Here is a 167,082-nt window from a genome sequence, read left to right on the forward strand (position 1 = left end):
TTCATCTTGGCCATCCGCCAGGTGCGCTCATTGAGCTCCTGGCCATAGACGGAGATATCCGAGCCCTCCATGTTGTGCGCCGCCAAGAACTTCTCGGCCTGGACGAACATGCCGCCCGAGCCGCAGCAGGGATCGTAGACACGGCCGCTGTGGGGTTCCAGGACCTCGACCAGGACACGGACCACGCCGGCGGGGGTGTAGAACTCGCCGCCGCGCTTGCCCTCGGCCCTGGCGAACTTCTCCAGGAAGTACTCGTACACCTCGCCGAGCAGGTCGCGGGCCTTGCTGGCCCCCTGACCGGTGAAGCGTGCGGAGTTGAACAGGTCCAGCAGCTCGCCGAGGCGGCGCTGGTCCACGTTGTCGCGGTTGTAGATGCGGGGGAGCGTGGCGGCCAGGGACTTGTTGTCGGCCATGATGAGTTCCATAGCTTCATCAATGAGCTGTCCGATCGACTTGGGCTCGGCTCCGTCCATCGCAGGCAGACCCTTGGCGTTCTCGGCCAGGTAGGTCCAGCGTGCCCGTTCCGATACCCAGAACACGCCGCGGCCGGTGTACTCGTCCACGTCGTCGATCAGCTGGCCGATCTGCTCCTCGTTGAGCCCATCGGCCTCCAGCTCGGCCTGGATCTGCCCGCGGCGCTCTTCGAAGGCGTCCGAGACGTACTTGAGGAATACCAGGCCCAGGATCACGTCCTTGTACTGGGAGGCATCCATAGAGCCGCGCAGCTTGTCCGCGGCCTTCCAGAGGGTGTCCTTGAGTTCCTTCATGGTGGACGGGGCGAGGTCCACCTTCAATTTCGGGGGCATTACTGGATTCCTTCGGTCTGTGGTTCGGCGAGCATACTGCTGTGGTCTGTCAGGGTGAGGCTTCCGCCCGCTAGGCCGTCCGTAATCAGGGTAGCGAGTTCTTCGAGTCGCTCGAGGCGTTCGCGGGCTTCTTGCTGCTGGTGTTGTAGCAGGGTGAGGGATTCCGCCAGATTCCGACGTTGGGCGTCCGGGATGCGGCGCAGGCGCCACTGGCGCCAGGACTTGTCCGCTGCGGGGAGCCTGTTGATGTCCGCGGCGACGACGTCGGGGAGCAGCCCTCCGGGGTCGCCGGCGTCGATCCGCAGCACCCGGGCGGGGAAGACGACGGCGGAGCCACCTTCGACGTCCACCAGTGCGGCGGGTCTTGGGCTGGTGCAAAAGACGACGTCGCCAGATTCGGTGAGCCGGCCGGAAGGATTACTGGCGGCGAAGTCCAAGAGGCTGATGTGCCTCCTCTGCGTGCCGTTCGGGTCGAGCAGTTCGGCCGGTCCCAGGACTCGTGTCCCGCCGCTTGGCGTCAGGTCCGAAGCCTCGAGCCGGTTCCCTTTGATGTATCTGAGGTTGCCGGCGGCGATGAGTTCCTGGACGGAGACGGGCCGAGCCTTCGTGTTCGGATCTCCTGGGAGCACCGCCACCGCAGCTGACTGTTCGGTTCTGCCGGCCTGCAGCATGCGCACGAGTTCCTCCACCCGAACGGCTGCACCCGCGCCGGAGAGACTCGGAGCCGAGCCGTGGGTTGGCGCTACCACCAAGGACTTCCTACTGGCCAGCAGGAGACGGGTCTGTACCAGCCGGGCGAAGCGGAAGGAGTGGGCGCGGATGGTGGCGCGGGCACCCATCGACGCGACAATATCGCTGATGAGGTCCTGACTGACGTCTTCTGCGAGGTCGCGGGTGCTGATATCAGCCACCATGGTCCACCGCTCGGCAATGGGCACCTCAGCGAACGACGGCCCCAACACCCACAGTGCCTGGGCTTCGCGGGGCTTGGAACGCAGCAGTCCCTGCGGCAGCCGCACGATGGCACGCACCCGGCCGGTACGCAGAAGCCCCGACCGGAGCCCAGTGGCGCCGGCGGCCAGCGGCACATCACAGAGAACCCGGGCCGGGGCGATGATGACCGCCCGCTGCTGATCGTCTATCTGCAGGACAAGATGCTCCACCGCCAAGAGGATCTGCGCCGCGTCCATTCCGGGTTCACCCGGGGACGGATACTGCGCCACATGCACTACAGGTCCGTGGACGGCGAACTCTCCACTCGGATCGACACGGATCTGCCCGCCGTCGACACCGTGGACGCGCAGGCGGCGACGCACCAGGCGGCCCGCGCCGCCGCCGTCGTCCGCCGTCAGAAAGGTGACGGGAGCACCTTCGCCGGCAGCGTTCGCAACGCCTATCAGAAGGTCGCTGCCGCCGCGTGTGGAGTCGGCAAACACGGAGTTCCCGCCGAGCGTCGCGGCCAGTTCGACGACCGCAGCGGCCACCAGCCCCACGGTAGATTCGGTGAGGGCGGTCTCCGAGTGCTCCCGCAGCCCCGCCCGGAACCTCGCGGCAAGCAGTTGCTCGAAGGCCGCGGCCGCGTTGTAGGCACTGTCCACCAGCCGGTCCGCGAACGCTGCCGTGGAGGCGAGCGACGCGCCCTTGGCCTCCAGCTCCGAATAGAGGAACCAGTCATCGGGGTCGCATTCGTCCGCCAGATCCAGCAATTCAGCTGTGCTCAATGTCCCCAGCGCTCGGCCGGTCATTGCCTTAAGCGTCAGCAGGGCGGTCAGGGCGTCCAGCGTGGTTCCCTGGGCGCTGCCGTCTGCGGTGCCGGGCACCCGGGCGAAAGCGGCGGCGTCGCCCACGGCTTCCGGGTTGTTCCCCCGTCCCGTGGCCGCCAACCAGCCGGCGACCTGATCGGCGTCGAACAGGTCGCGGCCGCCTTCCAGCGCTGCGGGCTCGGGAAACGGACGAACCGACCCGGCGCTGCGTTTGCGCCACATCGACACGACCGGGCGCTGGACCTGCGCCAGGGCAGCCACGTCCGAAAGGGTCATGCGCAGGGCATCTGCTTCATTCATTTTCCGCCTCCTTACGACGTCGACCCCCAGCCTAACCGGACGGGTGAATCCCTCCTTGGAAGTGCTGATAACCGGGGTTATCAGTGATCTTCGAATATTCCTATGCCGGGCCGCCGTAGTTTCGATTCTGCAGCTGCCAGGGAATTCTCCGAGCTGCGACGGCGGCGGCGGCGGGGAACCACGCATTGGGGGATCGGTATCCTGCCGCCGTTCGGCAGCCACCCGAGATCAGAGGAAGAGAGCATGTTGAACACCGAGACGAACGAGCCAGCGGAAACACACCTCAAAGACGTGCTGCACGAAGGGAAGTCTCCTTCTGGCCAGGCAAAGCCGGCACAGAAGCGACGGATCTTCGCTGCCGTCGCCGTCCTCGCCCTGCTGGCCGGTGCCACCGCCATCGGCACCACGCTGCCGGATCCGAAATCCAGCGACGCCTACGCGGCGCTGGCGGCGGAGAAGGCATCCGTGGAGTCCGAGCGGGACTCGGCCGAGTCCAGCTATGCCTCGATGAAGTCCAAGTACGACACACTGCAGAACGGCATCGCCGCCCGTGAAGCCAAGCTGACTACTCGGGAGGCCGAGGTGGGTAAAGCCGATGCTGCTGTGAAGACAGCGGACGCCGCCGTCAAGGTTCGCGAGGATGCTGTCACTGGCGCTGAGAAGGCCAAAGCGGCCAACACCGTAGCGGACGGTACCTGGACTGTCGGGGCCGATATCGAACCGGGCACCTACCGCGCTGTCGAGGCCGTGGGTTCTTCCTGCTATTGGGGCATCTACCGGAGCGGCAGCAACGGCGGCGACATCATCGAGAACGACATTCCCGGTGGAGGGCGCCCTGTCGTGGCCCTCTCGGTCGGCCAGGACTTCAATTCAACCCGCTGCGGCAAATGGGAAAAGCAGTAACTTCCGGCATTCCCATCATTCATTCACCCTAGGAAGGCACGACATGTCCCACGAGAATTCCGAACAGCCCTTTGCAGGCGCGAATGCTGCGCCCCAGTCCCGTCCGTTCTTCAAGAAGAAGCGGATCCTCATCCCGGCAGGCGTCCTGGTGCTCGGCATCGCCCTTGGCTCCTGCTCCGGTGGCACCACCAAGGCCAGTGATGTCAGCCCCGCCGCGGCGCCGGCCTCGACTGCCGCGGTAGCCTCCCCGGCCGTTACTGCTGCTCCGGCAGTTGCCGCTCCGGCGCCGGCACCGACAGTTCCTGCCGGCCCGTCGATTGGTGCACCGTTCAGCGTCAAGATGGGCAACGGCGACATCGCGAAGATCACGATCGTCTCTGCCGTGCGGACGGACGCTGTTTCCACGACGGCATTCGCCACCGCGGCGAAGAACGGCAGCTACTTGCTGCTGGACGTCCTCTGGGAAACAGAATCGGGTAGGACCAGCTCCAACCCGTTCTACTTCTCGGCCAAGGACGCTGATGGGCGCAAAGCCGATCTGAGCCTCTTCGCGGACAACCAGCTTGGCTCCGGCGACGTTCTGCCGGGTGACAAGACTCGCGGATTCATTGCTTTCGATATTGCACCGGGTGCTTCGACCGTGATGATCTCCACCCCGCTGATGCAGGAAGCCGCACGGATCCAGATCCCCGGGTAAACCAGACGGGACTGCTGAAGATTTGCTTCACGGAACGCCGCCATGGAGCGATTAAATCCTCCAGGCCAACTGTGCGAAAACCGCCAAACCGAGCTGTGAAAAACCGCCATTCTCGGCTAACGGTCACACCCGCAGTGGTCGCCGAGTCAACGAGACGCGTCGCACGCCTGGGGTTTCGAGCCCCTTGCCGGGCGCGAACGACTTCCGCGGGTCGACCCATGACGAGTCGACCCGCGGCTGTGTCCCCTACTTGAGCCGGGAGATCGCGCGCTGCAGGATATCCTCCGCCGCCGCGAGGGCGCGAAGGCGGAAGGGGCTCTTCTTCGTCGCACGTTCGTAAACGATGGCCCGCCAATCTTCTCGGTGCTCGGCGATCGGGGTGCGGGTATCGCCGGCGGTGGTCGCGTTCTCGTAAGCACAGTAGGGGCCAGAGGTCGCGACGGAGTGCTCGAGTGTGTGCGTGGAGAGGACGTGACGCAGCGGCGCCGGGACGCCGCGGCCGCCCGGGTGGGCGGTGAGGCTGACGAACTGTGCCAGAAGGGCGGCGCTGACGCTCGCGGAGAGCGCGGCGACGTTCTGCCGGGAGGGAGCTTCACGGTGTGCTCCCGCGATGTATTCCGGGTCGTCCAGTAACCCCTGTTTGTCGAGGGGGATGTCGCCGATCACGAGCTGGCCGAGGCAGGCCATACACGGGCGTCCGGGAACAAGCGTGTGCGCGCGCCAGATGCCGTTTCGCATGCGGCCGTCCGGGAAGGTGTCGAGCGCAATACCGCCATCGATTACCGGAATGAGGTCGGTGTAGGCGAGTGCATTCAACACCGCTCGCGGCCAAGGGCGGTCGACGCAAGAGAAGATGACGTCGTAGTCGAGCGCCGCGCTAACGCCCACGGGGTCGGTGATGCTGACCTCGTGGTTATGAATCTCGAATGATTCCGCGGTCGCGGCAGATTTCATCAGGCGCGAGGCTACTTTGACCTTGGATCGACCGAGTGCGGCGTCGAGGCGGGTCGCACCGATCATGCGGTCCAGGTTCACCGTCTCGACGGCGTCATAGTCCATCACGCCGACCGTCGCGAGGCCCGTCGCGGCGAGCCGCTGCGCGACGTCGAGGCCGACGCTGCCGCCACCGACGACGAGGACGCGCAGGCGCGCGATCGAGCTCTGAGTACGCTCGCCCCACGACGAGACCGTCCGCTGCTGTGAACGGGTGATGCTGGGGATTCGACGGATCTCGTTGTTCCAAGTGACAGCGAGCTTCGGAGATACCGATCGCACAGACTCCGCCCAGGTCGGTGCGCTCCGGTCGAACCAGAACCGGGCCGACCAGGAGGTATCGCGGCCGCCGAGCGTCATCCCGAGGAGTGGCATTTTCGTAATCCCGCGGGCGACGCGCTCGTACTCGGACTCCGTCTCCCAGTCCATGTCGCTGAGTAGCTGCCAGCCGCGAGAGCCCGGATGAGAGTGCAGCAATGCGAGTCCATGGCCGGCGGCGCGTGCCTCATTCGACGCGCGGAGCACGTACCCACTTGTGAACGAGGCGTTCCCATGCACGAGCCGCTCGCCCTCGCCGGGGAAAACCACCGACTTAATGAGCGCCGTCGTGCGTTCGACACCGGTGGAAAGGACGTACGTCGCGGCAAGCACGTCCTCCTGGCCGTCCTCGCGGATGAGGTGGTCACGCATGGCCGCTTCGACTTCACCAGTCATCGCTACGGAATACCGCATGTCACGCCGCCTTCGGGATTGCGATCGAAATGAAGCCCCGCACGTGCCGGAGCCACGCGAGAGCCGGCGGCATCGACATGTCGGTGTAGCTGAAATCGCGGGAATGCCGCTTCCATCCAGGCTGGCAGTCGATGTCATCCATATTCGTCTCAGGGAACGCGACCGAGTCAGGGAGGTGGATCCAGTGCGGAGGGACCATCGGCCAGCTCTGCACCTCGGACACGCTGACGCCGGTCGTCATAGTCTGCCCGTTGAGGGCGCCACCTACCGCGACGACATCGTAGAGAATGCGGGGTCCGTCGGCCCGAGCAGTGGCACCCAGGGCAGTCATGTCATTGATGAATTGTTGGGTCGGCCCGGTCAGGCCGATCTCATTGCTCACGCGACCCCTCCGACATGCTTGGCGGTGACGAACTCGTCCCCGTTCTCAATCCTCACGATCTGCTCGTCACGGAACGCCTCCGTGCCGCCTGCGGGCATGATGCGGGCGAGGTCGTAGCCGGCCGGGTCGACTCCGGCGAGGCGGAGCAGCGCGGCGGCGGTCTGGTCGTCGTCGTAGCTGCTTTGCGGCTCGCCGTCGATGGTGAAGCGAAGCCTCTGGCGGGAGACGAACCGATCACCGTCCTTCAGGTTGATGATCTGGCCGTCGCGGATCTTCTCCTCGACGCCGTTTTTCTTGACGAGGAAGAGGTCGGAGATCTTCGGGTCGCGTCCAGCGAGGCGCAGCAGCGCTGCGGCCTCCTGGTCGTCATCCCGGGTGGTGAATGCCTTGCCGTCGATAAAAATCTGCTGAGAGGTGGTTGTGTGGGGGGCCATCGGGCCCTCCTTCCTTGTAGCGTGTCGCTCCTACTTCCGGCTGGAAGCAGGTAGCATATACCTGTCGGGTAAATCCGACTTTACCATAAGTTACGTTTACCAAAGAGGTAAAGCTTGCAACTCGCGTGGATAACTCCTCAGCTTGAGGGCGCTTGCGTCTCGGGAGCGCACCTGCGCGCTGTCGCGGATGGTCAGGTAGCGGCGGCTGAAGACCTCCTGCACGTCGTCGCGCACGCCCCACAGCTCGAAAACCTCGTGACGTTTCAGAGCGTCCGCGTAGGCGTCAAGGCAGGGAATCTGACTCTCTCGATCGAGGAGGTTGAGATGCATGTACGTCCGCTCAGTTCCGATGGGGTTCCGCGAGCTGTCTTAAATCGGTCAGCATTGCCCGATCACGCTTCTTCGCAAGCGCTACTCGTCCAGGACTTCCACATTCGCGGCCGGTCGATCCTCCGGCCCGCGATCTGAATCGAGACTCCATGACCACTTACATCGCCACAGACACGCAGTTCGACTTCGCACCCCGGCCCGGTCGCCTGCTGCAACGCGAGCTCGACGCTCGCGCGATCAGCCAAGCGCAACTCGCCGCCCGTACCGGGCTCAGTACTAAGCACATCAACCTCGTCATCAAGGGAACGGCCCCGCTATCTCCCGATGTCGCCGTCACTCTGGAACAAATTCTCGGGACTTCCGCCGAGACCTGGCTCCACCTGGAGGCAGCACACCAGGCACACGAGGCTCGAATCGAGAGGCGCAACGCTCTCGCTGGATTCGTAGACTGGGCGAGTACCTTCCCCCGCCAGTTACTCATCGACCGCAAAGTAATAGACAGGGCAGATTCCGGCCCCGATCTCGCGGCAAAACTTCTTGCTTTCTTCTCGGTGGCGTCTCCTAACGCGTTCGCGAAAACCTGGCTTGAGCCGCAGGCGTCCTATAAGCGAAGTCAGATCCATTCCATCGATCCGAACCTGACGGCTCTCTGGCTGCGGTTATCGGAACTGCACGCGGGCGATCTCATCGCAGAGGCCCCGACGTACGATTCTGCAAAGTTGCAAGCAGCGGCCGCCCTACTTCCTAAGCTCACCGTCCACGACGACGTAGGGAGAGCATTCACAAAAGCGCAAGAACTTTTGCTCGGCGCCGGTGTCGTTCTGGTATTTGTCCCAGAAATTCCGAACACTCGAATTAGCGGTGTATCACGCTGGATAAACGGAACGCCAATGATCGCGGTGACGAGTCGATACAAGGCTCTCGACAGCTTGTGGTTCACGCTTCTGCACGAAATCGCGCACGTACTTCTTCACCCGAAAAGAAGCACGTTCATTGATGTTGATGGGTTCAAGGCTGACGACGACGCGGACGCACAAGAAACGGCCGCCAATGCCTTCGCGCAAGACCATCTCATTCCGCCGGCCTACAGGGCACAACTTGCAGCAACGACGACGGTAAAGGGAATCGTCTCCCTTGCTAATGTGCTCGGTGTTTCCCCCAGTCTGGTTGCGGGTCAGTGGGCGTTCCGGACCAAGACCTGGGGCGGGCCGATCGCAAAGCTGCGGAAGAAATTCGATCTCGCGGACTTGCTCGCGTAGGACTCAAACTATTGTTTCTCGGCCCGGTCTGGAAGCATGCGGGTATGAAAATAATCTCGTTCTTCAACCATAAGGGTGGAGTCGGCAAGACGACGATGCTCTTCAACACCGCTGTAGAGATGGGTATTCTCGGCAAGCGCATACTAATGGTCGACTTCGACGCACAGGCAAACCTCACGGCCATCTCACTGGAGGATGAAAAGCTCGAGGAGATTTTTGCGGTCGGGGCTGACGGTCTGACGGTTGCACATGCCTTTGCTCCACTAGTGAGCGGTGCAGGCGATGTTTTTGCCCCCGAGGCTCAAATGGTACGCGAGGGTCAAGTATGGCTAGCAGCTGGAGACCTGAAGCTTTCGGAGTTTGAATCGATTCTTCCGAGCGCCTGGACGGAAGCGCTTGCTGGCAACGAACGTGGCTTCCGAGTCACTAGCGCCCCATACAGGCTTATCAAAGAACTTGCTGAGACAGTCAACGCAGACTATGTCTTCGTTGATCTTGGACCCAACGTGGGCGCTCTGAACCGTGCGGTGATTCTGGCAAGTGACTACCTCATAATTCCCATGGCATCCGATCTTTTCTCAATCCGGGCTCTGCCGAGTGTTGGTGGGAGTCTGGATACTTGGGTTAAGCAGTGGAGGACCGCCAAGTCGGTGTCTCCTACTCTTAGCTTTAAGATCCCCACTGGTCTCCCCAAAATCCTTGGGTACGTTTCTCAGCAGTTCAACGTATACAGAGGAGAAGCAACCATGGCTTTTTCGAAGTGGATCGATCAGATGCCGAGCGAAATGAAAACTGGGCTGTTTGCGCCGCTCTCAGCACATGACGACGGGCGAGGCGAAACACTTGCAGACCCTGCGCAGAAACTAGGCGCGAGCATAGGGGACCTTAAAAACTTCCACAGTTTGGTTCCTCATGCCCAAACTCTGCGCAAAGCAATTTTTGAACTTCGCACCGATGAGATTGTTCGTGGGGCGCAGGTTACGAGGGCCCGGCAGAGTGAAGAGCAGTTCCGCGAACTTTGCGAGAATATTATTGTTCGCGCTCTCTAGATACCTGGTTTAGAGCAACACCGCTATGCAATCTGAACGTGGGAGTGGCTGCTGAAGTCACTCCCACCTTCCTCTTAAGCCCTTCATTTTCTCTGCCTCGGCGGTGTAGAGCAGACCTGCAGCGTCTGCCCCGGTGACCCGGGCCAGGTCGTCCAGAGACTTGAAGTGGCCCCGGGCGAGGGTGACGGCCACCAGTTCGAGGTACGCGGTGCCGTTGCGCTGTCCGAGGCCGTCCAGGTAACTCAGCATGCGCCCTCCATGGCGCCGGGTCCTTCGGATTCTTCGGCGGCGAGCCGCGTCAGCGTCAGGGCTGCCAGGTCCGGGTTTTCGTAGATGAGTCCCATGGGCCAACGCTACGCACCCCGCCGGTTCCGTCAAAGGCCTGCGCTAGCGCCAGCGGTAGGACTCCAGCGCAGGGGACTGCTGAAGGTTTGATTGACACTTTGCCTGTGAGGATTTGATCCTTGCGGGTGGAAGGATGTTCATCATGCCCAAAGCCTTTCCCGAAGAATTCCGCCGCGATGTCGTCGCGGTTGCCCGCAAGGGCGAAGCGCCCATCATCCAGATCGCCAAGGACTTCGGTGTCTCGCCCGCTGCCCTGCACCGCTGGATGAAGATCGCCGACAGAGAAGACGGCGTGAAGTCCGGGGCGGTGTCCGATGACGCCGCGAAGTTGCGGGAGGCCAACAAACGCATCCGGCTCCTGGAACAGGAAGCCGAAGTCATGCGCCGTGCCGTGGCCTACTTGTCCCGGGACATCAACCCAAAAAAATGATGTACCCGCTGGTCCGCGAGCTGGCTGCCAGGGACGCCCCGATCCGGGTTCCCGTGGCAGTGTCCTGCCGGGTACTGAATTTCTCCAGACAGGCCTACTACCAGTGGGCCGCCAATCCCGTCCCGGCCCGGGACTGGGAAGAAGCGCATCTGATCAACGCCGCCATCGATCACCACCGGGACGATCCTGCCTTCGGATACCGGTTCATCGCCGATGAGATCAACGCCGGTCCCGGCCCTGGGGCCAGTGAACGCCGGATCTGGCGGCTGTGCTCGGAGAACGGCATCCTCTCGGTGATCCACCGCCGGCGCCGGTCAGGGCTCAAGGCCGGCCCGCCGGTCCACGATGACCTCGTCGAACGGGACTTCAGCGCCACGGCACCGAACCGGAAATGGCTCACGGACATCACCGAGCACCACACCGGGGAGGGCAAGCTGTACCTGTGCGCGATCAAGGACCTTCACTCAAACCGGATCGTCGGGTACTCGATGGACGGGCGGATGAAAGCGTCCCTGGCCGTCGCCGCCCTGGACCACGCCGTGGCCCTCAGGAAACCGGCGGGCACGGTGGTCCACTCGGACAGAGGGTCCCAGTTCAGATCCAGAAAGTTCGTCCTGGCCCTGAACACCTACGGCCTGAACGGATCGATGGGCCGGGTAGGGGCATGCGGTGACAATGCAGCGATGGAATCGTTCTTCTCCCTGCTGCAAAAGAACGTCCTGAACCGGAAACGATGGGAGACCCGGGCCGAGCTCCGGCTGGCCATCACGACCTGGATCGAGCGCAGCTACCACCGCAAACGCCGTCAACGTGCCCTCGGACGGCTGACACCAATCGAGTTTGAGACAATAAAAAACGCGGCCTCAGCCGCGTAAGAAATTATCAACCCCAGCTGTCAACTAAACCTTCAGCAGTCCCCAGGCAGCAGGGGAGCGGGGCTGTTTTTCAGATGGTCGACGGGGCGGGTCCCGGCAAGTTCCTTGGTCGGGGTGACCATCCAGAGGGTGAAGTAGTTGTGAGGGATGTCCAGCACCATCGCCCGCCGAAAAAGCTCAACGACTGTCGGATGGAGCTGCCCGCCGGGGAGGAACTGGAATCCCGGACAGAATGTCCCGTCGTCTATGAAGATGCGGACGAGCTGGCGCATGACGGGTTCCGGGTCCTCCATGAGTTCGGAGAGCCGGCGGTGCACCTGCACGAGGGTCGGGAGCGTGAACTCGGTCCGGATCCCGGCCCAGGTCTGGTCAGTGATCGGTTGGGGGTTCAATAGCACAGCACCTAGTCGCTGATGCTTTCCAGAAGCCACTGGGTGGAGAGTGGATTCCGGCGCAGCGTGAACGTCCGCAGCGCTGAGTTGGATCCCAGACGGACCTGCAACTGCCAAAACTCGATACTCACCAGGTCCCCGCTGCCGACGGCCGCACTACGACGGGTGTCCCACCAGGCGTCCCGGGCGAACCAGTGCACCGGGTCCGCGGCCACGGCCCAGATCCGGCCCTTATGCCGGACGGCCAGGGGAGTGCCGGCCGGGGTGAACCGGACGTCGACGTCAGCGTCCAGGGTTGTATCATTCGCTACTGCTGTCACGGTTTGTCCGCTCTCCCAAGTTTCTCGTCATCATTTCTTCCCGGCGGGTAACCGCCGAACTCCACACCCAGGTCCGGTAGGTCAACGGCCCGTCCTTCCAGGTCACTTCCACGGCTTTGGACGTCCAGGCGTACACCTCGCCGTCCACCAGCTCGGCGCAGTTCGGAAACCTGATCCACGCCTTCACCGGGATCCCGGGGAAGCCGTTTTTGGACGGGAAGTGCTCGAAATCAAGCTCTTCGACCGTCAGCCCAATCGGGGACGCCCGCCGCGCATACTGCGCCTGTAGCCTCCCCGCCTGATCCGGTCCCATACCACCACTTTAGAATATATGTTCGAATCGACACGCCAAGAAAAAGCGCAATCATGCCGAAGTGCATCTGATGCATGATTACGCAGATCTCATTATGGACGGCGGCTACGACAGCCGGCGACCCGGGCGCCGGCGCGGGCCGTCGAGGGGACGGGTTGAACGCCAGTGGGGACAGCCTGAGCTGTGCGGAGGGCTCCACCTGCCCCCAATGGGCACAACCCGTCCGCCCGCTACTTCGGCGTCTGGTCTTCCGTTGGGGGGAACTCCCGCAGCGTCGCCGCCATGGCCCGGACCGCTGCGGCGTTCTCGGTCCAAGGCCGGCCATTGCGCGTGCAGGCACTGAGATTCGTTACTTCTGTCGCCTCCGCCGCAGCGGTGAGCTCTGCCCATGCGGCTTCGAGTTCTACGAGCTGTTCGGCTGTCAGTGGCTCCGGGCTGCCCGCCGCGGGCGTCGCTGCAGCCGGTTCGGCTGTTGTCGGGCGTTTCCCGAAAAGGCTTCGTAACCCCATGTGCTGCCCCTTTCTGGAATGCACCGCCAGGAGATTTCACCCGGGGGGATGAGTGGGCTGCGACTGGCGGGACCGTTCAACCCTAGCAAGGCCCTGATTTCCGCTGCGCTCCAACCAGGTGTGGGGCGTCCGCTGGCGCGGCCGGCTGTTGGGGCCAGTGCCTCCGTCGCAGGGCTCCGGATGCCCTGGCCCTGTCTTACGTCTGCGACGTTTTTGTGTTGCTGTCCTGCGGATTCTAGGCGTCCGCTCCAGCCCGTCTAGCCCCTCCTTCGTCGGGGCCTGCGGTGCAGGAAATGTCCCTCCGGCGCTCCTACGTCGCTGATTTCCTCCAGGAATTTCCCGCCCCTTGCCTGCGGTAGACAGGCCTCCGTCGGCCGCCGAGCAAGCGAGCTTGCCAGCAACAAAAAAACAACGGGGGGAGAGGGGAGCTGGCCGGTCACCTAGGTCGCCCCACCCACCCAACTTCTCGGACAAGAAGGAACAACACCATGAACGCAATCGCAACTGCGACCGTGACCACTAAGGACACCGGGGAAGCCATCGACGGCGTAACCGTGCTGGGCGATTACCACATGAACGGCGGCTACGACTGGATGGAACTCATCGAAGCCGAAGGCTGGGCCGTCATCCCCAGCTGGGGCTGTGACGGCTGGGATCTGGGCCAGTGGCCCCATGTCATGGTCGCGGCCACGCGGACAGCTGACAGCATCGGCAACCTGTTCGGAGTCGCCACGTACTGCGAGGGAGACGTGAGCTGCACGTTCTACCGGACCAAGGCCCGGCAGTTCGAAGCGATCACCGAACAGGCCTTCTTCCAATGGAAGACCGGACAGGCCCACGGCCCGGACGACCTCCCCGAAGCCGCCGCGGAACTTCCCTCCCGCTACCGGATGCCCTACACGGTCAACGCCGCCTAAGAAGGGCCAGAACCGGTGCCCCGCCGACAGCGGCGGGGCACCGCACCCCCGCCGCACCACCTGAGAGGACAAACCCTGATGAGCACCTGCCCCGCCCTGATCATCCCCGCCGACGGACGCGAACCCGCACGGGTCGAAACCATCGACGCATCACTGGAGAACCTGCAAACTCTCGTGGCCGGGAACATCGAAGCCGTGAGCAGCTACGACTGGCACTTCTACGTCAACGAGGAAGGCAAGATTCTGAACCTCGCCCCTAACCGCCGCGCCGCTCAACTGGTCCTGGAAGAAACCGGCGTCCTGACCGATGTCTACTGCGGGAACACCGTGTTCCTGGGCGAGACGGACGGCGGCGGCGAGGCCGACGTCCCCGAGGAACTGATCGACCTGGCACAGCAACTCTTCGGACTGCACCAGCCGGTGAGCTGACACCCAGGACGGTGGCCGGTCCTTCATGGCCGGTCACCGCTGGCGGTCCGCCGCCGTGGCCGGCTCCCGCTTCTGGTTACCGGCGGCGGACCGCCAACCGCAGGCCCAGGAGCGGGAGGCAGGGCGGCGCGGCAAGCCGCCCGCAGCACACCAGGTTCAGATTCCCGGGTGCTGCTCAATGGTTCGCAGGGCTCACCCCTATTTGGGGCGTCCGCGGGCGCGGCCGGCTGTTGGGTCCAGGGCCTCCGTCGCAGGGCTCCGGATGCCCTGGCCCTGTCTTACGTCTTCGACGTTTTTGTGTTGCTGTCCTCCGGATTCTAGGCGTCCGCTCCACCCCGTCCAGCCCCTCCTCCGTCGGGGCCTGCGGTGCAGGAAATGTCCCTCCGGCGCTCCTGCGTCGCTGATTTCCTCCGGGAATTTCCCGCCCCTTGCCTGCGGTAGACAGGCCTCCGTCGGCCGCCGAGCAAGCGAGCTTGCCAGCAACAAAAAAACAACGGGGGGAGAGGGGAGCTGGCCGGTCACCTAGGTCGCCCCACCCACCCAACTTCTCGGACAAGAAGGAACAACACCATGAACACCACACCCACCCTCGAAATGCTCGACCCGGCCACCCTGACCGTGGACATCAACGTCCGCAAAGACGCCGCCCTGACCCCCGATTTCATCGCCAGCATCAAAGAGCACGGCGTGATGGAACCCGTCATCGCCCACCGCAAGGACGACGACACCGTGCACGTCCTGATGGGACAGCGCCGCACCCGCGCCGCCGTCGAAGCCGGACGCACCAGCATCCCGGTGATGATCGTCGAATCCCCCGAGGAAGCCGAACGGATCGTGACGCAGGTCGTGGAGAACATCCAGCGGGCCGAACTGACCGAAGCCGACGAAGCCGACGCCTACCACCAGCTGTCCCTGATCGGCGTTTCAGCCGCCACGATCGCGAAAAAGACTGGGCGGACGAAGACGACCGTGGAGAGTGCCCTGAAGGCCAAATCCACCGACACCGGATCCGCCGCCCTGGGCAAGGGGTACACGATTGAAGCGGCCCTGATTCTGGCTGAGTTTGCCACTGATGGTGACGCGGTGGAGGAGCTGGAATCGGTCATCGCCGATGAGCCGGACATGCTCGCGCACGTCACCCAGCAGTTGCGGGACCGCCGCGACCGCGCGGCCGCACTCGCGGCGCTGACCGCCGAGCTGGAAGCCGCCGGGACCACCGTGGTGGAACGCGCCGGATACGACGGGGACAGTGAGAACGTCCGGGTGTCCTCGCTGAACCGGGCAGACGGGGAACCGGCCACCGAGGAGGACGCCAACGCCGTGCACATCGTGTCCTCCTACAACGGCCATCTCTCCACCGTCCCGGTCGTGGCCGGATGGAAAGAGCTGGGCTTCACGCTCCGGTACAGCGGGTACGGCGCATCAGCGGCGAACAAGGGTCCGATGACTGAGGAGCAGAAGGCCGAACGGAAAACCCTGATCGAAAACAACAAGCTGATGCAATCGGCAACTGTGGTCCGGCGCGACTTTGTGAAGGCGCTGCTGGCGAAGAAACAGCCGCCCAAAGGCTGGCAGCACTTCACCGTTCACGCCATCACCCACCATCCCGAAACGGCCAGCGGATACGAGGGATCCGTAGCCGCCGAGATGGCAGGAGCCAAGACGGGGGAGACCTCGGATAGGTGGGGATGGAACCCGCTGAGGGACCATGTGGCCACGTCCCCGGCCCGGCCCGAAGTATCCCTCATTGCACTGGTTTGCGCAGGGTATGAAAAGACCATCGCCAAGGACTCGTGGCGGTCCCCGAGCATCCGTCACATCGACTACCTGAACCGGCTAATTGCCTGGGGGTATACGGCCAGCCCGGTCGAGCAGATCATCCTCGACAGCGCCGCCCCCGCACAGGAACACCCAGCCGCATAAGAGCTGCCTTGCCGGGCGGACCCCCACCGCCCGGCAAGGCCCCCGGCCACTCACCACATGAAGGCCGGGAACCTTCCAGAGGTCGGGCGGTCCGCCGCAAAGTGCGAACCACAGTAGCCACTCACCGGCGGCGGACCGCCGTATTACGCGACGTCCCGCAAACACGTCCAGGTGCCGCGGCCCCGGTCATACGATGACGTATCAGCCGTTCAACGCCGTCACAAATTCCAGCTATGCTGGATCACAGATTTCCTTTGTCCGAGGAGCAGAAAAGGACCGGCCATCAGGCCGGTCCTTTTCTGTTTAACCGCACCCGCCCGGACGGAGACTGTGCACGGCCACCGCTCGCCCAGGGTGCCATACCCATGGAATGGTGACGTGGTGGTTGTGTGCAGCCGGTCAGCTGGGTCCCGTCGTCCAGATGTGTGCGGGAAAAGCCCGAAGGAGATAGCTTTTGCCGTGTCCATGTGGGCGAGGGGTTACTACTCGGAGACGCCAGCGACGGGACTTGACTCCTGCGGGCTCTTCCGGCCCCGGGGACGCCCGCCGGCCTTCCTGGTCGGAGCGTCCAGGCCGAAGCCCCGCAAGTCGGATTCAGTCCACTCTGCGCGCAAGGCAGCCTGGTAGTCCTTGGCGTACTTCTGCTCCGCTGCAGCGAGCAGCTGGGCGGCCTCCTGGACCTCGACGCCGCTGGCAGCGGCCTGCTTCACGGCGTTGACCTTGGTGTCCCTGGCGGCGTCGATCTTGGCAGCGGCTTTTGCCGCGATGTCGTTGATATCCATACCCAAACCCTACCGGCCACGACTGACACCCAGAAGCCGGTTTTCCGGGACCACGTGCGAGAGGCGAAAAAACCTCCAAAAAAGACCGTGCGGAGCAAGCTAGACGGTTATGTGCCATAAGCCGCGTGTTGATCCACGGCCTGCGGCCCTGGATGGGGCACACTCGTCAGTGTGGCCCGGAGATTCCGGGGCGCTGCGCTGGGCATTGGGGGGAGGGGATCGGGATGACTGAAGAGCGGAAGTCAGCGCGCAGGTTCTCACGCCGCCGCCGCGCGAACATTGACGGTGACACCCAGTACGTGCGGGTGTCGATGTCGGAGTTCGAACGCGCGCAGCTCAAGGTCCTGGAGGAACGGACCGGCCGCAGCCCGTCGGAGATTCTGGTCAGTGCTGCCCTGTACGCGGAAAACTCCGAGTCGCTGGCTGAACGGCGGGCGATGGCCGTGGAATTCATTGCAGCCCGCCGCTACCTTGCTGCCCTGTCGAACAACGTCAACCAGCTCGCCCGGCACGCGAACGCCACGGACGAATTCCCGGAAGCAGCACGTACCGTTTTGACCCGGGTGCGTGCGGTCGCTGACCGGATCAATACGATGCTGGATTCGATGATGCGCTGATGATTCCCAACATCACCAAGGGCACCCGCATGCACGGGCTCATCGCGTACCTTGCCGGGCCCGGCCGGGCGAACGAACATACCGACCCGCACCTTGTCGCTGGCTCACTGTCGATCATGGCCTGGCATAACGACGACGAACTGAACGCCGACGCCGCCCAGGGCATTGCCAAGGAATTGGACCGGGCCAGAAGCGTCCTGGGTGTCGAGATTCCCGGCGGGCATGTCTGGCACTGCTCCCTGTCGCTGCGCGCCGAGGAAGGCGACCTTACCGACCAGAAGTGGGCGGACATTGCGCAGGACTTCATGGACGAGATGGGGTTTACCGAAACCAGCGGACGGGCACCGGCCCAGTGGGTGGCGATCCGTCATGGCCACAGCAAAGCCGGAAACGACCACATCCACATCGCTGCGTCCATGGTCCGCGAGGACGGCACGAAGTGGAGCAGCTGGCGGGACTTCCCCCGGGCACAACAAGCCGCCCGGGAGCTTGAGAAAAAGTACGGCCTGGAAGAACTTTCGCCCACGCATTCCACCCGCGGCCTCCGGCCAGGAGAACGCGAAGCCTCCGAGCGGCGGGGAGCCCCGGAACCGGAACGCCGGTCCCTGGAACGCAAGGTCCGTGCCTGCGCGACGTCGGCCCAGGATGAGGCCGAATTCATTCGACGCCTGCGCCGTACCGGCGCCCTGGTCAGGCCGCGGTACGCGTCCGGACGTGACGACGTCGTGGTCGGCTACAGCGTGGCAGAACGTCCCCCCAAAGGTGGCCGACCCGTTTGGTTCGGAGGCGGTCACCTCGCCAAAGACCTCGCCCTGCCCAAGCTCCGTGCCGAGTGGCCCGACAGCCCACAAGGTGCCGCCGAGGCGGTCGCAGAATGGCAGGCAGCTGCACGCGGACGCCGCCCGGTCACGATCGGCCGCGAAGCCCACGAACCTGACCCGCAAATGTGGGAGCACTACAGCGACGAAGTTGCCCGGCTCCGCGAAACGCTCCGCACCGTGCCGCTGGACGATCACGCGACCTGGGCGCACGTTGCACGCGAGACATCCGGCGCCTTCGCAGCCTGGTCCACGGCAACAGAGGCAACGCCAGGACCACTCGCAGCAGCAGCCGACGAGCTGTCCAAGACAGCACAACTGCGGCGCTACCCGGTCCGCCCCATCCGCAGCGCAGGACCATCCGCCCGCGGCGCCTCGCTCATGCTCATGGCGGCTTCGATGGGCGGCACCGGAACCGCCGCGCAGGCAATCATGCTGCGCCAGCTGCTCAACGTCGCCAAGGCCGTCCACGACATGCACAAGGCATCCAATGACCTGCGCAAAGCACGCCAGATCAGCCACATGGTCAAGTACCACCTAAGCCAGGTCGCAGCCGCACTACCCAGCCTCCCAGCGACCGCGCCCACACCGGACAGCGAAGCTGCCGCCGCGGTACGCGCTAGTACAGCCGGCCAGATTGGCGGCCGGTCCGCGGGCTCCGTGCTGCCGCCCAAATACGTGCAGGCACGCACCCACGCGAGCACCCGAAGCGGGAGTACCCGCCCAGACATTGAGAGATAACACCAAGGAGGGGAACCATGAGCGAATCTGACGGCATTGATGAGGCTCTTGAGGGAATGTCGCGCGTTGCGCTGACCGTCGCCGGCCGGCTCGGTGAGCAACTGGCCAGGGCACGCGAGCAAGAGCTGCGCCGCGCCCAAGCGGCCGAAGAACAACAGGCCCGCGAACTGCAGGCCCGGTTCGATGCGGAGCGGTCGGCTGCTCGTGCACAGCTCGCCCCGGTCATGGACAACCGGTGGTGGGACACAGCCACCGGCCGCGACGTGGAAAGGGCACATGAGACGGCCACCGCGTGGAAGGACCACGACCCGGCGGCGCGCGACGCGGCCGAGGTGATCCGCGACCAGGTGCAGCGCCGCTACAGCTTGGACGTGGACAACCTCGGTGCCAATGAAGTGACGGTGGCGGAGGCCCTGGCTAAAGCCGAGCGGGACCGCGAGCAGGCGGAACAGGAACGCCGTGCCGGCCGTGTTGAAAGCGCACAGGCTGTGCAGTTGCTAGCCGAGGCCGACAGGGAAGACAGGAAACGCGCGGAGGCCGTTGATCGGCCCTCAAGGGAGGACTTGGACGAAGCGCTGGCCTGGCTCCGGGAGACCAAACCCATCGAGGCACACAACTGGGAACAGCGGCATAATTCTGCGGACAGCGTGGCCGAGGAGAAGGACATGGAGAGGCGGCTGATCACAGACTGGACAGCTGCTCGCGCCAATCACCGCCCCGAGCAGTTGCGTGACCAAGCAGGAGCCAAATACGACTCAGCCGAGCGCCGACACGAACTGGCGGCCAGCCTCGAAGGGGTTGCTGACCGCGAGGCTGTACAAGCACGCCTCAATGCCGACCAGGATCAGGGCACTCCGCCCAGCGCCTCAGTCGTCAAAGCCCCACATTCCACAGCAAAAGCCAGCAAGAAGCGCGGACTGATCGGCCAAATGAAGCTCATACAAAAGGGCCTTGGTCGTTAGGTTGGAAGAATGGCAGAGGGGCAGGGCGCCGATTTGGTGCCCGTCCCTCCCGCCCAAGCGCTCTATGACCAAGATCCCTCGTCAGGATTCCACCGGTGGTGGTCTTCCGCAGATGAATCGAACACCGGATCGATGAATACAAGGACTCTTTCGACCTGGTCATCCAGGTGTGCCTCGCATAGGTCTTCCACTTTCTGTTTGCCCCGCCAAGCTGCCCACTTGGCCTGGCCAACCTCCCCGTATCCGGCTAGTAGAGCGCGGAGCGGCCCCAGCTCGACGCCTCGATGTTGCGCAACCTGAGTCGCTGCCTCCCGGACCTCTATGGCAGCAAACTCGTATCGGTCGGACAAGGCGGCGACATCAAGCAGGTCACGCCACCTAGTGCTGGTTGTGCCACGCTGCAGCATGGTGATTGTCTTCTCTGCGATGACGGTTACGAGCGGATGGCCCTGCATCTTCACCGATCCACCGAGTAGCGAAGGGAGTTCGATAGGCTCGGGAGCGGGCCAAATGGGATCACCTGTGCTGATGTCGAGTTTGATCGTAAGTTTCGCCCGATGCAGTCGCGCTGGCAGGGCGACACGTAAGCCGGTGTACTCGTCCTCGTCGCGAATTTGCTCGACGCTTAAGCCGTCGGGCTGAAACGTGAGGCCGTCTTCGGCGACCAGGTCAGAGACTGCTGTGACCACCTCGGTGACATGGACGGCGTCGAGTTCAAAATCGAGCGCCTGCATGTCGATGTCCCGAGTAGGCCGGCGAAGTGAATGAGCGGAGAGAAGCACACCACCTTTGAGGCAAAAGTCCCCTGCGTACGGAGTGCTTCCGAGGCGAGCCAAAAATCGCTCAAGCGCATACAAGACGAGGATTTCATCAAAGGGGCGCTTACGGCTGCGTGCAACAGCCTGCAGCTGAGCGTAGATTTTGGACGCTGTCATAAGAGGACCTCTAGAGCGCGGCGGAGCGGTCCCTTGGACCGAGGGACTACCGATGCAATTTGCATAAGTCGTGCTGGCTGAGCTCCCGGCAGCTTCAGCCAGTTACGAAGGGCTTCGATACCAGTTTCATACCCGGCACTGGCCCGCAAACGAAATGCGTCAACAATAGAGCGCTCGGGGGAGTAGATGCCGATCCTCGTCCCATCCGCGCCTTCGATTGGCATCAGCGACCGGCCGAGATCGAATGTGGTCTTATCGAACATATGCCAGGTAACCGGCGCCGAAATCTGCGGGGGAGTTCGTCCACGCGGAAGTGCCAGATCAATGGATGACGGGATCTCGTCTATCAACCCATGATGTGCCAGGGCGCTGTTCAGACAGATGGTGGCCGAGGCAGCTTTGTGTGCGGCCTCTAGCAAATCGAGATCTGTGTCCATGCCGTCTGGCGTTATATAGAGTCCCGGGCCGATCTGCTCTATGAGTCCAGAGTCTCGTAGCCGGTACAGACTTGCCTTTGGTACGCCGAAATGCGAAGCGTCTCTGACACTGAAAGCCGCGCCATGAGGAAGGCGGTCCAAAAGTGCGCTTCTTCGTTTCATGGATACATTCTACGACAGATAATCATAGCTGTCGTAGAAAAGTCTCGGGGATGGGCATTGGGGATCGAGGGAGAGAGGTTCGTCGTCGTCGGCGTCTGCGGCGACGGCGGCGCCGCGGTGATGATGATCATGACGAGCATCAGGGCGACGATGAAGACAACGCGGCGTTAGAACTCTCCAGCCACCGGCTACGGCTCAGTTGAACACCACGCAAGATTCGCGGAGTCCCTGGAGCAAACCGGCGCTACGACGCCTAGATCCGCAACGACTCACTGCCGCAAGCAGCGAAGGCACCCACCCAAGCGGGGCAGTCACCGGGGGCAAGGGTGCCACTAAGGCCAAGAAGTCCCGTACAGGGGCTGCAGTAAGCGCGGAGTGAGGCAAGGGCGGGTTATCCCGGTAGTCAGGAAGAAGCCCCATAGTCTGCTGTCCTCAGCCAACGTCAAGTTTCGGATGGCACGATGCTGGCGAAGCCCGGGTCAACCGCTATTCGACCGCGGCCTCGTAAGGTACGGCCGCCAGCAGTTTCGCTTCATGCAGGTTTGTGGTGGCTAGCACCGTCAGACATTCTTGCGGAGATTCAACGGCAGGAACTTGTCGATTTCCTCGTCTGAAAAAGTGAGATCTTCCTGCTCCTTCAATGCCCGTTGAGCCAAGCGATACGCCTTAGAACTGGTGTCCGGAGCTGTCCGATACACCTCCTGTGCCCGAGCACTTAGTCCTTCTCTCCGTTCTCTAATCTCCTTGGCAGTCAGAGCGTGCCCCTTTACATCCGCCAACAGGTGAATATAGCTGTCTCGGATCCTGACGAGGGATTTGGCCGCTTCTCGATGCTCAACGGCTTCTTGTGTCGGATTGAAACTGAGTTGATACAGCGTGTAGCTGGCAGTCAGGGTGGCAAAACCAAGGGCCACGTACAGAAATGCCCGATTCTCACTTTGGAGGCTGGTCAGCACTCCGCCGAAGGTTAGCGCGTTAAGGACGATATTGATCCACTGGGAGACAACCGCTTTGCGGCTACATTGTTCCCGCGCCTTCTCGTGAGTCTTGTGCGTGTAGGCAACACGTCCAAACTCCTCCCGAATCAAGTCCAAATTCGGATCTAGTCTCCTGCCGGAGAACCTTCCACCTACCAAAGCCCACCCAATCCTAAATAGTGACGTTACGCCCCGGCCCAGGATGCATCTCCGAATGGGAGTGCGTCCTGGGTCCGGAGGAGCTTATTGACTCAATTGAAGCCGCTTGACCGCTGGGGCTTTGGCTTGATGTCAGGCACAGGATGCAGCAGAGCTGTCTGGGCCTCCTGGGACTCGGCGCCCGGGCCGTCCCCAAGCCACAACCCCGTGCCTTTCCACATTTCGTAATGCAACAACCACTCCGACGCCCAGGGCAGCGTGGTGTCCACCAAATGCATCTTTGCGGACCACTGCTTGGCCGTGTTGAGGCAAAGCGATCCGTCGTCCCATATGTGGGGCAGGAGGCCTCTTGCGTTTGGTTCCAACGGTGGGTGCACTACGTTCACAACAGGGTTCTGCCCGACCCTTAGCGATATCTCGATGGTGTATTCGCGTGACAACGCTGAAGGTTTCAGTCGGCCCCGCCAGACCAACCTGTTCGGGCCAATCCGCACCGAGCTGTCGGGGTAAACGCTTTTCAGTGCCAGCGCTTGTTGACCGAGGTTCAGCCGGCCGGAACTCACATCCGGCCTCCATGAAAGGTGTGGTCTCGGACAGGTCGTGTGGTGGTGACTGCACCGGCAATAGCCAGTGTGCCGGTGCCGTGCTGAGCACGCAGGTTTCCGGCCTGCCGGGCTTCAACGAATGGATTGCTGAGCGCGCGGGCTCCGGCCACAGCTGCACTCTCGCCGAGTACCATCTGTACACTCTTAAGGACGTTGTCGTTGCCACTGTGAGCAGCGATTCCGTTGATGTCGCGGGACACGGCCTCTGCCCACTCGAACAATGCCGCGGCCCGCCAGCGCTCGTTTGCCCAGCAGTCCGCGAAGTTCTCTTCAGGCATCACGGGATTCGATATCACGTACTGTCCGTTGATGACCTGAATGTGCTCGACAAAACTGCCAGCGATATCCCGCAAGACGTCGAAAAGGGTCTCACCCCGCTGATAGGCACGTGCGGCCAGAGTGGTGATCACGATTGAAGACGGCCGCTTATCCAGACGGCCAGTGAAGTAGATATCCCGGTGGCGCTTGAGTGCTTGGACAGCGAGCTGCAGGGTTGTCTTGTGCGTCCAGTCAGGAACCGCATCCACGTCAACGCCACGTTTCGCCAGAAGCGCTTCCTTCAGCATCACTTCTTCCCGGGCCACTTGCTTGAACCACGCAGCGTACCCACGGGGGTCAGAACGTTGCCAAGACCTTACGTCATGATCGGTTATCAGGATGCCGTCATCCGAGCCGCGCTCCGGGGAAGTATCGGGAACTGCCGGAAGGATGTCCATGTGCATGCCAGAGTATTCGAGTGTCCAGCACCGCTCGCTTTCAACCAGCAAAGGTTTGCCCTGAGACGCCGCTACGAACTTCCGGAGGCCCGCGCCGGTGTCTTTCTTGAGATCGGCCTGGGTGGTCGAGGAGGCCTGAATGCCGCGCAGCACCACAAGATCGATGTCGACGTCGTCCTTGCGGTGAAACCTCCGGGTCATGGTGCCGAGGGCAAATGAGCCTTGGACGTACACTTCGTTATTGGCCGTGGACTCGGCCCAGTGCTCGTTGAGGATCGCGCCGACCTCTTGATAGCGGGAGGTGACCAAGGCCTTCTCATTCGCTGTGATGTCCAGCGAGGAGATGCCGGCACCCAAAATCTTTTCGAGGTCTCGGAACCCTGCTCGTTCAAGTGCAATTGTCATACCACTCCTAAGAGATAGGTGTGGCCGCCGAAGTGTCTCGACTTGCCGAGCATTTCTTGAGCAAGTCTTGAGGATGTAAGCTCTTCCCATCCCGGTCGCAAGGGAATGAAAACAGCCTCAGTCGGTAGCCCCTAACCTCAAGGTGGGATTACCCTGAGGCTTTTTCGTGTCTCTAGGACACAAACAAGACACTACATGTAGTGCATGCGCCGCTTTGGAACCCCAAGATGATGTATTACAAGTATGTCATTTAGTCCACCGGCCGTCCACAGGGCGGGGGCCTTAGGATGTCCGTGATTCCGCCGAAGTGAGACAGGAAATCCACACCCTGTGGACTACTAGGCCACATTTATTCTCCGGCGTGTCGTCAGCTACCGGCGTGTCGCCCCGCCCTCGGAGTTTCGTCCCTGCTCCGCAGTCGACCCTCCGCCACTTGAAGCGTCCCAGCGCTTTTGGGCCCCTTGTCGGCTGATCCCGAACGCTCGTCCGATCTTGTCCCAGGAGACGCCCGCTGCCCTGGCGGCGGCCACGGCGTCGTCGAGCTGGGCTTCGAGATCCTTCAGCCTCCGGCTGAGGGTGCCGATGGTGTGCAGCGACAGCTCCGGGGCAATATGCCGGTGCCACACGTCCAGGAACAGCGGCTCCAGGACCTCACGGTCGCTTATATCAGCGGCGTCGGCGCTGGCCGGCGGTCCCGCGTAGATGCGCCCCGCGGCGACATTCTCGTCGGCCGGATCCCAGACTCGTGTCCACAACGGGTCCAGGATGACGTGTTCCCGGAAAGGAACACAGCTGCAGGCAACCCGCCATCCGACCACCTGCGACGGCGGCCGCCACGCCTCGCGGGTTGGATCCTCCTCATGCCCGACCGGCCGGCCGTCGGGCGTCATCAGGTTGATCTCCATCCACCTGCCACCCGACCCGTACATGCCATCCGCGAAGACACAGACAACGTAGCCTTCATGCTCGCTGCCCTCGATAAACCAGCCCATCGCGCTTCCCTTCACCGGCCGCCAATTGCTACAGTGACAGTATGAACGCCAGCAACTCTTGTTGACAAGCGCCGTAGCTATAGCAACTTTGGTTGACATAATCGCAATTATCGGCTCTTTTGTAGCATGCACAGAAAGGGCTTGTTTGTCTCGCAATCGGCGGGCCTGTAAAAAGCGCGCACACGAGGAAGCCGTAAACGCCCCGGGCGGCAATGTCAGTCGGGTTTGATACGTTGCATCCATCAGCAACGTCTGGGGGTGATTAAATGGCTGAGCGAAATTCGTACCACGTGGTTCCTGGCGAAGATGGATGGAAGGCCGAGCGCGAAGGCTCGTCTCGCGCTTCTTCTGTTCACGACACGCAGTCCGCAGCAATCGACGCTGCTCGTGGTTATCTGTCCCGCTCTGGGGGCGGCGAATTGAACATCCACGGCAAGGACAACAAGGTCAGGGCAAAGGACACAATTGCACCTGGCAATGATCCACGGAATACACCTGGATAAGCCTGATCGCGCAATGACCCCGCTGGCTTCGGTTTATTCAACAGGAGCCGGCGGGGCCTTCTTGTATGCGGACCGACGGGGGGCCGGAGGGACACATAATGCCTGTGGGCTGGCCTAACACCGCGGCTGACGGAATATCCATTATCGGCCCTCGAGTAGGACTCCTAATGGACGAGAGAATCACCGCATCCAACGCCGAAAAATAGTCGCAGGACCAGCCCATTCAATCGGTAACCGTCCTCAAGGGCCCTTGATGGTGATGTTCGTCAGGCACCTGCGTAATAAGCCACGGCGCAGGCTTCGACTGCGGCGTTTGGTTCCTCACGGGTCAATGGGCTCGCGCTCGGGCTCTGCGCCGTGGTGGCCGCGGCTGGAGCTGCGGTGTGCCCAGGCTGCTCCAGGATGGCCGGGGAGTTCTGTGCCGCGGGGAAGCTCCCGGCCCCCTGTGCGACCGCGGTTGACGGCTCGTTGGGAGATTCCGCAGGAAAAGTTGGCTAAAGGTATTGCCTAAGTAACTTAGCTATTTCACAGTGCACGTCGCCAAGATGCGAGCCACAGTAAGAAGTCTTTCATTGGTCACTTGGTCCAAAGGCCGGTATTGCCGCGGCGCCACCCCACGGAAGCTGACTTCTTCCACCAGATCACAGCCTTTAGGGAACTTGCATCATCCTTTTGGTCGGAAAAAGACCATCTCATCGGAAACCCAACCGGCCGATGTGTGTCACGTCACCTGACGAAAGAATTAATGTGCCTAGACAAAACGGGCCCCTGCTTATCGTCAAGATTGCTGTCCACGTTTTTGGTAGCTCGCTTCAAGGAGGAAGCCGTCATGTCAATCACGTTCCAACTGCCCATGGCTTTCCGTTCAAAACGGAGGGCCATCCCCGCTTCACCAGTCGATCAGTCTTTTCGGACTGCAGAGACGCGCCGGGCCCTTGTGGCACCCGGACAGATCAGCTCCTTTGCCTGGGAGGGCGCCTACATCGAGCCAAGTGATCAATCTGCGGAGTCAATGGCCCGTGGCACGCAGCCCAACCCCGAACTTGAACGATTTATTGCCAGCGTTATGTACGGCGAATAGAACGACTATCCACATCACACAATGGAGTTGAGAAATATGACAGTCACTCTCGACCAGAAGACGGCCCTTGAACCAGCGTTTGATCCACGGGTTTTCCGTGACACGCTCGGGCACTATGCTTCCGGCATCACCATCATCAGCGGCATCGACGAGGACGGCCCGATCGGCTTCACGTGCCAGTCCTTCTACTCCGTCTCGACCGACCCCCCCCTTGTATCCTTCAGCGTCATGACCAGCTCTACGACCTACCCGCGGCTACGCGAGTCCGGCAAGTTTGTCGTCAACGTCCTCGCCCACGACCAGGACAACGTCTCAAACCAGTTTGCCCGCAAAGGCACCGACAAATGGGCCGGGATCGACTGGTCACCAACTAACGCAGGCAACCCCATCATCGCTGGCACCCTGATGTGGCTCGACTGCGACATCTGGGCAGAACACGAGGCCGGCGACCACTACATCGTCATCGGACGCGTCAACGAAATGAGCCCACCCACCTGGCACAAAGAAGAACCACTGCTCTACTTCAAGGGTCAGTATCGCCACCTCCGCGGTATCGACGACAAGGTGTAGACCTCACCCGCCTGATCCCTAAGGCGTGGCATCTATGGATTGGAATCTGAAGAGGTGTGTATATGTCGCTTTGGCGTGTGAAACGAAAAACGAAACCGGCAAGAGCTGTCGCCGACATTCTCCGGGAGCGCAACGAGAGAAGGACTGCGGCCCTCATTGCCTGCATCACGGAGATAAGTGGTACAGGAGGCCCCGAAACTGTCACACATTCTCTTGTGGCTGAGCGGGCTGGCCTTCCGTTGCAATGGGTCGAATGGCAATACCCATCCCGGGATAAGCTTCTTGCCGTCGCAGGTAGGTAGCTACTGCCCACCATGTTTTGTCGGCCTGGTCCTGGAAGGACCAGGCCGACTTCCATGCCCACACGAATGAACTGGAGGTCCAGCGTTGAGTACAACGGAGGCGCCTATGCCTAATTCGCTGATCCATAAATTCGACACAGCACCTGCCGGCATGATCGAGCACCGTGAAAGACTATCGCCGTGAGCCCCGATGAGACCCTTCGCCTGCTGCAACAGAACGCTTTCGACGCGGCCCCGCTGGCCACTGCCATCTTTCGTAAAGAATCCCCTACAGAGCTGGTGTTCCTGGGAGGCAACCGCAAGCTCGATGCATTGCTGCACGACTCAAGCAAGCCTGCGGATGATCCGGATGATGTCCCAACACCGGCCCTGATAAAACTCATTGCGACATCGCTTTCTGACCCGGCGGACGATCAAACCATGACGGTTCATCTGGGCGAGCAGCTGGCTGCTTTCCGCCCCCAGGTCAAGATGTTCAACGTACCCGGCGATCCCGGGGAGTATCTGGTGGTTCAGTTGGCGGCTTTGGCGGAACCGGACTCCACCGAACACGGCCTACATTCCACAATCCGGCAGCTGAAGGATCTGTTAGATAATTCAGCGGCCCTCATGTATGTCAAAGACCTAGACGGACGTTACCTGATTGCCAATCACTACTACGCTCGACACCTTGGGATCGCAGCAGAATCAATTATCGGCCTGACTGATTATGACTTGTTTCCTAAGGCCGTGGCTGACAACTACTCCAACAACGATCACATGGTCATCAGGACCGCCAGCTCAATCGAAGTCGAGGAACTCTTGGCGACAGACCGGGACCAGTCCGAATTGGATGAAGACAGCCGTTGGCTGTCCATAAAATTCCCGCTTCTGGATGACGCCGGCAAGCCATACGCTCTGGGCGCGATCTCTACGGACATCACTGATCGGAAGCGGGCAGAAAGGGCTGCGCGGGAAGCGATGCATGACGCGGAGCGTGCTAACCGCTCGAAAAGCGAATTCCTGTCAAGGATGAGCCACGAGTTGCGTACGCCGCTGAATGCCATATTAGGGTTCGCGCAACTGCTTCAGGACTCACCCCTCAGCCCCAGCGCAGCGGAGAGTACGGGCCATATCCTCGATGCCGGCAAGCACCTCCTGGCACTCGTTAATGATGTTCTGGACATCACCTGGATCGAGGCCGGCGCCCCTGGCATTGCCTCCGCTCCTGTACCGGCAATCGAGTCGATCCACCAGGCCCTCAAATTGGTGCGCCCGCTGGCCGCTGCACAGGACATCGAGATCGCTAGCGACTTGCATGGCGCCTTGCACCGTTACGTCCTAGCTGACACTCAGCGGCTAAGACAAGTCTTCATCAATTTGCTGAGCAACGCTGTGAAGTTCAACAACCCCCAGGGTGCTGTAAGGGTCTGGTGCGAGGCAGTGGACGGGACGCTGCGCTTCTTGGTCATGGACACGGGCCCTGGAATGTCCGAGGACGACGTGGAGCGGCTGTTCAAACCATTTGTGCGCCTTGATCAAGCGGCTGCCATTGAGGGGTCCGGCCTAGGCCTAGCCCTTTCCCGACGCCTTGTGGAGGAAATGGGCGGCTCTTTAGGCATTGAACACACCGCCCCGTGGGAGGGGTCAACCTTTTACGTGGACATGCCACTCGCGCCTGCACCGGAGGAGGACCTCGACACGTCGGCCCCCGAAAAAGATGCTCTCGACACCAACGAGGCTGCTCATGCTACGATCCTGCAGATTGAAGACACTTACGCGAATATCCGCTTGGTGGAGAACATCATTTCCGGGATGGGCGGGCTGAACCTTATTTCGGCTACAAGTGGTGAGTCCGGGGTAGCTTTGGCCCAAGATCAGGCGCCTCAGCTTATCCTGTTGGACGTGAATCTCTCCGACATGTCAGGGGTTCAAGTCGTAAAACTCTTGCAGCAGGACCAGCGCACGAAGGACATCCCGGTGATTATTCTTTCCGCAGATGCAACTCCGGCGCGCATAGCCGAACTCCGGAGTATGAAGATCCTTGACTACCTAACGAAACCGTTCGACATCGAGCATTTTGCGCGGACAGTTCGCCAGGCGCTAGCCCTGGCATGAAGATCCTCACCATCTTCATCGCCGATGACCACCCGGTCTACAGGGAGGGCCTCGCCCAGAACTGGAAGAACGTGCCTCAAATCAAGGTTGTCGGCTCCGCCGGTGACGGTAAGAGCGCACTGGCAGCGATCCGGGAACTGAAGCCAGATGTGGCAGTCATGGATTTACAACTGCCCGAGCTCAACGGCATGGAAGTCCTGGAGACGCTGTTCGCCGAGGCGGCACCGACGAACATTCTTGTCTTGACCGCATACATGGACAGCAAGACGGTCTTCAGGGCCTTCACGCACGGAGCCCGCGGGTTCCTGGAGAAAGCGGCGTCCTTTGATGAGATCACGGATGCAGTCCTGCGCATCGGTGCGGGTGGAACCATCATCGCCCCGTTCGCGCAGGACGTGCTCGCCCGCGAACTACGAACCCGCCGGGACACGCCTGACAGGCCGACGCTCACCGCCCGCGAGGTCGAAATTCTTCGTCTTGCAGCAGATGGCCATTCGGGTCAGAAGATTGCCAACGAGCTGCACATCTCCTTGACGACCGTCAAGACGCATCTGCAGCACATCTACGAAAAACTCGAAGTCTCGGACCGGGCCTCCGCGGTCGCGCAAGCCATCCGACGCGGAATCCTCCACTAATCTGCCACAGTGATACCGTGCCCGTAATTGAACGGTCAAGCACCCCAATGTCGGCGAATGGGTGGCCCTCATTGCTTGAGGGGCGTCCTCACCCTTAGACGATCTCAGTAGTGCCGTCTGGGATAACGACACACCCTGAGACTCGTGCAGACGACTGATATCATCCTCCATCCCGGTCGACGGCGAGCCGGTGGTCGGCGAGCTCGGCCAGGTGCCCGGCTGCTTCGGGCTCATCGCGGGCGAACTTCTCGCCGATGAGATCATGACCGGCACGAAGCACCCTATGCTAGCCACTGTCCGGCCCGGGCGATTTCCTAGCACCCGAGCCCGGCAGGGCCCGCCTACTCGACCGGGTGAACGGGCCCATTTCTCGCAGCTTGGTACGTGTTTCCCCAGGGGGCCAGCCCGGGCAGAGCCCGACCTCGCGAAGGACGTCTGCCGTCTCATTTCAGTGCAGAACACGCTGTTGCTTCTCGTAGGCATTGACGTGTCGCAATCCCCCCGGTAGCTTCTAAACGGTATATTTTCAGATAGAACTATGGGCTCCAGGGGGTCCTCGGAGGTGGACCATGAGCGCAGTGGGACTGTTCTACGTAGGTGCGGTTCTCTTCATCAACGGCCTGATGTTGCTCGGACGCGTATCAGCCAGGAGCGCCGGAATCTTCAACATACTCGTCGGTGGGCTGCAGTGCGTGATGCCACTGATGATTCTGGCCCAGTCCGGAGGGGATGCGGCGACACTGCACGCGACATTCCCGACCCTGAGCTTCGGCTTCACCTATCTGTATGTCGGTATCGCTAATCTGGCGGGGATCTCAGGTGAAGGCATCGGGTGGTTCTCTCTCTTCGTCGCGGCCTCGACCATCTACGCCGCGATTGACTCGTTCTTCGCCGAAGATCTCACCTTCGGAGTAATCTGGTTGGCTTGGGGGATCCTCTGGTTGTTGTTCTTCGCCCTACTCGCGCTGGAAAAATCAACCCTGACCCCTTTTGCCGGGTGGCTGGTGACGCTATGGGCTCTTCCGACGACGTCGATCCCGGCCGTGCTGCTGTTGCGCGATGCCTGGGTGCCCGGGGCCGCGGGGGCGGCTGGGTTGCTGGTATTGCTGGGGGTTCTGGCGATTACGGCGACGGTCCTGGCCAGGCGAACCCTTGCGGCAGCTGAAACGTCGAACGCACCGGAGAATGAGCTAGCGGGCCAGTCCGTTTAGCATCTGGAGAATCTGATCGGCAGTCTTCGGGCTGCCGGCCAGCTCCTGCTCGAGGGTTTCCATCTGTGGAGCGAGCATGGCGTGGACCTCGTATCCCCTTCTCAAGGGGTTCACCAGGACGCGCCGACGGTCACCCGAGTCGACTTCGCGGACTAATAGTGCAGAGTTCACCAGTTTGTCCACCGCCCGGGTGAGGCTGGGGCCGGTCAGCCCCACGGCCTCAACGATCTCGGACATGGCCACAGGCGTAGAGGACCGGGCGACGAAGTCCAGGGCCGACCACTGATTCACGGTGAGCCCTTCAGTTAAGACCAGGGCATGGGCACGCCCGTGTACGCGCCGCATGGCTGCCGCGAGGGCCGCGACCAACCCGACATTCGCTGTTGTCGTCGACATGACGACCACTCCCCTCCACGACCCATAACTTCCGCACAACCCTTCCATATGGAAGTAACATATGCCAAGGTAAGTGGCGCAGATCTCATGAGTGAAGGGCGCCGGTGCCCGCCATCACCCGGAGGCTGTCCTATGTCTACACATGTCTGCAAGGTGGTGAGCGCCACCCCGGGGTTTACCGCAGCGGTGAGGTGGCGAACTTTCAGGTCGTTCCGGCGCTGGCCTGGATGGCACGACATCTCAACAAACGGCGCTGGTTCGTCTCGCCGACCACGTCTGGCCGCGCCAGACCGCGGTGGTGCTGAGCGAAGCGTGCGCTGAGCTGGGGATCGAGACTGTCGAAGAGGCCTTCGTGCGAATAAGCGGTGCGCGGGTGGGGCCTGCTCGCTGAGAAGGTAGCCAGGATCACATGCAACGGCGGTGATCAGCCGACAGAGTTGATCAGTGTGCCGATGCCAGCAATGGAGATAGCTGCCTCGTCTCCTTGCTGGACTTCCACGAAGGTACCGGGGGCGCCCGTCATGACAACGTCGCCAGCTTCTAGGGCCAACCACTTCGTGACATGGACCAGACAGTCGACCACACTTGAGGGCAGGTTGAAGGTGCCAGATCGTGCCTTGACCTGCCCATTGATCATTACGTCGATGGTGACGTCGTCAGGATCCGCGAGGTCCGTCTCAATCCAGGGCCCAAGGGGGGTGTACTTGGTCCCCGCTTTGGCCTGGAAGAGTCTTTCATCAATGGCCCCTTGATTGGCGTTGGTAACATCGTTGGCGATGGTGTAACCCAAGACGTGCGCCAAGGCATTATCCGATGTGAGGTGCGCAGCGCTCTTACCGATGACCACGGCCAGTTCGCCTTCAACGTGCACGGGCCCGATGCCGCGCTGTGCCCGGACGACGTCTGTCGGGTTTGCAATCGTGTGCACTGACTTGAGCCAAGGCTGCACAGGCAATGGATGGTCAAGGCCGTTGTGACCGACACCTACAATGACGGCGGGGCAGGCGGGGGCAAGCAGCTTGGCGCCTTCCGCGGGCGTTATTGCACCCGAGAAAGAGGGGACCTCCGCAAATGGATCATCAATGTGGTGCCACTCTTCGTTCAGATGGATGGCATGGCGGACGCCATCGGGGGTCTGTAATCGCGCAATACGCACGGCAACTCACTCTGCGGGGCTGGTTAGTTCGGGATTTCGGATACATTTTTCAGCGATCACCGCCAAGATTGCCCCCTTGACATGCGAACCTGTCAGGCGGCGCCCAGACTCTGGGACGCTGCTTTGATACTTTCGCGGGCAACGGCTAAGTGATCAACCGTTGTAGGGGTCGCTAATGCCGATGTATTGGGTGTTAAGGTATTCCTCCATGCCTTCGAGTCCGCCCTCGCGTCCCAGCCCCGACTGTTTCACTCCGCCGAAGGGTGCTGCGGCGTTGGAAATGACGCCGGCGTTCAGGCCGAGCATCCCGGTTTCGAGCTTCTCGCCCATCCTGATCCCGCGGTTCAGGTCCTTTGTGAAGACGTAAGCCACGAGCCCATATTCGGTGTTGTTGGCCAGCCTGACGGCCTCATCCTCGCTGGTGAACGTGGTGATCGGTGCCACCGGTCCGAAAATTTCCTCGGAAAGGATCCGGCTTTCTGCGGCTACGCCGATGAGAATGGTGGGTTGGTAGAAGTAGCCCGGTCCGTCCACCGGTGCACCGCCGAGTATGGCCGTGGCACCTGAGGCGAGGGCGTCGGCGACCAGCTCATGGACCTTGTCACGGCTCTTGGCATCGATGAGCGGACCCACTGTGGAGTCGGGCTCGGTGCCGCGGGCGGTGGTCATTTCCTTCATTTTTGCCGCGAACTTCTCAGCGAATTCGGCAGCAACTGTTTCGTGGATGATGAACCGGTTCGCAGCGGTGCAGGCTTCACCCATGTTTCGAAGCTTGGCGAGCATGGCTCCGTTGACTGCTGCATCCACGTCGGCATCTTCAAACACGATGAAGGGCGCGTTGCCACCCAACTCCATGGAGGTACGCAGTACCGTCTCAGATGCGTCGGCCAGCAACCGCCGGCCGACCTGGGTGGAGCCGGTAAAGGAGAGTTTGCGCAGTCTGGAGTCCTTGATCAGCGGCCCGGTGGTGGCGCCTGCGGTTGAGGACGGGACCACGTTCAACACACCGGCTGGGAGGCCTGCTTCGTGCATAACGGCGGCGAACAGCATGGACGTCAGCGGTGTGAGCTTCGCCGGCTTGAGGACCATGGTGCAGCCAGCTGCAACAGCGGGAGCGATCTTGCGGGTAGCCATGGCCAACGGGAAGTTCCACGGGGTGATCAGCAGGCACGGACCCACCGGCTTCTTTGTGACCAAGAGTCGGGATTTGCCGTCGGGAGAGACGGAGTAGCGACCGAAGGCACGGACAGCTTCCTCCGAGAACCAGCGCAGAAACTCAGCTGCGTACGCTACTTCGCCGCGGGCTTCTGCCAGGGGCTTGCCCATCTCCAGGGTCATCAGCAGAGCGAACGCTTCGGTACGCTCCGTGAGCAGCTCAAAGGCACGGTGCAGAATTTCCCCGCGCTCACGCGGGGGAACTTTTGCCCAGGACTCCTGCGCGGCATCTGCCGCGTCCAACGCTGCGACACCGTCTTCGGGGCCTGCATCGGCGATACTCAACAATACCTTCCCGGTAGCAGGGTCCTCGACATCGAACGTTCCGCCTGATCCGGCCGGACGCCACTGGCCATCGATATACAGCCCGGTCGGGACCGCGTCGAGGACATCCACTTCTACAAGTGCGGAAACACTCATCTTTTCTTCCATTCCAATTGAAACTTGTCTCGGGCAGCGCAGGGCATTGGGAGGTCGGCTGTGCCGCCGCTCCGCTAGTAGGCTTTGACCCTTTGTTCGACCACCAAATGAATCAGGGCAAAAACCCTGTCCTCGTCAATTGCACGGAGAGCAGCGTTCACTGCTTCCGGTACGTCGTGGTCTTTCTCTACGCGGATACCAAACCCGCCAAAGGCTTGCGCCATTGCGGCGAAGTCCGGGTTCCGCAGCTGCGTACCCGATACCCGCAAGGGGTGGTGGCGCTCCTGATGCGTACGGATCGTTCCGTATTCCTGGTTGTCCATGACAACAACGAGCGGCGTGGCCATGTATTGCGCAGCGGTGGCCAGTTCCTGCCCGTTCATGAGGAATTCCCCGTCGCCGGCGATGCTGACCACCCGCCGTCCTGGATGGGCCAAAGAGGCGGCAATCGCTGAGGGGACCGAGTAGCCCATGGAACCGTTCCTCGCGCTGATCATGGATGCATACCGCTCCGTCGGGAAGTAGCGGTGCGCCCAGTTGGTGTGCTCCCCGGCGCCGAAAGTGACCATCGCGTCCTCTGGCAAACCAGGAACCAGGTTGGCCATCAGCGTATCCATGCGAGCCAGACCTTCACCCGGGACGGCAGAGGGCAGCTTCGCGAAGGATTCCTGTTCCGCTCGCATCTTCGCAGTCCAGGCCCGCCATTCGTCCTTCACGGGAAGCTCGATTTTGGCCAGATCCCGCGCAAACACATCGGGCTTGGACACAATCTGGTAGGTGACGGCTCCCGAGCGGCCTCGAAGGGACGGGTCCATTGTGACCAGGAAGTTTTTCCTGTTCCAGTCTTGTCGGCACAGGAAGCCATCGGTGATAACGTCACCCGGGACAGTGCCGACGAAGACCAGCAGGTCAGTTTCTTCCAGGAGGTCGTACGTAGGGCGGGGACGCCCGTACCCGATCGGCCCGACGTATGAAGGGGAACTGAACGGGACGGTTCCTTCGGTGCGCCATTCGGCCGCGGCCGGGATGCTGTGCTGCTCCAACCAGGCCGTCAACTGGTCGGCGCCCTCCTGTGTCCAGTCGTTGCCGCCGGTGACAAACAGTGGTTTGGCCGATTCGGCCAAGGCGGCGGCCAACGCCTCGGCGTCCGCGGACGTCATGCCTCCGGCGGCAACCGGAATGGGCGGGTGGAGCGCTGCCGGGATCTGCTGCCGAATGACGTCCTCGGGAAGACCTATCACTACCGGGCCGGGGCGCCCGCTCATCGTGGCGAAGAACGCCTCGGCAACAATCTCCGAGGCACGCTCGGCATGGTCAAGGACCATGACGCGCTTGGCGCCGGTGCCGAACCAGGCCTTGATGTCAAACTCCTGGAAAGCTTCCCGGTCGCGGTGGGCGAAAGGAATAAGACCCACGAACAGAATCATCGGCGTCGAGTCCTGCCATGCGGTGTGCAGACCAACATGCGCGTTGGCGGCCCCGGGCCCCCGGGTCACCATGGCGACGCCGGGCAGTTGGTTCATTTTTCCGTCTGCCTCTGCCATGTAGGCGGCGCCGCCCTCGTGGCGGCAAACTATGGTTTCGATGTCGGAACCGTGCAGCCCATCCAGGACCTCGAGGAAGCTTTCACCCGGAACGACGTGGGCGCGCTTCACTCCGTGGGCAATGAGGCTATCGACTATGACATGCCCCGCGGACTTTTGGACGGTCGCCTGGTCGACGACCGTGTACTGGGGGGCTCTAACTGTCATCTGCGTCATATGCGGAACTCTCTTACTGGCGTGGTGCTGATGCTATTAGGGTGTGGCGTTGTGGGGCTTGCCCTGTAGGCATGGGGTACGCGTTCACGGGGCCGGGCCGTGGGGCTGCCGGCAGAGGCGCGGTGCCGGCCGTAGGACACGGACGCCCAGCGGAGGCTGCGTCTCTAATGAGGGCCACCCTGCGCGGGGATGTGCGTTCGGCACTGATGGTGACGATGCGCAGCAGGTAGCTTGTTTCGTCCGTCGGACAAGGTCCGCTGCAGCAGGAAGCACGATCGGGCCCCTTCACCTCCTCAATGACGAGGTCCTGCACCCCGTCCGGAGGGATCCACCCTCAGCAAGTGGGCCACGCTTGGTGGTGAAAATCTTTTCGGCATCCATGTCTGCGGGCGTGTTCCGGCGACAGATATATGTGAGGAGGTGGTTATCAACCGTCGGGGCTTCCTGTGGGCGGAGGATGGGGGCCCAGCCCAGGGACACTTCCATGGTTCTGTCGAGTGACATGTTTCTTTTCCCGGCTCTGTGGTGGTCAGGCAACCGGCGTGGACACCGAGGCGGCGACGTTGGCGACACGGCTGAGATTGGCGGCGTACTCAGCGGCCGCCTGCTCGGTGATTTCGTCCAGGTGCTCCATCTGGCTGGACACAAAGTAGAAGCCGCGGCCCGGGACGACCGCGCCGAGTTCGACCAGAAGTGGTGCGAGGCTTACCGACGGACCCATGGCGTGGGTGAGATCGCCTCCGGTATGGACGGGAATTGCCGTCACCCCGGACAGGCCATTCGTCGGATACCTGTCCAAGAAGGCCTTGAGAAGACCCGTGTAGGTGGCCTTGTAAGTGGGCGATGCGAAGACCACGAAGTCGCTCTCCGCGACGCGGGCGTTCAAAGCCGCCATCTCCTCCGACGGCCACGCGAAAATCTCCGCCGTGTGGTCGGCCAGATCGATGATCTCGAGCCGGTAACTGCCGGGCGCGAGGAGCTTCTCGACGAGGCTCTTCGCTACTTCCAGGGTCCGCGACTTGGGTTTGGGGTTGCCTACGACGATTGTTGCCTTTAGTGTCACTGTTTGTTTCTCACTTCTTCCTAGTCAGTACGTAGTTACGGCTTAGCCGAGCCCTGGAAATGGCGGGCGTTGGCCAGCACTGGAAGTTTTCCGCGGACGTCGTTGACCTGTGACGGGTCGATGTCGACAACGATCAGTTCAGGCTTGCCCCCAAGTTTCGCTAGTTCGGTTCCCAGCGGAGAGATCACCGCGCTGCGGCCGATCCCGGTGGGAGCAGCGCCCGCGGAGCCGGCACCGATAGTTTCGGGGTCCCCTTGGCCGCAGGCGACCACGAAAGTCGTGCTGTCCAGTGCGCGGGCCCGGACCAGCAGGTCCCACTGCTCAGCCTTACCTTCACCCGCACCCCATGAGGCACACACGATATTGACCTGGGCTCCCGCTCTGGCGTTGGCCGAAAACAGGGCCGGGAAGCGCACGTCATAGCAGGTGGCCAAGCCGAAAACCGTCCCCTTGAATTCAAAGGTCACAGGCCCCTCGCCGGCGTCGACGCTTTCCGACTCTTCGAAGCCGAAGGCATCGAAGAGGTGGACCTTGTCGTACGAGGTATCAACCCCCGGTCCTGCGACCAGCAAGGTGTTCCGTACCCGTCCGCCCTGTCCGGGCGTGAACATTCCGGCCACGACCACAATGCCCAGTTCCTCGGCGATCCCGCGCATTTGCTCGGCCCAGGGACCGTCAAGAGGCTCAGCGACATCGGCCAGGGAGTGACCAAAAGCCCGCATGACTGCCTCGGGAAACACGACGAGCTCGGCCCCGGCCGCTTTGGCTTCGGCGGCATAGTCCCGGACAAGATCGAGGTTTTCGGCCGGGTCGGCGCCGCTGATGATCTGGGCGACTGCGAGACGCATGGAAGAGCTCCCATCTGTTGTGTGCAATTTGGGGTGTCAAAGGGGACGGAAGTATGCCGGTCAGGTTCGCAGCAGGACGTTCCGGAGGGCGGTGAGATGTTCATCGATCGCCTTTTGCGCCTGAACGACATCGCCTGCCACTAGGGCGTCGAGAATGTCCTGATGTTCGGTGCATACGGCGTTGCGGCGCCCGATGGTTCGGCACACGGCCGAGACTCCCGCCAGGGTTTGCCGGACTTGGAGGTTGCTGTACGTACGGGATATCAATTCGCTTCCGGCGGCGTCGATGAGTTGTTGGTGGAACAACGTGCCAAGCCGGATGAAATGGAGGGCAGACTCCGGGTCGTCGTTGTCCGGGACAGCCTTCTGGAGGTCGAGTGTGTCCTGCATCCGGTCTGCGGGAACCCGCTGTTCGCTAATGATCAGCCGGGAGGCATGGCCTTCCAGGAGGCTGCGAAGTTCCATGAGTTCGGAAATTTCCCTGCCGGAGATTGCTGGCACGTAGGCGCCACGTTGTGGGATCAGCTCGACCAGTCCCTCGGAGACTAGAAGCATGAGTGCTTCGCGTACCGGGGTGCGGGAAATGCCGAGGTCGGCGGCGAGGTCCGCTTCCTTAAGGAATTGACCCTGTAATTCGGGATCAGTTAGGACACTTTCGCGCAGGTGCACATACGCCTTGTCACGGCCGGATGTAGCCGTGCCCGAGATCTTACCCATACCGAGGCCTTTAAGTACGTGACGGATAGATACAAGCCCTACCGGAGGCCAGCCGGGAACTTCCAAGGCTGATCCTGTCGGGCGACGTCGTCGCCGCGACAGGACCAGCCTGGCAGTGGATGTCGGTCTCTTAGGCGGGCTGGAGCGCGGCAAGCTTTTCGCGGACGAGCGGCAGGACCTTCTCGCCGAAAATCTTGATATCCGGCACGTAGTCCACAAACGTCATGAGCACGCCCGCCGCACCCGTATCACGCTCCATCGTGGCGATCTGCTCAGCCACGTTCTCGTAGGAGCCGTGAAGTACCGGGAAGCTCATGAAGGTCAAGTTGCCCTCTTCAGCAGGCGCAGTAAGCCCGGCGACAAAGTGTTCGCTGGTGCCTCCGGTCTGAGGGTCGAGAGAGGCGCTGCCAGCAACGTTTTTGAGTGCTTCCAAGTCACGACCGTCAATGATGTGCTGAGTCTTTGCGAGTGCCTCTTCGTCGGTCTCCGCGGCGATAACCGTAAAGAGAGCATAGCTGCCGACTGAACGCCCGACCCGCGCTGCTTCCTCGTTCATCGGCTTTGTGATCTGTGGCAAGAGCGCACGGTCGGCAAAGACGAAATTGTAGTCGCCGTGGTGCGCGGTGTACTCCTGACCCTTCTTTGACTGTCCGGCGGTAACGATGGGGAGTTCACGACCGGAGCTCGGCAGGCACGTCGCGTCCTGAATGTCGAAGAAATCACCCTTGAACGTAGTGCGGCCGTCTCGCCAGAGGCCACGCATGATCTGTACGTACTCCGCTGCATAGTCGTAGCGCCTGTCGTAGTAGTCGTCGCCTGGCCATAGGCCCATGGGGTCGTATTCAGGGCGGTTCCAGCCTGTTACAAGATTCACGCCTCCCCGGCCCTTGGCAATCTCATCGAAGGTCGCAAGCTGGCGGGCGGCAATGACCGGAGGGATACCGAGGATCGGAACCGTGGCGAATACATCGATCTTGCTGGTGTGGGCGGCGATGCCGGTAGCCAGGATGACCGAGTCGAGGCAACCATCCCAGTAACCGGTCTTGCCGCCAAAACCGCGATATTTGATCATCGAGAGGACAAAATCGAGACCGATGTTCTCGACCTCCTGGGCGATCTCCAGGCAGTGTTCAAAGGAGGGCTCGTACTGCGGCGCGTTTTCGGAAATGATGTATCCGTTTTGGCCATTCGGAAGGAAGACTCCGAGTTTCATTGCTACTTCTCCAATTTCATTGTTGGTGGATTGCGTGCGTCATGTTTGATGAACGCATGCGATTAGCTGGATCGTCCGTGAGGACAGGCGCGGCCGGCAATCGTTGGACTCGCATAGCTACCTGCGCCGGGCTTCGGCCTATACCGGGCTTGTACCGGCCTCCATCGGGGCATGCAGGGCGCTGTGCTGCCTGAGTGCTCCGCGCAGAGCTGCGTACAGGCCGCTGGCTACAACCACGGTTGCGATTGGGCCCCAGGTCGCACCCCAGGGGAAAGCACTGGTGAGAAAAATACCAATCACGGTGGCCACAGCCCAGGCGATCAGGCCCGGGTAGTGGACCTGCCGGTAGTGCTCGTCTCCGAGCAACCCGTGTTCTTCCTTCTGTGTCCGGTTGAGAAGAATGTGCGTGAGGGCGATTGAGACCCACCCGCTGACCAGAACTCCCTGCCAGGCCAAAGCAAGGAGGGGACTGCTGAAGGTTTGATTGACACTTTGCCTGTGAGGATTTGATCCTTGCGGGTGGAAGGATGTTCATCATGCCCAAAGCCTTTCCCGAAGAATTCCGCCGCGATGTCGTCGCGGTTGCCCGCAAGGGCGAAGCGCCCATCATCCAGATCGCCAAGGACTTCGGTGTCTCGCCCGCTGCCCTGCACCGCTGGATGAAGATCGCCGACAGAGAAGACGGCGTGAAGTCCGGGGCGGTGTCCGATGACGCCGCGAAGTTGCGGGAGGCCAACAAACGCATCCGGCTCCTGGAACAGGAAGCCGAAGTCATGCGCCGTGCCGTGGCCTACTTGTCCCGGGACATCAACCCAAAAAAATGATGTACCCGCTGGTCCGCGAGCTGGCTGCCAGGGACGCCCCGATCCGGGTTCCCGTGGCAGTGTCCTGCCGGGTACTGAATTTCTCCAGACAGGCCTACTACCAGTGGGCCGCCAATCCCGTCCCGGCCCGGGACTGGGAAGAAGCGCATCTGATCAACGCCGCCATCGATCACCACCGGGACGATCCTGCCTTCGGATACCGGTTCATCGCCGATGAGATCAACGCCGGTCCCGGCCCTGGGGCCAGTGAACGCCGGATCTGGCGGCTGTGCTCGGAGAACGGCATCCTCTCGGTGATCCACCGCCGGCGCCGGTCAGGGCTCAAGGCCGGCCCGCCGGTCCACGATGACCTCGTCGAACGGGACTTCAGCGCCACGGCACCGAACCGGAAATGGCTCACGGACATCACCGAGCACCACACCGGGGAGGGCAAGCTGTACCTGTGCGCGATCAAGGACCTTCACTCAAACCGGATCGTCGGGTACTCGATGGACGGGCGGATGAAAGCGTCCCTGGCCGTCGCCGCCCTGGACCACGCCGTGGCCCTCAGGAAACCGGCGGGCACGGTGGTCCACTCGGACAGAGGGTCCCAGTTCAGATCCAGAAAGTTCGTCCTGGCCCTGAACACCTACGGCCTGAACGGATCGATGGGCCGGGTAGGGGCATGCGGTGACAATGCAGCGATGGAATCGTTCTTCTCCCTGCTGCAAAAGAACGTCCTGAACCGGAAACGATGGGAGACCCGGGCCGAGCTCCGGCTGGCCATCACGACCTGGATCGAGCGCAGCTACCACCGCAAACGCCGTCAACGTGCCCTCGGACGGCTGACACCAATCGAGTTTGAGACAATAAAAAACGCGGCCTCAGCCGCGTAAGAAATTATCAACCCCAGCTGTCAACTAAACCTTCAGCAGTCCCAACCTCTTTAAGCCGGCTTTGTCACGGGGTGAACGGGGAGGGAATACGCCTTGGAATTTTGCGGCGATGAACCAATCGACCGTACCCATGGGTTTTTTCCTGGTGAAACCAGGGTGTGAGGCGGCTCGTTCGAATGTCGATCCCCATCGGCGGTTGGCGGCTGAGGCTACAGGCTCGACCCTGATATAAGTACCGTCCGGTGTCCTTGCTTTGTTCCTTAGATGATCCACGTCGTAGCCGATTGCTGCGAGAGAAGAGCCTCCCCGGTATCCGTGATGTTCCCGAAGAAATGACATAAAAGCACGCAAATAGCCACTGTATTCATTGCGTACCCAAAGAGACCGTGACGGGCGCGGATCCGACCCCTGGTGGGTGACAACCAGGACATCGTCCGGGTTGAATGAGGGCAGCGCTGACTTTACGCCAAAATGGCTCGTGCCGTCTTCAGATTTCCCCAATATCTTGTGCATGCGTTCAGCGGGAGCATAGACCGTCACAAGGCCCCATCGATGCCAGAGCTCAGAAAAGGCTGCCCGTCGATCTGCACAAATTGCTTCAAGTTCGCGGTCAGCAGGGTTGTTGCTGGTGAAAGGGTTCCACGCGGATGTGCTGGACAGCTCGGTAGGTCTCATCAGTTTCCCCCTTCTATCTCTATTCGCTCAGGTTCGTTGGCCTGTTCTGCGGCCGGGATTCGCGTTTGAGCAGGTGATTTCGGTTCGGAGCCCCTTGGGGCCCGAACCGACGAACCATCGACGAGAGTGACGGTTTGGGCGTAATGTCGACGCATGCTCGCTCCTTCTGAAGTTGGTAGCTGATGGTGCTGGTGGCGTTGCCCGGTGGCGGCGCCATGGATCCGGCGTTCTGGAGTGTGCAGGCGGCCGAGGATTTCGAGCAGGAGATCGTTGACCAGTACGCGCTGGCGATGGCAGCGGCTGGTTTGAGCGATCCGCATATCCGCAATACCCGGGCGACGATTATTGAATTCGCCCGGTCGGTGACGGGCCCGCTGTGGGCGGCGACCTGCCAGGACGCCGACCGCTTCCTGGCCGAACAGCGCAGGCTGGGTCGCAGTGTGAGCACCAGAGCCGGCAAGGCCGGGACGCTGGCGCTGTTTTACGAGTTCATGATCAGCCGTTACCAGGGCCGGATCCATCGGGTGGCCGGGGTACTGGTCGAGCAGCCCATCGATGAGTTCAACCGCCAGTCCGGGGCGTCGCTGGGCAACGTCAGAGTGCCGCCGTCCGATGCCGAGATCGACGCGTTCTTTAGTTGTTGGCGGCACTCGATCCCGCAGGCCCGCAAGTATCTGCCCGCCGCGCGGGACTACTTCGCTGCCTCGCTGTGGCGTCGGCTGGGGTTGCGGATCAACGAGACGGTGATGCTCGACATCCGGGACTGGCGCCCGGACCTGGGCGGGTTCGGCAAGCTCCACGTCCGGTTCGGCAAGGGAGCACAGGGCCGTGGCCCGAAGCCGCGTCTGGTACCCGCGATCAACGGCGCGGCCGAGCTGATCGACTGGTGGCTGGGCGAGGTCCGACACCAGTACGGCGAGGACTGGGGCGACCCCGACGCACCCCTGCTCCCCTCGGAGCGGTTCGACCGCGAGCTGGGACGATGCGGCCGGGTCGGTGGCAACGCGCTGCGGCGCAGCCTGGGCTTGCAGGTCGAGCAGTGGTTGCCGGCCTGGTCGGGACGGATGACGCCCCACGTTCTGCGGCATTACTGCGCCTCCTCGCTCTACGGGGCCGGAATGGACATCAAAGCGCTTCAAGAGCTGCTGGGGCATCAGTGGCTCTCGACTACCTCGGGTTACATCCACGTGCGCAGCGAGCACGTCGAGCTGGCCTGGAAGAACGCCAATGAGCGGGTCGAATCCCGCTTCGCAACCACACAGAAGGAAGGATGATGCCGTGCTGTGGAATCTGCGGATCAGAGCCGCCGAACGCGGGGTCTGGAAGTCAGCGCAGATGCGCCGGATGCTCGCCGATGCCGGGCTGGAGATCAGCGCCGGGAAGATGTCCTCGTGGTGGGCCGGGACACCGGCGACGATGAGACTCGAAGAGCTCGACGTGCTCTGCTCAGTGTTGAAGTGCACGCCGACGGACCTGATGAGCCCCGAGCCGGACAAGGTCGCGGCACGTCGTCCACGCGCCACCGAGACCGTCAACGGCGATGACCAGGGCCACGGCGCCGGCAATGGCGGGGCATCGCCGGTCGTCACGCCGAGATTCGGCAAGCCGCGGTCCGAACCGCCCCTATAGGCAGGGCTGTTGTGAGTCCTGCCCCGGGCCCGACGGCGCCGCTGCGGCCGCCATCGATGTGCCCCCGCTGCCAAATCAACCGTGTCGCCTGGACCTTCCCTCGGGTGGACTATTGCTATGTCTGCCTTCCCGGCGGGCCGTTCATTGCACCGCCGTGCTCCAAGTGCGGAACCGACATGGGCTACTTCAGCCAGGGCATGTGTGCCGGCTGCCATCCCGGCAGCCCACAATACCCAGGCTCGTGCAAGGACTGTCTGGCGTGGGGTGTCTACCGCCGCTACAAGTGGACGTGCTGGCCGTGTCGATGGTGGCGTTCCCACTACCCGGAAGGAGTCTGCGACTTCTGCGGGCGCGCCGCCCGTGTCGGAGAGCGGCGGGCCTGCCGGCTGTGTCTGGAGCAGGCCCGAATGGTCCAGGAGCCCGGACACGGCCTGGACCTGGCCGGCGCGAATAGGGATGGCCACCAGCTCTTCTTCGCCAACATGAGCTTCCACCGCCGCGGAGCACCACACTTGAGCCCGGACCAGCGCGCCCCATGGAAACGGCGGGACAAGAACAACCCGCCCGGCCCCGGATCTGCTGCCGACCACGGCGGGCAGATGACGTTGTTCGATATGGCGCCCGATCCCGCCGTCGTCGCAGCGCGTCTCCGCCTCGAAGAAAGGGACCTGACCCGCTACTGCGCCGCCATCGTCCGTGAACACGCCGAGAGGGCCGGCTGGAGCAAGCGGCAACGCAACGACGTAACCCGCTCGCTGCGGCTGCTGCAGGGTTTCCGGCTCAGCCCGACCGCGAAGATCCGCGCCACCGACGTCCTCCAGCTGCGCCAATACTCCGGCAACGTCCTCTCCACGATCGACGTGCTGGCCGCGGCCGGCCTGCTCATCGAGGACCGGCCGACCCGGCTCGAACGCTACTTCGCTGCCAAGACCAGCACCCTGCCACCGGTCATGAAGGACCAGCTCGAGGTGTGGCTGCAGGTCCTGACCAACGGCGCCCACCAGGCGCCACGGCAGATCCCGCGCGACCCACAGACCATCAGGGCGCACATCATGGGCATCGAACCCATCATCCACGCCTGGGCCGGAGCAGGCCTCCAATCCTTCGCCGAGGTCACCCGCACCGACATCACAGCCGCGCTGGACGAAACGACGGCCCGCCGCCACATCGCCGGGAACGGACTCAAGTCGCTCTTCACGACCCTCAAAGGCCGCCGGCTCATCTTCGCCAATCCGACCCGCGGGATGAAGGCGTCCCCGAAGGCCAGCACTATCCCTCTCGCCCTGGACGCCGCAGCGATCCGCGAGGAGCTGAACTCCCCGAAGCCGGTCGTCGCCCTCGCGGTTGCCTTGGTCGCCTTCCACGCACTGACCAAGAAACAGCTCAGCGAGCTGCGCCTCACCGACATCAGCGACGGACACCTGGTACTCGGCACCCGCGACATTCCGCTGGCCGCGCCCGTGCGCACCCGCCTGGCAGCCTGGCTCGACCAGCGCAACCGAACCTGGCCAGGCAGTGCCAACCCGCACCTGCTCATCAACCGGCGTACGGCGCCCCGGCTCCTGCCCGTCAGCCGGCAGTACCCCTGGACCGGATTGACGCTGCGGCCCCAGGCGCTGCGCGAGGACCGAATCCTCCACGAGATCCACGCCACCGGCGGCGACATCCGCCGCATCTGCGACCTGTTCGGGCTCAGCGTCGAAGGCGCCACCCGCTACCTCAACACCGTCGAGCACCCCGACCTCACCCTTGAAGGCGAACAGGTTCCCCGAACCTGAGCACCCACACCCGCTGCAACCCCCGGGCATGCTCAAGTTCCCGCCAAAAGCGTCAAAATTCACGCGAACTTCTCAACGTTTTCACGCCACTTCCCCTCCGTGTCGTTGACTCCATCCGGGCCTTGCTCCAAAGATGTCAGTCCCACCAGGACCGGGATCCCGGGCCGGCCACCGACCTTGATCAGGAACTTCCCACGTCCGGGAGGTTCGACGTCGAGCCCGCGTGAGTCCCAGGCGGGCGGGTCCTGCCAGGAGATGAGCTTCTGCTGCTCCTGCCGGGACAGCGGAATGGCCGAGGTCAGCAACGGCATCTCGGAGGCCGGGAGGCCACCGCAGATCACCATGCCGGAGCGTTCCACGAATCCGCGGGCTTTCATCCGGTCCTCTTCCGCCGGCAGCGCCAGCAGGTCGGACATGGTGTGGGAAATCATGATCTGACCGACACCGACGGAGCGGTTCAACCGGGTCAGGGCGTCCACCCGGTCCACCATGCCTTTACCGGCGCGCAGCGCCCGCCACAGCTCATCCAGGACCACGAAGTAGTTCCGGCGCGGTTCCAGGCCGGCGTCCGCGAGGGCGTTGGCGACGTTGACGGTGCCGAAGCCGTAGGACCAGCACGCGAGCAGAATGGCAGCTTGGAGGTCGGTTTCGGTCTCGTCAATGCTGGAGACATCGAAGACCACGGCGCGGTCGCGCATCATGGGGTTGGTGGTGTGTCGGGAGAAGATTTCTCCGAGCTTCCCGCCGCCGGTCAGGCCCAGCAGGGTTGCTTCCAGTGCCCGGGTTTCCTGCAGGTAGACGTCCATGTCGCCGCGGTCCAAAGCGACCTGCCGCAGCTCGTCCGGTGCGGAGATGATCACGTCCAGAAGGTCCTTGAGGACCGGGACGCCGTCGAACCGGTCATCGAGGACCCGCAGGGCCCGGTCCAGGATCGTCTGTTCCTGATCGGTGGGCGGGTTGTTCCGGCTGATCGTGATCAGGGAGACAACCATGGTCAGGCGCCGGCCGTGCGCGTCAGCGCGGACCCGGGTCGCGTCCTCATGGTGGCCGCTGTCTTCGAGCAGCTGCGCGGCTTCGACGGCCTGGCCGGGATCGAGGATGTTCAGGTAGCCCACTCCCCGGCCGAGCCTGATGACCTGGCCGCCGAGAGCCTGGACCGCTTTGACGTGCTCGCCTTTCAAATCCCCGAGGATCAGAGGGTGAACACCCTGGGCGGAGAGCCCGATGAACATCCGGCGCACCACGGTGGACTTGCCCAGCCCCGGCTTGCCCAGGATGAACGCGGACGGATTGGAAATCAGCCGCGCCCGCTGGAACCAGCTGATCGGGTCACAGCAGACCGTGGCCTGGGTCTCCTCATGGCGTCCGAGCGGGACGCCGATCATGGGCGAGGACGCCCCGGAGGAAAACGGCCACAGCCCGCAGACCTGGACCGTGGTTCCCCGGTATTCCTTCACGGACGGCACGAGGGCGGCCATGCCGCCGCCGCGCCCGGTCCAGCCCCGGGCAGAGGGCCCGGGCTGACGCTGTGCCGTCTCACCCTTCTTCTTGGGCGCACCCTTTACTGTCTTTGACGTCAAAAAGTCCTTGAGAGCCACTAGAGCGCATCCTTGATTTCGGAGGGCAGGAGGCTGTGCTTGGGAAGGACCAGACCCAGCGGCAGGGACGCGGCGAACGCGGTGTCCTGGGCGCCGTAGGCCCGGCGCAGCAGCACCCGGGCGGTGCCCGAGGTCTGTTCCACGGCGGCCACGGCATCGGCGAGGCGTTCCTTGTCGGTCACGGTGGCCGTGACGACCATGCCGAAGTTCACCAGCCCGGCACCCTGGGCTTCTTCCTGGGCGGTCTGCACGGCGGAGCGGGCATCGACCAGGGCACGGGCGGACGGGCGGCCCCCGGAGGTGATGCGGACGTTGGCGTTGTTCTGGTCCCGCTCGACCACGGCCGCGGCCCGGGCCGAATCCATCGGCCGGTAGAGCAGGGAAACGCGCTTGCGGTCGATGTCCCCGTGCGGGGCCAGCAGCCGGGACAGGACCGAGGAGTTCACCGAACCGCGCGGGGCACCTGTCATGGTCCATGAGACGGAGAACGCACTGTCGTGCCGGTAGTCATCCCAAGACGCCTGCGTCGCGGAGGGGCCGACTTCGCCCCAGGTCAAGGAAACCGGGGAGCCGGCGGAGTGCGCTTCGTCAATGATCAGCGCGGCGGGCGGATCGTAGGCGATCCGGACGACCTCGCAGAGTTCCTGCGCGGACATCGGACGGGCGATCCCGGCACCGGTGGACTGCAGCCGGGCCGACAGCCCGGGGATCCGGGACGCGAGGTCCCGGGCCACATCTTCAGGTGTGCGCTTCTTCGATCCTGCCCGCAGGGAGGCGTAGAAGGACAGGGACACCCAGGCCCGGACCGTGGCCGACCCTTCCGGATACGTGTTCACGACCTCGTTGAGCACGTCTTTGGCAAACTCCGGGGCGTTCGGGTCGATGTTCATCATGACCTCATTGCGGAGCCGGTAGCCCGAATCCGGTGCGGTCTCCACCGTCACCGCGGCGGCGTCCAGACCCGCTTCATCCCCGAGGCCGGCGAGCCAGCCGCCCCAGTTCGCCACCCACGCATCAACCTGCTCCGGGTCCACCAAGGACGCACCGTCGGGTTCGGTGGAGAAGATCACGGTGTAATGGCTGGTGGAAGGCACATGCAGGAGGGCGAACGGGCGCTTGTAGGAGTCGGTGAATTCATACAGGGTGGACTTCGCCGCGAGGCCCGGGAGCTGGTACATGCCCCAGGCCGTGACCCCGAGGGGGCCGGAACGGTAGAGGTTCGTTCCGGAGGACTTGGCGAGACGGAAGCTCATCCGGGTTCCGAACCGGTCAACAACGGACTGGCCGTGCTTGTCCTTGACCGTCAGCAGCAGGGCGGCCGCCCCGGCGACGGCCAGGACAGCAAGGCCCGGGAGCAGGCCCCAGATGGCGAAACTGATGATGCCCAGCAACAACCCGGCCATGACAATGCCGGTGCCGATAGCTCCGAGGTTGCCCAGCCCGGCCGAGCGCGGGACGCGCCAGTTGCCGTAGGACGGTTCCTTGTATTCGGTATTAATTGCTGCCACTGGGGCCCTCCGCTGTTTCTGATTGGCCGGTTGAATCCTGCGCGGTCTGTTGTGCGGCCCGGGAAACCCTGGACGCTGCTTGTGCTCCTGCGGCGATGGCCATGCCGGCCGGGCCGGCGGCTGACGCTGCACCCGACGCGGCGCCTGCACTGCCGGCGGCAGCTCCTGCCCCTGCACCAGTAGTGCCTGCTGCGCCGGCTGTGGCGGCGCTGGTGGCCCCGCCCGGACCGGTCGCTCCGGGTGTGGGCTGGCCGCCATTGCCCCGGGGTCCGGTTGTTCCGGTGCTGCCCTTCGGAGATACAGCTGACTGGTTGGTTTGTGTGCTGGCCGGTGTCGGGGCGGAGTTGCCTTTACCGCTCCCGCTGCGGCCCATGGAGACGGCGCCTGTGGCCATGGCCCCCACGGCAGCCCCTGCTCCTGCTCCCCCGCCGGACGCGACCGCCCCCACCATCGGGGTGACGAAACGCATCAGCGCCGGCAAAGCGAACAGCGCGACGATCATCAACGTGAAGCCCGTGATGGAAGTGATCAATGAATCCTTCCCGCTGTTGTTACCCATGAGGAGGAATGCGACCGAGTAGACAATGGCTGCGGCAGGTTTGTAGAGGATGAACGCGATAGTCCAGCCAACTGCTTTCTGGAACCATTGCCGTCCCATCTCGGTGTTGGTGAAAGCTGCGGTGGTGGGCAGGATGCCCGCGAGGATCACCAGCATGCCGCTGCGGACCACCATCAGAACGATCTGGACGAGGGAGGCAATCAGACCGATCAAGCCCAGAACGATGAGGATGAACACGCCAACCCCTGTCTGGCCGGACACGACCAGGAGGCTCATCGACTCGGCAAAGCCCTTACCGTCCGTGGAACGCTTGATGATCTCGGCCGAGAAAGCATCTGCGGCGATGACCAGGATCGAGATGACTCCGAGGCCAAGCCCCGAGACCAGGGCCAGCGTGATGAGGGACCGGAGCAGATCCTTGAGCGGTGCTCCGCGTTGTTCCCAGATCATCCGGATGCCACCGAGAATGACCGCGAGGACCGCCAGCGTCAGAGTCCAGACCATCAATTCGCTGTTCACCACCGAGACGACGGGACTCGGCGTCGCACCGTCAGAGCTGGCCAGGTTCACCGTGGGCATGGACACCCAGAAAGTCGACAGAGTCGTCACCATCTGGCTCATGCCCTCCATGATCGAATTCGCCAGGTTTGTTATGGCGTCGTCAACTGCTCCGGCTGCGATGTTCCCCGCGACGCACGTCAGCTCCCCCCATTTGCACTCAGCCATCTCAGACGCCTGACCAGAGAATGAAACCGCTGAGGTCGCTGAGCTGGGAGACGCCGCTGAAAGTTACCCCGTCGTCAGCCGGCTTCACTTTCCAGTCACCGTCCATCCAACGCATCGACAGGATCGTATGGACCAGGACTCCTTTGTTTGTCTCAAAAGCTAGGTCCACATTGGCCTCCGAGGCCGTGTAGGACTTGATGGAGAAACCCTTGACCTGAATGGTTGTGTCGGATCCACTGGAGGCACTCGAGCTCGCGGCCTCCTTCATAGCAGCGTCGCGTCCGTTGCCCGGAACGAGGAGCTTGTCCGCCAGCTTCACCTCAAGTTGCGGCGAACCCGCCGAGCCCAGTGCGCCAACGTTCATGGCGGAATAGAGCGCCCCGGCCGGTGAATGCGCAAAGCAAGACCGGAATCCGTCTGAGTCGGTCTGTCCCGGGCCGGAAGTCTTGGGGTCGGTGGGTACGGCCATTTTTCCAACGAGTTCCCACTTGGACTTCGGCGCTGTTCCCAGGGCTGTCTCGGTGCTTGACGGCAGCCCGCAGATGCTTTTTCCCGCCGCGTCTGCTGACTTTGTCGGTGTTGCGGAGGCGCTGTCCGGCGATGCAGCGGGGCCCGGCTGGGCGTTGTCCTGTCCCTTGGGGAGCAGGAAGATGACGACGGCTGCTGCAATCAGCGCGACCACCAGCGCGGCAGCAATGATGAAACCGGGTTTGGTGAACGGATTGCTTTCGGTGGTGCTCTCTGTTGACTGGCTCATGGTGAACCTCCCGTTGTTGGTGCTGGTTTAGACGAAGGCGCGGACGATGCCGGAGGCACCGGTGATGATGATGCAGCCCATCAGGACCCAGCCGAGCTTGCCGATGGCCTGAGCGCCCTCGCCGCGCTGGAGCTGGATAACCATGCCGATGCCGACGATGATCACGCCCAGGACACCGAGGACCAGGCCGATGCCGGAGGCCCAGTTCAGGATCGTGAGGAGGCCACCCGCCTGTGCCGGGACAACGGGGGTGGGGTTGGGGATGACGCTTGTTGCAAGTACGGAGAGGGAGTTCATGGTGAGACCTTTCAGTGGGTGGTGCCGGTTGTGGTGTCGGTAGCCAGGGCGGCTAAGTCAGTGATGAAGCGTTGGTACTCGCGGGCCGCCGGCAGGGTGGTGGAGTCTCCGTGCCGCCAGGCTTCTACCCAGGGCAGGGTCCAGTACCGGGGGGCTCCCCCGCCGACGATGGCGGCGAAGTCCCGTAAGGGTTTGGGAGTTTTCCCCGGTGCGTCCGCAAGTACGGCGAGGCCGAGCAGATCAACCGCGGGCGCCGCGCCCGATGCCCACTGCATCAGGGCGCTCTGTGCCGCTGTCAGGCCGCGGATGTCTGCGCGGCAGACCAGCAGCACCCGGGGCTTGCTGCCGTCCTGGAGGACAGGCCAGCAGTGGGTGGCGCGTCCCCCTCCGATCAGGTCAGCGATGCGGCTTTCACCGGATCCACCGTGGGCCCCGGTGACCCACAGTGCTGCGGAGCCGGCGACGGTGCGGCGGGCCAGACGGTCTGCGGCGTCCGGTTCGACCATTCCCCTCAGAGGTTCACTGATCACGGCCTCCGGCGGCTCGTGAGCTTCCGGGGCTGCAGTGTCCGCGCCGTCGGCCGGGGCCGGGTGGGTGATCCAGGGGTTCAGGGACTGTTGCATGGTTGCCTCCTTTCAGAGTCCGTGGTGGGTGGTTTAGAAGCCGGCGGCGACGGCGGCCGCGGCCGCCAGCCATGCCCGCTGGGTGGCGGGCTGGAGGGCTTCGTAGCGGATGGGGCCGTTGACCAGTGCCGGATCGTAGGGAATCCGGACGACCGCGCGGACGAACGGGGCGAAGCCGTCAGCGATCCGTTGGGCCTCGTCCTTGGCCCGCTTCAGCGCCTCGCCGCTCATGCTGCGCTTGGCGTCGGTGGATTCCGAGACGATGACTACGGCGTTGCGGGCGAGTTCCGCGTCGTGCCCGCCCCGGGATTCCAGGGTCTGCAGCGTCAGTCTGGCGGCTTCTGCGCGGTCCTCGATGGCGGTGACGGGGACGACGAGCTGGTTGGTGTGGTCGATCATCCGGCGCCAGTTCGCGGCCCTGGCGGTGTTGCCGGAGTCCATGACCACGAGGCGGTAGTAGCGGGTGAGGACCTGGTGGGCGATGTCGACTTCCTCGGCGGTGACTTCGTGGTCGCCTTCTTCGTTTTCATCCGAGCGGAGGACGTCGAACTTGTCGGCGGTCTGGTGGTGGACGAACTTGGCGATTTCGGCGGCGTTCGTGGATGGGGAGAGCAGTTCGGTGGAGGCGTCGATCAGGTCCAGGACGCTGCGGTCGTGGGCGCCCTTTTCCGTCCGCCATCCGAGGGTGCCCTGGGATTCGTTGTTGTCCCACGCGACCGTGGCCGCGCCGCTGTAGCGGGCGAGGATGGCCGAGAGCATGACCACGGTGGGGGTCTTGTTGGCCCCGCCCTTGCGGTTGACCACGGCGATGGTCCGGGGGCCGGGCCAGTGCTGGCTGACCGTGCGGATGTCCTCGCGTTCGGTGAGTTCTTCCTCGGAGGGATCCATCCGGAGCCCCAGGCGTGTGAGTGTTCCGCGCCAGCCTTGGGTGGCAGGTTCGAGGACCGGGGCGCTGACCAGGAACGAGGTTTCCTTCAGGCTGCGCCGGGTTGGCGCGGCTTCCTCAACAACGGCAGCTGTCTGTGGTTCCGGGGTGGCCGTTGCGGGGGCGGGCGGCCACGGCTGGGCGTCCACCGATGCGGCAGGGGCAGGAACCGCCATGGGCTCGGGTGCGGGTGCGGTCTCAATGATGGCCGGCGCTGCGGTCGCGGGCGTGGTTTCGGGGGCTTCTGCCCTGCGGCGGGCCGGAGCGGGCTCGTAGGAGACGGATTCGATCTTGTTGTCCGGGCGCACGATGAGTTCACCGTGTCCTTCGGGGTCCTCGATGCGGACCCGGACGGGGCGCTGAAGGGTCTGGGCTTCACCCACGATGAGGGCCAGGGCGTTGTTGCGGAGTTCCTGCATGGAGTCTCCGGCAGGGACGATGCGGGAGTTGCCCGCGACGATGACCTCGGCGGTGCCGTTGTCCCGGACGATGGCCCTGATGTTGGGAAAGGCCATAACTTGCGTTGGTGTGGTGCCCATGAGCTTCTTCCTTACGTGTGTGGGGGACGTGCCGGCCTTTAGGAGGCGGGCGGGGTGAGTCGGTTGACCTTCCACGGGGCGTCCTTGCCGGTGCGGAGCAGCTGCACCGTGTAGGTCCCGGCGTTGGTGGGGACCGCGGCGGTGACGCCGAAGCCGTTGGTTTCATCGACGCTGAGGGTGGCGGTCCCGGTGACGCGGGATGCGGGGATGTTGGCCGGGTCCACTGCCGAGTAGTCGGCGGTGGCCTGTGGGGTCAGCCAGCGGGCCAGGTCGTTGGCCCACTGCTTGTCCTCCACCGTGGGACGGGCGAAATCCGTCATGGCGTTCTCTGCGACGTCCATGGCTTCGTCCTTGCTGGCCTGATCCCAGCTGATGCCGATGGTGGCGGGGATAGTGCCGCCCGGTGCCTGGGGTCCGCTGTTGGCGCTCAGGGAGACCTGCGCGGATGAGGTGGGGCTGGCGGCCGCTGATACCGACGGCGCTGCCGGGGTGTTGCCTGCCGGTGCGCACGAAACGCAGAGCAGCGCCACACCGATCAAGGTCACGGGCTTTTTCACTTTTTCTCCTCTTGGGTGGGCAGGTACAGGAAAGCGGAGGGGACGGTGTTGGCCACGGTCCGGGTGTAGTAGCTGTGGTCCGCCGGGGCCGGGTTGCCGTTGTAGCCCTCTTCCAGGTAGGTCCCGTCAGCGTTGACGGCCTTCACCACGGCGACGTGGCCGAAGTTCGGGTCCGCTCCCCCGGCTCCGGGCGCGTACCAGACAACGGCGCCGACCCGGGGCGTGCTGCCGGAGTCCCAGCCCTTTGCGTCCCAGCCGGCCTTCCAGGTCAGGGCCGAGCCGAGCCCCTGCCCGTCGGGGCGGAAGGAGCCGTTGAGGAACTTGAACGGAGCTTTCGTTGAACCCATCTGCTGGTTGACCCGCCAGAGGGCGAAGTCCACGCACTCGCGGTAGTACATGCCGAGAGGCGAGGTACTGGACGCGTTTGCGCCGGCCTGCAACCAGGTCGGGGAGTTCTTCCACGGGTAGTCGTCCCCCGCGCCGGACCGTCCGGGGACCGCGCAGTCGCTGCCCTGCAGGGAGAACTTCGAGTTCGAGAGCGCCTGGACGAGTTTGACGGCCTCGGGCCAGTACTTCTGATAGTGGTAGGGATCGGCGTTGCGCTGGACCCTGTTGCCGGCAATGGTCGGTTCCAACAGCTCCCAGCCGGCCACGCCTTTCAGGGCTTTGATGAAGTTCGTTGCGCTCGTGGTGGGGTTCATGCGGTCTGCGTGGGAACCCCACGCGCCGTTGTCGCGCTGCTGGAACAACCCCCGGGAATCCGGACCCGCGCCGTCGCCGGTATCCAGGACCCGCAACCCCGACTCCCCCAGGGCCACCATCACGCTGATGACCTGCCCGTTTACCGACAAGTCCAGCGCCTTTCCGGCGCCCATGATCGCTGCGGCATTCTGCAGCTGCTCCTGGGTGTAGCCCTCAACCTTGGTGTCGGCGCTGATCGCGACGGAAACGGCCGGGCCGCAGTCGGCCGCAGCAGGTGTCGGCCCGAAGAGCAGAACCATCGACAGGATCAAACCCAGGAAGAGCATCGGCACAATAGCCGCAGTGCCGATCAGAAGTCCTTTTGGCTTCACGATAATTCCCCCTCTTGGTTGTCCTGGCGGACACTTGCAATCAATAGCATCATTTTTATAGTGATGCTAACATCACCAAAAATATGTTGGTACTTCATGAGGGCGCGGCGGTGAGTGAGAATTGACGAATGCCCCGCATCTACAAGCCACTCCCCGGACAGCCGCAAGAGGCTGCAAAGGCTTTGAGTGTGTTCAACGCCAACACCCTGCGGGCGGCTGTTATCAGGGACCTGGCCCAGCATCTTGACGGCGACACGACGGGAAACATCGCCAAGCGCATTGGCGTGGACTACCGGCAGGTCTACACGCATATCAAGACACTTGAGGCCGAAGGGTTGGTCTCCGCTGCGGGCGAAGTCGGTGTCCGCAACGGGCAGCGCATTCATTACTCCATAGACCTGGGCAGGTTGCGGGAATGCGGCCTCGTCTACATGAGCTATCTGTCGGGAGAATAGGCTTCGAATGTCCCAGCGCTCGAGCATGAAGCCCACGCCGAGATTTCTTGAATCAAAGGCGGGAGCGCCGGGAGTTGGGCATTGGGGGGGCGGCTTGAATGCACAGCTGAGGTGCGCATGCTGCGGGGGTGTAGCCCCTACTGCCCCCAAGCCTGTCGTAGGGGCTATGCCTTTGATGCCACTCAATGTGCATGGTCAGGCCGTAGTGGGCGCCTGGAGCATGTCATGCTCCAGAGTCTACTGAAAAAAATTCAGTAGTGAAAATTTTTCAGTTGGGCGGACTTTTTTTCTCGGGCCTGGGCGGAAGGTTTCGGAGAGCTTCTGTCACCGCACGAAGGGCATCGATGTTCACTTCTCCCAGAACCCGCGCGGCGAAGTGCTCTACCTCGGCAATGCGGTAGGCCTCTATCAGTCTGAGTTCGGCCTCCACGCGCTCCGGGATGGGCCCGCTGCGCTGAAGCAGGTAGTTCTCGTCAACGTCAAAAAAGTAAGCCAGTGCCTTCAATAGCTCCGGATCCCAGCGGTTATCAGGAGAGCCAGCCAGTAGCCGGTGCCAGCGCGTTCTTGTGAGCGTGAGCCCTTGTTCGGCCAGTCCCTGTCGAACGTCTTCGTACGTGAAACTGTCGGCGTCCTTGGCATGAACGATGTCCAGAAGAAGCTGGATTTTCGATGCGAGAACCTCTTTATCGCTGCGAGGATCTATGGGGTTGTCGTTCGAATTCACGCGTGATCCTGCTCCCGGCCAGCGAGGGCGGCCACATCCCGAAGGCAGCGCTCTGCCAGTGGTAGCGAAGTCACAGCCCTCCTTTTTAATTCCGTCATCGTTGAGGCCACTTGTAGACCTTGGCGGCTTCGTGGGATGCCACGTGAAAAATCAGCCGACAATGAGAGTATATGAGGCTCCGAATGCGACTACGCCCGTTATAAACCCGGCAATGACCTGAGGAGCTGAATGGTCCCGGAGATAAACCCTGGACCAGCAGACAAGCGGGGCCGCCACAACGAACGGAAGCCCCAGCCAGCCGAACATCAGCACAGCTGACACGGTCGCGCCGCCCAACGTCATTGCATGGCCCGATATCTTCCAGATCGGACTGACCAGAATGAGCGCCACAATCCCGCAGAGAATCCCGCCAATTAGCCCCCAGACTGGCTGGGGCGCGCCCATGAGCGAGAGGATTGCGCAGCCAAGCAGCGACGAGCCCAAGGTCCAGAGCATGACCGGGCGGCGTTGTTTCTTGTCTCCAACATGGTGGTCCGTCAACTGGCCCCTCTTGGCAAGCAACAGTACGACGGCAAACGGCACCAGGCAGATGAAAAGGGCAGCGATAATGCCCGACCAGATAGAGACCATCCACTGGTCACTCAGCAGAGAAGCCAAAATCAGCAGAAGGGACAAAACCAGAGGCGGCTGCGCAATCTCGGTTGCGGACCGGGCCACACGCCCGATGGCTGTGGAGGATCTCTCTGCGGTGGCTAGCGTCGCGGTTTCTGCTGTCACTGAGGTGCCTTTACCGGCAGCACAGATTCCAGAGAACCGACGCCGCCATCAAATCGGGCTTGGACTGCGTCTAGGACACGGCCGGCAAGCATGGGTGTGGATCGCTCCGAGAGAGCGACCTTGTGATCGCTGGAGCGTATGACGTACTCGTACAGGCGCACGGAGGGGTGCGTTGCATAGAAGCTGCTCACGATGGCCTCCAGCCAAGCCGTTCGGGAGAGTCCCCAATATGCTCTGCCCAGCGTGGCCGTAAGAAAGACTAAGGCTGCTCGGTCCCAAAGCTGCAGGCGGCGCCACACCTTAACCACCGGCGGAATGCCCAGCCCAAGAGAAGTCAGCAGAACCCCGCCGTAGAACAGCGGATTGAACAGGACGTACAGAACCTGGTGGAGAGACGAACCGCCCACATTGATATGCATGGCGGTCATGTAGGCGATCTCTTCGACCGAAGCTACTGCGACCAGAGCCATGCCGGATGCAACAACCCGCGAACTCACGCGGACGGGCAGGCTTTCCTGAGGCCGGAGGCAAATTCGAAGAACAGAAACGGTCAACAGCGTCAAAATGCCCATGTAGACGCTGGCATAGACGAAGACCGGCAGCTGCTCGACGTTTTCCGGCACGAAGCTCAAAGTCGTCGGAACGAACTCCTGGCACAGGAACGGAACGGTGATCGCGATGGCTCCAAGGCCAGCTGCCAAGGGTCGGTGGCTGAAGCGTGAACGGTAGCTCTCATCCGCAGAATAGGCGGCGAAGATTCCCTGTCGCACCAGCCAGACGGCGCTTGTGACACACAAATTGCGAACGAGGTGAAGAAAGTTTACGCCGCCCAAGGCCGCATCAATGGTTGCTTCAGGTACGACGACGCCCGTAAGAAAGAGGCCGAGGATCCCGATGCCGATCGCACCGGCAAATGCCGTTGAAGCGCCCCAGCGAGCTACAAAATAGAGGCGAAAGACAAATACCGCTGCCAGAATCCAGAACGCGGCAGCGATCATAGGCCAAACACTCGTTCGGCCTTCGTGGCTTCCTTCACGGGCGTAGCATGCAGAATCCGTGCCAGGCCGAAGGCCAAATTTTCGGCGGCAGCTTCCGCCTCGTCCAGGGGAACGTCCACTGCACGGCACATCCAACTGACACCGTTCCGTTTGCCAATACCGGAGAAGAAAGACCCCGAGATAAGTCCATCGAGAGGCTTCCCCTTATGGCCCAAAAGGATGTGGCTCAGTTCATGTAGCACGACGTGAACACTCCAAGCCTTGGCACCCCGCAGGTAACTGACGATGCCATGGCTCGGGGTATCGATCCAGTGGCCGGTGACGCCTTCCCCGAGGCTGTCCACTGTGCCCTCCTCGAAGACCAGAGGCTTGCCGTATTTTTCTTCAACCGCGGTCACGAGGTCGCCCAGATCCGGGTACGCCGGAAGGTTCAAGGTCTCGATGACGTCAGCGGTCAATGTGGCCTGTTCCATGTCCTACGGCTCCGGTAATCCACTGAAAAAATTTCAGTAATGTGTACTATGAAATCAGCGCCAGACGCGCCTTGGCAAGGAGCCACCCTACCAAGCTTCCGAAAACAGGCGCTGTCAAAGGAGTAAAAGGAACCCCCATGGCTCGAAGCCCTACATCAAAGCAACAGTAAGGGGAGGCTCATGACAACCTCCCTTCGGCGGCCTCGGGCGACACGCCGACCACCTTCCCACTTAATAGAATCTGATTCATGTTGTGTATAGAAAGTAACTTCGGTCCTGGGAGGGAAAGTGCCACAGCTAAGCAAGGGTGAGCGTCACGTAATCACGGCGCGTTTGCCCATCTCGGACGCCGAGAAACTTGCGGCCGTCGTAAACGCCACTAATGAAAGCCGCAGTGACCTCATCGCTAGGCTCGTGCATGCACACCTTAAAACCATCGATCTAGACCACCTCACTGGCCAGGAGGCTTTGCCTATCGCTAAGGCCAGTTAAAGACTGAAGGCCCGCTTTCGCGGGCCTTCAAAAGTATGCCGTTCAGATCCGAAATCTTGCCGGACGACGATCTGAACTTACCAAGCTCCCCGTGAGGGGCGCTCCATTTGCTGTACCCCGAAGGGACTAGCTGTTGTCTATGGTACCTGTACCTGCCGTGTCGTCAACAACGGACGCACCGCGCTCGGCGGGTCAAGTCACGCCCGATATGGCGTGGGCTCTCGCCCCATTGATCGCCGGCGTCCCGGTTTACCGCCTGGGACGTTGGATTGGCGGACGGTTCCAGTACCCGCGGCCGCAGAACCCGCCACGGATCACTGCTTCGGTGCCGACGCGGCCGGCGGCCGTCCTTATCCATGGTGCGGATGGCTCTGTGGCTTCGCTCTGCCTTGACCTGGATACCTCCAAAGCGCTGCAGGGCGTCGTCGATGACGACGCCCAACGGCTCGGGAACCTCTTGGAAAGTTGCGGTGTCCGCTACGTCGCTGACGTTTCTCCCAGCGGCGGGCGCCACCTCTACATCCCGCTCGCAGAAAGAGTGAGCGGCCCGGAGGCCCGGGAACTCGTCGAAGCCATGACGCTCCTCGCTCCGAGTCTCGATCCCAGTCCGCATCAGAACGTCACCGACGGCTGTATCCGGGTTCCGGGTTCGGCGCATAAGTCCGGCGGTCACCAGATCCTGGCCACTCCCCTGGCTACTGCCTATGACATCCTGCGCCGCCGTAATCCCGCCAGCGCTGTCGCTGCGCTCCGGCTGGCTCTGGCGCCGGAGGTCAGACGCGCCCGCGAGCTCAAAGACCGCGCCGCCAAGATGGTCGCCACCGCGACAGCGCACGGTATTTCCCCCGTTCCCTTCGGTGGGAGCCAGTCCCCCTTGCGGGCGCTGGCCCGTACCGGCCTGTACGACACGGCCAAGTACGCCAGCCCGTCAGAGGCCCGCATGGCGGTGCTGAACCACTTCGCCGCCTGTGGCTGGACCCTGGATCAGGTCCGCCTCGAGCTGGGCGGCCAGTTCCCCGGCCTCGCGGCCCTCTACGCCAACACCGACCGGCAGGAACGCCTGATCGACAAAGAGTGGGCCGAGGCCTGCCGGTGGATCCAAAAACGGGGAACCTCGCCAACAGGGAAAAGGACTACCCGTATTAACGACACAAGCCCCCCAAAACCCACAGGGGGGGCCAGCAGAACCAGCAGCAAGGCTGGCACACACCAGCTCGTGAACGATCTCGAAAATATCCTCTACGCAGTCTTAGATCACCGGCTGAAAGAACACGGCCGCGAGGGCCTTAGCCTGCGCCTGCTGCTCCGGGCGGTACTTGGCTACATGCGAACCATGGAGACCGATCTGTTGGACGTAGGCTGCCGTACTTTTGCCACCGCCATGGGCAAACACCATGGCACCATCGCCAGGCTCCTTCGGACGCTCGAACAAGCCTCAGATGGCATCCTGACTAAAGTCTCCGATGCCCGCGGCCGTAACGCTGATGCATACGTGATCCAGCTCCCCCGGCACTTTGAACAACTCGCCCGGGAACTCTCCTGGCGCAGCGGAAAAATCCATGGCATCCGCCCCGTTTTCCGGGCCCTGGGCGACGCCGCTGCCTTGGTCTACGAATCCATCGAACGCGGACGCCTCTCCCCCACCACGGCAGGAATCGTCCGGTCCACAGGACTCAGTCGCACAGCCGTAGAAACGGCCCTGGGCTCTATGACTAGCTACAACATGATCGAACGTCGGCACGGACAATGGGCAATTACGGCCGCAACCAGCCTTACCGCGCTGGCCCGCCGGCTCGGGGCGCTTGACGATGCAGCAGAGCAGATCCGCCGGCATCGAATGCAGCGCGCAGCCTGGCACGCATGGCTGGACAGGAACTTGGTACCTGAACTTGCAGAACACGAAGTAGAAGACGGCGAATCGGACCTCTACTGGATCCCTCCCTCAGAAAACGAACTGGACTGGTGTGGGACGCTGTGGCGAGTGGCCTGAAGCTCTGCACGATCATGGAACCTTTAACAAATACTGCCGGTATAAATTGGCTCGGCGGCAACGATGTTCTTTGTGCGGCGGAGCCTGACCCAGAACGCTGAGAGGATCAAGCTATGGCGGCGGAAACCATACATTTAAATAATTCTGTCATGACAGATTGACGGATTGATGCACGTCTATCAATCGGGCCTTGCAGGCTTTGAAGGAGCCACCGTTGCATCAAAGTCTTCAGATTTCAGGAGGGCGCGTCGGTCGATGCCAGAGGATGACCGTGGACTGCAGACCTGCACGAGGCATAGCGCGCGTAGCCTGGGAATTTTTTACTTTATAAATAATTCTGTCATGACAGATTGATAGATTGACGTACAACTATCAATCAGGCCTTGCAGGCTTTGAAGGAGCCCCCGTCGCATCAAAGTCTTCAGATTTCAGGAGGGCGCGTCGGTCGATGCCAGAGGATGACCGTGGACTGCAGACCTGCACGAGGCATAGCGCGCGTAGCCTGGAAATTTCTGTACTATATAAATAATTCTGTCATGACAGATTGATAGATTGACGTACATCTATCAATCTGTCAGTCTGTATTCAAACGAAGGAGCAATATGAAAGTGACTGCCATAGGCAACCGAAAGGGCGGGGTGGGCAAGACGTCAGTGACCCTCGGACTTGCCACCGGGCTCCGGCTGATCGGCAAGAAAGTTCTAGTCATCGATCTGGATCCCCAGGCCAACGTCACAGACGCGCTTGAGGGGGCTGGAGAGTTTGACATTTTTGACGTCCTCTACGGCGGGGAGGCCGGTACTCTCGGGCAAGCTATCACCAAGACCTCGTGGGCTGGCATTGACCTGATCCCGAGTTCCGAGTCGCTGGCGCGGCTGGAGTCCGAAAGCATAATGACTCCAGAGATGCGGCTCAAGGCTGCCGCTTGGGGTGCAGAGGAACTAGAAGAGTACGACCACGTCCTCATTGATTTGCCGCCGGCTCTCGGGAGGCTAACCCTGAATGGACTGATCTGGGCTGACCGAGTCTTGGTTGTGACCGAGCCGGCCGCATTCTCCGTCAAGGGAGTTACTGAATTCCTGGAAACAGTCAAGAAGGTGCAGTCGCTGCCTCACCTGAACCCTGCCCTGGAATTCATCGGCATCATCATCAACAAAACCAGCTCACCACTGACCGGCGAGCACGCGTTCCAGATCGGCGAACTGGAAGCGGAGTATGGCAGCGACGTGATGGATCCGCACCTGCCCCTTAGGACGGCGATGCAGGATTCCATCAGCAGTAGGGCGCCGCTGACAAAAATCAACAGCAGGGGAGCGGCCATCATGACAGAGAAGTTTGTCGCCCACGCACGGTACTTGGATGGGGAGAAGTAGATGGCCGTCGATAGAAAGTCATCCATTCGAAAGGCGCCAGCCGCCGATGTTGTTGATGTCCTAACGTCTAGAGCGGAAGCACCATCGTTGAGGCCTGATGTGCAGCCCGTTGTCGAAGCGCGGTCGGCCCAGGCAAATCTCGAGCCTGTTGGTACGAGGGGGCCGGGCCCGGGCCGGCCGAGAGGCAAGAGAAGGATGGAGCCGTTTTCATCCAAGATCGAGATCGGCCTCCGCGACGAAATGGATGCTTACATCGAGGAATACGGAATCACGATTACAGACTTCCTTGATGAAGCGATACGAGATCGTCTAAAAAAATAATTCCGTCTAGACAGAATTATCAACCCAAGGTCGCCGCGCTGCCGATCCGCGCATCGTGGAAGGCAATGCACCTTCAACTCGACTACCGTGAATACTGAAATATTTTCAGTAGAGGGGGTCGGTCATGGCAGGGCGTAAGAAGCAAGTAGATGGTCAGCTGAGCTTTGAGGCTCTGTGGGCGGCACCAGAGGAGGATCGTGATGAACAAGTACGGCAGGCAGGCTCAGGAAGCCTGGAAGGCAGCAAGTCCGACGCGCTACAGCCAGATCCAGGACCCGGAGGACTTCTTCACCAAGCTGGGGGAGGAAGCCCAGGCACAGGTGGACGGGCTGCTGCTGAAGACCGCGGGACCGGACCCGCAGGGGGAGGGCTATCTGGAGAAGGTCGGCCGGTTGAACGCGGCACGGAACCAGGCCGAGGAAATCGTCCGTTACGAACTGCTCTCGCCACCGGAGACGGCGGACGAGGAGGACGAGTACGTGAACCCGAGTATCCAGGAACACCTGGAGTTTATGGCCGAGGTGCAGAAGCTCAGGGAACAACTCTAGCCACCGATCCCGACAGGTTCCGCCCCTCATCCCAAGACGACCTGGCACCATCGGGTGCCCGCAGCCGCATCCGGGCGAACCTAGCAGCCCTTGAAGTACTGCGGACGCTGCAGAGCGGGAACCGCCAGGCCACGGAGGCCGAGAAAGCGTCACTGGCACGGTGGGGGAGTTGGGGAGCCCAGGGCGTCTTCCAAATCTTCGATGAGTCCCGCGAGGAATACGCGGGAGACCGTGAGCATCTTCGCAGCCTCCTGAGCGAGGTCGAATACGATGCGGCCCGCAGGACAACGATCAACGCCCACTACACGGACGCCGCCTACGTGCAGGCCATGTGGTCCACCGTCCAGGAGCTTGGCTTCACCGGGGGCACTGTCCTGGAACCGGGATCCGGTGTGGGAACCTTCATGGGCTTCGCCCCGGACGCCGCCGAGATGACCGGTGTGGAGCTGGATCCGACCACCGCGGCCATCTCCCAGGCCCTTTACCCCGAGGCCACCGTCCGCGCTGAGTCCTTTGCCGATACCAAGCTGCCGACCGGGCACTTCGACCTGGCTATCGGCAATGTGCCGTTTGCGAACGTCACCCTGCACGATCCCCGCCACAACGCCGGCGGCCACTCAATCCACAACCACTTCATCCTCAAGTCCCTGGAACTGACCCGCCCGGACGGCATGGTCGCGGTGCTGACGTCCAGCTTCACCCTGGACGGAACGGACCCCTCAGCCCGCCGGGAAATGAACCAGCTGGCTGACCTCGTGGGCGCCGTCCGGCTGCCCACCGGCTCACACCGCAAGGCAGCCGGCACCGATGCCATGACGGACCTGCTGATCTTCCGCCGCCGGGAAACCCGGCAGGAACCGGCCTCCACCCTCTGGGAAACCGTCACCGCCCGCCAGATCGACGGGACCATTACCCGCCTGAACTCCTACTTCGATGAATACCCCGAACGCCTCCTTGGCGAGCTGCACGTCAGCCACGCCATGTACGGGGCCGAAACCCTGCAGCTGACCACCGATGATCTTTCGACCGTCCCGGACCGCCTGAACGCAGCGCTGGCCGACGTCGTACGCGAGGCCCGGACCGCCGGGATGGTGATGACCGGGCGGACCGCTGACCAGGAACGCCAGCGGGCGGCCTATGTTCCGGCGGCCGCCCACGAGTGGGACGGCCACATCAGCGCCGCCGACAACGGCTTCACCGTTGTCGAGAAAGGCTCACACACCGAACTCGCCGTGCCCAAGACCCAGGCCGCTGAACTCCGGGCTCTGCTGGGGCTGCGCGACCGCGCCCGGCAGCTGCTCACCGCAGAGGCCGAAAGCCGCGAGGACACCGCCGGCATTGACGGACTCCGTGAGGACCTGAAGAGCGCCTACGACCGGTACGCGGAAACCTACGGGCCGATCAACCGCTACACGCTCCGGAACACAGGGCGCGTGGATGAAGAGACGCAGGAGCCCATCCAGGCCCGCATGACGCCCAAGGCAGTCACTATCGTCTCCCGGGACCCGTTCGGTCCTTTGGTGATGGCGTTGGAAAACTTCGATGAAGCCACGCAGACCGCTTCACCGGCTGCCCTGCTTTCGACCCGTCAGGTCCAACCGCGCCGACCGGTCCTTGGCGTGGACACCGCAGAAGAAGCGCTCACCGTCACCCTCGACACCGTGGGCGAGGTTGACCTGGACTATGCAGCGTCCCTGTTGGGCATCAGCGCTGCTGACGCCCGGGCCGCCCTGGGGGAGAGCATCTACCAGATCCCCGGCGCCGAAGAGACTTTCCAGACCCGGGCCGAATACCTGTCCGGGAACGTGCGGGAGAAGCTGGAAGTGGCCCAGGCGGCCGCGCTCTCCGATGACCGGTTCGCCGTCAACGTCCGGGACCTCACCTCGGCCATGCCGGAACCGCTGCGCATGGATGAGGTGGAAGCCCGCCTCGGTGCGGTCTGGATCGACGCCGGCACGCACCAGGAGTTTGTCCGGGAAATCCTGAACGATCCCTACGCCACCGTCTCCAACGCCGCCGGCTCCATGTGGGACGTCAAAGCCAACCGCCACACCCTGGCCGCCACCAGCAACTGGGGCACGCAGCGGATGCCGGCCTCCGATGTCCTCAAACAGGTCCTGGAGCAGCGCCCCGTGCGGGTCACGGACGAGGGCGCGGACAAGCGCCGCATCCTGAACCCCACCGAGACCGCAGCGGCCCAGGAAAAAGCCCAGCTGTTGCAGGAGCGATTCAGCGAATGGGTGTGGGAAGAACCCGAACGGGCCACCCGTCTCATTGACGAGTACAACCGCCGCTTCAATTCCATCGTGCTGCGCGACTACAGCACCGAGGGGGAGCGGCTGACCCTGCCGGGAATGGCCAAGGACTTCTCCCCGCGCCCTCACCAGCGCGCGGCCGTGGCCCGGATGCTCTCCGAGCCTGCCGTGGGCCTGTTCCACCAGGTCGGGGCGGGAAAGACCGCCGAGATGGTCATGGGCGTGATGGAACTGCGCCGGCTGGGTATGGTCAACAAGCCCGCCGTCGTGATCCCCAACCACATGCTCGAACAGTTCGCCCGCGAATGGCTGCAGATCTACCCGCAGGCCCGCATCCTCGCAGCATCCTCGAGTGACCTTGCCGGGGATAAGCGCCGGCAGTTCGTGGCCCGCGCGGCCGCCAACGAGTGGGACGCCGTGGTCATGACCCGCACCGCGTTCCAGCGCGTGAGCCTCAGCCCAGAAGCTGAAGCCTCGTACATGAGGGCCGAAGTCGCCCAGGCGCGGGCCGAGCTGGAAGCAGTCAGGGACAGCGGCCAGGACAACGGCCAGCCCAGCGCGAGTATCGTCAAACGGCTCGAAAAGGTGGTCCTGGGACGGGAAGAACGCCTCAAAGCCAAGCTCGATACCCCCGCCGATCCGGGCATCAGCTTCGAGGAAACCGGCATTGACTACCTCGTGGTGGACGAGCTGCACGACTACAAGAACCTGGAGACGCCCAGCAACATCCCCGGCGCCGGCATCCAGGGCTCCAACCGTGCATCGGACCTGCACATGAAGACAGAGTTCCTGCGCCAGCGCGAGGGCCGGCGCGTGATCACCGGAGCCACAGCGACACCTATCGCCAACTCCGTCACGGAAATGTACGTCATGCAGCGCTACCTCCGCCCGGACCTGCTCCAGGCTGCCGGAATCCAGGACTTCAACACCTGGGCCGCGACCTTCGGGCAGGTTGTCGAGGAAATGGAACTCTCCGTCGCCGGCGGTGACCGGTTCAAACTCAAGAGCCGGTTCGCGAAATTCCAGAACGTCCCCGAGCTGCTGAAAATGTTCCACACCTTCGCGGACGTGAAGACCGCCGAGGACCTGAAGCTCCCCGTCCCGGAGCTCGCCGCACGCGACGGGGACGGGCTGCGGCAGCCGAACACGCTCACCGTGGAACCCAGCCCCGAGCTGCGGGAGTACATCCAGGACATCGGGCAGCGGGTGGACCGCATCCAGCAAAAGCTCGTGGACGCCGAGGAAGACAACATGCTCAAAGTCTCCTCAGACGGCCGCAAAGCCGCCCTGGACATGAGACTCGTTGACCCCGCACTGTCCCAGCAGGGACCGACCAAGATCAGCGCCACCGCTGACCTGCTGGCCAGCGTGTACGAAGAACACAAAGACCGCATCTACACCGACCCGAAAACCGGGGAACCGGACCCCGTGCCCGGAGCCCTGCAACTGGTGTTCTGCGACTTCGGCACACCGTCTGACCGGTGGAACGTCTACGGCGAACTCAAAGACCAGCTTCGCCGCCGCGGCGTGCCCGAACACATGGTCAGGTTCATCCACGAAGCCAAGAACGACACCGAGAAAGGCCGGCTCTTTGCCGCCGCCCGATCCGGCCAGATCGCCGTGCTCATGGGATCGACCTCAAAAATGGGTGTCGGCACCAACATTCAAAAACGCGCCGTGCACCTGGTGGACATGGACGCGCCCTGGCGGCCCTCCGACGTCGAACAACGCCACGGCCGCATTCTGCGCCAAGGCAACCAGAACCCCGAGGTCCGCATCTCCCAGGTAGTTACCAAGGAATCCTTCGATTCCTTCATGTGGCAGGGACTTGAACGAAAGTCCCGGTTCATCAACCAGATCATGCGCGGGCGCCTGGACGTGCGCGAAATCGAGGACATCGGGGACAACACACTGAACTTCGCCCAGGCCAAAGCCATCACCAGCGGCAACCCGCTGGTGCTGGAGAAGGCCGTCGCCGACCAGGAACTGGCCCGTCTGAGCCGCCTTGACCGGGCCTACAACCGGAACATGGTTGCTGTCGCCCACACCAAACGCGGTGAACAATCGGCGGCCGAGGCCGCCGCGCAGGACCTGCCCCTGATCCGGGCAGCAGCGGCGCGGACTCTCGACACCACGGCGGATGCCTTCAAAGCCACCATCGACGGGAAGTCCCTCGACAACCGCGGGGACGCGGCCGAGACGCTCCGCGCATGGGCCGGCAAGCACGGCCAACGGCTCATGAACCTCTACGGCTACGACGAACTCGGAACCATTGCCACCCTCGGCGGCCACGAACTCCGTGCCCGCCTCATGCCGGCCCGGGACCTTGACCGGGCAACCGTCGAAGTACGCATCGAAGGAGTGCCCCGGGCAACCACACAAATAGCGCGCCGCAGCCTGCTGTCCGCCGATCTAGGCACCATCCGGCAACTCGAAAACAGAGTCTCTTCGCTCCCAAAGCTCGCAGCCGACGTCGAAGCACGACGCCAGGAAGCACTCTCCCATGGCGCACAAGCAGAGAAGGCTTTGGCAGAACCGTTCAAGCACGCCGACGCGCTCAAAGCAGCCCAGGCAGACTCGGCACGGATCAACCAGCTCATGGCCGACGCCGCAAAACCGGAAGAACCGGCACAGCCAGAACCCCCGGCTGAAGTCGACCCCCGCATGGAAAAGATGCAACGGCTCATGAACGCCTCATTCCCGCCACAACCACGCACCGCAGCCGCCACCGCCACAACCGCCCCACCCAGGACCCCGGACCAGCGCCGCCAGCAACAAACCGAATACGGGCGTTAAGGGGAGTGTCCGTTTAACGGTGGATCCACGGTTGGCATTTAGTTGATTGTTCCGTCGAAGCTGATGGCGAGGGCATTCAGAGCCGGCTTCCACCGTGAGGCCCATCGTGCCCTGCCTTTGCCGGTGGGGTCCAGTGCCCGGGTGGCCAGGTACAGACACTTCAGGGCGGCCTGCTCGGTGGGGCACGGAGAAAGCCTTGACAACGCAGAATTTTGCCCCCTCGGCGGCCTAGACCCAGATCACCAGGACTGCCTTCAAGGTCAACGCCCACGGCAATGTAGGCGGACCGGTTCACCACGTGGTGGCCTCGAGGACCTTGATCACCAACGCGTCCAGATAATGATCGGGTAGATCTCCTCCAGCGGCCGGTTTTGCGACCTACTCCACGACGGCATCGGTGATATTGGCGATATCGTCTCCTGGGAGAGTTCAGTGCCCAGTGTTCTGGCCAGGTGCAAACCACCGCGGGCGAGCTCATTCCTCTCGCCCTTGGGCTGGGAACACATCAGACCGGCGACTACACCTGGCCACGCGCCAACCAACATCAAACCCCGCAAATACATGCCACTACGACGCCCGGCAAAACCTTAGCGTCGGATATTTAACTTTTTCACAAGCCACCCCAATCCCTTACCCGCCCAGTGCGGCAATGCTTTTCAGGTCAGCCTGAATCCCTCGCCGCCGGTCGGGTCCGTTCCGGCGATGCTGAGGACCCGGGGGACATCGCGCAGGGTCAACGCTTTCAGGAACACCATTCCTCCTTCAGTTCCTGGGCCGCTGCCTGGGGATCATCGGCTGCGCAGACAGCAGAGACGACGGCTACCCCGGCGGCGCCGGCGTTGCGCAGCGGGCGTACGTGAGCGCTGCTGATGCCGCCGATTGCCACGCAGGGCAGGGTACTTGCCGTAACCAGGGCACCGAATCCGTTAATTCCTAGTGGTGTCGGGTGATCAGCTTTGGTTGCGGTTGCATGGATGGCGCCGACCCCCAGGTAGTCCACGGTCCCGGCCGGTAGGCGGTGCGCGGCCCGGATCTCGTTGTCGGTTGCCGCGCTTAACCCGACGATGGCCTCCGGGCCCGCCAGGGTGCGGGCCAACTCAACCGGCACGTCGGACTGGCCGACATGAACTCCGGCCACTTGCGTTCCTGCCGCCCGCGCCGCCAGGAAAATGTCGACCCGGTCATCAACCAGCACGGGAACTTTATTGCCGACGGATTCCGCGACGGCCTCGAGCAGTTGAAGCAAATCCCGGGCGGGGGCTTCCTTGTCCCGCACCTGGATCATTGTGGCACCTCCTGCCACCGCCGCGGCAGCAACAGCGGCGACTGTCCTTGAACCGCACTGGCGCGTATCGGTCACTAGGTACAGCGGCAGATGCTGTCTGATGTCCGTCCTGAAATTGCGCCAGCTCATCGGGTGCTGCCCGGCGAATCCACGGGGCGGAGGCTCAGCCCCGAGACGACGTCTTCGGGGGTGATGCCCGCGAGCCGGTCAAGGAATTCCACCGCGAAACTACCGGGACCTTGGGCCCGCTCCGCAGCCTGCTCAGCAGCAATGGTGTAGACCCCTGTGGCCGCTGTTGCCGCCAGCAGGGGGTCTTCGGTCAGGGAAGCAAAGGCTGCCATCACCGCGCCAAGGGCGCATCCACCACCGGTAATCTGGGTCAGCCAGGCGTGCCCGTTGGCTACACCCACGGTTTCCCCGTCAGGGCCCACTATCAGATCCACCGCGCCCGATACCGCCACTGCCGAAGCAGACGACATAGCCAAATTTCTCGCAGCCTCCAGGGCATCCGAAGGTGCTTCTGTTGAGTCCACGCCCCCCGGCTTCCGGCACCCACTCCGGCCAGGACGAGAATCTCCGAGGCATTGCCGCGGATGATGCGCGGGCCCATCCCGGCAAGCTGGTGCGCCAGCCCGGTACGCACGGACAAGGACCCGATGGCAACCGGATCCAAAACCCAGGCAGTCCCGGCAGCATTGGCGGCAGAAACGGCCTCGATCATCGCGATCCGTTGCCCGTGCTGCGGGGTCCCCAGGTTGATCAGGACCCCTGAGGCCACGGGGGCGAACTGGCTTGCTTCCTCCGGGATATCCACCATGGCCGGAGCGGCACCGATCGCCAGCAGGACATTGGCGGTGAAGTTTGTAACCACAGCGTTGGTAAGGCACTGCACCAGAGGGCTCCGGACCCTCAATTCTTCAAGCAGCTGAGCACAATCGGACGAGGTATAGCCAATAGCCATCCGCGACATCCCTTCGCTAGTTCGAACTAGATCAGGTTCAACGGGTGTTTATTCTCAGCTGCATTCATGGGTCGGCAGCACCCCGTGTCACTGCTGCTACCTTAGCGGTTCGTTGCAAGAACCAGGGAACGAACCGAACCGGCTGACAGCACCCGGTTTCGGTTTCGTGCCCGCGGAAGTAGTGGACACAAGTGGGCGGATGTTGAGCGCCGGGACCAGCGCGACTACAGTCGAATGCTGTAGAGCGGGAGCTCGGGTGTGGACCGGGCTGAGAGGGCGACTGAAAGCGTCGCCGACCGCAAGAACCTGTCCGGGTAATGCCGGCGAAGGGATAACTTCGATGCTTGCACTTTCCACCACTGTCATCATTTTGATCGTCGTCCTGGGACTATTCGCTTGGGTCGGCCTCAGGGTCGGACGCGACCGTGATCTTGATGAGTTCGCTGTGGCACGCAACAGCCAGAGCGGCCTCGGGCTGGGTCTTTCCTTCTTCGCCTCCGGCGTAGGCGCGTGGATTTTGTTCGCAGCGCCCGAAGTGGGTGCTTCGACGGGCTTGGCGGGAGTGCTGGGATACGCGGTTGCCATCACGGTTCCCCTGATCGGACTCGTCCTCATCGGCCGGCGGCTGCGGGCTCTGGTTCCCGAAGGCCACAACCTGATCGAGTTCGTCCAACTTCGCTACGGACGGACGATGCACCTCTACGTTCTGGCTATTTCGATGCTCTACATGCTCGTCGCTTTGGCTGCTGAACTGACCGCCGTCGGAGCGGTGCTCGGACGGCTGTCCGTCATGGACCCGCGTCTTGGCATTGCCGCCGTCGCAGCTATCACTGCCCTTTACACCGCTTACGGAGGGCTCCGCGCCTCGATCCGCACCGACCGTTGGCAGTCATGGATGTTGTTTGCCCTGCTGATCGTCGTCGGCGCTGTTCTCTTCACCGGCCTGTCCCGGGAGGATGTTCCAAGCGACCCGGCACTGTTCACCGTGGATGTGACCGGCATAGAGGCGGCGCTGACGCTCATTGTGGCGGTCACGGCCACCACCTTGTTCCACAACGGTTACTGGCAGCGGGTGTGGGCAGCCCGGGACGGGCGTGCGCTGACCCGCGGGGCGATCATTGGAGCGGTAACGCGTTTCCCGGTGGTCTTTGCAGCAGGCATGGTGGGACTCCTTGCAGCAGCCTACGGTGTGGCTCTTGGGACGCCGCCCGTTCCGTTCTTTGCCCTGCTGGACCTCCAGCCCGGGTGGGTCCTTGCGGCAGTTTTGATCCTCACCCTGGCCCTGGTGGCCTCCACGGTGGACACCCTGCAGAACGGCCTGGCCGCTGTCGCTGTCACGCATGTCCCTTCCATGGGCTTGACCGGGGGACGGATTGCCACGGTCGTGTTTACCGTCATCCCGGCCGTGGTGGCGTTCCAGGGGTTCTCGGTGCTGCGCCTATTCCTCATAGCTGACCTGTTTTGCGCCGCGACCATTGTGCCGGCCTTGCTGGGTTTGTGGCACCGTTCCACCACTGCCGGTGCTATCAGTGGTGCGTTGGCCGGCCTCGCTGCCGCCCTAGGTTATGGATTCGTGGTGGGCGGCAGTCTGCCCGCAGCTGTTGCCGTAGCAACGTTCTCGGAAGGACTCGCGCTGCCGCCGTTCCTCGCCGCGCTCTCCGCCTCAGCGGCCGTGACTATTCTGGTGTCCCTGGCAGCACGCCGGAGCACCAACCTGGCCAGCCTCAATGCGCGGGTAGTCCCGTTGCCCTCGCTCTCTGGAGCGCCCGGTGCCATCGAAAAGACGCCGGAGAACATCCGATGACTGCCGCTCAGGACACCCCGGCCCCGGGCATCCGCGACGGACTGGACCTGCGGATTCAGTCGTACATCGAGCGCGGCGCCGCTCCGGCGGAACCGGATGATTCCGAGTTCGGCCAGCTCGCCTTAGACCTTTTTGCCTATCAGTACGACCACAATCCGGCCTACCGGCGCTTCTGCCGCTCACGTCGGGCGGAGCCTGGAAGGCTCACCAGCTGGGAACAGATCCCACCTGTACCGTTGGCCGCGTTCAAAGAACTCACCCTCGCCTGCGAGCCACCGGAAAAAGCCGCTGCAATTTTCATGACCAGCGGCAGCACCAACCCCGGCCAGCGGGGACGCAACCACCACCCGCACCTTCATCTGTACGACGCGTCGCTGCGGGCCGGTTTCGCCCAGTACTTCCTGCCTGACCGCGAACGCATCCCACTGCTGGTCCTCAATGCCCGGCCTCAGGAACAGCCACACTCCTCCCTTGCCTACTTCTTCGGGCGGCTGGTCGACTTCTTCGGCGCACCTGGCAGCGCCTACTTTATGGACAAAAATGACCTGCAGTGGCGCAGCGTCGCAGCGGCCCTGCAGGAAGCAGAGGCAACAGGGGAACCTGTCGCCTTGCTCGGCACCTCCTTCGCCTACGTCCACCTCCTTGACGCCTTCGAAAAGGAGGGTCTTTCCTTCCGTCTCCCGAAGGGAAGCCGACTGCTTGATACCGGAGGGTTCAAGGGACGCTCCCGCGAAGTATCCGCCGAGGACCTGCGCGACCAGTTCCGCCGACGCCTGGGAATACCTGATCCCTGGTGCGTCAACTACTACGGAATGACCGAGATCAGCACCCAGTACTATGACACCACCCTCCGGGACTCCTTACAGAGAATCCACAATCAACCCCGCCACAAGGTTGCACCTGCATGGACGCGGATCCGCGTAGTGGACCCCGAAAGTGGAGCATCCGCAGCCCCCGGACAAAAGGGCCTGATCGTCCACTACGATCTGGCCAACCGGGGGTCCTGCCTTGCCGTACTCGCCGAGGACATCGGTTACCTCACCCCGCCGGGTATCCCCCAGCAGGACGACACACAGGGTTTCGTCCTGCTGGGCCGCGCCGAGGGAACCGAAGCCCGAGGATGCTCCATCGCCCTGGATGAGATCCTGGCTGCGAACCGGGACTAATCGACATGACAACCGAAGCCTGTGTTCGCCGCCCGCCCGCCGGGGGCCCGGTGCTCGATGGATTCTTCCTGCCTCAACTCAGCCAGGCAGAACTCGGGGGCCTGACGTGGGAAACCCGCTCATGGGGCGGCGTCGCCCTACGGATGCCGGTCGTGACCCCGCACCTGACCGATTTGTTGTGCCAGCGGCTCCTTCAAGCCCAAGCCGATCACCTTGCCGACCGGCCGGTAATGGACATAGTCGAAGCCCTTGGGCGGGTGATCGCCAAGTGGGCCAATCCGGACTACCTGTGGCGGCGGCAAGCCGAACAGTTGCTGCCCATCATGACGGGCTACGCCCCCGAAATGGTCCGTCGGGGTTTGAAGGAGTACCTGAAGACGTTCCGCCGCGACCGGTTGCTTCGTTTCCTTTCCCAGGACTTCGAGAATCCGCTGGTACTCGACGGGTTCCAACCTAACCGGGCCGGAGGCCGTTCCCGCGCCTACGGACCGAGGCTGGCCACCCAGATTTTCGCCGGGAACGTTCCGGGGCTACCGGTGTGGAACCTGATCTGCGGGCTCTTGGTCAAGTCGGCAACACTGGGAAAATCCGCCAGCGGTGAACCGTTGTTTCCGGTGTTGTTTGCCCTCAGCCTGGCCGAAGAAGACCCCGACCTCGCTACTTGCCTGGCGATCCTGCACTGGCCCGGAGGGGACGAGGACATTGAACAAGCGGCGTTCAACCATTCCGAGGCAGTAACGGCAACAGGGGGGCGAAAAGCGATTGAAAGTGTGGCAGGACGCTTGCCTGCCGGTATGCCCTTTGTGCCTTACGGGCACAAAATGAGTTTCGCGGTCATCGGCCGGGAAGCGTTGGCGCTCAACCGCTACACCGAGACCGCCCGCCGGGCAGCACGTGATGCTTCCCAGTATGACCAGCAAGGGTGCCTCTCCCCCCACTGCCTGTTCATCGAACGCGGCGGAGCAGTGGATCCCAAAACCTTCGCAGCCGCACTGGCAGCCGAAATGAGCCGCTTCGAACGCAGCAAACCCCGCGCTCAGCTCACCCTGGAGGAAAGCGCCGGAATCGAACGCATAAGGTCCTCCTACGAATTCCGGGCCTATGACAACAAAACGATCGAGCTGTTCAGCAGTGACACCGGTACCGGCTGGACCGTAATTTACGAAGAAAAACCGGAGCGTTTCGAACCCTCCCCACTGAACCGACTCCTCCGCGTCCACCCCGTGGACGGAATAAACGACGTCGAACGTCTCGCCGCTCCAGTGCGCCGCTACCTGCAGACGGCCGGTGTGGCCTGCTCCCCCGAACGGCTGAACGACTGGGCCCAGGCCCTTGGCCGCTGCGGTGTCGACCGCATCTGCGCCGTCGGGCAAATGCCCGAACCCGCAGCCGGATGGCACCACGACGGACGGGGCAACCTGACTGCGCTGGTCCGCTGGGTTGACATTGAAGGAGCAGCCGAGGCAGAGCTAGAACACTACGACGCCGAATGGACCCTGCCCGCACGGCACAATTCAGCAGGAAGGCAACCATGATGTCCTTCGAAAAAAGTCTGGGCACCAGTGACCTGCTCAACGACCGGGTCGCCATCGTCACCGGTTCCAGCCGCGGCATCGGAGCTGCCATCGCACGCGCCCTCGGAGCTCACGGTGCCACCGTCGTCGTAAACTACCTGCAAAACAGTGAAGCCGCGCACCAAGTAGTCACCGACCTAGAAGCACTGGGAGGCCGGGCCGAAGCATACGCCGCCGACGTCACCGACCCCCAGGCCGTGGCCACTATGGTCGCTGAAGTTACTGAACGCTTCGGCCCCGTAAACCTGCTGGTCAACAACGCCCTGCAGAGCTACACGTTCGACCCGCTGACCCGCAGCACCGCATGGGACATGCCTTGGGAGAGCTACCAAGCCCAATTCCATGGCAGCGTTGGCGGCGCATACAATCTTTGCCGATCGGTGTTGCCAGGTATGAAAACCACCGGAGACGGACGGATCATCAATCTCGTCACGGACCTCATCGAACGTCCCAGCGTCCCCTACCACGACTACACCACCGCCAAGATGGCTCTTTTGGGATTCTCCCGAAACCTCGCTTCGGAACTTGGGCCCTTGGGCATCACTGTTAACTGCGTAGCTCCAGGACTCGTCTACCCCACCGACTCAAGCCATGCCACCACCGACGAACAACGAGACGAACTTGAAGCAGCCACACCGCTACGCCGTCTGGCCACCCCTGAAGACGTAGCCGGCTCAGTACTGTTTCTTGCCAGTAGATGGTCCAGTTTCGTGACCGGGACCTGCCTGTTCGTCGATGGCGGACTAGTCATGAAATAACCAGAACAAGAGCAACAACTGACAGAGGCCCTGATCTCCAGCGCCTTGCCGCTGCCCTGTTATCTTCGGCCGCCACAAGGCTCTTTGCGAAACCTGAACCACTACCTTCCGTGCTCGGTCGCGAATTTGACCGGGCGCTCGCCAGGCTGCCCTGTCCAACACGGAACCGCCACTCAAAGCCAAGCAGTTGGTGGATCTGGGACAGGCCGGCCTCGCGACAGCCCCAGTGAGAGCTTGTCTGGTCTGGAGCCGCAAAGGAGCGGCCCTCAAGTGAGCAGGAACTCGCACCAGAGAGGGTAGTGGTCCGAGATCTGTCATGACACCTCATTGCGGCTGAGGCCGCGAAGGACATGCGGGATGAAGTCGAAGGAGCCGGCCCGCTGCCCATACGTTAAGCCCTGCAGTAAGGATGTTCCGTCGGGTTTGAAGAACCATTTAGCGATTACAAAAAGGCCGCCAAATAGCGCCGCGCCAGTTCGTACAGTTGGGGCATACCTCAGCCTGACGTCAGGAGGGGCCAGTTCTCGTGTCAGGTTAAGGTGCTTTGCCTTGAAGCTGACGCCAGGTGCCGAGGGTCTCAGGCCTCAACCTGACATGCGACAGGTAGCCCTGAACCCTGCGTCGATGCGCGGAGCCCTTCAACCCGCGCTTCCGCAGATTGTTCCATCACCGCCATGTGGCCGCCGAGCGTACCGAAAGCAACTGCGTGCGGCCCTTCGATTTGCGTGCAATATCCCTGGCGACGGTGGCAGAAGTCCGGCGGCTTCGCTATGTTTCGGGGGAGAGCGTGACCTGCTCACCGGCGTCCGAGCCAATCTTGATGTCATTGCCTGCGGCCCCCCATCTCGACGATGCTGCGGCATTCCTTGGAGCCAAAGCCCAGAAGGATCGTGACGCTGCGCAGCTGGCGCTAGCCAAACTGCTTGCCGCCGTCGCGGGGGAGTACGATCTGGTTCTGCTGGACTGCCCGCCTGGAATGAGCCCGCGCGGGCTGTCGCGGCAGCTGCTGCCCGTTACGCACTGGTACCGCTGAAGACAGATATGTCCAGCCGGAAGGGTGTCGTCGCAGTCGCGGCACGCACGGACAGCGTCGTCGGCCTCAATCCTTCCCTGGACCTGCTGGGCGTCGTCCTCGTCGGTACCGGTACGAATTCCAAGCATGTTCACAAGGTCACCCGCGACCACCTCACCGCCGATTTTGGTACAGACGAAGTGTTGTTCCCGATGAGCATCCGCCACGCGGAGGCCACGGCCCAGGCGTGCCGTGAGCGTGGGTTGCTGGCTCACGAGCTCGAGCGGGAGCTTAGCAAGGGACCGAAATGGTGGGAGGTCCTGCGTGGTGAAGCGAAGGCCGGCAATGCCGGGCCAAAGTCGGCTTCCAGCGTGGCGGAGGACCTCCCCGCGGTCGCCATGGAGGTGACCCGTCGCATCGCCGTCGCTGAATCCCAGGAGGTCAACGCGTGAGCGCCGAACCGACATCTAGCCGCCCCGCATTCGGGTTGCCCCCGCGGCGCACGGCAGCGCCGGCCGCTGAGGCGCCGTTGGCGCGGATGCTCCCCGGGCACCGGCCGGAGGCACCGAAGAAGGCAGAACCCAAAGAAACCGAAACAGCGAACCTAAAGGCCTTGGGTACCATCACGGCTGCCCTGCGCACCGGAGTTATCCCCGCGGACCTGCGCGCTGCCTTCTACAAGGCGGCCGCGTTTATCCCCGGCGTCACTGTCGTGGATAAGCAGGCAACAATCGACGGACGGACTGGCATCGCCATCGGCATCCCGTCCCCGGATGGAGGATCCAGGCAAGAAACCATCATCGATCCGACCACCGGACTGATGATCGGGGAACGAAACGTCCTGCTGAAGGACTATCCGGGCTTCCCCGCCGGAACTGTCATGACCTGGACCTCCGTACGGACGTCCGTGGTGAACACCGCGCCCTAAGCTCCCGACGACAAGGGGTGGCCGCGCTACGCGGCCACCCCGTGGTCAACACTCGCAGGGCCATCGTTCAACCAGAGTTGCAACAGTGCAGAGACGGCCGGACACCATTGGGGGTGACCGGCCGTCTCTTGACTGCTTTAACTCCTAAGCAAACCGCCACTATGAGCTGACATTTAACCGCCATTCTCGGCTAACAGTCACACCCAGCATCTGTATGGGATTTATTGCGGCTGGGGGAGAGGGTCGAGAGTGTCGCGGTGGGGGACCGGCTATCGGGCGCTACGACCGGCACTTGAGGACGGGTAGCCTTGGGAATTTCATGGCTCGCTCGCGCCCTAGAAGTTAGACGGTTGACGTGGCAATCCAGGGCTGCAGGATCTGTCTATGACGGTCCCCCAGCCTGCTACACTCCCGTCTGGAAGTCGGAGAGAGACAACCTCATCGCCGAGATCGCCGGGAGCCATGAATGAGCGACACTGACCGCACCATTGACCGCACCATCGATGGCGTCGCCAAGACGATCGCCGAAGTACTGGAGAAGAAGAAGTACGCGATCGACTATTACCAGCGTGAGTATAAATGGGAGGCCAAGCAGCTCGCCGAGCTAGTTGCCGACCTCACCACGAAGTTTCTCGAGCTCTACGAGCCTGACCATGCGCGCAAGGACGTCGCCAAATATGCGGGCTACTTCCTGGGTTCCATCATCGTCTCCCAAAAGGGAAGCCAGCCGTTCATAGTCGATGGCCAGCAGCGACTTACCAGCCTCACCCTGTTGCTCACTTTCTTACGCCGCCTGCAGCACGGCCGTGACGACGCCGTCGACATCGACCAGCTAATCTTCTCGGAGAAGTTCGGAGAGAAGTCCTTCAACCTCGACGTTCCTGACCGCATGGACTGCATGAAGGAACTCTTCGAGGCCGGCGCGTACGAGCCACGGGCCGACGCATCCGAGTCAGTCCACACCCTCGCCGGACGGTACAGCGAGCTGGACGTACTTTTTCCGGATGAGCTGAGGAACCAGGCGCTGCCGTTCTTCATCGACTGGCTCAAGGACCGGGTCCAGCTCGTGCAGATCACTGCATACACCGACGATGATGCGTACGCGATCTTCGAGACAATGAATGACCGCGGACTCAAACTCACCCCGGCCGACATGCTCAAGGGCTTTCTACTAGCCAATATGGAAGACGGCAAGCCCCGCACCACGGCAAACGACCTCTGGCGCAAACGACTCCGCACCCTCGACGACCAGGCCGACGACGCCAGCTCGGATTTCCTGAAGACTTGGCTCCGAAGCCAATACTCAACCAAGATCCGAGAACGCAAGAAGGGCGCCAAGCCGGAAGACTGGGACCGCATTGGAACAGAGTTTCACCGCTGGCTTCGCGGGGCCCAAGAGAGCATCGGCCTCAGGTCAGAAGAAAACTTCTACGAGTTCGTGACCCGTGACCTCGACTTCTACAGCCACCAGTACGAGCGCGTCATCCGAGCATCTAAGGGAACATTCCACCCAGACAGCCCGCTACGTTTCGTGCGATACAACAGCGACCTCGGCTTCACCCTGCAGGACCAGCTCCTTATGGCACCACTTCGGGTTGAGGACAGCAAACATGTCATCGACCAGAAGCTGGAGATCGTCGGCCGATTCACCGATATCCTGCTCGCCTGGCGAATCTGGAACTTCCGAGCCACCGCCTATTCGACGATGCAGTACGCCATGTTCAATGTCATGCGCGACATCCGGGGGCTTGGGGCCTCCGAACTCGCCACCGCACTCCGCGACGCCCTGCTCAAGATTGACGAGAACTTTGACAGCAACAACCACCTGCACGTCCACCAACAAAACCGCGGGCAACTCCACAAGATCCTGGCGCGGATCACGGACCACGTCACCGTCCGCGCGGGCCTTCCCTCCCCCTACATTGAGCTGACCAACGGCACAAAAGTGCGCTACGAAGTCGAACATATTTGGGCCAACCACCCCGAGCGCCACACCGACGAGTTCAACCATGAGTCAGACTTTGCCCGACACCGCAACCGCATTGGCGACCTACTGCTGCTCCCGAAGCAATTCAACGCGAGCTACAACGACGACACCTACGAGAAGAAGCTGCCGCACTACTACAGTCAGAACTTGCTCGCGGCCAGCCTCAACCCGCTGAGCTACGAGAAGAATCCCGGCTTTGTGGCCTTCGCCAAGTCCAGCGGACTTCCGTTCAAGCCTTACGAGCAGTTTAAAGCCGCCGACGTCATAGAGCGCGGCGATCTGTACCGCGACATCGCCAAGCAGATCTGGAACCCCGACGATCTCCCTGCTGTCGCGAAGGGCTAGGGCTGATGGTTGCAGCGCTCTTCAATGTGGCCTCCATCCCTGCAAATCCCGTGAACGCCAGAACGGAACTGCCCGGCCCTGCCACTTCTGACCGTTGCTCGTGAACCCGGGTCTCTTGTCCGAAAGCTCCACGACAGGAACCCAACAGAATCCCTGATGATCTACCTAAGGCAACTTCTTTAGGGTCGCTGAGGGATCCTCATCCGTCTCGCGGAACAGCGGCCTCCTGCGGGATGCTGGCGCCGGGCCTTGCAGTAACGCGTCTACGGCAGCGCCGCGGTGCGTGTCATTCTTGGGGTATGGCACGAATCTGGTTGTCGGTGACGGTGGAATTGCTCGGTGGTCGTGGTGAGGAGTTGTGGCCGTGGCCCGGGCGCATCTTCGCGGTAGGTCCGTCGCACACCTTCATGGATCTCGCCGATGCCATCAACAATGCTTTCGCCCGGTGGGACCGCTCGCACTTGTCAGTGTTCACCCTGGCCGACGGCCGGGTGATCACTGATGAAGAGACGGGAGCTGAAATGGCCTCGTCGATCCGCGGGCCGATCATCGCGCCAATGGACATCGCTGCTGCCAAGGTCGCCCGGACGGTGGAGCCGGGGGCTGAGTTTCAGTTCACGTTCGATCTCGGTGACGCGTGGATGCACCGGTGTGTGGTCGGGGAGGTGAAGGTCGACCCGCTGGAGGTATTGGGTATCCGTCCTGATGTCCCCTTGCCGTACTGGGGCTGGGGCAGCATCCCGGATCAGTACGGGCGCCGGTGGGCTACCGACGACGGGGAGAGCCGGGCGCCGGGGAAACCGGGCCGGCCGCACCCGATGCTGCTGCACGCCTGGCCCGCACAGGTGCAGGTGCCGGGGCTCGAGCTGTCCGAGCTGCGTGAATCCATCGCGGCAGCAGATGCGGCCCGCTTCCTCGCGGCGGTGACGGGACGGCACATCGATGACGCTCTGCAACAGGTGGGGGCGGGCATACCGATGGCGCTGGAGCAGAGACGCCAGGAAGCCGAGCCGGTGGCACTGTCGGTCATCAACCGGCTGACTTGGCGGGGCGGCGCTGGTGACCGGGTGTTGGCCGAGGACCTGCTGGCCGGTCTGCGCCGCGAGCCGCTGACAGGCCAAGTGGTGCCAGTAGACCTGGACATGCTCAGCACCGTGCTGGAAGGGGATCCTGAGCTGTCGACCGGTGGCTATCTCGACCTGTGCACCGGGCAGGTGTACGACGAGAGCGCCACTGACCCGATGATGGTCGGGGAGGACGCCGCCATCGACGTCGAGGAGGAGCCGGAGCGTTGGCTTCGAGTCAACTGCACCGGTTCGCGGAACGGGTGGCGGGATATGGCGGCCTTCGCCGGGCGGCAGCATGATGAGGCTCTCCGGGAGCGGCTGGTGCGGGCGATCGAGGGCAAAGGTGCCTTCTTCCGGTTCCGCGACCTCGTTCACGGCGAGAACCTTGGCGACCAGTGGTACGCCTTCTCGACCGACCGCCAGGTGGGCCGTGCCTGCGAGTTCCTCGCTGACCATGGCATCCGCGTGGGCTGACGAGCCGGGCCCGGTCAGCGTCGGCGCAGGACCGTGCAGCCCGCACCGTACCGAAGATTGCACCTGTGACGGTGATTGTGGCGGGGGTTGTGGGACAACATCGGGACGGCCAAGTTACGCGGCCGGCTGCCGGTTGCGGTCGGCGGGGAGTGTCCCACCGGGGTCATCCTGGTTCCAAGGAAGTGGGACGGCGTTTCCGATGGGCTCGTTTGTCGATCAAGATGGTTCCCGTGAACACAGATGACCAGGAGACGCAGGATCGAAGTCACGCTGAAGGCTTTCAATTGCTTGACGAGGCCATAGCCAGCCAAGCCCCAGAGACGCTCTATCACTACACGAACACGTCTGGAGCCGTCGGCATTGTTGGACGAGGCGTTCTGTGGGCAACAGAAGCCTCCCATCTGAACGATTCTTCGGAACTGCGATATGCCTTGGACCAGCTAGAGGTTGCATGGGAAGACGAGTACAAGAAGCTAAATGAACTGATCCCGGCGGGTGCGGGACTGAGCACGACGATCCTGAACAGGATGCATGAGGCCACATTTATTTCCTGTCTTTGCGAAGAGAAGGACCTGTTGAGCCAGTGGCGGGGATACGCCTCGCCTGGCGGGTACGCCATCGGATTTGATACTCGGATACTTCACGAAAACTATGTGAAACGTTCTCGTGAGGGAATCCTTGCATCTGTCTCATACGATGCAGCTCGTTCTGAAGGCGCAGCTAGCCGTTGGGCAACGGACGCAATCGCTCGGTGGAAAGAAGAGTTTCCCGGCGGCTTAGGTGATCAGATTCGTGATCTTGCGGGGGTTAGGGATGCTGTTGCCGCGAACAGAGACGGATATCTGAAAGATCCAGATAGCTTCATGCGTGGAGTTCTGCAGAAGGACTCGGTGGTCGAAGCCCTCGCACGAAAGCTGTTTGAGTTCCATCAACAATCTTTTGGCTACTTGGCCGTGGCAGCTGCCTTTCACAAGGATCCATCATTCTCGGCGGAGGAGGAGTGGCGCCTTGTCACCCGTCTGCCAGTGAACCAACAAGGGATGAGCAAAGGTGTTCGATTTAGGGAGACTCCTCATGGGCTGACTCCTTACTTAGAGATTAAGTTCCAAGAGTCGCCCAGCGAGACACCCATCTCAGGAATCATCATTGGACCTGGAGGCGATTTTGAGCGGCGGAAGAGAGCGCTCCGCATGCTACTTCTGTCCCATGGGTATCCCGAGACTATTGAGATCAAACCTTCAAAGGTTCCATTTCGTGCTTGAACTGCGATCAATCGGCTCAGCCGCCTCCTGTAGCCAGCTGACGGGATCTATGGAGTGGAGGCTGGGCTGCCGAAACGTCAGCCCTTCTCAACACTCGATTCGGTCCCTAACTCGACTGTGCCGTTTTGAGAACTATTTGTGAGAACCACGGCGCTAGTTGGCGCTCATCGACGCAAGGGCGGATTCCGCATTCTGAAGCCGCTGGGCAGTAGTGCGCGGCGGCCGTGGAGATTCTCAAGGCCGGTGATTCTCAAAATCCTTCGTTTGTAAGAACAACGACTGCACCACTCCTCGGGTGCCAGCGGACTGAGGGGTCTGGCGGGCCAGGGAGAGTGGAATTAGGCTCAGCTGCTCCTGGTTCAGGTTCTTGGCTTCACCGTGGCGCCGGCCGCGGTTCTCGATGTTTATCTGCTGTGTAGTGCAGATTACTGAACCGTGTCCCGGACCGGCCATACGGTGAAAACGTCAGCAAGAACTCTTCGATGGAAGGTCGCCGTCATGGCTTCTGCATCAGCTCTTTCCCCGTCTTACGTCCGGCACCGGCCTCGGCCGGCGTGTTCCCGCCGGGGGCATCGCCGGCGGGATTGTATTTGGGATTCTCATGGCGATGATGGGCATGCTGCCCGTCATAGCGTCCATGGTCGGTTCCACCTCGGCGGTGGTCGGTTTCGGCGTCCATATGATGATTTCGGTGCTGATCGGGCTGGGCCTGACGGTGCTGTTCGGTAACCGGTTCCTGACCGGGTATGGCCTCGGCGCCCTGGTCGGGCTCGGTTACGGGGCCATCTGGTGGGTTCTTGGGCCGCTGATGATCATGCCGGTCATGATGGGCATGGCCTTGTTCGTCGTTGACCTCACCGCGCCGATGAGCCTGATGGGCCATCTGATCTATGGCGTTATTCTGGGACTGGTGGCGGTCCGCGTCCTCACGAGCCGGGCATGACCGATACTTGCCGGGTCGATGTGGGGGCCACCGTCTCCGGAGACCTGCGACCGTGCGCCCCGCGGCAACGAGAGGCCGAAGCGCTCATGGCAGGCCCCGCTGACCCGTTCAGTTGTTTGAATGAAGTTGATCTGTTCGCTGATCTGAGCGCACGAGAGATCGAGGCCATGGACCTCATGGCCCCGGCCCGGCTGTTCCGCCGCGGGGAGCTGTTGTTCAGCCAAAGTCAGCCCGTCACGGCGCTGTTCATCCTCAAATCCGGACGGGTGCGTATTTTCCGGGTCGCCGAGGACGGCAAGGCTCTGACGATGGCCATCCTGGAACCGGGCGCGGTCTTCGGGGAGATGATGCTCGTGGGCCAGCGGATGTATGACAACTATGCCGAGGCCATCGAAGACTCGGCGATCTGCCAGCTCAGCGTGGATGAGGTCGAGCGGTTCCTTCTCTCGGATCCGCGCATCGCGATCCGGATCTCGCGGCTTCTGGGCGAACAGGTCGCCCGTCTCGAAGAGCGCCTGACCGACCTGGCCCTGCGGCCGTTGTCCGCCCAAGTGGCATCCACCCTGCTCAAACTCGGTGACACCGCGGGGCCGCCGCGCTTCGGCCAGGCCCCGACCATCCACCTGACCCACGAACAGCTCGCCGGTCTCCTGGGCGCCTCCCGGGAGGCCACCAGCAAATCATGGGTGAGCTCACGGCCAGGAAGGCCATCCGCCAGGGCCGCGGGCGCATCGTCATCCAGGACCGCGACGTCCTGTCCAAACTGGCTAGGAGTTCCTCATGATGACCGCCACCTTCCACGGCCAAGTGATCGCCGAATCGGAGCAGACGATCTATCTGGAAGGCAACCACTACTTCCCCGCGGAGTCCTTGGTGCCGGACACCTTGGAGGGCAGTTGGGTCCGGACCCTGTGCTTCTGGAAAGGTGTCGCCCGCTACCACCACGTCCGTGCAGGGGGCCACCGGGCACCGAATGCCGCCTGGTCCTACCCCCGGCCGACACCCCTGGCCCGGATGATCAAAGGCCATGTGGCCTTCGCCCCCGGCGGGGGCGTCATCGTCAGCGACCACCATCCCTGACCGCCCGCGGTTGCGCAACTGGCTATTCCCCCACGCACCACAGTTTTGTCCTGTCAATCACCCCAGAGATAAGAGAGTACCCGCATACCACGCATTCCCGCCCACACCGTTGCCACAGCACCCGAAGCCTCCCAACCGATCGCCCGGAAACTGGAGCAGAAAATGGGCAAGCTGCTGAACATCCACGCCGGCATGGCCCACTCGCCGGTCGTGATCGCCTCCTACGAGGGAATCTCTGCCGCCATCGCGGCACACGGCAGCTTCGACGCCCGCACTCGCGAAGCAATCGCCCTGGCCGTCGGAAACCAGAACGGCTGTGACTATTGCCAGGCCGCACACACCCTCTCGGCACGCCGGGCCGGACTGGACGATGAGCAGATCCTCGCGATCCGCGCCGGAGAAGTGGAGTTCGATGACAAACTCGAAGCCATCTCTTCGGTCGCCCGCGAAGCCGCGGCCCGGACCGGGAGCGTCTCCGACGCGGCCTGGCAGGCGGCCCTTGACGCTGGATGGAGCGCAGAGGAACTCTCCGAGGCATTCGCCCACATTGCGGCCAACCTTGTCACGAACTACTTCAACCACTACGCCGGCACGGAACTGGACCTTCCCGCAGTCCCGAAACTGACCGCCTAGACCCGTGGAAGGTGGAAGGGAGCATCGGCACCCTTCCACCCGGCCGGGTTTCATCTCTCAAACCAGCAGCCAGCGGCAGGGGCCGGCGGCCATCCGCAGCCGGTCCCCTCCGGCCGCCGGCCACAGTCATCGTCAGTGCGCTGCTGCCAGGGCCGCGGGAAGCTCGGTCAGGGCGGTAACTGTGAATTCAAGAGTCTCAAAGTAGCTCGGGTAGCTTCCCCCGGTCCTGTTCAGCCAGGCCGTGCGCAGCCCGGCACGGGCGGCGCCGTGGATATCCCACGGATGCACGGCGACCAACAGCATGCCAGCCAGGTCGGCCCCGGACGCGGCGGCGGCATATTCATAGGAGGCCCGGGCAGTTTTCCATGCGGGCGCGCCTTCGACCGAAAGCAGCAACTCGAACGCGTCCCGGACCCCGGCCTTGCTGAACAGCTGCTCGGCGATCCGGGCCGAGCCGTTGCTTAACGTAATCAGCCGGAACCCTGCAGCGGCGAGGGCCCTGATCCCGTCAGGGACGTCCGGATGTACCCCGAGGCCGTTCATGCCGCCCATGACATGGTCGACCGCCGCATCAAGAGGGCGGTTGAGCTCCACCCCGGCCAGGAGCCCCCGGAGTATGTCGGAGCCGATGGCGGCGAACGATCCGTTGTCTCCGCTGGCCGCCAGCGCGAAGCCGTCACGCAGCAGCGTGGCGAACCAGAGCTTGGCCAGCTCGGCCGGTGCCCCGACCTCGCTGAAGCGTTCCCCCATGGGCGACATATCCGACAGGGTTTCATTGACATCAAAGACAACGACTGAGATTGCGGTGCTCATGGATTCTCCTTGTGGTGGTCCTGTAGGTCTCCGGTGCAAGTCTGCCGCGGTCCGGAGAGAGAGGGAACCACTGGCCGCATTAATAGGGCGTATCGGGGCCGGGTGTTTCCAAGAGGTGTCAGCGCAGGTATTCCGCCAATTCCTTCCCAAATACTGCCCGGGCCGCGCGCCGATCCCCAGCTCTGTTTTCGCCGTCCTTGACGAGGTAGATGGCACTGGGAATTCAGTAGCGGAGAACTGGCATTGGCCTTGGCTCTCGTTAGAGGTAGCTGCAGATGCGTTCGGGGTCGCAGGCTGTGGGGTCCCCGGCGGCCGCGGCGTCATGGAATTCGGCGACGGTTGCCCGCATCGCGGTGAGTTCTGCGATCCGGGCGTCGAGGTCGCGGAGCTGTGTGGCCAGCAAATCCTTCACGTGGATGCAGGGGGCCTGGCCGATGTCCCGGACGGCGAGGATCTCTCCGATCTGGGCCAGGGTCAGCCCGGCCGTGCGGCCGCGGCGGATGAATTCGAGCCGGCTGACCGTCTCGTGGGGGTAGTCGCGGTATCCGTTCGGTGCCCTGTCGGCGGCCGGCAACAGGCCGCGGTCCTCGTAGAACCGCAGCGTCTTGGCCGTCATACCGGCGGCTGCGGCAGTTTCGCCAATACGCATCATGCACCTCTCGTCCAGGGGATTCCTTGTTGACCTTCCAGTTTAGTGGAAGGTCAAGAAATGGTACTGGAACACGTGCGTGCCGGTTTGGGACAGGGAACGCCTGCCTTGTCCGGGGTGCCTAGACTCCGGTGAGGACTCCGCAGTTCCCGGCCAGCGGTGGGTCGGTCTCTTGACCTTCCCCCATGGTGGAAGGTGCAGACTGGGGACGGACCCATGCACGGGGCACCGTCGCGGGCATTCCGGGACGGCGCTGCTGTACGACTTTGGAGGATTTCATGTCTGAACCAACACCTGATTTTGATCTGGCCATCATCGGCTCCGGCGGCGGAGCGTTCGCGGCCGCGATCCGGGCGACCAACCTGGGCAAACGTGTCCTGATGATCGAGCGTTCCACCGTCGGCGGCACGTGCGTGAACACCGGCTGTGTTCCCTCCAAAGCGCTCCTCGCGGCGGCCGAGGCCAGGCATGTTGCCCTGGACGCGTCCGGCCGGTTCCCCGGCATCAGCACCTCCGCTGGCGAAGTTGCCATGGCCGGGCTGATCGACGGGAAGCGCTCCCTGGTAGAGACGATGCGTTCGGACAAGTACGTGGACCTGATCGCTGACTACGGCTGGGAAATACGCCAGGGCGATGCCGTGTTGGCCGGAACGCCGGAGGATCCCGTCCTGGAAATCACCCGAGAGGACGGTGTCCGGGAATCCGTCAGGGCCGCGCACTATCTGGTCGCCACCGGTTCCGCCCCGTGGGCGCCCCCCATCGAGGGTCTGGCGGACACGGAATACCTGACCTCCACCACCGCGATGGAACTCGAGGAGGTCCCCGACTCCCTGCTGGTCATCGGCGGCGGATACGTGGCCCTTGAACAGGCCCAGCTCTTCGCCCGCCTCGGGACCAAGGTCACCATGCTGGTCCGCTCCCGCCTGGCCTCCGCGGAGGAACCCGACGCTTCACGCACCCTGATGGGCGTCTTCGCCGACGAGGGCATCCGCGTCGTCCGCCGGGCAAAAGTGTCCTCCGTGCGCACGGACCCGGACACCGGCGGGATCATCGCTACCGCGGCCGTCTCCGGAGGGCAGGCGGAATTCCGTGCCGCCAGGGTGCTGGTCGCCACGGGACGCCGGCCGGTCACGGAAGGACTGAACCTGGGCGCAGTCGGCGTCAAAACCGGGGAGGGCGGCGAGATCCTGGTCGACAACCAGCTGGCCAGCTCCAACGACCGGATCTGGGCCGCCGGCGACGTGACCGGACACCGGGAATTCGTCTACGTCGCAGCCGCCCACGGCTCCCTGATGGTGGAGAACGCATTCAACAACGCGCGCCGCGAAGTCGACTACCGGCACCTGCCCCGGGTCGCCTTCACCAGCCCGACCCTGGCCGCGGTCGGGATGACCGACAAGCAAGCCAACGAGGCCGGCATCCGGTGTGAATGCAGGGTCCTGCCTCTGGAGTACGTGCCCCGGGCCCTGGTGAACCGGGACACCCGCGGCTTCATCAAGATCGTCGCCGACGCCGACACCGGACGGATCGCGGGAATCACCGCCGTCGCCAAGGATGCCGGGGACCTCGCTGCGGCCGGTGTTTATATCCTGGAAGCCGGGATGACAGTGGACCAGGTCGCGAACCTGTGGAGCCCCTACCTGACGATGGCCGAAGGCATCAAGATCGCAGCCCAGTCCTACACCACGGATGTCTCCAAACTCTCCTGCTGCGCCTCCTGACCTTCCTGCCCCTCCACACGGATGAAGACCTCCATGAGCACGACTTCATCGACATCACCGACCGTCTGACCTCACAGGAAACCGGCATCGACCCCGCACCCTCGCTGTCCCTGCTTGGACGAGCAGTGACGAATGGCTCCCACCGTTGAACCTCGTCTAGCCCCAAGCCGTCTGCATCAGCTCACGCCGTTAATGATTCCCCGTTGGTAACCGTCGCTCGGACTGTTACTGGAGGGCTTTCCGGTAAATCGGAGGCCTAGTTTCCCCGGTGGTACTTCTCATGGTTCACAACGGACGCCCATCACGTCCGTACCGATCCATGAGCAAGAGCCGGCGAGTATGCGTGGATCGGAGAACTTCATCCGCAGGTAGACCTACATATCCGAGGAGGCTAGTGGCGAGAGCATCAGAAATATCCAGCAACGGGGAGATCATAGACACGAGTAATTGGGACCAAGGACCCGACAGCCCGTGCGTCAGCCAAGAGCTTGAGTGTGTGGCCCCCGAGTTAAGCCCCACGCGTAATGGACAAGCGGTGTGTACTTAAGGCTCAAATCCGTACTCTTTACGTTAACGTTAGCCAGGTTGTTGCCACAGCGAACGTTGATTGCGTCTCCTTTCCCGTTTAGCTTCACTTCCAGCCCGATCCCAACGAAGTGTTCTACTGCCCCGTCTCTGCCCCTCAAGGCTTTCTGCAGATCTCCCCTGTTTCCTAACAAGTCGTTAAAAATACGAAGAAGTGGGATGCCACCTTGGACCGTTGCAAGGAAATCTGCGGCGCAGCGGGCTAGCCTCGCTTCCGCAGCGATACCAGGGTCTGCCAGTGAACACATCCGCAAAGAGGCGTCGTGTATGGCACGGACGCAATTCATGGCAGGCAAATCAAGCATTTGATCATCATCTAGTAGCGCCACGATTCCGCGGGAATATTCATCGGCCGCGGCCAGCAGCGAGGCCACCGTTCCCACCGACTCGGCAAATGCTGCCACCACCGTGTCGGGATGTTCATGCTGACGGGCCCACTCCTGATCACGCGACGCTGGTGAACCGGCAGGAGGACTAGCAAGAATGTCGAGCGCTTGCGTCGCGGCTGTCGCGACAGTTGCTCTTTGCTGCTCCAGGATGCGCTGAACTAGAAGACGCAGATCGGGGGCTTGGACTGACATTGAGTCAACATACCTCTGAATGTCGCTAGCGGCCTTGTGAGGGGAGTCAATAACAACCATTTCTGAAGTGCCAATCTCTACGCCGGCACTGCCGGGCAGCCGACCGTAGGCTGGCACACGAACAGAGGCCTAGGTAGGCTGGGCGGACTCAGGCAACAACGTATTCGGGTGGTCGCTAATGACGCTGCGGTTCGCGGGATATTTGCATCTACCAATGCCCCTGCAGGTAAGCCCGGAGGTCTTGGGGCAATCGTACAACTGCCTTATCGAGGGGGCCTCGGTTACTATCACATTCCCGGTCCTTGCACCTGGAGGTGATATCGGCGCTCGACTTGAGCCGCCCTACCCAAGCCAGCGTTGGGAGTACACGAGGTCCTGGGACCAAGACGGTGAGAGCCCTTGGGGAAGAGTGAGCATAAGCCTCGTTTCCCAGGATGGTAGCCGTGTCCGCATCCGCGCCGTCGGCGTCGCCGGTTTGGCCTTCCGGGCGGACTGTCCCAATTGGGGGCAGGACATGAAAACCGAAGAGGTCGGCGTACGCTTTGAGCAGCTTTTCGAGCTCTGGTACGGTCTCGCGCGACAGTGGTTCGAACTCTGGACGCCGCAAGACCTGGTTAGCCGCGAGCTGTCCCTCCATCCGGAAGGTCAGCTGTGGCTGGATGATGAAAATGGCGCAGTGCAGATGCTTACTGGATGGCATGGGCCGCTGGGCGCCGTCCAACTCCTCGGCGACGACCAGGTGCTGACATCAGATGCCGTGGCGTCAGGTTTCGATCGCGCGAGTGCCGGCGAGGCACCTCCCCTCGAATGGTTGCTCTACATGAATGCGTCGCGCAACAAAGATCGTCGGCAGTCCGTTATTGAGGCTGCTTCCGCCGCTGAAGTGGCAGCACAAACGGCATTCGCTAAGAAATTAGGCAACGACATATCGGATGATGTGGTCCAGATGCTCATCACGCAGGCCAATGGCTTGGTCGGCCTTACCAGCGTGGTACGAGGATTTGGCTTAGAAGTCCCGAGCAAGAACGCCATCCAGGAGAAACTCTCGAGGGTCAGGAATATGGCGGCGCATAGAGGGGCGACTCCCGAGGAGGAAGAATACCGGGCCGCTCTTGGCGTCGCGCGCGCCATCATCAGCGCAACTTCTCCGATGCCCCTCCCAGCTGGGTCCTATGCGCGAGAAGTCCCAGGCGTCTCCTAAACAACAGCTTCTGACCGCCGGCACCGGCTAGCACCGAGAAGGCGAGCGAGCATAGGGCGCGAATGAAGTCATTGGAACACCCCCCTGGCGGAGACGAAGGTCAATAATGACCCTTTGTGAATGTACTTGGTACCTGCCTTGTGGGGATGAGGAATAACCCGCTGTCGGCCCGTCACAACTCGTCCCCGCAATCATGCAGCCTCACCTGATGGTTCAGGGGTTTTTGACTAATAGGGATGGGATCAAACTATCTATGCCAGGAGCACGTACAGTCTCGTCCATGAACGCGGAATTCTGGGTGGCTGTTGTGGCTGTTCTTATATCGGCTGTGGCTTTGGTTCGGGGAGAGCTCCATCAACGCCGCCGGCCGTCGCATGAGGCCCAACACCGGGCCGTTGACAAGATCACGGAGGCCCTGTGGCCCGTTCACGTTCTGATCGAGCATGCTGACGTGCGAGTCCCATCAGCTGCTGAGATCAGCAAAGTCATGCGGGAGTTCGAATGGGAGTGCCAGTACTGGGAACCGATGCTGCCAACAGGCGCTAGCTGTACTCGGCCAGGACGTTGGTTACATGTTGAAAAGGGTGAAGACCTCTTAGGTTGGTGGTTACCACACACACCTAACGACTAAGAGGTCTTCATGGTCCACCGTAATGCCCGTCTGACTCCTGCCGGTAGAAGCATCCTTGTCCAGCGTCTTCTGGGCGGCCGTCCCGTGGCGCATGTGGCGAAGGAAATGGGTGTTTCCCGCGCATGCGCCCACCGGTGGCTCAAGCGCTATGTCGAACACGGCTGGGACGGGATGGAGGACCGGTCCTCACGCCCGCATTCGTGCCCGCACGCCACCCCCGAGGCGAAGATCGAGGACGTGCTCGCGGCTCGGGAGAAGCACCGCGAAGGCCCGGTCGAGCTGGCCGAACGCTGCAAGGTCCCGGCCCGCACGGTCTCTAGGATCATCGCCAGGGCCGGGCTGCCCCGGTTGTGGGAACTGGACCCGATCAGCGGCGAACGCATCCGGGCCGGCCGGGCCACCGACCACCGTTACGAACGCGACACCGCCGGAGAGTTGCTGCATATCGACGTCAAGAAACTCGGCGGCATAGCGAACGGCGGCGGCTGGCGGGTCCATGGCCGCAGCGAAGCCGTCAGAGGCCGCGGCATCGGGTACGACTACGTCCACGTCGCCGTGGATGACCACTCCCGCCTGGCCTACGTTGAGGTCCTGCCCGACGAGAAAGGGCCGACCTGCGCCCGGTTCCTGACCAACGCCGCGGCGTTCATGGCCGCGAACGGGGCACCGGTGCGCGAAGTCATGACCGACAACGCCCTGGCCTACATCCGGTCCGCGGACTTCGCTACGGCCATCGCGGATCTCGGCGCCAAACACCGGCGCACCAAACCGCGCAGCCCGTGGCAGAACGGCAAGGCCGAGCGGTTCAACCGCACTCTCCAGGAAGGCTGGGCCTATAAGAACGCCTATGACTCCAGCGACGACCGCACACAGGCCCTCACGGGCTGGCTAGACTTCTACAACCACCGCCGCAACCACAGCGCCCTCGGAGGACGACCACCCATCAGCAGATGTAACCAACCTGCTGGCTGAGTACAGCTAGACACCTGCGCGTAAGTATCCGTCAGGCGCTAGCGAATTGTTTCGGTTCCCCGGCGGCAATCGCTGTAGATCCAGCAGCTGACAGCGCACCCACGAAAACCTTTGACCGATATTGGTGGGGCCTCGCCTGTACTTATGTCGAACATGCCCAGAAGCGCTTAGGTGCCTGGAAGGTTCAAGAACGGCGCCGCCCCCTGGAGATTGCCTATTTCGCTAATTGGCGCAAAGAGGGAGACGCGCTCCATAACCGAGACCACGCTGGGAAATTGAAATAGTGACCTCCCGCGCCTGACGGTTGTTCTGCCGTCTTGATGATGCTGGAAGTGAAATAGTGTAGAGGGCGAGGGCTGGCGTTGGCTGTGGGGGAGACGACAGCATGAACCACGAACGAAGGACCCCTATTGGCCCGCAAAATCCATGTCCAGCTGATCGATGATCTTTCCGGGGAGGATGCCCAGGAAACCATTCGGTTTTCCCTCGATGGCACCGACTACGAAATCGACCTCTCAGCAGATAACGCCGCCGAGTTGCGCGGAACGTTGGAACGGTACGCCACGAAGGGCCGGCGTCTGCGCGGCCCGACCGGTCCCAAGACCGGCCGCGCCCCGTCGATGAGTAGAGACGAGACTCAGAAGATCCGCAAGTGGGCAACGGAGAATGGATACAACCCCAGCCCCCGTGGACGCATCAGCCAGGCCATCGAACGAGCCTATGACGCTGCCCAAGGATAGAGCCCAACACTCAGGCGAAAGCGCTGTCCTGAAGTGAAATGGGGCGCTGTCGGAGACACGACGTAGGCCCGCTGTGATCGGCGTTCGGCTTCCCAGATGGCTCAAGCCAGGGGCGCTATGCCATGCCCTGACTACTGGGCAGTTCGTGATACGGTTTGTTCATCATGATCAGCCCGCTCGCCTCACGGCTCGGGCTGATTTTCTTTAACCAGGGGATTCGTGGCTGAGTACACAAAGCAATGGCTGTCGGTCGAGGACCAGGTCAAAAAGCTTGCCTTGCGCGGCGTCAGCATTCCCGAGGACCGGAGCGGTGTACAACTGCTTTGCGCGGTTGGTTACTACCGACTTACCGGCTATCTCTACCCATTCCGTGAGTCGGAGCCGTACGTGGACGATATCGGTCGTCCACGGGTACGGGTCCTCAACCACTATCGGGTCGGCACTTCCATGCGGGACGCCGCGGAACTCATCGACTTCGACCGTCGACTGCGGATGCTCATCCTTGATGGAATCGAGAGGATTGAAATTTCGCTCCGCATGCAGATCGGGTATGTCTTGGGCAGACGTTCGGCCTTTTCCCATCTCGAACCTGCCACGTTCGTAGGATCTTTCACGGATACACAAGTGGATCCGGCCACGGGAGGACCAGCGCCGAGCAAACACGAGCAATTGATCGCCCGGATGCGAGAGCGACAGAATGGATCCGACGAGGCCTTTGTGGCCCATTTCCGAGAGAAATACGACGACCAGATGCCGATTTGGGCGCTCACGGAGATCATGGAGCTGGGGCACCTCAGTCGCTTATACGTTGGACTGACGAACTCGATCGCCACGGAGATCGCCACCGCCTACGCGGTACCGTCGAAGCGAGTGATGAGTAGCTGGATTGCGAGTCTGAACTATGTGAGAAACGTGGCTGCCCACCACGCCCGGATTTTTAACCGCAAACTTGTTACTGCGCCGAAACGGCCGAGTAAGGGGCAAGTTCCTCTCTTGGATCATCTAAGGGATGAAGAGTCGTCGAAGCAGGTGTTTGGTCTGTATAACGCCCTGGCCGTGATGGCATACATGCTTCGTGTGATCGATCCCAGCGGCGGCTGGACCGAACGCCTAGTCGAGCTCGTCGGCTCGTTCCCTCGAGCGGGGCATTTGACCAAGCATTCCATCGGAGTGCCTGATGACTGGACAAGCCTGGAACTTTGGCAAGCCTAGGCGCTGCCGGTACGGACCTGGGAGTGCCGGTTCCTCCGTGAAGAACTACGGTCGTTCCCGGATTTTTGGAGGCCTCCTTCCCGCAGACGCCGCGGCAGGTATTCCGTCCTCCGTACACGCCCGGACGTATGTCGCGGTGAACCGCTGCCAGGGAAAGCTGCGGCTGCCTCGGATGGCGTTTGCGGATCAGCCCGTCGATCACCCCTTCCACCGATGGCGTCAGCCGGCCGCCCCGAATCGGCCAGGGATCAGATGCGTGACCCTGCCGGTGCCGCGGCTGCAGCGGTCGATATCGGCGGTGTGGCACTGCCCCGCATCCTTGACACCACGTCAGTCTCATAAACGATCCATTACTGAGACAGCCGGGTCATTTTCCAGGAGTGTCAGAAGTGCCGGAGATCCCGCGGTTCGACACGGACCGTCGCTGTCTCAAAAACCGTCCAACAACCGGTAGTCTCACAACGGTAAATTGTTCGGGATTAAGAGAATTACGGGATGGCCATGGCTGTAATCGGGTACGCGAGAGTTTCCACCACGGAACAAAACCTCGATCTGCAGCTCACCGCACTCCAAGCTGCCGGCGCAGTTCGGACCTTTGCCGACAATGGTGTCAGCGGATCCACGATGGAACGCCCTCAGCTGTCTAAAGCTCTTGACCGGCTGGAAACCGGCGACGTACTCACCGTGTGGAAGCTGGACCGCCTGGGGCGCAACACCCGGCACGTCCTGGACATCATCGAGACTCTCCGGGAACGGGGAGCGGGGTTCCGCTCCCTGACCGAAGGCCTGGACACGACCGGGCCTATGGGCACGGCGATGCTGACGATCATGGCCGCATTCGCTCAGCTGGAGCGCGACACGATGATCGAACGCACCAGGGCAGGACTCGCCGCGGCCGCGGCCAACAACCGCCACGGCGGAAGGCCCCGCAAAATAGACGACGCTGCCGCTGCCAGGGCCAAAGAACTCAAAGGCAAGGGCATCAGCGCCTCTGACATCGGCAGGATGTTCGGAGTCTCACGCGCCACGGTCTACCGATACCTTATATAGGCATATAGGCATCACGGACCGGGGCACCGAGAACCCGGCGATGACATCCAAGCGGTTCGCCCGCTGTATGTTCCCGCCCGCCTTACCAAGCTTGTTTGGACATTAAGAACCGCTGGGGTCCTAACCCAGGCAGGAGCACGTGCAGCCGCCAAGGCATTGAAAAGGCACACTTTGACGGACCTTAGTAAGCAGCTTCGAGCTAAAGCCGTGCCTCCGCAAACCGTGGCGCCATCGATTCCATTTGTTCCATTACCAGCTTGATTGCCTCGGGCTGCTTGTCCGGTGGATACCCGTTGATCACTAGAAGCCGTTTGATGGATGCGCGAAGTTTCGCCCGGACGTCGTCCCGGACCGTCCAGTCGGTGCGCACATCGCGCTGCATGACGCCAACGAGCTGCCGAGCGATCTCGGCCAGCTTCCCTTCTCCCTGGACCTCCACCGCGGACTCGTTCTGGGCCACCGCGTCGTAAAACGCCAGCTCATCGGAGTTCAGCGGGGGAGTGAACTGGGCACCGCGCTGCCCCTCGGCCGCCACTTCCCGGGCCAGCTCCACCAGCTCCGCTATCACCTCCGCGGACGTGAGCTGCTGGTTGGTGTATTTCTTCATCAGCTCGCTGATCCGCTCGGAAAACGCCCGCTGCCGGATCACGTTATTCCGTGTCGTCTTGGCGGACTCGTCGGCGATCAGCTTCCGCAGCGCCTCGATGGCCAGCTGCGGATTCCGGGCCTGCTGGGTCTTGGCGATGAACTCCGGAGTCAGGTCATCCAGCGACGGCTTGGGCATGCCTGCCGCTTCGTAGATATCCAACACCTCTCCGGACGACGTTGCGGAGGCAATCAGCTCTCCCAGCAACCGCTGGATTTCCTCCGGCACCGGCTCGCCGCTGGCCTGCCGGTCCGCGGCGTCGTACTTAGCCATCCAAACGCGGATCTCCTCGTACACCTGAATCTCAGGCCGCAGCTCGGCCAGCGTCTCGGAGCCGGAACTCAAAGCCCACGCCCGGGACAACTGGCTGGAGAACCTGCGGTACCTCGCGGCCCGTGACTCTTCGCCCTCAGTAGGCTGATTGCCGGGCGTGCCGGGGCTCCGCAGGTAACTGACTGCACCGGTGACGGCGTTCAGGAACGCCTTGGGGCCGCCCTTCATCAGCACGGCCTTCCAGTCGTATCCTGCAAGCAGCTCCCGCAGGGAGTCCACCAGAGAAAGCGTCACGCCAACGGCCTCATCGATGTTCCTACCCACCGGCTTGTTTGTCCGGTCGGACTGCGTGTACTCGCCCAGCGCCTTGGCCAGGTTCTCCGCCAGCGGGGCATAAGCCACCAGCAGCCCGTCCTGTTTGCCGCGGAACGTGCGGTTCACGCGCGCCAGGGTCTGCATCAGCAGCGCACCCTTGAGCGGCCGGTCCAAGTACAGGGTGTGCAGCGGCGGGGAGTCGTAGCCGGTGAGCATCATGTCCTTGACGATCACCAGTTCCAGCTCGTCGTCCACGTCCTTGAGCCGCTCCTTCACCACAGCGTTCAACGAGTCGCGGCGGACGTGGTCGGAGACCGGCGGCACATCGGACGCTGTACCGGAGTAGACCACCTTGATCTTGCCCTTGGCGAGGTCGTCGGAATGCCACTCGGGCCGCAGGTCTACGATCGCCGTGTACAGCTTCGCGCAGATCGCCCGCGTTCCGCCCACAATCATCGCCTTGCCCGGCGCCTCGATGAACTTGCCCATCCGGGCGCTGCGGTTCTCCCAGTGCGCCACCAGATCGGCGGCCAGCGCCGCGATCCGTTGCGGCGCACCGTAGACGGCGTTCACGACGGCGACGCTCGCCTCGATGCGTGCCCGCTCGGTGTCGTCCAGACCCAGCGTGGCTTCGTCGGCTGCCTGATCCAGGATCTCCTCCGTGACGTCCGAGGCCAGCCCAACTTTGATGAGCCGCGGTTCGAAGTACACCGGCACCGTGGCGCCGTCGTCCACCGCCCGGGAGAGGTCGTAGACGTCAATGTACTCACCGAACACATCCTGGGTGTTGCGGTCATCAAAGGAGATCGGCGTGCCGGTGAATGCGATCAGCGTCGCGTGCGGCAGCGCGTCTCGGAGGTGCCGGGCGTAGCCGTCCAGGTCGTCGTAGTGGGAACGGTGCGCCTCATCCACCACCACGATGATGTTGCGGCGCTCCGACAGCAGCGGGTGGTCGGCGCCGGCGTCCTTCTCCGACTTGCTGCGGCCGAACTTCTGCAGGGTGGTGAAGTAGATGCCGCCGGTGGTGCGGTTGCTCAGTTCCTCCCGGAGCTCGGAGCGCTTCCGGATCTGCTTGGGGGACTCTGCCAGCAACAGGCTCCGGTCAAAGCCCTCGAACAGTTGGCCGTCGAGTTCGTTGCGGTCTGTGATGACGACGACGGTCGGGTTCTTTAGCTGGGGGCTCCGGGCCACCAAGTTGGCGTAGAGCTCCATTTCCATGGACTTGCCCGAACCCTGGGTGTGCCAGACGACGCCCGCCTTGCCGTTACTGGCCACGGCCTGGATGGTGCTGCCCACGGCCTTGGTCACTGCGAAGTACTGGTGCGGCTTGGCGATGCGCTTGCTGAGCCCGTCCGATCCCTGGTCAAAGGCGGTGAAATTGCGCGTTAGCTGCAGGAACCGCTCCTGGTTGTAGAGTCCCTGCAGTGCCGTTTCCAGAGCGGTGACAGCTTCGCCGTCCTCCATGTACCCCGGCGCGACCGGCACGCCGTCGTCGTCGACATTCCAAGGTGAGAAGTGGTTGAGCGGGGTGAACGGCGTGCCGTACTTGGCCTGGATCCCGTCGGAGGCGAGCGTAAACACGCAAAAGCGGAACGCCATAGGGAATTCGCGCAGGTAGGTCTGCAGCTGGGCGTGCGCAGCGGCGACGTCGGCCGTGGCGCTGCCGGCCTTCTTCAGTTCGATGACGCTCACCGGCATGCCGTTGCAGTAGAGCACGACGTCGAAGCGGCGTTTGTAGTCGCCCTGCATCAGGGTGACCTGGTTGACGGCGAGCCAGTCGTTCTGGTCCGGGTCCGAGCTGAGCAGGTGGATGGTGGGGTTGGCCTCGTTGCCGTCCGAGTCGATGTAGCTGAGCCGGTAGCCGTCCACGAGATAGTTGTGGAGGCGGTGGTTCTCGGTGATGGCGTCGTTTGACTTGGGCGAAACGATCTCGGCGAGTGCCTGCTGCAGGTACTGGATCGGAACCGTCGGGTTGAACCGCTGCAGCGCCGCGAGTAGCCGGGGCCGGATTAGGAGGTCGTCCCAGGAATCGCGTTCGCCCTGGCCGGGCGCGATGTCCTGGCCGGTAGCTGGCCGCCAGCCGAGCGGCTCGGCCAGAAGCTCCTGGGCCATACCCTCCCAATCGGCTTCGGAAAAGGCTACTGCCGGTGCTGCTGTCACGATGGTTCCCCCTGGTTGAGCGGATGTCATGCTAAATGTCGTGTGAAGGTCCTGAGCCGGACAGGCTGCGATGAGCCTGTCCGGATTCATACCCCAGCGTCCTCCAAAACTTTGTGGGCATCCTTGACCCGTAGCTTGCCGGACATGAGCTGGGGGAGGAGCGCATCACGCAGAGCAAGAAGTCGCTCGTTTTCGACGCCGGCGCCGTGCAGGATTCCGAGGATAGAGCGGTGGCGTCGTTCGAATGTGCGGCAATCCTCAATCGCCGGGATTACGATGCTCTTCTTCATCAGTCCTTGCCAGTGACGCTTGTATTCCTCGTGCTCCTGAAGCCCTTGCAATGCGCAGTAGAGAACCAGTGATGGTATTCGATCGCCTACAAAGGGAATCGTGTTCGGTCCCACAAAGAAACTCCGGGCGGAGATTCGAAGCTTGCACGTGTGATCTCCGAAATACAGGATTGGAGCGCTTGTATGCGCGTCAAGATATCCGTCCCCGTTGACGTAGCCCAGGAAGCCGGACTCACTTTGATCAAATACTGGGAACTCCCCTTGAGGAAGCAGTTCCGGCTTCGTGATGCTTCTCTGTTGTGTGACTCGCCGGACAATTGTCTCGACCAGAACCGGTTGCGTTGCCGCGTTGCCTGCCAGGTCCTGATAGGAGGCCCGCAGATACTGTTCAGCGGTGCTGCACAATAAAGTGTTGGCGGAAGTCTTTTCGTCGAAAGCTCCGAGAACTTCGGCAATCGCTCGCTGGTCGCCGGTAGAAGGGACTCGGACTCGTATCGAGTCCATCGCCGCACGGGTGAGCTTGGGCTGGGTCGAACCCGTCAGATATCCAGCGATATCCGTGACGGCTAGGAGGTAAGACAAGAAGCGTGTATCCGTATTGTTGTTGCCCCGCACAACATGGGCGTGATTGTTGACCCAGAATTTACCTCGGGCGAGAAAGGCAATCGGTGTGGAGCGTGATCTTAGATTTTCACCGTCTTCGGCAATCAATAGGTAGTCGCCGTCGTAAATGAAATCGTCCACCGAGTCGATGACACCAGACGCCCCAAAATATGGATAGGGACCAGGCCTTCGCTCCGCTGTCTTGACAGGCTTGCGACGTGCGTCGAAATTCTCTGTGAGTTCACCGAGCGTAGCGGATCGCCATTCAGACATCTACCCTCCCCAGTTGCTGGCGCACAACCCCAGCCAGCCGCTCTGACTCCTCAAACTGCTCGAACAGCGCCTTCGATAGCCGCGCTATTTTCAACTCGATCGGCTCGCCGTCGTCCTCCACATCAGCCGCGCCGACATACCGTCCGGGCGTCAGCGCGTAGTCCGCAGCCTTGACTTCCGCGAGGGTGGCCGAGTAGCAGAAGCCGGCTTCGTCGTCGTACGTCAGACCGGTTTCAACTGCAGAGGCTGTCCCGCGCCAGGCGTGGTAGGTGTTGGCGATCTTGGCGATGTCGTCATCGGACAGCGCACGCTCGGCGCGGTCCACCATGTAGCCGAGGTTGCGGGCGTCGATGAAGAGCACCTGGCCCGTACGGTCGACGGATCCGTTCTTCCCGACGGTTTTGTCCTTCGCGAAGAACCACGTGCAGACGGGGATGCCGGTGCTGCGGAAGAGCTGGGTGGGCAGCGCGACCATGCAGGAGACGAGGTCTGCCTCGACCAGCTGGGCGCGGATCTCGCCCTCGCCGCCGGAGTTGGACGACATGGAGCCGTTGGCCATGACAACGCCTGCGCTGCCGCCGGGGGCCAGCTTGGAGATGATGTGCTGGATCCAGGCGTAGTTGGCGTTGCCGGCCGGAGGCACGCCGTACTTCCAGCGGGGGTCGGATTCCGAGCGAGCCCAGTCTTTGATGTTGAAGGGCGGATTCGCCATGATGAAGTCCGCGCCGTTGTTGCCGGTCAGCTCGGGGTGCTGGTCACGGGCGAAGGTGTCACCCCAGCGGGAGGCGAGGTTGGCGTTGAGGCCATGAATGGCGAGGTTCATCTTGGCCATCCGCCAGGTGCGCTCATTGAGCTCCTGGCCATAGACGGAGATATCCGAGCCCTCCATGTTGTGCGCCGCCAAGAACTTCTCGGCCTGGACGAACATGCCGCCCGAGCCGCAGCAGGGATCGTAGACACGGCCGCTGTGGGGTTCCAGGACCTCGACCAGGACACGGACCACGCCGGCGGGGGTGTAGAACTCGCCGCCGCGCTTGCCCTCGGCCCTGGCGAACTTCTCCAGGAAGTACTCGTACACCTCGCCGAGCAGGTCGCGGGCCTTGCTGGCCCCCTGACCGGTGAAGCGTGCGGAGTTGAACAGGTCCAGCAGCTCGCCGAGGCGGCGCTGGTCCACGTTGTCGCGGTTGTAGATGCGGGGGAGCGTGGCGGCCAGGGACTTGTTGTCGGCCATGATGAGTTCCATAGCTTCATCAATGAGCTGTCCGATCGACTTGGGCTCGGCTCCGTCCATCGCAGGCAGACCCTTGGCGTTCTCGGCCAGGTAGGTCCAGCGTGCCCGTTCCGATACCCAGAACACGCCGCGGCCGGTGTACTCGTCCACGTCGTCGATCAGCTGGCCGATCTGCTCCTCGTTGAGCCCATCGGCCTCCAGCTCGGCCTGGATCTGCCCGCGGCGCTCTTCGAAGGCGTCCGAGACGTACTTGAGGAATACCAGGCCCAGGATCACGTCCTTGTACTGGGAGGCATCCATAGAGCCGCGCAGCTTGTCCGCGGCCTTCCAGAGGGTGTCCTTGAGTTCCTTCATGGTGGACGGGGCGAGGTCCACCTTCAATTTCGGGGGCATTACTGGATTCCTTCGGTCTGTGGTTCGGCGAGCATACTGCTGTGGTCTGTCAGGGTGAGGCTTCCGCCCGCTAGGCCGTCCGTAATCAGGGTAGCGAGTTCTTCGAGTCGCTCGAGGCGTTCGCGGGCTTCTTGCTGCTGGTGTTGTAGCAGGGTGAGGGATTCCGCCAGATTCCGACGTTGGGCGTCCGGGATGCGGCGCAGGCGCCACTGGCGCCAGGACTTGTCCGCTGCGGGGAGCCTGTTGATGTCCGCGGCGACGACGTCGGGGAGCAGCCCTCCGGGGTCGCCGGCGTCGATCCGCAGCACCCGGGCGGGGAAGACGACGGCGGAGCCACCTTCGACGTCCACCAGTGCGGCGGGTCTTGGGCTGGTGCAAAAGACGACGTCGCCAGATTCGGTGAGCCGGCCGGAAGGATTACTGGCGGCGAAGTCCAAGAGGCTGATGTGCCTCCTCTGCGTGCCGTTCGGGTCGAGCAGTTCGGCCGGTCCCAGGACTCGTGTCCCGCCGCTTGGCGTCAGGTCCGAAGCCTCGAGCCGGTTCCCTTTGATGTATCTGAGGTTGCCGGCGGCGATGAGTTCCTGGACGGAGACGGGCCGAGCCTTCGTGTTCGGATCTCCTGGGAGCACCGCCACCGCAGCTGACTGTTCGGTTCTGCCGGCCTGCAGCATGCGCACGAGTTCCTCCACCCGAACGGCTGCACCCGCGCCGGAGAGACTCGGAGCCGAGCCGTGGGTTGGCGCTACCACCAAGGACTTCCTACTGGCCAGCAGGAGACGGGTCTGTACCAGCCGGGCGAAGCGGAAGGAGTGGGCGCGGATGGTGGCGCGGGCACCCATCGACGCGACAATATCGCTGATGAGGTCCTGACTGACGTCTTCTGCGAGGTCGCGGGTGCTGATATCAGCCACCATGGTCCACCGCTCGGCAATGGGCACCTCAGCGAACGACGGCCCCAACACCCACAGTGCCTGGGCTTCGCGGGGCTTGGAACGCAGCAGTCCCTGCGGCAGCCGCACGATGGCACGCACCCGGCCGGTACGCAGAAGCCCCGACCGGAGCCCAGTGGCGCCGGCGGCCAGCGGCACATCACAGAGAACCCGGGCCGGGGCGATGATGACCGCCCGCTGCTGATCGTCTATCTGCAGGACAAGATGCTCCACCGCCAAGAGGATCTGCGCCGCGTCCATTCCGGGTTCACCCGGGGACGGATACTGCGCCACATGCACTACAGGTCCGTGGACGGCGAACTCTCCACTCGGATCGACACGGATCTGCCCGCCGTCGACACCGTGGACGCGCAGGCGGCGACGCACCAGGCGGCCCGCGCCGCCGCCGTCGTCCGCCGTCAGAAAGGTGACGGGAGCACCTTCGCCGGCAGCGTTCGCAACGCCTATCAGAAGGTCGCTGCCGCCGCGTGTGGAGTCGGCAAACACGGAGTTCCCGCCGAGCGTCGCGGCCAGTTCGACGACCGCAGCGGCCACCAGCCCCACGGTAGATTCGGTGAGGGCGGTCTCCGAGTGCTCCCGCAGCCCCGCCCGGAACCTCGCGGCAAGCAGTTGCTCGAAGGCCGCGGCCGCGTTGTAGGCACTGTCCACCAGCCGGTCCGCGAACGCTGCCGTGGAGGCGAGCGACGCGCCCTTGGCCTCCAGCTCCGAATAGAGGAACCAGTCATCGGGGTCGCATTCGTCCGCCAGATCCAGCAATTCAGCTGTGCTCAATGTCCCCAGCGCTCGGCCGGTCATTGCCTTAAGCGTCAGCAGGGCGGTCAGGGCGTCCAGCGTGGTTCCCTGGGCGCTGCCGTCTGCGGTGCCGGGCACCCGGGCGAAAGCGGCGGCGTCGCCCACGGCTTCCGGGTTGTTCCCCCGTCCCGTGGCCGCCAACCAGCCGGCGACCTGATCGGCGTCGAACAGGTCGCGGCCGCCTTCCAGCGCTGCGGGCTCGGGAAACGGACGAACCGACCCGGCGCTGCGTTTGCGCCACATCGACACGACCGGGCGCTGGACCTGCGCCAGGGCAGCCACGTCCGAAAGGGTCATGCGCAGGGCATCTGCTTCATTCATTTTCCGCCTCCTTACGACGTCGACCCCCAGCCTAACCGGACGGGTGAATCCCTCCTTGGAAGTGCTGATAACCGGGGTTATCAGTGATCTTCGAATATTCCTATGCCGGGCCGCCGTAGTTTCGATTCTGCAGCTGCCAGGGAATTCTCCGAGCTGCGACGGCGGCGGCGGCGGGGAACCACGCATTGGGGGATCGGTATCCTGCCGCCGTTCGGCAGCCACCCGAGATCAGAGGAAGAGAGCATGTTGAACACCGAGACGAACGAGCCAGCGGAAACACACCTCAAAGACGTGCTGCACGAAGGGAAGTCTCCTTCTGGCCAGGCAAAGCCGGCACAGAAGCGACGGATCTTCGCTGCCGTCGCCGTCCTCGCCCTGCTGGCCGGTGCCACCGCCATCGGCACCACGCTGCCGGATCCGAAATCCAGCGACGCCTACGCGGCGCTGGCGGCGGAGAAGGCATCCGTGGAGTCCGAGCGGGACTCGGCCGAGTCCAGCTATGCCTCGATGAAGTCCAAGTACGACACACTGCAGAACGGCATCGCCGCCCGTGAAGCCAAGCTGACTACTCGGGAGGCCGAGGTGGGTAAAGCCGATGCTGCTGTGAAGACAGCGGACGCCGCCGTCAAGGTTCGCGAGGATGCTGTCACTGGCGCTGAGAAGGCCAAAGCGGCCAACACCGTAGCGGACGGTACCTGGACTGTCGGGGCCGATATCGAACCGGGCACCTACCGCGCTGTCGAGGCCGTGGGTTCTTCCTGCTATTGGGGCATCTACCGGAGCGGCAGCAACGGCGGCGACATCATCGAGAACGACATTCCCGGTGGAGGGCGCCCTGTCGTGGCCCTCTCGGTCGGCCAGGACTTCAATTCAACCCGCTGCGGCAAATGGGAAAAGCAGTAACTTCCGGCATTCCCATCATTCATTCACCCTAGGAAGGCACGACATGTCCCACGAGAATTCCGAACAGCCCTTTGCAGGCGCGAATGCTGCGCCCCAGTCCCGTCCGTTCTTCAAGAAGAAGCGGATCCTCATCCCGGCAGGCGTCCTGGTGCTCGGCATCGCCCTTGGCTCCTGCTCCGGTGGCACCACCAAGGCCAGTGATGTCAGCCCCGCCGCGGCGCCGGCCTCGACTGCCGCGGTAGCCTCCCCGGCCGTTACTGCTGCTCCGGCAGTTGCCGCTCCGGCGCCGGCACCGACAGTTCCTGCCGGCCCGTCGATTGGTGCACCGTTCAGCGTCAAGATGGGCAACGGCGACATCGCGAAGATCACGATCGTCTCTGCCGTGCGGACGGACGCTGTTTCCACGACGGCATTCGCCACCGCGGCGAAGAACGGCAGCTACTTGCTGCTGGACGTCCTCTGGGAAACAGAATCGGGTAGGACCAGCTCCAACCCGTTCTACTTCTCGGCCAAGGACGCTGATGGGCGCAAAGCCGATCTGAGCCTCTTCGCGGACAACCAGCTTGGCTCCGGCGACGTTCTGCCGGGTGACAAGACTCGCGGATTCATTGCTTTCGATATTGCACCGGGTGCTTCGACCGTGATGATCTCCACCCCGCTGATGCAGGAAGCCGCACGGATCCAGATCCCCGGGTAAACCAGACGGGACTGCTGAAGATTTGCTTCACGGAACGCCGCCATGGAGCGATTAAATCCTCCAGGCCAACTGTGCGAAAACCGCCAAACCGAGCTGTGAAAAACCGCCATTCTCGGCTAACGGTCACACCCGCAGTGGTCGCCGAGTCAACGAGACGCGTCGCACGCCTGGGGTTTCGAGCCCCTTGCCGGGCGCGAACGACTTCCGCGGGTCGACCCATGACGAGTCGACCCGCGGCTGTGTCCCCTACTTGAGCCGGGAGATCGCGCGCTGCAGGATATCCTCCGCCGCCGCGAGGGCGCGAAGGCGGAAGGGGCTCTTCTTCGTCGCACGTTCGTAAACGATGGCCCGCCAATCTTCTCGGTGCTCGGCGATCGGGGTGCGGGTATCGCCGGCGGTGGTCGCGTTCTCGTAAGCACAGTAGGGGCCAGAGGTCGCGACGGAGTGCTCGAGTGTGTGCGTGGAGAGGACGTGACGCAGCGGCGCCGGGACGCCGCGGCCGCCCGGGTGGGCGGTGAGGCTGACGAACTGTGCCAGAAGGGCGGCGCTGACGCTCGCGGAGAGCGCGGCGACGTTCTGCCGGGAGGGAGCTTCACGGTGTGCTCCCGCGATGTATTCCGGGTCGTCCAGTAACCCCTGTTTGTCGAGGGGGATGTCGCCGATCACGAGCTGGCCGAGGCAGGCCATACACGGGCGTCCGGGAACAAGCGTGTGCGCGCGCCAGATGCCGTTTCGCATGCGGCCGTCCGGGAAGGTGTCGAGCGCAATACCGCCATCGATTACCGGAATGAGGTCGGTGTAGGCGAGTGCATTCAACACCGCTCGCGGCCAAGGGCGGTCGACGCAAGAGAAGATGACGTCGTAGTCGAGCGCCGCGCTAACGCCCACGGGGTCGGTGATGCTGACCTCGTGGTTATGAATCTCGAATGATTCCGCGGTCGCGGCAGATTTCATCAGGCGCGAGGCTACTTTGACCTTGGATCGACCGAGTGCGGCGTCGAGGCGGGTCGCACCGATCATGCGGTCCAGGTTCACCGTCTCGACGGCGTCATAGTCCATCACGCCGACCGTCGCGAGGCCCGTCGCGGCGAGCCGCTGCGCGACGTCGAGGCCGACGCTGCCGCCACCGACGACGAGGACGCGCAGGCGCGCGATCGAGCTCTGAGTACGCTCGCCCCACGACGAGACCGTCCGCTGCTGTGAACGGGTGATGCTGGGGATTCGACGGATCTCGTTGTTCCAAGTGACAGCGAGCTTCGGAGATACCGATCGCACAGACTCCGCCCAGGTCGGTGCGCTCCGGTCGAACCAGAACCGGGCCGACCAGGAGGTATCGCGGCCGCCGAGCGTCATCCCGAGGAGTGGCATTTTCGTAATCCCGCGGGCGACGCGCTCGTACTCGGACTCCGTCTCCCAGTCCATGTCGCTGAGTAGCTGCCAGCCGCGAGAGCCCGGATGAGAGTGCAGCAATGCGAGTCCATGGCCGGCGGCGCGTGCCTCATTCGACGCGCGGAGCACGTACCCACTTGTGAACGAGGCGTTCCCATGCACGAGCCGCTCGCCCTCGCCGGGGAAAACCACCGACTTAATGAGCGCCGTCGTGCGTTCGACACCGGTGGAAAGGACGTACGTCGCGGCAAGCACGTCCTCCTGGCCGTCCTCGCGGATGAGGTGGTCACGCATGGCCGCTTCGACTTCACCAGTCATCGCTACGGAATACCGCATGTCACGCCGCCTTCGGGATTGCGATCGAAATGAAGCCCCGCACGTGCCGGAGCCACGCGAGAGCCGGCGGCATCGACATGTCGGTGTAGCTGAAATCGCGGGAATGCCGCTTCCATCCAGGCTGGCAGTCGATGTCATCCATATTCGTCTCAGGGAACGCGACCGAGTCAGGGAGGTGGATCCAGTGCGGAGGGACCATCGGCCAGCTCTGCACCTCGGACACGCTGACGCCGGTCGTCATAGTCTGCCCGTTGAGGGCGCCACCTACCGCGACGACATCGTAGAGAATGCGGGGTCCGTCGGCCCGAGCAGTGGCACCCAGGGCAGTCATGTCATTGATGAATTGTTGGGTCGGCCCGGTCAGGCCGATCTCATTGCTCACGCGACCCCTCCGACATGCTTGGCGGTGACGAACTCGTCCCCGTTCTCAATCCTCACGATCTGCTCGTCACGGAACGCCTCCGTGCCGCCTGCGGGCATGATGCGGGCGAGGTCGTAGCCGGCCGGGTCGACTCCGGCGAGGCGGAGCAGCGCGGCGGCGGTCTGGTCGTCGTCGTAGCTGCTTTGCGGCTCGCCGTCGATGGTGAAGCGAAGCCTCTGGCGGGAGACGAACCGATCACCGTCCTTCAGGTTGATGATCTGGCCGTCGCGGATCTTCTCCTCGACGCCGTTTTTCTTGACGAGGAAGAGGTCGGAGATCTTCGGGTCGCGTCCAGCGAGGCGCAGCAGCGCTGCGGCCTCCTGGTCGTCATCCCGGGTGGTGAATGCCTTGCCGTCGATAAAAATCTGCTGAGAGGTGGTTGTGTGGGGGGCCATCGGGCCCTCCTTCCTTGTAGCGTGTCGCTCCTACTTCCGGCTGGAAGCAGGTAGCATATACCTGTCGGGTAAATCCGACTTTACCATAAGTTACGTTTACCAAAGAGGTAAAGCTTGCAACTCGCGTGGATAACTCCTCAGCTTGAGGGCGCTTGCGTCTCGGGAGCGCACCTGCGCGCTGTCGCGGATGGTCAGGTAGCGGCGGCTGAAGACCTCCTGCACGTCGTCGCGCACGCCCCACAGCTCGAAAACCTCGTGACGTTTCAGAGCGTCCGCGTAGGCGTCAAGGCAGGGAATCTGACTCTCTCGATCGAGGAGGTTGAGATGCATGTACGTCCGCTCAGTTCCGATGGGGTTCCGCGAGCTGTCTTAAATCGGTCAGCATTGCCCGATCACGCTTCTTCGCAAGCGCTACTCGTCCAGGACTTCCACATTCGCGGCCGGTCGATCCTCCGGCCCGCGATCTGAATCGAGACTCCATGACCACTTACATCGCCACAGACACGCAGTTCGACTTCGCACCCCGGCCCGGTCGCCTGCTGCAACGCGAGCTCGACGCTCGCGCGATCAGCCAAGCGCAACTCGCCGCCCGTACCGGGCTCAGTACTAAGCACATCAACCTCGTCATCAAGGGAACGGCCCCGCTATCTCCCGATGTCGCCGTCACTCTGGAACAAATTCTCGGGACTTCCGCCGAGACCTGGCTCCACCTGGAGGCAGCACACCAGGCACACGAGGCTCGAATCGAGAGGCGCAACGCTCTCGCTGGATTCGTAGACTGGGCGAGTACCTTCCCCCGCCAGTTACTCATCGACCGCAAAGTAATAGACAGGGCAGATTCCGGCCCCGATCTCGCGGCAAAACTTCTTGCTTTCTTCTCGGTGGCGTCTCCTAACGCGTTCGCGAAAACCTGGCTTGAGCCGCAGGCGTCCTATAAGCGAAGTCAGATCCATTCCATCGATCCGAACCTGACGGCTCTCTGGCTGCGGTTATCGGAACTGCACGCGGGCGATCTCATCGCAGAGGCCCCGACGTACGATTCTGCAAAGTTGCAAGCAGCGGCCGCCCTACTTCCTAAGCTCACCGTCCACGACGACGTAGGGAGAGCATTCACAAAAGCGCAAGAACTTTTGCTCGGCGCCGGTGTCGTTCTGGTATTTGTCCCAGAAATTCCGAACACTCGAATTAGCGGTGTATCACGCTGGATAAACGGAACGCCAATGATCGCGGTGACGAGTCGATACAAGGCTCTCGACAGCTTGTGGTTCACGCTTCTGCACGAAATCGCGCACGTACTTCTTCACCCGAAAAGAAGCACGTTCATTGATGTTGATGGGTTCAAGGCTGACGACGACGCGGACGCACAAGAAACGGCCGCCAATGCCTTCGCGCAAGACCATCTCATTCCGCCGGCCTACAGGGCACAACTTGCAGCAACGACGACGGTAAAGGGAATCGTCTCCCTTGCTAATGTGCTCGGTGTTTCCCCCAGTCTGGTTGCGGGTCAGTGGGCGTTCCGGACCAAGACCTGGGGCGGGCCGATCGCAAAGCTGCGGAAGAAATTCGATCTCGCGGACTTGCTCGCGTAGGACTCAAACTATTGTTTCTCGGCCCGGTCTGGAAGCATGCGGGTATGAAAATAATCTCGTTCTTCAACCATAAGGGTGGAGTCGGCAAGACGACGATGCTCTTCAACACCGCTGTAGAGATGGGTATTCTCGGCAAGCGCATACTAATGGTCGACTTCGACGCACAGGCAAACCTCACGGCCATCTCACTGGAGGATGAAAAGCTCGAGGAGATTTTTGCGGTCGGGGCTGACGGTCTGACGGTTGCACATGCCTTTGCTCCACTAGTGAGCGGTGCAGGCGATGTTTTTGCCCCCGAGGCTCAAATGGTACGCGAGGGTCAAGTATGGCTAGCAGCTGGAGACCTGAAGCTTTCGGAGTTTGAATCGATTCTTCCGAGCGCCTGGACGGAAGCGCTTGCTGGCAACGAACGTGGCTTCCGAGTCACTAGCGCCCCATACAGGCTTATCAAAGAACTTGCTGAGACAGTCAACGCAGACTATGTCTTCGTTGATCTTGGACCCAACGTGGGCGCTCTGAACCGTGCGGTGATTCTGGCAAGTGACTACCTCATAATTCCCATGGCATCCGATCTTTTCTCAATCCGGGCTCTGCCGAGTGTTGGTGGGAGTCTGGATACTTGGGTTAAGCAGTGGAGGACCGCCAAGTCGGTGTCTCCTACTCTTAGCTTTAAGATCCCCACTGGTCTCCCCAAAATCCTTGGGTACGTTTCTCAGCAGTTCAACGTATACAGAGGAGAAGCAACCATGGCTTTTTCGAAGTGGATCGATCAGATGCCGAGCGAAATGAAAACTGGGCTGTTTGCGCCGCTCTCAGCACATGACGACGGGCGAGGCGAAACACTTGCAGACCCTGCGCAGAAACTAGGCGCGAGCATAGGGGACCTTAAAAACTTCCACAGTTTGGTTCCTCATGCCCAAACTCTGCGCAAAGCAATTTTTGAACTTCGCACCGATGAGATTGTTCGTGGGGCGCAGGTTACGAGGGCCCGGCAGAGTGAAGAGCAGTTCCGCGAACTTTGCGAGAATATTATTGTTCGCGCTCTCTAGATACCTGGTTTAGAGCAACACCGCTATGCAATCTGAACGTGGGAGTGGCTGCTGAAGTCACTCCCACCTTCCTCTTAAGCCCTTCATTTTCTCTGCCTCGGCGGTGTAGAGCAGACCTGCAGCGTCTGCCCCGGTGACCCGGGCCAGGTCGTCCAGAGACTTGAAGTGGCCCCGGGCGAGGGTGACGGCCACCAGTTCGAGGTACGCGGTGCCGTTGCGCTGTCCGAGGCCGTCCAGGTAACTCAGCATGCGCCCTCCATGGCGCCGGGTCCTTCGGATTCTTCGGCGGCGAGCCGCGTCAGCGTCAGGGCTGCCAGGTCCGGGTTTTCGTAGATGAGTCCCATGGGCCAACGCTACGCACCCCGCCGGTTCCGTCAAAGGCCTGCGCTAGCGCCAGCGGTAGGACTCCAGCGCAGGGGACTGCTGAAGGTTTGATTGACACTTTGCCTGTGAGGATTTGATCCTTGCGGGTGGAAGGATGTTCATCATGCCCAAAGCCTTTCCCGAAGAATTCCGCCGCGATGTCGTCGCGGTTGCCCGCAAGGGCGAAGCGCCCATCATCCAGATCGCCAAGGACTTCGGTGTCTCGCCCGCTGCCCTGCACCGCTGGATGAAGATCGCCGACAGAGAAGACGGCGTGAAGTCCGGGGCGGTGTCCGATGACGCCGCGAAGTTGCGGGAGGCCAACAAACGCATCCGGCTCCTGGAACAGGAAGCCGAAGTCATGCGCCGTGCCGTGGCCTACTTGTCCCGGGACATCAACCCAAAAAAATGATGTACCCGCTGGTCCGCGAGCTGGCTGCCAGGGACGCCCCGATCCGGGTTCCCGTGGCAGTGTCCTGCCGGGTACTGAATTTCTCCAGACAGGCCTACTACCAGTGGGCCGCCAATCCCGTCCCGGCCCGGGACTGGGAAGAAGCGCATCTGATCAACGCCGCCATCGATCACCACCGGGACGATCCTGCCTTCGGATACCGGTTCATCGCCGATGAGATCAACGCCGGTCCCGGCCCTGGGGCCAGTGAACGCCGGATCTGGCGGCTGTGCTCGGAGAACGGCATCCTCTCGGTGATCCACCGCCGGCGCCGGTCAGGGCTCAAGGCCGGCCCGCCGGTCCACGATGACCTCGTCGAACGGGACTTCAGCGCCACGGCACCGAACCGGAAATGGCTCACGGACATCACCGAGCACCACACCGGGGAGGGCAAGCTGTACCTGTGCGCGATCAAGGACCTTCACTCAAACCGGATCGTCGGGTACTCGATGGACGGGCGGATGAAAGCGTCCCTGGCCGTCGCCGCCCTGGACCACGCCGTGGCCCTCAGGAAACCGGCGGGCACGGTGGTCCACTCGGACAGAGGGTCCCAGTTCAGATCCAGAAAGTTCGTCCTGGCCCTGAACACCTACGGCCTGAACGGATCGATGGGCCGGGTAGGGGCATGCGGTGACAATGCAGCGATGGAATCGTTCTTCTCCCTGCTGCAAAAGAACGTCCTGAACCGGAAACGATGGGAGACCCGGGCCGAGCTCCGGCTGGCCATCACGACCTGGATCGAGCGCAGCTACCACCGCAAACGCCGTCAACGTGCCCTCGGACGGCTGACACCAATCGAGTTTGAGACAATAAAAAACGCGGCCTCAGCCGCGTAAGAAATTATCAACCCCAGCTGTCAACTAAACCTTCAGCAGTCCCCAGGCAGCAGGGGAGCGGGGCTGTTTTTCAGATGGTCGACGGGGCGGGTCCCGGCAAGTTCCTTGGTCGGGGTGACCATCCAGAGGGTGAAGTAGTTGTGAGGGATGTCCAGCACCATCGCCCGCCGAAAAAGCTCAACGACTGTCGGATGGAGCTGCCCGCCGGGGAGGAACTGGAATCCCGGACAGAATGTCCCGTCGTCTATGAAGATGCGGACGAGCTGGCGCATGACGGGTTCCGGGTCCTCCATGAGTTCGGAGAGCCGGCGGTGCACCTGCACGAGGGTCGGGAGCGTGAACTCGGTCCGGATCCCGGCCCAGGTCTGGTCAGTGATCGGTTGGGGGTTCAATAGCACAGCACCTAGTCGCTGATGCTTTCCAGAAGCCACTGGGTGGAGAGTGGATTCCGGCGCAGCGTGAACGTCCGCAGCGCTGAGTTGGATCCCAGACGGACCTGCAACTGCCAAAACTCGATACTCACCAGGTCCCCGCTGCCGACGGCCGCACTACGACGGGTGTCCCACCAGGCGTCCCGGGCGAACCAGTGCACCGGGTCCGCGGCCACGGCCCAGATCCGGCCCTTATGCCGGACGGCCAGGGGAGTGCCGGCCGGGGTGAACCGGACGTCGACGTCAGCGTCCAGGGTTGTATCATTCGCTACTGCTGTCACGGTTTGTCCGCTCTCCCAAGTTTCTCGTCATCATTTCTTCCCGGCGGGTAACCGCCGAACTCCACACCCAGGTCCGGTAGGTCAACGGCCCGTCCTTCCAGGTCACTTCCACGGCTTTGGACGTCCAGGCGTACACCTCGCCGTCCACCAGCTCGGCGCAGTTCGGAAACCTGATCCACGCCTTCACCGGGATCCCGGGGAAGCCGTTTTTGGACGGGAAGTGCTCGAAATCAAGCTCTTCGACCGTCAGCCCAATCGGGGACGCCCGCCGCGCATACTGCGCCTGTAGCCTCCCCGCCTGATCCGGTCCCATACCACCACTTTAGAATATATGTTCGAATCGACACGCCAAGAAAAAGCGCAATCATGCCGAAGTGCATCTGATGCATGATTACGCAGATCTCATTATGGACGGCGGCTACGACAGCCGGCGACCCGGGCGCCGGCGCGGGCCGTCGAGGGGACGGGTTGAACGCCAGTGGGGACAGCCTGAGCTGTGCGGAGGGCTCCACCTGCCCCCAATGGGCACAACCCGTCCGCCCGCTACTTCGGCGTCTGGTCTTCCGTTGGGGGGAACTCCCGCAGCGTCGCCGCCATGGCCCGGACCGCTGCGGCGTTCTCGGTCCAAGGCCGGCCATTGCGCGTGCAGGCACTGAGATTCGTTACTTCTGTCGCCTCCGCCGCAGCGGTGAGCTCTGCCCATGCGGCTTCGAGTTCTACGAGCTGTTCGGCTGTCAGTGGCTCCGGGCTGCCCGCCGCGGGCGTCGCTGCAGCCGGTTCGGCTGTTGTCGGGCGTTTCCCGAAAAGGCTTCGTAACCCCATGTGCTGCCCCTTTCTGGAATGCACCGCCAGGAGATTTCACCCGGGGGGATGAGTGGGCTGCGACTGGCGGGACCGTTCAACCCTAGCAAGGCCCTGATTTCCGCTGCGCTCCAACCAGGTGTGGGGCGTCCGCTGGCGCGGCCGGCTGTTGGGGCCAGTGCCTCCGTCGCAGGGCTCCGGATGCCCTGGCCCTGTCTTACGTCTGCGACGTTTTTGTGTTGCTGTCCTGCGGATTCTAGGCGTCCGCTCCAGCCCGTCTAGCCCCTCCTTCGTCGGGGCCTGCGGTGCAGGAAATGTCCCTCCGGCGCTCCTACGTCGCTGATTTCCTCCAGGAATTTCCCGCCCCTTGCCTGCGGTAGACAGGCCTCCGTCGGCCGCCGAGCAAGCGAGCTTGCCAGCAACAAAAAAACAACGGGGGGAGAGGGGAGCTGGCCGGTCACCTAGGTCGCCCCACCCACCCAACTTCTCGGACAAGAAGGAACAACACCATGAACGCAATCGCAACTGCGACCGTGACCACTAAGGACACCGGGGAAGCCATCGACGGCGTAACCGTGCTGGGCGATTACCACATGAACGGCGGCTACGACTGGATGGAACTCATCGAAGCCGAAGGCTGGGCCGTCATCCCCAGCTGGGGCTGTGACGGCTGGGATCTGGGCCAGTGGCCCCATGTCATGGTCGCGGCCACGCGGACAGCTGACAGCATCGGCAACCTGTTCGGAGTCGCCACGTACTGCGAGGGAGACGTGAGCTGCACGTTCTACCGGACCAAGGCCCGGCAGTTCGAAGCGATCACCGAACAGGCCTTCTTCCAATGGAAGACCGGACAGGCCCACGGCCCGGACGACCTCCCCGAAGCCGCCGCGGAACTTCCCTCCCGCTACCGGATGCCCTACACGGTCAACGCCGCCTAAGAAGGGCCAGAACCGGTGCCCCGCCGACAGCGGCGGGGCACCGCACCCCCGCCGCACCACCTGAGAGGACAAACCCTGATGAGCACCTGCACCGCCCTGATCATCCCCGCCGACGGACGCGAACCCGCACGGGTCGAAACCATCGACGCATCACTGGAGAACCTGCAAACTCTCGTGGCCGGGAACATCGAAGCCGTGAGCAGCTACGACTGGCACTTCTACGTCAACGAGGAAGGCAAGATTCTGAACCTCGCCCCTAACCGCCGCGCCGCTCAACTGGTCCTGGAAGAAACCGGCGTCCTGACCGATGTCTACTGCGGGAACACCGTGTTCCTGGGCGAGACGGACGGCGGCGGCGAGGCCGACGTCCCCGAGGAACTGATCGACCTGGCACAGCAACTCTTCGGACTGCACCAGCCGGTGAGCTGACACCCAGGACGGTGGCCGGTCCTTCATGGCCGGTCACCGCTGGCGGTCCGCCGCCGTGGCCGGCTCCCGCTTCTGGTTACCGGCGGCGGACCGCCAACCGCAGGCCCAGGAGCGGGAGGCAGGGCGGCGCGGCAAGCCGCCCGCAGCACACCAGGTTCAGATTCCCGGGTGCTGCTCAATGGTTCGCAGGGCTCACCCCTATTTGGGGCGTCCGCGGGCGCGGCCGGCTGTTGGGTCCAGGGCCTCCGTCGCAGGGCTCCGGATGCCCTGGCCCTGTCTTACGTCTTCGACGTTTTTGTGTTGCTGTCCTCCGGATTCTAGGCGTCCGCTCCACCCCGTCCAGCCCCTCCTCCGTCGGGGCCTGCGGTGCAGGAAATGTCCCTCCGGCGCTCCTGCGTCGCTGATTTCCTCCGGGAATTTCCCGCCCCTTGCCTGCGGTAGACAGGCCTCCGTCGGCCGCCGAGCAAGCGAGCTTGCCAGCAACAAAAAAACAACGGGGGGAGAGGGGAGCTGGCCGGTCACCTAGGTCGCCCCACCCACCCAACTTCTCGGACAAGAAGGAACAACACCATGAACACCACACCCACCCTCGAAATGCTCGACCCGGCCACCCTGACCGTGGACATCAACGTCCGCAAAGACGCCGCCCTGACCCCCGATTTCATCGCCAGCATCAAAGAGCACGGCGTGATGGAACCCGTCATCGCCCACCGCAAGGACGACGACACCGTGCACGTCCTGATGGGACAGCGCCGCACCCGCGCCGCCGTCGAAGCCGGACGCACCAGCATCCCGGTGATGATCGTCGAATCCCCCGAGGAAGCCGAACGGATCGTGACGCAGGTCGTGGAGAACATCCAGCGGGCCGAACTGACCGAAGCCGACGAAGCCGACGCCTACCACCAGCTGTCCCTGATCGGCGTTTCAGCCGCCACGATCGCGAAAAAGACTGGGCGGACGAAGACGACCGTGGAGAGTGCCCTGAAGGCCAAATCCACCGACACCGGATCCGCCGCCCTGGGCAAGGGGTACACGATTGAAGCGGCCCTGATTCTGGCTGAGTTTGCCACTGATGGTGACGCGGTGGAGGAGCTGGAATCGGTCATCGCCGATGAGCCGGACATGCTCGCGCACGTCACCCAGCAGTTGCGGGACCGCCGCGACCGCGCGGCCGCACTCGCGGCGCTGACCGCCGAGCTGGAAGCCGCCGGGACCACCGTGGTGGAACGCGCCGGATACGACGGGGACAGTGAGAACGTCCGGGTGTCCTCGCTGAACCGGGCAGACGGGGAACCGGCCACCGAGGAGGACGCCAACGCCGTGCACATCGTGTCCTCCTACAACGGCCATCTCTCCACCGTCCCGGTCGTGGCCGGATGGAAAGAGCTGGGCTTCACGCTCCGGTACAGCGGGTACGGCGCATCAGCGGCGAACAAGGGTCCGATGACTGAGGAGCAGAAGGCCGAACGGAAAACCCTGATCGAAAACAACAAGCTGATGCAATCGGCAACTGTGGTCCGGCGCGACTTTGTGAAGGCGCTGCTGGCGAAGAAACAGCCGCCCAAAGGCTGGCAGCACTTCACCGTTCACGCCATCACCCACCATCCCGAAACGGCCAGCGGATACGAGGGATCCGTAGCCGCCGAGATGGCAGGAGCCAAGACGGGGGAGACCTCGGATAGGTGGGGATGGAACCCGCTGAGGGACCATGTGGCCACGTCCCCGGCCCGGCCCGAAGTATCCCTCATTGCACTGGTTTGCGCAGGGTATGAAAAGACCATCGCCAAGGACTCGTGGCGGTCCCCGAGCATCCGTCACATCGACTACCTGAACCGGCTAATTGCCTGGGGGTATACGGCCAGCCCGGTCGAGCAGATCATCCTCGACAGCGCCGCCCCCGCACAGGAACACCCAGCCGCATAAGAGCTGCCTTGCCGGGCGGACCCCCACCGCCCGGCAAGGCCCCCGGCCACTCACCACATGAAGGCCGGGAACCTTCCAGAGGTCGGGCGGTCCGCCGCAAAGTGCGAACCACAGTAGCCACTCACCGGCGGCGGACCGCCGTATTACGCGACGTCCCGCAAACACGTCCAGGTGCCGCGGCCCCGGTCATACGATGACGTATCAGCCGTTCAACGCCGTCACAAATTCCAGCTATGCTGGATCACAGATTTCCTTTGTCCGAGGAGCAGAAAAGGACCGGCCATCAGGCCGGTCCTTTTCTGTTTAACCGCACCCGCCCGGACGGAGACTGTGCACGGCCACCGCTCGCCCAGGGTGCCATACCCATGGAATGGTGACGTGGTGGTTGTGTGCAGCCGGTCAGCTGGGTCCCGTCGTCCAGATGTGTGCGGGAAAAGCCCGAAGGAGATAGCTTTTGCCGTGTCCATGTGGGCGAGGGGTTACTACTCGGAGACGCCAGCGACGGGACTTGACTCCTGCGGGCTCTTCCGGCCCCGGGGACGCCCGCCGGCCTTCCTGGTCGGAGCGTCCAGGCCGAAGCCCCGCAAGTCGGATTCAGTCCACTCTGCGCGCAAGGCAGCCTGGTAGTCCTTGGCGTACTTCTGCTCCGCTGCAGCGAGCAGCTGGGCGGCCTCCTGGACCTCGACGCCGCTGGCAGCGGCCTGCTTCACGGCGTTGACCTTGGTGTCCCTGGCGGCGTCGATCTTGGCAGCGGCTTTTGCCGCGATGTCGTTGATATCCATACCCAAACCCTACCGGCCACGACTGACACCCAGAAGCCGGTTTTCCGGGACCACGTGCGAGAGGCGAAAAAACCTCCAAAAAAGACCGTGCGGAGCAAGCTAGACGGTTATGTGCCATAAGCCGCGTGTTGATCCACGGCCTGCGGCCCTGGATGGGGCACACTCGTCAGTGTGGCCCGGAGATTCCGGGGCGCTGCGCTGGGCATTGGGGGGAGGGGATCGGGATGACTGAAGAGCGGAAGTCAGCGCGCAGGTTCTCACGCCGCCGCCGCGCGAACATTGACGGTGACACCCAGTACGTGCGGGTGTCGATGTCGGAGTTCGAACGCGCGCAGCTCAAGGTCCTGGAGGAACGGACCGGCCGCAGCCCGTCGGAGATTCTGGTCAGTGCTGCCCTGTACGCGGAAAACTCCGAGTCGCTGGCTGAACGGCGGGCGATGGCCGTGGAATTCATTGCAGCCCGCCGCTACCTTGCTGCCCTGTCGAACAACGTCAACCAGCTCGCCCGGCACGCGAACGCCACGGACGAATTCCCGGAAGCAGCACGTACCGTTTTGACCCGGGTGCGTGCGGTCGCTGACCGGATCAATACGATGCTGGATTCGATGATGCGCTGATGATTCCCAACATCACCAAGGGCACCCGCATGCACGGGCTCATCGCGTACCTTGCCGGGCCCGGCCGGGCGAACGAACATACCGACCCGCACCTTGTCGCTGGCTCACTGTCGATCATGGCCTGGCATAACGACGACGAACTGAACGCCGACGCCGCCCAGGGCATTGCCAAGGAATTGGACCGGGCCAGAAGCGTCCTGGGTGTCGAGATTCCCGGCGGGCATGTCTGGCACTGCTCCCTGTCGCTGCGCGCCGAGGAAGGCGACCTTACCGACCAGAAGTGGGCGGACATTGCGCAGGACTTCATGGACGAGATGGGGTTTACCGAAACCAGCGGACGGGCACCGGCCCAGTGGGTGGCGATCCGTCATGGCCACAGCAAAGCCGGAAACGACCACATCCACATCGCTGCGTCCATGGTCCGCGAGGACGGCACGAAGTGGAGCAGCTGGCGGGACTTCCCCCGGGCACAACAAGCCGCCCGGGAGCTTGAGAAAAAGTACGGCCTGGAAGAACTTTCGCCCACGCATTCCACCCGCGGCCTCCGGCCAGGAGAACGCGAAGCCTCCGAGCGGCGGGGAGCCCCGGAACCGGAACGCCGGTCCCTGGAACGCAAGGTCCGTGCCTGCGCGACGTCGGCCCAGGATGAGGCCGAATTCATTCGACGCCTGCGCCGTACCGGCGCCCTGGTCAGGCCGCGGTACGCGTCCGGACGTGACGACGTCGTGGTCGGCTACAGCGTGGCAGAACGTCCCCCCAAAGGTGGCCGACCCGTTTGGTTCGGAGGCGGTCACCTCGCCAAAGACCTCGCCCTGCCCAAGCTCCGTGCCGAGTGGCCCGACAGCCCACAAGGTGCCGCCGAGGCGGTCGCAGAATGGCAGGCAGCTGCACGCGGACGCCGCCCGGTCACGATCGGCCGCGAAGCCCACGAACCTGACCCGCAAATGTGGGAGCACTACAGCGACGAAGTTGCCCGGCTCCGCGAAACGCTCCGCACCGTGCCGCTGGACGATCACGCGACCTGGGCGCACGTTGCACGCGAGACATCCGGCGCCTTCGCAGCCTGGTCCACGGCAACAGAGGCAACGCCAGGACCACTCGCAGCAGCAGCCGACGAGCTGTCCAAGACAGCACAACTGCGGCGCTACCCGGTCCGCCCCATCCGCAGCGCAGGACCATCCGCCCGCGGCGCCTCGCTCATGCTCATGGCGGCTTCGATGGGCGGCACCGGAACCGCCGCGCAGGCAATCATGCTGCGCCAGCTGCTCAACGTCGCCAAGGCCGTCCACGACATGCACAAGGCATCCAATGACCTGCGCAAAGCACGCCAGATCAGCCACATGGTCAAGTACCACCTAAGCCAGGTCGCAGCCGCACTACCCAGCCTCCCAGCGACCGCGCCCACACCGGACAGCGAAGCTGCCGCCGCGGTACGCGCTAGTACAGCCGGCCAGATTGGCGGCCGGTCCGCGGGCTCCGTGCTGCCGCCCAAATACGTGCAGGCACGCACCCACGCGAGCACCCGAAGCGGGAGTACCCGCCCAGACATTGAGAGATAACACCAAGGAGGGGAACCATGAGCGAATCTGACGGCATTGATGAGGCTCTTGAGGGAATGTCGCGCGTTGCGCTGACCGTCGCCGGCCGGCTCGGTGAGCAACTGGCCAGGGCACGCGAGCAAGAGCTGCGCCGCGCCCAAGCGGCCGAAGAACAACAGGCCCGCGAACTGCAGGCCCGGTTCGATGCGGAGCGGTCGGCTGCTCGTGCACAGCTCGCCCCGGTCATGGACAACCGGTGGTGGGACACAGCCACCGGCCGCGACGTGGAAAGGGCACATGAGACGGCCACCGCGTGGAAGGACCACGACCCGGCGGCGCGCGACGCGGCCGAGGTGATCCGCGACCAGGTGCAGCGCCGCTACAGCTTGGACGTGGACAACCTCGGTGCCAATGAAGTGACGGTGGCGGAGGCCCTGGCTAAAGCCGAGCGGGACCGCGAGCAGGCGGAACAGGAACGCCGTGCCGGCCGTGTTGAAAGCGCACAGGCTGTGCAGTTGCTAGCCGAGGCCGACAGGGAAGACAGGAAACGCGCGGAGGCCGTTGATCGGCCCTCAAGGGAGGACTTGGACGAAGCGCTGGCCTGGCTCCGGGAGACCAAACCCATCGAGGCACACAACTGGGAACAGCGGCATAATTCTGCGGACAGCGTGGCCGAGGAGAAGGACATGGAGAGGCGGCTGATCACAGACTGGACAGCTGCTCGCGCCAATCACCGCCCCGAGCAGTTGCGTGACCAAGCAGGAGCCAAATACGACTCAGCCGAGCGCCGACACGAACTGGCGGCCAGCCTCGAAGGGGTTGCTGACCGCGAGGCTGTACAAGCACGCCTCAATGCCGACCAGGATCAGGGCACTCCGCCCAGCGCCTCAGTCGTCAAAGCCCCACATTCCACAGCAAAAGCCAGCAAGAAGCGCGGACTGATCGGCCAAATGAAGCTCATACAAAAGGGCCTTGGTCGTTAGGTTGGAAGAATGGCAGAGGGGCAGGGCGCCGATTTGGTGCCCGTCCCTCCCGCCCAAGCGCTCTATGACCAAGATCCCTCGTCAGGATTCCACCGGTGGTGGTCTTCCGCAGATGAATCGAACACCGGATCGATGAATACAAGGACTCTTTCGACCTGGTCATCCAGGTGTGCCTCGCATAGGTCTTCCACTTTCTGTTTGCCCCGCCAAGCTGCCCACTTGGCCTGGCCAACCTCCCCGTATCCGGCTAGTAGAGCGCGGAGCGGCCCCAGCTCGACGCCTCGATGTTGCGCAACCTGAGTCGCTGCCTCCCGGACCTCTATGGCAGCAAACTCGTATCGGTCGGACAAGGCGGCGACATCAAGCAGGTCACGCCACCTAGTGCTGGTTGTGCCACGCTGCAGCATGGTGATTGTCTTCTCTGCGATGACGGTTACGAGCGGATGGCCCTGCATCTTCACCGATCCACCGAGTAGCGAAGGGAGTTCGATAGGCTCGGGAGCGGGCCAAATGGGATCACCTGTGCTGATGTCGAGTTTGATCGTAAGTTTCGCCCGATGCAGTCGCGCTGGCAGGGCGACACGTAAGCCGGTGTACTCGTCCTCGTCGCGAATTTGCTCGACGCTTAAGCCGTCGGGCTGAAACGTGAGGCCGTCTTCGGCGACCAGGTCAGAGACTGCTGTGACCACCTCGGTGACATGGACGGCGTCGAGTTCAAAATCGAGCGCCTGCATGTCGATGTCCCGAGTAGGCCGGCGAAGTGAATGAGCGGAGAGAAGCACACCACCTTTGAGGCAAAAGTCCCCTGCGTACGGAGTGCTTCCGAGGCGAGCCAAAAATCGCTCAAGCGCATACAAGACGAGGATTTCATCAAAGGGGCGCTTACGGCTGCGTGCAACAGCCTGCAGCTGAGCGTAGATTTTGGACGCTGTCATAAGAGGACCTCTAGAGCGCGGCGGAGCGGTCCCTTGGACCGAGGGACTACCGATGCAATTTGCATAAGTCGTGCTGGCTGAGCTCCCGGCAGCTTCAGCCAGTTACGAAGGGCTTCGATACCAGTTTCATACCCGGCACTGGCCCGCAAACGAAATGCGTCAACAATAGAGCGCTCGGGGGAGTAGATGCCGATCCTCGTCCCATCCGCGCCTTCGATTGGCATCAGCGACCGGCCGAGATCGAATGTGGTCTTATCGAACATATGCCAGGTAACCGGCGCCGAAATCTGCGGGGGAGTTCGTCCACGCGGAAGTGCCAGATCAATGGATGACGGGATCTCGTCTATCAACCCATGATGTGCCAGGGCGCTGTTCAGACAGATGGTGGCCGAGGCAGCTTTGTGTGCGGCCTCTAGCAAATCGAGATCTGTGTCCATGCCGTCTGGCGTTATATAGAGTCCCGGGCCGATCTGCTCTATGAGTCCAGAGTCTCGTAGCCGGTACAGACTTGCCTTTGGTACGCCGAAATGCGAAGCGTCTCTGACACTGAAAGCCGCGCCATGAGGAAGGCGGTCCAAAAGTGCGCTTCTTCGTTTCATGGATACATTCTACGACAGATAATCATAGCTGTCGTAGAAAAGTCTCGGGGATGGGCATTGGGGATCGAGGGAGAGAGGTTCGTCGTCGTCGGCGTCTGCGGCGACGGCGGCGCCGCGGTGATGATGATCATGACGAGCATCAGGGCGACGATGAAGACAACGCGGCGTTAGAACTCTCCAGCCACCGGCTACGGCTCAGTTGAACACCACGCAAGATTCGCGGAGTCCCTGGAGCAAACCGGCGCTACGACGCCTAGATCCGCAACGACTCACTGCCGCAAGCAGCGAAGGCACCCACCCAAGCGGGGCAGTCACCGGGGGCAAGGGTGCCACTAAGGCCAAGAAGTCCCGTACAGGGGCTGCAGTAAGCGCGGAGTGAGGCAAGGGCGGGTTATCCCGGTAGTCAGGAAGAAGCCCCATAGTCTGCTGTCCTCAGCCAACGTCAAGTTTCGGATGGCACGATGCTGGCGAAGCCCGGGTCAACCGCTATTCGACCGCGGCCTCGTAAGGTACGGCCGCCAGCAGTTTCGCTTCATGCAGGTTTGTGGTGGCTAGCACCGTCAGACATTCTTGCGGAGATTCAACGGCAGGAACTTGTCGATTTCCTCGTCTGAAAAAGTGAGATCTTCCTGCTCCTTCAATGCCCGTTGAGCCAAGCGATACGCCTTAGAACTGGTGTCCGGAGCTGTCCGATACACCTCCTGTGCCCGAGCACTTAGTCCTTCTCTCCGTTCTCTAATCTCCTTGGCAGTCAGAGCGTGCCCCTTTACATCCGCCAACAGGTGAATATAGCTGTCTCGGATCCTGACGAGGGATTTGGCCGCTTCTCGATGCTCAACGGCTTCTTGTGTCGGATTGAAACTGAGTTGATACAGCGTGTAGCTGGCAGTCAGGGTGGCAAAACCAAGGGCCACGTACAGAAATGCCCGATTCTCACTTTGGAGGCTGGTCAGCACTCCGCCGAAGGTTAGCGCGTTAAGGACGATATTGATCCACTGGGAGACAACCGCTTTGCGGCTACATTGTTCCCGCGCCTTCTCGTGAGTCTTGTGCGTGTAGGCAACACGTCCAAACTCCTCCCGAATCAAGTCCAAATTCGGATCTAGTCTCCTGCCGGAGAACCTTCCACCTACCAAAGCCCACCCAATCCTAAATAGTGACGTTACGCCCCGGCCCAGGATGCATCTCCGAATGGGAGTGCGTCCTGGGTCCGGAGGAGCTTATTGACTCAATTGAAGCCGCTTGACCGCTGGGGCTTTGGCTTGATGTCAGGCACAGGATGCAGCAGAGCTGTCTGGGCCTCCTGGGACTCGGCGCCCGGGCCGTCCCCAAGCCACAACCCCGTGCCTTTCCACATTTCGTAATGCAACAACCACTCCGACGCCCAGGGCAGCGTGGTGTCCACCAAATGCATCTTTGCGGACCACTGCTTGGCCGTGTTGAGGCAAAGCGATCCGTCGTCCCATATGTGGGGCAGGAGGCCTCTTGCGTTTGGTTCCAACGGTGGGTGCACTACGTTCACAACAGGGTTCTGCCCGACCCTTAGCGATATCTCGATGGTGTATTCGCGTGACAACGCTGAAGGTTTCAGTCGGCCCCGCCAGACCAACCTGTTCGGGCCAATCCGCACCGAGCTGTCGGGGTAAACGCTTTTCAGTGCCAGCGCTTGTTGACCGAGGTTCAGCCGGCCGGAACTCACATCCGGCCTCCATGAAAGGTGTGGTCTCGGACAGGTCGTGTGGTGGTGACTGCACCGGCAATAGCCAGTGTGCCGGTGCCGTGCTGAGCACGCAGGTTTCCGGCCTGCCGGGCTTCAACGAATGGATTGCTGAGCGCGCGGGCTCCGGCCACAGCTGCACTCTCGCCGAGTACCATCTGTACACTCTTAAGGACGTTGTCGTTGCCACTGTGAGCAGCGATTCCGTTGATGTCGCGGGACACGGCCTCTGCCCACTCGAACAATGCCGCGGCCCGCCAGCGCTCGTTTGCCCAGCAGTCCGCGAAGTTCTCTTCAGGCATCACGGGATTCGATATCACGTACTGTCCGTTGATGACCTGAATGTGCTCGACAAAACTGCCAGCGATATCCCGCAAGACGTCGAAAAGGGTCTCACCCCGCTGATAGGCACGTGCGGCCAGAGTGGTGATCACGATTGAAGACGGCCGCTTATCCAGACGGCCAGTGAAGTAGATATCCCGGTGGCGCTTGAGTGCTTGGACAGCGAGCTGCAGGGTTGTCTTGTGCGTCCAGTCAGGAACCGCATCCACGTCAACGCCACGTTTCGCCAGAAGCGCTTCCTTCAGCATCACTTCTTCCCGGGCCACTTGCTTGAACCACGCAGCGTACCCACGGGGGTCAGAACGTTGCCAAGACCTTACGTCATGATCGGTTATCAGGATGCCGTCATCCGAGCCGCGCTCCGGGGAAGTATCGGGAACTGCCGGAAGGATGTCCATGTGCATGCCAGAGTATTCGAGTGTCCAGCACCGCTCGCTTTCAACCAGCAAAGGTTTGCCCTGAGACGCCGCTACGAACTTCCGGAGGCCCGCGCCGGTGTCTTTCTTGAGATCGGCCTGGGTGGTCGAGGAGGCCTGAATGCCGCGCAGCACCACAAGATCGATGTCGACGTCGTCCTTGCGGTGAAACCTCCGGGTCATGGTGCCGAGGGCAAATGAGCCTTGGACGTACACTTCGTTATTGGCCGTGGACTCGGCCCAGTGCTCGTTGAGGATCGCGCCGACCTCTTGATAGCGGGAGGTGACCAAGGCCTTCTCATTCGCTGTGATGTCCAGCGAGGAGATGCCGGCACCCAAAATCTTTTCGAGGTCTCGGAACCCTGCTCGTTCAAGTGCAATTGTCATACCACTCCTAAGAGATAGGTGTGGCCGCCGAAGTGTCTCGACTTGCCGAGCATTTCTTGAGCAAGTCTTGAGGATGTAAGCTCTTCCCATCCCGGTCGCAAGGGAATGAAAACAGCCTCAGTCGGTAGCCCCTAACCTCAAGGTGGGATTACCCTGAGGCTTTTTCGTGTCTCTAGGACACAAACAAGACACTACATGTAGTGCATGCGCCGCTTTGGAACCCCAAGATGATGTATTACAAGTATGTCATTTAGTCCACCGGCCGTCCACAGGGCGGGGGCCTTAGGATGTCCGTGATTCCGCCGAAGTGAGACAGGAAATCCACACCCTGTGGACTACTAGGCCACATTTATTCTCCGGCGTGTCGTCAGCTACCGGCGTGTCGCCCCGCCCTCGGAGTTTCGTCCCTGCTCCGCAGTCGACCCTCCGCCACTTGAAGCGTCCCAGCGCTTTTGGGCCCCTTGTCGGCTGATCCCGAACGCTCGTCCGATCTTGTCCCAGGAGACGCCCGCTGCCCTGGCGGCGGCCACGGCGTCGTCGAGCTGGGCTTCGAGATCCTTCAGCCTCCGGCTGAGGGTGCCGATGGTGTGCAGCGACAGCTCCGGGGCAATATGCCGGTGCCACACGTCCAGGAACAGCGGCTCCAGGACCTCACGGTCGCTTATATCAGCGGCGTCGGCGCTGGCCGGCGGTCCCGCGTAGATGCGCCCCGCGGCGACATTCTCGTCGGCCGGATCCCAGACTCGTGTCCACAACGGGTCCAGGATGACGTGTTCCCGGAAAGGAACACAGCTGCAGGCAACCCGCCATCCGACCACCTGCGACGGCGGCCGCCACGCCTCGCGGGTTGGATCCTCCTCATGCCCGACCGGCCGGCCGTCGGGCGTCATCAGGTTGATCTCCATCCACCTGCCACCCGACCCGTACATGCCATCCGCGAAGACACAGACAACGTAGCCTTCATGCTCGCTGCCCTCGATAAACCAGCCCATCGCGCTTCCCTTCACCGGCCGCCAATTGCTACAGTGACAGTATGAACGCCAGCAACTCTTGTTGACAAGCGCCGTAGCTATAGCAACTTTGGTTGACATAATCGCAATTATCGGCTCTTTTGTAGCATGCACAGAAAGGGCTTGTTTGTCTCGCAATCGGCGGGCCTGTAAAAAGCGCGCACACGAGGAAGCCGTAAACGCCCCGGGCGGCAATGTCAGTCGGGTTTGATACGTTGCATCCATCAGCAACGTCTGGGGGTGATTAAATGGCTGAGCGAAATTCGTACCACGTGGTTCCTGGCGAAGATGGATGGAAGGCCGAGCGCGAAGGCTCGTCTCGCGCTTCTTCTGTTCACGACACGCAGTCCGCAGCAATCGACGCTGCTCGTGGTTATCTGTCCCGCTCTGGGGGCGGCGAATTGAACATCCACGGCAAGGACAACAAGGTCAGGGCAAAGGACACAATTGCACCTGGCAATGATCCACGGAATACACCTGGATAAGCCTGATCGCGCAATGACCCCGCTGGCTTCGGTTTATTCAACAGGAGCCGGCGGGGCCTTCTTGTATGCGGACCGACGGGGGGCCGGAGGGACACATAATGCCTGTGGGCTGGCCTAACACCGCGGCTGACGGAATATCCATTATCGGCCCTCGAGTAGGACTCCTAATGGACGAGAGAATCACCGCATCCAACGCCGAAAAATAGTCGCAGGACCAGCCCATTCAATCGGTAACCGTCCTCAAGGGCCCTTGATGGTGATGTTCGTCAGGCACCTGCGTAATAAGCCACGGCGCAGGCTTCGACTGCGGCGTTTGGTTCCTCACGGGTCAATGGGCTCGCGCTCGGGCTCTGCGCCGTGGTGGCCGCGGCTGGAGCTGCGGTGTGCCCAGGCTGCTCCAGGATGGCCGGGGAGTTCTGTGCCGCGGGGAAGCTCCCGGCCCCCTGTGCGACCGCGGTTGACGGCTCGTTGGGAGATTCCGCAGGAAAAGTTGGCTAAAGGTATTGCCTAAGTAACTTAGCTATTTCACAGTGCACGTCGCCAAGATGCGAGCCACAGTAAGAAGTCTTTCATTGGTCACTTGGTCCAAAGGCCGGTATTGCCGCGGCGCCACCCCACGGAAGCTGACTTCTTCCACCAGATCACAGCCTTTAGGGAACTTGCATCATCCTTTTGGTCGGAAAAAGACCATCTCATCGGAAACCCAACCGGCCGATGTGTGTCACGTCACCTGACGAAAGAATTAATGTGCCTAGACAAAACGGGCCCCTGCTTATCGTCAAGATTGCTGTCCACGTTTTTGGTAGCTCGCTTCAAGGAGGAAGCCGTCATGTCAATCACGTTCCAACTGCCCATGGCTTTCCGTTCAAAACGGAGGGCCATCCCCGCTTCACCAGTCGATCAGTCTTTTCGGACTGCAGAGACGCGCCGGGCCCTTGTGGCACCCGGACAGATCAGCTCCTTTGCCTGGGAGGGCGCCTACATCGAGCCAAGTGATCAATCTGCGGAGTCAATGGCCCGTGGCACGCAGCCCAACCCCGAACTTGAACGATTTATTGCCAGCGTTATGTACGGCGAATAGAACGACTATCCACATCACACAATGGAGTTGAGAAATATGACAGTCACTCTCGACCAGAAGACGGCCCTTGAACCAGCGTTTGATCCACGGGTTTTCCGTGACACGCTCGGGCACTATGCTTCCGGCATCACCATCATCAGCGGCATCGACGAGGACGGCCCGATCGGCTTCACGTGCCAGTCCTTCTACTCCGTCTCGACCGACCCCCCCCTTGTATCCTTCAGCGTCATGACCAGCTCTACGACCTACCCGCGGCTACGCGAGTCCGGCAAGTTTGTCGTCAACGTCCTCGCCCACGACCAGGACAACGTCTCAAACCAGTTTGCCCGCAAAGGCACCGACAAATGGGCCGGGATCGACTGGTCACCAACTAACGCAGGCAACCCCATCATCGCTGGCACCCTGATGTGGCTCGACTGCGACATCTGGGCAGAACACGAGGCCGGCGACCACTACATCGTCATCGGACGCGTCAACGAAATGAGCCCACCCACCTGGCACAAAGAAGAACCACTGCTCTACTTCAAGGGTCAGTATCGCCACCTCCGCGGTATCGACGACAAGGTGTAGACCTCACCCGCCTGATCCCTAAGGCGTGGCATCTATGGATTGGAATCTGAAGAGGTGTGTATATGTCGCTTTGGCGTGTGAAACGAAAAACGAAACCGGCAAGAGCTGTCGCCGACATTCTCCGGGAGCGCAACGAGAGAAGGACTGCGGCCCTCATTGCCTGCATCACGGAGATAAGTGGTACAGGAGGCCCCGAAACTGTCACACATTCTCTTGTGGCTGAGCGGGCTGGCCTTCCGTTGCAATGGGTCGAATGGCAATACCCATCCCGGGATAAGCTTCTTGCCGTCGCAGGTAGGTAGCTACTGCCCACCATGTTTTGTCGGCCTGGTCCTGGAAGGACCAGGCCGACTTCCATGCCCACACGAATGAACTGGAGGTCCAGCGTTGAGTACAACGGAGGCGCCTATGCCTAATTCGCTGATCCATAAATTCGACACAGCACCTGCCGGCATGATCGAGCACCGTGAAAGACTATCGCCGTGAGCCCCGATGAGACCCTTCGCCTGCTGCAACAGAACGCTTTCGACGCGGCCCCGCTGGCCACTGCCATCTTTCGTAAAGAATCCCCTACAGAGCTGGTGTTCCTGGGAGGCAACCGCAAGCTCGATGCATTGCTGCACGACTCAAGCAAGCCTGCGGATGATCCGGATGATGTCCCAACACCGGCCCTGATAAAACTCATTGCGACATCGCTTTCTGACCCGGCGGACGATCAAACCATGACGGTTCATCTGGGCGAGCAGCTGGCTGCTTTCCGCCCCCAGGTCAAGATGTTCAACGTACCCGGCGATCCCGGGGAGTATCTGGTGGTTCAGTTGGCGGCTTTGGCGGAACCGGACTCCACCGAACACGGCCTACATTCCACAATCCGGCAGCTGAAGGATCTGTTAGATAATTCAGCGGCCCTCATGTATGTCAAAGACCTAGACGGACGTTACCTGATTGCCAATCACTACTACGCTCGACACCTTGGGATCGCAGCAGAATCAATTATCGGCCTGACTGATTATGACTTGTTTCCTAAGGCCGTGGCTGACAACTACTCCAACAACGATCACATGGTCATCAGGACCGCCAGCTCAATCGAAGTCGAGGAACTCTTGGCGACAGACCGGGACCAGTCCGAATTGGATGAAGACAGCCGTTGGCTGTCCATAAAATTCCCGCTTCTGGATGACGCCGGCAAGCCATACGCTCTGGGCGCGATCTCTACGGACATCACTGATCGGAAGCGGGCAGAAAGGGCTGCGCGGGAAGCGATGCATGACGCGGAGCGTGCTAACCGCTCGAAAAGCGAATTCCTGTCAAGGATGAGCCACGAGTTGCGTACGCCGCTGAATGCCATATTAGGGTTCGCGCAACTGCTTCAGGACTCACCCCTCAGCCCCAGCGCAGCGGAGAGTACGGGCCATATCCTCGATGCCGGCAAGCACCTCCTGGCACTCGTTAATGATGTTCTGGACATCACCTGGATCGAGGCCGGCGCCCCTGGCATTGCCTCCGCTCCTGTACCGGCAATCGAGTCGATCCACCAGGCCCTCAAATTGGTGCGCCCGCTGGCCGCTGCACAGGACATCGAGATCGCTAGCGACTTGCATGGCGCCTTGCACCGTTACGTCCTAGCTGACACTCAGCGGCTAAGACAAGTCTTCATCAATTTGCTGAGCAACGCTGTGAAGTTCAACAACCCCCAGGGTGCTGTAAGGGTCTGGTGCGAGGCAGTGGACGGGACGCTGCGCTTCTTGGTCATGGACACGGGCCCTGGAATGTCCGAGGACGACGTGGAGCGGCTGTTCAAACCATTTGTGCGCCTTGATCAAGCGGCTGCCATTGAGGGGTCCGGCCTAGGCCTAGCCCTTTCCCGACGCCTTGTGGAGGAAATGGGCGGCTCTTTAGGCATTGAACACACCGCCCCGTGGGAGGGGTCAACCTTTTACGTGGACATGCCACTCGCGCCTGCACCGGAGGAGGACCTCGACACGTCGGCCCCCGAAAAAGATGCTCTCGACACCAACGAGGCTGCTCATGCTACGATCCTGCAGATTGAAGACACTTACGCGAATATCCGCTTGGTGGAGAACATCATTTCCGGGATGGGCGGGCTGAACCTTATTTCGGCTACAAGTGGTGAGTCCGGGGTAGCTTTGGCCCAAGATCAGGCGCCTCAGCTTATCCTGTTGGACGTGAATCTCTCCGACATGTCAGGGGTTCAAGTCGTAAAACTCTTGCAGCAGGACCAGCGCACGAAGGACATCCCGGTGATTATTCTTTCCGCAGATGCAACTCCGGCGCGCATAGCCGAACTCCGGAGTATGAAGATCCTTGACTACCTAACGAAACCGTTCGACATCGAGCATTTTGCGCGGACAGTTCGCCAGGCGCTAGCCCTGGCATGAAGATCCTCACCATCTTCATCGCCGATGACCACCCGGTCTACAGGGAGGGCCTCGCCCAGAACTGGAAGAACGTGCCTCAAATCAAGGTTGTCGGCTCCGCCGGTGACGGTAAGAGCGCACTGGCAGCGATCCGGGAACTGAAGCCAGATGTGGCAGTCATGGATTTACAACTGCCCGAGCTCAACGGCATGGAAGTCCTGGAGACGCTGTTCGCCGAGGCGGCACCGACGAACATTCTTGTCTTGACCGCATACATGGACAGCAAGACGGTCTTCAGGGCCTTCACGCACGGAGCCCGCGGGTTCCTGGAGAAAGCGGCGTCCTTTGATGAGATCACGGATGCAGTCCTGCGCATCGGTGCGGGTGGAACCATCATCGCCCCGTTCGCGCAGGACGTGCTCGCCCGCGAACTACGAACCCGCCGGGACACGCCTGACAGGCCGACGCTCACCGCCCGCGAGGTCGAAATTCTTCGTCTTGCAGCAGATGGCCATTCGGGTCAGAAGATTGCCAACGAGCTGCACATCTCCTTGACGACCGTCAAGACGCATCTGCAGCACATCTACGAAAAACTCGAAGTCTCGGACCGGGCCTCCGCGGTCGCGCAAGCCATCCGACGCGGAATCCTCCACTAATCTGCCACAGTGATACCGTGCCCGTAATTGAACGGTCAAGCACCCCAATGTCGGCGAATGGGTGGCCCTCATTGCTTGAGGGGCGTCCTCACCCTTAGACGATCTCAGTAGTGCCGTCTGGGATAACGACACACCCTGAGACTCGTGCAGACGACTGATATCATCCTCCATCCCGGTCGACGGCGAGCCGGTGGTCGGCGAGCTCGGCCAGGTGCCCGGCTGCTTCGGGCTCATCGCGGGCGAACTTCTCGCCGATGAGATCATGACCGGCACGAAGCACCCTATGCTAGCCACTGTCCGGCCCGGGCGATTTCCTAGCACCCGAGCCCGGCAGGGCCCGCCTACTCGACCGGGTGAACGGGCCCATTTCTCGCAGCTTGGTACGTGTTTCCCCAGGGGGCCAGCCCGGGCAGAGCCCGACCTCGCGAAGGACGTCTGCCGTCTCATTTCAGTGCAGAACACGCTGTTGCTTCTCGTAGGCATTGACGTGTCGCAATCCCCCCGGTAGCTTCTAAACGGTATATTTTCAGATAGAACTATGGGCTCCAGGGGGTCCTCGGAGGTGGACCATGAGCGCAGTGGGACTGTTCTACGTAGGTGCGGTTCTCTTCATCAACGGCCTGATGTTGCTCGGACGCGTATCAGCCAGGAGCGCCGGAATCTTCAACATACTCGTCGGTGGGCTGCAGTGCGTGATGCCACTGATGATTCTGGCCCAGTCCGGAGGGGATGCGGCGACACTGCACGCGACATTCCCGACCCTGAGCTTCGGCTTCACCTATCTGTATGTCGGTATCGCTAATCTGGCGGGGATCTCAGGTGAAGGCATCGGGTGGTTCTCTCTCTTCGTCGCGGCCTCGACCATCTACGCCGCGATTGACTCGTTCTTCGCCGAAGATCTCACCTTCGGAGTAATCTGGTTGGCTTGGGGGATCCTCTGGTTGTTGTTCTTCGCCCTACTCGCGCTGGAAAAATCAACCCTGACCCCTTTTGCCGGGTGGCTGGTGACGCTATGGGCTCTTCCGACGACGTCGATCCCGGCCGTGCTGCTGTTGCGCGATGCCTGGGTGCCCGGGGCCGCGGGGGCGGCTGGGTTGCTGGTATTGCTGGGGGTTCTGGCGATTACGGCGACGGTCCTGGCCAGGCGAACCCTTGCGGCAGCTGAAACGTCGAACGCACCGGAGAATGAGCTAGCGGGCCAGTCCGTTTAGCATCTGGAGAATCTGATCGGCAGTCTTCGGGCTGCCGGCCAGCTCCTGCTCGAGGGTTTCCATCTGTGGAGCGAGCATGGCGTGGACCTCGTATCCCCTTCTCAAGGGGTTCACCAGGACGCGCCGACGGTCACCCGAGTCGACTTCGCGGACTAATAGTGCAGAGTTCACCAGTTTGTCCACCGCCCGGGTGAGGCTGGGGCCGGTCAGCCCCACGGCCTCAACGATCTCGGACATGGCCACAGGCGTAGAGGACCGGGCGACGAAGTCCAGGGCCGACCACTGATTCACGGTGAGCCCTTCAGTTAAGACCAGGGCATGGGCACGCCCGTGTACGCGCCGCATGGCTGCCGCGAGGGCCGCGACCAACCCGACATTCGCTGTTGTCGTCGACATGACGACCACTCCCCTCCACGACCCATAACTTCCGCACAACCCTTCCATATGGAAGTAACATATGCCAAGGTAAGTGGCGCAGATCTCATGAGTGAAGGGCGCCGGTGCCCGCCATCACCCGGAGGCTGTCCTATGTCTACACATGTCTGCAAGGTGGTGAGCGCCACCCCGGGGTTTACCGCAGCGGTGAGGTGGCGAACTTTCAGGTCGTTCCGGCGCTGGCCTGGATGGCACGACATCTCAACAAACGGCGCTGGTTCGTCTCGCCGACCACGTCTGGCCGCGCCAGACCGCGGTGGTGCTGAGCGAAGCGTGCGCTGAGCTGGGGATCGAGACTGTCGAAGAGGCCTTCGTGCGAATAAGCGGTGCGCGGGTGGGGCCTGCTCGCTGAGAAGGTAGCCAGGATCACATGCAACGGCGGTGATCAGCCGACAGAGTTGATCAGTGTGCCGATGCCAGCAATGGAGATAGCTGCCTCGTCTCCTTGCTGGACTTCCACGAAGGTACCGGGGGCGCCCGTCATGACAACGTCGCCAGCTTCTAGGGCCAACCACTTCGTGACATGGACCAGACAGTCGACCACACTTGAGGGCAGGTTGAAGGTGCCAGATCGTGCCTTGACCTGCCCATTGATCATTACGTCGATGGTGACGTCGTCAGGATCCGCGAGGTCCGTCTCAATCCAGGGCCCAAGGGGGGTGTACTTGGTCCCCGCTTTGGCCTGGAAGAGTCTTTCATCAATGGCCCCTTGATTGGCGTTGGTAACATCGTTGGCGATGGTGTAACCCAAGACGTGCGCCAAGGCATTATCCGATGTGAGGTGCGCAGCGCTCTTACCGATGACCACGGCCAGTTCGCCTTCAACGTGCACGGGCCCGATGCCGCGCTGTGCCCGGACGACGTCTGTCGGGTTTGCAATCGTGTGCACTGACTTGAGCCAAGGCTGCACAGGCAATGGATGGTCAAGGCCGTTGTGACCGACACCTACAATGACGGCGGGGCAGGCGGGGGCAAGCAGCTTGGCGCCTTCCGCGGGCGTTATTGCACCCGAGAAAGAGGGGACCTCCGCAAATGGATCATCAATGTGGTGCCACTCTTCGTTCAGATGGATGGCATGGCGGACGCCATCGGGGGTCTGTAATCGCGCAATACGCACGGCAACTCACTCTGCGGGGCTGGTTAGTTCGGGATTTCGGATACATTTTTCAGCGATCACCGCCAAGATTGCCCCCTTGACATGCGAACCTGTCAGGCGGCGCCCAGACTCTGGGACGCTGCTTTGATACTTTCGCGGGCAACGGCTAAGTGATCAACCGTTGTAGGGGTCGCTAATGCCGATGTATTGGGTGTTAAGGTATTCCTCCATGCCTTCGAGTCCGCCCTCGCGTCCCAGCCCCGACTGTTTCACTCCGCCGAAGGGTGCTGCGGCGTTGGAAATGACGCCGGCGTTCAGGCCGAGCATCCCGGTTTCGAGCTTCTCGCCCATCCTGATCCCGCGGTTCAGGTCCTTTGTGAAGACGTAAGCCACGAGCCCATATTCGGTGTTGTTGGCCAGCCTGACGGCCTCATCCTCGCTGGTGAACGTGGTGATCGGTGCCACCGGTCCGAAAATTTCCTCGGAAAGGATCCGGCTTTCTGCGGCTACGCCGATGAGAATGGTGGGTTGGTAGAAGTAGCCCGGTCCGTCCACCGGTGCACCGCCGAGTATGGCCGTGGCACCTGAGGCGAGGGCGTCGGCGACCAGCTCATGGACCTTGTCACGGCTCTTGGCATCGATGAGCGGACCCACTGTGGAGTCGGGCTCGGTGCCGCGGGCGGTGGTCATTTCCTTCATTTTTGCCGCGAACTTCTCAGCGAATTCGGCAGCAACTGTTTCGTGGATGATGAACCGGTTCGCAGCGGTGCAGGCTTCACCCATGTTTCGAAGCTTGGCGAGCATGGCTCCGTTGACTGCTGCATCCACGTCGGCATCTTCAAACACGATGAAGGGCGCGTTGCCACCCAACTCCATGGAGGTACGCAGTACCGTCTCAGATGCGTCGGCCAGCAACCGCCGGCCGACCTGGGTGGAGCCGGTAAAGGAGAGTTTGCGCAGTCTGGAGTCCTTGATCAGCGGCCCGGTGGTGGCGCCTGCGGTTGAGGACGGGACCACGTTCAACACACCGGCTGGGAGGCCTGCTTCGTGCATAACGGCGGCGAACAGCATGGACGTCAGCGGTGTGAGCTTCGCCGGCTTGAGGACCATGGTGCAGCCAGCTGCAACAGCGGGAGCGATCTTGCGGGTAGCCATGGCCAACGGGAAGTTCCACGGGGTGATCAGCAGGCACGGACCCACCGGCTTCTTTGTGACCAAGAGTCGGGATTTGCCGTCGGGAGAGACGGAGTAGCGACCGAAGGCACGGACAGCTTCCTCCGAGAACCAGCGCAGAAACTCAGCTGCGTACGCTACTTCGCCGCGGGCTTCTGCCAGGGGCTTGCCCATCTCCAGGGTCATCAGCAGAGCGAACGCTTCGGTACGCTCCGTGAGCAGCTCAAAGGCACGGTGCAGAATTTCCCCGCGCTCACGCGGGGGAACTTTTGCCCAGGACTCCTGCGCGGCATCTGCCGCGTCCAACGCTGCGACACCGTCTTCGGGGCCTGCATCGGCGATACTCAACAATACCTTCCCGGTAGCAGGGTCCTCGACATCGAACGTTCCGCCTGATCCGGCCGGACGCCACTGGCCATCGATATACAGCCCGGTCGGGACCGCGTCGAGGACATCCACTTCTACAAGTGCGGAAACACTCATCTTTTCTTCCATTCCAATTGAAACTTGTCTCGGGCAGCGCAGGGCATTGGGAGGTCGGCTGTGCCGCCGCTCCGCTAGTAGGCTTTGACCCTTTGTTCGACCACCAAATGAATCAGGGCAAAAACCCTGTCCTCGTCAATTGCACGGAGAGCAGCGTTCACTGCTTCCGGTACGTCGTGGTCTTTCTCTACGCGGATACCAAACCCGCCAAAGGCTTGCGCCATTGCGGCGAAGTCCGGGTTCCGCAGCTGCGTACCCGATACCCGCAAGGGGTGGTGGCGCTCCTGATGCGTACGGATCGTTCCGTATTCCTGGTTGTCCATGACAACAACGAGCGGCGTGGCCATGTATTGCGCAGCGGTGGCCAGTTCCTGCCCGTTCATGAGGAATTCCCCGTCGCCGGCGATGCTGACCACCCGCCGTCCTGGATGGGCCAAAGAGGCGGCAATCGCTGAGGGGACCGAGTAGCCCATGGAACCGTTCCTCGCGCTGATCATGGATGCATACCGCTCCGTCGGGAAGTAGCGGTGCGCCCAGTTGGTGTGCTCCCCGGCGCCGAAAGTGACCATCGCGTCCTCTGGCAAACCAGGAACCAGGTTGGCCATCAGCGTATCCATGCGAGCCAGACCTTCACCCGGGACGGCAGAGGGCAGCTTCGCGAAGGATTCCTGTTCCGCTCGCATCTTCGCAGTCCAGGCCCGCCATTCGTCCTTCACGGGAAGCTCGATTTTGGCCAGATCCCGCGCAAACACATCGGGCTTGGACACAATCTGGTAGGTGACGGCTCCCGAGCGGCCTCGAAGGGACGGGTCCATTGTGACCAGGAAGTTTTTCCTGTTCCAGTCTTGTCGGCACAGGAAGCCATCGGTGATAACGTCACCCGGGACAGTGCCGACGAAGACCAGCAGGTCAGTTTCTTCCAGGAGGTCGTACGTAGGGCGGGGACGCCCGTACCCGATCGGCCCGACGTATGAAGGGGAACTGAACGGGACGGTTCCTTCGGTGCGCCATTCGGCCGCGGCCGGGATGCTGTGCTGCTCCAACCAGGCCGTCAACTGGTCGGCGCCCTCCTGTGTCCAGTCGTTGCCGCCGGTGACAAACAGTGGTTTGGCCGATTCGGCCAAGGCGGCGGCCAACGCCTCGGCGTCCGCGGACGTCATGCCTCCGGCGGCAACCGGAATGGGCGGGTGGAGCGCTGCCGGGATCTGCTGCCGAATGACGTCCTCGGGAAGACCTATCACTACCGGGCCGGGGCGCCCGCTCATCGTGGCGAAGAACGCCTCGGCAACAATCTCCGAGGCACGCTCGGCATGGTCAAGGACCATGACGCGCTTGGCGCCGGTGCCGAACCAGGCCTTGATGTCAAACTCCTGGAAAGCTTCCCGGTCGCGGTGGGCGAAAGGAATAAGACCCACGAACAGAATCATCGGCGTCGAGTCCTGCCATGCGGTGTGCAGACCAACATGCGCGTTGGCGGCCCCGGGCCCCCGGGTCACCATGGCGACGCCGGGCAGTTGGTTCATTTTTCCGTCTGCCTCTGCCATGTAGGCGGCGCCGCCCTCGTGGCGGCAAACTATGGTTTCGATGTCGGAACCGTGCAGCCCATCCAGGACCTCGAGGAAGCTTTCACCCGGAACGACGTGGGCGCGCTTCACTCCGTGGGCAATGAGGCTATCGACTATGACATGCCCCGCGGACTTTTGGACGGTCGCCTGGTCGACGACCGTGTACTGGGGGGCTCTAACTGTCATCTGCGTCATATGCGGAACTCTCTTACTGGCGTGGTGCTGATGCTATTAGGGTGTGGCGTTGTGGGGCTTGCCCTGTAGGCATGGGGTACGCGTTCACGGGGCCGGGCCGTGGGGCTGCCGGCAGAGGCGCGGTGCCGGCCGTAGGACACGGACGCCCAGCGGAGGCTGCGTCTCTAATGAGGGCCACCCTGCGCGGGGATGTGCGTTCGGCACTGATGGTGACGATGCGCAGCAGGTAGCTTGTTTCGTCCGTCGGACAAGGTCCGCTGCAGCAGGAAGCACGATCGGGCCCCTTCACCTCCTCAATGACGAGGTCCTGCACCCCGTCCGGAGGGATCCACCCTCAGCAAGTGGGCCACGCTTGGTGGTGAAAATCTTTTCGGCATCCATGTCTGCGGGCGTGTTCCGGCGACAGATATATGTGAGGAGGTGGTTATCAACCGTCGGGGCTTCCTGTGGGCGGAGGATGGGGGCCCAGCCCAGGGACACTTCCATGGTTCTGTCGAGTGACATGTTTCTTTTCCCGGCTCTGTGGTGGTCAGGCAACCGGCGTGGACACCGAGGCGGCGACGTTGGCGACACGGCTGAGATTGGCGGCGTACTCAGCGGCCGCCTGCTCGGTGATTTCGTCCAGGTGCTCCATCTGGCTGGACACAAAGTAGAAGCCGCGGCCCGGGACGACCGCGCCGAGTTCGACCAGAAGTGGTGCGAGGCTTACCGACGGACCCATGGCGTGGGTGAGATCGCCTCCGGTATGGACGGGAATTGCCGTCACCCCGGACAGGCCATTCGTCGGATACCTGTCCAAGAAGGCCTTGAGAAGACCCGTGTAGGTGGCCTTGTAAGTGGGCGATGCGAAGACCACGAAGTCGCTCTCCGCGACGCGGGCGTTCAAAGCCGCCATCTCCTCCGACGGCCACGCGAAAATCTCCGCCGTGTGGTCGGCCAGATCGATGATCTCGAGCCGGTAACTGCCGGGCGCGAGGAGCTTCTCGACGAGGCTCTTCGCTACTTCCAGGGTCCGCGACTTGGGTTTGGGGTTGCCTACGACGATTGTTGCCTTTAGTGTCACTGTTTGTTTCTCACTTCTTCCTAGTCAGTACGTAGTTACGGCTTAGCCGAGCCCTGGAAATGGCGGGCGTTGGCCAGCACTGGAAGTTTTCCGCGGACGTCGTTGACCTGTGACGGGTCGATGTCGACAACGATCAGTTCAGGCTTGCCCCCAAGTTTCGCTAGTTCGGTTCCCAGCGGAGAGATCACCGCGCTGCGGCCGATCCCGGTGGGAGCAGCGCCCGCGGAGCCGGCACCGATAGTTTCGGGGTCCCCTTGGCCGCAGGCGACCACGAAAGTCGTGCTGTCCAGTGCGCGGGCCCGGACCAGCAGGTCCCACTGCTCAGCCTTACCTTCACCCGCACCCCATGAGGCACACACGATATTGACCTGGGCTCCCGCTCTGGCGTTGGCCGAAAACAGGGCCGGGAAGCGCACGTCATAGCAGGTGGCCAAGCCGAAAACCGTCCCCTTGAATTCAAAGGTCACAGGCCCCTCGCCGGCGTCGACGCTTTCCGACTCTTCGAAGCCGAAGGCATCGAAGAGGTGGACCTTGTCGTACGAGGTATCAACCCCCGGTCCTGCGACCAGCAAGGTGTTCCGTACCCGTCCGCCCTGTCCGGGCGTGAACATTCCGGCCACGACCACAATGCCCAGTTCCTCGGCGATCCCGCGCATTTGCTCGGCCCAGGGACCGTCAAGAGGCTCAGCGACATCGGCCAGGGAGTGACCAAAAGCCCGCATGACTGCCTCGGGAAACACGACGAGCTCGGCCCCGGCCGCTTTGGCTTCGGCGGCATAGTCCCGGACAAGATCGAGGTTTTCGGCCGGGTCGGCGCCGCTGATGATCTGGGCGACTGCGAGACGCATGGAAGAGCTCCCATCTGTTGTGTGCAATTTGGGGTGTCAAAGGGGACGGAAGTATGCCGGTCAGGTTCGCAGCAGGACGTTCCGGAGGGCGGTGAGATGTTCATCGATCGCCTTTTGCGCCTGAACGACATCGCCTGCCACTAGGGCGTCGAGAATGTCCTGATGTTCGGTGCATACGGCGTTGCGGCGCCCGATGGTTCGGCACACGGCCGAGACTCCCGCCAGGGTTTGCCGGACTTGGAGGTTGCTGTACGTACGGGATATCAATTCGCTTCCGGCGGCGTCGATGAGTTGTTGGTGGAACAACGTGCCAAGCCGGATGAAATGGAGGGCAGACTCCGGGTCGTCGTTGTCCGGGACAGCCTTCTGGAGGTCGAGTGTGTCCTGCATCCGGTCTGCGGGAACCCGCTGTTCGCTAATGATCAGCCGGGAGGCATGGCCTTCCAGGAGGCTGCGAAGTTCCATGAGTTCGGAAATTTCCCTGCCGGAGATTGCTGGCACGTAGGCGCCACGTTGTGGGATCAGCTCGACCAGTCCCTCGGAGACTAGAAGCATGAGTGCTTCGCGTACCGGGGTGCGGGAAATGCCGAGGTCGGCGGCGAGGTCCGCTTCCTTAAGGAATTGACCCTGTAATTCGGGATCAGTTAGGACACTTTCGCGCAGGTGCACATACGCCTTGTCACGGCCGGATGTAGCCGTGCCCGAGATCTTACCCATACCGAGGCCTTTAAGTACGTGACGGATAGATACAAGCCCTACCGGAGGCCAGCCGGGAACTTCCAAGGCTGATCCTGTCGGGCGACGTCGTCGCCGCGACAGGACCAGCCTGGCAGTGGATGTCGGTCTCTTAGGCGGGCTGGAGCGCGGCAAGCTTTTCGCGGACGAGCGGCAGGACCTTCTCGCCGAAAATCTTGATATCCGGCACGTAGTCCACAAACGTCATGAGCACGCCCGCCGCACCCGTATCACGCTCCATCGTGGCGATCTGCTCAGCCACGTTCTCGTAGGAGCCGTGAAGTACCGGGAAGCTCATGAAGGTCAAGTTGCCCTCTTCAGCAGGCGCAGTAAGCCCGGCGACAAAGTGTTCGCTGGTGCCTCCGGTCTGAGGGTCGAGAGAGGCGCTGCCAGCAACGTTTTTGAGTGCTTCCAAGTCACGACCGTCAATGATGTGCTGAGTCTTTGCGAGTGCCTCTTCGTCGGTCTCCGCGGCGATAACCGTAAAGAGAGCATAGCTGCCGACTGAACGCCCGACCCGCGCTGCTTCCTCGTTCATCGGCTTTGTGATCTGTGGCAAGAGCGCACGGTCGGCAAAGACGAAATTGTAGTCGCCGTGGTGCGCGGTGTACTCCTGACCCTTCTTTGACTGTCCGGCGGTAACGATGGGGAGTTCACGACCGGAGCTCGGCAGGCACGTCGCGTCCTGAATGTCGAAGAAATCACCCTTGAACGTAGTGCGGCCGTCTCGCCAGAGGCCACGCATGATCTGTACGTACTCCGCTGCATAGTCGTAGCGCCTGTCGTAGTAGTCGTCGCCTGGCCATAGGCCCATGGGGTCGTATTCAGGGCGGTTCCAGCCTGTTACAAGATTCACGCCTCCCCGGCCCTTGGCAATCTCATCGAAGGTCGCAAGCTGGCGGGCGGCAATGACCGGAGGGATACCGAGGATCGGAACCGTGGCGAATACATCGATCTTGCTGGTGTGGGCGGCGATGCCGGTAGCCAGGATGACCGAGTCGAGGCAACCATCCCAGTAACCGGTCTTGCCGCCAAAACCGCGATATTTGATCATCGAGAGGACAAAATCGAGACCGATGTTCTCGACCTCCTGGGCGATCTCCAGGCAGTGTTCAAAGGAGGGCTCGTACTGCGGCGCGTTTTCGGAAATGATGTATCCGTTTTGGCCATTCGGAAGGAAGACTCCGAGTTTCATTGCTACTTCTCCAATTTCATTGTTGGTGGATTGCGTGCGTCATGTTTGATGAACGCATGCGATTAGCTGGATCGTCCGTGAGGACAGGCGCGGCCGGCAATCGTTGGACTCGCATAGCTACCTGCGCCGGGCTTCGGCCTATACCGGGCTTGTACCGGCCTCCATCGGGGCATGCAGGGCGCTGTGCTGCCTGAGTGCTCCGCGCAGAGCTGCGTACAGGCCGCTGGCTACAACCACGGTTGCGATTGGGCCCCAGGTCGCACCCCAGGGGAAAGCACTGGTGAGAAAAATACCAATCACGGTGGCCACAGCCCAGGCGATCAGGCCCGGGTAGTGGACCTGCCGGTAGTGCTCGTCTCCGAGCAACCCGTGTTCTTCCTTCTGTGTCCGGTTGAGAAGAATGTGCGTGAGGGCGATTGAGACCCACCCGCTGACCAGAACTCCCTGCCAGGCCAAAGCAAGGAGGGGACTGCTGAAGGTTTGATTGACACTTTGCCTGTGAGGATTTGATCCTTGCGGGTGGAAGGATGTTCATCATGCCCAAAGCCTTTCCCGAAGAATTCCGCCGCGATGTCGTCGCGGTTGCCCGCAAGGGCGAAGCGCCCATCATCCAGATCGCCAAGGACTTCGGTGTCTCGCCCGCTGCCCTGCACCGCTGGATGAAGATCGCCGACAGAGAAGACGGCGTGAAGTCCGGGGCGGTGTCCGATGACGCCGCGAAGTTGCGGGAGGCCAACAAACGCATCCGGCTCCTGGAACAGGAAGCCGAAGTCATGCGCCGTGCCGTGGCCTACTTGTCCCGGGACATCAACCCAAAAAAATGATGTACCCGCTGGTCCGCGAGCTGGCTGCCAGGGACGCCCCGATCCGGGTTCCCGTGGCAGTGTCCTGCCGGGTACTGAATTTCTCCAGACAGGCCTACTACCAGTGGGCCGCCAATCCCGTCCCGGCCCGGGACTGGGAAGAAGCGCATCTGATCAACGCCGCCATCGATCACCACCGGGACGATCCTGCCTTCGGATACCGGTTCATCGCCGATGAGATCAACGCCGGTCCCGGCCCTGGGGCCAGTGAACGCCGGATCTGGCGGCTGTGCTCGGAGAACGGCATCCTCTCGGTGATCCACCGCCGGCGCCGGTCAGGGCTCAAGGCCGGCCCGCCGGTCCACGATGACCTCGTCGAACGGGACTTCAGCGCCACGGCACCGAACCGGAAATGGCTCACGGACATCACCGAGCACCACACCGGGGAGGGCAAGCTGTACCTGTGCGCGATCAAGGACCTTCACTCAAACCGGATCGTCGGGTACTCGATGGACGGGCGGATGAAAGCGTCCCTGGCCGTCGCCGCCCTGGACCACGCCGTGGCCCTCAGGAAACCGGCGGGCACGGTGGTCCACTCGGACAGAGGGTCCCAGTTCAGATCCAGAAAGTTCGTCCTGGCCCTGAACACCTACGGCCTGAACGGATCGATGGGCCGGGTAGGGGCATGCGGTGACAATGCAGCGATGGAATCGTTCTTCTCCCTGCTGCAAAAGAACGTCCTGAACCGGAAACGATGGGAGACCCGGGCCGAGCTCCGGCTGGCCATCACGACCTGGATCGAGCGCAGCTACCACCGCAAACGCCGTCAACGTGCCCTCGGACGGCTGACACCAATCGAGTTTGAGACAATAAAAAACGCGGCCTCAGCCGCGTAAGAAATTATCAACCCCAGCTGTCAACTAAACCTTCAGCAGTCCCAACCTCTTTAAGCCGGCTTTGTCACGGGGTGAACGGGGAGGGAATACGCCTTGGAATTTTGCGGCGATGAACCAATCGACCGTACCCATGGGTTTTTTCCTGGTGAAACCAGGGTGTGAGGCGGCTCGTTCGAATGTCGATCCCCATCGGCGGTTGGCGGCTGAGGCTACAGGCTCGACCCTGATATAAGTACCGTCCGGTGTCCTTGCTTTGTTCCTTAGATGATCCACGTCGTAGCCGATTGCTGCGAGAGAAGAGCCTCCCCGGTATCCGTGATGTTCCCGAAGAAATGACATAAAAGCACGCAAATAGCCACTGTATTCATTGCGTACCCAAAGAGACCGTGACGGGCGCGGATCCGACCCCTGGTGGGTGACAACCAGGACATCGTCCGGGTTGAATGAGGGCAGCGCTGACTTTACGCCAAAATGGCTCGTGCCGTCTTCAGATTTCCCCAATATCTTGTGCATGCGTTCAGCGGGAGCATAGACCGTCACAAGGCCCCATCGATGCCAGAGCTCAGAAAAGGCTGCCCGTCGATCTGCACAAATTGCTTCAAGTTCGCGGTCAGCAGGGTTGTTGCTGGTGAAAGGGTTCCACGCGGATGTGCTGGACAGCTCGGTAGGTCTCATCAGTTTCCCCCTTCTATCTCTATTCGCTCAGGTTCGTTGGCCTGTTCTGCGGCCGGGATTCGCGTTTGAGCAGGTGATTTCGGTTCGGAGCCCCTTGGGGCCCGAACCGACGAACCATCGACGAGAGTGACGGTTTGGGCGTAATGTCGACGCATGCTCGCTCCTTCTGAAGTTGGTAGCTGATGGTGCTGGTGGCGTTGCCCGGTGGCGGCGCCATGGATCCGGCGTTCTGGAGTGTGCAGGCGGCCGAGGATTTCGAGCAGGAGATCGTTGACCAGTACGCGCTGGCGATGGCAGCGGCTGGTTTGAGCGATCCGCATATCCGCAATACCCGGGCGACGATTATTGAATTCGCCCGGTCGGTGACGGGCCCGCTGTGGGCGGCGACCTGCCAGGACGCCGACCGCTTCCTGGCCGAACAGCGCAGGCTGGGTCGCAGTGTGAGCACCAGAGCCGGCAAGGCCGGGACGCTGGCGCTGTTTTACGAGTTCATGATCAGCCGTTACCAGGGCCGGATCCATCGGGTGGCCGGGGTACTGGTCGAGCAGCCCATCGATGAGTTCAACCGCCAGTCCGGGGCGTCGCTGGGCAACGTCAGAGTGCCGCCGTCCGATGCCGAGATCGACGCGTTCTTTAGTTGTTGGCGGCACTCGATCCCGCAGGCCCGCAAGTATCTGCCCGCCGCGCGGGACTACTTCGCTGCCTCGCTGTGGCGTCGGCTGGGGTTGCGGATCAACGAGACGGTGATGCTCGACATCCGGGACTGGCGCCCGGACCTGGGCGGGTTCGGCAAGCTCCACGTCCGGTTCGGCAAGGGAGCACAGGGCCGTGGCCCGAAGCCGCGTCTGGTACCCGCGATCAACGGCGCGGCCGAGCTGATCGACTGGTGGCTGGGCGAGGTCCGACACCAGTACGGCGAGGACTGGGGCGACCCCGACGCACCCCTGCTCCCCTCGGAGCGGTTCGACCGCGAGCTGGGACGATGCGGCCGGGTCGGTGGCAACGCGCTGCGGCGCAGCCTGGGCTTGCAGGTCGAGCAGTGGTTGCCGGCCTGGTCGGGACGGATGACGCCCCACGTTCTGCGGCATTACTGCGCCTCCTCGCTCTACGGGGCCGGAATGGACATCAAAGCGCTTCAAGAGCTGCTGGGGCATCAGTGGCTCTCGACTACCTCGGGTTACATCCACGTGCGCAGCGAGCACGTCGAGCTGGCCTGGAAGAACGCCAATGAGCGGGTCGAATCCCGCTTCGCAACCACACAGAAGGAAGGATGATGCCGTGCTGTGGAATCTGCGGATCAGAGCCGCCGAACGCGGGGTCTGGAAGTCAGCGCAGATGCGCCGGATGCTCGCCGATGCCGGGCTGGAGATCAGCGCCGGGAAGATGTCCTCGTGGTGGGCCGGGACACCGGCGACGATGAGACTCGAAGAGCTCGACGTGCTCTGCTCAGTGTTGAAGTGCACGCCGACGGACCTGATGAGCCCCGAGCCGGACAAGGTCGCGGCACGTCGTCCACGCGCCACCGAGACCGTCAACGGCGATGACCAGGGCCACGGCGCCGGCAATGGCGGGGCATCGCCGGTCGTCACGCCGAGATTCGGCAAGCCGCGGTCCGAACCGCCCCTATAGGCAGGGCTGTTGTGAGTCCTGCCCCGGGCCCGACGGCGCCGCTGCGGCCGCCATCGATGTGCCCCCGCTGCCAAATCAACCGTGTCGCCTGGACCTTCCCTCGGGTGGACTATTGCTATGTCTGCCTTCCCGGCGGGCCGTTCATTGCACCGCCGTGCTCCAAGTGCGGAACCGACATGGGCTACTTCAGCCAGGGCATGTGTGCCGGCTGCCATCCCGGCAGCCCACAATACCCAGGCTCGTGCAAGGACTGTCTGGCGTGGGGTGTCTACCGCCGCTACAAGTGGACGTGCTGGCCGTGTCGATGGTGGCGTTCCCACTACCCGGAAGGAGTCTGCGACTTCTGCGGGCGCGCCGCCCGTGTCGGAGAGCGGCGGGCCTGCCGGCTGTGTCTGGAGCAGGCCCGAATGGTCCAGGAGCCCGGACACGGCCTGGACCTGGCCGGCGCGAATAGGGATGGCCACCAGCTCTTCTTCGCCAACATGAGCTTCCACCGCCGCGGAGCACCACACTTGAGCCCGGACCAGCGCGCCCCATGGAAACGGCGGGACAAGAACAACCCGCCCGGCCCCGGATCTGCTGCCGACCACGGCGGGCAGATGACGTTGTTCGATATGGCGCCCGATCCCGCCGTCGTCGCAGCGCGTCTCCGCCTCGAAGAAAGGGACCTGACCCGCTACTGCGCCGCCATCGTCCGTGAACACGCCGAGAGGGCCGGCTGGAGCAAGCGGCAACGCAACGACGTAACCCGCTCGCTGCGGCTGCTGCAGGGTTTCCGGCTCAGCCCGACCGCGAAGATCCGCGCCACCGACGTCCTCCAGCTGCGCCAATACTCCGGCAACGTCCTCTCCACGATCGACGTGCTGGCCGCGGCCGGCCTGCTCATCGAGGACCGGCCGACCCGGCTCGAACGCTACTTCGCTGCCAAGACCAGCACCCTGCCACCGGTCATGAAGGACCAGCTCGAGGTGTGGCTGCAGGTCCTGACCAACGGCGCCCACCAGGCGCCACGGCAGATCCCGCGCGACCCACAGACCATCAGGGCGCACATCATGGGCATCGAACCCATCATCCACGCCTGGGCCGGAGCAGGCCTCCAATCCTTCGCCGAGGTCACCCGCACCGACATCACAGCCGCGCTGGACGAAACGACGGCCCGCCGCCACATCGCCGGGAACGGACTCAAGTCGCTCTTCACGACCCTCAAAGGCCGCCGGCTCATCTTCGCCAATCCGACCCGCGGGATGAAGGCGTCCCCGAAGGCCAGCACTATCCCTCTCGCCCTGGACGCCGCAGCGATCCGCGAGGAGCTGAACTCCCCGAAGCCGGTCGTCGCCCTCGCGGTTGCCTTGGTCGCCTTCCACGCACTGACCAAGAAACAGCTCAGCGAGCTGCGCCTCACCGACATCAGCGACGGACACCTGGTACTCGGCACCCGCGACATTCCGCTGGCCGCGCCCGTGCGCACCCGCCTGGCAGCCTGGCTCGACCAGCGCAACCGAACCTGGCCAGGCAGTGCCAACCCGCACCTGCTCATCAACCGGCGTACGGCGCCCCGGCTCCTGCCCGTCAGCCGGCAGTACCCCTGGACCGGATTGACGCTGCGGCCCCAGGCGCTGCGCGAGGACCGAATCCTCCACGAGATCCACGCCACCGGCGGCGACATCCGCCGCATCTGCGACCTGTTCGGGCTCAGCGTCGAAGGCGCCACCCGCTACCTCAACACCGTCGAGCACCCCGACCTCACCCTTGAAGGCGAACAGGTTCCCCGAACCTGAGCACCCACACCCGCTGCAACCCCCGGGCATGCTCAAGTTCCCGCCAAAAGCGTCAAAATTCACGCGAACTTCTCAACGTTTTCACGCCACTTCCCCTCCGTGTCGTTGACTCCATCCGGGCCTTGCTCCAAAGATGTCAGTCCCACCAGGACCGGGATCCCGGGCCGGCCACCGACCTTGATCAGGAACTTCCCACGTCCGGGAGGTTCGACGTCGAGCCCGCGTGAGTCCCAGGCGGGCGGGTCCTGCCAGGAGATGAGCTTCTGCTGCTCCTGCCGGGACAGCGGAATGGCCGAGGTCAGCAACGGCATCTCGGAGGCCGGGAGGCCACCGCAGATCACCATGCCGGAGCGTTCCACGAATCCGCGGGCTTTCATCCGGTCCTCTTCCGCCGGCAGCGCCAGCAGGTCGGACATGGTGTGGGAAATCATGATCTGACCGACACCGACGGAGCGGTTCAACCGGGTCAGGGCGTCCACCCGGTCCACCATGCCTTTACCGGCGCGCAGCGCCCGCCACAGCTCATCCAGGACCACGAAGTAGTTCCGGCGCGGTTCCAGGCCGGCGTCCGCGAGGGCGTTGGCGACGTTGACGGTGCCGAAGCCGTAGGACCAGCACGCGAGCAGAATGGCAGCTTGGAGGTCGGTTTCGGTCTCGTCAATGCTGGAGACATCGAAGACCACGGCGCGGTCGCGCATCATGGGGTTGGTGGTGTGTCGGGAGAAGATTTCTCCGAGCTTCCCGCCGCCGGTCAGGCCCAGCAGGGTTGCTTCCAGTGCCCGGGTTTCCTGCAGGTAGACGTCCATGTCGCCGCGGTCCAAAGCGACCTGCCGCAGCTCGTCCGGTGCGGAGATGATCACGTCCAGAAGGTCCTTGAGGACCGGGACGCCGTCGAACCGGTCATCGAGGACCCGCAGGGCCCGGTCCAGGATCGTCTGTTCCTGATCGGTGGGCGGGTTGTTCCGGCTGATCGTGATCAGGGAGACAACCATGGTCAGGCGCCGGCCGTGCGCGTCAGCGCGGACCCGGGTCGCGTCCTCATGGTGGCCGCTGTCTTCGAGCAGCTGCGCGGCTTCGACGGCCTGGCCGGGATCGAGGATGTTCAGGTAGCCCACTCCCCGGCCGAGCCTGATGACCTGGCCGCCGAGAGCCTGGACCGCTTTGACGTGCTCGCCTTTCAAATCCCCGAGGATCAGAGGGTGAACACCCTGGGCGGAGAGCCCGATGAACATCCGGCGCACCACGGTGGACTTGCCCAGCCCCGGCTTGCCCAGGATGAACGCGGACGGATTGGAAATCAGCCGCGCCCGCTGGAACCAGCTGATCGGGTCACAGCAGACCGTGGCCTGGGTCTCCTCATGGCGTCCGAGCGGGACGCCGATCATGGGCGAGGACGCCCCGGAGGAAAACGGCCACAGCCCGCAGACCTGGACCGTGGTTCCCCGGTATTCCTTCACGGACGGCACGAGGGCGGCCATGCCGCCGCCGCGCCCGGTCCAGCCCCGGGCAGAGGGCCCGGGCTGACGCTGTGCCGTCTCACCCTTCTTCTTGGGCGCACCCTTTACTGTCTTTGACGTCAAAAAGTCCTTGAGAGCCACTAGAGCGCATCCTTGATTTCGGAGGGCAGGAGGCTGTGCTTGGGAAGGACCAGACCCAGCGGCAGGGACGCGGCGAACGCGGTGTCCTGGGCGCCGTAGGCCCGGCGCAGCAGCACCCGGGCGGTGCCCGAGGTCTGTTCCACGGCGGCCACGGCATCGGCGAGGCGTTCCTTGTCGGTCACGGTGGCCGTGACGACCATGCCGAAGTTCACCAGCCCGGCACCCTGGGCTTCTTCCTGGGCGGTCTGCACGGCGGAGCGGGCATCGACCAGGGCACGGGCGGACGGGCGGCCCCCGGAGGTGATGCGGACGTTGGCGTTGTTCTGGTCCCGCTCGACCACGGCCGCGGCCCGGGCCGAATCCATCGGCCGGTAGAGCAGGGAAACGCGCTTGCGGTCGATGTCCCCGTGCGGGGCCAGCAGCCGGGACAGGACCGAGGAGTTCACCGAACCGCGCGGGGCACCTGTCATGGTCCATGAGACGGAGAACGCACTGTCGTGCCGGTAGTCATCCCAAGACGCCTGCGTCGCGGAGGGGCCGACTTCGCCCCAGGTCAAGGAAACCGGGGAGCCGGCGGAGTGCGCTTCGTCAATGATCAGCGCGGCGGGCGGATCGTAGGCGATCCGGACGACCTCGCAGAGTTCCTGCGCGGACATCGGACGGGCGATCCCGGCACCGGTGGACTGCAGCCGGGCCGACAGCCCGGGGATCCGGGACGCGAGGTCCCGGGCCACATCTTCAGGTGTGCGCTTCTTCGATCCTGCCCGCAGGGAGGCGTAGAAGGACAGGGACACCCAGGCCCGGACCGTGGCCGACCCTTCCGGATACGTGTTCACGACCTCGTTGAGCACGTCTTTGGCAAACTCCGGGGCGTTCGGGTCGATGTTCATCATGACCTCATTGCGGAGCCGGTAGCCCGAATCCGGTGCGGTCTCCACCGTCACCGCGGCGGCGTCCAGACCCGCTTCATCCCCGAGGCCGGCGAGCCAGCCGCCCCAGTTCGCCACCCACGCATCAACCTGCTCCGGGTCCACCAAGGACGCACCGTCGGGTTCGGTGGAGAAGATCACGGTGTAATGGCTGGTGGAAGGCACATGCAGGAGGGCGAACGGGCGCTTGTAGGAGTCGGTGAATTCATACAGGGTGGACTTCGCCGCGAGGCCCGGGAGCTGGTACATGCCCCAGGCCGTGACCCCGAGGGGGCCGGAACGGTAGAGGTTCGTTCCGGAGGACTTGGCGAGACGGAAGCTCATCCGGGTTCCGAACCGGTCAACAACGGACTGGCCGTGCTTGTCCTTGACCGTCAGCAGCAGGGCGGCCGCCCCGGCGACGGCCAGGACAGCAAGGCCCGGGAGCAGGCCCCAGATGGCGAAACTGATGATGCCCAGCAACAACCCGGCCATGACAATGCCGGTGCCGATAGCTCCGAGGTTGCCCAGCCCGGCCGAGCGCGGGACGCGCCAGTTGCCGTAGGACGGTTCCTTGTATTCGGTATTAATTGCTGCCACTGGGGCCCTCCGCTGTTTCTGATTGGCCGGTTGAATCCTGCGCGGTCTGTTGTGCGGCCCGGGAAACCCTGGACGCTGCTTGTGCTCCTGCGGCGATGGCCATGCCGGCCGGGCCGGCGGCTGACGCTGCACCCGACGCGGCGCCTGCACTGCCGGCGGCAGCTCCTGCCCCTGCACCAGTAGTGCCTGCTGCGCCGGCTGTGGCGGCGCTGGTGGCCCCGCCCGGACCGGTCGCTCCGGGTGTGGGCTGGCCGCCATTGCCCCGGGGTCCGGTTGTTCCGGTGCTGCCCTTCGGAGATACAGCTGACTGGTTGGTTTGTGTGCTGGCCGGTGTCGGGGCGGAGTTGCCTTTACCGCTCCCGCTGCGGCCCATGGAGACGGCGCCTGTGGCCATGGCCCCCACGGCAGCCCCTGCTCCTGCTCCCCCGCCGGACGCGACCGCCCCCACCATCGGGGTGACGAAACGCATCAGCGCCGGCAAAGCGAACAGCGCGACGATCATCAACGTGAAGCCCGTGATGGAAGTGATCAATGAATCCTTCCCGCTGTTGTTACCCATGAGGAGGAATGCGACCGAGTAGACAATGGCTGCGGCAGGTTTGTAGAGGATGAACGCGATAGTCCAGCCAACTGCTTTCTGGAACCATTGCCGTCCCATCTCGGTGTTGGTGAAAGCTGCGGTGGTGGGCAGGATGCCCGCGAGGATCACCAGCATGCCGCTGCGGACCACCATCAGAACGATCTGGACGAGGGAGGCAATCAGACCGATCAAGCCCAGAACGATGAGGATGAACACGCCAACCCCTGTCTGGCCGGACACGACCAGGAGGCTCATCGACTCGGCAAAGCCCTTACCGTCCGTGGAACGCTTGATGATCTCGGCCGAGAAAGCATCTGCGGCGATGACCAGGATCGAGATGACTCCGAGGCCAAGCCCCGAGACCAGGGCCAGCGTGATGAGGGACCGGAGCAGATCCTTGAGCGGTGCTCCGCGTTGTTCCCAGATCATCCGGATGCCACCGAGAATGACCGCGAGGACCGCCAGCGTCAGAGTCCAGACCATCAATTCGCTGTTCACCACCGAGACGACGGGACTCGGCGTCGCACCGTCAGAGCTGGCCAGGTTCACCGTGGGCATGGACACCCAGAAAGTCGACAGAGTCGTCACCATCTGGCTCATGCCCTCCATGATCGAATTCGCCAGGTTTGTTATGGCGTCGTCAACTGCTCCGGCTGCGATGTTCCCCGCGACGCACGTCAGCTCCCCCCATTTGCACTCAGCCATCTCAGACGCCTGACCAGAGAATGAAACCGCTGAGGTCGCTGAGCTGGGAGACGCCGCTGAAAGTTACCCCGTCGTCAGCCGGCTTCACTTTCCAGTCACCGTCCATCCAACGCATCGACAGGATCGTATGGACCAGGACTCCTTTGTTTGTCTCAAAAGCTAGGTCCACATTGGCCTCCGAGGCCGTGTAGGACTTGATGGAGAAACCCTTGACCTGAATGGTTGTGTCGGATCCACTGGAGGCACTCGAGCTCGCGGCCTCCTTCATAGCAGCGTCGCGTCCGTTGCCCGGAACGAGGAGCTTGTCCGCCAGCTTCACCTCAAGTTGCGGCGAACCCGCCGAGCCCAGTGCGCCAACGTTCATGGCGGAATAGAGCGCCCCGGCCGGTGAATGCGCAAAGCAAGACCGGAATCCGTCTGAGTCGGTCTGTCCCGGGCCGGAAGTCTTGGGGTCGGTGGGTACGGCCATTTTTCCAACGAGTTCCCACTTGGACTTCGGCGCTGTTCCCAGGGCTGTCTCGGTGCTTGACGGCAGCCCGCAGATGCTTTTTCCCGCCGCGTCTGCTGACTTTGTCGGTGTTGCGGAGGCGCTGTCCGGCGATGCAGCGGGGCCCGGCTGGGCGTTGTCCTGTCCCTTGGGGAGCAGGAAGATGACGACGGCTGCTGCAATCAGCGCGACCACCAGCGCGGCAGCAATGATGAAACCGGGTTTGGTGAACGGATTGCTTTCGGTGGTGCTCTCTGTTGACTGGCTCATGGTGAACCTCCCGTTGTTGGTGCTGGTTTAGACGAAGGCGCGGACGATGCCGGAGGCACCGGTGATGATGATGCAGCCCATCAGGACCCAGCCGAGCTTGCCGATGGCCTGAGCGCCCTCGCCGCGCTGGAGCTGGATAACCATGCCGATGCCGACGATGATCACGCCCAGGACACCGAGGACCAGGCCGATGCCGGAGGCCCAGTTCAGGATCGTGAGGAGGCCACCCGCCTGTGCCGGGACAACGGGGGTGGGGTTGGGGATGACGCTTGTTGCAAGTACGGAGAGGGAGTTCATGGTGAGACCTTTCAGTGGGTGGTGCCGGTTGTGGTGTCGGTAGCCAGGGCGGCTAAGTCAGTGATGAAGCGTTGGTACTCGCGGGCCGCCGGCAGGGTGGTGGAGTCTCCGTGCCGCCAGGCTTCTACCCAGGGCAGGGTCCAGTACCGGGGGGCTCCCCCGCCGACGATGGCGGCGAAGTCCCGTAAGGGTTTGGGAGTTTTCCCCGGTGCGTCCGCAAGTACGGCGAGGCCGAGCAGATCAACCGCGGGCGCCGCGCCCGATGCCCACTGCATCAGGGCGCTCTGTGCCGCTGTCAGGCCGCGGATGTCTGCGCGGCAGACCAGCAGCACCCGGGGCTTGCTGCCGTCCTGGAGGACAGGCCAGCAGTGGGTGGCGCGTCCCCCTCCGATCAGGTCAGCGATGCGGCTTTCACCGGATCCACCGTGGGCCCCGGTGACCCACAGTGCTGCGGAGCCGGCGACGGTGCGGCGGGCCAGACGGTCTGCGGCGTCCGGTTCGACCATTCCCCTCAGAGGTTCACTGATCACGGCCTCCGGCGGCTCGTGAGCTTCCGGGGCTGCAGTGTCCGCGCCGTCGGCCGGGGCCGGGTGGGTGATCCAGGGGTTCAGGGACTGTTGCATGGTTGCCTCCTTTCAGAGTCCGTGGTGGGTGGTTTAGAAGCCGGCGGCGACGGCGGCCGCGGCCGCCAGCCATGCCCGCTGGGTGGCGGGCTGGAGGGCTTCGTAGCGGATGGGGCCGTTGACCAGTGCCGGATCGTAGGGAATCCGGACGACCGCGCGGACGAACGGGGCGAAGCCGTCAGCGATCCGTTGGGCCTCGTCCTTGGCCCGCTTCAGCGCCTCGCCGCTCATGCTGCGCTTGGCGTCGGTGGATTCCGAGACGATGACTACGGCGTTGCGGGCGAGTTCCGCGTCGTGCCCGCCCCGGGATTCCAGGGTCTGCAGCGTCAGTCTGGCGGCTTCTGCGCGGTCCTCGATGGCGGTGACGGGGACGACGAGCTGGTTGGTGTGGTCGATCATCCGGCGCCAGTTCGCGGCCCTGGCGGTGTTGCCGGAGTCCATGACCACGAGGCGGTAGTAGCGGGTGAGGACCTGGTGGGCGATGTCGACTTCCTCGGCGGTGACTTCGTGGTCGCCTTCTTCGTTTTCATCCGAGCGGAGGACGTCGAACTTGTCGGCGGTCTGGTGGTGGACGAACTTGGCGATTTCGGCGGCGTTCGTGGATGGGGAGAGCAGTTCGGTGGAGGCGTCGATCAGGTCCAGGACGCTGCGGTCGTGGGCGCCCTTTTCCGTCCGCCATCCGAGGGTGCCCTGGGATTCGTTGTTGTCCCACGCGACCGTGGCCGCGCCGCTGTAGCGGGCGAGGATGGCCGAGAGCATGACCACGGTGGGGGTCTTGTTGGCCCCGCCCTTGCGGTTGACCACGGCGATGGTCCGGGGGCCGGGCCAGTGCTGGCTGACCGTGCGGATGTCCTCGCGTTCGGTGAGTTCTTCCTCGGAGGGATCCATCCGGAGCCCCAGGCGTGTGAGTGTTCCGCGCCAGCCTTGGGTGGCAGGTTCGAGGACCGGGGCGCTGACCAGGAACGAGGTTTCCTTCAGGCTGCGCCGGGTTGGCGCGGCTTCCTCAACAACGGCAGCTGTCTGTGGTTCCGGGGTGGCCGTTGCGGGGGCGGGCGGCCACGGCTGGGCGTCCACCGATGCGGCAGGGGCAGGAACCGCCATGGGCTCGGGTGCGGGTGCGGTCTCAATGATGGCCGGCGCTGCGGTCGCGGGCGTGGTTTCGGGGGCTTCTGCCCTGCGGCGGGCCGGAGCGGGCTCGTAGGAGACGGATTCGATCTTGTTGTCCGGGCGCACGATGAGTTCACCGTGTCCTTCGGGGTCCTCGATGCGGACCCGGACGGGGCGCTGAAGGGTCTGGGCTTCACCCACGATGAGGGCCAGGGCGTTGTTGCGGAGTTCCTGCATGGAGTCTCCGGCAGGGACGATGCGGGAGTTGCCCGCGACGATGACCTCGGCGGTGCCGTTGTCCCGGACGATGGCCCTGATGTTGGGAAAGGCCATAACTTGCGTTGGTGTGGTGCCCATGAGCTTCTTCCTTACGTGTGTGGGGGACGTGCCGGCCTTTAGGAGGCGGGCGGGGTGAGTCGGTTGACCTTCCACGGGGCGTCCTTGCCGGTGCGGAGCAGCTGCACCGTGTAGGTCCCGGCGTTGGTGGGGACCGCGGCGGTGACGCCGAAGCCGTTGGTTTCATCGACGCTGAGGGTGGCGGTCCCGGTGACGCGGGATGCGGGGATGTTGGCCGGGTCCACTGCCGAGTAGTCGGCGGTGGCCTGTGGGGTCAGCCAGCGGGCCAGGTCGTTGGCCCACTGCTTGTCCTCCACCGTGGGACGGGCGAAATCCGTCATGGCGTTCTCTGCGACGTCCATGGCTTCGTCCTTGCTGGCCTGATCCCAGCTGATGCCGATGGTGGCGGGGATAGTGCCGCCCGGTGCCTGGGGTCCGCTGTTGGCGCTCAGGGAGACCTGCGCGGATGAGGTGGGGCTGGCGGCCGCTGATACCGACGGCGCTGCCGGGGTGTTGCCTGCCGGTGCGCACGAAACGCAGAGCAGCGCCACACCGATCAAGGTCACGGGCTTTTTCACTTTTTCTCCTCTTGGGTGGGCAGGTACAGGAAAGCGGAGGGGACGGTGTTGGCCACGGTCCGGGTGTAGTAGCTGTGGTCCGCCGGGGCCGGGTTGCCGTTGTAGCCCTCTTCCAGGTAGGTCCCGTCAGCGTTGACGGCCTTCACCACGGCGACGTGGCCGAAGTTCGGGTCCGCTCCCCCGGCTCCGGGCGCGTACCAGACAACGGCGCCGACCCGGGGCGTGCTGCCGGAGTCCCAGCCCTTTGCGTCCCAGCCGGCCTTCCAGGTCAGGGCCGAGCCGAGCCCCTGCCCGTCGGGGCGGAAGGAGCCGTTGAGGAACTTGAACGGAGCTTTCGTTGAACCCATCTGCTGGTTGACCCGCCAGAGGGCGAAGTCCACGCACTCGCGGTAGTACATGCCGAGAGGCGAGGTACTGGACGCGTTTGCGCCGGCCTGCAACCAGGTCGGGGAGTTCTTCCACGGGTAGTCGTCCCCCGCGCCGGACCGTCCGGGGACCGCGCAGTCGCTGCCCTGCAGGGAGAACTTCGAGTTCGAGAGCGCCTGGACGAGTTTGACGGCCTCGGGCCAGTACTTCTGATAGTGGTAGGGATCGGCGTTGCGCTGGACCCTGTTGCCGGCAATGGTCGGTTCCAACAGCTCCCAGCCGGCCACGCCTTTCAGGGCTTTGATGAAGTTCGTTGCGCTCGTGGTGGGGTTCATGCGGTCTGCGTGGGAACCCCACGCGCCGTTGTCGCGCTGCTGGAACAACCCCCGGGAATCCGGACCCGCGCCGTCGCCGGTATCCAGGACCCGCAACCCCGACTCCCCCAGGGCCACCATCACGCTGATGACCTGCCCGTTTACCGACAAGTCCAGCGCCTTTCCGGCGCCCATGATCGCTGCGGCATTCTGCAGCTGCTCCTGGGTGTAGCCCTCAACCTTGGTGTCGGCGCTGATCGCGACGGAAACGGCCGGGCCGCAGTCGGCCGCAGCAGGTGTCGGCCCGAAGAGCAGAACCATCGACAGGATCAAACCCAGGAAGAGCATCGGCACAATAGCCGCAGTGCCGATCAGAAGTCCTTTTGGCTTCACGATAATTCCCCCTCTTGGTTGTCCTGGCGGACACTTGCAATCAATAGCATCATTTTTATAGTGATGCTAACATCACCAAAAATATGTTGGTACTTCATGAGGGCGCGGCGGTGAGTGAGAATTGACGAATGCCCCGCATCTACAAGCCACTCCCCGGACAGCCGCAAGAGGCTGCAAAGGCTTTGAGTGTGTTCAACGCCAACACCCTGCGGGCGGCTGTTATCAGGGACCTGGCCCAGCATCTTGACGGCGACACGACGGGAAACATCGCCAAGCGCATTGGCGTGGACTACCGGCAGGTCTACACGCATATCAAGACACTTGAGGCCGAAGGGTTGGTCTCCGCTGCGGGCGAAGTCGGTGTCCGCAACGGGCAGCGCATTCATTACTCCATAGACCTGGGCAGGTTGCGGGAATGCGGCCTCGTCTACATGAGCTATCTGTCGGGAGAATAGGCTTCGAATGTCCCAGCGCTCGAGCATGAAGCCCACGCCGAGATTTCTTGAATCAAAGGCGGGAGCGCCGGGAGTTGGGCATTGGGGGGCGGCTTGAATGCACAGCTGAGGTGCGCATGCTGCGGGGGTGTAGCCCCTACTGCCCCCAAGCCTGTCGTAGGGGCTATGCCTTTGATGCCACTCAATGTGCATGGTCAGGCCGTAGTGGGCGCCTGGAGCATGTCATGCTCCAGAGTCTACTGAAAAAAATTCAGTAGTGAAAATTTTTCAGTTGGGCGGACTTTTTTTCTCGGGCCTGGGCGGAAGGTTTCGGAGAGCTTCTGTCACCGCACGAAGGGCATCGATGTTCACTTCTCCCAGAACCCGCGCGGCGAAGTGCTCTACCTCGGCAATGCGGTAGGCCTCTATCAGTCTGAGTTCGGCCTCCACGCGCTCCGGGATGGGCCCGCTGCGCTGAAGCAGGTAGTTCTCGTCAACGTCAAAAAAGTAAGCCAGTGCCTTCAATAGCTCCGGATCCCAGCGGTTATCAGGAGAGCCAGCCAGTAGCCGGTGCCAGCGCGTTCTTGTGAGCGTGAGCCCTTGTTCGGCCAGTCCCTGTCGAACGTCTTCGTACGTGAAACTGTCGGCGTCCTTGGCATGAACGATGTCCAGAAGAAGCTGGATTTTCGATGCGAGAACCTCTTTATCGCTGCGAGGATCTATGGGGTTGTCGTTCGAATTCACGCGTGATCCTGCTCCCGGCCAGCGAGGGCGGCCACATCCCGAAGGCAGCGCTCTGCCAGTGGTAGCGAAGTCACAGCCCTCCTTTTTAATTCCGTCATCGTTGAGGCCACTTGTAGACCTTGGCGGCTTCGTGGGATGCCACGTGAAAAATCAGCCGACAATGAGAGTATATGAGGCTCCGAATGCGACTACGCCCGTTATAAACCCGGCAATGACCTGAGGAGCTGAATGGTCCCGGAGATAAACCCTGGACCAGCAGACAAGCGGGGCCGCCACAACGAACGGAAGCCCCAGCCAGCCGAACATCAGCACAGCTGACACGGTCGCGCCGCCCAACGTCATTGCATGGCCCGATATCTTCCAGATCGGACTGACCAGAATGAGCGCCACAATCCCGCAGAGAATCCCGCCAATTAGCCCCCAGACTGGCTGGGGCGCGCCCATGAGCGAGAGGATTGCGCAGCCAAGCAGCGACGAGCCCAAGGTCCAGAGCATGACCGGGCGGCGTTGTTTCTTGTCTCCAACATGGTGGTCCGTCAACTGGCCCCTCTTGGCAAGCAACAGTACGACGGCAAACGGCACCAGGCAGATGAAAAGGGCAGCGATAATGCCCGACCAGATAGAGACCATCCACTGGTCACTCAGCAGAGAAGCCAAAATCAGCAGAAGGGACAAAACCAGAGGCGGCTGCGCAATCTCGGTTGCGGACCGGGCCACACGCCCGATGGCTGTGGAGGATCTCTCTGCGGTGGCTAGCGTCGCGGTTTCTGCTGTCACTGAGGTGCCTTTACCGGCAGCACAGATTCCAGAGAACCGACGCCGCCATCAAATCGGGCTTGGACTGCGTCTAGGACACGGCCGGCAAGCATGGGTGTGGATCGCTCCGAGAGAGCGACCTTGTGATCGCTGGAGCGTATGACGTACTCGTACAGGCGCACGGAGGGGTGCGTTGCATAGAAGCTGCTCACGATGGCCTCCAGCCAAGCCGTTCGGGAGAGTCCCCAATATGCTCTGCCCAGCGTGGCCGTAAGAAAGACTAAGGCTGCTCGGTCCCAAAGCTGCAGGCGGCGCCACACCTTAACCACCGGCGGAATGCCCAGCCCAAGAGAAGTCAGCAGAACCCCGCCGTAGAACAGCGGATTGAACAGGACGTACAGAACCTGGTGGAGAGACGAACCGCCCACATTGATATGCATGGCGGTCATGTAGGCGATCTCTTCGACCGAAGCTACTGCGACCAGAGCCATGCCGGATGCAACAACCCGCGAACTCACGCGGACGGGCAGGCTTTCCTGAGGCCGGAGGCAAATTCGAAGAACAGAAACGGTCAACAGCGTCAAAATGCCCATGTAGACGCTGGCATAGACGAAGACCGGCAGCTGCTCGACGTTTTCCGGCACGAAGCTCAAAGTCGTCGGAACGAACTCCTGGCACAGGAACGGAACGGTGATCGCGATGGCTCCAAGGCCAGCTGCCAAGGGTCGGTGGCTGAAGCGTGAACGGTAGCTCTCATCCGCAGAATAGGCGGCGAAGATTCCCTGTCGCACCAGCCAGACGGCGCTTGTGACACACAAATTGCGAACGAGGTGAAGAAAGTTTACGCCGCCCAAGGCCGCATCAATGGTTGCTTCAGGTACGACGACGCCCGTAAGAAAGAGGCCGAGGATCCCGATGCCGATCGCACCGGCAAATGCCGTTGAAGCGCCCCAGCGAGCTACAAAATAGAGGCGAAAGACAAATACCGCTGCCAGAATCCAGAACGCGGCAGCGATCATAGGCCAAACACTCGTTCGGCCTTCGTGGCTTCCTTCACGGGCGTAGCATGCAGAATCCGTGCCAGGCCGAAGGCCAAATTTTCGGCGGCAGCTTCCGCCTCGTCCAGGGGAACGTCCACTGCACGGCACATCCAACTGACACCGTTCCGTTTGCCAATACCGGAGAAGAAAGACCCCGAGATAAGTCCATCGAGAGGCTTCCCCTTATGGCCCAAAAGGATGTGGCTCAGTTCATGTAGCACGACGTGAACACTCCAAGCCTTGGCACCCCGCAGGTAACTGACGATGCCATGGCTCGGGGTATCGATCCAGTGGCCGGTGACGCCTTCCCCGAGGCTGTCCACTGTGCCCTCCTCGAAGACCAGAGGCTTGCCGTATTTTTCTTCAACCGCGGTCACGAGGTCGCCCAGATCCGGGTACGCCGGAAGGTTCAAGGTCTCGATGACGTCAGCGGTCAATGTGGCCTGTTCCATGTCCTACGGCTCCGGTAATCCACTGAAAAAATTTCAGTAATGTGTACTATGAAATCAGCGCCAGACGCGCCTTGGCAAGGAGCCACCCTACCAAGCTTCCGAAAACAGGCGCTGTCAAAGGAGTAAAAGGAACCCCCATGGCTCGAAGCCCTACATCAAAGCAACAGTAAGGGGAGGCTCATGACAACCTCCCTTCGGCGGCCTCGGGCGACACGCCGACCACCTTCCCACTTAATAGAATCTGATTCATGTTGTGTATAGAAAGTAACTTCGGTCCTGGGAGGGAAAGTGCCACAGCTAAGCAAGGGTGAGCGTCACGTAATCACGGCGCGTTTGCCCATCTCGGACGCCGAGAAACTTGCGGCCGTCGTAAACGCCACTAATGAAAGCCGCAGTGACCTCATCGCTAGGCTCGTGCATGCACACCTTAAAACCATCGATCTAGACCACCTCACTGGCCAGGAGGCTTTGCCTATCGCTAAGGCCAGTTAAAGACTGAAGGCCCGCTTTCGCGGGCCTTCAAAAGTATGCCGTTCAGATCCGAAATCTTGCCGGACGACGATCTGAACTTACCAAGCTCCCCGTGAGGGGCGCTCCATTTGCTGTACCCCGAAGGGACTAGCTGTTGTCTATGGTACCTGTACCTGCCGTGTCGTCAACAACGGACGCACCGCGCTCGGCGGGTCAAGTCACGCCCGATATGGCGTGGGCTCTCGCCCCATTGATCGCCGGCGTCCCGGTTTACCGCCTGGGACGTTGGATTGGCGGACGGTTCCAGTACCCGCGGCCGCAGAACCCGCCACGGATCACTGCTTCGGTGCCGACGCGGCCGGCGGCCGTCCTTATCCATGGTGCGGATGGCTCTGTGGCTTCGCTCTGCCTTGACCTGGATACCTCCAAAGCGCTGCAGGGCGTCGTCGATGACGACGCCCAACGGCTCGGGAACCTCTTGGAAAGTTGCGGTGTCCGCTACGTCGCTGACGTTTCTCCCAGCGGCGGGCGCCACCTCTACATCCCGCTCGCAGAAAGAGTGAGCGGCCCGGAGGCCCGGGAACTCGTCGAAGCCATGACGCTCCTCGCTCCGAGTCTCGATCCCAGTCCGCATCAGAACGTCACCGACGGCTGTATCCGGGTTCCGGGTTCGGCGCATAAGTCCGGCGGTCACCAGATCCTGGCCACTCCCCTGGCTACTGCCTATGACATCCTGCGCCGCCGTAATCCCGCCAGCGCTGTCGCTGCGCTCCGGCTGGCTCTGGCGCCGGAGGTCAGACGCGCCCGCGAGCTCAAAGACCGCGCCGCCAAGATGGTCGCCACCGCGACAGCGCACGGTATTTCCCCCGTTCCCTTCGGTGGGAGCCAGTCCCCCTTGCGGGCGCTGGCCCGTACCGGCCTGTACGACACGGCCAAGTACGCCAGCCCGTCAGAGGCCCGCATGGCGGTGCTGAACCACTTCGCCGCCTGTGGCTGGACCCTGGATCAGGTCCGCCTCGAGCTGGGCGGCCAGTTCCCCGGCCTCGCGGCCCTCTACGCCAACACCGACCGGCAGGAACGCCTGATCGACAAAGAGTGGGCCGAGGCCTGCCGGTGGATCCAAAAACGGGGAACCTCGCCAACAGGGAAAAGGACTACCCGTATTAACGACACAAGCCCCCCAAAACCCACAGGGGGGGCCAGCAGAACCAGCAGCAAGGCTGGCACACACCAGCTCGTGAACGATCTCGAAAATATCCTCTACGCAGTCTTAGATCACCGGCTGAAAGAACACGGCCGCGAGGGCCTTAGCCTGCGCCTGCTGCTCCGGGCGGTACTTGGCTACATGCGAACCATGGAGACCGATCTGTTGGACGTAGGCTGCCGTACTTTTGCCACCGCCATGGGCAAACACCATGGCACCATCGCCAGGCTCCTTCGGACGCTCGAACAAGCCTCAGATGGCATCCTGACTAAAGTCTCCGATGCCCGCGGCCGTAACGCTGATGCATACGTGATCCAGCTCCCCCGGCACTTTGAACAACTCGCCCGGGAACTCTCCTGGCGCAGCGGAAAAATCCATGGCATCCGCCCCGTTTTCCGGGCCCTGGGCGACGCCGCTGCCTTGGTCTACGAATCCATCGAACGCGGACGCCTCTCCCCCACCACGGCAGGAATCGTCCGGTCCACAGGACTCAGTCGCACAGCCGTAGAAACGGCCCTGGGCTCTATGACTAGCTACAACATGATCGAACGTCGGCACGGACAATGGGCAATTACGGCCGCAACCAGCCTTACCGCGCTGGCCCGCCGGCTCGGGGCGCTTGACGATGCAGCAGAGCAGATCCGCCGGCATCGAATGCAGCGCGCAGCCTGGCACGCATGGCTGGACAGGAACTTGGTACCTGAACTTGCAGAACACGAAGTAGAAGACGGCGAATCGGACCTCTACTGGATCCCTCCCTCAGAAAACGAACTGGACTGGTGTGGGACGCTGTGGCGAGTGGCCTGAAGCTCTGCACGATCATGGAACCTTTAACAAATACTGCCGGTATAAATTGGCTCGGCGGCAACGATGTTCTTTGTGCGGCGGAGCCTGACCCAGAACGCTGAGAGGATCAAGCTATGGCGGCGGAAACCATACATTTAAATAATTCTGTCATGACAGATTGACGGATTGATGCACGTCTATCAATCGGGCCTTGCAGGCTTTGAAGGAGCCACCGTTGCATCAAAGTCTTCAGATTTCAGGAGGGCGCGTCGGTCGATGCCAGAGGATGACCGTGGACTGCAGACCTGCACGAGGCATAGCGCGCGTAGCCTGGGAATTTTTTACTTTATAAATAATTCTGTCATGACAGATTGATAGATTGACGTACAACTATCAATCAGGCCTTGCAGGCTTTGAAGGAGCCCCCGTCGCATCAAAGTCTTCAGATTTCAGGAGGGCGCGTCGGTCGATGCCAGAGGATGACCGTGGACTGCAGACCTGCACGAGGCATAGCGCGCGTAGCCTGGAAATTTCTGTACTATATAAATAATTCTGTCATGACAGATTGATAGATTGACGTACATCTATCAATCTGTCAGTCTGTATTCAAACGAAGGAGCAATATGAAAGTGACTGCCATAGGCAACCGAAAGGGCGGGGTGGGCAAGACGTCAGTGACCCTCGGACTTGCCACCGGGCTCCGGCTGATCGGCAAGAAAGTTCTAGTCATCGATCTGGATCCCCAGGCCAACGTCACAGACGCGCTTGAGGGGGCTGGAGAGTTTGACATTTTTGACGTCCTCTACGGCGGGGAGGCCGGTACTCTCGGGCAAGCTATCACCAAGACCTCGTGGGCTGGCATTGACCTGATCCCGAGTTCCGAGTCGCTGGCGCGGCTGGAGTCCGAAAGCATAATGACTCCAGAGATGCGGCTCAAGGCTGCCGCTTGGGGTGCAGAGGAACTAGAAGAGTACGACCACGTCCTCATTGATTTGCCGCCGGCTCTCGGGAGGCTAACCCTGAATGGACTGATCTGGGCTGACCGAGTCTTGGTTGTGACCGAGCCGGCCGCATTCTCCGTCAAGGGAGTTACTGAATTCCTGGAAACAGTCAAGAAGGTGCAGTCGCTGCCTCACCTGAACCCTGCCCTGGAATTCATCGGCATCATCATCAACAAAACCAGCTCACCACTGACCGGCGAGCACGCGTTCCAGATCGGCGAACTGGAAGCGGAGTATGGCAGCGACGTGATGGATCCGCACCTGCCCCTTAGGACGGCGATGCAGGATTCCATCAGCAGTAGGGCGCCGCTGACAAAAATCAACAGCAGGGGAGCGGCCATCATGACAGAGAAGTTTGTCGCCCACGCACGGTACTTGGATGGGGAGAAGTAGATGGCCGTCGATAGAAAGTCATCCATTCGAAAGGCGCCAGCCGCCGATGTTGTTGATGTCCTAACGTCTAGAGCGGAAGCACCATCGTTGAGGCCTGATGTGCAGCCCGTTGTCGAAGCGCGGTCGGCCCAGGCAAATCTCGAGCCTGTTGGTACGAGGGGGCCGGGCCCGGGCCGGCCGAGAGGCAAGAGAAGGATGGAGCCGTTTTCATCCAAGATCGAGATCGGCCTCCGCGACGAAATGGATGCTTACATCGAGGAATACGGAATCACGATTACAGACTTCCTTGATGAAGCGATACGAGATCGTCTAAAAAAATAATTCCGTCTAGACAGAATTATCAACCCAAGGTCGCCGCGCTGCCGATCCGCGCATCGTGGAAGGCAATGCACCTTCAACTCGACTACCGTGAATACTGAAATATTTTCAGTAGAGGGGGTCGGTCATGGCAGGGCGTAAGAAGCAAGTAGATGGTCAGCTGAGCTTTGAGGCTCTGTGGGCGGCACCAGAGGAGGATCGTGATGAACAAGTACGGCAGGCAGGCTCAGGAAGCCTGGAAGGCAGCAAGTCCGACGCGCTACAGCCAGATCCAGGACCCGGAGGACTTCTTCACCAAGCTGGGGGAGGAAGCCCAGGCACAGGTGGACGGGCTGCTGCTGAAGACCGCGGGACCGGACCCGCAGGGGGAGGGCTATCTGGAGAAGGTCGGCCGGTTGAACGCGGCACGGAACCAGGCCGAGGAAATCGTCCGTTACGAACTGCTCTCGCCACCGGAGACGGCGGACGAGGAGGACGAGTACGTGAACCCGAGTATCCAGGAACACCTGGAGTTTATGGCCGAGGTGCAGAAGCTCAGGGAACAACTCTAGCCACCGATCCCGACAGGTTCCGCCCCTCATCCCAAGACGACCTGGCACCATCGGGTGCCCGCAGCCGCATCCGGGCGAACCTAGCAGCCCTTGAAGTACTGCGGACGCTGCAGAGCGGGAACCGCCAGGCCACGGAGGCCGAGAAAGCGTCACTGGCACGGTGGGGGAGTTGGGGAGCCCAGGGCGTCTTCCAAATCTTCGATGAGTCCCGCGAGGAATACGCGGGAGACCGTGAGCATCTTCGCAGCCTCCTGAGCGAGGTCGAATACGATGCGGCCCGCAGGACAACGATCAACGCCCACTACACGGACGCCGCCTACGTGCAGGCCATGTGGTCCACCGTCCAGGAGCTTGGCTTCACCGGGGGCACTGTCCTGGAACCGGGATCCGGTGTGGGAACCTTCATGGGCTTCGCCCCGGACGCCGCCGAGATGACCGGTGTGGAGCTGGATCCGACCACCGCGGCCATCTCCCAGGCCCTTTACCCCGAGGCCACCGTCCGCGCTGAGTCCTTTGCCGATACCAAGCTGCCGACCGGGCACTTCGACCTGGCTATCGGCAATGTGCCGTTTGCGAACGTCACCCTGCACGATCCCCGCCACAACGCCGGCGGCCACTCAATCCACAACCACTTCATCCTCAAGTCCCTGGAACTGACCCGCCCGGACGGCATGGTCGCGGTGCTGACGTCCAGCTTCACCCTGGACGGAACGGACCCCTCAGCCCGCCGGGAAATGAACCAGCTGGCTGACCTCGTGGGCGCCGTCCGGCTGCCCACCGGCTCACACCGCAAGGCAGCCGGCACCGATGCCATGACGGACCTGCTGATCTTCCGCCGCCGGGAAACCCGGCAGGAACCGGCCTCCACCCTCTGGGAAACCGTCACCGCCCGCCAGATCGACGGGACCATTACCCGCCTGAACTCCTACTTCGATGAATACCCCGAACGCCTCCTTGGCGAGCTGCACGTCAGCCACGCCATGTACGGGGCCGAAACCCTGCAGCTGACCACCGATGATCTTTCGACCGTCCCGGACCGCCTGAACGCAGCGCTGGCCGACGTCGTACGCGAGGCCCGGACCGCCGGGATGGTGATGACCGGGCGGACCGCTGACCAGGAACGCCAGCGGGCGGCCTATGTTCCGGCGGCCGCCCACGAGTGGGACGGCCACATCAGCGCCGCCGACAACGGCTTCACCGTTGTCGAGAAAGGCTCACACACCGAACTCGCCGTGCCCAAGACCCAGGCCGCTGAACTCCGGGCTCTGCTGGGGCTGCGCGACCGCGCCCGGCAGCTGCTCACCGCAGAGGCCGAAAGCCGCGAGGACACCGCCGGCATTGACGGACTCCGTGAGGACCTGAAGAGCGCCTACGACCGGTACGCGGAAACCTACGGGCCGATCAACCGCTACACGCTCCGGAACACAGGGCGCGTGGATGAAGAGACGCAGGAGCCCATCCAGGCCCGCATGACGCCCAAGGCAGTCACTATCGTCTCCCGGGACCCGTTCGGTCCTTTGGTGATGGCGTTGGAAAACTTCGATGAAGCCACGCAGACCGCTTCACCGGCTGCCCTGCTTTCGACCCGTCAGGTCCAACCGCGCCGACCGGTCCTTGGCGTGGACACCGCAGAAGAAGCGCTCACCGTCACCCTCGACACCGTGGGCGAGGTTGACCTGGACTATGCAGCGTCCCTGTTGGGCATCAGCGCTGCTGACGCCCGGGCCGCCCTGGGGGAGAGCATCTACCAGATCCCCGGCGCCGAAGAGACTTTCCAGACCCGGGCCGAATACCTGTCCGGGAACGTGCGGGAGAAGCTGGAAGTGGCCCAGGCGGCCGC

General features: G+C 62.5%; 151 protein-coding genes, 8 pseudogenes and 2 riboswitches. Of the genes and pseudogenes, 74 read left to right on the forward strand and 85 right to left on the reverse strand.

Annotated elements, in window-relative coordinates:
* Together GXK59_RS19580 and GXK59_RS19585 are read right to left on the reverse strand one after the other, a co-directional pair.
* On the reverse strand, positions 1-806 hold an 806-nt coding region (locus GXK59_RS19580; RefSeq protein ID WP_160669274.1), incomplete at its 3' end, for a type I restriction-modification system subunit M.
* Positions 806-2,869, reverse strand: coding sequence for a hypothetical protein (locus GXK59_RS19585; RefSeq protein ID WP_160669275.1), 2,064 nt, complete (start codon positions 2,867-2,869; stop codon positions 806-808). The genes GXK59_RS19585 and GXK59_RS19580, both read right to left, overlap by 1 nt.
* A gap of 243 nt (positions 2,870-3,112) precedes the next feature.
* On the opposite strand from GXK59_RS19585, the gene GXK59_RS19590 reads away from it, so the two are divergent.
* On the forward strand, positions 3,113-3,772 hold the full coding sequence (locus GXK59_RS19590) for a hypothetical protein (protein WP_160669276.1): 660 nt from the start codon (positions 3,113-3,115) through the stop codon (positions 3,770-3,772).
* Between the two features lie 43 nt (positions 3,773-3,815).
* Complete coding sequence (locus GXK59_RS19595) at positions 3,816-4,469, forward strand: DUF4352 domain-containing protein (RefSeq protein WP_160669277.1); 654 nt, start codon at positions 3,816-3,818, stop codon at positions 4,467-4,469.
* A gap of 246 nt (positions 4,470-4,715) precedes the next feature.
* On the opposite strand, the gene GXK59_RS19600 is transcribed toward GXK59_RS19595, so the two are convergent.
* From GXK59_RS19600 to GXK59_RS19615, 4 genes are all read right to left on the reverse strand, one after another.
* Entirely contained in the window at positions 4,716-6,194 is a 1,479-nt protein-coding gene (locus GXK59_RS19600) for a ThiF family adenylyltransferase (RefSeq protein WP_160669278.1), read from the reverse strand.
* Position 6,195: 1 nt separating this feature from the next.
* Complete coding sequence (locus GXK59_RS19605; RefSeq protein WP_160669279.1) at positions 6,196-6,576, reverse strand: hypothetical protein; 381 nt, start codon at positions 6,574-6,576, stop codon at positions 6,196-6,198.
* Complete coding sequence (locus tag GXK59_RS19610; RefSeq protein ID WP_160669280.1) at positions 6,573-7,010, reverse strand: hypothetical protein; 438 nt, start codon at positions 7,008-7,010, stop codon at positions 6,573-6,575. The genes GXK59_RS19605 and GXK59_RS19610 overlap by 4 nt, the downstream gene beginning before the upstream one ends.
* A gap of 96 nt (positions 7,011-7,106) precedes the next feature.
* On the reverse strand, positions 7,107-7,340 hold the full coding sequence (locus GXK59_RS19615; RefSeq protein ID WP_160669281.1) for a hypothetical protein: 234 nt from the start codon (positions 7,338-7,340) through the stop codon (positions 7,107-7,109).
* A 149-nt stretch (positions 7,341-7,489) separates the two neighbouring features.
* On the opposite strand from GXK59_RS19615, the gene GXK59_RS19620 reads away from it, so the two are divergent.
* Positions 7,490-8,599, forward strand: a complete 1,110-nt coding sequence (locus tag GXK59_RS19620) for an ImmA/IrrE family metallo-endopeptidase (protein ID WP_160669282.1) — start codon at positions 7,490-7,492, stop codon at positions 8,597-8,599.
* 44 nt (positions 8,600-8,643) lie between these two features.
* On the forward strand, positions 8,644-9,648 hold the full coding sequence (locus tag GXK59_RS19625; RefSeq protein WP_160669283.1) for a ParA family protein: 1,005 nt from the start codon (positions 8,644-8,646) through the stop codon (positions 9,646-9,648).
* Positions 9,649-9,705: 57 nt separating this feature from the next.
* Here GXK59_RS19625 and GXK59_RS19630 read toward each other — a convergent pair whose 3' ends face one another.
* The gene (locus GXK59_RS19630; protein WP_160669284.1) at positions 9,706-9,897 is read right to left on the reverse strand and encodes a hypothetical protein; all 192 of its coding nucleotides are present in this window, start codon (positions 9,895-9,897) and stop codon (positions 9,706-9,708) included.
* A gap of 238 nt (positions 9,898-10,135) precedes the next feature.
* Here GXK59_RS19630 and GXK59_RS19635 point away from each other — a divergent pair.
* A protein-coding gene (locus tag GXK59_RS19635) for an IS3 family transposase (RefSeq protein WP_160664497.1) occupies positions 10,136-11,298 on the forward strand; the annotation gives its coding sequence in 2 pieces (ribosomal slippage) (positions 10,136-10,414 and positions 10,417-11,298; 1,161 coding nt in all).
* 32 nt (positions 11,299-11,330) lie between these two features.
* Here the strand turns inward: GXK59_RS19635 and GXK59_RS19640 are convergent.
* The 3 genes from GXK59_RS19640 to GXK59_RS19650 are packed head-to-tail and all read right to left on the reverse strand — an operon-like array spanning position 11,331 to position 12,323.
* Positions 11,331-11,696: a hypothetical protein gene (locus GXK59_RS19640; protein WP_160669285.1), complete on the reverse strand. Its 366-nt coding sequence runs from the start codon at positions 11,694-11,696 to the stop codon at positions 11,331-11,333.
* A gap of 5 nt (positions 11,697-11,701) precedes the next feature.
* The gene (locus GXK59_RS19645) at positions 11,702-12,010 is read right to left on the reverse strand and encodes a hypothetical protein (protein WP_237394032.1); all 309 of its coding nucleotides are present in this window, start codon (positions 12,008-12,010) and stop codon (positions 11,702-11,704) included.
* Positions 11,991-12,323 (reverse strand): hypothetical protein, encoded by a 333-nt coding sequence (locus GXK59_RS19650; protein WP_160669286.1) that lies wholly within the window; start codon positions 12,321-12,323, stop codon positions 11,991-11,993. The genes GXK59_RS19645 and GXK59_RS19650 overlap by 20 nt, the downstream gene beginning before the upstream one ends.
* A gap of 997 nt (positions 12,324-13,320) precedes the next feature.
* Here GXK59_RS19650 and GXK59_RS19655 point away from each other — a divergent pair.
* The 3 genes from GXK59_RS19655 to GXK59_RS19665 all read left to right on the forward strand — a co-directional run bounded on the left by GXK59_RS19655 (position 13,321) and on the right by GXK59_RS19665 (position 16,101).
* Complete coding sequence (locus GXK59_RS19655) at positions 13,321-13,749, forward strand: hypothetical protein (RefSeq protein ID WP_160669287.1); 429 nt, start codon at positions 13,321-13,323, stop codon at positions 13,747-13,749.
* 78 nt (positions 13,750-13,827) lie between these two features.
* Positions 13,828-14,178 carry a DUF3846 domain-containing protein gene (locus GXK59_RS19660; RefSeq protein WP_237394033.1) on the forward strand — a complete coding sequence of 117 codons (351 nt, stop codon included), beginning with the start codon at positions 13,828-13,830 and terminating at the stop codon, positions 14,176-14,178.
* Positions 14,179-14,748: 570 nt separating this feature from the next.
* Positions 14,749-16,101: a ParB/RepB/Spo0J family partition protein gene (locus tag GXK59_RS19665; RefSeq protein ID WP_160669288.1), complete on the forward strand. Its 1,353-nt coding sequence runs from the start codon at positions 14,749-14,751 to the stop codon at positions 16,099-16,101.
* A 482-nt stretch (positions 16,102-16,583) separates the two neighbouring features.
* Here the strand turns inward: GXK59_RS19665 and GXK59_RS19670 are convergent, their stop codons facing one another.
* Complete coding sequence (locus GXK59_RS19670) at positions 16,584-16,883, reverse strand: hypothetical protein (RefSeq protein WP_160669289.1); 300 nt, start codon at positions 16,881-16,883, stop codon at positions 16,584-16,586.
* Between the two features lie 224 nt (positions 16,884-17,107).
* Between GXK59_RS19670 and mobC (GXK59_RS19675) the strand changes: the two genes are divergently transcribed.
* From mobC (GXK59_RS19675) to GXK59_RS19685, 3 genes are read left to right on the forward strand one after another with little or no spacing between them, the layout of a single operon-like run.
* Positions 17,108-17,500 (forward strand): plasmid mobilization relaxosome protein MobC, encoded by a 393-nt coding sequence (gene mobC, locus GXK59_RS19675; RefSeq protein ID WP_160669290.1) that lies wholly within the window; start codon positions 17,108-17,110, stop codon positions 17,498-17,500.
* Positions 17,500-19,059 (forward strand): relaxase/mobilization nuclease domain-containing protein, encoded by a 1,560-nt coding sequence (locus GXK59_RS19680; protein ID WP_160669291.1) that lies wholly within the window; start codon positions 17,500-17,502, stop codon positions 19,057-19,059. Before mobC (GXK59_RS19675) ends, GXK59_RS19680 begins: the two co-directional genes overlap by 1 nt.
* Before the next feature lie 17 nt (positions 19,060-19,076).
* Complete coding sequence (locus GXK59_RS19685; RefSeq protein ID WP_160669292.1) at positions 19,077-20,021, forward strand: hypothetical protein; 945 nt, start codon at positions 19,077-19,079, stop codon at positions 20,019-20,021.
* A gap of 62 nt (positions 20,022-20,083) precedes the next feature.
* Here GXK59_RS19685 and GXK59_RS19690 read toward each other — a convergent pair whose 3' ends face one another.
* The 5 genes from GXK59_RS19690 to GXK59_RS19710 form a co-directional block, all read right to left on the reverse strand.
* Positions 20,084-20,956, reverse strand: coding sequence for a nucleotidyl transferase AbiEii/AbiGii toxin family protein (locus GXK59_RS19690; RefSeq protein WP_160669293.1), 873 nt, complete (start codon positions 20,954-20,956; stop codon positions 20,084-20,086).
* Positions 20,953-21,555 carry a type IV toxin-antitoxin system AbiEi family antitoxin domain-containing protein gene (locus tag GXK59_RS19695; protein ID WP_160669294.1) on the reverse strand — a complete coding sequence of 201 codons (603 nt, stop codon included), beginning with the start codon at positions 21,553-21,555 and terminating at the stop codon, positions 20,953-20,955. Before GXK59_RS19695 ends, GXK59_RS19690 begins: the two co-directional genes overlap by 4 nt.
* A 560-nt stretch (positions 21,556-22,115) precedes the next feature.
* Complete coding sequence (locus GXK59_RS19700) at positions 22,116-22,643, reverse strand: SLATT domain-containing protein (protein ID WP_160669295.1); 528 nt, start codon at positions 22,641-22,643, stop codon at positions 22,116-22,118.
* A gap of 607 nt (positions 22,644-23,250) precedes the next feature.
* Positions 23,251-24,417, reverse strand: coding sequence for a nucleotidyltransferase domain-containing protein (locus tag GXK59_RS19705; protein ID WP_160669296.1), 1,167 nt, complete (start codon positions 24,415-24,417; stop codon positions 23,251-23,253).
* Between the two features lie 371 nt (positions 24,418-24,788).
* Positions 24,789-25,409, reverse strand: coding sequence for a hypothetical protein (locus GXK59_RS19710; RefSeq protein WP_237394034.1), 621 nt, complete (start codon positions 25,407-25,409; stop codon positions 24,789-24,791).
* Positions 25,410-25,675: 266 nt separating this feature from the next.
* Here GXK59_RS19710 and GXK59_RS21070 point away from each other — a divergent pair, with 266 nt between their 5' ends.
* From GXK59_RS21070 to GXK59_RS19740, 6 genes and pseudogenes are all read left to right on the forward strand, one after another.
* On the forward strand, positions 25,676-25,912 hold the full coding sequence (locus tag GXK59_RS21070) for a DUF2188 domain-containing protein (protein ID WP_160669297.1): 237 nt from the start codon (positions 25,676-25,678) through the stop codon (positions 25,910-25,912).
* Positions 25,913-27,029: 1,117 nt separating this feature from the next.
* Complete coding sequence (locus tag GXK59_RS19720) at positions 27,030-27,563, forward strand: flavin reductase family protein (RefSeq protein ID WP_160669298.1); 534 nt, start codon at positions 27,030-27,032, stop codon at positions 27,561-27,563.
* Positions 27,564-28,045: 482 nt separating this feature from the next.
* Complete coding sequence (locus tag GXK59_RS19725; RefSeq protein WP_160669299.1) at positions 28,046-29,962, forward strand: ATP-binding response regulator; 1,917 nt, start codon at positions 28,046-28,048, stop codon at positions 29,960-29,962.
* Entirely contained in the window at positions 29,959-30,597 is a 639-nt protein-coding gene (locus tag GXK59_RS19730) for a response regulator (RefSeq protein ID WP_160669300.1), read from the forward strand. The genes GXK59_RS19725 and GXK59_RS19730 overlap by 4 nt, the downstream gene beginning before the upstream one ends.
* A gap of 169 nt (positions 30,598-30,766) precedes the next feature.
* Positions 30,767-30,910, forward strand: a pseudogene (locus GXK59_RS20955) (D-amino-acid oxidase); the annotation flags it as partial.
* 256 nt (positions 30,911-31,166) lie between these two features.
* Positions 31,167-31,808 (forward strand): AmiS/UreI family transporter, encoded by a 642-nt coding sequence (locus GXK59_RS19740; RefSeq protein WP_160669301.1) that lies wholly within the window; start codon positions 31,167-31,169, stop codon positions 31,806-31,808.
* Here the strand turns inward: GXK59_RS19740 and GXK59_RS19745 are convergent.
* The 8 genes from GXK59_RS19745 to GXK59_RS19780 form a co-directional block, all read right to left on the reverse strand.
* Positions 31,788-32,204, reverse strand: coding sequence for a MarR family transcriptional regulator (locus tag GXK59_RS19745; RefSeq protein WP_160669302.1), 417 nt, complete (start codon positions 32,202-32,204; stop codon positions 31,788-31,790). The two genes, GXK59_RS19740 and GXK59_RS19745, sit on opposite strands and share 21 nt — an antisense overlap.
* A gap of 424 nt (positions 32,205-32,628) precedes the next feature.
* On the reverse strand, positions 32,629-33,360 hold the full coding sequence (locus GXK59_RS19750; RefSeq protein WP_160669303.1) for a fumarylacetoacetate hydrolase family protein: 732 nt from the start codon (positions 33,358-33,360) through the stop codon (positions 32,629-32,631).
* A 153-nt stretch (positions 33,361-33,513) separates the two neighbouring features.
* Positions 33,514-34,995, reverse strand: coding sequence for an NAD-dependent succinate-semialdehyde dehydrogenase (locus GXK59_RS19755; RefSeq protein ID WP_202129244.1), 1,482 nt, complete (start codon positions 34,993-34,995; stop codon positions 33,514-33,516).
* 74 nt (positions 34,996-35,069) lie between these two features.
* Positions 35,070-36,755 (reverse strand): thiamine pyrophosphate-dependent enzyme, encoded by a 1,686-nt coding sequence (locus GXK59_RS19760; protein ID WP_237394035.1) that lies wholly within the window; start codon positions 36,753-36,755, stop codon positions 35,070-35,072.
* Positions 36,756-37,284: 529 nt separating this feature from the next.
* A complete protein-coding gene (locus GXK59_RS19765) occupies positions 37,285-37,818 on the reverse strand; it encodes an NADPH-dependent FMN reductase (protein ID WP_160669304.1) in 534 nt (177 codons plus the stop codon).
* Between the two features lie 35 nt (positions 37,819-37,853).
* On the reverse strand, positions 37,854-38,666 hold the full coding sequence (locus tag GXK59_RS19770; protein WP_160669305.1) for a carbon-nitrogen hydrolase family protein: 813 nt from the start codon (positions 38,664-38,666) through the stop codon (positions 37,854-37,856).
* A gap of 60 nt (positions 38,667-38,726) precedes the next feature.
* The gene (locus GXK59_RS19775) at positions 38,727-39,383 is read right to left on the reverse strand and encodes a GntR family transcriptional regulator (protein WP_160669306.1); all 657 of its coding nucleotides are present in this window, start codon (positions 39,381-39,383) and stop codon (positions 38,727-38,729) included.
* Positions 39,384-39,513: 130 nt separating this feature from the next.
* Positions 39,514-40,596, reverse strand: a complete 1,083-nt coding sequence (locus GXK59_RS19780; protein ID WP_160669307.1) for an LLM class flavin-dependent oxidoreductase — start codon at positions 40,594-40,596, stop codon at positions 39,514-39,516.
* A gap of 536 nt (positions 40,597-41,132) precedes the next feature.
* Between GXK59_RS19780 and GXK59_RS19785 the strand changes: the two genes are divergently transcribed.
* A protein-coding gene (locus GXK59_RS19785; RefSeq protein ID WP_160664497.1) for an IS3 family transposase occupies positions 41,133-42,295 on the forward strand; the annotation gives its coding sequence in 2 pieces (ribosomal slippage) (positions 41,133-41,411 and positions 41,414-42,295; 1,161 coding nt in all).
* A gap of 24 nt (positions 42,296-42,319) precedes the next feature.
* On the opposite strand, the gene GXK59_RS19790 is transcribed toward GXK59_RS19785, so the two are convergent.
* The gene (locus tag GXK59_RS19790) at positions 42,320-42,970 is read right to left on the reverse strand and encodes a hypothetical protein (protein ID WP_160669308.1); all 651 of its coding nucleotides are present in this window, start codon (positions 42,968-42,970) and stop codon (positions 42,320-42,322) included.
* A gap of 182 nt (positions 42,971-43,152) precedes the next feature.
* On the opposite strand from GXK59_RS19790, the gene GXK59_RS19795 reads away from it, so the two are divergent.
* The 3 genes from GXK59_RS19795 to GXK59_RS19805 all read left to right on the forward strand — a co-directional run bounded on the left by GXK59_RS19795 (position 43,153) and on the right by GXK59_RS19805 (position 46,377).
* Positions 43,153-44,244 (forward strand): tyrosine-type recombinase/integrase, encoded by a 1,092-nt coding sequence (locus GXK59_RS19795; RefSeq protein WP_160669309.1) that lies wholly within the window; start codon positions 43,153-43,155, stop codon positions 44,242-44,244.
* 4 nt (positions 44,245-44,248) lie between these two features.
* Positions 44,249-44,599: a helix-turn-helix domain-containing protein gene (locus tag GXK59_RS19800; protein ID WP_011689820.1), complete on the forward strand. Its 351-nt coding sequence runs from the start codon at positions 44,249-44,251 to the stop codon at positions 44,597-44,599.
* Between the two features lie 407 nt (positions 44,600-45,006).
* A complete protein-coding gene (locus GXK59_RS19805) occupies positions 45,007-46,377 on the forward strand; it encodes a hypothetical protein (protein ID WP_232223691.1) in 1,371 nt (456 codons plus the stop codon).
* 59 nt (positions 46,378-46,436) lie between these two features.
* On the opposite strand, the gene GXK59_RS19810 is transcribed toward GXK59_RS19805, so the two are convergent.
* The 9 genes from GXK59_RS19810 to GXK59_RS19850 all read right to left on the reverse strand — a co-directional run bounded on the left by GXK59_RS19810 (position 46,437) and on the right by GXK59_RS19850 (position 55,494).
* A complete protein-coding gene (locus GXK59_RS19810; RefSeq protein ID WP_160669350.1) occupies positions 46,437-47,855 on the reverse strand; it encodes an ATP/GTP-binding protein in 1,419 nt (472 codons plus the stop codon).
* A gap of 119 nt (positions 47,856-47,974) precedes the next feature.
* On the reverse strand, positions 47,975-49,483 hold the full coding sequence (locus tag GXK59_RS19815; protein ID WP_160669310.1) for an SCO6880 family protein: 1,509 nt from the start codon (positions 49,481-49,483) through the stop codon (positions 47,975-47,977).
* Positions 49,470-50,768, reverse strand: a complete 1,299-nt coding sequence (locus GXK59_RS19820; protein ID WP_160669311.1) for a type IV secretion system protein — start codon at positions 50,766-50,768, stop codon at positions 49,470-49,472. The genes GXK59_RS19815 and GXK59_RS19820 overlap by 14 nt, the downstream gene beginning before the upstream one ends.
* Before the next feature lies 1 nt (position 50,769).
* Positions 50,770-51,525: a hypothetical protein gene (locus GXK59_RS19825; RefSeq protein ID WP_160669312.1), complete on the reverse strand. Its 756-nt coding sequence runs from the start codon at positions 51,523-51,525 to the stop codon at positions 50,770-50,772.
* 27 nt (positions 51,526-51,552) lie between these two features.
* On the reverse strand, positions 51,553-51,822 hold the full coding sequence (locus GXK59_RS19830) for a hypothetical protein (protein ID WP_160669313.1): 270 nt from the start codon (positions 51,820-51,822) through the stop codon (positions 51,553-51,555).
* Positions 51,823-51,833: 11 nt separating this feature from the next.
* A complete protein-coding gene (locus GXK59_RS19835; RefSeq protein ID WP_160669314.1) occupies positions 51,834-52,445 on the reverse strand; it encodes a DUF6668 family protein in 612 nt (203 codons plus the stop codon).
* 33 nt (positions 52,446-52,478) lie between these two features.
* Complete coding sequence (locus GXK59_RS19840) at positions 52,479-53,909, reverse strand: chromosome partitioning protein ParA (protein WP_160669315.1); 1,431 nt, start codon at positions 53,907-53,909, stop codon at positions 52,479-52,481.
* 38 nt (positions 53,910-53,947) lie between these two features.
* Positions 53,948-54,466 carry a hypothetical protein gene (locus GXK59_RS19845; protein WP_160669316.1) on the reverse strand — a complete coding sequence of 173 codons (519 nt, stop codon included), beginning with the start codon at positions 54,464-54,466 and terminating at the stop codon, positions 53,948-53,950.
* Positions 54,463-55,494 carry a CHAP domain-containing protein gene (locus tag GXK59_RS19850; RefSeq protein WP_160669351.1) on the reverse strand — a complete coding sequence of 344 codons (1,032 nt, stop codon included), beginning with the start codon at positions 55,492-55,494 and terminating at the stop codon, positions 54,463-54,465. The genes GXK59_RS19845 and GXK59_RS19850 overlap by 4 nt, the downstream gene beginning before the upstream one ends.
* 173 nt (positions 55,495-55,667) lie before the next feature.
* Here GXK59_RS19850 and GXK59_RS19855 point away from each other — a divergent pair, with 173 nt between their 5' ends.
* Positions 55,668-55,994: a helix-turn-helix domain-containing protein gene (locus tag GXK59_RS19855; RefSeq protein ID WP_160669317.1), complete on the forward strand. Its 327-nt coding sequence runs from the start codon at positions 55,668-55,670 to the stop codon at positions 55,992-55,994.
* Positions 55,995-56,262: 268 nt separating this feature from the next.
* On the opposite strand, the gene GXK59_RS19860 is transcribed toward GXK59_RS19855, so the two are convergent.
* From GXK59_RS19860 to GXK59_RS19875, 4 genes are all read right to left on the reverse strand, one after another.
* Entirely contained in the window at positions 56,263-56,718 is a 456-nt protein-coding gene (locus GXK59_RS19860; RefSeq protein ID WP_160669318.1) for a hypothetical protein, read from the reverse strand.
* Between the two features lie 150 nt (positions 56,719-56,868).
* Positions 56,869-57,495: a phosphatase PAP2 family protein gene (locus GXK59_RS19865; protein WP_160669319.1), complete on the reverse strand. Its 627-nt coding sequence runs from the start codon at positions 57,493-57,495 to the stop codon at positions 56,869-56,871.
* On the reverse strand, positions 57,492-58,493 hold the full coding sequence (locus GXK59_RS19870) for a hypothetical protein (RefSeq protein WP_160669320.1): 1,002 nt from the start codon (positions 58,491-58,493) through the stop codon (positions 57,492-57,494). Before GXK59_RS19870 ends, GXK59_RS19865 begins: the two co-directional genes overlap by 4 nt.
* On the reverse strand, positions 58,490-58,966 hold the full coding sequence (locus GXK59_RS19875; protein WP_011689804.1) for a hypothetical protein: 477 nt from the start codon (positions 58,964-58,966) through the stop codon (positions 58,490-58,492). The genes GXK59_RS19870 and GXK59_RS19875 overlap by 4 nt, the downstream gene beginning before the upstream one ends.
* 865 nt (positions 58,967-59,831) lie before the next feature.
* Between GXK59_RS19875 and GXK59_RS19880 the strand changes: the two genes are divergently transcribed.
* From GXK59_RS19880 to GXK59_RS19900, 5 genes are all read left to right on the forward strand, one after another.
* Positions 59,832-61,448 carry a hypothetical protein gene (locus GXK59_RS19880; protein WP_237394037.1) on the forward strand — a complete coding sequence of 539 codons (1,617 nt, stop codon included), beginning with the start codon at positions 59,832-59,834 and terminating at the stop codon, positions 61,446-61,448.
* Positions 61,449-62,050: 602 nt separating this feature from the next.
* Positions 62,051-62,821, forward strand: coding sequence for a ParA family protein (locus GXK59_RS19885; protein WP_160669322.1), 771 nt, complete (start codon positions 62,051-62,053; stop codon positions 62,819-62,821).
* Complete coding sequence (locus tag GXK59_RS19890) at positions 62,822-63,142, forward strand: hypothetical protein (protein ID WP_160669323.1); 321 nt, start codon at positions 62,822-62,824, stop codon at positions 63,140-63,142.
* A gap of 200 nt (positions 63,143-63,342) precedes the next feature.
* Positions 63,343-63,690, forward strand: coding sequence for a TnpV protein (locus GXK59_RS19895; protein ID WP_160669353.1), 348 nt, complete (start codon positions 63,343-63,345; stop codon positions 63,688-63,690).
* A gap of 329 nt (positions 63,691-64,019) precedes the next feature.
* A complete protein-coding gene (locus tag GXK59_RS19900) occupies positions 64,020-68,741 on the forward strand; it encodes a helicase-related protein (RefSeq protein ID WP_237394038.1) in 4,722 nt (1,573 codons plus the stop codon).
* Positions 68,742-68,779: 38 nt separating this feature from the next.
* Here GXK59_RS19900 and GXK59_RS19905 read toward each other — a convergent pair.
* The 4 pseudogenes from GXK59_RS19905 to thiM form a co-directional block, all read right to left on the reverse strand.
* Positions 68,780-68,923, reverse strand: a pseudogene (locus GXK59_RS19905) (IS256 family transposase); the annotation flags it as partial.
* 47 nt (positions 68,924-68,970) lie between these two features.
* Positions 68,971-69,196 (reverse strand): annotated as a pseudogene (locus GXK59_RS19910) (transposase); the annotation flags it as partial.
* Positions 69,197-69,374: 178 nt separating this feature from the next.
* A pseudogene (thiE, locus tag GXK59_RS19920) lies at positions 69,375-70,155 on the reverse strand (thiamine phosphate synthase); the annotation flags it as partial.
* Positions 70,152-70,987, reverse strand: a pseudogene (gene thiM, locus GXK59_RS19925) (hydroxyethylthiazole kinase). The pseudogenes thiM and thiE, both read right to left, overlap by 4 nt.
* Positions 70,979-71,082: riboswitch (TPP riboswitch) on the reverse strand. Its footprint overlaps the pseudogene before it by 9 nt.
* A 139-nt stretch (positions 71,083-71,221) precedes the next feature.
* Positions 71,222-71,338: riboswitch (TPP riboswitch) on the forward strand.
* Between thiM and GXK59_RS19930 the strand changes: the two are divergent.
* The 14 genes and pseudogenes from GXK59_RS19930 to GXK59_RS19995 all read left to right on the forward strand — a co-directional run bounded on the left by GXK59_RS19930 (position 71,328) and on the right by GXK59_RS19995 (position 86,020).
* The gene (locus tag GXK59_RS19930; RefSeq protein WP_160669325.1) at positions 71,328-72,791 is read left to right on the forward strand and encodes a sodium:solute symporter family transporter; all 1,464 of its coding nucleotides are present in this window, start codon (positions 71,328-71,330) and stop codon (positions 72,789-72,791) included. (Overlaps the previous riboswitch by 11 nt.)
* Positions 72,788-73,957, forward strand: coding sequence for a LuxE/PaaK family acyltransferase (locus tag GXK59_RS19935; RefSeq protein ID WP_160669326.1), 1,170 nt, complete (start codon positions 72,788-72,790; stop codon positions 73,955-73,957). The genes GXK59_RS19930 and GXK59_RS19935 overlap by 4 nt, the downstream gene beginning before the upstream one ends.
* A gap of 5 nt (positions 73,958-73,962) precedes the next feature.
* The gene (locus GXK59_RS19940; RefSeq protein WP_160669327.1) at positions 73,963-75,492 is read left to right on the forward strand and encodes an acyl-CoA reductase; all 1,530 of its coding nucleotides are present in this window, start codon (positions 73,963-73,965) and stop codon (positions 75,490-75,492) included.
* Positions 75,489-76,289: a 3-oxoacyl-ACP reductase gene (locus tag GXK59_RS19945; protein WP_237394039.1), complete on the forward strand. Its 801-nt coding sequence runs from the start codon at positions 75,489-75,491 to the stop codon at positions 76,287-76,289. Before GXK59_RS19940 ends, GXK59_RS19945 begins: the two co-directional genes overlap by 4 nt.
* Before the next feature lie 820 nt (positions 76,290-77,109).
* Positions 77,110-77,322 (forward strand): hypothetical protein, encoded by a 213-nt coding sequence (locus tag GXK59_RS19950; RefSeq protein WP_160669328.1) that lies wholly within the window; start codon positions 77,110-77,112, stop codon positions 77,320-77,322.
* A gap of 8 nt (positions 77,323-77,330) precedes the next feature.
* The gene (locus GXK59_RS19955) at positions 77,331-77,753 is read left to right on the forward strand and encodes a hypothetical protein (protein WP_160669329.1); all 423 of its coding nucleotides are present in this window, start codon (positions 77,331-77,333) and stop codon (positions 77,751-77,753) included.
* Positions 77,754-77,914: 161 nt separating this feature from the next.
* Complete coding sequence (locus GXK59_RS19960; RefSeq protein ID WP_160669330.1) at positions 77,915-78,229, forward strand: hypothetical protein; 315 nt, start codon at positions 77,915-77,917, stop codon at positions 78,227-78,229.
* 466 nt (positions 78,230-78,695) lie between these two features.
* The gene (locus GXK59_RS19965; RefSeq protein ID WP_160669331.1) at positions 78,696-80,561 is read left to right on the forward strand and encodes a DUF262 domain-containing protein; all 1,866 of its coding nucleotides are present in this window, start codon (positions 78,696-78,698) and stop codon (positions 80,559-80,561) included.
* 299 nt (positions 80,562-80,860) lie between these two features.
* Positions 80,861-82,102, forward strand: coding sequence for a UPF0158 family protein (locus GXK59_RS19970; protein ID WP_160669332.1), 1,242 nt, complete (start codon positions 80,861-80,863; stop codon positions 82,100-82,102).
* A 230-nt stretch (positions 82,103-82,332) separates the two neighbouring features.
* Positions 82,333-83,364: a DUF2971 domain-containing protein gene (locus GXK59_RS19975; RefSeq protein ID WP_160669333.1), complete on the forward strand. Its 1,032-nt coding sequence runs from the start codon at positions 82,333-82,335 to the stop codon at positions 83,362-83,364.
* A gap of 601 nt (positions 83,365-83,965) precedes the next feature.
* On the forward strand, positions 83,966-84,307 hold the full coding sequence (locus GXK59_RS19980) for a hypothetical protein (RefSeq protein WP_202129245.1): 342 nt from the start codon (positions 83,966-83,968) through the stop codon (positions 84,305-84,307).
* A 176-nt stretch (positions 84,308-84,483) separates the two neighbouring features.
* Positions 84,484-84,696, forward strand: a pseudogene (locus tag GXK59_RS20825) (Crp/Fnr family transcriptional regulator); the annotation flags it as partial.
* 391 nt (positions 84,697-85,087) lie between these two features.
* Positions 85,088-85,387, forward strand: a complete 300-nt coding sequence (locus GXK59_RS19990) for a DUF427 domain-containing protein (RefSeq protein WP_160669334.1) — start codon at positions 85,088-85,090, stop codon at positions 85,385-85,387.
* A gap of 162 nt (positions 85,388-85,549) precedes the next feature.
* Positions 85,550-86,020, forward strand: a complete 471-nt coding sequence (locus GXK59_RS19995; RefSeq protein WP_237394040.1) for a carboxymuconolactone decarboxylase family protein — start codon at positions 85,550-85,552, stop codon at positions 86,018-86,020.
* A gap of 132 nt (positions 86,021-86,152) precedes the next feature.
* On the opposite strand, the gene GXK59_RS20000 is transcribed toward GXK59_RS19995, so the two are convergent.
* On the reverse strand, positions 86,153-86,833 hold the full coding sequence (locus GXK59_RS20000) for a haloacid dehalogenase type II (protein ID WP_160669335.1): 681 nt from the start codon (positions 86,831-86,833) through the stop codon (positions 86,153-86,155).
* 259 nt (positions 86,834-87,092) lie between these two features.
* Positions 87,093-87,482, reverse strand: a complete 390-nt coding sequence (locus tag GXK59_RS20005) for a heavy metal-responsive transcriptional regulator (protein ID WP_160669336.1) — start codon at positions 87,480-87,482, stop codon at positions 87,093-87,095.
* Positions 87,483-87,760: 278 nt separating this feature from the next.
* Here GXK59_RS20005 and merA point away from each other — a divergent pair, with 278 nt between their 5' ends.
* On the forward strand, positions 87,761-89,203 hold the full coding sequence (gene merA / locus GXK59_RS20010) for a mercury(II) reductase (RefSeq protein ID WP_160669337.1): 1,443 nt from the start codon (positions 87,761-87,763) through the stop codon (positions 89,201-89,203).
* A gap of 476 nt (positions 89,204-89,679) precedes the next feature.
* On the opposite strand, the gene GXK59_RS20015 is transcribed toward merA, so the two are convergent.
* Positions 89,680-90,369 carry a hypothetical protein gene (locus GXK59_RS20015; protein WP_160669338.1) on the reverse strand — a complete coding sequence of 230 codons (690 nt, stop codon included), beginning with the start codon at positions 90,367-90,369 and terminating at the stop codon, positions 89,680-89,682.
* A gap of 514 nt (positions 90,370-90,883) precedes the next feature.
* Here GXK59_RS20015 and GXK59_RS20020 point away from each other — a divergent pair.
* The 5 genes from GXK59_RS20020 (at position 90,884) to GXK59_RS20040 (ending at position 96,175) form a co-directional block, all read left to right on the forward strand.
* Positions 90,884-91,570: a hypothetical protein gene (locus GXK59_RS20020; RefSeq protein ID WP_160669339.1), complete on the forward strand. Its 687-nt coding sequence runs from the start codon at positions 90,884-90,886 to the stop codon at positions 91,568-91,570.
* Between the two features lie 640 nt (positions 91,571-92,210).
* Entirely contained in the window at positions 92,211-93,173 is a 963-nt protein-coding gene (locus GXK59_RS20025) for an IS481 family transposase (protein ID WP_160663676.1), read from the forward strand.
* 410 nt (positions 93,174-93,583) lie between these two features.
* The gene (locus GXK59_RS20030) at positions 93,584-93,913 is read left to right on the forward strand and encodes a histone-like nucleoid-structuring protein Lsr2 (protein WP_160669340.1); all 330 of its coding nucleotides are present in this window, start codon (positions 93,584-93,586) and stop codon (positions 93,911-93,913) included.
* A 219-nt stretch (positions 93,914-94,132) separates the two neighbouring features.
* Positions 94,133-95,125, forward strand: a complete 993-nt coding sequence (locus GXK59_RS20035) for an Abi family protein (protein ID WP_160669341.1) — start codon at positions 94,133-94,135, stop codon at positions 95,123-95,125.
* Positions 95,126-95,626: 501 nt separating this feature from the next.
* Positions 95,627-96,175, forward strand: coding sequence for a recombinase family protein (locus GXK59_RS20040; protein ID WP_160669342.1), 549 nt, complete (start codon positions 95,627-95,629; stop codon positions 96,173-96,175).
* 199 nt (positions 96,176-96,374) lie between these two features.
* Here GXK59_RS20040 and GXK59_RS20045 read toward each other — a convergent pair whose 3' ends face one another.
* Genes GXK59_RS20045 through GXK59_RS20060 form a run of 4 tightly spaced genes read right to left on the reverse strand, consistent with a single transcriptional unit; the run spans position 96,375 to position 104,422 of the window.
* Positions 96,375-99,599 carry a type I restriction endonuclease subunit R gene (locus GXK59_RS20045; RefSeq protein ID WP_160669343.1) on the reverse strand — a complete coding sequence of 1,075 codons (3,225 nt, stop codon included), beginning with the start codon at positions 99,597-99,599 and terminating at the stop codon, positions 96,375-96,377.
* Positions 99,600-99,655: 56 nt separating this feature from the next.
* Positions 99,656-100,735: a restriction endonuclease subunit S gene (locus GXK59_RS20050; protein WP_160669344.1), complete on the reverse strand. Its 1,080-nt coding sequence runs from the start codon at positions 100,733-100,735 to the stop codon at positions 99,656-99,658.
* A complete protein-coding gene (locus tag GXK59_RS20055) occupies positions 100,728-102,359 on the reverse strand; it encodes a class I SAM-dependent DNA methyltransferase (RefSeq protein ID WP_160669345.1) in 1,632 nt (543 codons plus the stop codon). Before GXK59_RS20055 ends, GXK59_RS20050 begins: the two co-directional genes overlap by 8 nt.
* Positions 102,359-104,422, reverse strand: a complete 2,064-nt coding sequence (locus GXK59_RS20060; RefSeq protein ID WP_160669275.1) for a hypothetical protein — start codon at positions 104,420-104,422, stop codon at positions 102,359-102,361. The genes GXK59_RS20055 and GXK59_RS20060 overlap by 1 nt, the downstream gene beginning before the upstream one ends.
* 243 nt (positions 104,423-104,665) lie before the next feature.
* Here GXK59_RS20060 and GXK59_RS20065 point away from each other — a divergent pair, with 243 nt between their 5' ends.
* Both GXK59_RS20065 and GXK59_RS20070 read left to right on the forward strand, forming a co-directional pair.
* Entirely contained in the window at positions 104,666-105,325 is a 660-nt protein-coding gene (locus GXK59_RS20065; RefSeq protein ID WP_160669276.1) for a hypothetical protein, read from the forward strand.
* Positions 105,326-105,368: 43 nt separating this feature from the next.
* The gene (locus GXK59_RS20070) at positions 105,369-106,022 is read left to right on the forward strand and encodes a DUF4352 domain-containing protein (RefSeq protein ID WP_160669277.1); all 654 of its coding nucleotides are present in this window, start codon (positions 105,369-105,371) and stop codon (positions 106,020-106,022) included.
* A 246-nt stretch (positions 106,023-106,268) separates the two neighbouring features.
* Here GXK59_RS20070 and GXK59_RS20075 read toward each other — a convergent pair whose 3' ends face one another.
* The 4 genes from GXK59_RS20075 to GXK59_RS20090 form a co-directional block, all read right to left on the reverse strand.
* Positions 106,269-107,747, reverse strand: a complete 1,479-nt coding sequence (locus GXK59_RS20075) for a ThiF family adenylyltransferase (protein WP_160669278.1) — start codon at positions 107,745-107,747, stop codon at positions 106,269-106,271.
* 1 nt (position 107,748) lies between these two features.
* On the reverse strand, positions 107,749-108,129 hold the full coding sequence (locus GXK59_RS20080; RefSeq protein ID WP_160669279.1) for a hypothetical protein: 381 nt from the start codon (positions 108,127-108,129) through the stop codon (positions 107,749-107,751).
* Positions 108,126-108,563, reverse strand: coding sequence for a hypothetical protein (locus GXK59_RS20085; RefSeq protein ID WP_160669280.1), 438 nt, complete (start codon positions 108,561-108,563; stop codon positions 108,126-108,128). Before GXK59_RS20085 ends, GXK59_RS20080 begins: the two co-directional genes overlap by 4 nt.
* Positions 108,564-108,659: 96 nt before the next feature.
* Positions 108,660-108,893, reverse strand: coding sequence for a hypothetical protein (locus GXK59_RS20090; RefSeq protein ID WP_160669281.1), 234 nt, complete (start codon positions 108,891-108,893; stop codon positions 108,660-108,662).
* Between the two features lie 149 nt (positions 108,894-109,042).
* Between GXK59_RS20090 and GXK59_RS20095 the strand changes: the two genes are divergently transcribed.
* Both GXK59_RS20095 and GXK59_RS20100 read left to right on the forward strand, forming a co-directional pair.
* Entirely contained in the window at positions 109,043-110,152 is a 1,110-nt protein-coding gene (locus GXK59_RS20095) for an ImmA/IrrE family metallo-endopeptidase (protein ID WP_160669282.1), read from the forward strand.
* Between the two features lie 44 nt (positions 110,153-110,196).
* Complete coding sequence (locus tag GXK59_RS20100) at positions 110,197-111,201, forward strand: ParA family protein (protein WP_160669283.1); 1,005 nt, start codon at positions 110,197-110,199, stop codon at positions 111,199-111,201.
* A 57-nt stretch (positions 111,202-111,258) separates the two neighbouring features.
* Here the strand turns inward: GXK59_RS20100 and GXK59_RS20105 are convergent, their stop codons facing one another.
* Complete coding sequence (locus tag GXK59_RS20105) at positions 111,259-111,450, reverse strand: hypothetical protein (protein WP_160669284.1); 192 nt, start codon at positions 111,448-111,450, stop codon at positions 111,259-111,261.
* 238 nt (positions 111,451-111,688) lie between these two features.
* Here GXK59_RS20105 and GXK59_RS20110 point away from each other — a divergent pair.
* Positions 111,689-112,851, forward strand: a protein-coding gene (locus GXK59_RS20110) for an IS3 family transposase (RefSeq protein ID WP_160664497.1) whose coding sequence is annotated in 2 segments (ribosomal slippage) — positions 111,689-111,967 and positions 111,970-112,851 — 1,161 coding nt in all. Because the reading frame shifts where the segments join, the coding sequence is not laid out codon by codon here.
* Positions 112,852-112,883: 32 nt separating this feature from the next.
* Here GXK59_RS20110 and GXK59_RS20115 read toward each other — a convergent pair.
* Genes GXK59_RS20115 through GXK59_RS20125 form a run of 3 tightly spaced genes read right to left on the reverse strand, consistent with a single transcriptional unit; the run spans position 112,884 to position 113,876 of the window.
* On the reverse strand, positions 112,884-113,249 hold the full coding sequence (locus GXK59_RS20115; protein ID WP_160669285.1) for a hypothetical protein: 366 nt from the start codon (positions 113,247-113,249) through the stop codon (positions 112,884-112,886).
* Between the two features lie 5 nt (positions 113,250-113,254).
* Positions 113,255-113,563, reverse strand: a complete 309-nt coding sequence (locus tag GXK59_RS20120; RefSeq protein WP_237394032.1) for a hypothetical protein — start codon at positions 113,561-113,563, stop codon at positions 113,255-113,257.
* The gene (locus GXK59_RS20125; RefSeq protein WP_160669286.1) at positions 113,544-113,876 is read right to left on the reverse strand and encodes a hypothetical protein; all 333 of its coding nucleotides are present in this window, start codon (positions 113,874-113,876) and stop codon (positions 113,544-113,546) included. Before GXK59_RS20125 ends, GXK59_RS20120 begins: the two co-directional genes overlap by 20 nt.
* A 997-nt stretch (positions 113,877-114,873) precedes the next feature.
* On the opposite strand from GXK59_RS20125, the gene GXK59_RS20130 reads away from it, so the two are divergent.
* From GXK59_RS20130 to GXK59_RS20140, 3 genes are all read left to right on the forward strand, one after another.
* A complete protein-coding gene (locus GXK59_RS20130) occupies positions 114,874-115,302 on the forward strand; it encodes a hypothetical protein (RefSeq protein WP_160669287.1) in 429 nt (142 codons plus the stop codon).
* A gap of 78 nt (positions 115,303-115,380) precedes the next feature.
* Entirely contained in the window at positions 115,381-115,731 is a 351-nt protein-coding gene (locus GXK59_RS20135) for a DUF3846 domain-containing protein (protein ID WP_237394041.1), read from the forward strand.
* 570 nt (positions 115,732-116,301) lie between these two features.
* Positions 116,302-117,654 (forward strand): ParB/RepB/Spo0J family partition protein, encoded by a 1,353-nt coding sequence (locus tag GXK59_RS20140; protein ID WP_160669288.1) that lies wholly within the window; start codon positions 116,302-116,304, stop codon positions 117,652-117,654.
* A gap of 482 nt (positions 117,655-118,136) precedes the next feature.
* Here GXK59_RS20140 and GXK59_RS20145 read toward each other — a convergent pair whose 3' ends face one another.
* A complete protein-coding gene (locus tag GXK59_RS20145; RefSeq protein WP_160669289.1) occupies positions 118,137-118,436 on the reverse strand; it encodes a hypothetical protein in 300 nt (99 codons plus the stop codon).
* Positions 118,437-118,660: 224 nt separating this feature from the next.
* On the opposite strand from GXK59_RS20145, the gene mobC (GXK59_RS20150) reads away from it, so the two are divergent.
* Genes mobC (GXK59_RS20150) through GXK59_RS20160 form a run of 3 tightly spaced genes read left to right on the forward strand, consistent with a single transcriptional unit; the run spans position 118,661 to position 121,574 of the window.
* Positions 118,661-119,053, forward strand: a complete 393-nt coding sequence (mobC, locus tag GXK59_RS20150; protein WP_160669290.1) for a plasmid mobilization relaxosome protein MobC — start codon at positions 118,661-118,663, stop codon at positions 119,051-119,053.
* A complete protein-coding gene (locus GXK59_RS20155) occupies positions 119,053-120,612 on the forward strand; it encodes a relaxase/mobilization nuclease domain-containing protein (RefSeq protein ID WP_160669291.1) in 1,560 nt (519 codons plus the stop codon). Before mobC (GXK59_RS20150) ends, GXK59_RS20155 begins: the two co-directional genes overlap by 1 nt.
* A gap of 17 nt (positions 120,613-120,629) precedes the next feature.
* Positions 120,630-121,574: a hypothetical protein gene (locus GXK59_RS20160; protein WP_160669292.1), complete on the forward strand. Its 945-nt coding sequence runs from the start codon at positions 120,630-120,632 to the stop codon at positions 121,572-121,574.
* 62 nt (positions 121,575-121,636) lie between these two features.
* Here the strand turns inward: GXK59_RS20160 and GXK59_RS20165 are convergent, their stop codons facing one another.
* The 5 genes from GXK59_RS20165 to GXK59_RS20185 all read right to left on the reverse strand — a co-directional run bounded on the left by GXK59_RS20165 (position 121,637) and on the right by GXK59_RS20185 (position 126,962).
* Positions 121,637-122,509, reverse strand: coding sequence for a nucleotidyl transferase AbiEii/AbiGii toxin family protein (locus GXK59_RS20165; RefSeq protein ID WP_160669293.1), 873 nt, complete (start codon positions 122,507-122,509; stop codon positions 121,637-121,639).
* Positions 122,506-123,108, reverse strand: coding sequence for a type IV toxin-antitoxin system AbiEi family antitoxin domain-containing protein (locus GXK59_RS20170; protein ID WP_160669294.1), 603 nt, complete (start codon positions 123,106-123,108; stop codon positions 122,506-122,508). The genes GXK59_RS20165 and GXK59_RS20170 overlap by 4 nt, the downstream gene beginning before the upstream one ends.
* Before the next feature lie 560 nt (positions 123,109-123,668).
* On the reverse strand, positions 123,669-124,196 hold the full coding sequence (locus GXK59_RS20175; RefSeq protein WP_160669295.1) for an SLATT domain-containing protein: 528 nt from the start codon (positions 124,194-124,196) through the stop codon (positions 123,669-123,671).
* A 607-nt stretch (positions 124,197-124,803) separates the two neighbouring features.
* Positions 124,804-125,970, reverse strand: a complete 1,167-nt coding sequence (locus GXK59_RS20180; protein ID WP_160669296.1) for a nucleotidyltransferase domain-containing protein — start codon at positions 125,968-125,970, stop codon at positions 124,804-124,806.
* 371 nt (positions 125,971-126,341) lie between these two features.
* On the reverse strand, positions 126,342-126,962 hold the full coding sequence (locus tag GXK59_RS20185; protein WP_237394034.1) for a hypothetical protein: 621 nt from the start codon (positions 126,960-126,962) through the stop codon (positions 126,342-126,344).
* A gap of 266 nt (positions 126,963-127,228) precedes the next feature.
* Here GXK59_RS20185 and GXK59_RS21075 point away from each other — a divergent pair, with 266 nt between their 5' ends.
* The 6 genes and pseudogenes from GXK59_RS21075 (at position 127,229) to GXK59_RS20215 (ending at position 133,361) form a co-directional block, all read left to right on the forward strand.
* Positions 127,229-127,465 carry a DUF2188 domain-containing protein gene (locus GXK59_RS21075; protein WP_160669297.1) on the forward strand — a complete coding sequence of 79 codons (237 nt, stop codon included), beginning with the start codon at positions 127,229-127,231 and terminating at the stop codon, positions 127,463-127,465.
* A gap of 1,117 nt (positions 127,466-128,582) precedes the next feature.
* Entirely contained in the window at positions 128,583-129,116 is a 534-nt protein-coding gene (locus GXK59_RS20195; protein WP_160669298.1) for a flavin reductase family protein, read from the forward strand.
* 482 nt (positions 129,117-129,598) lie between these two features.
* Entirely contained in the window at positions 129,599-131,515 is a 1,917-nt protein-coding gene (locus tag GXK59_RS20200; RefSeq protein WP_160669299.1) for an ATP-binding response regulator, read from the forward strand.
* A complete protein-coding gene (locus tag GXK59_RS20205) occupies positions 131,512-132,150 on the forward strand; it encodes a response regulator (protein WP_160669300.1) in 639 nt (212 codons plus the stop codon). The genes GXK59_RS20200 and GXK59_RS20205 overlap by 4 nt, the downstream gene beginning before the upstream one ends.
* A 169-nt stretch (positions 132,151-132,319) precedes the next feature.
* Positions 132,320-132,463 (forward strand): annotated as a pseudogene (locus tag GXK59_RS20960) (D-amino-acid oxidase); the annotation flags it as partial.
* Between the two features lie 256 nt (positions 132,464-132,719).
* A complete protein-coding gene (locus GXK59_RS20215; RefSeq protein WP_160669301.1) occupies positions 132,720-133,361 on the forward strand; it encodes an AmiS/UreI family transporter in 642 nt (213 codons plus the stop codon).
* Here GXK59_RS20215 and GXK59_RS20220 read toward each other — a convergent pair.
* From GXK59_RS20220 to GXK59_RS20255, 8 genes are all read right to left on the reverse strand, one after another.
* Positions 133,341-133,757 (reverse strand): MarR family transcriptional regulator, encoded by a 417-nt coding sequence (locus tag GXK59_RS20220; RefSeq protein WP_160669302.1) that lies wholly within the window; start codon positions 133,755-133,757, stop codon positions 133,341-133,343. The two genes, GXK59_RS20215 and GXK59_RS20220, sit on opposite strands and share 21 nt — an antisense overlap.
* Before the next feature lie 424 nt (positions 133,758-134,181).
* Positions 134,182-134,913, reverse strand: coding sequence for a fumarylacetoacetate hydrolase family protein (locus tag GXK59_RS20225; protein WP_160669303.1), 732 nt, complete (start codon positions 134,911-134,913; stop codon positions 134,182-134,184).
* Positions 134,914-135,066: 153 nt separating this feature from the next.
* Complete coding sequence (locus tag GXK59_RS20230; protein ID WP_202129244.1) at positions 135,067-136,548, reverse strand: NAD-dependent succinate-semialdehyde dehydrogenase; 1,482 nt, start codon at positions 136,546-136,548, stop codon at positions 135,067-135,069.
* Positions 136,549-136,622: 74 nt separating this feature from the next.
* The gene (locus tag GXK59_RS20235; protein ID WP_237394035.1) at positions 136,623-138,308 is read right to left on the reverse strand and encodes a thiamine pyrophosphate-dependent enzyme; all 1,686 of its coding nucleotides are present in this window, start codon (positions 138,306-138,308) and stop codon (positions 136,623-136,625) included.
* A gap of 529 nt (positions 138,309-138,837) precedes the next feature.
* The gene (locus GXK59_RS20240; protein WP_160669304.1) at positions 138,838-139,371 is read right to left on the reverse strand and encodes an NADPH-dependent FMN reductase; all 534 of its coding nucleotides are present in this window, start codon (positions 139,369-139,371) and stop codon (positions 138,838-138,840) included.
* A gap of 35 nt (positions 139,372-139,406) precedes the next feature.
* Complete coding sequence (locus tag GXK59_RS20245) at positions 139,407-140,219, reverse strand: carbon-nitrogen hydrolase family protein (protein WP_160669305.1); 813 nt, start codon at positions 140,217-140,219, stop codon at positions 139,407-139,409.
* A gap of 60 nt (positions 140,220-140,279) precedes the next feature.
* Entirely contained in the window at positions 140,280-140,936 is a 657-nt protein-coding gene (locus GXK59_RS20250) for a GntR family transcriptional regulator (protein WP_160669306.1), read from the reverse strand.
* A gap of 130 nt (positions 140,937-141,066) precedes the next feature.
* Positions 141,067-142,149 (reverse strand): LLM class flavin-dependent oxidoreductase, encoded by a 1,083-nt coding sequence (locus GXK59_RS20255; RefSeq protein ID WP_160669307.1) that lies wholly within the window; start codon positions 142,147-142,149, stop codon positions 141,067-141,069.
* A 536-nt stretch (positions 142,150-142,685) separates the two neighbouring features.
* Between GXK59_RS20255 and GXK59_RS20260 the strand changes: the two genes are divergently transcribed.
* Positions 142,686-143,848, forward strand: a protein-coding gene (locus tag GXK59_RS20260) for an IS3 family transposase (RefSeq protein WP_160664497.1) whose coding sequence is annotated in 2 segments (ribosomal slippage) — positions 142,686-142,964 and positions 142,967-143,848 — 1,161 coding nt in all. Because the reading frame shifts where the segments join, the coding sequence is not laid out codon by codon here.
* Between the two features lie 24 nt (positions 143,849-143,872).
* Here the strand turns inward: GXK59_RS20260 and GXK59_RS20265 are convergent.
* Positions 143,873-144,523 carry a hypothetical protein gene (locus tag GXK59_RS20265; protein ID WP_160669308.1) on the reverse strand — a complete coding sequence of 217 codons (651 nt, stop codon included), beginning with the start codon at positions 144,521-144,523 and terminating at the stop codon, positions 143,873-143,875.
* A 182-nt stretch (positions 144,524-144,705) separates the two neighbouring features.
* On the opposite strand from GXK59_RS20265, the gene GXK59_RS20270 reads away from it, so the two are divergent.
* The 3 genes from GXK59_RS20270 (at position 144,706) to GXK59_RS20280 (ending at position 147,930) form a co-directional block, all read left to right on the forward strand.
* Entirely contained in the window at positions 144,706-145,797 is a 1,092-nt protein-coding gene (locus tag GXK59_RS20270) for a tyrosine-type recombinase/integrase (protein ID WP_160669309.1), read from the forward strand.
* A 4-nt stretch (positions 145,798-145,801) separates the two neighbouring features.
* Complete coding sequence (locus tag GXK59_RS20275; protein WP_011689820.1) at positions 145,802-146,152, forward strand: helix-turn-helix domain-containing protein; 351 nt, start codon at positions 145,802-145,804, stop codon at positions 146,150-146,152.
* A gap of 407 nt (positions 146,153-146,559) precedes the next feature.
* Positions 146,560-147,930, forward strand: a complete 1,371-nt coding sequence (locus GXK59_RS20280; RefSeq protein WP_232223691.1) for a hypothetical protein — start codon at positions 146,560-146,562, stop codon at positions 147,928-147,930.
* Between the two features lie 59 nt (positions 147,931-147,989).
* On the opposite strand, the gene GXK59_RS20285 is transcribed toward GXK59_RS20280, so the two are convergent.
* The 9 genes from GXK59_RS20285 to GXK59_RS20325 all read right to left on the reverse strand — a co-directional run bounded on the left by GXK59_RS20285 (position 147,990) and on the right by GXK59_RS20325 (position 157,047).
* A complete protein-coding gene (locus GXK59_RS20285; protein ID WP_160669350.1) occupies positions 147,990-149,408 on the reverse strand; it encodes an ATP/GTP-binding protein in 1,419 nt (472 codons plus the stop codon).
* A gap of 119 nt (positions 149,409-149,527) precedes the next feature.
* Entirely contained in the window at positions 149,528-151,036 is a 1,509-nt protein-coding gene (locus GXK59_RS20290; RefSeq protein WP_160669310.1) for an SCO6880 family protein, read from the reverse strand.
* Positions 151,023-152,321 carry a type IV secretion system protein gene (locus tag GXK59_RS20295; protein ID WP_160669311.1) on the reverse strand — a complete coding sequence of 433 codons (1,299 nt, stop codon included), beginning with the start codon at positions 152,319-152,321 and terminating at the stop codon, positions 151,023-151,025. Before GXK59_RS20295 ends, GXK59_RS20290 begins: the two co-directional genes overlap by 14 nt.
* Before the next feature lies 1 nt (position 152,322).
* Entirely contained in the window at positions 152,323-153,078 is a 756-nt protein-coding gene (locus GXK59_RS20300; RefSeq protein WP_160669312.1) for a hypothetical protein, read from the reverse strand.
* A 27-nt stretch (positions 153,079-153,105) separates the two neighbouring features.
* Positions 153,106-153,375: a hypothetical protein gene (locus tag GXK59_RS20305; protein WP_160669313.1), complete on the reverse strand. Its 270-nt coding sequence runs from the start codon at positions 153,373-153,375 to the stop codon at positions 153,106-153,108.
* Between the two features lie 11 nt (positions 153,376-153,386).
* Complete coding sequence (locus GXK59_RS20310; RefSeq protein WP_160669314.1) at positions 153,387-153,998, reverse strand: DUF6668 family protein; 612 nt, start codon at positions 153,996-153,998, stop codon at positions 153,387-153,389.
* Between the two features lie 33 nt (positions 153,999-154,031).
* Complete coding sequence (locus tag GXK59_RS20315) at positions 154,032-155,462, reverse strand: chromosome partitioning protein ParA (protein ID WP_160669315.1); 1,431 nt, start codon at positions 155,460-155,462, stop codon at positions 154,032-154,034.
* 38 nt (positions 155,463-155,500) lie between these two features.
* Entirely contained in the window at positions 155,501-156,019 is a 519-nt protein-coding gene (locus GXK59_RS20320; RefSeq protein WP_160669316.1) for a hypothetical protein, read from the reverse strand.
* The gene (locus GXK59_RS20325) at positions 156,016-157,047 is read right to left on the reverse strand and encodes a CHAP domain-containing protein (RefSeq protein WP_160669351.1); all 1,032 of its coding nucleotides are present in this window, start codon (positions 157,045-157,047) and stop codon (positions 156,016-156,018) included. The genes GXK59_RS20320 and GXK59_RS20325 overlap by 4 nt, the downstream gene beginning before the upstream one ends.
* Positions 157,048-157,220: 173 nt before the next feature.
* Here GXK59_RS20325 and GXK59_RS20330 point away from each other — a divergent pair, with 173 nt between their 5' ends.
* Positions 157,221-157,547, forward strand: coding sequence for a helix-turn-helix domain-containing protein (locus tag GXK59_RS20330; RefSeq protein ID WP_160669317.1), 327 nt, complete (start codon positions 157,221-157,223; stop codon positions 157,545-157,547).
* Between the two features lie 267 nt (positions 157,548-157,814).
* Here GXK59_RS20330 and GXK59_RS20335 read toward each other — a convergent pair whose 3' ends face one another.
* The 4 genes from GXK59_RS20335 to GXK59_RS20350 form a co-directional block, all read right to left on the reverse strand.
* Entirely contained in the window at positions 157,815-158,270 is a 456-nt protein-coding gene (locus tag GXK59_RS20335; RefSeq protein WP_160669318.1) for a hypothetical protein, read from the reverse strand.
* A 150-nt stretch (positions 158,271-158,420) separates the two neighbouring features.
* A complete protein-coding gene (locus GXK59_RS20340; protein ID WP_160669319.1) occupies positions 158,421-159,047 on the reverse strand; it encodes a phosphatase PAP2 family protein in 627 nt (208 codons plus the stop codon).
* Positions 159,044-160,045 (reverse strand): hypothetical protein, encoded by a 1,002-nt coding sequence (locus GXK59_RS20345; RefSeq protein WP_160669320.1) that lies wholly within the window; start codon positions 160,043-160,045, stop codon positions 159,044-159,046. Before GXK59_RS20345 ends, GXK59_RS20340 begins: the two co-directional genes overlap by 4 nt.
* On the reverse strand, positions 160,042-160,518 hold the full coding sequence (locus tag GXK59_RS20350; protein WP_011689804.1) for a hypothetical protein: 477 nt from the start codon (positions 160,516-160,518) through the stop codon (positions 160,042-160,044). The genes GXK59_RS20345 and GXK59_RS20350 overlap by 4 nt, the downstream gene beginning before the upstream one ends.
* 865 nt (positions 160,519-161,383) lie before the next feature.
* Here GXK59_RS20350 and GXK59_RS20355 point away from each other — a divergent pair.
* The 5 genes and pseudogenes from GXK59_RS20355 to GXK59_RS20375 all read left to right on the forward strand — a co-directional run.
* Positions 161,384-163,000 carry a hypothetical protein gene (locus GXK59_RS20355; RefSeq protein WP_237394037.1) on the forward strand — a complete coding sequence of 539 codons (1,617 nt, stop codon included), beginning with the start codon at positions 161,384-161,386 and terminating at the stop codon, positions 162,998-163,000.
* A 602-nt stretch (positions 163,001-163,602) separates the two neighbouring features.
* Positions 163,603-164,373, forward strand: coding sequence for a ParA family protein (locus GXK59_RS20360; protein ID WP_160669322.1), 771 nt, complete (start codon positions 163,603-163,605; stop codon positions 164,371-164,373).
* The gene (locus tag GXK59_RS20365; protein WP_160669323.1) at positions 164,374-164,694 is read left to right on the forward strand and encodes a hypothetical protein; all 321 of its coding nucleotides are present in this window, start codon (positions 164,374-164,376) and stop codon (positions 164,692-164,694) included.
* A 200-nt stretch (positions 164,695-164,894) separates the two neighbouring features.
* Complete coding sequence (locus GXK59_RS20370; RefSeq protein WP_160669353.1) at positions 164,895-165,242, forward strand: TnpV protein; 348 nt, start codon at positions 164,895-164,897, stop codon at positions 165,240-165,242.
* A 329-nt stretch (positions 165,243-165,571) separates the two neighbouring features.
* A pseudogene (locus GXK59_RS20375) lies at positions 165,572-167,082 on the forward strand (helicase); the annotation flags it as partial.

This window comes from Pseudarthrobacter sp. ATCC 49987, assembly GCF_009928425.1.
Lineage (GTDB): Bacteria > Actinomycetota > Actinomycetes > Actinomycetales > Micrococcaceae > Arthrobacter.

Coding starts and splice junctions, on each gene's coding strand:
- GXK59_RS19585 (WP_160669275.1), bottom strand. CDS start 2,869: ATGAATGAAGCAGATGCCCTGCGCATGACCCTTTCGGACGTGGCTGCC.
- GXK59_RS19590 (WP_160669276.1), top strand. CDS start 3,113: ATGTTGAACACCGAGACGAACGAGCCAGCGGAAACACACCTCAAAGAC.
- GXK59_RS19595 (WP_160669277.1), top strand. CDS start 3,816: ATGTCCCACGAGAATTCCGAACAGCCCTTTGCAGGCGCGAATGCTGCG.
- GXK59_RS19600 (WP_160669278.1), bottom strand. CDS start 6,194: ATGCGGTATTCCGTAGCGATGACTGGTGAAGTCGAAGCGGCCATGCGT.
- GXK59_RS19610 (WP_160669280.1), bottom strand. CDS start 7,010: ATGGCCCCCCACACAACCACCTCTCAGCAGATTTTTATCGACGGCAAG.
- GXK59_RS19615 (WP_160669281.1), bottom strand. CDS start 7,340: ATGCATCTCAACCTCCTCGATCGAGAGAGTCAGATTCCCTGCCTTGAC.
- GXK59_RS19620 (WP_160669282.1), top strand. CDS start 7,490: ATGACCACTTACATCGCCACAGACACGCAGTTCGACTTCGCACCCCGG.
- GXK59_RS19625 (WP_160669283.1), top strand. CDS start 8,644: ATGAAAATAATCTCGTTCTTCAACCATAAGGGTGGAGTCGGCAAGACG.
- GXK59_RS19630 (WP_160669284.1), bottom strand. CDS start 9,897: ATGCTGAGTTACCTGGACGGCCTCGGACAGCGCAACGGCACCGCGTAC.
- GXK59_RS19650 (WP_160669286.1), bottom strand. CDS start 12,323: ATGGGACCGGATCAGGCGGGGAGGCTACAGGCGCAGTATGCGCGGCGG.
- GXK59_RS19655 (WP_160669287.1), top strand. CDS start 13,321: ATGAACGCAATCGCAACTGCGACCGTGACCACTAAGGACACCGGGGAA.
- GXK59_RS19660 (WP_237394033.1), top strand. CDS start 13,828: ATGAGCACCTGCCCCGCCCTGATCATCCCCGCCGACGGACGCGAACCC.
- GXK59_RS19665 (WP_160669288.1), top strand. CDS start 14,749: ATGAACACCACACCCACCCTCGAAATGCTCGACCCGGCCACCCTGACC.
- GXK59_RS19670 (WP_160669289.1), bottom strand. CDS start 16,883: ATGGATATCAACGACATCGCGGCAAAAGCCGCTGCCAAGATCGACGCC.
- mobC (WP_160669290.1), top strand. CDS start 17,108: ATGACTGAAGAGCGGAAGTCAGCGCGCAGGTTCTCACGCCGCCGCCGC.
- GXK59_RS19680 (WP_160669291.1), top strand. CDS start 17,500: ATGATTCCCAACATCACCAAGGGCACCCGCATGCACGGGCTCATCGCG.
- GXK59_RS19685 (WP_160669292.1), top strand. CDS start 19,077: ATGAGCGAATCTGACGGCATTGATGAGGCTCTTGAGGGAATGTCGCGC.
- GXK59_RS19690 (WP_160669293.1), bottom strand. CDS start 20,956: ATGACAGCGTCCAAAATCTACGCTCAGCTGCAGGCTGTTGCACGCAGC.
- GXK59_RS19695 (WP_160669294.1), bottom strand. CDS start 21,555: ATGAAACGAAGAAGCGCACTTTTGGACCGCCTTCCTCATGGCGCGGCT.
- GXK59_RS19705 (WP_160669296.1), bottom strand. CDS start 24,417: ATGACAATTGCACTTGAACGAGCAGGGTTCCGAGACCTCGAAAAGATT.
- GXK59_RS19710 (WP_237394034.1), bottom strand. CDS start 25,409: ATGGGCTGGTTTATCGAGGGCAGCGAGCATGAAGGCTACGTTGTCTGT.
- GXK59_RS21070 (WP_160669297.1), top strand. CDS start 25,676: ATGGCTGAGCGAAATTCGTACCACGTGGTTCCTGGCGAAGATGGATGG.
- GXK59_RS19720 (WP_160669298.1), top strand. CDS start 27,030: ATGACAGTCACTCTCGACCAGAAGACGGCCCTTGAACCAGCGTTTGAT.
- GXK59_RS19730 (WP_160669300.1), top strand. CDS start 29,959: ATGAAGATCCTCACCATCTTCATCGCCGATGACCACCCGGTCTACAGG.
- GXK59_RS19740 (WP_160669301.1), top strand. CDS start 31,167: ATGAGCGCAGTGGGACTGTTCTACGTAGGTGCGGTTCTCTTCATCAAC.
- GXK59_RS19745 (WP_160669302.1), bottom strand. CDS start 32,204: ATGTCGACGACAACAGCGAATGTCGGGTTGGTCGCGGCCCTCGCGGCA.
- GXK59_RS19755 (WP_202129244.1), bottom strand. CDS start 34,995: ATGAGTGTTTCCGCACTTGTAGAAGTGGATGTCCTCGACGCGGTCCCG.
- GXK59_RS19760 (WP_237394035.1), bottom strand. CDS start 36,755: ATGACGCAGATGACAGTTAGAGCCCCCCAGTACACGGTCGTCGACCAG.
- GXK59_RS19770 (WP_160669305.1), bottom strand. CDS start 38,666: ATGCGTCTCGCAGTCGCCCAGATCATCAGCGGCGCCGACCCGGCCGAA.
- GXK59_RS19775 (WP_160669306.1), bottom strand. CDS start 39,383: ATGGGTAAGATCTCGGGCACGGCTACATCCGGCCGTGACAAGGCGTAT.
- GXK59_RS19780 (WP_160669307.1), bottom strand. CDS start 40,596: ATGAAACTCGGAGTCTTCCTTCCGAATGGCCAAAACGGATACATCATT.
- GXK59_RS19790 (WP_160669308.1), bottom strand. CDS start 42,970: ATGAGACCTACCGAGCTGTCCAGCACATCCGCGTGGAACCCTTTCACC.
- GXK59_RS19795 (WP_160669309.1), top strand. CDS start 43,153: ATGGTGCTGGTGGCGTTGCCCGGTGGCGGCGCCATGGATCCGGCGTTC.
- GXK59_RS19805 (WP_232223691.1), top strand. CDS start 45,007: ATGGTCCAGGAGCCCGGACACGGCCTGGACCTGGCCGGCGCGAATAGG.
- GXK59_RS19810 (WP_160669350.1), bottom strand. CDS start 47,855: ATGGCCGCCCTCGTGCCGTCCGTGAAGGAATACCGGGGAACCACGGTC.
- GXK59_RS19820 (WP_160669311.1), bottom strand. CDS start 50,768: ATGGCTGAGTGCAAATGGGGGGAGCTGACGTGCGTCGCGGGGAACATC.
- GXK59_RS19825 (WP_160669312.1), bottom strand. CDS start 51,525: ATGAGCCAGTCAACAGAGAGCACCACCGAAAGCAATCCGTTCACCAAA.
- GXK59_RS19830 (WP_160669313.1), bottom strand. CDS start 51,822: ATGAACTCCCTCTCCGTACTTGCAACAAGCGTCATCCCCAACCCCACC.
- GXK59_RS19835 (WP_160669314.1), bottom strand. CDS start 52,445: ATGCAACAGTCCCTGAACCCCTGGATCACCCACCCGGCCCCGGCCGAC.
- GXK59_RS19840 (WP_160669315.1), bottom strand. CDS start 53,909: ATGGGCACCACACCAACGCAAGTTATGGCCTTTCCCAACATCAGGGCC.
- GXK59_RS19850 (WP_160669351.1), bottom strand. CDS start 55,494: ATGCTCTTCCTGGGTTTGATCCTGTCGATGGTTCTGCTCTTCGGGCCG.
- GXK59_RS19855 (WP_160669317.1), top strand. CDS start 55,668: ATGCCCCGCATCTACAAGCCACTCCCCGGACAGCCGCAAGAGGCTGCA.
- GXK59_RS19870 (WP_160669320.1), bottom strand. CDS start 58,493: ATGATCGCTGCCGCGTTCTGGATTCTGGCAGCGGTATTTGTCTTTCGC.
- GXK59_RS19875 (WP_011689804.1), bottom strand. CDS start 58,966: ATGGAACAGGCCACATTGACCGCTGACGTCATCGAGACCTTGAACCTT.
- GXK59_RS19885 (WP_160669322.1), top strand. CDS start 62,051: ATGAAAGTGACTGCCATAGGCAACCGAAAGGGCGGGGTGGGCAAGACG.
- GXK59_RS19890 (WP_160669323.1), top strand. CDS start 62,822: ATGGCCGTCGATAGAAAGTCATCCATTCGAAAGGCGCCAGCCGCCGAT.
- GXK59_RS19895 (WP_160669353.1), top strand. CDS start 63,343: ATGAACAAGTACGGCAGGCAGGCTCAGGAAGCCTGGAAGGCAGCAAGT.
- GXK59_RS19900 (WP_237394038.1), top strand. CDS start 64,020: ATGTGGTCCACCGTCCAGGAGCTTGGCTTCACCGGGGGCACTGTCCTG.
- GXK59_RS19930 (WP_160669325.1), top strand. CDS start 71,328: ATGCTTGCACTTTCCACCACTGTCATCATTTTGATCGTCGTCCTGGGA.
- GXK59_RS19935 (WP_160669326.1), top strand. CDS start 72,788: ATGACTGCCGCTCAGGACACCCCGGCCCCGGGCATCCGCGACGGACTG.
- GXK59_RS19940 (WP_160669327.1), top strand. CDS start 73,963: ATGACAACCGAAGCCTGTGTTCGCCGCCCGCCCGCCGGGGGCCCGGTG.
- GXK59_RS19945 (WP_237394039.1), top strand. CDS start 75,489: ATGATGTCCTTCGAAAAAAGTCTGGGCACCAGTGACCTGCTCAACGAC.
- GXK59_RS19950 (WP_160669328.1), top strand. CDS start 77,110: ATGTCATTGCCTGCGGCCCCCCATCTCGACGATGCTGCGGCATTCCTT.
- GXK59_RS19955 (WP_160669329.1), top strand. CDS start 77,331: ATGTCCAGCCGGAAGGGTGTCGTCGCAGTCGCGGCACGCACGGACAGC.
- GXK59_RS19965 (WP_160669331.1), top strand. CDS start 78,696: ATGAGCGACACTGACCGCACCATTGACCGCACCATCGATGGCGTCGCC.
- GXK59_RS19970 (WP_160669332.1), top strand. CDS start 80,861: ATGGCACGAATCTGGTTGTCGGTGACGGTGGAATTGCTCGGTGGTCGT.
- GXK59_RS19980 (WP_202129245.1), top strand. CDS start 83,966: ATGGCGATGATGGGCATGCTGCCCGTCATAGCGTCCATGGTCGGTTCC.
- GXK59_RS19990 (WP_160669334.1), top strand. CDS start 85,088: ATGATGACCGCCACCTTCCACGGCCAAGTGATCGCCGAATCGGAGCAG.
- GXK59_RS19995 (WP_237394040.1), top strand. CDS start 85,550: ATGGGCAAGCTGCTGAACATCCACGCCGGCATGGCCCACTCGCCGGTC.
- GXK59_RS20000 (WP_160669335.1), bottom strand. CDS start 86,833: ATGAGCACCGCAATCTCAGTCGTTGTCTTTGATGTCAATGAAACCCTG.
- GXK59_RS20005 (WP_160669336.1), bottom strand. CDS start 87,482: ATGCGTATTGGCGAAACTGCCGCAGCCGCCGGTATGACGGCCAAGACG.
- merA (WP_160669337.1), top strand. CDS start 87,761: ATGTCTGAACCAACACCTGATTTTGATCTGGCCATCATCGGCTCCGGC.
- GXK59_RS20015 (WP_160669338.1), bottom strand. CDS start 90,369: ATGTCAGTCCAAGCCCCCGATCTGCGTCTTCTAGTTCAGCGCATCCTG.
- GXK59_RS20020 (WP_160669339.1), top strand. CDS start 90,884: ATGAAAACCGAAGAGGTCGGCGTACGCTTTGAGCAGCTTTTCGAGCTC.
- GXK59_RS20025 (WP_160663676.1), top strand. CDS start 92,211: ATGGTCCACCGTAATGCCCGTCTGACTCCTGCCGGTAGAAGCATCCTT.
- GXK59_RS20040 (WP_160669342.1), top strand. CDS start 95,627: ATGGCTGTAATCGGGTACGCGAGAGTTTCCACCACGGAACAAAACCTC.
- GXK59_RS20045 (WP_160669343.1), bottom strand. CDS start 99,599: ATGACATCCGCTCAACCAGGGGGAACCATCGTGACAGCAGCACCGGCA.
- GXK59_RS20050 (WP_160669344.1), bottom strand. CDS start 100,735: ATGTCTGAATGGCGATCCGCTACGCTCGGTGAACTCACAGAGAATTTC.
- GXK59_RS20055 (WP_160669345.1), bottom strand. CDS start 102,359: ATGCCCCCGAAATTGAAGGTGGACCTCGCCCCGTCCACCATGAAGGAA.
- GXK59_RS20060 (WP_160669275.1), bottom strand. CDS start 104,422: ATGAATGAAGCAGATGCCCTGCGCATGACCCTTTCGGACGTGGCTGCC.
- GXK59_RS20065 (WP_160669276.1), top strand. CDS start 104,666: ATGTTGAACACCGAGACGAACGAGCCAGCGGAAACACACCTCAAAGAC.
- GXK59_RS20070 (WP_160669277.1), top strand. CDS start 105,369: ATGTCCCACGAGAATTCCGAACAGCCCTTTGCAGGCGCGAATGCTGCG.
- GXK59_RS20075 (WP_160669278.1), bottom strand. CDS start 107,747: ATGCGGTATTCCGTAGCGATGACTGGTGAAGTCGAAGCGGCCATGCGT.
- GXK59_RS20085 (WP_160669280.1), bottom strand. CDS start 108,563: ATGGCCCCCCACACAACCACCTCTCAGCAGATTTTTATCGACGGCAAG.
- GXK59_RS20090 (WP_160669281.1), bottom strand. CDS start 108,893: ATGCATCTCAACCTCCTCGATCGAGAGAGTCAGATTCCCTGCCTTGAC.
- GXK59_RS20095 (WP_160669282.1), top strand. CDS start 109,043: ATGACCACTTACATCGCCACAGACACGCAGTTCGACTTCGCACCCCGG.
- GXK59_RS20100 (WP_160669283.1), top strand. CDS start 110,197: ATGAAAATAATCTCGTTCTTCAACCATAAGGGTGGAGTCGGCAAGACG.
- GXK59_RS20105 (WP_160669284.1), bottom strand. CDS start 111,450: ATGCTGAGTTACCTGGACGGCCTCGGACAGCGCAACGGCACCGCGTAC.
- GXK59_RS20125 (WP_160669286.1), bottom strand. CDS start 113,876: ATGGGACCGGATCAGGCGGGGAGGCTACAGGCGCAGTATGCGCGGCGG.
- GXK59_RS20130 (WP_160669287.1), top strand. CDS start 114,874: ATGAACGCAATCGCAACTGCGACCGTGACCACTAAGGACACCGGGGAA.
- GXK59_RS20135 (WP_237394041.1), top strand. CDS start 115,381: ATGAGCACCTGCACCGCCCTGATCATCCCCGCCGACGGACGCGAACCC.
- GXK59_RS20140 (WP_160669288.1), top strand. CDS start 116,302: ATGAACACCACACCCACCCTCGAAATGCTCGACCCGGCCACCCTGACC.
- GXK59_RS20145 (WP_160669289.1), bottom strand. CDS start 118,436: ATGGATATCAACGACATCGCGGCAAAAGCCGCTGCCAAGATCGACGCC.
- mobC (WP_160669290.1), top strand. CDS start 118,661: ATGACTGAAGAGCGGAAGTCAGCGCGCAGGTTCTCACGCCGCCGCCGC.
- GXK59_RS20155 (WP_160669291.1), top strand. CDS start 119,053: ATGATTCCCAACATCACCAAGGGCACCCGCATGCACGGGCTCATCGCG.
- GXK59_RS20160 (WP_160669292.1), top strand. CDS start 120,630: ATGAGCGAATCTGACGGCATTGATGAGGCTCTTGAGGGAATGTCGCGC.
- GXK59_RS20165 (WP_160669293.1), bottom strand. CDS start 122,509: ATGACAGCGTCCAAAATCTACGCTCAGCTGCAGGCTGTTGCACGCAGC.
- GXK59_RS20170 (WP_160669294.1), bottom strand. CDS start 123,108: ATGAAACGAAGAAGCGCACTTTTGGACCGCCTTCCTCATGGCGCGGCT.
- GXK59_RS20180 (WP_160669296.1), bottom strand. CDS start 125,970: ATGACAATTGCACTTGAACGAGCAGGGTTCCGAGACCTCGAAAAGATT.
- GXK59_RS20185 (WP_237394034.1), bottom strand. CDS start 126,962: ATGGGCTGGTTTATCGAGGGCAGCGAGCATGAAGGCTACGTTGTCTGT.
- GXK59_RS21075 (WP_160669297.1), top strand. CDS start 127,229: ATGGCTGAGCGAAATTCGTACCACGTGGTTCCTGGCGAAGATGGATGG.
- GXK59_RS20195 (WP_160669298.1), top strand. CDS start 128,583: ATGACAGTCACTCTCGACCAGAAGACGGCCCTTGAACCAGCGTTTGAT.
- GXK59_RS20205 (WP_160669300.1), top strand. CDS start 131,512: ATGAAGATCCTCACCATCTTCATCGCCGATGACCACCCGGTCTACAGG.
- GXK59_RS20215 (WP_160669301.1), top strand. CDS start 132,720: ATGAGCGCAGTGGGACTGTTCTACGTAGGTGCGGTTCTCTTCATCAAC.
- GXK59_RS20220 (WP_160669302.1), bottom strand. CDS start 133,757: ATGTCGACGACAACAGCGAATGTCGGGTTGGTCGCGGCCCTCGCGGCA.
- GXK59_RS20230 (WP_202129244.1), bottom strand. CDS start 136,548: ATGAGTGTTTCCGCACTTGTAGAAGTGGATGTCCTCGACGCGGTCCCG.
- GXK59_RS20235 (WP_237394035.1), bottom strand. CDS start 138,308: ATGACGCAGATGACAGTTAGAGCCCCCCAGTACACGGTCGTCGACCAG.
- GXK59_RS20245 (WP_160669305.1), bottom strand. CDS start 140,219: ATGCGTCTCGCAGTCGCCCAGATCATCAGCGGCGCCGACCCGGCCGAA.
- GXK59_RS20250 (WP_160669306.1), bottom strand. CDS start 140,936: ATGGGTAAGATCTCGGGCACGGCTACATCCGGCCGTGACAAGGCGTAT.
- GXK59_RS20255 (WP_160669307.1), bottom strand. CDS start 142,149: ATGAAACTCGGAGTCTTCCTTCCGAATGGCCAAAACGGATACATCATT.
- GXK59_RS20265 (WP_160669308.1), bottom strand. CDS start 144,523: ATGAGACCTACCGAGCTGTCCAGCACATCCGCGTGGAACCCTTTCACC.
- GXK59_RS20270 (WP_160669309.1), top strand. CDS start 144,706: ATGGTGCTGGTGGCGTTGCCCGGTGGCGGCGCCATGGATCCGGCGTTC.
- GXK59_RS20280 (WP_232223691.1), top strand. CDS start 146,560: ATGGTCCAGGAGCCCGGACACGGCCTGGACCTGGCCGGCGCGAATAGG.
- GXK59_RS20285 (WP_160669350.1), bottom strand. CDS start 149,408: ATGGCCGCCCTCGTGCCGTCCGTGAAGGAATACCGGGGAACCACGGTC.
- GXK59_RS20295 (WP_160669311.1), bottom strand. CDS start 152,321: ATGGCTGAGTGCAAATGGGGGGAGCTGACGTGCGTCGCGGGGAACATC.
- GXK59_RS20300 (WP_160669312.1), bottom strand. CDS start 153,078: ATGAGCCAGTCAACAGAGAGCACCACCGAAAGCAATCCGTTCACCAAA.
- GXK59_RS20305 (WP_160669313.1), bottom strand. CDS start 153,375: ATGAACTCCCTCTCCGTACTTGCAACAAGCGTCATCCCCAACCCCACC.
- GXK59_RS20310 (WP_160669314.1), bottom strand. CDS start 153,998: ATGCAACAGTCCCTGAACCCCTGGATCACCCACCCGGCCCCGGCCGAC.
- GXK59_RS20315 (WP_160669315.1), bottom strand. CDS start 155,462: ATGGGCACCACACCAACGCAAGTTATGGCCTTTCCCAACATCAGGGCC.
- GXK59_RS20325 (WP_160669351.1), bottom strand. CDS start 157,047: ATGCTCTTCCTGGGTTTGATCCTGTCGATGGTTCTGCTCTTCGGGCCG.
- GXK59_RS20330 (WP_160669317.1), top strand. CDS start 157,221: ATGCCCCGCATCTACAAGCCACTCCCCGGACAGCCGCAAGAGGCTGCA.
- GXK59_RS20345 (WP_160669320.1), bottom strand. CDS start 160,045: ATGATCGCTGCCGCGTTCTGGATTCTGGCAGCGGTATTTGTCTTTCGC.
- GXK59_RS20350 (WP_011689804.1), bottom strand. CDS start 160,518: ATGGAACAGGCCACATTGACCGCTGACGTCATCGAGACCTTGAACCTT.
- GXK59_RS20360 (WP_160669322.1), top strand. CDS start 163,603: ATGAAAGTGACTGCCATAGGCAACCGAAAGGGCGGGGTGGGCAAGACG.
- GXK59_RS20365 (WP_160669323.1), top strand. CDS start 164,374: ATGGCCGTCGATAGAAAGTCATCCATTCGAAAGGCGCCAGCCGCCGAT.
- GXK59_RS20370 (WP_160669353.1), top strand. CDS start 164,895: ATGAACAAGTACGGCAGGCAGGCTCAGGAAGCCTGGAAGGCAGCAAGT.